Origin of the sequence: Cohnella sp. 56 (assembly GCF_037963805.1) — a bacterium.
Taxonomy (GTDB): Bacteria; Bacillota; Bacilli; order Paenibacillales; family Paenibacillaceae; genus Cohnella.
On record NZ_JAZDQE010000015.1, the window covers coordinates 1 to 177,207 of the forward strand.

The following is a 177,207-nucleotide window of genomic DNA, read 5'->3' on the forward strand; positions in this document are numbered from 1 at the left end:
GTTCCTTAGAAAGTCGTCGTGCTTTCTTGAGCGACCCGACGCATCGCATCCGGTTCCTGTACACACCCAAACATTGTTCCTGGCTCAATCAAATTGAAATGTGGTTCAGCATCCTCGTGCGTCGCTTGTTAAGGCGGGGGAGTTTCTATTCCACTCAACACCTACGGCAACAGATTCTTGATTTCATTGATTACTTTAACAAAACGATGGCCAAGCCTTTTAAATGGACATATGCAGGCAAGGTCTTAAAATGCTAATCGATTACTTATTTGAAGTTTCTTGCACTAGTTCCTTTCGACCAGGATTGCAACGCCTTGGCCTCCGCCAACGCACAGTGCTGCAATTCCCAGCTTCGCCTCTCGCTTCTCCATCTCATGAAGCAGCGATACGACGATTCGGGCGCCGCTCGCGCCGATCGGATGTCCAAGCGCGATCGCGCCTCCGTTCACATTGATTTTCTCCGGCGGGATGCCAAGCTCCTGCCTGACGGCAATCGATTGGGAGGCGAAAGCTTCGTTCAGCTCGAACAAATCGACTTCGGCCAGCGTGACGCCGGTTCGTCGCAACAAGCGGCGAATCGCCTCCACGGGCCCAAGCCCCATGACGGACGGGTCCAAGGCGCTGACGGCATATCCGCGAATTCGGGCCAACGGCTGAAGTCCTCGCTCGGCTGCCGACTGTACCGACATCACGATCATGGCGGCAGCCCCGTCATTGATGCCCGAGGCGTTTCCGGCCGTCACGGTGCCCCCTTCCTTGAAGGCGGGCCGCAATGCGGCGAGCCTGTCGACCGTCATTCCCGGCCGCGGGTATTCGTCCTGATCGAACTGTACGGCCTCGCCCTTTTTCTGAGGGATGGACACCGGGACGATTTCCGCATCGAATCGTTTGTTTGCCATTGCCAGCGCCGCTTTTCGCTGGCTTTCCTCTGCGAAAGCATCCTGCTCCGCCCGGGTTACGTGATAGCGTTCGGCGACGTTCTCGGCCGTGACCCCCATATGAACGTCGGCCATCGCGCACCATAAGCCATCCCGGATCATCGAATCCGTCAGATGGCCGTCCCCCATCCGCAAGCCGGAACGGGCGCCTTTCAGTAAAAAGGGAGCCCGGCTCATGCTTTCCATTCCCCCCGCGGCGACCACGTCCGCATCTCCCAGCAGAACGGATTGCGCCGCGAGGATGATCGCCTGAAGCCCCGAACCGCATACGCGATTCACGGTCAGGGCCGGCACTTCAAGAGGCAATCCTCCCTTCAGCCAAGCCTGACGGGCAGGATTTTGACCGAGCCCGGCTTGAAGAACGTTGCCCATGATGACTTCGTCAATCTCTGCGGCCTTCAGGCCGGCTCTTCTCAACGCTTCTTGGATGACGATGCTGCCCAGCTCGGTCGCCGGAACCTCCGACAACGCTCCCTGGAAATTACCGATCGCCGTTCGCACGGCGCCAACGATCACCGCTTCTCTGTTCATTGGGCCTCCCGCAATCCGGGATCGCCGACGTCCGAAACGCCGGGACCGACGAGAAACGACGCTTCGGTGCGATCGCGGACTTCGTCCAAGGTGGCTCCGGGCTGCAATTCGATCAATGTCATGCCAACCTCCGTAAAATCGAACACGGCTAAATCCGTAATCAGACGGTGGACGACCCGACGGCCGGTCAGCGGGAGCGAGCAGCGTTGCTTCACTTTCGAATCTCCGTACTTATTGGCGTGCTCCATGATGACGACGACGCGCTTGGCACCGTTCACCAAGTCCATTGCGCCGCCCATGCCTTTGACCATTTTGCCGGGAATCATCCAGTTTGCAAGATCACCTTCCTCGGACACCTCCATCCCGCCCAGAATGGCCAGATCGATATGTCCGCCGCGGACCATGGCAAACGACTCTGCGCTGTCGAAATAGGCAGCGCCGCAGGCTGCGGTAACCGTCTCCTTGCCGGCATTGATCAGATCGGCATCTTCCTCGCCTTCCGTCGGATAAGGACCGATCCCGAGCAAGCCGTTCTCCGATTGGAGCATCACCTGCATATCCGAGGGGATGTGGTCCGCAAGCGAAGTCGGCATGCCGATGCCCAGGTTGACATACATGCCGCTGCGAATTTCCTTGATCGCGCGCTCGACGATTCGGGAACGAGAATCGCTCATCCTATACCTCCTGCCACCGGGCGTACCGTTCTCCGCTCGATCCTTTTATCGTAAGCCCCGCCCTGGACGACTCTCTGCACGTAGATACCCGGCGTATGAACCGAATCCGGGTCCAGCTCGCCCGGCTCCACCACTTCCTCAACTTCAGCGATGGTGATCCGGCCGGCCGATGCCGCCAAAGGATTGAAGTTTCTCGACGTTTTCCGAAACACCAGGTTGCCGAACCGATCCGCCTTCCACGCTTTGACAAGCGCAAAGTCGCCGACAATCGCTTTTTCCAGCAAGTAGCTCCTCCCGTCGAACTGGCGGACTTCCTTGCCATCTGCCACCAATGTGCCTACGCCAGCCGCCGTGTAGAAACCGGGTATCCCAGCTCCGCCGGCCCGCAAGCGCTCCGCGAGCGTTCCTTGCGGCACAAGCTCCACCTCAAGCGCTCCGCCCAAATACTGCTGCTCGAAGCTTTTGTTCTCGCCGACATAGGATGAGACCATTTTGCGAATCTGCTTGCTCGCGAGCAGCAATCCAAGCCCCCAATCGTCCACGCCGCAGTTGTTGCTCACGACGGTCAGACCGCGGGTGCCCCGCTCCCTGAGCGCCGCGATCAGGTGCTGCGGAATGCCGCACAAACCGAATCCGCCTACGATCAGCGTCGCGCCGTCCGGGATGTCCGCGACCGCTTCCTGCATTGAACCGACCATTTTATTCAAATGAGTCCGCCCCCTTTCTTGTGCTCATTGCGCGGTATACCCGCCGTCGATCAATAAGGAAGAGCCTGTGACGCCCTTCAGCATATCGCTCGCGATCAATGCCGCATAGTCCGCGACCTCACTGGCGGCCAGCAGCCGCCGCTGAGGGACGAGCGGGTATATCACTTCCTCCAGAACGCGATCGAGAGACACTTGCCGCACCCGGGCCAAATCCTCGAGCTGCCCCCGGACCAGAGGCGTGTCGACATAGCCCGGGCACAGGGCGTTTACGGTAATTCCGTGCTCCGCCCCCTCCAATGCCGCAACCTTCGTGAGTCCGATCAAGCCGTGCTTCGCGCTGTTGTATGCCGCTTTGCCCGCAAATCCGACGAGGCCGTTAATGGAAGCGATATTGACAATGCGTCCGTAACGCCGCTCCTTCATCATCGGAAAAACGTACTTGATGCCGATGAAGGCTCCCGTCAGCATCACCTTGAGCATCCGGTCAAACTGTTCGACCGGAAACGCCTCAATCGGCGCGACGTATTGCAAACCTGCATTATTGACCAAAATGTCCAGCTTGCCGTTCGCTTCGCGAAACGATGCCAGAGCTTCCGCATACTGCTGCTCGTCGGTCACGTTACATGGCAATCCTATCGCACTGCAGCCTTCGGACCTCAGGGCAGCCGCCGCGGCCATCGCTTTCTCACCGTCCAGATCGGCCAATGCGACCGTCGCTCCCGCTCCGGCGAAGTTCCGTGCGATTTCCAATCCGATTCCGCTGCCCGCTCCCGTGACAAAAGCGGTCTTGCCGGCCAAAAGATCGGTCATCCATTTCATCTCCATACGAAATAAAATCATCGTCATTTCAATTTCCATTGAGAGCGTTTACACCTTTCATTTTACAAGGCCGAAATTCCTAGGTAAAATTCATATATCGTATGGTTACCATAACAAATCGTTATCGTTGGCGGAGGGAAATGAGATGGATATTCGGAACCTGGTGTATGTACTCGAGGTAGCCAAACAGAAGAACATGACCAAAGCGGCTGAGGTGCTGAATACGACGCAGCCCAATCTCAGCAAGATCATTAAAAGCATCGAAGCGGAGCTCGGCGTGACACTATTCGATCGTTCTGGAAAAACGTTCAAACTGACCGACGTCGGCGCCTCTGCCGTCGGCCAATTCCGTGCCATCGTCGAATCCGTCAACGACCTGCACGCCCGCCTTCACGATTTTTCCACTTTGGAAAACGGGAGCCTGCTGATCGGCCTGCCCCCGGTGATCAGTTCGGTGTTCTTTCCCCGGGTCGTGGCCCCTTTCAAAAAAAAATATCCCAAAATCGAGATCCGCATCGTGGAACAAGGCGCACAAAAAGTCGAGCAGCTCGTACGTATCGGGGAACTCGATCTGGGCGTAGTGGTTGCCCCCGTTGAGGACGAACAGCTCGGAACGGTGCGTTTCATCGAGCAAAAGCTGTTCGCCGTCCTCAATCGCGAGCATCCCTGCGCCGACAATGCGTCGGTAAGTTTGGCGTCGCTGCGGGATGATCCGTTTATTTTGTTTCCGCAAGGCTTCTCCGTCAGAAAGCATGTCGTCCTTGCCAGCAGCCGTCTCGGGTTTGATCCGCCCATCGCCTTCGAGAGCGCCCAATGGGACCTGCTGGCCGAGATGGTCGCTTCCAACATGGGCGTGTCCTTTCTGCCGGAGGCGATATGCGCCAAAGTCGTAAATCCTGAAGTCCGGGTTCTTCCCTTGACCGATCCCGTGATTCCCTGGAATTTGCGGCTCATCTGGAACAAAGAAAGGTATCTCTCCTATGCAATCAAGGAATTCGTGCGTACGGTAGAGGCTTCATCACAACCGCAATACTGACGAGTACGGTTAATCCGGCGCCTGCCGCATACATGAAGCTGTATGAAAACCGGTCGGCCAACGGCCCCATCGCCACTCCGCCGAGCGCAATACCAAGATCGGCAGCGGCAATGAACCATCCGATCATGACATTGCGGGACTCGCCCGGCAAGACAAAGGTCAAATAGGACATAAGGGTCGGGTACAACAGCGCCTGCGCGATACCGATCAGAACGGCTGCTGCATAAAATACGATCGGTCCCCACGTTTGCGACAACGACAGCATCATTGCCCCCGCCGCCGCCAACAGGCAGACCGCGCCAATGAACCGGGCATGCCATTTGCCATCGGACGGTATTCGTTTGCTGTAAGCCCAACGGCAGACAACGATGACGGAAGCCTGGATCATCAAATACACACCTGCGTGTCCGTACAAAACTTGCTCGGCATACAAAGGAATAAACGTGGTGACTGCTCCGAACACGACAGAAACGGTAAGCATCAGCATACCGCATACGAGCAGCGGTCGCTGCCCGGAGAGCCGGCCGAACGCGCCGCGCAAACCCTTCTGCTGTATCGTCCCGCCCACTGGCGACCGGTCATCGTTCATGGGCACGCTGTAGCCAAATAATCCTGTGACCACCGCGATTGCAATGGCAACCCCTTTAAAGGCATTCATGCCTCCCCAATCCCAGATCCCGATAGCAACAAGCGGACCGACAATGGTCGGCATATACGTAAACAACGAATACAGCGACAAGCCCTGGGCACGCTGCTCATCCGGCAAGGCGTCGATGATGCTCATCTGAAGCGCCATCGAAAAAAAGGCCGTGCATATGCCCTGCATCACACGAGCGACTACAAAGCCCTCCAATCCTGTAAAACCATACAGGACAAGGGCGAGGCCGTTCACGATCAGCAAAATGCGAAGAACGATGACCGGCCCATGCTGGTGAATCAAATACCCTGCCCACGGGCGAAAAAACATGCAGGTGAACATGTACGCGCCCATAATCAAGCCGACCTGGCTATTGCTCGCCCCGAGCGACTCGCTCCGCAAAGGGATAATGACGCCCAAAATGGCATTGGCGCTAAAAAACAGCCATGCAAGTGCATAAAGGCGTAAAAATGGCTTGGTAAGCGCTTTGTCGTTTCCGGTCGTTCCAACAGTCATTGCAGCAACCTCCGGCCAATCTGCGGTGCATTATCGAACTGCCGTGCATTATCGAAGCATTAACGATGCAGGGGCCGCTTGCTTGTCTCCGCATTCATATTTAAGGTCGTCTCCGGTACATCCAGACTGCGAATCAAATCCGGCCGATAATTGGCGTGGTCGGCAGGGCGCAGGCTCCACGGCCGCAACAGCCGTGCCGTCGCACGAACCGATTCCACATCGGCGTCGATCGCGAACCCTTGCTCCGCCATCCATCCGTCATTGAACAACGTCTGTATGTAACGCTCTCCCCCGTCGGATACCATGCAGACGACCTTCTGCCCCGGCTCAAGCTCCTGGGCGAGCTTAAGCGCGACCAAGGCGCAAGCTCCGCTCGACGGCCCCATCAAGATGCCTTCGTGACGGGCAAATGCCCGCGCGGCGAGAAATGCCTGCGCATCCGTTATTTTGTAGGCGCAATCGATATCCGCTAAATTCAGGTTAACCGGCGTCCAGCTAAGACCGATGCCCGGGATGCGGTACGCCTCCGCTTGTCCGCCGAACACGGTAGAGCCCGCTGCATCCACACCGATAATCCGTACTTCTGGCGCATAGGTTTTCATATAGCTGGAGATGCCGCCTAATTGGCCGCCGGTGCTGACCGCCGTCACGAATGCCGCGATGCCGCCGGGGCAGGCCGCCATAATCTCCCGGGCCGTACTATGGAAGTGCGCTTCGCTGTTCAATAAATTAAAGCACTGGTCGGGACGGTACGCATGCTTTATCTCCCTGGCCAGCTTGTTCGCGAGCGCGATTCTCGTTTTGTGATAGCTGCCCGAATCGTCCTGCTCGGTTACGACGATGACTTCGGCCCCGAACCCTTTGATTAGCGCCAGATTGGCGTCCGTCGTCTTGGGATCAGCCAGAATAATGACGCGATAGCCTCTGGCTGCGCCGATCATCGCCAGCGATATGCCGAAGTTGCCGCTGGAAGATTCAATTATCGTGCCTCCGGGTTTCAGCCATCCCCGCCGCTCGGCCTCCTGAACGATATACAGCGCGGGGCGGTCCTTGATGCTGCCCCCCGGATTGGAGCGTTCATATTTGAACAGCACTTGACCTTCATTCGCTCTGTTCGTATTGGGAATGGCGATCAGCGGCGTATTGCCGATCGTATCCAATATGTTTGCGATCATGTCGCTTCCTCCTCGTAGCCCTGCCATCAATCCAGACCGATCTCCATATCGCCCGCGCATTTCAGCAGCAATTGCGTATACGGTTGTTTGCTTGCGTCCAGGAGCGCGTCGGCCTGCAATATTTCGCAGAAGCGCCCCTTGTTCATGACGGCAATGTTGTGGCAGAACGAGCGGAGTACACGAATGTCATGAGAAATCATGATGACGGCAAATTCGTATTGTTGTTGGAGCCGTCGGAGCAGCGCCAGTATTTGTGCTTGTACGTTCATATCCAGGGCGGACACCGCTTCGTCGCAGACGAGCACTTGCGGCTGCAGTACGAGCGCTCTCGCGATCGCGATTCGCTGGCACTGACCGGTGCTTAATTGAGGCGGACGCCTCCTTTGCACATCTCCGGACAAGCCAACTTCGTCGAGAAAAAACTTGCCCAGCTTCTCTCTTTCTTTTTTGTTCCCGATCCGCAAATATCGGAGCGGCTCCTGCACAAGCTCCAGCGCGGTGCGCGACGGATTGAGGCTTGCTCTGGCGTCCTGAAAAACAAGCTGAATTTGCTTGCACATCTCGCGCCGCGATTTTCCCCGCAGGCCGCCAATCTCGGCCCCGCGATACAAAATGCGCCCACCGCTTGGCAGCTCCAAACCGGCGATGCACCTGGCCAGCGTTGACTTGCCGCATCCGCTTTGCCCTAAAATGCCGACAATCTCCGCACGGTGCAGCGTCAGATCAACCGCGTGGAGCACCTGCTTTTTGCGATCGAAAATTTTATCGAGCCGCAATATCTCAAGCAAAGGCTCGCGCGGCAGTGGCTGCTCGCTCTCCCGCACCGCTTCTGAAATCTGCGTACGGGAGGCAAGCAGCCCGCGCGTATAATCGGACCTGGGCCTCGTGAGTACGGTCCGGGTATCCCCGTCCTCTACTAGCGCGCCTTGATTCAAGACTATGACGCGATCGCTGATTGCATTCGCCACAGCGATATCGTGGGAGATCAACAGCACGGTCAAGCCGTGCTGCGCCTGCATCGTCTTTAATAAATCGAGCACCTCCTTCTGGCTGACCGTATCGAGCGCGGACGTCGGCTCGTCAGCGATCAGTACGGCTGGCTTCAGACAGAGTGCCAGGGCAAGACAGATCCGCTGGCACATCCCGCCGCTTAGCTGGAACGGATAACGCGCCAGAATATCGAGCGGCTCGGAGAAATTTAATGACCTTAACAACTTCACGCTTACATCCTGCACCTCGGCAGCCGAGGCCAGGCGATGATAGAGCAGGCTCTCGCGAAAATGCGCTTGGATGGTGAGCATGGGGTTGAGCGCCTGCTGCGCGTCCTGGTACAGCATCGCGATCTGTCTGCCGCGAATCGATTCCCAGGGCGCACGCTCAAGCGGCAAGTCAACAATGGCGCTGCTCCCCACCGTGATCGTGCCTCCGCCGATCCTGGCGGAAGCAGGCAGCAATCCCGTCAATGCTTTGGCAACCGTCGATTTGCCCGAACCGCTTTCTCCCAGCAGCGCGACGATTTCTCCCTTGCCCAGTTCGAACGAAAGGCCGTCTATCACGTTGACAACCTGGCCGCTTTGCGGATAGCCGACCCGCAGGTCCCGAATGCGAAGCATGGCCTTGGACGCGCTTTTCAACCTCCGCTCCTCCTACAACACCGATTTTTCATAAGGATCCAGCCGATCCCGCAGCCCTTCCCCGATCAAGTTAAAAGCAAGCACCGTCAGCACGATAAAAATAGCGGGGCCAAGCAAGATGTGCGGCGCCTGCAAAAAATGGTCGCGTCCGTCTGCCAGCATGCTGCCCCATTCGGGCGCCGGCGGCTGAGCGCCGAGTCCCAGAAAAGAGAGCGCCGCAATCGACAAAATGAGGCTGCCCAGCTCGAACGTCGCCAGAATCAATACCGGGCTGATCGCGCTCGGAAGGAGCTGTCGCCACATCAGAGAACCGTCCGATGCGCCGAGCACCCTGGCAGCCGCGAACGAGACGTTGCTCTTGACATGCAGCACGACGCTTCGCGTCACACGGGCAAAGGAAACCCACCATACCGAGACAACCGCTATGAGCAGGTGGACAAGACTCGTGCCGAACAGCGCTGCGACAATCATGGCCAGCACCATAAACGGAAAGGCCAGCAGCACGTCGATAAGGCGCATAAACATCGTGTCGAGCAGCGAGCCGCGATACATGCCGGCCAGCAGCCCGACGATCAGACCGATGGCAAGCGCCACGCCTAGAGCGGTGACCGAGGCCAGCAATGTATTTTGGCCGCCGTACAGCGTGCGGGACAGGACGTCGCGGCCGAAGCGGTCTTGACCGAGCGGATGCTGGATGCTTGGCTTCTCCAGCCGCTCGGCTACGTGCTGCTGCAGCGGATCGTAGGGTGCGAGCCAAGGCGCGGCCGCAATCGCGAGCGCGAGCAGACCGAGGATGACGATGCCTGCCGTCAGACTGATCGAACCTTTCATTTTGAGCCTATTCACGCGCTTCCTCTGCTCCTTCCCGATGAATCCGAGGGTCTATGAGCACGTAGACGACATCCACGAGCAAGTTGATCGCGATCACGATAGCAACCATGACCAGCGCATAGCCTTGAATAACCGGATAATCCCTCAGCAAAATGCTGTCGAGCGCATACTTGCCAATGCCCGGCCAGGAAAAAATGCTCTCGATCACGGCCGCTCCGCCGACGAGCGTCGTCAGCGACAGAGCAACCACCGTGACGAGCGGCAGCAGCGCATTGCGCAAAGCGTGTCTGACGACACGCTTGCGGTCCAGCCCTCTCGACAGCGCAGACAGCACATACGTCCGGCCAAACTCGGTCAGCAGATTCGCTCTCACAATTCGGATCAACTGCGGCGCGCCCATTAGTCCGAGTATGATAGCCGGCAGCCACACTCTCGCCAAGCCGGCCTCGCTGCTAATCTCATATATATGAAGCTTCACGGCAAACAAAGAGAGCAGCACGAGGGCGATCACAAATACCGGCGTGGACGATAGCCCGACGCAGGCAAACCGGATGACGTTATCGCGAATTTTGCCCGCTTGAAGCGCCGACACCGTCCCGAACAACAGCCCCAATGCGACTTGAACGGCTAACGCGGCTGCGGAGAGAATCGCCGTAGCGGGCAATCGGTGCGCGATCTCCGCTCCGACGGCCCGCCCCGTCTGAATCGACGTCCCGAGATCCAATTGCAGCAGACGCTTCAGCCAGGCGGTGTACTGTACGGCGACATTCCGATCCAGGCCGAGCTGCGCACGCAGCTCGGCTACTCTCAGCTCATAGTCGTCGGTATTGCTCATCGCGATGTCGGCGCTGTGTCCCAGCATCGACTTGACCGGATCTCCCGGAGCAAGGCGTATCAGAATAAATAGAAGAAGTATCGCACAAAACAGCGTGATGAACGCACCTAGCAGCTTCCGCAGGATAAGGTTCACCATACCTGTGCCCGCAGTTTATTTCGCCGCCAATGTCAGGTTGGCGTTTACGACATTTTCGAATTGCCGGAAATGGGCTTCGAACCCTTGCAGCGATTGGCTGACCGCCGTAATTTGCGGGCGTGGATACAAGCTGATGACCGGTGCCTGCTGCGCTACCCGCTCATTGATCTTGCCGGCCAGCTCGTGACGCGTTCCGTCATCGGATGCTGCCTGCAACGCCGACAGCCATTCGTTGGTCTGCGCGTCGTCATAGCCGCCGAAGTTCGCGCTCCCCTTGGGCCCGTACTGGCCGGACAACAAGGCGAACTCTTCGCCGAAGGTGCTCCACGCTTCGATGGAAGCATCCCAATCGCCCGACTCCCGCGCCGTCTCGATCAGGCTGTAATCCCCGTACTTCACTTCTGTTTTCACACCGATGTTCGTCCACTGATTTTGCAGCGCTTCGCCCAACGCCTTGTCGCCTCCCCAGGTCATCAGACGCAGCGTGAGCGGCTTGCCGTCCTTGTAGCGAATATGATCCGCGCCCAGCGCCCAGCCCGCTTCATCCAGCAGCTTGGCCGCCTGTTCCTGATCGAACCGGCCATACACCGCGTTGCGCTGATCCGCATAAGCCGGATTGGAGCTTAGCCAGGTCGTGACCGGGAAGCTCTGCCCCTCCGCCGCCAGCGTGACCAGCTCCTCCCGGTTGACCGCCCACGACAGCGCCTGTCTCACTTTGACATCGGCGAACTGCGGCTGTCTCAGATTCAAATAAACCGTCTGCGTATTGGCCGCCGGCGTAGCGGACAAGGCTGTGCCGGCATTGCCCTTGAACTGCGCCAGGCTCGTCACCGGTATGTTAAGCACAACCTGGCTGCGGCCGCTCAAGCTCGACAGCACCCTCGTCTGCTCATCCTTGATTTCCTCGAACACGACGCGCCGGATCGTCGGCTTTGTTTTCCAATAGCTGTCGTTCGCCTCCAGCACCAGCTTTTGCTTCGGGACAAATTCGACGACCTTGTACATGCCCGACAAGTCCATCGTGTCGACTGCATCCTGCTTCGCTTCCGCATTATGGATCAGCGTCTGGTAGTAGGACAGATTGAGCGGTACGGGCAGATGCTCGCGCGTCGTTTTAACCCGGATCGTCAGATCGTCCGCCTTGCTGAACGTTAATTCCTTCAGATAGGGCAGCGCCTGCAGATCGAGCGTCTTCGAGCGCTCCAGCGAAGCGATGACCGCATCGGCATCTATTTTTTTGCCGCTCCAGAAGCGAGGCTCCGGCCTGAGCTTGATTTCCCATGTGGAGGGGTCGATTTCTTTTGCGCTGTCCGCAAGCTCGGGCTGCACTTCGCCCGCGGCATTTACTTTGAACAATGCTTCGCCCGCTCCGATCAGACGCAAGTAGCTCGAAGTGAGCGGTTTGACGGGGTCCAGACTGGCTGCGATCTCCTGGGCTACCACGACCAGCTCCTGATTATTGTCTTTTACGGCGGCATCCGGCGCTTTGGTTTCCGTTTGATTCGAAGCATTACTGCAACCTATAATAGTTATTATTACGATTATTAAAAGTGCGAAAATACTCTTTTTCATATGCTCCCCCACCCTGCCATATAGCAGATCATGTATTGTGATAAGTAGGTCAGACGGCCTGCGCGATAATCTGCATGCGTCTTCCCTGAAGCTGCTCGCTGAACTCGAGCGGACGTGCCCGTTCGTAAATATCGATATGCGGAGCGGGTTGATCGAACAGATGGAGCACCCTGAATCCGCTCAAGGACAAGTAGAGAGCCAGCTCTTGCGGAAATAACAGCCGATGCCGCAGACGCTCGACGATCGGCGCTTGTCCCGGCACCGTCCAGCGATAATCGCGCAGCAGCAGTTGGTTGATCGGATCTATGCCGAACCGGGTGCTGAGCGAGATCATGTTCCCGCCGACTGTCGTCTGCTCCGTCAGTTCCTCGGTCAGCCATCGCTGTCCTTCCTGCGTGAGAAAAAAAGCGGCATTGCGCATGTCCATATACAGCAATCCGCCTGCATGGAGATGCTGCCGGAAGCAGCGCAGACTGGCGCGCACCTCTTCGTTCGTGAAGTTGTACAAAAAAGTGCTGCCTACGCAATACAAAGCGTCAAACTGCCGCTGCAACGAAAAGTTGGCCTGACTGCCGTCAACGAACGACAATCCCGGATAATGCGCTCTCGCCCACGCCAGCATAGGCTCCGAGTTGTCCAAGCCTACCGCTTCGTACCCGGCTTGATTGAGATAGGCGACCTCGCGTCCCGGCCCGCAGCCGACGTCGAGCACCGTCTTGCCGGCATTAAATTCGGCCAATATCGTATGTATGAAGCGCGCCATGCTCTGGTCGTGCTCCCCGTTGAATGCCAGATACAGCGCAGGGTTCGTATGCAGAAAATTGTCCGAGCCGGTATCAACCTCCATCCGCTCCCGCGCCTCCTCCCTTGCCTGCATAGCAATAGAGCGTCGACGGGCCTGCGCTGAATTGCGTAAACGGGAACGGTTCGGCCACCAACGCCGTCACGCCGTTGTTTACAAAGGGCGCTACGACTGCGCTTCCCGTCTGCGCGTAGACGGTGAGCGGGATTCGCCTCTCCCGGACACGCTCCACAATCCGATCGAACGTCCCGTTGCCGAGCGTCATCGCCGTACAGATCACATTGTCCGCGCGGTCCAGCACCTTCTCCATGTCCTTCTCCACAGCTTCTCCATGCTGGGTGGCGTCGAGCTGCAGATCGCACGGCAGACAAGTGCCGCCGCGTGTGAGGATCGCTTCGATGAGCGGATTGACGACGCCGATCAGCGCCACCTGCTGCCCCGGCAGTATGTCGGCCATCTCCGCGATTCGTGCGTCGCGCTGCCTTGCTTTGTGAATCGGCGTCCCGGCCTCGATCTCTATCGCCCGGCTGCAATGCACGGCATGCGGTCTGACAACGCCCAGATACGCATCCATAGCCGCGATCTGCACCGGACTCCGCGTGTCTCGCAATACGTCATCCAGAGGGCGGCCTGACAGTTGGCCTGCGATCTCGATGTCGAGCTGCTCCGCCGTATACGAGCAAGCCCCAAAGTAAGCCTCCGATCGCAGCAGCAAATAGTAATTGTGATACTTGATGCCGGAGGCGGGAAACTGGGTCGTCTGGTAGATGGCGGATGCGCCGGTAATCCACATGGATGCCGGGGGAGAGCCCCACTCGCCCTGCAAGATCGCTTCCCGCAATGCAGCCACGCTGCTGCAAGGCGAGGGGCTGTTCGTCGCATCCTTCATACGCTGTCTCCGCCGCCAGACGCATAGCTGAGCTTCAGTCGTCCGAGCGCCTCTTCCGCATACCGCCTGGCGTTCAGCCCTTCCTTGTCCTCGGCGATGACATGGCCCAGGTAGCAGGCGTTATCGATCGGAGCCGCGACGGTTTGGCCTGCGCAATCCTCGGTCTTGTAGCGCACGATGTGTTCGTCCGCATCCAGCGATTCGACGCCCTCGAGGTGCGCGATCGTGCCGCCTGCCGGGGGCACGAGGAACATCACGGCCGCGCTGGCGATGCCAATGTCCGAAGGCGTGATGTCCGGCTCCAGGCCCAGCGACAGCTCCACGAATGATTGAAGCATGTCGATGCCCGTCACGCGCCCGATCAGCTCCACGATGTAGTTGCCGGCTGTTCGCGGATTAATCTCCACGATGCGCGGGCCTTCCGCGGTCAGCTTCACTTCCGTATGGGCGATGCCGTGATCGATGCCCGTCGCCTTTAACGCGCTGCGCACGAACTGCACGACTGCCTCCCGCTTCGCCTCGGTCAGCTTCGCCGGGAACATATGCCCGTTTTCGATGAAGTAGGGCTTGCCGGTCACGGACTTGTCGGTCACGCCGAGTATTTTTGTGTCTCCCTTGTACGAGACGCTCTCGACGCTCACTTCTTCGCCGTCCATATAGGCTTCAAGCAGGTACACATGCTCCCGCTCTTGCTCTCTGAAATTAAGCGGAAACTCTTCAAGCGCCCTGTACGCCGCTTGCAGCTCTTCCCGATTCCGCACGAGGCTGACGAAGGCGCTGGACGCCAGGTCAACCGGCTTCAACACGAGCGGAAACCCGATAGCTTCCGCCGCATCCTCCGCTTCCTCCCAATTGCTCGCCAGCCGATAGCCCGGATTGTCCAGTCCCGCGCGGTCGAGCGCCTGGCGCATGAGATGTTTCTGCCGCACCGTTTTCACATCTTCGGGAAAAGGACACGGGAGTCCGAAAAAGTCCGCGACCTCCTTCACCGTCTCGATGTAGTAATCGCACACCGTAATGACGCCGTCAAAACGATAGGGCTGCAAAAAGGCAAACAAACCCGGCACGTCGTTCGTCTCGGCAACAAGAACTTCCTCGGCATGCCGGATCACCGGATGCTGTCCCGTGCTTGGCGTACCCTTGTAATGCTCCGGCTTTCGCGTGACGAAGGTGTACGTATGTCCCAGCGATTTCAGAAGCGGCGGCAACAGGCTGCCGCTTGCGCCTACCCAGCTTTCGATCATAAGCAGATGTGCCATTTGAACCTCCCCGCAAGATAAATGTCATACAAGATTGGCAACACCAATCTCTTAATAGTAAATATTACTATATGCGTTCAGAGTATATAGCACGCCCTGCCGCACTGTCAATTGCTGTATTTAAAAATTAAATGTTTTCCTGCCGCCCACCGCCCACCGCCCACCGCCTGTCGTTTGTCGTCTGCCGTTCACGCCAAGCAGCCCCAGCCCGATTGTTCCAAGGCTGAGGCTGCATAGCAACGCTCGATACGCTCTATTGCCGCTGAACATGATATCTCCCGATCGGGATGACCATGGGCGATCCCGACACCGGATCGTTGATTACCGTACATTCGAGTCCGAAAATGTCTTTGACCAGCTTGCTCGAGATGACTTCCGCCGGCGCGCCTTCGGCCACAAGTTTCCCTTGATGAAGCGCAAAAATATAATCGGCGTACCGTGCCGACAAGTTGATGTCGTGCAGCACCATCACAATCGTCGTCCCGTATTTGCGGTTCAGGTCGGTGAGCAGATCGAGAATCTCGATCTGATACGTAACGTCCAGATAAGTGGTCGGTTCGTCCAGAAATAAAATGTCGGTCTGCTGCGCCAGAGCCATCGCGATCCAGACGCGCTGCCGCTGGCCGCCCGACAGCTCGTCGATATGGCGGTTCGCGAACTCGGTAATATTCATGATCGTCATCGCTTCGGCCACGGCTTCATGATCTTTTTTGGTCCAGCCGCCGAGCAGCGACTGATGCGGGAATCTCCCTCGCCCTACCAGATCCGTCACCGTGATCCCTTCCGGGACAATCGGAGACTGCGGCAGCAGCCCGATCACGCGCGCCAGTTGCTTCGGAGCGATTTTGCCGAGCGGCCGCCCGTCCAGCGTCACATTTCCTGCGCTCGACTTGATCAGCCTCGCCATCGTCTTGAGCAGCGTAGACTTGCCGCAGCCGTTCGACCCGATGATGACGCTGATCTTGTTGTTCGGCACGACCAGGTCGACGCCGTGAATAATCGTCTTGTTCTCGTAGCCCGACACGACTTGTTCGGCTTGAAGCGTATGCGGCGCTTTCATTACAATTCTCCCTTTCGATTCATTCGGATCAGCAAGAAGATCAAGTATGGCGCTCCGAGCAATCCGGTGATGATGCCTACGGGGAATCTGTAAGCAAATGCGAACTGTCCGATCAGATCGGACGCCAGCACCAGGTTAACGCCGACCAGCCCCGCGGGAATAACATTTGAGAAGCCGACGCCGACCAGTCTTTTGGCAATAGGTCCTGCGAGAAACGAGACGAAGGCGATCGGACCTGTCGTAGCGGTCGCGATGGCGATCATGAATACGGAGCTGACGATCAGCACGATCCTCGTCCGATCTGTACTGACGCCGAGCGAAGACGCCGCCTGCTCTCCAAGCTCCAGAATGCCGAGATGTCTGCCAAAAATAATCGCGACGGGTACGCATAGCAAAACTGTAATAACGAGCGGCGGAAGCTGCTGCAGCGTGGATCCGTTAAGGCTGCCCGTGAGCCAGCGGACCGCGGCGGGAACGTCCTGCTCGGCGCTGACGAGCAGCAGATAGGAGATGACGGCGTCCAGCATAGCCTGGATGCCGATGCCGACGATGATGAGCCGGCCGATCGAGAACGAGCTGCCTCTGGACAGCACATAAATGACGAGCACTGTAGCGAGGCCCGTGATGACGGACGCGGCAGAGATGATGGCGCCGCTCGCATGAAGCACGGTGATGCAAAAAACGGCCGCGGCGCTCGAACCGGAAGTAATGCCGATAACGTTCGGATTGGCGAGCGGATTGCGCAGCATCGTCTGGAACGTATAACCGGCCACGCCAAAGGCAAACCCGGCGAACAGGCCGGCCAGCATTCTCGGCAGACGGATCGTATGCACCGCGAACGTCACACCCTTCAACTGCTCGCCCGTTAACGCCCGGATGACCTCTTTTACAGGATAGATCGTATGACCGAGCAGCAGCATGAGGCAGCACAGGACGACCGCCAGCAATGTCAGCAGCCCCGTAACCAGCGCCCAGCGGCGGCGTCTGTGACGTCTTCCCGCCATGATGATTGCAATCGTAGAATTTGTCATAAGGTTCGCGCTTTCGATTTGATGGCAACGATGATGAGGATGGGAGCGCCTATGAATGCAGTCACGACGCCGACCTCCAGCTCTCCGGGACTGCCGACGAGCCTCCCGCCCACGTCCGCGATTGTCAGAATAATCGCGCCGGATAGCGCGGACATCGGGATGAGCAGACGCAGATCGGGGCCCAGGACGAGCCGGACGATATGCGTGGCGATCAGCCCGATGAATCCGATCGGGCCTGCCAGCGCCGTCGTCACGCCGCACAGCAGCACGCCGGCCATCGCCGCGGACAGCCGCAGCGTCCCGGTGCGGACGCCGAGGCCGGTCGCGGCGTCGTCCCCGAGCGCCAGCGCATTAAGCGCAGGTGCGACGAGGATAGCGACCAGCATGCCGACCAGCAGGAACGGCACAAACGTCCCGATACCGCTCCAGCTTGCCGAACCTACGCTCCCCACCTGCCAGAATCTGAACTGATCCATGACATAGGAGCGAGGGATCATGATCGCCGTGACCAACGACGACAGGGCGGCGCTCGTCGCCGCCCCTGCCAGCACAAGCTTGATGGGCGTGGCGCCGCCACGCCCCATCGAACCGATGCCGAATACGAACACCGCGGTGATCGCCGCCCCTGCCACGGCAAGCCATATGTATTGATTGGCCGTGCTGATATGCAGGAACGCGATGCCGCATACGACGAACAAGGACGCTCCCATGTTGACGCCCAGTATGCTCGGGTCGGCGATCGGGTTGCGCGTGACCGACTGCATGAGCGAGCCGGATACGCCGAGCGCCGCGCCGCACAGCAAGCTGAAGACCGTGCGGGAAATGCGCTTGCGAACGACGTCGGCGCCGAAGGAGTCGGCGGCCGGATGGAATAAGCCGTCCATCAGCTCGTGAACACCTACCATCCGGGAGCCGAACGCCAGCGAGGCTGCCGCGCATACAATCAGCAGCACGATGCAGACGGCCAGCACCAAGGCGAAGTGCCTTGGAATAGGCGAGTGCAGCCGTTCGTTCGCAGCCGTCGAACTATCCATCGATCTTGTCGATAGCTCCCGCAATCAGCTTCAGATAATCGTCGATCGTATAGGCGATCGAGAGCGGATTCGGATTGCCCGACGCTGCCAGCGGCGTACCGTTGCCGATGAACACTACCGAACCTCTCTTGATTGCCGGGATTTTGCCGAGCAGGGAGTCGGCCTTGACGGCTTGATACAGGCTGTCGTCACCGTAGCCGATAATAATGTCGGCGTCGTTCAGCGCGTCGGCATTCTCGGCGCTCAGGTTCAGAGAGTATGCGGTCGGGTCCGTGATCTGGCTCGTCACGCCCTCGGGATACGTCATGCCCAATTCGATCAGGAAGTCGCCGCGCGGATCAGCAGGCGTGTAGATGTGGAACTTGGACAAGTCCTTGGCCGAGAAGTTGGCCCAGACGACCTTTTTGCCCTGCATTTGAGGATAAGCGCTCGCCTTCTCCTTGATGAGGTTCTCGGTATCCTTGATCAACTGCTCGCCTTCCGCCTTCATGCCCATTCCTGTCGCGTTGTAGAGAACCTGCTCGCGCCACGTCGTCGCCCACGGCTTGGACTGATAAGGCACGACCGGTGCGATCTGGCTGAGTGTATTGTAATCTTCCTGTGTAATGCCGGAGTATGCAGCGAGAATGACGTCCGGATGCGAATCCGAGATCGCTTCAAAATCAAGGCCGTCCGTATCCTGGAAAATGTTCGGCTTGTCCACGTTTAACTCTTTGAGCTTCTGTGCGGTCCAGGGCAGCATGCCGCTATCGTCCTGAACGCCGTAGTTCGCCGCTGAGAATCCTACGGGCACTACGCCGAGCGCGAGCACGACGTCATGATTCGCCCATTGGATCGTGGCGACACGCTCGGGCTTGCTCTCGATGACCGTCTCGCCAAAAGCATGCTTGATGACGATCGGATATTGCGCCGATGCCTGATCCTGCGAAGCCGTCGCTTCGACGCTTGCCGTGGCGCTTGCAGTGGCGCTTGCCGTCGAGGCAGCCGCAGACGAAGACGCCGAATTCGAATTTTGGCTGCCGCAGCCCGTCAGTGCCAATGCGAGCAAACCTGTGATCATTGCCGGTAGTACGAACTTCTTTCTTGCGTTCATTTGAGTCCCCTGCCTTGTTCGATATGATTTTTGCTGACTGCTAACGATATTATCAATAATGATAATCATTTTCAATGATAATAAATGACATTATTCCGATAAATTTATGTCCGTCGGGCTGCAGACGCACTCGTCACTTCTCCCGCGAGCAGCGTCAGAATCAGCGCGAACGCCGTGTCGAAGCCGAAGCCGATCGCGCAGTTGATGGCGACCGGCCCGGCCCCCAGCCCGGCGAGCCAGAAAAAGTACAGCGCCCCATCTGCTCCGATCTGCGGCCGGGATCGATTCTGGCGAGGCAGGCGAGCCACAGCGGCGCGCCGCCGAGCCCGAGCAGCGCCGACGAGAGCAGCAGCAGTCCCGCTGTATGCGCATGGTTCATCAGCAGCAGGCTGAGCAGGCTTAATATTAAGCCGTAGACGACGATCGCTTTTTGCGACAGACGGTCCATGAGGAAGCCGATCCACAGCTTGACGAAGCTGTCCGCCAAGTAGTAGAGCGAGACTGCCATGCCGACGGCGGAGACGGACAGTCCCGATCGTTCCTGGGCATAGCCGGGCAGGTAGGAGATCAGAATCGCGCCGCGGGCGAACTCGATCAGGAACAGAACGAGGTATAACCGGTCGAACGGTACGCTTGCCAGATAACCTGTGATTCGCTTAATGGATATCATGCGCGACCCGCCTGCCCTGCTGCATCATCATGTCCGGCCGCATAGAGGCGCGCCAGGTGGCGTCGGCGCTCAGCACCTCGCTCGCGATCGCTTGCGCGGCGTTCGCGAAGCCGGCGGACGGCGCCGCGGCCGTCTGTCCGTCAACCAACTGCTGCACGGCGGCTCTGGCGGACGCGGCATCCCCGGCCGTGCGCAAGGCGTAGCGGGCCGCCCAGTAATCGGCGTTGCCCCGCTCCTGTCCCGGTATCGGCCGGAATACGACGACCGGCACCTGCATCGCGATCGCTTCGGTCAGCGTGATCGCCCCGGCCTTGGTCACGACGCACGATGCGACCGACATATACGCCTCCATATGGTCGACGAATCCGATCACCTGCAAGCGCTGCCGGTCGCCGTAGCGTCTCTTCAACCGGCGGCAGAGCTTGGCATTGCGCCCGGCGACGAGGATGAGAGAGATGGCGGGCGGGAGCGTCAGCAGCTCCGCGATCAGCTTGTCGTGATCGGACAGAGCGCCGATCATGACCATCACATACGCCTGACCGGGGTCGAGGCCCTTCTCGCGGCATATATCAAGCCGTGCGCGCCGGGCGGACTGGAACTGACTGCGGATGGGGAGGCCCGTCACATGAATGCGCTCCTCCCGGATGCCCGTCTCTACGAGCTGCGCCTTCAGCATGTCTGTCGCCACAAAGTAGCCGTCCGTACGCGGATGCACCCACCGCGTATGCAGCTCGTAATCCGTAATGACGGTATAGCTGGGAATCGTGACGCCGGACGCTTCCATAACCGGGTAGGCGGCGAGGAACGGGAATGTGTGAACGATGACGTCCGGCTTGCTCTCTCGTATCGTGTCCGCCAGCTCGCGCCGGCCAAGCGCATGAATCCATCTGCCGAATATGCTGTCGTGCTTCATGCCGTTGGTGACGCGGTAGCTCCAGCCGTACGCCTGCGGGAACAAGGTCATGCTCTTGGCATATACGGCGCGACACATCGCGTTCAATACGGGATGCGCCTCTTCGAATATATCGACGAGCCGCACTTCGACGCGCCCCTGCATCGCGAATTGCTGCTCCAACGCTGTCGCCGCCTGATAATGGCCGTCACCGAATCTTGCATATACGATCAGAACCGTCAATGTCTGCTCGCTCATCGCCAATGCTCCTCTCGTTTTTCTTCCGGTATCTTCAATATAGGCTTCAATTCTAAATTGCGGATAAAGCGTGTATTAACTGAATCTAAACTGTGCGAAAACGCAAAAAAGGCCCATCCGACGGCAATTCGGACGGAGCCTTGTTGGAGTATTGGAGCTGGAGTACGGTCATATTCTGAAACGGTAGCCGGTCCCCCACACCGTCTCGATATGTACCGGTGCTCCTTCGCGGTAAGCGACAGCTCCTCCTCGCGCATAAAGGCGCGTCTCGTATGCGAGTTGATGCGCAAATCCCCGATCTCCATATCGCCGGTCGCGGCATCGCGGCCGGTCAGCCGGTCGTAGCGGGCTATCGGCGCCTGCAGAGCGGCCCGGCTTCGGCATCATCATATCCCCTAACGTTAGCCGCCAATTCTAAATACGATATGAACCGTTTATTAACGGTTTATTAACGGTTTCTTAACCGCCCGATCAGCGACGTTCGCCATGAAGTACTCCAGCGCCTAGCTCAGTCTTGCGAGCGGAGAATGCTGTCTGCTCAGACTGTGGGAACTTCATACGAACGGGCAGCCGCTCGAGGAGCGCTGCCGTGGCTGCCGCTTTATAGTTGAGCCTTGTGCTCAAGTTATGGTTTGTTTCCAACCAACGAGGTCTTCCTCATCGTCGATAATCAGAACCTTCCGTTTACGCGTCATCCGCTCGCCTCCATCCGCTTCAACCGACTTCCGGCTACCCGGCCTGCTTCCGCGCAGCTTCCGGGATGTCGTCGAAGCGCATTTCCTGGCAGGAGGTGACGCCTTGCCCCTCTTCGACGTACAGCCGGACATAAGCCGCAACTGTCCGGCCTGCATATGTCGTTCTCACTCGTATTTCCGACTCCTTGTCGTTCACCTCTATCGCATGTCTTGGCGCTTAACGTAGCGAAGATCGGCGAAGTAATCAAAGTAGAAGCTTCGCTTGCCCTTATGTCCGACTACGATGAACGCATGGATGAACAACACCGCCCACACGACAATCGACAGCAGCAGCACAGCGGCTTGCAGCCATATCACGTATTCATACAGCGGGGAACGATACGGCAGCGAGATGTCGGTCACAGCGCCGAACAACCCGGACAGCAGCCATGGCACGTATAAAGCGAACGTCCGCTTCAGAACAGCGTTCAGCGCCGGAGGCTGTCCCTTCCGATCGGTCAGGCGGAGTCGCAACAGACTCGTTCCCGGCGTTCTGCCTTTCAGAACAAACGGAACGATGCCGTACATGATCGCAAATCCTATTGTAACATGCACCGCTTCGGCGAAAGCGTTGGCGGTCAAAATCCCGGTCGAGACGAAATAGCTGATCCGGATAATCGCATAATCGACGAGCAGCGCCAGCAACTGAGCGATCGGAGCGGCCTGGCTATTGATCCCGAAGCTGTCCTGCTTCGCTTGCAGGCTTGCCCTTGAAGGGAACAAGGCCAGCACGATCGGCGCCGCCAAATACCCGACAAGCGCACCCGCGCTGTTCAGCATAAGGTCATCGATGTCGAACAGGCGATAAGCGCACTTGTACACTCCGTAAATGCCGGTCAATTGCGTCACTTCGTAGAACAGGGACAGCCCGAATCCGAGCCCAAGCGCTTTTTGCCAATGCCTCTTCTCTTGGAAAAAGTAGCGGAGATACGCGCCGAACGGCACGAGCAGCAGCAGATTAAAGATCGCCTGCCAAAATGCGCTTTGCTTCAGCATTTGCGGATACGTACCCGGTCGCGACCATACAACAGTGCCATCTTTGACAATGTCCGCCATAAAGCGCAGCGGCAGCAAGGAATAATGGACCGTTCCCGGCGCTTGCTGCGCGCAGGTGTCGTAAGAGGCGGGAAGCGGCAGCAGCACAAGGAACAGCGCCGAAATCATGTAATAAATAAACGAGAACGCGACACTGGTAGCCCACAGGCTGAAAAATCCGTATTTGCGATAGCTGTAAATCAACCATGGTACAAACAGCAACACGCCGAGCAAAATGGAGAACAGAACGGCTGCCAGAAGCGGCTGAGCGTAAAAGGACATCGAATCACCTTATCCCGTTCGACGAATTTATTTCAACGCTGCTGTGAATAAATTCAGCCGTCAAGCGCCTTCGGCAGCCGCTCGCCTTGGTTGCTTCTGGCCCGATTTGCCGTAGGTCAGCGCTCTCCACAGCTTCTCCAGCGGCCCCATGCGGAACAATCGCAGCCACAAGACGCTGATCGCAACTTGCAGCGCATAAATGGCTGCAGCTACAAGCACGATTTGCCGCGGCGTCGGCAAGCCGATTCCGCAAATGTCCATCAGCGTCAGTCCGATCAAGCTCTGGGCCACATAATTGGTGAGCGCCATGCGGCCCACCTTGGCGACGGGGCCAAGCGTAGCGGCGATGCTGCGATTGTTGAGCAGCCAGAACAAGCCGGCAAGGAAAAAGTACGATAGCGGAATCGCCCCCAGAGCGACAATTGACGGAAGCCGCGGACTGCCGGTCGCGGCTGCGACCCATGTCCAGACACCCAGCCCGACCGCGATTGGCAGCAACAGAAGAACCAGCTTCCGAATGGAGCGCAGATGCTCGCCCGTCCGTCCGATCCATCCTGCCTTGGCGGCAAGGAAGCCCGACAGGAACATCAGGAAAATCGCGACCGAATCGTTCGCGAGCAAGCTTGTGGCTCCAGAAGCGGCCGACGACAAATCCGGCAGCCACACATTCGCCGCAATCGCCAGCAGATGGATGAGCAGCACGCCGGCTCCTATCCGCACAGCGGTCCTCAGACTCGCCCGATAAAAAGGCAGCAGCAGAAATCCGATAAGCGCGTACGCCGGCAAAATGCTGCCCCAGAAAATCACCATATGCGCCACTCCGATCAGCAGCAGCACAAACAGCCTTCTTGCAAACCGGCGCAGCGGCTTGTCGCCGCGGCTCTCGGCGCGCGAAGCGAACAGAAAGAATCCGGCGCCGAACAAAAACGAAAAAATAGAAAAGAACTTTTTCTCCACGAACACCGTAATAAATCTCTGGATGATGGCATCCGCTCCCGCGATGACAGGCAGCTCCATCCCCTCCATCACGACGCGATAGCCGCCGACGTTAATCAATAGAATACCGAACAGCGCCAGGCCGCGAATAATATCAAGCGAAGCGATTCTGTCGCTTGGCATAACCGATCGTTGCTGCATCCGTAAACCTCCTTGCCCAATTGTAAGCAAGTTTATTGTAGTTTCCGCAATTTACACCGTCTTTATGCCAACCTTACAGGAACATTAAACTATCGACTACGCTTGATAAATAGCTGCTTTTCTTTTATTCCGGGCAGGGCGCTGCTAAGTAGTTGCCTCTCTACCGCGCATCCAAGACGCCAATAGACCGCCGGCTCTCTCCAGGAGAACCGGCGGTCTATTGGCGTGCGGGATCAGAGCAAGCTCCCGTATGTCAGGTCTTCAGCGTGGACTACGGCTTGCAGAATCACTCGGCAGACGGCTCGCTTCGATAAGCAAGCCCGTAGCTTCGGCTCCGGGCTTTTGGTTCGCTATTTCCGCCAGAAAGTTGAACAGTCTGCCTTGTCCGCAATATTAAACGCGATCATCCTCTCCAGCAAGGAGAAATCGACCGCACGATCCCACGGAATGCGCATCAATCCTTTGGTGTTCGAAAGTTTCCATCCGGAGTCTCCCCGATATTTTATAAGTAAATTTAATCAAGGAATGGCTCCTCATGTCAATGGTACGCAAACTCCATCCTCATTTAGCCTCGGATTTTCATTGGCTGCAAGGTTTGGTGCTTGTTGAAGTTATATAGAAAAAGACCCGCGTTAAACGCGGATCTCGGGTTAAGCAATCAACGTCAAAAATTCAAATATAGCTCGGCGTAGCGCCTGGCATCGCCGATAATCTCCTCGACGCCGCCGGGGGCGGACCTGAGCGTGTCGTCCACAATCGTCACTGTCGGGATGATGCCCTTGCGCAGCGGCGCGCGGATGCAGCCGGGATTGAAGCCGTGCTCGTGCACGCCCGTCGAGCCCTTGCCCGGCGCCCCGAGGCACAGATGGCCGAAGCTGCGGTTGTACTGGTCGAAGATCGGCGCGTACGGCTCGTCGTGCCAGTGCATGACGCCGTCCGTATGCCCGCTCTGCATGAGCGGCGTCGCCAGCCCGGCCGCGTCGTACCAGGCTTCGCCGGCCACGAAGCTGTCGGGGCGCCCTTCACGGATGCGGCGGCACAGCTGCAGCAGTCCTTCGTAGTAATGATAGTTCGGATCGTTCACCCAAGCCGCCGATATGTCGAGGAAGACGCCGTCGAAGCCGTACCGGTCCATCAGTCCGCGGATTTGGCCGACGAGCCGGTTCTGCCAGCCGGGAGCGCCCGGATGGAGGAACGCCCCGTGCCCGTGGTCGTAATGCCGCGAGCCGTCCCAGTCGACCGAGCCGACGATCGGGAAGCCGCCGGCCGTGCGGGCGAGCGAGGTCATCCCCCACTGCTCGAAGTTCTCGGTCGCGCGATTGACGATATTCATGCCGAACATCGGCATGACGCGGATGCCCAGCCTCTGCGCCCGCTCCATCAGCCGCTCGAAGCCCGCTTCGCCGCCCATCCGGGGGTCCGGACGGTAATCGCCGTACTGCCAGTAATAGCGCCCCTCCCAGCCGGGCAGATAAGCGAGGATGCGCTTGCCCTCGATCCGCTCCGCCAGCCATTCCAGCGTATCTCCCGTCTTCTCGTAGTCGTTGAAAATATAGCCGTTCCAATGCTGCATATGAATCGCTGCGACGAGCGAGATATCCTTCGCCCACGCAGGCACATCCGACCGTTCCTCCCAGGGCGTCAAGTGCAGACTGCGCTCGAGCTCGGCCGTCTGCTTCGCCATGATCTCCTCCAGGCTGTCGCATACGCCGACCTCCCAGGCGGGAACGCGCAGCGAGTTCGTCGTCTTCGCCGCGTCCTCCTCGAAGATCAGCTCGACGTCGAGGCTGCCGTCCGCAGCCGGCAGGAACACGAAGCGCTTGTCCCGCACGAGCGGATCGGTCGAACGGAAGTACAGCAGCTTGCCCCCCTCCGTGCGCAGCACGGCGAGCGGCGTATACAGATTGCGCCAGCCTTCCGGATAGTGAAGCGCGAGCCCGCTCTCCGGCACCGCCCTGGACGTTGTCTCGCGCAGGTTGACGATCTCCCCCTTCGGGACGCCGCGCAGCGTCAGCTTGGCGCTGCGGATCGCCTTCCCGGCCTCGGCCTGAATGCCGAACCGGACGCAGCGTCCGGAGACGATCGATTCGGCGAGGATCGAGGCGCCGCCCGCCGCCGTCTCCTGGCCGTTCGCCCAGGTCAGGCTCGGTGCCGCAATGCGCATGCGGCCGGCTTCAATGTCTCCGCTCACGACCGTCTCGTCCTCGGGCAAGCCGTAGCCGTTCTCGAATGTGTAGACGGACAGCGCGAACGTCCAATCGCCGAATGTAAACCACGGCTGTCGAATCTCAAAGCTCAAATCTTGCATTGCATCCATCTCCTTGTGATTGTCTATTTGTCTATTCTCTGACGGCCTTCGGGTAGCTCGACAATTCGATATAGTCGATGCTGGCCATGCCGTCAATCCGGCTGCCGCGGCTTAACGTTATGACATTGTCGCCCTTGTTCAGCAGGACGGGAATGTCCACGGCGTTGGCTGAGAAGGCATCCGCCGCTCCGGTCTGCGGCAGCCAGGCCGAGCCGAGCGCCGTGCCGTTCACGGCGAGCCCCAGGCGGACCGTGCCGCTCCAACCGTTCGCGTAGCCGATGCGCAGCCGGTACTCCCCGGCTTCGTCGGCGTGAATGCCGGTGAAGCTGAGTCCGGCCGGCCCGTCCGCCGCTTCGTCCGGCAGCGCGGCGTAGCCGCCGCCGGACGCGCTCTTCGCCGCTCCCCGCTCGAAGCCCGTCGCTGCGGCGCTCTCCGCTTCATGCCGGTCGCCCGTCATCTCGGCGATGCGCTGTACGGTCACATCGTCGATGGCAGCCGAGCCCGCAGCGCCTTCCCCGGCGACTGCCTCCAGGCCGATGACCGCCGACTTGCCGCTTGCCTTGAATTCCAGCGTACGGCCGGCATAGCTGCCGACACGATCCGTCACCGAAGCGTATGCCGACTCGCCGCCGCCGCTGTCTACATACAGTCTCGCTTCGACGCCAGCATCGGCCGTCAGATAGGCCTGGACGCGGTACGTTGCGCCTTTGGTCAACCCTTTGGCCGTCGTATAGAGCTTGCCGTCCCGCATCGTCCCGTCGACGTCGATCCGTCCGTTCCAGTCGCCGGACAATGCGTTGCCATTGTTTTGCGCATACACGCGGTCTGCGGAGGCATCGGCCGTCCAGCCCTCAAGCGTGCCCGCTTCGAAGTCCCCGCCTGTGACCGGCACGACGATCGCAGGCGACAACGGCTCCCCTGCGATCCTGTACTTGTCGCCCTCGACGCTGCCGCCGTGCGCCACGATCATGTTCTCGGCGTTCGAGACATACAGCTTGACGATATCCGCGAACTTCTGCTCGGCCGGATAGTTCCGTCCCATATGCGGCGTGAACTCCATGTCGTTGACGTAGACGCCCTCGCCGTCCTTGTAGATCGTGTCCTTCACCACCTGCGGCGTGCCGTCCATCCCATGGACGATGCCCATCAGCCCCATGACAAAGGATGCGGTGCAGTCGGCATCATAGCCGGACAGCGAGGCGATCTTGGCCGATTCCATATAATCGTTGTTGCCGTACTGAATCGCCAGCATCGCCAACGCATTGTTGATGTCCGGGATGACCTGAATATTGTCCCAGCCATACACCATCCGCTTGACCTTGCGCAGCTCGCCCTGCGCCCAGCGCCAGTCGTCCGGATTTTCCTTGTACAGCGCCTTGACCTTCAGATACATCTGATAAGGCCATCCGTCCCGCGGCAATATGTCCGCCGCCTTGTCCATCGCGACACGGGCGTCGGTCTCGAAGTACGCCAGGCTGTACATGACGCCGAGGAAGCGGGCCCAGACGACCGAATCGTACTCGCCGCTCACGCTCGCGAACTTCTCCGTCAGCCTGTCCGCCGTCAGGGGCATGCCCGGTGCGATCATGCCGATCGTGTCATTTTCGATATAGGGCTCCGTAACCCAATAGAACTTGTTGAATTCGGACTGTCCGGTCTGCGGCGGCAGCATGCCGAGCTGCCGCATGTTGTCCATTGCCGTCCCGCCGCCGCCCCAATCGCTGACCTCGTACTTCAACCATGCCTCGCGAATCTCCTGGCTGCTGACGTTCGGTCCGCTGTCCGCGAGTATCAGCTGGTTCAGGAAGTCGATATGGTAGTCGTCGTCGGAGCCGATCGCCCCGCCCCGCTCCTCGAACAGACGATCGTTTTGCGGCTGGGCGACGAATTCGCTGTTGCCGCTATAGGGCCCCTTCATGAGTGCGAACCATTCGTCGGGCAGCGGCTCCTCCGAGACGAATTCGTAGCCGGTCAGCACGCCGCCGACCTGGCCGAGGATGCCGGCGAGCGTCTTGTCGTAGTAGTCCGCCTTCGAGATCTCGTAGGTCGGCGGGCGCTCCTTGGCTGCGGGCACACAGCCCGGCACACAGAGCGCCGCGGCCGCGGCGAGCGCGATTATCGGCCGCCCCGCGGTCCTCCAAGCGACGGGACGCCTCATCCCTTCACCCCGGACAGGGCAATGCCTTCGATATAGTACTTTTGCGTGAGCAGGTACATGATCATGATCGGCACGACGGCGACGGTGGCCGCGGACATGAGCAGCCCCCACTCGATCGTATAGACGCCCTGGAACGAAGCGATGATGAGCGGGATGGTGAAGTGCTCCTCCGAGTTCAGGAAGATTAGCGGACCGACGAATTCGTTCCATTTGCCGATGAAGGTGAACAGACCGAGCGTGATGAGCGCCGGCTTGCACAGAGGCACCATAATCTTCAGGAAAATCTTGAAGTGGTTCGCGCCGTCCAGCTTGGCCGATTCGATATAAGCGGTCGGGATGCCGCTCATGAACTGCTTGATGAGGAAGACGCCGTAGGCGTTCATCATGACGGAGGGCACGATCAGCGGTGTCATCGTATCGATCCAGTGCAGCTTGCTGAATACGAGATACAGCGGGATCAGAATAATCGTAAAAGGGATCATCATCGTCGACAGGAAGATGCCGAATATCGTGCCGCTGCCCCGGAACGGAATCTTCGCGAACGCATACGCGGCCAGCGAGCAGGTGAACAGCGTGCCGACGGTCGTGAGCACCGCGACCATCGTCGAGTTCACATAAGCTTTGGCCATCGGCATGAGCTCGAATACCTTCGGGAACGAGCCGAAGTCGAATGTGCCGGGGAACATCTGCGGCGGATACAGGAAGATGTCCTCCCGCGGCTTCATCGCCGTCGTCAGCATCCAGTAAAATGGAAATACAGCGACGATGCAGACGAGAATGAGGGCGAGATGGGACAGCGCCGTGCCGGTCCTGGATTTAGTCAAGATAGGTCACCCACCTTCTGGAAAGTCGGAACTGAATAAAGGTAATCAGGCCGATGATCGCCACCATGACGACGCTGACGACAGCCGCCTCGCCCATCCGGAAGTACCGGAACGCCAGGTCGTACACGTACATCACGATATTGTAGGTCGAGAAGTTCGGTCCGCCTTTGGTGAGAATGAACGGCTCCTGGAAGGCGTTGAAGCAGCTGATGAGCATCGTGACGACGATGAAAAAGGTGGTCGGCGACAGCAGCGGCACCGTGATCCGGAGGAAGCGCTGCAGCGGATTCGCCCCGTCGATCTCGGCGGCTTCGTAATAATCCCGCGGGATGCCCTTCAGGCCGGCGAGGAAGATGATGTAGTAGTAGCCCATCCCCTGCCACGTGAGCATCAGCACGATCGCGGCTCTCGCCCAGAACGGCTCGGTGAGCCAGTCCGGTCCCTTGACGCCGAGCTTGCCGAGGAAGTAGTTGAGCAAGCCGATATCCGGCGCATAGATCCAGTACCAGACGAGGATGACGGCGGCCGAGGACGTGACCATGGGCAGGAACAGCGCCGCCTTGTAGATGGCCAGCCCGCGCATCTTGCCGTTCGTCAGCAGCGCGAGCGCCAGCGACAGCAGCACCGTCATCGGGACGACGCCGATCGCGATCAGGAACGTATTGACGATGCCTTTGTAGAACAGCTCTTCATGGAAGATCGTCTCGAAGTTGTCCAGTCCGGCCGCTTGGGCGGGGCTCGTGAAGTCCCAGTGCACGAAGCAGAGGTACAGCGAGGTGACGACGGGGAACAGGGTAAAGGCCAGCAGTCCCAATATTTGCGGGGTGATGAACAGGTATCCCCACCATTGGTCGGACCGGCCTTGCTTGGATCGGGTTCGTGCCATACTATCGCTCCTTGTCAAACCGTTTGGTGTAATCCCGTTATAGCATGGCGGCACCTGCGGTCTAAGGCGACAATGTTATGAATGCGTGCACGATATTATGAAGTTGAATCGCAGAAAAAAAAGCGACCGACTCCGCGTCGTCGCGGCTTCGGTCGCCCTACTGTTGATAAGGTATTCATGCACTGGGGGGGATCGCGTCTTCGCCGACTACGAACGGAATGGCGACGTGGACGCGCGTGCCCTGACCGGGCTCCGATTCGAAGCGCAGCCCGTAGCGCTCGCCGTAGTGGAGCCGCAGGCGCTCGTGAATGTTGGCGATGCCCATGCCGGAGAACTTGTTGCGTCCGCGTCCGGACGGTCCCCTGCGCGCTGCCCGCGCGCCGCCGTCCGCCGTCTGCGGCCGCAGCGCGGCCGGATCGAAGCCGCTGCCGTTGTCGGCGACGACGATATGAATATCCCCTTCGTCCGCGTACAGCTTGATCGTGATCGCCTTCTGCGCCATCGGCCGCTTGAATGCGTGAATGATGCAGTTCTCCACGATCGGCTGCAGCGTGAACTTCAGGATGCGGCAGTCCAGCAGCGTCTCGTCGCGTTCGAAGCGGAGATGGAACGGCGAACCGTATCGCAGCTCCATGATCTTGACGTAGCTCTCGACATAATCAAGCTCCTCGCGAATCGTGATCGCATCGTGATTGTGACTCGCGCTGACGCGAAGCAGATCGATGAGCGCGCCGGTCATCTTGACGATATCGTCATTGCGCCCGAGCCGGGAGAGCGACTGGATCGAATTGAGCGTGTTATACAGGAAGTGCGGCGTGATCTGGGCCTGCAGCGCACGAATCTCAAGCTCCTTTTTCATGAACTGCTCCGTCTTCACATCCTCGATCAGCTCCTCGACGCGCGTCGTCAAGTAATTGAAGGACCGCGACAGCGCGCCGAATTCGTCCTGCCGGTCCAGCTCGACCCGCACGTCGAAGTTGCCCCGCTCCATCGTCTTCATGCCCCGCATGAGCGCGGAGATCGGCCGGTACAGATTGCGGTATACGAAGACGGCGATCGCCGTCGCGACGATTACGGCGAGCACCGTCACGGCCAGCGTGATCCGCGTCAGCGCCGTGACATCCTTCACCGCGTTGTGATACGGGATAATATTGACGATCTTCCAGCCGTTCACCTTGGATTCGGCCTGGGTGACGATCACCTTCGACCCGAGCCAGTGGCCGACGAAGCTGCCGCTCGTATCCTCCCAGATGCGGTCGAGTCCCTCGCCGGCCGCCAGCGCGGTGCCGATGCGCGAGCGGTCCGAGTGGAAGACGATCTGCCGCTCGCGGTTGACGATGAACAGCGCTTCGCCCTGCTTGCCGACGGTATTCTCGATCTCCTCGAGCATGTTGCCCAGATTCAGATGGATGATGGCGATGCCGAGCGATTCGTCCTCGAATACGTCGGACACCGCCTTGGACAGCGTCAGCGTGTTGACGCCGGAGACCGGATCGCGTTCGAACAGCCACAGCATCCGGGTCGGATTGTCGACGGTTTGCCGATAGATCGGCAGCTTGGTGTAGTCGCCGTTGTATTCGGTGCTGTAGGTGCCCTTGAAGATCGGGATGCCGCCGTATCGGGGCAGCAGGTAGATCGAATCGATCAGCTCGTCGTTGGCCAGCCTGAAGCTGTCGAGCTGTGCGGACACCTCGGTCATGACGGAGAACGAGCGATCGGTCTCGTAGTTCGCGTCGGTGATGTTTTTCAGCAGGTACGTCGTGTTGAACGCGGTCGTGATGTCGCTCATCAGCGACACCATCCCGGAGAAGATCCGGTCGAGGCTGCCGATCTGGTTGAAGTTCAGCTCGATCGAATGCGCCGTATCCTTCTTCACCATCATGCCGGTCGTATACGAATAGAAGAGATAGCCGACCAGTCCGATCGGCAGCAGCGAGACGGCGAGAAAGTAGACGACCAGCTTGTACTTCAGGCTGCCCTGCCACCTGCGAAACGGACTCATGGCTTTGCCTCTCCTCAGCGGATCATCCGCAATTGTTCATTTTTGAAGTCCATCGGGCGCTTGCCCGTCAGGCTTTTGAACATTTTGCAGAAATAACGGTAATTGCCCATGCCTACTTGTACGGCGATCTGCTTCACCGACGCCTCCGGCTGCAGGAGCATCAGCTTGGATCGCTCGATGCGCAGCCGGTTGAGGTAGTTCACGAAGTTTTCTCCCGTCTCCTGCTTGAACAGCTTGCAAAAGTGGTTTTTGCTGAGACCGACATGATCGGAGACGTCGTTCAGGCTGATCTCCTGCCGGAAGTTCGTCTCCAGGTACACGATCGCCTTGATGATCTCGCTGCGATAGCCGCCGCCCGATGCCGGGGCTTGCTTCAAGGTGCGCTCGACGGCAGCCTGAAGCGCGGTCTCGATCCGATCGAGTCCGGCCGGACCCGATTCGCCGGACAATACGCCCGGGCCGTTGAGCACTTCGGCGGAGCCGCCCCGCTTTTTCAGATGCTTGCCCAGCTGATTGGCGAACAGCGCGACATAAGCCTGCGCTTCGCCGGGATGCGGGCGCTGGCGCCTGAGCGCGGCGAACCAATCGGCCAAGGCGGATTGTGCTTCGTCTGCGCGATTCATCTGAATCGCGTTCCAGAGCGCCTGCTCGCTGGCGTCCAGCCGACTCTCCTCCAGCCGCGCGCCAAACTCCGCACCGCGCAGCGTCTCCCGTACGCCCCGGTAGCCGTCATAGAACGCCGCCTCGAACGCCTGATTCAGACGTACGCCCTGCTTGCCGAGCTCCGCCCATTTCTGACAGACGTCGCCTCGCAGCAGCAGGATGCGCTCGCCCTGCCGTTCCAATCGTCCGTACAGCTGCCGGGCGTACTCGAACGACTCGTTCTGCGCGTGCAGGTAGCTCTTCTGCTCGCAGCCGAGTATCGCGATCGTGCGGCGCGGGCCGACTCGTACGGCGACAGGCGGCAACCCCGGCCACTCCCGGCGCAGCTCCGCCTCGAGCCGCTCGGGCGGCAGGTCCGTGTCCAGGCCGATCGGCACCCAAGCCTGTCCGGGCAGCGCGAGCTCCAGATCGCGCACCGCGCTCGCGATGGCCCGCTCGTCCAGGACGCCGGCGAACAGATCCCGCCAGAACGCCTCGCGGAGCGAATCTTTGCCTTTCTCCCCGATCGCCAGACTGCGCTCATGCCTTCGGCGCTCCGCACGCTCGCGGCCGATCCGCTCGGTCGCCTGCCGGATCAAGCCGGACAGCGTCGGCTTGTCGAGCTTGTACTTCAGCACGTAGTCGAGCGCGCCGTGCTTCATCGCTTCCTTCACATATTCGAAGTCGTCGTAGTTGCTCATCACGAGGCAGCACACATGCGGATCGTCGGCCTTCACCTGCCGGATCAGCTCGACGCCGTCCATCATCGGCATATAAATATCCGTCAGCACGATGTCGACATCGCCGCGGCGCACAAGCTCCAGCGCCTGCGCCCCGTCGTCGGCCTCGGCCGCCACCCGGCACCCGAGCCGGCTCCAGTCCACCATCGTCCGCACGTCTTCCCGGATCAGTCTATCGTCATCGGCTATGATGATGTTGTACATCAGTCGCCCTCCGTCCCCGATGTCAGCGCTTTAATGTATGCCTATTGTACTGCCGCAGTCGCATTAATTCTATTGGAAAAAGCAAGAGCCATGCGGACGGCATCGCGCCCGCATGGTCGATTGAATGATAGTGCCGCTTGCTCTCGTTCAAGGCTGCTTACTTCTCGCTTTTTTCCTTTGTCTCGCGCATGATCTGGTCGGCCTTGTCCAGGAATTCGTCGACCGTGTACTTGCCCAGCATCCAGTTGTCGAGCTGCGCGTTGATCTTCTGGTCGGCTTCCTCGTAGAAGGCATTGTACGGGACGGATTGGCTGTGATCGAGCGCTTCGGTGAACGCCTTCAGGTCCTCCGGGCTCACCTTGTCGGCGAGCAGGTTTTTGGTCACTTCCTCGAAGGCCGCGCGGTGGATCGGCAGACCGCCGATACCCGTCTTGGCCAGCGCGTCCCACGCTTCCTTGCTGTAGAGCGCCTTCAGCGCTTCCCAAGATTCCTTCTCGTGCTTCGTGCCCTTCCAGATCAGGAAGTTGTCGATGAACTGGGTGGATGTCGCCGCGCCTTTGCCTGCCGGTACCGGTGCGATGCCGACATTGAAGTTTTTGATGTCGTTTTTGATGGCGCCCGTATACCAGGTGCCGTCAATCGCCATGCCGACGCGGCCGGCCTTGAACATATCGAATCCGCCCATGATTTTCGTGTCCGTCGGACGCGGCATCGAGTGGTCCGTGCGCAGCATGTCGTCGAACCATTGGTATACTTCCTTGGTCGCCGGATCTTTGAACACGGGCGTCAGATCGTCGTTAAAAATGTTTTTGCCGCCGTTCGATACCGAGAACATGCCCGCCGCGTACGAGGTGTACGGGCCTGCCGACAGACCGAACTTGCGGCTCGCGCCTTCGCCTTCAGTCAGCTGCTTGGCGATGTCGCGGGTCTGCTCGAAGGAGATCGCATTGTTCCAATCGTGCGACGGCTCGGGAATCCCCTTGGCCTTGAACATATCCTTGTTGTAGTACATGATCATGTAGAACACGCCGGAGGGAAGTCCGTAATACTTGCCGTCCTGATAGCCGGCGCTCTTGAAGGCATTCTCAAAGTATTGACTCTTGTCCAGCTCGTTCATATATTCGGTGAGATCGATGGCTTGACCCTTCTTCACGATCTGCGGCATGAACGATTCGGCGATCCGGCCCAGGTCCGGTGACTCTCCGCCCGCAATCTCCGCCGTGACCTTCTGGTAATACTCCGGCCATGCGCTCGTATTGATCTTCTCGATCTTGATCGTGATGTTCTTGCCCTCGCCCTTCAGCTTCTTGTTGGCGGCATCGACCATCGCGGTCCAGCCCGGCAGCTCGTTCGCATTGGCCTGCATCGCGAACTTCAGCTCGACAGGGTCTTTGAACTGCTGCGAAGCGGCAGCCGAGGCCGGCTGCGAGCCGGACGGCGCCGGTGCGGATGCCGTGCTGGAGGCGTCGCCTCCGTTCGAATTGGAGCCGCAGGCCGAAGCGACGGCTACGAGCGCGCTCAGCGAGAGGGCCAGCATCGGTTTGTTTGCCTTGATCATGGGTGGAGATCCCCTTTCCTCTATTCGTGTCGTTTGTTGCTGAGTTCATCATAGCGGTTCGAATAGAGAGAGGAAGCGCTTCAATATTATTAAAGCGTGTACGATATTATGAATTTGCACCTGAAATAACGATCCGGGACCATACTCCTATTCTATTGAAACAAGATACGGCCGTAAAGGAGATGCCGCTCACCAGCGCCACGGCAATGCTGATGCCGTTTTTCCGAACCATCGACCATGCCCTCCTTCGCCTCGCATGCGCTCAGGCTCCATGTAGGTGACGAGCGACGCCTCGAGCGAAAAGTTCGTGGCGGACTTCAGCTTGCCGTCCTTGATCAGCTTGTCGTAAGCCTCGCCAGGGAAGGTCGTGCCCGGCGCGAAGTGATCGGCGAATTCCTTCTCCGCGACAGTGATCGTCGAGGGATTGACCAGCTGCTTGAGATCGAGCGGGTAGCCCTCTTCATCCGGGTAGTTGGACGCGAATGCGCCCAGCGCTTTGTAGAAATCATTGGCACCGACGCTGTTCTGGTATTCGGCGGACGGATTCGGCTTGGCATACTCGCCCATCAGCTGCGGCTTGCCGTCGACGATGTCCCAATCGACGCCCTTGACGCCGGTGTACAGCAGGCGGCCGCCTTCAGGCGAGTTGAAACAGTGTTTTTGAGTCCGATTCGCACGAGCATCTCGTCCTCGACAATCATCACTTTTATCATGTCTGCCTCCTGATGGCCCGGCGGGCTGTCGAACGAAAAGTTTGGTAATGGAATTATAGCCGATCATTCGACGGTAATCGACCAAATTCGTTTGATGCGGGTCCCGGACGTCTCTAGCCTGGCGTTCGGCTGTGCTAGAATATAGGCATCGTATTCTTCGTGACGCTATTGTCCGTTTGGATCGAATGACGAATGCGGCGAAGCGCCATTGCCCGGAGGTTCTGTTCATGAACGACTTTTACTTTTCCCGCCTCGTGAAGCTCGACGTCAAGTGGGTGTCCGAGCTTCAGGGCAACGAACATATCAAGTCGTGGAAGTCCAACCCGTTCTACGAGCTTATCCTGGTGACGGATGGCCCCGTGCACCTGCAGATCGGGGACGAGAAGCTCAGCCTCTCGAGCGGAGAATGCTGTCTGCTCAGACCTTGGGAGCTCCATACGAGCTGGCAGCCGATCGAAGCACGCTGCGGCTTCTACTGGGCGCAATTCATCGTGGATCCCGCTCCGTCCTATCGGGAGCGCGATGAAGGCGTCGGCGCCGCTTCTGCGAGTCCCGCCCGCGCAGGTGCGCAGGACTTGCGGATCACCGGGGTCGACGGCTCGGATGACATTTGTGTTCCCCGTCGCTTCCGGCCCTCCAGGCGCTACGAGCTGCTCGGCCTGTTCGAACAGCTCCACCATCAATTCCGCGAGCCCGAAGGCTATTATCGTTACCGGTGTACGCTGCTGCTCGGCCAGATCGTCGGCCTTATCGCGGAGCAGTGGCTGGAGCAGCTCCCGACGCAGGGCGACTCGTCCGCTTCTTACCTGCTCTATCGGCGAATCGTCAATCAGCTCGACGAGAGCTACGTCCAGGAGATGAACAGTGCCGCACTTGAATCGGAGCTGCGGCATTCCTACGCTTATCTCTGCCAGGTGTTCAAGAAATATGCCGGACTGACGATCGGCGCCTACGTACAGCGGCTGCGCATGCAGCGGGCCAAGCATCTGCTGGTCAACTCGTCGCTGCCGGTCGCGGATATCGCCAGGCAATGCGGTTACGAGGATCCTTTTTATTTCTCGCGTGCGTTCAAGAAGGTCGAGGGTATCGGTCCGAGCGGCTATCGCGCGAGCGTCGGCGCGGACGCCGAATAGCAAAGCAAACAAAGCCCGCCGTCGCGGACTTTGTCGGAATTGCGCCTCTTACAGGCCGGGCTTGCCATGGATGAGTACGATCGGGATAAGTCCTTTGGTAGGGCGGCCCTGCGACGTGATCTCCACGATCAGATCGTAGCGCGACTTGGACAGACCGGCCGGCGTCACGGTGAACGCAAGCTCGGTCATGCCGACATTGCAATGGTACTGCTCCAGGGAGGCGGCGTACGTCGGCCCCGGCGACACGGTCCAGCCTTCGGGCAGATGCCACTTGACCTCCAGCCACTGCTGCATGAACAGCTGATTGTCGATGCGCAGCTTGAACGTCCTGGCTTCGCCTTCCTGAATGTATGGCGCTTCTCCGTATCCGATCTGGACCGCGAAGATGTTGAAGTCGTAGCTCACCGTATGCGGACTCTGCGCGAGCAGATCGGCGAAGCTGCGGTCCACCCAGGCATTGACGCGCTGCGGATGGCTGTACAGCGCCGCTCCCTCGGCCGTCTCGATCGTGTAGCCGCGCTCTGCGGTAACCGTGTCGCACAGCTCGCTGCCCAGGAACAACGGGGTCAGCTTGACGATGCGCTCCGACAGCTCGGTTACGGTCTTCGGAATGCGCAGCCCTTGGTCCCCCAGGTTCAGACAGAGCGTCTTGATCGAATCGCCGATCGGCTCCTTCCACTTGGCCGGTATGCCGGCGGCGCCTCCGATGATGCCGAGGATCGAGCCCAGCGTCGCCGCGGTGCAGTCGGTGTCCTCTCCGCAGTTGTTGGCGATGCAGATGCTCTTGCCGAAGTCGCCTTCGCCGTACAGCCACCCGAGCACGGTAATGCCGACGTTGCTCGGCGCGTCGTAGCCGATCGGTCCGACCGGCACGTCCTGCGGCAGATCCTCCTTGCGCATGGCCAGAATGCCGAAGCTGCCCGGCACATCGTTCAGCAGCCGGACGCGCGCTCCCTGCCAGTCCGCGCCTTCCGCATAGGCGGCCCGCACCGACCGCACGGCCTCTGCGATGCCGCAGTCCGCCGGAATGTACGACAGACCGATATCGATCAGCGTATCCCGGTCGCTCTCCACGAACGCCGCGCTCTCGATGGCGGCGAAGAACACCTCGGCGTATACGCCTTCGTGGCTGTGATCGACGATTGCATCCTCGTACGCGTACTTGACCGCCAGCTCCGGATGACCCGGCGTCAGGCAGGCCCAGATCTCGGAGCGGATGAACGCGCCGTTGCTGTCGCGGAACACATTGTTGACGTAGCCCGACAGCGGCGGCACGAGCCCCTGCCTCATATTGTTTTTGCCTGCGCCGTACTCGCCCCAGTTCGGCACGATGCAGGACAGCCAGTATTCGCCGAGAATGCGCGCGTTGACGCCGCGGCCATGCTTCTCCGCAGCGTTCAGCCAGACGAGCTGCAGGTCGAGATCGTCGTTCGGCAGCGGCTCGCCGTTCAGATCCTGCGTATAAAAGTCGTAATCGAATACACCGCGCTGGCACTCGAACGGCGCACCTAGCGTGCCTCCGATGTTTTTGCCGATCCAGCATCCCATAACCTTCTCTCGGTAATCCGTGAGCGTTAGCTTCATTGAAGTTCCTCCCATGACGATCGTCTGACCGCTTCTCCGTGATAGCCGCAGTATAGCAAGCGGCGCGACCGGCGCGGAATGCACAATCCATGGACGATAGCGCCTCTTATTCTAAATGTCGTCCATGCGAGCGGCGGATCAAGCCGACGAGATATGCAATTTCCGCAGTCAGGTTATGTAAACGCTCACCTGATTTGCGCTCTGTCGGCTCTTATACTGAAGTAGCTCCGAAGTTAACCGCCTCCGGCTTAACGTCTGCTTGCTTGCTCGCAAGAGAAAGTACTGCATGCCCGTTGTCGTCTGCGGTTTTTTATGTTTGCCGCGAGCGAATCTATGTCCGGCGAGGTGATTAATGACGTTAACAGCTTAGGCGGCGCTTATCGAAGCACGGACGGAGGCGCCCACTGGGAGCCCGCCAATATCGGCCTGAACGCGGGCGGCTTGATGGGCATCGCGATCGATCCGACCAATGCCAGCCGCGCCCTCGCCTCCGGAGGCAACTCAAGCCCTGCCTCCTGGAACGGTCTCTATCTGACGACGGACAAGGGGCTTGCTCATCAATTCGCCTCCCCTAAAAGATGTCGCCCAACTTGGGCGCGCTTTCATTTTAGCGGCGCAACTCTCGTTTTCGTGATAGAAATAAACAAGAAATACGGGAGAAAGCCGACGCTCATTTCTGCGGAAAATCTTGTCTTTTTCCGACTCCGAGATGCGACTCCTCCACCATAAGCTTGCTTGCGACAAAAATATAACCGCCCTGTTCAGGCGGCCAAAATGCTATCGTTCCCCGTCCGCGCAATAAGCGAGGACACTTTACTTGTTAATTGTCCCTTCTTTGATTAACCGTTTTTTATCCTTCAAAGAGAAATCGCCGGGCTCCCAAGTTTCCAAATGTCCGCTTCCTCCAACGATGTCTCCATTCGCCTCATAGATGTCGGCGAATATTTTCTTTCCTGATTTTTGCTTTTCTTTCAGCAAGTAAGTCGTAATTTCAATTTCTTCATACGGCTTCAGATCAATACCGACATTGGCTGCCGGCAAATAGTTTTTTGTACTTTGCTTTCTTTCGCCCACCTTGTCCTCAACATGCCAGCCAAACGATTTAAGATACGCAGTATGTTCAAGATGGCTCTGCGCGGTTGATTCGGCCGATTCGTTGTCGCAACCCACAAGGAATACAAAACAATATAATGCAAAAACTACAAAAAGTTTCTTAATCCCCATGCACCTCCTTGTTTTTTGTTTAGTTGTGAGACGTAAGCTCCCGCTTAAAAGTTGCTGTATTTCAGCTCCGGAAGGCGGTTTTGTTATTAACCCGTCTGCAGCCGAACAAAAAAACCGACCGCCTTATTAAAGGAGTCGGCAACAGAGCAAGCCCGGTTTAAAAAAAATTAAACCGTATTATATACATTTTCGCATTCTTCTACGGTCGGTTGATAAAAACAGTGTTTTTTCCATCGTCCGACAAGCGGCTGATTGTACCACGTTGGCGGACAGGGGCCGGGGTTCTCGAACGAGCCCGGACGGAAGTACCATAGCGAGAATTCGGCCGGCCAGTTCCGCTCCCCGTTCACAGCCCGCTGCGCCAGACGGCGCTCCCTCTCCCTTGAGCCTTGATAATACAGACCGTGCTGGAGCGCTTCGAACGCATGCGGCTGGTTGATCATTTGCGGAATGGTCCGGAGGCCTTTAAAATCGGAGCAATTCGCTCTGATCCGGTTAATCCCCACATTGCCGACGAGGAGCATGCCCATCTCCCCTTCGGTCTCGGCTTCCGCGCGAAGCAGCCTTGCCAGCATATCGATATCTTGTTTCCTGGCCTTGACGACACCCATTGGCTCACCTCTTTATATTTCTAGGCTCATCATATTGCAGGTGAAGCGGATGTGTGACTTCCGGCCATGAGCGGCGTGAATTAGAATCAATTGGTTGCTAATTTATAAGAATCGGTTGCAAATCCCGCTAGGAATCGGTACGAGCCTCCGTATATAATAGTGCTTATGTTTGCTTGAGGAGGCTTAAAGCGTGCAATTGGCAAAACGAATTTTACAACTGGCTTTACCCTCCATCGCTACTTTTTCATCGATGACCTTTACGGGCTTGCTCGTTCTGATGATTGTAGGGAAACTTGGAGCGGCCGCGATCGCGGTCGTCGGCGTTACGAACATTCTGATGTACAACATGTGGGCGCTGTGTGCCGGCATACAGAATGCGATCAACTACTTGGTTGCGCAAAACTACGGCGCCGGCGAAATGCGCATCGCCAACCAGCGGATGCAAATCGCGCTGCTGTTGACGGGTATACTCGCGGTGCTGCTGCTGATCGGCAGTCTGCTCGCGCCAGAGCTTATCTTAAGGGCGATGGGATTAAATGACGAGATCGTCTCACTGGGCACCGATTACGTCATGCTGCGGATGATCGCGCTGGTTTTCGGTATCTTTGGCGGCGCATTTTTCGCTTACCTCCGCGCTATCGGCGACACCAAGACGCCGATGACGATCGCGCTCATCAACAGCGGCCTTGTCGTCGTGCTTACGTATGTGCTGGCTTACGGCAAATTCGGGTTCCCGGACCTGGGGCTGCAGGGCGCCGCCTGGAGCGTTCTGATTGCGGAAGTCGTCACGCTCGGCTTGTGTCTGTGGGTGTATTACGGGTACCTGAACGCTACGCTGCTGACCCGCAGCCGCGAGCGGTTCGATCCGAAACAGGTCAAGCTGATGGTCTTCGAGAGCGCGAAGCTCAGCATGATGGAGATGTCCAACAGCCTGGGAATGCTGGTGTTCACGATGTGCATCTCCCGCCTCGGCACGGTGGCCATTGCAGCGAACGAAATCGCGCTGAACATTCTGTCGTTCGGCTTCATGCCGTCGAACGGGTTCGGAGCGGCGGCGACGATCGGCACCGGGCAGGAGATCGGCAAAGGACGCCCCGCGGAGGCGAAGCGCTTCGGCTTGATGACGGTTGTGCTCGGCGTCCTGATGATGGTGCTGATCTCCCTCCTGATGTTCGTCTTCGCGCTGCCGATCGCGAAGCTGTATACGCCGGAGCGGGCGGTGTACATGGCCGTTATTCCGCTCATTCATCTGGCGGCGTTCATCCAGCTGTTCAATACGTCGGGCATTATTTTTGGCGGCGGGCTTCGCGGGATCGGGGATACGACCTATTTATCCCGCGTGGCGTTCGTACTCAACTGGATCGTCTTCATCCCCGTCACACTGCTGCTGACGGTCGTGCTGGATTACGGCCAGGTCGGCGCCTGGATCGCGCTGTGCAGCAATATGGTGCTGGCCGCCCTGGCCAATGGATTGCGGTATGTCAAGCTGGACTGGAGCAAGGCGCGCGTCAAGCCGGGGAAAGCGCAGGCAACGACCATGGTTTCGCATTGACAGCATTTTTCCTTCATTTAATTGAATACAAGTTAACGTCAAGCAGGCAGCCGTAGGGCTGCCTGCTTGACGTAATTGATGAATTCGGCCTTGGCCTACGTTCTCGAGGAGCGGCGGCAAGTAATCGCCGGATTCATTGTCGTCTGTCCCGTCGCCCAACTGTCAATGCGTTTTCCTACCGCCCCGCCATGAGCTTTCTGCCCCTTTGCGGCATGTCGTCCAGCGAATTGACCGAGACGATTTTATCCGACTTTTTAGCCGGCTTTTTCCAATGCAACTCGTTGCCCGGCAGGTCGTCGAACCAGGATGCATCGTCCGGGCAATCCAGCACCATGAACTTGCCGTATTCATTGTCCCGGGACTGGTGGTATTTGAGATAGGCCTTGCCTTCCTCGATCGCCAGTATCTCGATCTTGCCCGACGTATGGCTCATGGACAGCCGTACCCGCTTGCCGAGTCCGGAGGTGCGCGCCTTGGCGCCTTCGACGATGTCGTATACTTCCTTGAGCGACAGCACGAACGCTTTGTTGCCCGCAACCGGCCGGTTCACAAAAAAGTAATACGGCGTCACGCCGGCCCACGACAGGCGATCGAGCAGCTCACCGAGAACGGCGGGATCGTCGTTGATGCCCCGAAGGACAGGCGTCTGGTTCACCACAATCGCACCTGCCTGGTGCAGCGCTTCGAACCCTCTCTTCGCTTCCGGCGTGATCTCGCGCGGATGATTGATATGCGCCATGACATAAATCCGCTTGTCCGTGGTGGAATGCGTGCGGATCAGCTCCAGCAGCGCTTCGTCTTCGTAGATCCGCATCGGATTGAATACCGGCATCTTGGAGCCGAGCCGTATGATCTTCACATGGTCGATCGCTCTCAGCCGCTCGAAGATCGTCCGCAGCTTGGGCGTGCCGAGGATCAGGCTGTCTCCCCCCGTGAGCAGGACATTGCTGATCTCGGGATGATCCGCAATATACTGCAGCCCCGGCTCCACATTGTTCACGGCCTCCTTCACGTCGTTGCGGAACAGCCGTTTGCGGAAGCAGTATCTGCAATACGCTCCGCACACCTCTGATACGATGAGCAGTGCCGTGGATTTGTATTTGTGCTGACAGCCCTCTACGACGTAGTTGGTGTCTTCGTCCGAAGCGTCCCATCGCCCGTATTCGCCCAGCTCGTCCTCGTTGGGGATAATGAGCTTGCGGATCGGGTCATCGGGGTTGTCCCAGTCGATCAGGTTCAAGTAATAATCGTTCACGCGAAAAACGAATTTATCCGTAATGCGATGAAGCTTCTCGCGGTCCGACTCGGGGATTTGCGTCAGTTTCCCGATATCCGTTATGTACTTTGGCTGTGCCATCTTGCATCCTCCTCATCGTATCAAAATTATGTGAAGGGCCATTTTTGGCAACAAAAAAGACCCGTTGTACGGGTCAAAAGACAAACGGAGCGCAGCTCCGCCGCAAGTATTGACCCATCTATAGCTGACGAGGTTAGCTGAAGGACTCGGGATAGATGGTTCCCTACGGTCTCGCGGACCGATTCGCCCCAAAAGAGTGGTTCCCCCGCTTTCCGGATGATCCGGAAATTAAGCCAGAAGCAACTATGAAAATAAAGGTGGAATTTAAAGGAAACGTAGCTGGTAATGATGAGTATACCAAACCTTATTCATTCAAACAACCTTTGATACAAAAATAGATTGTCTGTAATTTACTGTGAATTAATAGGCGCTCGCCGCTTGAGCGGCGGCTATTACGGCTTCCTCGCGATTTGTTTGATCGCCTGAATGATGGATTCCGCATCCCAACCGACCATCAGGTCCGCATTTTCTTTAATAATAAAAGATGCGGAGTCGAGGGCATCCCGTTGAACGGCGATCACAGGCTTGTGCAGACCGTCTCTGCAGGCAATAAGCTCTTTGTTGATCCAGCGGCTGTAATCCGGGTATCCCCCGACCAGCAGAATCACGACATCGCAAAATTTCATTTTGGCTTTAATAGTTTGGTAGAGCGCTCGTTCGTCGCTTGAGCGGTTCGCGGGATGGTCGGGAGCAATCAGCGTAAAAGCAGGATCGAATTGCTCTATGCGCCGCAGCAGCTCGCATAGTTCGTCGCAGGCGCCATTGTGGTTCCAGGCATAACTTAAATACAGGTGGTACCGGTTGTTTGCTTCAGATTGAAATGACATCACGAACTCCTTTTACTCATCTGCATAAAGAGAAAGAGCCCTGATGACAGGCTCCATCGTTTATCGATGCATATGGGATCGTTAAAAGGATAACAAAAAAACAGGCGACTCACAACCTTATTTGATAAATAAAATTGTATGTATAATTTTGTATGAAAAAAACCGCCGCCGCTGTTTGCGACGACGCCGCCATGTCCGGCGCGTTATAAGCGCGTTGTATTCAGGAATTGCTCGGTTCTCCGGTGCGCATGATCGTCTCCGACGACGACGACGACATCGTCTTCCCGAAGCACGACATGAGGCCCGGGAGAGATGGATACGTTAACGCCGCGTCTTAAGGCGATGATCGTCGCGCCGGTATTTTGCCAGAACTCAAGCGCTGCGATCGTTTTTCCGATCACATGCGCGTCCGGCTTGATCTTGAGCTCGACGGGATTGTAGGGCTTCAGATTTTTGAGACGGTCGGAGGCTTCGATAATTTCCTTCAACAGCACCTCGAACTTGCGGTCTACCTCGTGTTTTTCCACCAGCAGCTGCTGGATTTCCTGCTTCAGCGAATACGCGGATTTCAGATAATTGTTTTTCGATATATACTCATTGGCTTTGGCGGCGGAGACGATGACGATCTCCTTCCCCTGGGACACGGAGACGATATCTTCGTCCTTGAGCAGGACGATCGCTTTGCGGATCGTTTCCGGGGATACGTGGTACTGTCCTGCGAGAAGGGAGCGCCCGGATATTTTGCTTTTCTCGGGGAGCTCGCCGCTCACGATTCGTTGCGCGATATCGAGCGCGATCGATTTATAGCCCGCTTTTTCTTGGTCGTGCATGCCTGCGTTATTCCCCTATCCGACGATGTGAATACGAACTGATATGAATATACGCTTTTGGACAAATGATGTAAATATCGTATTTGCACAGATCATACGGGCTTCTCAAGCAAGCGGCAGATGTGAATTGGAATCGCAGGAAACGTACACTTAAAACGCCCCCCTCCGCGGGAGCGAAGAGAGGCGTTATCCGTCATGGTGAAGCTTGGCGCTAGCTTAAATATTTTCCCGTGATCGATTGCTCCGCATGGACGATCTGCTCCGGCGTACCTTCGAACACGACCTGCCCGCCTTTGCTGCCTCCGTCCGGTCCCATATCGATGATCCAATCGGCCTGGCTGATCACGTCGAGATTGTGCTCGATGACGATCACCGTATTGCCTGCATCCACGAGGCGGTTCATAATCTCCAGCAGATGGCCGATATCCGACATATGCAGGCCCGTCGTCGGCTCGTCCATCACGTAGATGCTGCCCTTCTTGTGCAGCTCGCTGGCCAGCTTGATGCGCTGGCATTCCCCGCCGGAGAGCGTGCTGAGCGGCTGGCCGAGCGTGATGTAGTTCAGGCCCACGTCGCTCATCGCCTGCAGCTTGCGTACGACCTCCTTGAGCTGGAAGTATTCCAGCGCCTGCTCCACTGTCAGCTCCAGCACTTCCGCAATCGATTTGCCGTTCAGCTCGTAGGTGAGCACTTCCTCCTTGAACCGTTTGCCCCCGCATACTTCGCAGGGCAGCTTCACGCTGTCGAGGAAGGACAGGTCCGTATATACGACGCCCTGCCCCTGACAGTTTTCGCAAGCGCCCTTGGAGTTGAAGCTGAACAAGCTCGGACTGACCTTGTTGGCGGTCGCGAACGCCTTGCGGACGTCGTCCATGATTCCCGTGTAGGTCGCGGGATTGGAGCGCGTGGACACGCCCACCGCCGACTGGTCGATGACGATCGCATCCGGGTGCTGACTCAGGAATACATCGTTGATGAGCGAACTCTTGCCCGAGCCCGCGACGCCCGTCACGACGGTCAATACGCCGGTCGGTATATCGACGCTCACGTCCTGCAAGTTGTGGAGCGCCGCATGTCGGATCGGCAGCTTGCCGGACGGCTGCCGGCAAGCCTGCTTGAGCTGGAGCGGCCGCTTCATATAGCTGCCTGTCAGCGTCCCAGACTCCAGCAGCCCGTCGTAGCTGCCTTCGTACACGATGCTGCCTCCGCGCCTGCCGGCATGAGGTCCGACGTCGACGATATGATCCGCCACCTTGATGACATCGGGATCATGCTCGACGACGATGACGGTATTGCCCTTGTCCCGCAGCTTCTGCAGCAATCCGTTCAGCCGGTGCACGTCGCGGGGGTGCAGGCCGACGCTCGGCTCGTCGAAGATGTACGTCGCGTCCACCAGGCTGCCGCTCAGATGCTTCACCATCTTGACCCGCTGCGATTCGCCGCCGGACAGCGTGTCCGTCTCCCGGTCCAGCGTCAGGTAGTCCAATCCGATATCCACCAGATGCTGCAGACGCTCCGTGAGCGACTTGACGACGGGGCCGGCGGCCGGATCGTCGATCTCCCTGGCGACACGGATGAGCTGCCCGACCTCCATGGCGGACAGATCCGCGATGTTGTAGCCGTTGATCTTGCAGCTGAGCGCGGCTTGGCTGAGTCTCGCGCCGTGGCAGCTCGGGCATGGGCCTTCCGTGATGTACGGCGCCACGGTCTGCTGCGTACGCTCGGACTTCGTCTTCACGTCCTGCTTGATGTACTTGTTCGTGAACTTCTCGATGACGCCTTCCATGGTGATATTCATCGCCTTCCCGGCGAAGTCCACCTTCAGCTTTTTCGCTTTGCCGTGCAGCATCTGCTCCAGGTCGTCCGCGGGATACTCGCTCAGCTTTTTGTCCGGATCGAACGGCCCCGACTGTACAATCAGGTTCCAATCCCAGCTGTCCACCGAGTAGCCCGGCAGCAGGATAGCCCCTTCTCGCAGCGACTTGGCCAGGTCGATCGCCTTGTCCATATCGACGCCCAGGCTGCGGCCGATGCCGTTGCATTCGGGGCACATGCCCTGCGGATCGTTGAACGAGAACAGGTTGACGGGACCGATATGCGGCTTGCCGATGCGGGAAAAGAGCAGGCGGAGAATCGGGGAAATGTCGGTAATCGTGCCCATCGTGGAGTGTGAGCCGCCGCCCAGCCGCTTCTGATCCACGATGACGGCCATGCTCAGATTTTCGATCGCATCCGTATCGGGCTGCGGATATCGCGGCAGGAACGTGCGTACGAACATGCTGAAGTTTTCGTTGAGCAGGCGCGTCGATTCTGCGGCGATCGTATCGAATACGATCGACGACTTGCCGGACCCGGATACCCCGGTGAAAATCGTGATCTTTCGTTTGGGGATGCGCAAGGATACGTTTTTGAGGTTGTTCTCTCTCGCACCCGTGATGACGATATATTCCTGATTTTTTTCGTTCATGCCTGACCTCCTACCGATCTTGGCCAACGATTCATCTATTGCTCCAGCGCCTTTTCGAGCTCGCCGAGCCATTTTGTCCAGCCGTGCTTGGCGCCTGCGCGCGCCGGCTCGCTGGAGATGCCGGTTTGCTCGAGATGAAGCTTGACCTTGCCGTCCCCCAGCTTCTGCAGCGTCCAGGTGACCGTGTGCGTCTCCCCGCTCGCCCACGTATAGGACAACCGGTGAGGCGCCTCTACGACGAGCACTTCGCCTTCGATAATGCCGCTCCAATATTCGGTCGGCTGCGCGCGGAATTGGAACTGATGCCCCACGACCGGCTTGAAGTTGTTCTCCATCGCCTGGCCGGAGCGGATGTCGACCACCCATTTGGCCAGCTTGTCCGCGTCGGTAATCGCATTCCACAGCTTTTCGATCGACGTGTTGTACTCAAAATCCAAGTTTAAAGTCAGACTCATTCTTCTTCCTCCTCTAATAGCCGGCCCAGACGTATCAAGTTCTCGCTCCAGAACTTCCTGTAGAAGGCCACCCAGTCCTGCACTTCTCTCAACGGATCGGCATTCAGCCGATAACGCGTCTCCCTGCCGACTTTTCGGTCAAGCACGAGTTCGGCTTCCTTGAGAATCGTCAAATGCTTGGATACCGCCGTGCGGCCCATCGTAAAATGCGGCGTCAGCTCGTGAAGCGGCAATTCCCCCGCCTCCGCCTCCGCCAACAAGCGAATCAATCGGCGTCTCGTCGGGTCTGCAATCGCGTCAAACGCATCCCGCATCGGATTGTTCTCGCTCACAACACCCTCTCCTAATGGTGATCGATTCTGTATGCTGCCCAATAGTCATAATGCGATTGTATGACACCGTTTGGTGTCGTGTCAAATCACGAAAAGGGGCGCTGCAGCAATGCTTAATATAATGATTTATTTATATAAAGGCATGCGTTTATAATGATTGTGGCAATCACAGAAACGTACCTGACGTAGGAGGCTTTATGCTGGCAATCGCTGCTATTATTTTCGTAATTACATTGGTTTTTGTCATCTGGCAGCCCCGGAGACTGGGCATTGGGTGGACAGCTTGCGGAGGCGCGTTATTGGCGCTGATTTGCGGTGTCGTCGGTTTTGAGGATGTTTGGGATGTCACACGGATCGTCTGGAATGCGACGCTTGCCTTCGTAGCTATTATTTTAATATCGCTAGTGCTCGACGAGATCGGTTTTTTCGAATGGGCTGCGCTCCATATGGCCCGCATCGCCGGAGGCAACGGCAAGTTGCTGCTCGTGTACGTCATCTTGCTGGGAGCGGCCGTTGCCTTCTTTTTTGCCAACGACGGCGCCGCGCTTATTCTGACGCCGATCGTCCTGGCAATGGTGCGCGCGCTCAAACTGGATGAACGCATGATATTGCCGTTCGTGATGGCGAGCGGATTTATATCCGATACCGCCTCCCTCCCCCTCGTCATCAGCAACCTCGTCAATATCGTCTCCTCCGACTTTTTCGGCGTCGGGTTCGTCGAATATGCCGGCCGCATGATCGTTCCGACCGTATGCGCGGTGGCGGCGAGCCTGCTCGTGCTCTACCTGTTTTACCGGCGGAGCATCCCGCTGCAGTACGATCTGTCGCATATGAAGCCCCCGGCGGACGCCATCAAAGATCGGCGCGTGTTCAACATCTCCTGGGTCATTCTGGCGGTTCTGCTCGTGGCGTACATGATCAGCGAATTTATCGATGTGCCGGTGTCGGTCATCGCAGGCGCCGCGGCGCTGGCCTTCCTGCTGCTCGCAAGGCGCAGTCCGGCGGTTCATACCCGCAAGCTGGTAAAGGAAGCGCCATGGACGATCGTCGCCTTTTCGATCGGAATGTACGTCGTCGTGTACGGCCTGCGCAATGTCGGTCTGACGAATGAGTTAGGGAAGGTATTCGAATGGCTGGGTGAGCAAGGCCTGTTCGCCGCGACCGTCGGCACCGGCTTCGTCGCCGCGATCCTCTCCTCGATCATGAACAATCTGCCGACCGTAATGATCAACGCGCTGGCCATTCATAATACCGCGTCGACCGGCACGCTCCGGGAAGCCTTCATTTATGCCAACGTCATCGGCTCCGATCTCGGACCGAAGATGACGCCGATCGGGTCTCTGGCGACGCTGCTCTGGCTGCATGTGCTGGCCGGCAAGGGTGTTAAGATCACATGGGGCGCTTACTTCAAGGCCGGCATCGTGCTCACAGTTCCCGTCCTGTTCGTCACGCTCTGCGGCTTGTACCTCTGGCTCAAGGTCATCGGCTAGACCGCCGAATAGATCAAGCTGTGTACGCGCCAGATCCTGTAGCCGGTCACCATCCCATACAAACAGCGGCAATGGAGAATAAGGCCCCGCTCTCCATTGCCGTCTTAATCGCGGATATCTTCCGGATGCCCGCCTTTATTGCTCAATTTCTTCTTCCTTGAACGATATCGCAATGCCCCGCTTGCCGAGCGCCGCTACGAACGGATCGAAGACATCCCCGATGATGACGTCCTCGATAGCCGCGACGCCGCGCTTGTCCAGCTTTCCTTCCGCCATCCACTGGGTCAGTTGAACGGCGGGGAATCCGGTCGTCTTCGCCATCGAGGTGATGCTGCGTTCCTTGTCGTAGGCATCGACCATTTCCCATTCCAGCTTCATTTTGCGGCCGTTGCGGGTTCCCGTGACCGTGACGCGCAATACGGTCATGTCCTCGTTCGAACCGCCCTTCATTTTGCGTTCCAGCAGCGGGATCGCCACCCTTTGCGGGGAGACGAGCTGTCCGTCGACTTCGATCGGCGCCTCGTCCAGGAAGCCCAGCTCGGCGAGCACGCTCATTTTCTCCCAATGGCCCTTGTAGCGGACGGTCTTCTCGTACAGCCGCTTCACCTTCGACCGCAGCGTATACGCCGTACTGTGCGCGTCCGTGACGACGGCCTCGCATTCGCCGACCGGCTCGGGGAAGCGCAGACTCTCCAGCCGCGTCAGCGGCGGCAGCTTCACCAGCTCCCCGTCCTCCACGGCGAGCGCTGGCTTGGTGCACAGCCCGAGCAGACTCTCCAGCCGGAAGACGACCTGGTACCAGAGCGGCGGGAGCGGATGCCGCGGCAGGCCGCCGCACAGCATGACGGCTTCGTCCGCCTCGTCGAGCAGCTCGATGCCGCGTGCAGCGAGGAAGTTCGCGATGCCCGGCGCCACCCCGGCTCCCGGGACGATCAGCACGCCGGCCGCGCGCGCCTGCGCGTCATATTCGGCCTTCTCCTCGTACTTGGAGCCGACCAGATCGATCAGATGACAGCCGGCCGCGATCGCCGCCCGGATCGCCAGCAGGCTGAGCGCATGCGGCAGACAAGATACTGCGATGTCCGAGCCCCGGAGCAGCTCGGCGACGCGGTCGTAGTCGTCCAGCACGGCCGTTCGTCCGGTCACCTTGGCCGAGCGCGTCGCCGACACGCATCGTTCGACGCTGGCGGCGACGGCATCCACGGCGACGATCTCGTCGATCGCATCGCTGCCGGCCAGCTCCTGGACGATCACGCTCCCGATCATCCCCGTTCCCAATACTGTTACTCGCACGGTGCATCCTCCTCGGCCACTTCAGCCTGTGGCCTGTCTATTGAATCTATTACCAGTCTATTGAATCTATTATAGGGTGCGCGGTTTGCAGGCGACAATCAGTCGAGCCCGCCCTTCCTGCCCTCCAGCACTTCCGGATCGCCGACGTATGCCGGCGCTTCGCCGCCCAGCACGCGGAGCACATTGCGGGCGACCGTCGTCGACGTGATGAGGTTGCACTCCACGGTCGTGCCTCCCACATGGGGCGTCACGATCACATTCGGCAACGACAAGAGCGGCAGCTCCGCAGCCGGCGGCTCCGGATCGAACACATCCAGTCCCGCGCCCGCGAGCAGCCCCTCCTGCAGAGCCGCATACAGATCGTCCTGATTCACGACAGCTCCGCGCGCCGTGTTGATCAAGTAAGCGGACGGCTTCATCCTCGCGAGCAAGGGGCGGCCGATCAGCTGCCGCGTATGCGCCGTCAGCGGGATATGCACGGACACATAGTCGGCAGACTCGAAGATGTCTTCCAGCCGCGTCGTCAGCGCCACGCCCAGCTCCCGGGCACAGCCGAGCTTGTCTTCGTCCGTTCGCCTGACCCAGGCGGACACCTCCATCTCGAAGCCGTATTTCAGCCGCTTCGCCGTTTCGCGGGCGATGCTGCCGAAGCCGATCAAGCCCGCTTTTTTCCCCTTCAGCTCGTACGTAGGCACGGCGCTGCGGGCCGAGAAGTTGCCCCTGCTCATCTCGCCGTGCAGCCGGACGACGGACTTGGCCAGCGCCATCATCAGCGTGACGGCATGCTCGGCGGTCGACACCTTGTTGACGGACGGCGCATGCAGCACCGGAATGCCGCAGGCCGTCGCGTACGCGACATCGATGTTGTCGAGGCCGACCCCCGCGCCGGAGATGACCTTCAGCCGCGGATTCGCCTCGATCACCTCGCGCGTGATCCTCGCAGGCGCCCGCAGGACGATGCCGTCTACGTTCCTGGCCAGCTCGCACAGATGAGGAATGTCATATCGGTCCGTCCATACGACCTCGGCGCCCTCCGCGAGGACGCGTTCCCCTTCTGAATGGTACATCGATAATATTTGCAGCACTTTCGGTCGGGCCAATTTCAAGACTCCTTTTCCCGCCCTGACGCCGCAGCAACCATGCTATAATGGGCTGCATGAAGCTGCCCGGACAGGAGCGATCCCTTTATGATTCTGGAGCAGATTGCCCAGACGATCGTTGACAATACGAGTGAGATCATCGACTATCCGATGATCATCACGGACGAGCACGGGAATATCATCGGTTCGACCGACCGCAGCCGGCTGGGGAGCCTGCACATCGCTACCGTCGACGTCCTGCGCAGGAACCGTACGGTCTCCTACGAACCGGAGGATGTACAGTCGCTCGACAATGTCCTGCCCGGCGTCGCTACGCCGATCGTGCTGAACGACAAAGTCATCGGCGTGCTCGGCATCGTCGGCAACCCGGATACGATCAACAAGTACGTCCAGCTGGTCAAGAGCCATGTGGAGCTGATGTTCCACGAATCGTTCAAGCGGGAGACGACGGTGCTCGAATCGAAGACGCTCGACACCCTGATCCAATACCTGCTGTTCTCGGATCATCGCCACGAGTCCGGACCGATGCTCGAATACGGCAGGATGCTCGGCTATCAATTCGACCTGGACCGGATCTGCATCGTGATCGAATTGGACCTGCCCTCCCTTCATCAGCCGGGGCGGGAAGGCAGCCTGGACAAATATTCGTTTCCTTATTTTCAGAAGGAATTGATCGAGCAGGTCAAGCATCTCTTCGTCGACAACCGGCAGGACATCTTCTCTCTGCTCCATCTCGAGCAGATGATCGTGCTCAAGGCGGTGCAGCCGCATGAGCAGGAGGCGTTCATCCGCAAGACCGAGCAGCGCATGCAGCGGCTCAATCAATTTTTGCAGGACAAGCACCAAGCCAGCGCGTCGGTCGCGGTCGGCAATATGAAGCGCGGCGTCGGCGGGATCAAGGAATCGTACGAGAATGCCGTCCGCGTCTTAAAAATCGGCAAAAGCAACGCGCAGTCCGGCCGGTTCTATCATTACAACGATTGGGAGATCACGCTTGAGCTGCTGACGCGGGAGCTGACGCCTGCGATCGCGGACAAGCTCGACGGGATGCTGGGCGCGCTGCGCCGCCACGCCAACTACGACACATTGTCCGCGACCTTCCTGACCTATTGCAGATGCAACCTGAACCTGAGCGAGACCGCGCGCACGCTGTTCATTCACCGCAATTCGCTCGCCTACCGCATGGACAAGCTCGCGGAGCTGACGGGCCTCGACCTCTCGACCTTCGAGCACTGCCTGCTGCTCTATATCGCGATCCGCGGCAGCGGCGCCGATCAATAATTGTCGATCTGCGCGCGCTGCAGCTTGCCGCTGTAATCTATATAGATCGATTTCCACTCCGTATAGACGTCGAGCGAGGCGACGCCCGAATCCCGGTGGCCGTTGCCCGTCCTCTTGGTGCCGCCGAAGGGAAGGTGAATCTCGGCCCCGGACGTGCCCGCATTGACGTAGACGATGCCCGTGTCCAGATCCCGCATCGCTTCATAAGCCCTGTTGATGTCCCGGGTGAAAATGGCGCTCGACAGGCCGAACTCGACGCGGTTGTTGACCGCAATCGCCTCCTCCAGGCTTCCGACCGGAAGGATGGATACGACCGGGCCGAAGATCTCCTCGGTTGCGATACGCATATCCGGCTTTACGTCCGTAAACAGCGTCGGCTCATAAAAGTGGCCCTCCGCCAGCGCGCCCTCGGCAGCCGGCTTGCCCCCGCCCAGCAGCTTCGCCCCTTCCTCCACGCCCACGCGCACATAGCTGTCGATGCGGTCGCGCGAGGCGCGGTTGATGACCGGCCCGACCTGTACCGACGCATCGAGTCCGTTGCCCAGCTTAAGGTGCGACATCCGCTCGAGCAGCCTGCTTTCCAGCGCGTCCTTGACCGCTTCATGCGCGATGACCCGGCTGCATGCCGTGCAGCGCTGCCCGCTCGTCCCGAACGCGCTCCACAGAATGCCGTCCACGGCCAGCTCGAGATCCGCATCGTCCATGACGATGACCGCGTTTTTGCCGCCCATCTCCAGCGACGTTCTTTTCAGCAGCGCGCCTGCCTGCGCATTGATCCGCTTGCCCACCTCGTTGGAGCCGGTGAAGGAGATCAGGTCGATGCCCGGATGCGCTACCATCGCATGGCCGACGACGCTGCCGGAGCCGTGGACGAGATTCACCAGGCCTGCCGGCAAGCCCGCTTCCTCGTAGATCCTCACGAACTCGCAGGCGATCATCGGCGTCTCGGTCGCGGGCTTCCAGACGACGGCATTGCCGGCGACGAGCGCGGGCAGCGACTTCCACGACGCGATCGCAATCGGAAAGTTCCAGGGGGTGATCAGGCCCGCGACCCCGACGGGCACCCGGATGCTCATCGCGAACTTGTGGCGCAGCTCGGACGGGACCGTGTCGCCGAACAGGCGGCGGCCTTCGCCGGCCATATAATAAGCCATGTCGATCGCTTCCTGGACCTCGCCTCTTCCTTCGTCGATGACCTTGCCCATCTCGCTCGTCAGAATTTGCGCCAGTTCTTCCTTGCGCGCCTTCAGCAGATGCGCCGCATTATACAATACTTCGGCGCGCTCGGGCGCGGGCACGAGCCGCCAAGCCCTCTGCGCGGCGACGGCCGCCTGAACGGCCTGATCGACTTCTTCCGCCGTAGACTGGGTCACTTCTCCGAGAACTTCGCCGGTCGCCGGGTTGGTTACCTTCACATATTCGCCCGAAGCAGATGCCGTCCAATTGCCGTTAATGTAGTTCAACAGTGTTTTCATTGTTCTCCTCCGTCGGTCTTTAGATTTTGTATCATTCGGTTCATCGCCTCTTGCAGCCGTTTGCTCGGTACCGAGACGGATATTCTGAAGCAGCCCTCGCCGGCCGGACCGAAGGCAGTCCCCGGCGTCAGGATGACGCCGGTCCGGTCCATGACGAACTCAACGAACGAGGCCGACGTATAGCCGGGCGGCACCGGCGCCCACAGGAAGAAGCTGCCTCTGGGCGCCTCCGCCCGGATGCCGATCGAGGCCAGCCCAATATGTAGGGCGGGATTTGCGCGACCCGCTTCGACGGTTGCAGCATGTTTCTTGTTCGCCTCTTTTCCGTTCGGCCGATTGCCCGTCATCGCCTTGCTGCATTAACCATACCGTTTTTCCGCGTCCGGCGACTATGTCCGCTTTGCACGAAAATCGTCGCCGCAGAGCCCCGTTATTCCGTGCAATACGCACAAAATGAACCGTGAAGATGGCCCGAACGATTCGGATATGATAAAAATGAAAGGCAGGCTATTTCTATCGTCCGGGGAGCTATCATCAATGGCGTATGACAAAAAAACTTTCGAGCGGAGCTTCGAAAGCTTGGATGAGCTGGCCGATACGATCAGCGAACAATTGCAATGCGCAGTCACGATCGAGGATGCCAACCACAAGCTGATCGCCTACAGCTCCCATCCCGCCCACACGGACCCCGCCCGCATCTCTACGATCATCGGCAAGCGGGTGCCCGAGAAGGTCGTGCAGGCGCTGTGGCGGGAAGGCGCCATCCCGAAGCTGATGCGCAGCGAGACGCCGCTCGCGATCTCCTCGATCGACGAGATCGGTCTGGGCGACCGGGTCGCGGTCGCGATTCGCAAAGAAAGCCAGGTGCTCGGCTACATCTGGATCGTGACCGGCGAGAACGCCCTGCCCCACGATTTTATTTTCGATCAATTGACCCAGGCCGCCGTCGCGGCCAGAACCAAGCTGCTTCAGCTTCACCTGACGCATCGGCGTGCGGAGATGAACCTGCGGGAGTTTTTCCGGCAGCTGCTCTCGGGCGATATCCAGTCGGATTCGGAGGTCAGACGGCGGGCGGCCGATCTGGGTCTGTCGCTGCCGGCTTATTATTGCGTGAACGTGCTCCCGTTCCCCGCCGAGATCGAGACCAAGCAGCAGCAGCAAATTCATTACTTGATCACGACGACGCTGCCGAAGCGGATCGTCCTGCATGCGGTCGATCACGATCGGCTGCTCATGCTCGAGGCGCTCACAGCCGAGCAGCCGCCAGGACCGTCGTCGCCCGCGCTGACGCTGTTGACGCAGCAGATGACGCAGCGCTTCGACAGCGCTCCCCTGCCCGGGGGCTGCGGCTCGGTCTACGGAGATTATGCGCGCGTGCACATCAGCTGTCAGGAGGCGTTGACCGTCATCGGCCTGCGCGAGCGCTTCCCCGAGGAGCTGAAGGCCGTCCATTACTATGCCGACCTCGGATATTACCGGCTGCTGCCGGCGATCGAGCGGCATCGGCAGGCGCATGCCTATACGAATCAATGCCTGAATAAGCTCGAAGCCTACGATCTCGAGCACAACGGCGAGCTGCTGCGGACATTGGAGGTGTACCTGTACCGCGACAGCAATCTGAAGGAATCGGCGGAGGCGCTGCATATTCACGAGAATACGCTTAGCTATCGTCTCAAACGGATCGCCCAGATCGGCGGCATCGATCTTGCCAGCATGGACCAAAAAGTAACCTGCTTTCTGGAGCTGAAGTCGAAGCGGCTTCGTTAAAAACCACAAAGCCGCTTTTTTGTTTTCTCATTTTCAGACAAACCGGTGCGCGCCTTGCTCCCTTATACTGTTCATAAAATTGAACGCAAGGGAGTTTTCGACATGATCATCGGCGTGCCGAAAGAAATTAAAAACAACGAAAATCGCGTAGCTCTCACGCCTGCGGGCACCGCCGCGCTTGCGCTTGCAGGCCATCAAGTCGTCGTCGAGCAAGACGCCGGCGCGGGCAGCGGGTTCGGCGACGCGGACTTCGCCGCGGCCGGCGCCCGCATCGCGGCGCAGGCGGACGAAGTATGGCAGGCGGCCGATATGATCATGAAGGTCAAGGAACCCGTGCCCGAGGAATACGCTTACTTTCGCAAGGATCTCATCTTGTTTACCTACCTCCATCTGGCGGCGAATCCGGGGCTGGTCCGGGCGCTGGCCGCAGCCGAAGTGACGGCGGTCGCCTACGAGACGGTCGCCGTTCAGCGCATGCTGCCGCTGTTGACTCCGATGAGCGAGATTGCGGGACGCATGTCCGTGCAGATCGGCGCCCAGCTGCTCGAGAAGACGCACGGGGGCAAAGGCATCCTGCTCGGTGGCGTACCGGGCGTACGCCGCGGCAAGGTGACGATCATCGGCGGGGGCGTCGTCGGGACGAACGCCGCCAAGATCGCCGCGGGCTTCGGCGCCCAGGTGACGATACTGGACAAGGATGCCGAACGCCTGCGCCAGCTCGACGATCTGTTCGGCACCTCCGTCACGACGCTGATGTCCAGCCCCTCCCATATCGCCGAAGCCGTAGCCGAATCCGACCTGTGCATCGGCGCTGTGCTCATTCCGGGCGCACGCGCGCCGAAGCTGGTGAGCGAGGATATGATCCGGGCGATGCAGCCCGGCTCCGTCGTTATCGATGTCGCCGTAGACCAGGGCGGCATATTCGCCACGATCGACCGCATCACCACCCACGACAGCCCCACATTCGACAAGTTTGGAGTGATCCACTACGCCGTCGCCAATATGCCGGGTGCCGTCCCGCGGACCTCTACGATGGCGCTGACCAATGTGACCGTACCTTATGCGTTGCAAATATCAACTCATGGGATCGCGCGAGCGGTCGGACAAAATCCGGCGCTCAGGCTCGGTGTGAATACGGCGGGCGGATACGTAACGTACGAGACGGTCGCCACGGAGCTTGGCTATGAATATGTCACCGTCGAGCAGGCGCTGCGGGGCGGAACTCCCGTATGACGCTTGCAAGCTATCGGGATACATGGGCGGAAGTGTCGCTGGATGCGATTGCCCACAACGTTAGACTGTTTAAAACGGGGCTAAGCAAAGGCGCGCGCCTGATGGCCGTCGTCAAAGCGGACGGATACGGGCACGGCGCCGCGGCGGCGGCCCGCGCGGCGATTCGGGCCGGCGCCGATCGGTTGGGCGTCGCGTTCGCGGACGAAGCGGTTGAACTTAGAAATGCCGGCATTGAAGTCCCGATATTGATCCTGGGGCATTCGAACAGGCGGGCGATCGAGGCCGCCATCCGTCATCGGGTCGCGTTGACGGTCGCCTCCCGCGAGATGTGGGACGACATCGCTTCGGTCGCGGCCAGTCTCGGCGAGCAGGCACTGGTTCATCTCAAGGTCGACACCGGGATGGCCCGGCTGGGCTTCCAGCCGGACGAAGTACTGCCGGTTTGCCTGGCATGCTCCGATTCGCATATGTTCATCGAAGGCATGTTCACGCATTTTGCCGACGCGGACAACCCCGACCCGGACTTCACCCGACTGCAATTCGATCGCTTCTTCTCCCTGCTCGGACGGCTGGCCGGGCATGGCGTGCACATCCCGATCAAGCATTGCTGCAACAGCGCGGCGGCGATGAGGTTCCCGGAGATGCACATGGACATGGCGAGGATCGGCATCGCGATGTACGGTCTGTCTCCGCTGCCGGGGGAGCCGCTCCCCTCCTACCCGCTGCGGGAGGCGATGCAGTTCAGCACCGTCATCTCAACCATTAAGAAAATCGGTGAAAATCAGCCCGTCGGCTACGGACTTATGTATAGGACGCAAAAGGAAAGCCTGGTGGCGACGCTTCCTGTAGGCTACGCGGACGGATTGTCCCGACAATGGTCCAACGGCGGATGCGTGCTGATTCGAGGGGCGCGCGTGCCGATCATCGGCAGCGTGTGCATGGATCAGACGATTGTGGACGTCACATCCATGCCGGAGGCGCAGGTCGGAGACGAGGTCGTCTTGTTCGGCGCTTCGGGCGACGCGCGGCTGTCCGCTCGGGAGGTCGCTGCCCGCATGCGCACGATCGCCTATGAGACCGTATGCCTGATCGGCAAGAGAGTGCCGCGAATATACGCTTCGCCTATGCCGGGCGTTCATGCGTCGGGCCTGTACTCCAGCAGGTCGCCCGGCTGACAGTCCAGCGCTTTGCAGATCGCTTCCAGGGTCGATATCCGGATCGCTTTCGCCTTCCCGTTTTTTAAGATGGAGAGGTTCGCCATCGTGATGCCGACCCGCTCCGACAGCTCCGTCACGCTCATTTTTCTTTTCGCCAGCATTACGTCAATGTTGATGACCATCGCCATCGTCTTCACCTCATACCGTCAGATCGTTTTCAGCTTTGATATCGATGGCGTTTTGCAGCAGCTTCTGCAGGACGGCGGCGAACACCCCGATCACCACAGAAGCGAACGGCACGACCATGCCCAGCACGGCGAGTCCCGGCGCGTCGTCCCGGTCCGCAATGAAGTAGACGAACGGCAACGCGGAGGTGTACAGGACCGCAATGGCGAACGCGCAGTATTTGACAAGCTTGAGCGCCCGCACCGACAGCTCCGAGAACGCTTGGTTGCGGTCGATATACTTCAACAGCTTGAACGCCTGATACAAGGCTGCAAAAAACGGAATTGCGGATGCGTACATCGCGACGATAATCGGCACGTACATCCAAGCCGGGTAAATATCCGCAGCTTCTCCAACGACCGCAGGCAGTCCGAAAATACATAACGCAACGATCGGAATACCCATGAGAAAAACCGTTGCCTTCAAGAAAAGCGTCGTTCCCCGTTCCATAAGGCGCACCTCGTACCCTGATTTTGTGTATTGAATTTAACATAATATTTATCGTAATTCAATATATAATCATTGTTATACAGGACGAGGGCGCGAGGTTGCATACCGCTGTGCGCGCTTGGCGAACGACCATCGCGTTAGTTCGTCTCCGCGCCGAGATAGCCGATGGTCGCTTGGCACGGCGACCAGGATCGGGTCGACGCTGACCATCGGGCATCCGGCTCCGATTCGCCCGCAGGAGCTCCATTCGATTCCCACCATTCCATTCAGTCAATCGAATGATAGCATAAAATGTGTCGGCGCAATGCGAGCGTCAACTAAGATACGCTAAATTGGGTATTCTAAAGCAAATGGTAAATGAGGCAACCAAGGAGGAATCACAACATGCGAAAATGGATGCTGCCCGCCGTACTGACCGCCTGCTGCCTGTTCGCCATCCTGCTGACGTTTTTTGCGCTGCGCAATAGCGAGGCGCCTTCGTCCCCGCACGAAGCGGCGCCCTCGGCTACCGCATCCGGCGAGGCTGCGCCGGCAGTCGATGAAGCGGCGGCGATGGCGATCTACAAGAGCAACTGCCTGGCTTGCCACGGCGATCAGCTGCAAGGCGGAATGGGGCCGGCGCTCGACAAGGTCGGCGCGGAGATGTCCGCGGACGCCATTCACAAGCAGATTCTAAACGGCGGCGGCGGCATGCCTGCCTTCAAGGGGACGCTGACCAACGAGCAGATCGACACGCTCACCGCCTGGCTGGCCGCCAAAAAGTAACCTGGACGCTCAAGTAACCTGGACGCTCCAGCGACACGAAAAAAAGCGCGGATCTCCGATATCGGGGACCGCGCTTTTTCGGGTGAATGGCGTCTCACAACATCTGCATTGAAAACCGGTGCCGCGCTCGCAATAGCGATGTGCTGCATTCTCATTTGCCCCAAAATCGGTGCCGTCTGTTCAAGCGTAAAGCTTGAAATAGTCGATGCTGCCGATCTCCTTGCCGTCGGCGCTCTCGAATGTGAGATACAGGTTCTGCGGGCCGGCCGTCGGCGTGATGGCGATCCGCGATGTCGCCCAGCTCTGCGCGCCGCCGGTGGACGTGACGGCGAGCGTGCCGATGACGGCTCCGGCAGGACCGCCGAGCCGCACCTTCACGGTTCCGGTTCGCTCGGACGCAAGCCTGAATTCCATACGGGTCATTCCCGTCAGATTGACGTTGGCGTAGGCGACCCAATCACCGGGCTGCAGAGAGCCGACATACTGGCCCCCGCTTGCCGTGCCGGTCATATTCGTAGTCCCTAGCTGCACATTGTGCTTCTCGGCTTCGATCGTCACGGATGCCGGCGGCGGCGACAGCGACGCGGCAGCTGCGGCATGCAGGTTCTCCAGCCCCGCATGGACAGTTTTCATGACACTCGTCAATTCCTTGTACGGCTGATCCTGCTGGTTGACGAGGCCCGTATTGTAGCTCTCCCCGTCGGGTCTACCCGTCACCGGCTGATCGTAGTAGGAATACCATCCCGACCCGATGAACAACGGATGGCTGGCCTGACTTTCGACGAACGTCTTGAATGCCGTTCCCCTGGCCGCGATGCTGTCCGTCTTGGTCGGTGCGCTGATATAGGATAGTCCGCGTGTCGACATGCCGAACGAATATTCCAGATTCAGCAGCGGTTTGCCGTAGGCTTCGTATCTGGCGATCCACTGATTGTCCTGCGTATAGCTGTCAACGGAGAACGCGTCGACGTACGCCATCGCGCCTTGATCCCAGTCCAGACTCGTCCGCCAGGTGGGGACGATGGCCGAGCCGAGGAACAGGTGGTTCGGGTCGTATTTTTTAATAATGCTGCGAATTGTCGAAAAGTAGGTTTTGGAGGCCAGGCGGATATATTCGGACACGTCGATACCGGGTACGCGGGCGATATCGATCGGTGTATCCTTCAAGGCGCCGAAGGATGCGGCGCTTGTGCCCAGCAGCCGGTTGACTGTGGCGATGTCGTTGTTGTACCTCGGCGCCAGGAAATCCACGAAGGCGCTTTTGGCGGGCGAGCTGGCGTTGAATGTCAAGATTTGCTTCACAATCTCGTCGTTCCAGCCGGCTTCATTGTCGTACGCATAGCCGATCAGCCATTTGCTCGTGCTCGCCGTTTGCAGCTGCGGCTTGAGCGCGCTGTCGATGATCGCTTCGTTCTGCGGATCGAACACGTCGTACGTCCACTGGATTCTTCTTAAATTAGAGGGGTCCTGGAGCACCTGTACGTTCGGGAACGTTACATTTTTCGGTTTCGTCCATTTGCTGAATGCGTTGAAGCCCCAGTCGATGAGCCGCTTTTTGGTCATCTCCTCCCACTTGGCCTCATAGTCGCTGCTGCCGTACTTTCGCATGACGTTCGAGACGACGAAGCTCGTATATAAGACGCCCGCTTCTTGCGTATAGGCCGAGGCATAGACGGTCTTGTCGGGAAGGTCGGCGAATATTTCGCGGGGCGAACCGTCGGATTTTTGCGTCGGCGTCTTATAGCCGGATTCCCACAGGCTGGCTGCATCGATCCCTTTCATGATAAAGGGGTAACCGTCGGGCGTAACGAGCCACCATCTGCCGTCTATTTTCTGCAGGCGGAAATAGCCGGTGCTCTCGAACTTTCCTTTGCTCTTGATCCCGCCGTACGAATCGTACTTGGCCGGATCGAGCGCCACGCCGGCAAGCGCGGTAGACTCCGACGCGTATTCTTGCTGCAATTGCGCGTCCGAGGCCACCTTGCCCGTCCACGTCTCGCTGATCCATTGTCCGTACTTGTCAACCATGAGCGCGTCCTTGGACAGCTCCGCCTTCATCTGCGCAGGAGTGAGTGCCGGACCGGCGCTTAGCTCCTCGGTGCCCGCGCCTTTGTAAATCTCTACCTCTGTGAGCGGGATATGCTGATAGGCTTGGGTTCTTCGGATCTCCAGGATGATAAAGCGTGTCTTCACATTGCTCATCGGCACGGTCACGGCGTAGTTCAGATCGGTTCCCGTCCGGACATGTCTGGAGGCGATATAGTAGCCGAGCGTTCCCTCCGGACGATACTTGACGGTGATGTCCTTGAAGCCCCAGTATATGTTGGGCGAATTCATCACGATACGAAGCCGATCGAGCGGATAATCCTTCAGCAGGTCGATGACGATGCGCACGGTCGAATACGAATTTGCGCCCCCCATCCAGCCGGCATACAGACTCGTTCCGTCGAGCAGTACGCCGTTCTGCGAAGAGACGAGTCCGGTCGTCGTCACCCGGTCGGGCGAGCTGCCGGCGTCCGGCGTGATGCTGTAGTAGTAATTGCCGGTTTTAAGCGGCGCGGGCGCGGCGTCGGCGGCAGCGGCGGGGACGGGAGCTATCGGGGTCATCAGCATGACGAGTATCAACCAGACGATAAACGACTTGAATTTTATTTCCATTATTTTCATCGTGTATCTCCTCCATTTACCATATTTATCGGCAAGCTCCCGGGTGCCGGCCATGATCAAAATATGGATAAAATGAAAGACGCCAACATCTTCGCGGCAAAATGCCGCAAAAACGTTGGCGTTGGCGATGCGAATCGCTCCTGATTATGCGTGGAAGTTGGTGCCGTCGGTCGTCGCGGCGATGATGCCCGCGCGCACGACGAAGTCGCCGAAGTGCTCGCCGCCTTCTCTTTCCTTCGCGTACCGTGCGAGCAGCACCCGCAGCTCGCCGAGGATGTCGTCCTCGCCGATATTTTCCCTGTACATTTTGGACAGGCGGCTGCCGTCGAAGGCGGCGCCCAGGTACAAATTGTATTTGCCCGGCGCCTTGCCGATGAATCCGATCTCGCCGAGCGCGTGACGCGCGCAGCCGTTCGGACAGCCTGTCATGCGGATCGTAATCTCCTCTTGGCGCAAGCCGTTGTCGTCGAGGATGCCCTCGATCTTGTCGATAAGCACGGGCAGATAGCGTTCCGCCTCGGCCATCGCCAGGCCGCAGGTAGGCAGCGCCACACAGGCCATCGAGCTGCGGCGAAGTCCCGAGTACTGCTGGACGTCGGCAAGTCCGTAGCGTCCGAGCAGCTCGGTGATCTCATCCTTTTTCTGCGGCGTGACGTTGGCGATGATCAGGTTCTGATTGGCGGTCAGGCGGATGTCGCCGGTATGAACCTTCGCAATCTCGCGCAGACCGGTCATCAGCTGGAAGCCTTCGAAGTCCGCGATGCGTCCGCCCTGGATGAACATCGTGAAGTGCCACTTGTCTCCGACGCCTTGCACCCAGCCGTACCGGTCGCCGTTTTCGTTGAAGTGATAGGACTTGGCCTCATCCAGCGACCAGCCCAAGCGGTGCTCCAGCTCGCGCTTGACCGTATCGAGCCCGAGCCGGTCGACCGTGTACTTGAAGCGGGCGTTTTTGCGCTGCGAGCGGTTGCCGTAGTCGCGCTGGATCGTGATGATCTTCTCGGCGACGTCGTAGATCTGCTCCGGCTTGCAGAAGCCGATGACCTTGGCCAGCTGCGGATAGGTCTCCTTGTCGCCGTGGCTCATGCCCATGCCGCCGCCGATCGCGACGTTGAAGCCGACGAGCCTGCCCTCCTCCACGATCGCGATGAAGCCCAGATCCTGCGAGAATACGTCGATGTCGTTGGACGGCGGCACGGCGATGCCGATCTTGAACTTGCGCGGCAGGTAGAGCGGGCCGTACATCGGCTCGAGCTCCTCGTCCTGCTCTGGCGTAGAGGCGACCAACTCCTCGTCGAGCCACAATTCGTGATAGGCTCTCGTCCTGGGCAGCAGGTCGTTGCTCAGGCGCTTCGCCCATTCGTATACTTCGGCATGAATGTCGGACTGATACGGGTTCGAGATGCACATGACGTTCCGGTTCACGTCGCCGCAGGCCGCGATCGTATCGAGCAGCGCCTGATGGATCGACTGAATCGTATTTTTCATGTTCCACTTCAAGATGCCGTGCATCTGGAACGTCTGGCGCGTCGTCAGCTTCAGCGTGCCGTTGCCGTACTTGCGGGCCAGCTCGTCCATGACGAGCCATTGCCCCGGCTGTGCGACGCCCCCGGGCATGCGGACGCGGAGCATGAACTGATAGGCGGGCTCCAGCTTTTGCTTTTGCCGTTCGTTGCGCAGGTCCCGGTCGTCCTGCAAGTAGCTGCCGTGGAACTTCATGAGCCGGTTATCGTCGTCCGAGATGCCGGCGCTGAGCGGCTCGAGCATCGAAGCCGCCAACGTGCCGCGCAGATAGTTGCTCTCTTGCTTGATGCGCTCGACATCGCTCGGGGTGCCCCCCGGCGCGGATAAATTCACTTTTGACATGCTGTGCGGTACTCCTCTCCGTCTGCGATCAATATACGTCGCGCTGGTATCGCTTGTTTTTCTTCATCTCAGTGAGGTAAGCTTCGGCCTGATCCAGACTCATGCCGCCTTCGGACGAGATAATCTCCGCCAGCGTCTTGTGCACGTCCCGCGCCATGTTCTTCATGTCGCCGCATACGTAGACGACGGCGCCTTGCTTGAGCCATTCGTACAGCTCCTTGGCATGCTGCGCCATGCGGTGCTGCACGTAGACCTTCTCGTCCGTATCGCGCGAGAATGCGATGTCCATGCGCGTCAGCACGCCGTCCTTGAGCCAGCGCTGCCATTCGGTCTGGTACAGGAAGTCGGTCACGAAGTGCTGATCGCCGAAGAACAGCCACGACGGTCCCGCCGCTCCCGCCTCCTCGCGCTCCTGCATGAACGAGCGGAAGGGTGCGATGCCCGTGCCCGGTCCGACCATGATGATCGGCGTGCCCGGGTCCTCCGGCAGCTTGAAGTGCGTATTGGGCTGCACGTATACGGATACTTTGTCCCCCGGCTGCAGGCGTTCGGCGCAATAGGTGGAGCAGACGCCCTTGCGCTCGCGGCCGTGCGCATCGTAGCGGACCGCTCCGATCGTCAGATGCACCTCGTCGGGATTGGCGCGCTGGGAGCTCGCGATCGAGTACAGCCGCACCGGGATTTTCCGCAGGTTGGATACGACGTCCTGAGCGCTGCCCTGCAGCGGGCCATAATCGCGAATGAAGTCGAGCAGGTCGCGGCCTTTGATGTAAGCCTTGGCGGCCGCTTCGTTGCCCGAAGCCAGCAGCTGCGCGAGATCCGGCTTGGAGGCGAGCGGCGCGAGCTTGTCGAGCAGCGACTTGGTCAAGGTGGTGATGTCGAGATACTCGGTCAGCGCCTCGCGCAGCGGATGCGCCTCTCCCTGCTTGCCGACGGTCACCGTGGCTGCCGGGTCCCACTTCGTCTCTGCCAGCAACAGCTCGACGAGCGTCGGATCGTTGAGCGGATAGACGCCGAGCGCGTCGCCGGGCTGGTATACAAGCCCCGACTCTTCGAGCGACAGCTCGAGATGACGCGTTTCTTTGTTGGAGCCGCGGCCGTTCAGGTTGATGTTGGCCAGCACCTCGGCGGCGAACGGATTCGTGCGGGAATAGACGGATTCGGCTGCGGCTGCCGCTTCGGCCGCCGGTGCGGTCGCACCCTGTACGACAGCGGCTGCCGTCCGGGCGCCCTGCGCTTCCTTCAGGCTGCTCAGTACGCCCTCCACCCACTTGGAAGCCGGCTCTTCATAATCGACGTCGCAGTCGACGCGCGGATAGAATCGGGTGCCGCCGAGCGCCTCCAGCCGCGTGTCGAAGTCCTGGCCGGTCTTGCAGTACCACTCGTACGAGCTGTCGCCGAGCGACAGCACCGAGAACTTCAAGCCTTCGAGGCGCGGAGCCCGCTTGCTGTGAAGGAATTCGTGGAAGGCGATCGCATTGTCCGGCGGCTCGCCCTCTCCGTGCGTGCTGACGACGATGAGCAATTGCTCCACTTTTTTGAGCTGGTTGGTCTTGAAGTCGCTCATCGACGACACGGTGACCTGGAAGCCGTTTTCTTCGAGCTTTTTGGCCGCCTTTTTGGTCAAGCCTTGCGAATTGCCGCTCTGCGAGCCGTACAGAAGCGTGATTTCCTTGCTGGCCGCCGCAGGTGCGCCGGAAGTCTGCGCCTGTGCGCCGGGCGTCCCGGCGCCTGCTGCCGCAGCCGGCACAGCCGCGACGAGATAACCGCTGAGCCAGATTTTCTGCATGTCGGTCAGAGCCGGGAGGAGCCGATTCAGAAGATCGGCCTGCTCTTGATTGAACGGACTGTTGGTTGCCTGCAATTGCAACGTTCTCCACCTCGCGATAGTTCGGATAACGAATGATCGTCCAGGGCGAGCCGAACGTAAGCCTCGTCCCTCAGATGAATGATCCTTTTGAAAACTATACCACACGTATCTCGTCAAGAGCAGTATTGCGCATATAAGGATTTTTGATGGATGCTATAAAAAACGAATGATCGGGCGCAAAAGGCCGATTCAAGCCTTCTATTCACTCCCGGTTCCTTCATATAGTTCGAATAATGCAAAATGCGCGGAGCGAGTGCCGCGTACCGACGGCGAGGGGGCGTTACCGATTCCGTTAATCGTCCGGGCCACCTTCAACGCGACGGGCGCGATCACCTTCACGGGCAACACGCTGGGCCTGAGCCGCTCCGACACGGCCGGCGTGCCGGGTACATTGGACAGCATCGGCGCCTTTGCGACGATCAATGCATCGTCCCAATACGGCAGCTATCCGGCCGGAACGACCAGCAATTATGTGAACAACAGCGCTGCCGCGATCGACGACCGCATCGATCGCAGACGATCGCCTACCGGGTCCGCATCTCGAAGGCGGGCGACGCATTCGCCGACATCACGCTGTTCGATCCTTATCCGCCTGGCACGTCGCTTGTCCCGAATACCGTATTACGCGACGGCGCCCCCAATGTTGTCAGGTTAAGAACCCTGCCGCTCCCCGGCGCGTGGTCTTCATGAATAAATTGTGCTTGGTCTGTTTGTTGAGTATGAACGAGCGAGCCTGGACGACAGGGATGCGGCTACGTTGAAGTTCTTCCCCAAACCGTTCGTGCAACACAGCCTTGAAAGGGGAGATAACTGCCAAACCGCAGTTATTTTCTCCTGCGCCAGGACATCTGGCGGCGATAACTGCATTTATACAGTTAATTTCGAGTCTGAGCCGGATGACGGTCGATTTTCGCGAGATTAACTGTATATTCGCAGCTATCGCTCCGATAAATGCCGCCACCACGGAGATTAACTGTATATTTGCAGTTAACCTGACAACATTGACGGCGCCCCCCTCCCCGGCGCAGATCCCGCAGCCGGCGTCTCCCTCGGCAGCCTCGCTCCGGGCGGCGAAGCCGACGTATCGTTTCAACTGATCCTGACGGCCATTCCCGCTTCGCTGGCGATAGCGAATCTGGCCAGGGCGGTATTCGCCTTCACAACGCCCGAAGGCAGACGCGCCGGCGGCGAAGCGTTGTCCAACGAGGTCACGATACCCGTCAGCGACGTATCGCTGTCCGCGGCGCTGCGCACGCGCTGGAGCCAGACGTTCGCGGGCGATATCGTGCATTATGAGGTCAGCGCGGCGAACGAAGGCGCTCAAGCGGTCGCTGACGCTGCTCTCGACTTGAATATGCCGTCAGGATTGACCTTCCTCGCAGGCAGCGTCACGATCGGCGACATCCGTTCGCCCGGCGCTTCACCGGTTGGCGGCATTCCCGTCGGCGGCATTCCTGCGGGCGGATCGGTATCGGTCGCCTTCGACGCGCAGGTCGGCGACTTGCCGAACGACAGCATCCTGACTTGCGAAGCGGTCGTCCATTATACCGTCGGCGGCGAGCAATTCACCGCGACGACCAATGCGGTCTCCATCGTCGTCGTGAAGCCCGAAGTCGCGCTGACGCTGTCGGCAAGTCCCCTTGTGGCGGCGCCGGGCGACGCGATTGCATATGCGCTGGTCGCTTATAACGCATCGGACTTCGCCGTCGAAGCGACGCTGACGGGCTATCTGCCCGCGGGACTCGCGCCGGCGGGTGGCATCGTCGTCATCGACGGAAGACAGGTTGCGGTCGCGGCTGCGGATGCGAGCATCCCGCTCGGCATCATCGGGCCGGGCGCCCGGGTGTACATCTCCTTCAAGGCGGTCGTGCCTTCGATTGCCGGCGGAGCGGCGCCTTCGCTCTATACGAACGAGGCGAGGCTCGTCTACGTCTTCCGTCTGAACGACGGCCGGGCGGTCGGATCGTCCGTCTTATCGAACAGCGTGTCCGTCCGGATCATCTCTCCCGTGATCCAGGTCGTCGTATCCGCCGATCCGTCAAACGTGTATCCGGGCGAGGGATTCCGGATCCGGGCCGAGGTATCCAATACGGGCAATGCGGCAGCCGATACGATTCTGACGAATCTGCTCCCCGTCGGCGCCCGGTTCGCCGGATACAGCGTACATGTGGACGGCGCGCCGACCGCCATCGTCCTCGACGGCTCCGTCGCGCTCGGCATGCTGAAGCCGGGGGAGCGGCGGCGAATCGAATATCGCTTGACCGTTCCCGAGCATACGGACGAAGAAGTCATCGACGGCGTATTGATCGCCCGGTACCGGTTCGAAGTCGCAGGCAGCCCCCGCGCGGGCGAGTCGCGCTCGAACGCGTATCAGGTGTCGATCCTGAGTCAGGACGAATAGCGGATATAGTCCGACCAGCGGTATCCGGCATGCACTTTTGCGCGGTACAGTCGGGCCGCGCCTGCTCCCCTCGGCTCTCAGGCACTTGTACGCGATACCCTCGAACGTATACCGTCATTTCGCTGCACCTACAGGCAAAGCCCCGGAACATCTGTCCCGGGGCTTCGTTCGATTTTATGCGATTGTTTGAGCTAACGTCCGGTCATCGCCGCACTTTGAAAATTTACTCGCTATCGCCCAGCCATTGAAAATGGAAGCTGCCCGCGCGGTCCACCCGCTCGAACGTATGCGCGCCGAAGTAATCGCGCTGCGCCTGCAGCAGGTTGGCCGGCAGCCGCGCGGTGCGGTAGCTGTCGTAGTAGGCGAGCGCCGAGGCAAATGCGGGCACCGGAATGCCGCGCTGCACGGCGATCGATACGACGCGGCGCCATGCATCCTGATAATTGCGGACGATGCCGCCGAAATATTCGTCGAGCAGCAGGTTGCGCAGCTCGGGATCGCGGTCGTACGCATCCTTGATATTTTGCAGAAAGCCGGCCCGGATGATGCAGCCGCCGCGGAAAATCATGGCGATGCCGCCGTAGTTCAAGTCCCAGCCGTAGGCATCGGACGCCGCGCGCATCTGCGCGAAGCCTTGGGCGTACGATGCGATCTTGCTGGCGAACAGCGCCTGGCGCACGGCCTCGACGAAAACCTTCGGATCGCCTTCGAAGCCCGTCGTCTCGGGCCCGGTCAGCTTCCCGGCGGCGGCGACGCGCTCGTCCTTCATCGCGGACAGGAAGCGCGCGAAGACGGACTCGGTGATGATCGACAGCGGCACGCCCAGATCGAGCGCGCTCTGGCTCGTCCATTTGCCGGTCCCCTTCTGGCCCGCCGAATCGAGGATGACGTCGACCATCGGCTTGCCCGTCTCGGGATCGGTCTTGGAGAAGATGTCGGCCGTAATCTCGATCAGATAGCTGTCCAGCTCGCCCTTGTTCCACTCGGAGAAAATCTCGTGCAGTTCGCCCGCACCGAGTCCGAGCACGTCCTTGAGCAAATGATACGCTTCGCCGATCAGCTGCATATCGCCGTACTCGATGCCGTTGTGCACCATCTTGACATAGTGTCCGGCGCCGTCCGGGCCGATATACGTCGAGCACGGATCGCCGTTCACCTTGGCCGAGATGGCGGTCAGGATCGGCTCGACGAGCGCATAGGCATCCCGCTGACCGCCCGGCATGATCGCCGGACCGAGCAGCGCGCCCTCCTCGCCGCCCGATACGCCCGCGCCGATGAAGCGCAGGCCTCTGGCTTGGAGGTCCTTGTTCCTGCGCTGCGTATCGGGAAAATAAGCGTTGCCGCCGTCGATCAGAATATCGCCTTGCTCCAGATAAGGCACCAGCTGCTCGATCGTATCGTCCGTCGGCTTGCCCGCTTTGACCATGATCAGAATCTTGCGGGGCGTCTCCAGCGATTGTACGAATTCCTCGACGCTGTACGCGCCGACGAAGCTTTTGCCCTTCGCTTCTTCGAGCAGCTCCTTCGTCTTCTCGGGCGACCGGTTGTACACCGCCACGGAGAAGCCTTTGCTCTCAATATTCAAGGCGAGGTTTTTGCCCATGACGGCCAGACCGACCACGCCGATTTGTTGTTTGCTCATTCTTCCCCATCCTCTCCATCTCATGCTCTCTCTGTATTTATATTGGTCGGACGTCGCGGCACCGCTGAACGGCACCGCTGAACGGCACCGCTGAACGGCACCGCTGAACGGCACCGCTCAGAAGCCCGCTTCGCTTACTGAACCGCCTTTTTCCAGTCCGCCGCGAATTTCTCCAGCCCTTGCTCCGTGAGCGGGTGCTTGACGAGCTGCTCGATGACGGAGAACGGAATCGTAGCGATATGCGCCCCTGCCATCGCGACGCGCGTCACATGGTCCGGATGGCGGACCGAAGCGGCGATAATTTGCGAATCGAGCTTGTGGATGCGGAACAGCTCCGCGATCTTCGCGACGAGCAGCACGCCGTCTTCGGAGATGTCGTCGAGGCGGCCGAGGAATGGCGATACGTAGGTTGCGCCGGCCCGGGCTGCGAGCAGCGCCTGGTTGACCGTGAAGATGAGGGTGACGTTCGTCTTGACGCCCTTCTGGGTCAGATAGCGGCAAGCCTCCAGACCAGCCAGCGTCATCGGCAGCTTGATCGTGATGTTTTTGTCGTAATTGTTGATCTTGATCAGCTCGTTCGCCTGGGCGATCATCTCCTCGGCAGTAATCGCATCCGGCGTTACTTCTGCGGATACCGATTCGACCTCGGGCACTTCCTTCAAGATCTCTTCGATGCGATCCTCGAACTTGACGCCTTCCTTGGCGACCAGCGAAGGGTTCGTCGTGACGCCGGACAGGACGCCGACTTGATACGCTTTTTTAATGTCGGACAGGTTGGCCGTATCGATAAAAAATTTCATTTCGCATAACCTCCGGATATGTTTTTGGCGTAACCGCCGAATGAATATACGATACTAATTACCCTTTAGTTGAGCAGTTCCTTGGCGGTGCGCACGACGTTCGCGACGGAGAAGCCGAAGTGCTCCATAACCGCGCCGCCCGCGCCCGAAGCGCCGAACGTGTCGATGGACAGCACCTTACCGCCATTGCCGGCGTAGCGGTCCCAGCCGAGCGAGATGCCGGCTTCGACAGTCACGCGCTTCGTCACCGCATCGGGCAGCACGGACTGCTTGTAGGCAGCCGGCTGTCGGTCGAACAGCTCCCGGCTCGGCATCGCCACGACGCGCACGGAGACGTTCTCTTTCTCCAGCTCCGCCTTGGCGCCGACGGCCAGCGATACTTCCGAGCCGGTCGCGACGAGGATGAGCTCGGGCGACGCGTTCGTCTCGGTCAGCACATACGCGCCTTGCGAGAGCTGGGCCAGATTGCCCTGCGTCTCCCCGTACACCGGAAGGTTCTGACGGCTCAGGACGAGCGCGACCGGTCCCTCCTGCTGCCCGAGAGCATAGGCCCAGGCGCTCGCCGTCTCGTTGGCGTCGGACGGCCGGATGACAGTGAGTCCGGGGATCGTGCGCAGCGCAGCCAGATGTTCGACCGGCTCATGCGTCGGACCGTCCTCGCCGACGGCGATCGAGTCGTGCGTGAAGACGTAGACGACAGGCAGCTTCTGCAGCGCGGCCAGCCGGATCGACGGACGCAGGTAGTCGCTGAATACAAAAAACGTGCTGACGAACGCGTGGACGCCGCCGTGCAGCGCCATGCCGTTGCCGGCCGCGCCCATCGCATGCTCGCGCACGCCGAAGTAGACGTTGCGCCCGGCATAGGACTCGACTGCGAACGTGGCTTCGCCCTTAATTTCCGTCATCGTGGAGTGCGACAGATCCGCGCTGCCGCCGAAGATCGAAGGCACGGACTTCACGTAGTGATTGATCGCTTCGCCGCTCGCGACGCGGGTCGACATCGTCTTGGCGACGTCGAACGACAGGATGTCCGACGCCGCAGCCGAGCCGTCTCCGCGGATCGCGCGGGAGAGCTCCTCGCTCAGCTGCGGATGCGCTTCGCCGTAGGCGGACAGCAGCTTCTGCCAGGCCGTATCCTTCGCCTCGCCGTGCCGCTTCAGCAGCTCGAAGTGCGCGCGCACCTCGTCCGGAATGGTGAACTCTTCTTCATGCTCCCAGCCGTAAGTCTGCTTGGTCGCCTTGGCTTCCTCCAGTCCGAGCGGGTTGCCGTGGACCTTGTTCGTACCGGCGGCCTTGCTGCCGTAGCCGATGATCGTGCGCACCTCGATGATCGTCGGCTGGGCATCGTTCGCCTTCGCCTCCGCGATGGCTGCGGAGATCGCACGCAGATCGTTGCCGTCCTCTACGCGCAGGTAGTGCCAGTTCGCGGATTCGGCGCGCTTTTGCACATTTTCCCCGAAGCTCAGGTTCAGGTCGCCGTCCAGCGAGATGTCGTTGGAATCGTACAGCACGATTAGCTTGCCCAGCTTCATATGTCCGGCCATCGACATCGCCTCGTAGGAGATGCCTTCCATCAGGCAGCCGTCGCCGACGAGCGCATACGTATGATGGTCGACGACCGGGAAGCCGGCCTGATTGAACTTGGCGGCCAGATGGGCCTCGGCCATCGCCATGCCGACCGCCATCGCGACCCCTTGGCCGAGCGGCCCGGTCGTGGCGTCCACGCCGTCCGTGTGCCCGTATTCGGGGTGGCCCGGCGTGCGGCTGTTCAGCTTGCGGAACTGCTTGAGGTCCTCGATCGTCACGTTGTAGCCGGACAGATGCAGCAGGCTGTACAGCAGCGCGGAGCCGTGACCCGCGGACAGGACGAACCGGTCGCGGTTGAACCACTTGGCGTTGGCCGGATTGTGGCTTAGATGCTCGGACCAGAGCGCGTACGCCATCGGCGCGGCGCCCATCGGGAGGCCCGGATGGCCTGAGTTGGCGGCGTTGATGGCGTCGATGGACAAGGTGCGGATCGTATCGACGGACAGCTGATCAATCGTTTTCGTTTGCGTGATAGACATAATCTGCTCCTTCTTCGGTATCGGATTGAGATAGTTGCACGGGCTCGTCGTCGAACCACCAGCGATAGCCGTCCTCCGCCAGCAGCGCATCGGATTCGGCCGGACCGTGGCTGCCTGCCGCATAGCGGCGCAGCGGCACCAGGTTGTCCTCGAACGCGTCGAGCACCGGCTGCACCCACTGCCAGGACAGCTCGACCTCATCCCAGTGCGCGAAGAACGTGGAGTCGCCCTTCAGCGCATCGCCGATCAGATTCTCGTAGGCTTCGGGAGAGTCCGCCGGCGTCGCATGCAGGTCGATATGGATCGGCTTGAAGCCGCCGCCGCTTGCGCCGGGCTCCTTCGTATTGAGCCGGAGCGTGATGCTCTCGCCGGGCCCGATCTCGATGACCAGCAGGTTCGGCGCAGCGCCCTCCTCGGACTGCGCCCAGGCCTGCTTCAGCGGTTCCTTGAACTCGACGACGATGCGGGTCGACTTCTTCGCCATGCGCTTGCCCGTCCGGAGATAGAACGGTACGCCGCGCCAGTCCCCGTTGTCGATGCGAAGTCTGGCCGCCACAAACGTATCGTTGGCCGAATCGGGCCCGATCCCCGGCTCCGCCGTATACGCGGGCACGGACGCGCCGTCGATGCTGCCGGCCCCATACTGCCCGCGGACGAGCTGGGCGGCGACGTCTTCCTTCTGCACAGGCACGAGCGCTTCCATCACTTTTTTCTTTTTGAAGCGGACCTTCTCGGAGCTGCTGTCGTACGGCAGATGAATCGCCGCCATCATGAGCAGCTGCAGCAGGTGATTCTGGAACATGTCGCGGATCGCGCCCACATGATCGTAGTAACCCGCGCGCTCCTCGACGCCGACCGATTCGCTGGCCGTAATCTGCACATTGGCGATATAGCGGTTCGTCCACATCGCCTGAATGACCGGGTTGGCTTGCTGGAGCGATTCGAGCCGCTGCACGACTGGCTTGCCGAGATAATGGTCGATGCGGTAGATCTCATCCTCCGCGAACGATTCGGCCAGCTTGGCATTGAGCGCGCGAGCCGAACGCAGGTCGTGGCCGAACGGCTTCTCGATGACGAGCCGCTTCCAGCCGTCCGCCGATCCGAGCCCGCTGGCGCGGATGTTGTCCGCGATCGGCTCGAAGTGCTCCGGTCCGACGGACAGGTAGAACAGCCGGTTCGGCGGCATGCCGAGCGCTTGCTCGCGAGCTTCGGCGAGCGCCAGCAGGCGGCGATAGTCTTCTTCGCGGCCGATATCGAGCACACTGTAGCTGAACGAAGCCAGGAACCGGTTCAACGACTCGGGGTCGCGCGGCTCGGTTCTGGAAAATTGATACAGCGAACGTTCGACGGCAGCCTGGAACACATCGTCGTTCCATTCGCGTCTGCCCAGACCGATGACGGAGAAGGCTTGCGGCAGCTTGCCCCGGGCATACAGATTATAGAGGGCCGGATAAATCTTGCGCTTGGCCAGATCGCCGGTCGCCCCGAACAATATAAAGGTGGTCGGATCCATTATCCTTTTCCCTCCCCGAGAGCGAGGTGCGCTCTGGTTTCTTTTTCGTAGTTCCACTATAATACGAATGCGAGCTATACAAGTAATTAATATATTTCACAGGAGATATAGACCATGTCTATGGGTAACAATTACGAGCTGTACAAGGTGTTCTATTGGGCGGCCAAAACGGGGAGCTTGTCGCAGGCGGCGAAGGCGCTGTTTTTGACGCAGCCGAGCGTGAGCCACGCGATCAAGCAGCTGGAGGAAAGCTTCGGCGTCGCACTGTTCTATCGCAACTCCAAGGGGGTCGAGCTGACGCAGGAAGGCGCGGTCCTTTTTTCGTATATCGAGCAATCGCAGATTCTGATCACACTGGCCGAGGAGAAGATGGCCGCGCTCAAAAATCTGGACAGCGGCGAGCTGCGGATCGGGGGCAGCGACTCGTTATTCAAGCATTACGTGCTGCCGTATCTGGAGCTGTTCCACAAGCGGTATCCGGGCGTCAAGCTGCATCTCAATCACGGGACGACGCCCGAAGTCATTACGTTTTTAAAGGAAGGCCGGATCGACCTGGGCGTCGTGCGCATGCCGATCGTCGATCCGCAGCTACAGGTGACGGAGAGCTTCCAGCTGCAGGACTGCTTCGTGGCGGGGCCCCGCTATGCCGAGCTGGAGGATCAGGTGCTGTCGCTCGACGCCCTGCTGAAATATCCGATCATTCTGTTCTCCCGCAACAGCCGCGCCCGAATGACGATCGCCGAGCTGTTCCAGAGCTACGGCTATTCGATCAAGCCGGAGATCGAGGTCGGGAGCGTGGACCTGCTCATCGAGTTCGCGCGCAGAGGCCTCGGCATCTCCTATGTAACGCGGGAGTTCGTATCGAAGGAGCTTGAAGACGGCTCGCTGTTCGAGGTGCGGCTCGACGTGCCGCTGCCCCCCTCCCATGTCGGCTTGTTGACGATGCGGAACATGCCGCTCTCGAGCGCGGCGAATGCGTTTATACAGCTGGTCAAGTAGGTGCGTCCGGCAATCGACAACAAAAAGAGCAAGCAGGACGCAGCCCGCATGCTCGTGGAATGACCGTGACTCCCGCTGCGGCTTCCATGCCGCTCGCGGGTGTGGTTAACCTCGTTAAATACCTTGGTTCAGTTCGATAACATTGCCGCCGGGGTCGCGCAGATAAGCGACGCGATGCCCCCATTCCGGCGTATCACGGGGCGGCTGCACGAATTGTACGCCTCTGCTCACAAGCGCTGCATAGACGGCGTCGACATCGTCCACTCTGAATATGAGAGCGACCTGGTCGTTCGCGCTGAACGGCTGCGACGCCGATCGCAGCGTCGCCTGATCGTCCGCCATCGACGGCTCCAGCGCGAAGCTGACGTCTCCCGTGGCGAATTCAGCAAAGGGCGTCGTCTCATCGCCATACCTGACCTCAAGACCGATCTGATCGCGATAAAATAAAAAGCATTCGTGAATATTCGGCACCAACAAGCGAACATGAGACAGCTTCAAATGTATCCCTCCGCGGTCATAGAAGATATGGTCGCGTTCAGTATACCATTCTCGATCTGCCGCCGTTTCTTCCGGCTTGCTAACCTGCGCCGGATCAGAAGGGATAGCGGCCGTGGCCCGGCTGCGGGTATCCGCCGCCGCCCCCGAACGGAGGACGGCGATGGCGACCGTCTCTCGGATCGAAGCCTCGTTCGCCATCCCGGCGATGACCGCCGCGTCCCCTGCCATGATGCCCGAAGCCAGGTCCCCACGGTCCGCGTCCGCCGCGCATATTTTCGAACATTCCGTCGTCTCCGCCATCTTCACCCAGCTGTCGGTCCAGCTCCTCGATCAGCTTGTTCAAATAGGCGCTCAGATTGGATTGCTCCTCTTCGCTAAGGCAATCGAACAGCTTGTTATGGTCCTCCTGCCGCTTCTCCATCTCCTCCGCCGCCTGTGCGCCCGCTTCCGTCAGCTTCACGTTCATCACCCGGCGATCCTCTTCGGATGCAGCGCGCGTGATATACCCGCTGCGTTCCAGCTTGCCGAGCAGCTCGCCAAGCGATTGATTGCGCATATCCAGCAAGTACGACAGCTCCCTTTGCGTAATCTCCGGCTTCATCTTCAGCAGAGACAGCACCCGCCCTTGTCCGCGATGCGGATCGCCCGACCTCGCATGTTCTCTCTGTGCATGATGCTGGTAACGGCGAAGCAGTACGACCAGGCGGAATACTTGCTCCATCAAGCTCGATTGGTTATCATTCATGGCTAATCAGCCTCCTGTTGTATTTGTGAAGGTACCTTCAATTCAGGTGCCTTGTGTTTATAATACAGGTACCTTATCATTATGTCAATGTTCTTTGGAAAATAAAAAACCAGTCCCGCCGTTGGTGCGGCGAGACTGGGCAAGACATAGGTAAATTTGCGACAGCGCGAACAGTCGCATCGCCTCTCGTAGTGCAGGCGATTGGTGCAGCGGTTGTCCGAACCGCCGTATCCCCTCTCGTAGTGCAGGCGATGAGCGCTACGATGGTCCGAACCGCCGTATCGCCTCTCGTAGTGCAGGCGATGAGCGCTACGATGGTCCGAACCGCCGTATCCCCTCTCGTAGTTTAGGCGATTGGTGCTGCAATGGTCCGAACCGCCGTATCCCCTCTCGTAGTTTAGGCGATGGGCGCTACATTAGCCTGCACCGCAGTATCGCCGCTCGTAGTTTAGGCGATGGGCGCTACAGTGGCGTGCACCGCAGCATCGCCTCTCCTAGTGCAGGCGATTGGCGCAGCGGTTGTCCGAACCGCCGTATCCCCTCTCGTAGTGAAGGCGATGAGCGCTACGATGGCCTAAACTGTCGTATCGCCTCTCGTAGTTTAGGCGATTGGCGCTACATTGGCCTGCACCACAGCATCGCCTCTCGTAGTTTAGGCGATTGGCGCAGCGGTGGTCCGAACCGCCGTATCCCCTCTCGTAGTGAAGGCGATGAGCGCTACACTGGCCTGCACCACAGCATCGCCTCTCCTAGTGAAGGCGATGGGCGCTACGATGGCCTAACTGTCGCATCGCCTCTCCTAGTGAAGGCGATGAGCGCTACGATGGCCTAAACTGTCGTATCGCCTCTCGTAGTTTAGGCGATGAGCGCTACATTAGCCTGCACCACAGCATCGCCTCTCGTAGTGCAGGCGATTGGCGCAGCGGTTGTCCGAACCGCCGTATCGCCTCTCATAGTTTAGGCGATGGGCCTCACGATGGCCTGATCCGCCGCATCGGTGCTCCCAGCCGCCGCATCCCTCGGCAGCCGCGAAGGTTACGCTCCGCCTTTCATCGCCTGCTGAAATATTTTTTTCACCTTCGGCGTGACGTACCCGCTGCCGCCGCGTCCGCGTACGTCCTCGACCATGACGGACAGCAGCAGCTTCGGGTCGTTCGCGTCGAAGCCGACGAACCAGCCGTTTTCTTCACCTTCGGCGCCCTTGCTCGCCTTGAGCTCGGCGGTTCCGGTCTTGCCCGCGATCGCCGCCCCCTGAATATAGGCGCCGTGGCCGACGCCCGCCGGGTTCTCGACCGCCTTGACGAGATCCTTCTTCAAGATGTCGGCGGTCTCCTTCGACATCGCACCCGCCTTCCAGACGTTCGGCGTCTCGGCGTCTTCCTCGGTCGTCAGCCGCGGATAAGCGATATCGCCGCCGTTCACGATTGCGGAGAAGGCCAGCGCCACATGAAGCGACGTCATCGTCACCTGGCCTTGGCCGTAGCCAGAGTCGGCGAGCTGAATCTCGCTCTGGATGCCTTTGTTCGACAGCTGCGCCTTGGCCAGCGGATAGTCGATCGGGATCGATTCGCCGATGCCGAACTTCGCCGCTTCCTCGGCGAACCTGTCCTTGCCGAGCGCGAGCGCAGCCTGCGCGAAGTAGATGTTGTCCGAATAGATGAGCGCCTTGGACAGATCGACGGGATTGACAGCATGCACGCGCTTCACGTAGTAGCTCCCCCACGACCCGTCCTTCGTCCATTTGAGCCCGTCGATCGCGACGGCCTTGTCCGGATCGAGCGTCCCCGCGTCGAGTCCGATGGCGGCCGTGACGATCTTGAAGGCAGAGCCCGGTGCATAGCCTTTGGAGAATCGATTCAGGAACGGATGGCGCGGATCCTCGTTCCAGCTCTTGAACTGCTGCGCGCCGATCCCTCTCGCGAAGGCGTTCGGATCGTACGACGGGCTGCTGAGCAGCGCCAGCACCTCGCCGGTTCGCGGCTCGATCGCCGCCGCAGACGCGGCGTCTCCCTTGAGCTCCTCGTAGATCGACTTCTGCAAGGCGGCATCTACGGTCAACTGATAGGTCGTCCCCGGCACGGCTGCCTTTTCCGCCAGCACGGACTTGCGCTGACCGCCCGCGTCATAAATCGCGACGAGCACGCCGTCCGTGCCTCTCAGCTTCTCCTCCAGCACTTGCTCCAGACCCGCTTTGCCGATCGAGTCGCCCGTTTTGTAGCCCTTGTCCTTCAGCCGCGCCAGCTCCTCGGCGTTGATCTCTCCGACGTAGCCGGTCAAGTGGGCGGCGGCTTCGCCGAGCGGGTATACGCGCTGCTGCTTCTGCTGGAACGAGACGCCCGGCACGTCCTGAAATTCATCGATGACCGCTTCGTCAACGATGCCGATCGGCACGAACAGCCCGGGCTTCACCCAGGAAGCGCCCAGTTTGCGATCGATATCGGCCGTGCCGATACCGAGCTTCTCGGCCACGCGCTTCTTTATGCTCGCAGCGTCGTCTCCCAGCTTGCCGGGCACGATGCCGAGCTGCGTCGCCGTACCGTTGACGGCGAGCCCCTCGCCCGTGCGGTCCACAATCTCGCCGCGCTCGCCTGCCATCGTCTGTACGCGTATTTTGTCCCCTTCCTTCATGTCGGGGAAGATCATCGAATCGTTCCAGTCGATGCGCCACTCCGGCTCTTTGCCGTTATCGCCGCTTTCCTCCGATTTGCCGCTTTCCGCCGTGCCGCCATTTTCGGCGCTGCCTGCCGGCGCTCCGCCGTCCAGCGTTTTTCTGGCCGTTCCTTCATGTTGAAACTCGACGGGACCCGCGATCGTCTCCATGCGCACGGTGTACTGAAACTTCTGTACGGCCGGTCCGGCCTTGCCTTGCGCTGCCGAAGCCGATGCCGTTGCCGAAGGCGCAGCCGGCGATACGTCGGCAATCTCAAGCTTGTCCGCGCGTATGCCCTCGTAAATCTTCGCATAGCGATCCGTGAATTGCTCGGCCGTAATCTTGCTCCGGACATCGGGGTTCAAGAGTGCGTACATGCCCGCATAATCGCGCTGCTGCCAAGCCGACAGGTAGGCGCCGATCGCATCTTCGGCCGTCGGCTTCGGCGTCGGCTTGGGTTCCTCCGTCTTGCCGTTATCCTTGCAGCCGCTCAATACGATCAGCAGCAGCAGGACGAGTATCGTCACCTTGCGTGTATTCATAAATTCCGCCTCCCGGCTCGAGATCTTCGCTATGATTCTATTACTGCCATCTATTGCTATCATAGTGAAGTATCTCTTCCCGTTCAATAGCGGCGCGCCGATAGATTGCCGATCAGAATCCGATGCCGCCCAGCGGCTTGACCTTGATGCCCCCGACGCCGGCGATCAACGGCATGCAGCGCCCGATGAGCTCGCGCACGGATTCGTTGCGCAGGGACGCGGCATGCGCCTCCTCGTTCTCCCACAACTCGGTAATCCACAGATCGTCTTCGTTTTCTTCGGAAGCATGAATAATATAGTAGATACAGCCTTCCATTCCGCTCAGCGTATCGTTTGATTCCAGCATCATGCGGGCGAGCGCCTCGCGTTTTCCCGGCTGGGCCGTCAATTTTCCGAACATGGCGTATTTGCTCACTGTGCTCCATCCCCTTCATCAAGATTAGGTTGACGCATCGCGTCATAATGCGCGAGCAGCCGCGCGGATGCTGCCCGCATCCGCTCGACCAGCAGCTCCGACTCGATCTGCAAGGCGGTGCCGTAGGGCATCAGTAAATAAGGAACGTATGTAATCAGCGTCGATCGCGCCAGGCGGAACAGCGCCTGCTCCGGCTGCCGCTCCGCCAGCGCGTGGCCGAACAGCCAATGTCGGCACAGCTCGTCCAGCACCTGCTGCTGCGCCCGGATGCGCACACTCTCCATCGCCTGAGAACCCGATGCGTCGGGCAGCAGCTTGCCCAGCAGATGATCCCTGGCCGAGAACGACGCGGGGCGCTCGAAGCGGCCCTCCGTCGGATGCAGCGCGCGAATGCGATCGATGCGGAAGCTCCGCACCTCCCCGCGATAGCCGCAATGACCGACCGCATACCAACTTCCCTTCCAGTAGACGATACCGTAGGGATCGAACAGCCGGGGAGGCGCGATCTCGCCCCTGCCTTTGTCATAGGTCATCTTCAGCGTCTTCCCTTGGCCGGCCGCCTCCTCCAGCATTTGCAAGTAGGTTTGGTGGACGCCGTCGAGGGGCGGGTAGATGACCGACAGTCCGACGCCGTGACGCTCCAGCGATTCAAGCTGCTTGTCGTTGGCGTAGCGCTTCAGCTTGTCCGTCGCGCGGGCGAGCGCTTCGGAATGCGGATAGCCCGCTTCCTTGGCGAATATCGCGGCGTGAACAAGTCCCTTCTGCTCGTCCTCGTCGAACATGAGCGGCGATTCGGCGAACCGGCCCAGAATGCTGTATCCGCCGTTCGGCCCCGACTCCGCGACGATCGGTACGCCGCTCACGCACAATGAATCGATGCACCGGTAGACGGTGCGCACGTGAATATCGAGCGCCTCCGCCAGCTGCTTCGCCGTCTTGCGCCTGCCTGCGCGCAGCATCCATAGAATCGACAGCATATTGTCTGCTTTGGTCATAGCCGGCCCCGCTTTCTCGAGAGCGTATGCTTCGTCTCCATTGTATGCCATTCTCTCGAGGCAGGCCAATCATTCGAGCGGCGCCATTCCCTGCTCGACCCAGGTCTCATAGGTCGGTCCGTACAATCCGGGCGGACGAAGTCCGGCCTGTCTCATCAGGACGGTCATCTGTCCGCGATGATGGGCTTGATGCATCAGGGAGTACCGCAGCGAATCGCCGTTTTTCCACTGTTCGCCCGCGATCTGCACGGTATCGTCCAGATTGGCGTCGGTCCACTGCGTCTTGAGCGCCTCCAGGAAGCGCTCGCTGGTCCGTCTGTACGCATCGGCAATTCGGGCAGACGACTGTCTGATCTCGGGGGAATCCTCCACCGCTTCGAACGTAAGCCCCAATGTGCGCATGAATTGAAGCGATGAGACCAGATGCCAAGCGATGCCGCCAAGCGTGCGCCGTCCGGCCACGGTCGGCTGCGTCAACGAAGCGTCGTCGATCGTGTCGAGCAAGCCCGAAGTCATTTCCGATTCCCGTTCCCATTCCTTTGCCCACGCGTTAATCATCTCGTGCATGCATATGCCTCCCCTGCGAATAGTTGGTTTCGTTCATGAGTATACGCCACTATGACTGACAGTTGCGGTCAGTGATTTATCATTTGCTGATTGGCAAAAATGAAGCGGCGCAGGATGCAAGCGGGCTGTCGTCCATGTCACGGAGCGCACAAAAAATCCGCGCATTGGCGCGGATTATACCGAAGCTATACCGAAGCTATACCGAAGCTATACCGAAGCTATATCGAAGCTATAAGCTTCGAATCAAGCCTGCTGTACCGACAGCTTCGCGTGAAACACATAGCGGTGAATAAAAAATTCGGCGATGCCGGTAATAAGAGAGACGATCAACAGCTCGCCGGGGCTGATCGTCCAATTCATCGTGGACGCCGCGACCCACAGCACGAGATAAGCCAGAATGATGTCCGATACGGTCGCGATAAAATTGTTCGTAAACCTCAAAATGATCCGATCCCCCAGCATGTATGCAACAATCGTCAGGATGGTTGCGGTCGATGCGGCCCCGATGAACGAGGCGTTGGAGTAATACATGAGCAAGGTGACGGCGATGACGCCGTTTAAGAGCCATTTCAGCACGAACTTCATGAAGGCGCTCCTCTCTGCGGTCCGACCCGCTTGCTTGTCGCCGTTAACTTGCCCCGGGAGACCGGAACGCATTCTCAAAAAAAACACCCCGCTTCGCCGCTTGCAGCGAATAACGGGGGTGTTTGGCTTGGCGAGTTGACGCGCCGCGGAACTTCGGGACGAGGAGTCGGCCTTACAGCCGGATCTCCCGGCCCGACTCTGCAGACTCGTAGATCGCAGTCAGAATCTTGATCATATCGACGCCGTGCTCCGGCAAAAAGATCGGGCTCTCATGTCCGAGCACGCATTCCACGAAGTGACGGATGTTCGCCGTGTGCTGCGGGAGCGCGGATTCCGGGAAGCGAGGCTTTTCATCGACCAGCACGCCTTCGTTTTCGGTGAAAATCTTGAGCTTGTCGTTAATGAGGCTGAAGCCGCCCTCGGTGCCGCGCCATTCGACGAACTTCTGCTCGTCCTCGATGTTCGACGCCCAGCTGAATTCGATCTGCAGCGACGCCCCGTTGTCGAATCGGATGAAGCCGGCGGCCAGATCCTCGACGTCGAACGTGCCCTCCGGAATGTTGCCGGAGGCGTCGGGACGGTCCGCGAACTTGCGGTAGGTCGAGCCGGATACGGTGACAGGCTTCGGATTGCCCGCCGTCCACATCGCCATATCGATCATATGTACGCCCAGATCGATGAGCGGTCCGCCGCCGGACAAGCCCTTCGTCGTGAACCAGCCGCCCCGTCCGGGAATGCCGCGGCGGCGAATCCAGCCGCATCTGCCCATATACAGGTCGCCGAGCTTGCCTTGGCTGCTCAGACGCTTGATGAACTGGGCTTCCTCGCTGAACCGGTTGTTGCGCATCGTCATGAGCAGCTTGCCCGACTCGCGGGCCGCATCCGCCATCTTTTGCGCCTCGGCCGCATTGACCGCATCCGGCTTTTCGCAGAACACATGCTTGCCCTTGCGCAGCGCAGCGATCGCGATCTCGGAGTGATACAGATTCGGCGTGCTGATGCCGACGATGTCGATCGAAGGGTCCGCGATCAGCTCGCGGTAATCGTCGTATACTGTGGCGCCGGGGAATGCGAGCGCGGCCGTCTCCGCCGACGGCCGGTGCGCGTCGCAGAACGCGATCAGCTCGACCTCCTTGTGCGACAGCCACCCGGGGAGATGCGCAAATTTAAAAATGCCGCCAGTACCGATTACACCGACTTTTAACATTGTTAACAATTCTCCTTTTTCGACGATCCGTTTATTTAAAGGTTGTGTTTGCTTCCTTCATTCTAGTCGTATTCCCTGCAAAATTCGATTGCCGATTCGGGTCAATTTATACGTTATTCTATCATTTGCCGCATCACGACAGCAGAAACCGAAGCTGCCGGACATAAGGTCTAAGCTCCGCCTCCGCTTCCAAATATGCGGCCAGCACGGTGACGAGCGTGCGATCGACCGGGTCGGCGTCGCATGCTCCGCGCAGCAGCGCGGCTACCTTCACGAGCTCATGCCGGACGTCGTCCGGCCTGGACGATAGCGTATGAATCTTGTCCTCCATCAGCCCGATCATCTGGCCGACCGTGGCCGCGCGGACGGACGGATCGAAGGCATTCAGGCGGCTGAAGTGCATATGCTTCGCCTCGATGACCGGGGCGGGCGCCGATCGGATCATCTCGCGTATGACGGCGTCGAGCCTGTCCGCGATGAATGCGCCGAGCTCCGGCAGCGGCAGCGCCAGCACCTTCTGCCGGACATAAGCGATGTATACGTTGCGTATGCCCCGGAAGATCGCGACGACATCCCACACATAGGGCTCGATCGGCGGACCGTAAGCTTCGATCAGCATCTCGCCGTACCAGGCATGCAGCGCCGCTTTTTCCTTTTTCCACGCTTCGATGAACCGTTCGTCCTTGACGATCGACGACTCTTCCTTGAAGTCCATCAGCAGGTGGTGGTTGTCCATTGCATAGGTCAGCTGAAACTCGATCTTGCGGCGCAGCTTGTCCTTGCCGGCGAGGCCGAGCCGTGATTCCTCCTGATCCAGCGCGACGGCCCGATCCAGCATCTCCCGATGGCATGCGGCGAATACGGCGGTGAATAAATCCTCTTTGGAATCGAACAATTTATAGATGCTCGCCTTGGCCATGCTGCAGGCTTCGGCGATATCCTGCATGGAGACGGCGCTATAGCCGCGTTTTCTGAACAGCTCGATGGCGGCTTCCAGCACCTTGGTTTTTTTAGGATCTTCCATCGCGATCACCCCCTCCTATCTTGACACGCACCAATAGGTACGTCAACGATATCCATTGACTTGGAAACCAATAAGTTTTATATTGAACTCGTCGGTTTTATTCGATTGCTCATAAGGGAGGATATCCACAATCATGCGAATTGCAGACGGAATTGAGATGTTGGAATTAAACTTGGGGCCGGCGACGCTAAGCCCCGTGATCCTGATCGAGGACGACGCCTGGACGCTGATCGATACGGGCATGCCCGGCTCGGCGCCCGCGCTTCTGGAGCTGGCGAAGCAGGCGGGTATCGGAGATCGGCCGCTGCGCGCCATACTGCTGACGCATCAGGATATCGACCACATCGGAGGACTTCCCGGCATCCTGTCGGCATCGGAGGCGGCGCCGCTCGTATATGCCCATCCGGACGACGAAGGCGCGATCAACGGGACGGCGCCGATGATTAAAATGACGCCGGAGCGCCTGTCGGGCTTCCTGCAGCAGGTGCCGGAGTCCGTGCGGCTACAGTTCGAGGAGACGTTCCTCAGACCGTCCCGTCCGAATGTGAACCGGACCTTCGCCGATGGCGAGCTGCTGCCGATCGGCGGGGGCTTGACTGTCATTCACACGCCCGGGCATACCCCTGGACATGTCAGTCTGTACCATCATGCATCCAAGACGCTGATCCTCGGCGACGCCTCGGTCGCCAGGGACGGCGAGCTGAAGGGTCCGAATCCGCCTGTGACGCCCGATATGGAGCTGGCGCTGGAATCGCTCAAAAAGCTGTCGGAAATCGATATCGCGCAGGCGGTCTGCTATCATGGCGGTCTGGTGCGGGAGGGCGTGCAGGCGCAGCTCGCCAGGCTGTCCGAGCGCTCATGATTCGCTTCTTGTCTACGCTCCTCCTGGCTGCCGCCGGAGGAGCGTTGTTTTCCTTGATTCACTGCCCGCTTCCGTGGCTGCTCGGACCGATGACATTCGCTTTTCTCGGGACGCGCGCCTTCAAGCTCGTCAAGCCGGCATGGCCCGGCGCTACGCGCAACATCGCCATGCTGCTGATCGGGTATTCGTTCGGACTGTCCTTGACGTCCGCAGCGCTGACCGAGATGGGCAAGCAGCTGCCCGCGATGGTGCTCATGACCGTGCTGCTGATGCTCATGTGCGGCTGCGTCGCTTTCCTGCTGTCGAAGCTGACCGGCGAACCGCTGCCGACGATGCTGATGGGCTGCGTGCCCGGCGGATTGTCCCAGATGCTCCTCATGGCGGAGGATACGGAGGGCATCAATCTGACGACCGTGATGTTCATGCAGCTGTCGCGGACGGTGCTCAATCTGCTGGCGGTACCGCTGCTCATCTTCAGTCCGGTATTCGGCGGCCTGCATTCATCCGTCGGGGCGGGGAGCGCCGGAGGCGCTTGGGGAGACCTCCTTCACCATGGAGCGCTGTTCGCCGTCGCCTGCGTCGGCGCCGCCCTGCTCGCACAGAAGGTCCGCATGCCGACCGCCTACTTGCTCGGTCCGATGATCGCGACGGCCGCGCTGCATCTGTCCGGAGTTCACGGCCCTTCTCTGCCGCATCCGCTGCTCAGTATCGCGCAGCTGCTGATCGGCACGTATGTCGGCCTGTTGATCAAGCCGGATCAGTTGAAAAACAAAACGCGAACCCTCGGGCTGGCCATACTGAGCGGATGTACGATTATCGCCGGATCGCTGGGGCTGAGTACTGTGCTGACGCAGCTGCACGCCATATCCGCCGCTACCTCCTTTCTCAGCCTGGCGCCCGGCGGACTCGATCAAATGGGGCTGGTCGCCAGAGAGGTGCATGCCGACCTGGCGATCGTAAGCTGCTATCAGCTGTTCAGAATATGGTTTATTTATTTGGCCGTGACGCCGCTCATGCGCGCCGTGCTGAAGCGGCGAACACGCAGCGCGTCCGCCGAAAAAGCGCTGCATGGCGCATGAGGCGCTCCGGCCCGCGGCGCAAAGAAGCCGTCAGGGATTCGTCTCCCTGACGGCTTCTTTGCCATTCGCGACATGCGATTGCGCTAGCGCCTGCTCTCCGCCTCGCCGCCGCTCAAGTTCCGCAATAGGTTCTGTATGCGCAGCTTGAGGGCGCGGGCGGTGCGGCGTATTCGGCCTGCCCGGACGAGTAGGCATAGGGCTCCCTCAGTGCCTCGAGCAGCCGCTCCATAACGCTGTAATCCCCGCGGCTGACGGCGGCGTCCAGCGCCTCCTCCACGCGATGGTTGCGCGGGATGACCGCGGGATTGCTGCTGCGCATGAGCTGCGCCGCTGCCTCGGCCGCGTCCGGTCCGCTGCCGATTCTCGACTGCCACTGTCCGCGCCACAATGTGAACGCGTCCGATTGGAACAACGGCGAATCGTCCGGCTGGCCGTTCGTCAACGCGGCGAACGCATACGTATAGTCCGCACGATGCGTCTCCAGCAGCTCAAGCCACTGTACGACGAGCGCTTCGTCCTCCGGCGCCTCCCCGCGCATCCCCAGCTTCGCGCGCATGCCGGTCAGCCAATATTCGCGATACAGCTCCGGGAAGACCGCGATGACATCTTCCGCGAGCCGGACCGACTGCTCCGCATCGTCGTGCAGCAGCGGCAGCAGCGTCTCGGCGAATCTCGCCAGATTCCATGCGCCAATCTGCGGCTGCTTGCCGAAGGCGTAGCGCCCGTACGTATCGATCGAGCTGAACACGGTCGCCGGGTCGTATACGTCGAGAAAGGCGCATGGCCCGTAATCGATCGTCTCCCCGCTGACGGCCATATTGTCGGTGTTCATGACGCCGTGCACGAAGCCGACGAGCTGCCACCTCGCAATCAGCGAAGCCTGGCGGCGTACGACCTCGCGCAGCAGCGCCACATAATCGCCGCCGCCGACATCCGGGAAGTGTCTGTCTATCGTATAGTCGGCGAGGAGGCGCACCTGCTCCTCTCCCCCTGCGCCGGCCGCATATTGGTACGTGCCGACGCGAATATGACTCGCGGCCGTGCGCGTCAGCACGGCGCCGGGCAGCTCGTCCTCGCGGTAGACGGGCTGCCCGGTCGTCACGACCGCGAGGCTGCGGGTCGTCGGTATGCCCAGCGCATGCATCGCTTCGCTGATGATATACTCGCGCAGCATCGGTCCGAGCGCCGCCCGGCCGTCGCCGCCGCGCGAATAGGGCGTGCGGCCGGAGCCCTTGAGCTGGATGTCGTGGCGCGAGCCGTCCGGCGCGATCTGCTCGCCGAGCAGCAGCGCCCGGCCGTCGCCGAGCATCGTCAGATGGCCGAACTGATGCCCGGCGTATGCCTGTGCGATCATCGCCGCGCCTTCGGGCGCTGCATTGCCGGCGAGCGCCGCCAGGCCCGCTTCGCCGCGGAGCGCGTCCGGGTTCAAGCCCAGCGCAGCCGCCAAGGGTTCATTGAGGACGGCTAGTGTCGGTGCCTCTACCGGATTCGGAGCGAGCTTCGAATAAAAGAAAGACGGGAGCCGCGCATAGCTGTTGTCGAATTGCCAGCCTGCTTCGGATGAGGACGTTCGCATAGTCATGTTGTCTCCTTTCCGACTCGTCGTTCCTATCAGCGCTTGTCCGCATACGTCAGATGTCTCGCCGCCAGCCTGCCGTCATCGATGGTGAAGATACCGAACGAATACAAAGGCTGTCTTCGCTTGTCGGTCGGAGAGCCCGGATTGAAGACAAGCGTCCCGTCCGGGTCGTGCCGCAGCACCGGAACATGCGAATGCCCGTATACAATCGCACTCAGGCGCTCGCCGGAAAATGCAGCGAGCGCCTGAGCTTCCGTATTCATGCGCCGCGGAGCGCCGTGGCCGTGAACGACGCCGATGCGCAAGCCGCCGAACGTCAGCAGCTCGCGCATGCCGAACCGGCTCGCGATGTCCGGCCCGTCGTTGTTCCCGACGACGCCGTAGACCGGCGCGTACGCGGACAGTTCGTCGTACACGGAGAGGCGCGTCCAATCGCCCGCATGGATGATCGCATCGGCATCCTTGAGCTGCCCGCGGAGCGCAGCCGGCAGGCTTTTGCTCATTTTGGGCATATGCGTATCCGCGACCACCACGATTTTCATCCGCGTCGTCCCCGTTTCGAATCTACTTTCTAATAGATTACCCAGCCGCAGAGCCGTTCATGATTAAAAGGCTTGCGAATGTCGGTGCGAATGCTTTATCGATTATACGACGCCTTGCGCGATCATGGCATTGGCGACTTTTTTGAAGCCGGCGATATTCGCGCCCATCAGCAGATTGCCGGCGTGGCCGTAAGCTTCCGAGGCATCGACGCTTTGACGATAAATATTATTCATAATCGTCTTCAGCTTGGCGTCGACTTCCTCGAACGTCCAGGACAGCCGCATGCTGTTCTGCGACATCTCGAGCGCGGAGACGGCGACGCCTCCGGCATTGGCGGCCTTGGCCGGCCCGAACAATACGCCCGACGAATGGAACACGTCGATCGCCTGCAGCGTGGACGGCATGTTGGCGCCTTCGCCGATCGCCTTGACGCCGTTCTCGACGAGGATGTGTGCAGACTTCTCGTCCAGCTCGTTCTGCGTGGCGCAGGGCAGTGCGATATCGCACTTGATGTTCCAGATATTCTGGCTGCCGGGATGGTACGTCGCTCGCGGATGCTCGGCGACATATTCGCTGATGCGTCTGCGTTCGACTTCCTTCAACCGGCGGACCGTATTGATGTTAATGCCGTCGGGATCGTAAATATAACCGTCCGAATCGCTGCATGCGACGATCGTGGCGCCCAGCTCGGCCGCTTTTTGCATGGCGTAGATCGATACGTTGCCGGAGCCCGACACGACGACGGTCTTGTCCATGAAGCTGTCACCGCGCGCGCCGAGCATTTCCTGTACGAAATAAACGCAGCCGTAGCCGGTCGCTTCCGTACGCGTCAGACTGCCGCCGTAGCCGACGCCCTTGCCCGTGAAGACGCCCGCTTCATTGCCGCGAATGCGCTTGTACTGACCGAACATGTAGCCGATCTCGCGTCCGCCGACGCCGATGTCGCCTGCCGGAACGTCGATATCCGGTCCGATATGACGATACAGCTCGGTGATGAAGCTCTGCGTGAACCGCATGATCTCCAGATCGGATTTTCCTTTGGGATCGAAGTCGGAGCCGCCCTTGCCGCCGCCGATCGGTTGGCCGGTCAGCGCGTTTTTGAAGATTTGCTCGAAGCCGAGGAACTTGATGATGCTTGCATTGACGGAAGGATGGAAGCGCAGTCCACCCTTGTACGGGCCGAGCGCACTGTTGAATTGCACGCGGAACCCGCGATTGACTTGAATCTGATTGCGGTCGTCGACCCACGGTACCCGGAACGTGATCATCCGTTCGGGTTCAGCCATCCGCTCAAGGATGCGCTGTTCTATGTAGTGGGGGTTGGCTGCCAGTACGGGTGCGAGAGAATCGAAGATTTCCTTGACTGCATCCTGGAATTCACGTTCATGCGGGTTGCGCGCGACAACCGCGTCATAGACGGTTTGTACATAGCGTTTGGCGTTCTCCAGGTCCTTGTTCTCAACGGTGTTTGTCGACATTCGATAACTCCTTTGCACTTTTAGACGCTTAATTTGCATTAAAAGGCATTTATTTTTAGTAAATCATAAATGAATAATGCTAACGAATACAAATTATTATTTTTTATTGCGGTCATTTGATTTGTTTATCAACAAAAAAACCTTGCCTCGGAAGAGGCAAGGTTGAAGGTTAGAGCAGCGACTCGCGGAGCGTCGCAGCAGACTTGGGGGACAGATGTCCGAGCGGGATATCGAAGACCGTCTTGGCACCCTTCGCACCCTCGCGGGACAGCTTGGCGGCCGCTCTCGCGTAGGCGATGAGCACGCTGGCCGTGAATTCAGGATTGCTCTCGAGCTTCAGTCCGAACTCGATCAGCTGCTTGGTGTTGTCTCCGGTGACGCCGCTGCGGATGACGAAGCCGCCGTGCGGCATGCCGCTGTGCTCCGCCTTCAGCTGGTCTTCGGAGATGAATTCGACGGTCGTATGGTAATCGGAAAAATAATTAGGCATGGTTTTGATCGTTTGTTCGATCGAAGCCCGGTCGGCGCCTTCCTCGGCCACGACATAGCATACGCGCTCGTGCTTCTCGCTGGTTGCCAGCTCCGGGTTCTCGCCGCTGCGCACGCGCGCGATCGCACTCTCGACCGGAATCGTGTACTGAACGCCGGCCTTGACGCCCGGTACGCGGCGGATCGCGTCGGAGTGGCCCTGGCTCACGCCCTTGCCCCAGAATGTATAATCCCGGCCCTGCGGCAGGATCGCCTCGGCGAGCAGTCTGTTCATGGAGAACAGACCCGGATCCCAGCCGGTCGAGATTACGCTGACGGTTCCCGCCTGCTGCGCGACGCGGTCCACGGCTTCGAAAAACGCCGGAATTTTCGCATGCGTATCGAAGCTGTCCACCGTGTTGAACATGGCGGCGACCATCGGGGTCTGCTCCGGAAGGTCGGTAGCCGAGCCTCCGCACAAAATCATGACGTCGATCTCGCCCTTGTAGCGTTCGAGATTGGCGATCGGCTCGAATTTCAAGTTGACATCGGCTCCCGCCGCATTAACGTCCCGCCGGGTGAATACCGCGACCAGTTCCATATCTTCGTTTTGTGCGACTGCCTTATGTACGCCGCGTCCCAAATTCCCGAATCCGACAATTCCGACTTTAATTTTCGATGACATTCGGCACCCTCCACAAATTCATTTCAAACCAGTATACCTCACATCCCATGTTACTTGCAAAAAAAATGTTCGGTGCTATGATAAGGTTTAAGATCCCGGTCGGGATCTATTTTGCTATAGGGAGGAATTGGCATGATCAGACCTATCAACGCTGTTGCGAGCGCGCGGTCAAGCTTGGGAGGTGAGATCTACTATGAGCCGTAGTGCGATCTCCCCTTACTGGCGCGAGCGGCTGATCCGGCAGCTCGTCTATCTGGACGAGAATAAATACGATCTTGAGAAAAGCTGGATCGCGGAGCCGTCTATGGAGAAAAACGAGTGGATATCGTTCATTCGCAAATACGAGGAAAGAATCGAGAGTCTCGTCGCCGGCGAATATCGGGACGGCATCGATTCATGCGTGTATATCGGTTCGCGCGTGCGGGTTCGCTTCGACGAGGACGGCGACCAGGAGCTGTTCACCGTCGTATTTCCCGAAGAGGTCCGCTTGGAGCACAATTGCATTTCTTTTATGTCGCCGCTTGGCATGGGACTCGTCTTCGCCAGGCAAAATGAAACTGTATTGATCCGATCGCCCCAGGGTACGTACACCGTAACGATTCTGGAGCACCAACACGAGGAGGAGCATCACATTGATCCAGGTTAAAGAATTTCTCGACACGGAGTATTCGCTCGCCGAAAAAAGAGCCAACGAGTTTCTCGCCAGCCTGGAGGAGAAGGATGTCATCAACGTGATGTACGGCTCCTTCAGCAAGACGCAGTCCCAAGGCATCGTCCATCAGAGAGCCTCGATCCTCATCGTGTACAGGAAGGCCTAGTCTTCGCACAAGCAAAGAGAGGGCGCCGATTGCCGCCCTCTCCATCTGCCCCGTTTCCACGTATTACTGCGACAACCCTCCGCAAGACTTCCAATGACTCCAAAATTGCGACATCATCCCGTTTAACACTGTAGCTATCGGCTCATCCATCCGCCGCCGCTTCGCGGCCCGACAGCCGTGTTGCCAGGACAAGCCGCCGGGCGAGCCCGGGCAAGCGGGCTGCGGCCGCAAGCGCGAGCCGGGCCAGCGCCGGATGGGCGGAGACGCGCTGCAGCAGGCGCCCCCACCTTAGCGGCCTGGCGAATTCGGCCCGAACCGCATGCGCATAATCGGCTTCCCAGGCCGCCATCGTCAGCTCGCCCTTCAAGTAGCGGTCAGCCGACGCCGCACACAGCTGCGCGGCGCGCAGCGCCATCGACATACCGTCCCCGCAGAGCGGCGGGATCGTCACGCAGGCGTCGCCGACGAGCGGGACGCCGTCCCAGGCGACAGGCTTGCCGTACAGCCGCACAGGCGCGACCGCAGCTTGCGAATCGGCTATAGGTACCGCGCCGGCCAGTCGCCGGGATAATGCGGGACAACGCGTCAGAGCCAGTTCCAGCCAGCCCTGCACGGTCGTCGGCGCCGTCCCGCAGGTGCGTCTGTCGATCAGCGCCGCTGCGTTGACGATGCCGTCCCCGGCCGGAGACAATCCCAGATAGCCGCCTGCGAAAAAGTACAGCTCCACCTCGTCCGAGACGGTGCAGCCCGTGAAGTGAGACTTGACGCCCATGTAAGGCGAAGTCTCCCGCTTCGGCCGGCCGGCTCCGGCGAGCCCGGGAATGCGGCCGTTGCCGCCCCAGGCGCCGATGACCGCATGTGCGCGTACAAGCTCCGTCCTGCCGTCCCGCTTGAGGCCGAGCGCGAAGTGCTGCGGCCCCCGACGGAGCGCCGTGACGCTCGTCCCGGTGGCCACCTCGGCGCCGGCGCTGCGGACTTGCTCGTGCAGTGTCTCGTCCAGCGCATACCGGCTGAGCCCCCAGGCGGTCCCCGGCAGCGGCACGCGGACCGGCTCGGCGCCGTACGCGGTCAATCGCGCGGCGCGCACGACCGCAGGCCGCAGCGCCTCGATGCGATGCGCCAGGCCGAGCTCATTCAGCATGCCCATCGCCTCCGGCGACAGAAACTCGCCGCAAACCTTATGTCTCGGGAATGCGCGTCTGTCGATCAGCGCTACCCGCCAGCCGCGATCCGCGAGCGCCTTGGCAAGGCTGCTGCCCGCGATGCCCGCGCCTATGACCGCGACATCGACCTCTCTGCTCGCGATCAAGCGCTCCGGCGGTGTGAAGTCCTGGCCTTCGAGACTGCTCATGCCGGTGCCGTCTTCGGGATCGTGACGACATAGCGGAACAACGGTCTCCAGCTGTAGTTGATCTCGGACGCGCGCAGCCGCTCTCCGAGCCGCTCCCAATCCGCCGCGCGGAAGCCTTTGGCGACGGACAGCGGCCCGTCGTTCAGAATATAGCGGTTGCTCGAGATGATCCGCGTCGCGAGCCAGACGGCCGCCCATGGCAGCCAGTGCCGGTGGATGTCCTGGATCACGACACCGAGGCGCGCGGCGTGCAGCATCGCTCCCGCGACAGCGGGCAGCTCATCGTCGTCGAAGTGATGGACGAACTGAGAAGCGGTCACGATGTCCGCCGCTTGCCCGCCGAGCTCGAACAGGTCGCGGCAGACGACGCCGACCCGGGGCTCGGCCGCGAAGTATGCGCTGGCTTCGGCGCAGGCCTCCTTCGTCCGGTCGGCCAGCGTGATGGCCAGCGCGATGCCCTCTGCGTCGGCCCAGCGCAGCAGCGCCCTATTGACGTCGCCGGAGCCCGCGCCGATGTCGAGGATCGTCAGCCGCCGCGGCTTGCCGGCCCGCTCCCACAGCCGGACGACGCCATACAGCGTCCGGCCGGATGCGGCGAACAGTCGGTTCAGCCTTCGCAGATGCCGCAGCGCCTCGCGCAGCTCGGCTCCGCCCTGCGCGAGGTCGTCCATCAGCTCGGGGGCCGTCGCGCGCGATCGGAACGGGCTATACATGCGATTCCTGCCATGCGGGAGACCCCGCTGCGCAAGAGACTGTGCACATGCTGCCTGCCGCAGGCGCCGCACAGCGGCGGAGGCATACGTCGGACCCGGCGCATGCGGCGGCTGTGCTGGTGACTGCCCCGCTGTCCGTCCCGCTGTCTGCCCCGCTGTCTGTCTTCACGGCTGTTGCAGGCGCTGCATCGACCTTCGACGACGCTCCCGCCACACGCGGCGCATAGGCGATCGGGAGTATCTCGCAGGACAGGCCCGGACCGAACGCCAGACACAGCCCCGCCTTCCTCTCGCTCTCGCCGCGCATCGATTCCCGGATCGCGTCGAGTACGAACAGCAGCGTCGCGGAGGACATATTGCCATAGTCGCGAAGGACGCCGCGGCTGTAGCGGGTATGCGCCTCCTTCAGCCCGAGCTCCGTCTCCAGCGCGTCGATGATGCCTTTGCCGCCCGGATGGATCGCCCAGATATCCGGCAGCGACGCGCTGCCGGACAGCAGCGGCCTAAGCCGGTCCGGGACATATTGACCGATTAGTGCGGAGATCCGTGCGGACAGGTACAGGTCGAAGCCGTGATTGCCGACCTCCCACACCATCTCCTCCGCACAGTCGGGCAGCAGCGTGCTGACGGGACGGCCCAGCTCGAACCGGTCGCCGCCGTTCGCGCCGGCAGCTCCGATGACGCATGCAGAGGCGCCGTCTCCAAAAAAAGACGCGCCGAACAGCGCCTCGCGCTCCGCCGAAGGCTGAATATGCAGCGTGCACAGCTCGACGCACACGACGAGCGCGACGGCTTCAGGCTGCCCGTGCACGATATCGCGGGCCATCCCGATCGCCTTCAGGCCCGCCGCACAGCCGAGGAAAGTCAGCGGAATGCGGTTCACCGACGGCGACAGTCCCAGCCGCTTGGTCAATTCGGTGTCCAATCCGGGCAGAAACTGGCCCGTACAGCTCACGGTCAGCAGATGCGTGATGTCGGCGGCTGCGCGTCCGGCGTCCTCGAGAGCATGGAGCGCTGCACGTTGCGAGAGCGGGACCGCAGCCTGCTTGTACGTGGACATGCGCTCCGCAGTCGTCGGCACCTGCAGGCCGGACAGCTGGGCGAAGTATCGGTTGCGATCGGCCGGCTCGAGCAGATCGGGCTCGCAAGTATAACGCGTATGTACGCCGCACTGCTTGAAGATGCGCTTCGCCCAGCGGCCTGCGTCCGGCGTATCGCGCAGCGCCTCGGCCAGCCGCAACGCCGTGTCCGTCTGATCCAGCTTGTACTCCGGCACGGCCGTACCCAGACCGAGCAGCGCGATCGTCGGTTCGGTCATCGGCATCAGGTCCACCTCCTTCTATGCCTCGGATGAGACAGGTTCTCGGCTAACTTTATTCCGGGAGCGGGGCGAATATGAACCTTCGTTTCTGAAAAAAACGCAGCAAAAAGAAACCGCCAAGGAAAATCCCCCTGACGGTTGTTCCATATCGCATATCGCATACTGCATACCGCAAACGGCCCCGCTCCTGCAGCCGTGTTTTCCTCGCTTGCAGCACCACCCGGCGCCCGCGCCCCACCTGTAACGGTGTTTTTCTCGCTTACAGCGCGGCCCCGCTCCTGCAGCCGCGTTTTTCTCGCTTGCAGCACCACCCGGCGCACTCGCCACACCTGTGACGGTGTTTTTCTCGCTTACAGCGCAGCCCCGCTCCTGTAGCCGTGTTTTCCTCGCTTGCAGCACCACCCGGCGCCCGCGCCCCACCTGTAACGGCACTTTTCCCGCTTACAGCGCAGCCCCGCTCCTGCAGCCGCGTTTTTCTCGCTTGCAGCACCACCCGGCGCACTCGCCCCACCTGTAACGGTGTTTTTCTCGCTTACAGCGCAGCCCCGCTCCTGTAGCCGCGTTTTTCTCGCTTGCAGCACCACCCGGCGCACTCGCCCCACCTGTAACGGTGTTTTTCCCGCTTACAGCGCAGCCCCGCTCCTGTAGCCGCGTTTTCCTCGCTTGCAGCACCACCCGGCGCACTCGCCCCACCTGTAACGGCACTTTTCCCGCTTACAGCGCAGCGAGCGGGCGAGCGCCCCCTCCGGAGACGAACACATATGTGTCAGCGGTTCAACGTGTAGACGAGCACCGCCACGATCGCGACTACGCACACAACGTAAATCCAGCTCAGATTCGCCCATTTTCTCCCCGTCTGCTGGGAATAGCGCGAGTTTTCTTCCTTGTTGCTTTTGGATTGTCCGATTGCGATAGTAGCGACGAAGCCCGCAGCCATCACGATCACGACCAGCACGATCAATAAAGTCATTCGATTCATTCTCCATTTATGTACAGCGAATTCAATCATTTTATCAGATAGCGGTAGTTTGGGGGAACTTGTTTTTTGTCGGGACCTCGCTTGTGCTCGAACCTGACTAGCTCGGGCTGCATCATCGACGATAGCCGGAATGTGAATGAATCTTCGCCCACCCCGATATGCGGCCCGATCGCAGGATAGGCGTCGAGCTTCAGCACAAACGCATAGCTGCGGAATCCGTACACGCGGTCGATACGATTTACATTTACAAAATAAGGATAAAGCTGAGGCGGCTCGTACAGAAGATCGGCATACGCTTCGGCCAGCTTCTCGGTCATCCGGGGCAGCAGGAGCAGCGTCAGCATATCCTGGAGCTGCAGCTCCAGAGAGTCTTCGCGAATGGGCGGTTTGCCCGAATTGCTACCATCGGCCTGTCCCGTCAACAGAGACGCTGTCAACAGCAGTATGGCGATGTTCATCTTGCGCTCACTCCGTTTGCAGCTTTGACTTTTAAACTATCCAAATGCCGTATAATTATAAGCTCGCGGAAATGCGCCGGGCGCCCCGGTTCGTTCAACCGCGCCGCGCCTCTCGCTCGCCATCCCCCCTCGACACACTATAAAAAAAGAAGCCGCCCCTTGCGAGGCAGCTCCCGGTTTTTGTCCTACAGATGCTCCAAATACAGCACGACCATGCTCTTCGTCGGCACGGTATAGCTCGAGATCGCCGACGTGCCCGATACGTTCGTCGTCGTCACGGTGATCGGCCGGCTGCTCTCGGTATCCGTCGAGGTCAGGTCGTCCGCCGTGAGCACCGTTTTTTTGACCAGCTTGTAGCTGCCGCCGTCGAACGACAGGCTGAGCGGCCGCTCGGTATCGGGGCTGCGGTTGATGAGCACGAGGTTCAGTCCCCCGCCTGCGGTCGTCATCGCATTGACCGTGAGCGTCGACGAGGCGTCGGCCGGATTCGTCAGATCGCCGCTGATGTCCGTACGGACGACATTCGTGCCCAGCGCGGCTCCCTCGACTCTCAGCATGTCGCGCAGTCCGGTCGCGTACAGCGTGCCGCCGCTTGATTTGTTCAGCACGCCCCAGGTGCCGCCGGCCAGCACGTGCAGCGACATGAGCGCCACCTCGGGCCGCTTGTACATGCGGTTGATGAATTCGGCTACGCCCAGCGAGCCGTTCAGGTCATGCGTCCTGTAGGCGTACGTCGCATAGTTGGCAGGCTCCCCGTCGCCGATCGGCCAGACGCCGTGCTCGGAGATGTACACCTGGATGTGATGCGCCGGATTCACATTGGCCGGGCTGCTCTCCCAGGCGGCGATGTCGTCGCGCAGCGCGTTCAGATATTTCTCGATCTCGCTGGGCGGCAGGCCGTAATAATACGGATGGAACGTGATGTAGTCGATATCGTTGCCGATCTCCTGCAGCACCGTATTGTGCCAGTCGCGCCAGTTGCCCGTCGGTCCGCCATACTTGGCGCCCCATGGCCCCGTGACTGCGAGCGCCGCGAACTTCGCGTCAGGATCGACCCGCTTGACTTCGCGGATGATGTCCTTGCTCTTCTGGATGTAGGTCGCGATCGGGAAACGGGAACTGCTGTCCAGCTCGTTGCCCAGCTCGTATGTCGCGACCTGGACCGGGTCCGGGTGGCCGTAGTCGATGCGCTTCTGCGCCCAGTTCGTGCCGCCGTTCGGATCGTGCGTGCCGTCGCCGGTCAGGAATTCGGCCAGATCGGCCTGGTCGGCCGCCGTCTCCTTGAGCATGTTGAACGTCCACGTGATCTTGCGGTTGGCGTCCAGCGTCTTGGTCGAATTCAGCCACTCCATAATGCCGTAGCGCTGAATGCCGGTGTTGCCGCCGTAGACGCTCGGGAACGCATTGCGCTCATTGGCATCGCCCAGCGTGTACTTCCAGCGCATGGCCATGGAGTCGGTGCCGGCGACGCGCATGAGTCCGGCCGGGACGTCCTGCATCAGGTCGTAAAAGGACTGCTTGACGTTAAACGATGTGTTCGATTCGAGCAGTATATCCTGCGAGGACAGCCAGTCGGTGTTGTAGCCGAGCAGCTGGTTGGTGACCGCCCGGATCGTCTGACTCTCGTGGACGCTCAGGCTGGCGTTCAGGCTCGCAGGCTTGCCCGTCGTGAACGTCACGGTCGGTCCTCCGATCGTCCAGCGTCCGCCGGCGTCGCCCGCTTCGATGCGGAACGTGTAGGCGGTGTTGTATTGCAGGCCCGTCAGCGCATAGGATGTGACGGCGCCGGTCGTGACCGTGACCGTGCCGGCGGCGCTCGTGCCCGTCAGTTTGTACTGCGTCACGGCCGCATCGTCCGTCGCGCCGCTCCAGGCCAGCGTCGCGCCTCCGCTCGCGATGCTGCCGGAGACGACATGAAGCTCGGAGCCGGTCGACCAGATCGGGTCCTGGGCGGATGAGGTGACGATCGTAGCGGTCAGATCGGGCGACGCATAGTTGCCGCTGGCATCCTTGGCCCGGACGACGATCACGTTCGTCGACCCGGATGCGAGTCCGGTCAGCGCGATATTCGTAGTTGCCTGAACGCTCTGCGTCGTCCCGTTCACCTTCACTTCATAGGAGACGTCGCTCACATTGTCCGTCGCCGCGGGCCAGCTCAGCTTCAGCGTGCTCGTACCCTTGGCATCGGTACGGAGCGCAGCCCCCGCAGGCCATGCCGGCGCCACGCTCTCCGGCTGGAACTGAAGGCTGGCCGTCGCCGACTTGTTGCCGTATGTCGCCTTCAGCGTCACGGCGCCTCCGGTCGCGGCCCCCGTGTAGACGAGCTTGCCGCCCGTGACGGTCGCACTGCCCGCCGTCACCTCCCAGACGATGGGCGCCCCCTGCGGGATATTGCCGGACAATCCGCCGCCGAACGAAGCGCCTACCGTCATCTGGTCGGCCAGGGATACCTTCTGCCCGACCGTGTACGTGGTGCTGCCCGGCGTCAAGGTAATCGAGGTCGGCGCACGCGAGATATAGAAGTCGTCGACGTACAGCGTGCCGGACACGGTGCCGGTGCCGAGCTTCCGCCGCTCGACGAGCACGCGCACCTCGTACACGTTGGGGCTGACGGTGAACGTCCCCTTGTACTCCGTCCAGTCCTGCGTCGCCGGCAGCGAAGAGGCGACCTGGGTGATGACCGGGTACTGCTGGCCGGTGATGAATTGCTGCAGCGATACGTTCGGCTTGGCGCTCGGAGACGTATTCTGATCCGTCAATTGATCCGTCTTGATCCAGAAGTCGTAAAAATACGTATCTCCCGGATTGACCGGCAAGTATTGATCGTAACCGAGAAACGCGTCGGCGCCCGTAAAAGCAAACTTGAAGCTGCCCGAGCCGCCGTGCTTGACCTGGGAGTCGATGACTACAGGGATGGAGCCGCTGTTGCGGTTCCAGCTGCCGTCATAGTCCATCCCGCCGTTGATCTGCATCGGCGCGGCCGGCGAGAGGGTCGTGACGACCGTGGACGGTCCGTCGGTCGACGTGCCGGCGGCCGATACGGCTTCGATCTTGTAAGTATACGATGTCGAAGGCGTCAAGCCGTTCAACAGCGCGAACGTGCGGGTGTTCGGCGCCGTCGACACCTGCGTGCCGTCCTGATAGATTTTGTACTGCGTGACGCCTGCGTCGGGATCGGCCGCCGTCCAGTTGAGGACGACGCCCGCATCGGTCCTGCCGGCGGACAGCCATTTTTCTACCGTCCAGACGCTCGTGACCGTCGGCGCCGACAGCTCCTTGGCGGGACCGTTCGTGCTCCATTGATTCGCCTGGTCTCCGGCTTCGATCTTGATCCGGTAGGATTCGCCCGGCGTGACGGTCAGGTCCGCCGAAGCCGTCTGCACGGTCTGCTCCGCGCGACCGTTGACGTATACTTTGTACTGCGTCACGGCGATGTTGTCCGTCGCGCCCGTCCAGGTCAAATGCAGCGTCGAAGGCGTCGGATAGGTCTCAGTGACCGCGCCCGCCGTCCAGCTCGGTGCCGTACTGTCGGAAGGGTTGAACGTGACATTCACCGTCGCCTCCCTGCCCAGGTAGGAGGCTTTGAGCGTCACTTGCCCGCCGTAGGCCGTGCCGGTATATGCGACCTGCCCGCCGCTGATCGTCGCCGAGCCGCTCGCGACGCTCCACTCCAGATGCGGGTCGCTCGCCGCTATGGCCGTCGGGCTGCCGCCATAGACGGCGGCGGCGGAGATCGTCGACAGGTCCAGCGTCCCCGGCGCCGTCCCGCTGCCCGACGGTGTCAGCGTGAGCGAATCGGGCTGCTTGGCGAGGAAGGCATCGTCATAATAGACGGAGCCCGCCACCGAGCCTGCCGTATTGAAGCGGCCGATCAGGAACAAGAGCTTGTTCGCGTTCGCCGGCGTGGCGAACGAGCCGCTGAGCTTGGTCCAGTCCTGATTGGCCGAGCCGTATTGGATGCCGCCCGGCTGCGAGATGAACGTATTGTTGTTGTAGGCCGAGATCTTCATGCCCGGGTAATACGTGCTCGGTTGACCCGCCGGTGTGATGCTGTCGGTTTTCATCCATACTTCGAAGTAGTAGTTCGTGCCCGGCGTGACGGCGGGCGTCACATTGTTGAAGTACTGCAGTTCGGCGTTGCCCGAGAAGGTTGCTTTGAACGCGTAGTTGCCGCTGCGCTTGACGGCGGATTGCACGGATACGGACGAATAGTTGTTGTTGAAAAAGCCCCAATTGTACCAGTTGCCGCTCTCGAAGCCCGGATCGACGAGCAAATTGTCGTTGGGCGCCGTCGCATGCGCGACATGCCGTCCGAGCGGCGACAGCAGCGATACGAGCATAGCGAGTACGATGAATGCCGACCAGCGCTTGTCCATCGTCCTTCGGTTCAACATCATGATTCACCTCTCCCTTTCGATTGGCATTGCTCCTTGCCTGGCTCGGATCGCCGTCGCTCGCGGTTCCTCCCGGCGCACGATCCGCCTTGCGCTGCCTCTGGCGCGTTTACCGCCTCCTTTTGACATTCCGATTTTGGAATCGCTTTCAGTATAGGAGGCGCGACACGATAATTTATAGAAGACTTTTTTGCTGTCGTTGCTTTATTTTGGTTTCTTTACACCCGCTCGGAAAAAAGCTAGAATGTGTTTTCGGAAATAAAGCGGAAGGCAGTGAAGAGTTAATGAAGCGGAATTTCAGAAGGCTGGCGGGCGCGGCAATTGCGCTGTATTCGCTGCTCATTTTTTACTTTATGTTTTTGGCATTCAACAGGTCGAGTCACGCCGGCGACACGTCCGGCTACACCTTCATGCTCGTGCCGGAAAAAGTGCCGCTGCGTTTTCCCGAGCCGACGTTTTTCTGGCTGTTCGATTTCGGCAATATCGCGGCGTTCATTCCCTTCGGCATCGTCATTCCGCTGCTGTTCAGGCTGTCGTATGCGCGCTTCATTGCGTTGTTCCTGGTGGCGATCGCCGCGCTGGAGACGATTCAGGCGCTCACGTACCTGGGATCGTTCGATGTGGACGACATCATCTCCAATACAATCGGCGCCTCGATCGGCTATGCCGTCTACCGGGTCAGCCGCTCTGCCGGACCCCGGATGCGCCGGCTGGCGGCATCGGGCTTGTGCGCGATCGCGCTGCTGGCGGGCGTAGTGCTTGTATCTGAAGGATTCGATGCGTTTTTTAAAAAAAGTGAAGGCCCGTTCCAGCCCTTGAACGCGCCGCTCGAGCTCAATGCTCCATCCGCCGGCACCCTGCCCGCCCTTACCGTCGACGGCAAGCCCATCAAGCCGCAGATCAACGCGTACGCCAGCGACAAAGGCAGCACCTTCACCTTCAAGCTGGGGCATCTCAAAAACGTGAACTTTTACGCGAACTACGCCATTCCGGATCAGACGGCGCATAATGGGCATTTGTCCATCTACGCGGACGGCGAGCAGGTTCTCGATTATAGCGATGAATACGAAGCCCGTACCGAATCGATCCTGATCCCCTTCGGCAAGATCGACGAGCTTCGTATCGTGATCGAGGGAGATGCGGTGCTGTGGGACGTCGGATATCGCCGCATGAAGCATTGGTGGGAATGACCGGTCGGGAAAATGCCGCGAAAAATAGCAAGGCTGTCGAGACGCGCTCGACAGCCTTTTTGGATGCGGATCGTTATGCGTTCCATGCGCGAACGGCGACACTTCGCGTATCGTTGACGGCGACGGTGCGCGTCTCTCCGGCGTCCAGCCAGAAGAAGTTGTCTTCGCAAAGCAAATGCGCCGGCCGTTCGGGCACGAGAGCTTCGTCGGCATCGCGGTAAAGCTCGACGCCGACTGCCGGCAGCGGCCCGGCATTGTGCACGGTCGCCGCGCCCTCTGCGTCCAACTCCATCGTCAGCGATGTGCGCGGCAGACGCGTCAATACGCCCTGCCGCCCATCGAAGTTGATCCAGTAGAACGTGCGGTGCAGCAGCCCGTCCGCATCCGCGAGCTCGGACACGACGAGCAGCGGCGCTTCGCCGTCCGTCCTGCCCGCAAGCGCGATGCTGCCGACCTGAAGCACCCGGTCGACCGCGCCCTCGCCTTCGAACGTATCGCGCGATAGGAGGTCCAGCCGGGGGCCGAACACACGCACGGTCGCCCGCCATGTCCCGCCGAGGCGGCCGCTGTCGTCGAATACGTATACCGGCGCCGTCTGCGATTGCTCCGGACTGTTGAGCTTGGAGAAGACGACGCTCGCCATGACCGGCGCGAACGCGTCCTGCGTGAAGTAATGCGACAGCTTGGGCGCGCCGTACCAGTCCACCGTCGCCCAGGATACGCCGATATATACGTCGTTCAGCTTGTAGGTGATGACGCCGATCTCATGCGGCCAGCGGCTGCGCGCCTGCTCGATCTTGTGCCTGAGCGATGTGACCTGGGCGAGCTGCGTGCCCAGGACGAACGCCTCCATCCCGTCACAGCGGACGAACGAATCCGCGTATTCGGTCAGTATCCGGCAGTCGTCCCGCGTATCGAACGCCGGCAGGTGGCGATAGAAGCTGCGTCCCTGCTCCTGCGGCCAGCATGCCATCTCCTCCGGCGGCATGAACCGGCGCACGGACGCGATGTTCGGCGCGGAGGCGAGTCCGAACTCGCCGATCAGCACGGTGTCGAGATTGGCGTAATAATCGAAGCTGTACGACGGCGTCCAGCCTTTCCAGACGATATGGCTGTGCATGCTGCCGCCCCAAGGATCGGTCAGATGAAAAGGACGGGTGCCGTCTAGCTCCACGGCGAGCCGGCCCATCATGTCCAGCACGGGACTGTCGAGCCCTTGGCCGATCTCGTTGCCCCCGGCCCACATGACGAGTGACGGATGGCTGCGCAGCCGCAGCGTATTGAGCCGGACCGTCTCCTCCAGCACGTCCGCCGGCTGCTGATCGTGGCTGCCCCAGCAGGTCGGCCACTCCTGCATGACCATTAGTCCCTTGCGGTCGCATAAATCGTAGAAGTCGTCGGTCTCGGGCATGCCGCCGCCCCAGGCCCGCAGCAGCTGCACATGCTGCGCGGCCGCCAGGCTCAGGAAGTGGTCGTACCGCTCCCGGGAGAAATCCATGAGCGCGTCCATCGTGCACCAGCCGGTCCCCTTGGCGAACATCGGCCTGCCGTTCACGATAAAGGTCCAGTTGTACGCATCCGGCCGCTCGCCGCCGGGCAGCGGGCCCATCTCGACGGACCGGATGCCGAACGTCGTCTCCCGCCGGTCCGGCAGTCCGCCGCCGTCTGGCGCGAATGCAAGCGCGAGTCGGTACAGCGGCTGCTCGCCCATGTCGACCGGCCACCACAGCCGCGGCTGCGGAACCTCGGCCTCCAGCCGCAGGCCGCAGCCGCTCGTGGCGGCGTCGACGGCAAGCTCGAAGGCGAGCGTATCGCCCGCGAAGTTGTCCGGCGCGATCGTGCCGGTCAGCGTGCCGGACCATCCGGCCGAGCGGCTGCCGAAGTCGAGCGCGATGTCGATCAGACCGCGGGCGGCGCGCTCCGCGCTCGCGACGGCGACGAACGGGCGTCCGATCGACACGGCCGGCTCGGCCTCGATGCGCACGGCGCGCCAGATGCCGACGGCAGGCAGGTCGACATAGTGCCAGCCGTAGCTGCAGTTGAACACGACGGACGAATGCCAGGCCGTCCATTCGTTGCCGAGCGGCGCGGGCAGCACCTTCACGACCAGCTCGTTGCCCGTCTCCCGGAGTGCGCCCGCCGCATAGCGCGGGCCGCCGAAGGCGCCGTTGTGGCTGCCGAGCTTGGCGCCGTTGAGCCACACCTCGCAGCCGGGCGAGACGCCGTCGAACGTCAGCGTCGCCGGCCATCCGGCGGCCGCCCAGCCGGGCGCGTCGAACATGCGGCGGTGCCACCAGGTACGGTGGCTGAACGCTTTGGCCGCGGACGCATTGTCGCCGTAGGACGGATCGGCCAACAGACCGGCCTCTGCAAGCGCCGTGTGAATGCTGCCCGGCACGCGCGCCGGGATCGCGTCCGCCCATGCGCCGGACAGGCGCGTCGCCGGGTCGCCATCCTGCGCCAGCTCCCAGGCGCCGTCCAGCACGATCGCAGGCGGGGCCTCGGCCAGCGCAAACGCCGCTTCGGCCGTCCTTAGCTCGACTTGACGCGCAGGCCGATCGAACGGCGACGGCCCCGGCGCGAACCGCCGGCGCTCGACAGCATCCAGGCTAACCGGAGACTGCCGATGATTAACGCCATTAACATCAGAGGTCCGCTGCATGCTCATCCGCCCTTATACCAACGAATAAATCCAATAGTAGAATTCATTCCAGGTGCGCGACTCGCCTTCCTGGACGTATTCGATGCGGATGCCCAGGTCGGTCTTGCCTGCCGTGTACTTGGCCGGAATCTCGAACTCGTCCTCGAGCCACCGCTTGTAAGGATTGCGATCCGCGAAGTACCAGCTCCGCTCCTCGACGCGGACGCCGTCGACGTAGACGTTCGCCCTTTGCCGCCCCGTGATCTGATCCGATCGTCTGCGCAGCCTGACGCCGATGTTGCCCGGCTCGACCGCGACCCTGAATTCGGAATGTCCGTTGAATTCGTTGCCCCGGTCGCGGAGCGTCGATCGCGCGCCGTCCTCGAAGCCGCTCTCCAGCTCGTAGCTGCCGGTGCCGCCCCTCATGCTGTATTCGTGATACGTCTCCGAATCGTGATTGCCGACGTCGATCTCGTCCGTCAGCACCATGCCCGGCGCATCGACGCCGTAATAAAACAAAATGCCGGAATGTCTGAGGTACTGATTGTTCGCGCCTCCGGCCTCGATGCCGAAGACGAGCTCGCTGCGGAACGGATAAAAGTCGCCCGCGCACAGCCGCACCATCGACCAAGGACTGTCCGTCAGCCCGTCGTAGGCGCTCGACGGATTGACCTCTGGCGGCGTCGGGAAGCCCCAGCCGTAGCAAACGTAGCTCTCCGAGCCGTCGCTCTCGACCTGCGGTGTCCGGATGCCGTCGATATGGACGCGAACGTCGCCTTCGCAGCTGATGATGCCTTCCCGCCAGGCATGCGCCGTGACGATCGCCGCGACCATATGGCCTTTGCCTTCGATATGTCCGATGATGCTGTCCGCCAGATGCGTGGCTCGGGAGGCGCGGTAGCCGGACGTCCGGAAGTAGCCTGTGCCGCCTTCGGGATAGAGCGCATTGTTCGCATCGGTGTGCCGAATCTCCCACCGAGGCAGCCGGGCGCTCCGCTTGCCCTTGTTGACCAGCTCGACGCGTGCGCTCCGCCAATACGGCATCGGGAAATAATTGTACAGGACGCCGTCCGCCCGCGTACCGTGCGACAGTACGCCGATGTTGTTGTACCCGAGCTCGTTGCCGAAAAAGGCGCCGAGCGGACTGTCGACGTCAGGTGCGGCATGGCCGTCCCAGGTGGCCCTGATCCATATGTCGTGAAGCCAGTCCGGCCTGCCGCCGCCGTCGTCTCCGTCCGGCGCGTCGGCCAGGATGGAGACGATGCTGCCTGGGCCCGTGACGTCGAGGAGCAGCTTCGCCTCGCCCGGCGCGAGCGTCAGATCCCGGACAACCGCAGCCTCCGCAGCGACCTGCGGCTTCGGGTCCTCGCCGACGCGATGCCAGATGTCGAGTACCCGCTCGAGCGATTCCTGGCCGGTATAGGTCCGAACGCCGTCCGCCGTCGCATACGAATGATAGTTGACATGCCCCCAGCCGCCGTCGCCTTTTTCGAACCCTTTAAGCTGCAAATCCGTCGTGATCCTGCATGAGCGCGCATACGGCATCGGCACGAAGCTGCGCACGACGCGGATCGGTCCGCGTCCGCTATCTTCGGGACCCATGTAGGCATCCGCAAGCGGCGTCACGAACGGATGCTTGTGTCCGAACTCCGAATGCCTGATCGTAAATCGCGGCTCGCGCTCGCCGTCGAAGTAAAAGCGGAAGGTCGGTTCGGGACTGTCCGGGTACCGGTGCTGAACGAAATTGTAAATGCAGCCGGGACCGTCGACGTCGAAGATGACGTATTCCTGCCCGTCCTTGTAAAGCATCCAATCCCAGTCCCAGTTGAAGCCTTTCTTGTCGATGCTGCCTTCATAATGCACCTGCACGCCGTCTCTCAGCAGGGGCAGCAGGTCGAATCGCTCCAGATTCGCCAGCCCGATGGGCGGATGCGTCGTATTCGTCAATGGGAAAACCTCCGAGATTCGTAAAATAGCGGGTGTTAAGCCGTAAGAGCGATCCAACGAGAGCGACGCGAGATTACTTGTACAGTGGACCGTATGCCGCGCAGGCGCGGAAGTCCGCTCCCTCGGGGTCCTTCGTGCCGAACGCGCTCCAGGCGCTCGGGCGGAAGAGTCGCTTCGCGTCGATGTTGTGCATGTTGACCGGGATGCGAAGCATGCTCGCGAGCGTGATCAGGTCTTCGCCGATATGGCCGAAGCTGACGACGCAGTGGTTCGAGCCCCAATGCTCCATCACCGTATAGGCATCGTCGAACACGGGATCGCCGGGCACCAGATTCGGCGCGAACCAGGTCGTCGGCCAGGTCGGCGTCGTGCGCGCGTCCAGCGCTTCGTGCACGTCCGCGGGCAGGTCGATCGTATAGCCCTCCGCGAGCTGCAGCACCGGACCGACGCCCTCGACGAGATTGATGCGCGCCATCGTGACCGGCATATCCCCGCGCGTCAGGAAGTCGGTCGAATGTCCGCCGCCCGCGAACTGGTCCATGTACGTCGGCCGCCAGGAGGTCGCCGCGAGGCAGCGGTCGGCATCCTCCTCTGTGATCTCCCAATGCGGCTTTATCGCCGGCACGCCGTCCCGCGACATCTCGCCGGTGCCGTCGAGCGCAGCCGGCCCCGAGTTGATCAGATGCAGCACGCCGCCGGCCGCGCGGCCCTCGAGCCGATGACCCGTCACGCGCGCTACCGCCTCCGGACTCCAGTAGGCGCGCACGTCCGCGAAGATCTGGGCCGTGTTCGTCAGGTAATGCTGGAAAAGCATCGTCACGGCGTTCAGATTGTCGTTCTCCGTGGCGACGATATATGGCTCGCGGATGCCGTTCCAATCGAAGGAGCTGTTCAGCACCGCCTCCAGGAAGTCAGCGCTCGGATGATGATCCGTCCATTCCCGCTGCCCCTGGAAGCCGGAAGCGATCGCATTGTAGCCGTACGCCTCCTCCTCGTAGCCCTTTTCCGCCAGCTTCGGGTTGCCGATCATCAGGTCGCGGACGATCAGCGCCATTTTGACGACCGTCTCCCAATTGCGCGCCTTGCGGTCGTCCGGCAGCATCAATGCCTCGGGATTCGGATCGTCTCCGACGACGCATTTGTCCCGCACCCACGCCAGCGCCCTGCCGAGCTCCTCCTCGTCATAGATGCCGCGGTCGATGCGCCGGCTGACCTCGGTCATGTCGACGTAGGCGTTCTTCATGCCGAGGTACCGCTGATAGAACGAATCGTCGACGATGCAGCCGGCGATGCCCATCGACACCGAGCCGATGGACAGGTACGACCTGCCGCGCAGCAGCGCCGCGGCAAGTCCTGCGCGGGCGAACCGCAGCAGCTTCGCAGCCGCATCCTCGGGGATCGTCCGCTCGCCGATATCCTGAATATGCCGCCCGTAGATCTTGAATACCGGCAGCCCCTTCTGGTTGTGCGCCGCGTGCAGCGCGCCCATGTATACCGCGCCCGGCCGCTCGGTGCCGTTGAAGCCCCATACCGCATGCGGCAGCTGCGGGTTCGTCTCCATCGTCTCAAGCGGATAGCACCAGCCCGAGGCCACGGTCAGGATGACGCCGACGTTCGCCTTGGCGAACCGGTCGGCGCAGGCCGCCGCTTCCTTGAGACCGGAGATGCAGGTCTTGTTCACGACGCAGACGACCGGCGAGCCGTCCGGATACCGCAGCGTCCCGGACAGCAGCCGCGCGGCCGCATGCGCCAGCTCCATCGTCATGTCTTTTGTTGCCGCCTTCACCAGCTTGCGGCGATCGATGATCGGACGGATGCCGATCGTCGGGAAGCCGCTCTCGTATCGGTGGGCCAGATCCGCCATTTGTGTTCGCTCCTATGCGTCAGAGATCATGCCTGCCGTCAGGCCAGGCCGTATTGCTTCATCTTGCCTTGGATGAACCGGACGCCCTCCTCGACGAGCGCGTCTCCGCTCGGCGCGAGCTGCCGCCATACCCAGGTGTTCATGTTGTCGGTCACGTCGACGAACGACTCCAGCGCGGCGTAGCCGGTGTAGCCGATCTCCGCGAGCGCGCGGAAGATGTCGTCCCAGTCCACCAGACCCGTACCCGGGATGCCGCGGTCGTTTTCGCACAGATGATAATGAATGAGCTCGGCGCCCGCCGCCTTCGTAGCCGCGTAGAAGCTCTTCTCCTCGATGTTCATGTGATACGTATCGAGATGCAGCTTGATGTTCGGCTCGCCGATCATCTCCTTGAGCCGCAGCGCCTGTGCGCATGTGTTGACGAGATTCGATTCGTAGCGGTTGACCGGCTCCAGACCGATCTGAACCCCGTGCTCCCGCGCATAGACGGCCGCTTCGCGCAGTCCCTCTGCCGCCCAGTCCCATTCCTGCTCGTCGGGCCTTGCATTCGCGTCCTTGACATGCTGCGAGTAGACGACGCCGGACAGATTCGTCTTGCCGATGGCCGCGGTCGCCGCGACGCAGTCCTTCAAGTAGGCGATGCCGCTCGCGCGAACGGCCGGATCGGGACTCGTAATATCCGTGCCCCGCAGCAGCACCGTCGACGTCACGGCGTCGAGTCCCGCGTCCGCGAGCCGCCGCTTCACGGCGGGCGCATCGAACGTATCCAGCGTCATGAGCGGGATCTCGATGAAGTCGAGGCCGAGCCCCTTGACGCGGTCGATCAGGCCGAGCGTCTCGTTGCTCCACTGGGAGCACCAGGCATAAGCGTGAATGCCGAGCTTCATGATACGGTCACCTCCAGTTGTTCGATCAGATTGCGGGACGCGATGAGCCCCATGTTGCTGACGGCGCCTCGCGTCGATGCCGCGCAGTGCGAGCCCGCGATCAGATTGTCCAGGGCGAGCAGCTCGGGATTGTCCGGCGGCTCCTGCTCGAACACGTCGATGCCCGCTCCCCAGATCCGTCCCTCGCGCAGCGCCTCCAGCAGCGCCGCTTCGTCGATCAATCCGCCGCGAGCCGTGTTCACCAGCACCGCGGTCGGCCTCATGAGCGCGAACCGCTCGCGGCCGATCATGCCCTTCGTCTTGGCGTCGAGCGGCAGATGCAGGCTGACGAAGTCGGCTTCGCCGAGCAGCTCGTCGACCGTGTCCCTGTATGAGATGCCGAGCGCGGCCGCGCCCGCCTCGTCGCGCAGCAGATCGTAGGCGATCACCTGCATGCCGAAGCCGGCCGCCCTGCGGGCGACGGCTCTGCCGATGGCGCCGAGGCCGAGCAGTCCGAGCGTCTTGCCGTGAATGTCGATCGCGGCCTCGGCCTTCCATACGCCCTCGCGGCAGGCCCGGTCGATGACGTTGACCCGGCGGGCGACGGCCATCATCAGGGCGAACGCGAAGTCGGCGACGGCTTCCGTGTTGGAGCCGGCCGCGAGCGTGACCTTGATCCCGCGCTCCTCGGCGTACGCTACATCGATATTGTCCGTGCCGACGCCGTACTTGGAGATGACCTTGAGCCTCGGCGCCGCCTCGAGCACTTCGCGGTCGAGCGGATCGACCCCCACGATGATGCCGTCGGCGTCGGCCAGCAGCGTCTTCATCTCGTCCCTGGTCAGAATTCTGCCGTAGGGATTGTAGACGACGTCGTACCCGCGCGCCTCCAGCAGCGCGCCCGGCGCCGGGTCCGTCTTGCCGAACGACCGCGGCGTCACCACTATTTTTTTGTCGCTTCCCATCGCCTGGCCTCCTTTGCGCGGCATACGCTTTTTATTGCCACTTCGGATTGTCGAGCACGATCGGCAGCCCGTCCTGCTCGACGACGATCTTGCGATAGCCCTTCGTCTCGATCGTGCCGTAGTCGTGCCCGGCGTCCGCGCGGAATACGTAGAACGTGATCAGCGGCTCATGTCCCGTGTTGATGCTCCGGTGCGCATAGCGTCCCGGCACATAGACGGCCCGGCCCGGCTCGAACGGCTGAACGTCCCAGTCGCCCTCCGGGTTTTCCATAAGCATCAGCCCCTTGCCGCCGATGCAGTAGTACACCTCCGCCGTATCGAGGATCGTATGGAAGTGGCCTTTGGTCATGTAGTACTCGCTGCCGACCTTGCCCGGATACAGGATACTCGTGCCGAACGCCAGGTTCCCGTCGGACTCCGGAATGCCGAGCTCGTGGAATTCGTAGACGAGCGGATCGCCGCCGTCCGCGAGCAAGCGCCCGAATGCGGCGTCGTCCGCATACATGCCCTTCATTTTCGACAAATGCCGTTTGAGAGACGGCGCCGCGTCGGACAATCCGTTGTTCAGGCTGAAGTACAGGTTGAAGGGCGCCAGCGGGTTTTGCAGCGCGGCATCCGGCCCGTTCTTTTTCGTCATCGTTCTCTTTCCCCTCCCGGCTGCCCTATCGGCGCAGCTCCATCGCGATTTTCTCGAGCCGGTCGAACGTCTCGCCCTCGATCGGTACATGGAACACTTCGGAGATGACCTGCGTCCAGCCGTGGATGAAGTAGATCCAGCCATCCTCCACATGCAGCCGCCGGGCCTCCTGCTGACGGATCGCCTGATGCATGAAGTCGAGCTCGCCGCGGTAGTTAAGCTCCCAGACGAGCCCCTCGTGCGGGAATACCGCATCGTCCGTGAGCGGCGAGCCGGGCCGGTCCTTGCCGAGGCCCGTGGCGTTGACGACGAGCGAACCCGCGGGCAGCCCGGCGAGCACCGCGTCGTTGTCCTCTGGCGCCGGACAGAGCCTGTATTCGAACTTCACGGGCGTATCGATGCGGCCGAGCAGCTCGCGTGCCGAGGCGAGCCGCTGCGGGCTGCGGTTGGTGAGCACGATCGTATGCGGCACGTCGCCGCCGCGCTCGGGGGCGGTCAGATAGCTGGAGATGGCGAGTGCGCTGCCGCCTGCGCCCATGATCAGCGCATGGCCGCCGGTACGCTGCCAGTGGCCGGCCGGGACGAACGCCTCCAGCGACAGCCCGCTCGAGATCGGGTCCTTGGCATGCCCCGCGAGCTGTCCGCCAGCCTTCGAGATCGAGGAGATCTCCTCGAACGTCTCGGCATAAGGGTCGAGCGTATCGAACAGGTCCCCGGCGGCGTTGTACAGATCGATCTTGTGCGTCGTGACGAGCGCGCCGAGGGACAGCGGGTCCTCCTTGATGAATCGGACGCAATCCCGGTATGCCTCCGGCTGCGCGTGTATGGCGATGTCGATGCCGACGATCTTCGGCCCTCCGAGGCCGAGCGCCTGCGCCCATAGGGGGAACAGCTTCATGATGGACGATTGTCCGGTCGTGACGCCGATGAAGTACATCGTCGGCGATGCCGCGCTTGCGGGCAGCTTCATGGAAAATGTGGCTCCTCTCCAAGACGCGCGGGCTTGTATGCCTGCTGACGTCGGTTTTGGCGATGAAAAAGGGAGTTTATTGGTTGAAAGGGTTGGCTAGCCTTGTGTACCCAGCGTCGCGTAGAGCGTCTGCAATCCGTGCAGCGTCGTGCGATACCTGCCGGCGGCGGCGACGTATTGCCCGTGCCGGGCTTCGTCCGGCTCCAGGGACGCGCCGAGCGCCGCGAACGAATCCGCAGTCGCCGCCAGATCGGGATAAAGCCCCGTGCCGCGGCCTGCGACGAGCGCCGCGCCGACGAGCGCCGTCTCCTCCATGCGGAGCGGACGGTACGGAATGCCGAGCGCGTCGGCCTTGATCTGATTGAACAGCGTGCTGCGCGCCCCGCCGCCCGTCACATGGACCGCGTCGTACGCTCCCTTGCCGGCGAGACTCTCCAGCGTGTCCAGATAATGCTTGTATTCGTAGGCGACCGACTCCAGAATCGCCCTGTACAGATGACCGCGCTCATGCGACCAGGCCAGCCCGGTCCAGCTCCCGCGCAGCTCGGGCGTATTCGGACAGACGCGTCCGCCGAAGTGCGGCACGAAAACAAGGCCGTCGCTGCCCGGGGCGACCGAGGCCGCCAGCGCGTTCAATTCATCGTAGTCCGCGCCCGCGAGCCGCTTGTACCAGGCCAGACATTGCCCGCCGCCGTTGATATAGGCGAGCGGCGTCCACAGCCCGGGCAGTACGGAGCGGGCATAGATGAGCGTCCTGCCTGTCGTGTCGGGCCGATAGACGTCCGTGCAGCAGGACAATACCGACGCGGTGCCCGCCACGTCGAACAGCCGGCCGGGCTTCACGATGCCGGCGCCCAGCGCGGCCGCCGCGGTATCGCCGCAGCCGGCGACGATCGGCGTTCCCGCCGGCAGCCCGGCCGCTTGGGCGTACGTGGCGTCCAGCCCGCCGACGATATCCCACGGGCGGACGATGGCCGGCATCTTGGCGGCGTCGATCCCGAAGGCGCGCAGCAGCTCCTCCGACCATACGCCCGCGTTCGCGTCCGCGAAGCCGGTGAAGTGCAGATGCGTATGATCGACGAACGCTTCGTCGGCGCGTAGCCCGGCCAGCCTCCCGGCGACATAGGCGCTCGGCACCAGGAACTTGGCGATCCGCCTGTACGTCTCGGGCCGCTCCCGGCGCCACCAGATAATCTTGGGGCCGTGGGCATAGGTGACCGGGCAGCCGGTCAAGCCGATGTAGGCTTCCTCGCCCCAATCCCGGATGATCGGCATCGCGGATTCGCAGCGGCTGTCGAGCCACGAATCGTAGGGGGTGACCGCATGCCATTGCTCGTCGATGCCGAGCAGGCCGGCCATCTGACCGTCGATGCCGATCGAGGCCACGCGCTCCGGCGGTACCCCCGAGCGGTCGATCGCCGACCGGATCGCGCTCACGACCGATTCGAACATCTCGTCCGGGTCCTGCTCGACCCGGCCCGCGGCAGGCCGGATCAGGTTCGACGGTACGAACGACGTCGCGCACAGCCCGGCGTCCTCGGTGACGACCGCCGCCTTCGTGCCCTGCGTGCCGATATCGACCGCGATGATGTACGCCTTTTCCTTGCCGTCATTGCCGTCTCTGCTCTGCACGCGGCGCACCTCCTATTCGAAAACGATCAGCGTCTTGATGCCCTGCGAGCTGCCGGCATAGGCCAGCGCCTCATCGAAGCGGTCGATGCCGTAGCGCGCGGACACGAGCTTGCCGACATCGAGGATGCCGCTCGCGATGAACTGCAGCGTCTTGCGGAAATGATAGTTGTTCGCCTTCGTGCTGCCCGTGACGACCAACTGCTTGTAATGAATCAGGTTCGTATCGAGCGCGACATGCCGGGCGTCCTTGGGCAATCCGCCGAAAAAATTGATCCGGCCGTTCATGGCGGCCACCTCTACCGCAACCTGCTGGGCTTCGGGAGATGGATTGGCGGTCACGACGACGTCGGCGCCTCTGCCGCCCGTCAGCTCCAGCATCCGCTCCTTCAGCCCGTCCGCGGGCACCGCGATGAACGTAGGATCGATCTCGCGTCCGAGCGCGAGCCGGCCGGACGAGCGGTTGCTCAGGAACACGCGGCCTGCGCCCGACATCTTGGCGAGCGATGCGTACATGAGGCCGATCGGGCCGGCGCCGATGATCAGCACGTCGTCCCCGGCGCGGATCGGGCATTGCGCGATGCCGTTGTACACGCAGGACAGCGGTTCGTTGACCGCCGCCTGGTCGAACGAGACGTGATCCGGCAGCAGGGCGACATTGCCGAAGCGCAGCGCCTGCTCGGGGATGCGCACGAACTCGGCGAAGGCGCCGTCCGACTGCACGCCGAGCGCTTCGTAATTCGCGCACAGATGCTGATCGCCGCGGATACATTCGCCGCAGACGCCGCAGCCGATATTGGGCGCGACGGCGACGCGCATCCCCGGACGGTAGCCGCTGACGAGATCGCCGACCTCGGCGATCTCGCCGCTCAGTTCGTGCCCGAGCGTCCGCGGCGTCTCGGGCGAGATGCCCGGATAGCCGCCGCGGATCATCCGCATGTCCGTGCCGCAGATGCCCGCGCTGCGGACGCGTACGAGAATCTCCCGCTCGGAGATGACCGGCTTCGGCACTTCGCATACGCGAATGTCCCCGGGGCCGTACAGTCTGGCCGCTAGCATACTTTGACCTCCTCCTTAGAGCTTGACCGGCGCGCCGGTCCTGATCGAGGCGTTGCCCGCCTCGACGACGCGGACGGCCATCTTGCCGTCGTGTCCCGTCACCCGGGGCGGGCGGCCTTCGAGGATCGCGGCGACGAAGTCGGTATCCTCGGCCAGATAGGCATCCTTGAACAGCGAGCGCCAGCTATTCATGAAGGGGCGGCGGAGCAGCCGGTCCGGGCCTGCGACGATCGTCGTCTTTTCATGTGTCTGGCCGAGGAAGATGACGCCCTCCGTGCCCAGTATCTCGACGCGGCTGTCGTAGCCGTAGCGGACCGCCAGCGCGCCGTCGATGCTCGCCTGCCTGCCGTTCGCGAAGCGGGCCGCGAGCGTCACGTTATCGTAGAAGTCGGGATACTCGGCCGCGATATGCCGGCTGCGGTAGTTGCCGCCGATCGCGTACACCTCCGACACTTCGGCGCCTGCGAACCAGCGGATCGTATCGATGTCGTGGCTGTTGACCTCTGCGAGCGGACCGTTGCTTTTCGCCAGGTCGTACATCCACGGCATCGGCTCGCTCGGCCCCCGCGTGAGCGACTTCACGAGCACGACCTCGCCGATAGCCCCGTCGTCGATCGCCCGCTTCGCTTCGGTGAAGCTCTCGTCGAAGCGCCGCATGAACGCGACCTGCAGCGTGACGTTCGCCGCCTCGCACGCGGCGATCATCTCCTCGCATTCGCGCTCGTTCATCGCCATCGGCTTCTCGCAGAGCACATGCTTGCCGGCGCGGGCGGCGGCCACGACGATCTCGCGGTGATAGATCGTCGGCGTCACGACCACGACCGCATGAATGCCGTCGTCCTCCAGCGCCTGCTTGTAGTCGGTATAATATCGCTCGACCTCAAGCGCCTGCGCAGCCTTCTCCGCCGCCTCGCGGTTCGGATCGACGATGGCCGCCAGTCTGGCATGCGGCACGTTTCTGCGGAAGTTGGCGGCATGAATCATGCCCGCTCTCCCCGCTCCGATAATGCACACGCCGATATCCCCCTGCTGCATCTTGCGCGTTCACCTCTTTTAAATGGATGTTATTTATTGTTGTTATCGCTGTCATATGTTATCTTTTTGATAATCGGTGGCGTTGATTTTGCTAAATTATCGCCGCGTCCACCGAGGTTATCATGCGAAGCAACAACATATGATTATCATTTATTATAAGTTAGTGCCGTATTGTCTTCGATTGCACATTTTTGCGATCCGTTGATCAAATTTGCGTATTATGATTCAGTCAAAGGGAGATTGCGATGAACGAAGAAAATGCGGACGTCATGTTCGCCGAAGAACGGCAAGCCGCCATCGCCAGGCTGATCCGCGAAAAAGGAAAGGTGCTCGTGCCCGAGCTGGTCGGCCGCTTCAAGATGTCCCCCGCGACGATTCGCAACGATCTGCGCGACCTCGAAGCGCGCGGGCAGATCAAGCGGACGCACGGCGGCGCCATCCCGGGCGACGCCGCCCGCGTCGGCTACGAGCTCGACAACAACGGGAAAACGGTCAAGGAGCTGCGGCTCAAAGCGGTCATCGCCGCGAAGGCCGCCAGTCTCGTCGAGGACGGAGATATCGTCATTCTGGACGCGGGCATCACGACCAGAGAAATGAGCAAGCATCTGTACGACAAAAAAAACTTGACCGTCATCGTGAACGATATCGAGATCGCCGCCATTCTGGAAAAATTCGAGGGCGTCAGCGTCGTCGTCATCGGCGGCATGCTGCGCCGCAACTTTCACTGCACGGTCGGTCCGCTGGCCGTCAAGCTGCTCTCGGAGCTGAACGTCGACAAAGTGTTCCTCGGCACCAACGGCTTCAGCGCAAGCAAAGGCTGCACGACGCCGGACATGAATCAGGCGGAGGTCAAGCGGACGATGATCCAGATCGCCACCCAGGTCGTGCTGCTCTGCGACAGCGCCAAGATCGGCAAAAATTCGTTCGTGCAATTCGCCGAGCCGAGCCGGATCGACCTGATGATCACCGACAGCCTCATTTCACGGCAGCATCTCGACGAACTCGCGGAGACCGGGCTCGAGGTTATGGTCGAGCCGGTCGAATAAGCGTACGAGAAGCCGATTTTGTCCACGCTTTATTTGCAGCTCCACTCCACTCTCCTTGCCGGCACGGGCGAGACGGTCGCTTGAGCGCAAAAGGGAAGACGAAAATATAAAAGCCTGCATACGCGCAGGCTTTCCGTTGACCAAGCGGACCTTTTGTTTAAATGCCCTCATCCATACATCTTTTGAGCTCCGAATTCGGCAATCCTTTGATGTTTTAAGGCAAAAGCCTGCAGTTTCGCAACTTTTTCCGCCCAATGTCGCCGGAACGCTGCAAAGGATGTATATACGCAGGCATTTTAATCAGACCTACACACGGTCCGAGCGCACCCACTCTTTTTTCGCAATTTACAGACAGCCAAAGAGAACCGCCAGGACAATTATTCCTGACGCTTTTCTTCATAAGCTGTGCCCGACCGTCAGCTCAAGCCTCTTCGCCGACCGGCGTGAACACGAGATCGATATAAGGGAAATATGGTCCGGGCTGCACGACCTCCATAGGCGAGACGAGCAGCACATGGACGCTCGGCAGCTTGCCCGGCGCGGCGGCCGCTTCGATCAGGAGGCGATAAGTGCCTGCGGCCGCTTCGAACTGGGCGGTCTGCTCCGGATGCGAGCGGTGATATGCGGGCATATACGGCAGCGCGGCGCCGCAATCGATGACCGGCCGGCCGTCCCAGTAGGCGCTGACGGGCGTGTCGGCCGCGGCGATGAGCCGGATCGTGCGGCCGGTCGGCACCTCGACCGACGTCTCGGCGCGATAGACGCCCCCTGCTCTCTGCCCGGCGACAGACTCGAACACGATGCGGTCGCCCGCTCCCGCCGCTGCGGCCTCCTGCCCGCCGGGACCGGCGATCCGCCACGGCCTCGCCGCCGCGAGCGCGATCGGCAGCCGCTCCTCGCGCCATACATAGCCGTTGTGCTCGCGCACGACGGAGAGCGCCAGCTCGTACGAGGCGGCGATCTCTCCGCCCGCCCGCACGGTCCATTCGCAGCGCCGCGTCCCGCCGGGCGCCAGCTCGAAGGCTTCCGCTGCCGGGAGCTGCCAGCCTGCCGGGCCGGTCAGCGAGAGCCGGCCGAACCAGCCGGCCGTCGAACCGTTCGTCAGCGCGACGGCGATCGTCTTGGCCGCGCCCGGCGCGATGGCGGGGCCGTCCGCACCGTAGTCGACGGCGATCGCGAGCGCTTCGTCGGCCGCTGCGCCGCGAGGCAGAGTGAAGCGGCTCTCGAAGGCGGACGGCAGGTCCGCCGCCCCGTTCGCGCCGTTCGCCCCATTCGCGCCTGCCGCGCCTTCCACGCGCAGCTCGGGCCAGGCGCCGTCCGCATCCGGCCCGAGCGCGACGCCGGTGCGCCAGTACGCGGCCACCTCCCGGGCGACCGCCATCGTGCGCGCCGTCAGCTCGCGAAGATCCCGCGGCGCGCGGAAGCCCTTGATGGCCGGGCTGATGACGACCCGCTCGCCGACCGGGTCGACCCAGCGCGCCGGGAAGATGCCGGTGCCGTGGATAATGCCGAGCAGCGCGCCGAGCGTGGCGGCGGTGCAGTCGGTGTCGTAGCCGCAGTTGACCGCCTTCAGAATCGCATCCTCGAAGTCCTCCCCGTACAGCCAGCCGAGCACCGTGAACGCGATGTTCTGCGGCGCGTCGGTGAAGTTGTCGCTGCCGTAGTCGCGCAGAATGCGCGAACGCGCTTCGAGCCAGTCGCAGCCCTCGCCGTGCCAGCCGATCAGCGCGCGGACGGCCTGCGCCGTCCGGCATTCCCGCGGGATATAGCTCAGCCCGATCGCGAGCAGCTTTTCCCGATCCGGCTCCACGAAGGCAGCGCTCTGCATCGCGGCAAAAAACATCTCTCCGTAGACGCCCTCGCCGCCGGCATGATCGACGGTCGCGTCCTCATAGGCGTAGCGCGCGGCTACGCCGGGCGCACCGGGCGCCGCCATCGCCCAAATCTCCGAGCGGATCGGCGAGCCCATGCAGTCCGCGAACGGATTGCCGTACGAGCCCGAGAGCGGCGGCATGAGCCCTCTGCGGAGATTCGCCAGCGCGTAGCCGAACTCGTCGAACGGGAAAAACACATGCTCCAGCCATTCCTGCGCCAGCTCCCGCGCCGTCAGACGCGGGCCGTATTGCTCCAGCGCATGCAGCCACACAAGCTGCAGGTCGAGATCGTCGTTCTCGAGCGGCCCGTCGGGCAGCGTCGGATAATAGGTCAGATCGAGCAGCCTCATCTCCCCTTCCAGCGGCGTGCCGAGCGTGCCTCCGATATTTTTGCCCAGCCAGCCGCCGAACACTTTGTCCGCATACGTTTTCTCGTCCCAGATGCGCCTTGGCGCCTCGGCATTAGCCATCGTTTTTTGTTCCCCCTTCGGATATGGTGGTTCGGGTGTAGGACAGCACTTCGACGTCGTGCGAGGCGACGGGCACGCGCACCGTGCCGCCCGCGACGACCGCCGCCAATTGGGCTGTCGGCGACGTCAGCGAGTGAAGCTGCCCCGCCTCGGCGAATTCAAGCTCGGCCGCCGCCGCGCCGCCCTCGTTCAGCAGCACGAGCAGCTCGCCTTGCGGAAACGTCAGCCGCCGCAGGCGAAGCCGTCTGTCGCTGTTCGCCAGGCGCACGGGCTGCTGCAGCCTGCCGTCCAGCCAGCCCGCGAGCAGCGCGAGGCCGTCCGCCGACGGACTCGCGAAGTAGCGCTGGAACAGCAGCGTGCCGATCCGGATCGCTGCGCCTGCGCCGTGCCTGCGGATCGTCGCGGCGACCGCCCCGCTCTCCTCGAAGCGGGCGATCGGCTCCGCATCCAGCACCGCGAGCGGCAGCCGGTAGAACCAGCCATCCACCCGCGCGCCGTCCGGCTCGAACCGGATGCCCAGACCTTCCCGCGCCGTCTCCAGCTCTGCGGCCCGTGCGCCGAACAGCGCCCCGGCATCCGCGAGCGCCTCGCGGTCGACGCCGCCGTCTGCGTTTTTCATGCCGAGCAGGCCGTCTCCGACGACGAGCCCGCCGCGTGCGGCGAAGTCCGCCAGCGCCGCCGTCTCCGCGCGCCCGAGGACGATCGCGCCGGGGACGATGACCGCCGCCGCGCCTGCCGGCACACCGTCCTGCCGCAGCCGCTTTTCGTTGATGAAGCCCGCTGGTATCGACAGATCGGACAGCATCAGATACGCGCCTGCGATCGCATCGAGATACATGTTCGCATTGCGCGGATCGGACGGATCGCTGCCGGAGCCTTCGGCGTTGCCCAGCGCGCAGGAAGCCTCCGAATACAAAATATAGACGCACGGCGCGGTCGCCCCCGCGCCGGCGAACAGCTCCGCCTCCCGTTCCAGAATCGAAGCCGTCTCGCGCACGGCTGCCAGGCGCGGGGAGGGCTCGCCGAGCTGGTCGAGCAGCGACCATTCGGCGGCTTCGTAGCCGCCCTTGCGGGCGTTGAAGCACCAGAAGACGACCGCTCGCGCGCCGGCACCGATCCCCTCCCAGATCCACTGCCGGATCTCCGCCGGCGCCGGACAATGGGCGACGCTCGCCGAATAGAGCGTCGGGCCTCCCTGCAGCTCTGTCACCCAGAACAGCTCATCCGTCCGTCCGGAGGCGCTGCGGGTCAAGTCGGCGAAAAACGCGACCGACTGGCCCCACCTCCGCTCGGGGAACCGCAGCGAATGCCAGGCCGGATGCGCGGAGCAGCCGAGGAAGTCGACCGACTCGCTCTCCGCCCATACCGATTGGCCCGATTGCTGCATCTCGCCCTGCAGGTTGTGCGGATTGATATGCACGGGATGGACAGCGTCCCATCTGCGCACCTCGTCCCTGATGAAGCGCAGTATCGAATTCAGGTTGTCGACGGAGAAGCGCGCCCAATCCGTCCGCTCCGCGAACGAGATGAACGGCAGCTCGTGGCCGTCCGCTCCGGCACCCTGCGCCGCCAACTGCTCGAAGCTGGCGAACTTCCAGTAGGAGATTCGATTGTAGGCTTCGATAGTGCCGTATACACTGCGCGCATACTCGGCATACGCCGCCATCGCCTGCGGTCCTCTCCTGATCTTGCGGGACGGCTCGTTCCACAATATCCACGAATGCAGCGCCGGGTGGCGCGCATACCGCTGCACGACGGCGCCGATGTATACGCTCATTCGCGCCCGCTGCGCAGATTCGTCCAGGTTGGCGATGCCCTGCGGACCGTCCGTCATGCGCAGCCAGCCCGGCGGGCTGACGACCATCAGCGTCGGCACGACGCGAAGCCCACGGGCCTCGGCCTCGTCGAAGCAGGCGTCGTATACCTCGAAGCGCCAGTCCCCCTGCGTCGGCTCAAGCTGCTCCCAGATCATGAACAGCCGGATCAGCTTCAAGCCGTGGTCGGCCATCTGCCGCACCCAGGCTCTGACCTCCTCCGGGGTATCCTCCGCATTGATGAATAGCTGACTGCCAAGCTCGACCGGCGCGGACGGCGGCTCGTACGAATACGGCTTCGTCTGACCGAACAGTCCGATCAACGCCTCGGCATACAACGCATGCCCGTAGACGGACGGATGATTAACGTGATTAACAAGCAAGCTCTCATACGTCTTGCCCGCATCGATCGCTGCGAGGAAGAGACGCTGCGCATCGGCCACCGCGACGCGGCGTTCGGCGCCGATGCGCCGTATCGTCTGCGCGTACGCCAGGACGTTCGGGCTGGCATGCCGCCAGCGCGGATTCGGCAGGCAGGGCGTCAGCAGCGCGATCCCGGCGTCCGTCCGCGCGCGGATCGCATCGATCATCGCCGTCAGATGCTCCGCGAACCTATCCGTGGGCACGAAGTTGCCTCCATCGTCCGTCAGGTTCTGGTCGTTCATGCCGAAGCCGATGACGACCAGATCCCAGCGCGCCGTCCCGTCAGATGAGAGCAATCGCGCCAGACCCTGACCGCTGCTCTCGCCGCCGACCGCCCGATTGTCCAGCTCGATATGCGCGGCCGGATAACGCGCGGCGAGCTCGCGCACGAGCCGACCGGCGAAGGAGCGGCCGCGATCGGCCAGATCCGAGCCGAGGCAGATGCTGTCGCCCAGCACGCCGATCTTGAACGGGCCGCCGCGGCTTAGCCTGCGAAGCGAAGCTTCCAGATGCCCGGCGCCGGCTTGAACCGTATCCTCGGATGCGGCGCCCGGACCGTCTTCATTTTCATTTTCATATTCATAGTCGCCATATACCATGAAGGATCTGCCGGGCGCCCTCCAATCCCGTATATGATCGAACGGCTCCAGTCCGTAGAACGGATGCGCTTCGCCGCCGGGCAGCCTGCCGTCCGGCAAGCGGACGATCTCGCCCTTGGCCGCGTCCACGGCATAATCCACGCCCTCCAGGTACCAAGTCTGGTCCGGATGCCCGACTTCCTCATGGCTCCTCAGCTTCAAGCTGCCGGGCCGGAGCGGGCGATGGCGGCACCGCTGCGGGACCTCGCCCGCAAAATAAAACGATTCGTCCTGTTGCGCCGACCAAGTCATGCCCTCTCTCCTCCTCCTCACCACGACACGTCGAGCGTGCCGCTGACGCCGCGCAGGCGCAGCACGCCGTCCCCCGCTTGCGCCTCGGCGAGCGCCTCGCCGATTCCCGTCACGGCGCCGTCGAGCTTGACCTCGATGCGGCCGCCGGCGAGCGCCGCCGGCGGCGGGCAGACGGCGACAGCCGCCTCCTTCAGCCCGGCGACGGTGAGCGTTCGCTTCGCGAGAATCGCGCGGCTCGGTGCGGGCTGGTTCTCCCGGCACCAGATACGCGTATGCTCCGCCTGGTCGACGAAGATCCGGCATTCGTCGCGGAAGCCGCGATAGCCTGCGAATTCCCCGGGGCCCGGGCCAGCGACGACCGTATGGCCGACCGGGACCGGCACGCCTTCCGGGAAGCGGAGCTTCAGCCTTACGGTCGTGTCCTGGCTGCACCCGGCGAACCAATAGCCGCCGTCGTGGCGCGATACGAGCAGCAGCGCTTCGCGCGAAGCCGGGTCATGCTTTTCCTGCAGCAACGTATAGCCGAACGATTGCAGCATATAGCGCAGCAGCACCGCAGCGTCCGCCCACTCGGCGGCCTGCCGCTGCGGCAGATGGGTCACGCCCGCCGCCTCGTACGGCAGCGACCCGCGAACCCAGGCGACGGTGCCGCCGCCCCATGCGGGCAGCGACCGCCGCAGCGCGAATACGCGGCTGCCTCCTTCGCCTTTCGCCTCCGCGCATACCTCGGTGTGCGAATCCGCCGCATCCAGCAGCGTCTCGGCCAGGCCGCCGTCGCCGATGTCCGCGCGGTGCCTCAGCCTGCGCGAATGCCGCGCCGTGCCGCCGTCCGGCGTATGCCATATGTCCTCCGCGAATAGATGGGACAGCTCGAAGTCGCCTTCCAGCGGTTCAGCACGCCGCAGATTGAGCAGCCCGAGCAGCGCCGGCTCGCGAACGTCGCCGTACAGCAGCAGGTTCGCTCCCCGCTCCAGCATGCCGCGCACCGTCGCGGTACCCGCCTCGTCCAGCCAGGCGGTCGACGCTACGAGCACCGTATTCCCGAGCTTGGCGAGCGCCGTCTCGTCCATCGCCGCGAGCGTATCCGTGCCGAGCACCGCGTTCAGCGGGAAGCCCTGGTTGATCGCATTGCGAATGAACCAGTCATGGAAAAAGATGCGCGGCGCCGCCTGCCGATCCTCGGCCAGCGCGTTCAGCTCGCGGAACGGATAAAGCCAGGTCGCGAGTCCCGGCCGGTCGGGGGCGGATTCGTATGCCCGGCGAATATGCGGGACGATCTCCGCCGGGTCCTCCGCCCGCAGCTCCCCCCGCTCCGTGTCGACCGTGAGAATCTCGACGATGCCGGCCGACTCCATCTCCCCGTCCCGGCCGATGCGGGCGGCGGACAACGGAATGTAAATGTCGTGTGGCTGGCGGTCGTAGTAGTCCCGCCACGGATTTTGCCAGAACCACGGATCGTTCGCGTAGAAGCGGAACGGATACGTGGTGCCCGGCAGCTCCGCGATCCGCGACAGGAAGCCCGTCAGCTCAAGCCCGAAGTCGTAGTTCAGGGCGCCCCAGGGCGAATTCGGCGGCGGATAAGCCAGATAGCCGTCCTCGTACAGCGCCCGCAGCGGGATGCAGTCCTTCGCCAGATCCATGCCCGTACCGTAGTTCGTGCCGCGGATCTCGGTGCGCTTGTCCGGGCACTCGGCCTTGAAGGCCCGCCAGAAGGAGAGCGCCTTGTCGGACAGCTCGGCGGGATCGGCCTTGCCGAACGTCGTGCCGTCATAGTGCGCACCCAGGTAAGTCCAAGGGAAATAGGACACGCCGAAGCCGTTCGAAAACCAAATATAATCGAATCCGATCGCAGGCAGATAGGAGGCGCACTGCTTGCCGAGGAAGGTGCCCAGCGGCGTTCCCTCGGGGATGCCGTTCGGATAGGCGGCGTAGGCACGCCGGTCTGCCAGAAGGCGCGACCAGGCGCATGCGACCGTGTAATGCGCGTTGAGCGTGATCGTCTCCCCGCCCAGCTCGGCGACATTCATCTCCGGATGCCTGACGTATTTGAAGTCCGAATAGGCGAACTCAGGACCCGCGTCGAAGGTCGCGCCGACCTCCATCGGCAGTCCGTGCCGCTCCGCGGCGACGCGCTTCAGCGCGGCCACGATCCGCTTCAGGTCCGCATAAGTCAGCTCGGCCGGATCGTCGATATACGGCTTCGCGATATGCGGCGCGGTCTTGTCCCGGGTGTGGGTGAACTGCTCGGGATTGGCAAAGCCGACATAACGCCCCCATTCGAAGCGATCCGCCAGTTCCCCTCTCCACTCCAGAATCTCGCTGCCGTCCGACGCCCACAGCAGCACGGTCGCCGCATCGGCCATGTCAAGCAGCGGCGACCACTGCCGCAGTGCCTCGGTGCAAGTCTCTTCAATAGAGACGTCGTCCAGCCGCTTGAACGGCTTGAGACTCATCTCCAGCGTTACGCGGCTGAGCCGCTTCCCCTCCTTCGGGGATGAATGATTTGTCATGAAACCGGTTGCCTCCTTATGCTTGACGCAGTTCTGATCGCATCTCTCCGCGGGTGCCCCCATGCTTATTCCTTGACGCTGCCGAGCACGATGCCCTTGGTGAAGTAGCGCTGCAGGAACGGATACACGCACAGGATCGGCAGCGCGCCGAGGAAGATCTGGGCGGCTCTGGCCGTGCGGTCGGATATGAGCTTGAGCGTCTCGACGTCCGTGTTGGACTTCACGAGCGTATCGAGTCCGACGATGATCGTGTACAGATAGCTCTGGAGCGGATAGTGCGTCGGCGAGTTCATGAACAGAATGCCGTCGAACCAGGAGTTCCAGTGATTGACGAGGCAGAACAGCGTCAGCGTGGCGAGCGACGGCGTCGACAGCGGCACGTAGATCCGCCACAGGATGAGCCATTGGCCGGCGCCGTCCACGACGGCGGCTTCCTCAAGCTCCTTGGGCAGACCTCTGAAAAAGTTGAGCAGGATGACGATGTTGAACACATTGACAGCCGGCACGAGGACGAGCGCCCAGATCGAATCGATCAGACCGAGCGACCGGACGGTCATATAGAGCGGGATGATGCCGCCGCCGAACAGCATCGTGAATACGAATATCCAGACGTAGACGGCTCTCCCCTTGAACGCCGAGGCTTCCTTGGACAGCGGATAGGCGACCAGAATCGTGATCAGCATGTTGACGACGACACCGAGCGCCAGCCGCTTCACGGATACGCCCATCGAACGGAGGAACTCGGGTTTGCTTAATATGAACTTGTACGATTCCCAGTTGAAGCCGACCGGCCACAACGTTACTTTGCCGGCCGAGACGGCCGCGTTGGAGCTGAGCGACATGGCCAGCAGTTGGACGAGCGGCAGTATGCACATGATGGCCAGAACGATCAGCAGCGCATAGTTCGCGGCGTTAAATACTTTTCTGGGCCAGGCTGCATATTCCGGCATAGCGATCCCTCCGGTTAAAAGATTCTATAATTCGCGAAACGGTAGGCCAGCGTATAGGATATGGAGATCAGCACGAGGGAAACGACGGATTTGAACAAGCCGACGGCCGTCGCTACGCCATATTGCGCGTCGATCATGCCGATCCGGTAGACGAAGGTGTCGAGGATGTCGCCGCTCTCGTAGACGAGCGGACTATATAGATTGAATACCTGGTCGAATCCGGCATTCAGAACGTTGCCGATGCTCAGTGTAGCCATCAGGACGATGATGGGCGTCATGCCGGGCAGCGTGATGTTGCGGGTCTGCTGCCACCTGTTCGCGCCGTCCACCGTGGCTGCTTCGTACAACGAAGGGTTGATTCCGGTGATGGCTGCCAGATAGACGATCGTACTGAAGCCGAATTCCTTCCACTCGTTGGAGAACACCAGCGTGAACGGGAACCAATGGTTGTCTCCGAGAAAAAAGATGGCAGGCAGTCCGAGTCCTTTGATGACCGCATTGACGAGCCCTTCGCTCGGAGACAAAATATCGATGAGAATGCCGCTTAAAATGACCCATGACAAAAAGTGAGGCAAATAGATCAGCGTCTGAATCCAGCGTTTCCACACCTGCTTGCCGATCTCGTTCAGCAACAGGGCGACGGTGATCGGCACGATCAGGCCGACGATGATTTTCATCACGGCGATAAATACCGTATTCCAGAGCACACGGTATACGTCGGGCGTATCGAGCACATAGCGGAAATTGTCCCAGCCGATCCAGGGGGAATGAAACAAACCTCTGTTCGGCATATAATTCTGAAAAGCGATGACGATGCCGGCCATCGGGTAGTAACAAAAAATCAGTACGCCGACGAGCCCGGGAACGACCATCAAATGAAAGGGCCACTGCGTCCGCCAGTTTCGCATCATTTCTTCCAGCTCCTTCTCCGCCGAATATCTGTAAGAGACAGCAGAAAGGGACGGAGCCAGAGCCCCGCCCCCACCTGTTCGTTATTTCGCGGCATTCACGACATCGTTGACTTCTTTGGTGATCGCGTCTCCGCCGAGCTTGTTAAAGTCCGCGACGAACTTGTCGAACTCGTCGACAGAGGCATCGCCCATGATGATCTTGGTGAATGTCTCCATCTCTTTCTTTTTCAGCGTCGGCAGCTTATCCGCCATCGTCGGCGTCGCCGACAGCTGGAATTGGTCGTAGACTCCGCCGCCGTTCTGGTCGTAGTAGTCGACGACGCCGTAGCTGCCGCCTTCGCCGACAATCAGGTTAAGCTGCCATTGCGTATCGTCGCCGTCTTTGAACTTTTTCAGATTTTCTGCGGTCAGCTTGGCGGCCGTCGTCGCCTTGCTGTCGTCGCCGGTCTTGAGCAGCGCTTGCGTGGAGCGATAGTTGTCCAGGTTCTGATTCATCGGATCGGAGATTACCGGTGCGAATTTGGCAGCCATGACTTTGGTCGTGGGGTCGGTCGAATACGGATCTTTCTTGACCGTATAATCCGTCTCGTAGCGTTCCTTCACGTAAATGTTCAGCAGCTTCACTGCCGCCTCAGGATTTTTGGCGCCCTTCTTGACGACGTAAAAGGAATTCGCCGTATCGAACAGCTGAGGCGTGGCTTTTTCGGCGTCCGAGGATACGATCGGCAGCACTTTCCACTGGGCTTTGGGATCGTTGGTATGACTCACATTGTGAATGTATACGTCTGCCACGAAGCCGTAAGCGAGGCCGATCTTCCCTGCGCCGATCTCTTCGGCGATCTTGGAGGACGGCTTGACGCCGAATTCCTTGTCGATCGCGCCGGACTTGTACAGGTCCTGCAGCGCAGCGAGCGCCGTCTTGATCTGGGGCTGCGTCGAACCGAAGGCGAGATTGCCGGAAGCGTCCTTCACCCAAATATCCGGGTAAGCGTGGAATCCGTTCATGAAGCCGCGCAGCGAGCCTTGGCCGTAGTTGAAGAAGTCATTGTCTACGCCAAGTCCGAACGTATCCTGCTTGCCGTTCTGGTCCGGATCCTGCGTGGCGAACGCTTTGGCGGTCTTGATCAAGTCGTCCATCGTCTTCGGCTCGGGCAGGTTCAGATTTTTGAGCCAATCCGTGCGGACGTAGATCATCTCGGCCGTGCTGCTGCCACCGTTAGCGAACGTCCGCGGAATGGCGTATTGCTTGCCGCCGAATGTCGCCGCTTTGATCCCGACGCCGCCATCCTGGGACAGCATATCCTTCAGTCGTGCGGAAGCGTATTTGTTGTAGATATCCGTCAGATCCTCCAGCATGTCCGCGTCTACGAGCCGCTTCAGCTCTTCCCGGTTGACTTCTACGAAGTCGGGCAGATCGCCGGATGCGATCGTAACGTTCAGCTTCTGATGGTACTGCGTTGAGTCGACGATCCAATTATTTTTAACCTTGATGCCATAGTCGCTCTCGAACAGCTTGGTCCAAATGTTCGAATCCAGCGAATCGCCTGCCGGGAACTTGATCGTCGCGTCGGTCGACCGCACGGTCGTGACCTCGATCGGCGGATCGTACTTGGCGAATGCGTCTCCGCCATCGGCAGAAGCGGCAGGCGATGCCGACGCCGTCGCTGCGGCCGTGGGCGATGCCGATGCGCTGCCCGAAGCCGTCGCGGATGCCGAAGGCGACGCGCCGTTATTGTTGTTATTGTTGCCGCAAGCGCTTGCAAGAAGTGCGGTCAGCGTGAGCAGCGTGACCGTTGCCGTGCTTTTTCTAATCCTCTGTTTGCTCTGCTTGTTCATTGCTTATCCCCTCTCGGCATGTTCGTTCTTGTTTACGTTTTTATTATAAATCCGGGGGATTTTGCGGCGATACGGGACGATTTTGCGTTCTATTGCTCTATATTGCCGGCTATTTTTCAAGATTCCCTATATTCCTGCGGCGTCGTCGAGGTCTCCCTTTTGAACAGCCGCGTGAAGTACGCGGGCGAGTCGAACCCGATCTGGGACGCGATCTCGTGAATTTTCAGGTCCGTCGACTTGAGCAGCAGCTTGGCTCGCTGAATGCGGACTTCCGTAATATATTCGAGCAGTCCCTGACCCGTCGTCTGCTTGTACATGCGGGACAAATAAAACGAGCTGAGATGCACGATCTCCGACAGCCGGGTCAAAGACAGCTCCTCCCCGATAAATTCGTGGATATAGCGGTGCAGCGTGCCGATCAGGTCGTTCGCCCGCTCCGTCTGTTTTCTGCCGTTGTATTCGGCGAGGGATTCGCCGATCTTGGCCAAATACCGGATGCCGCTCCCCGTGTCGGCATGCGCGCCGAGATTCGCGACGAGCTCCGACGGGAACGGCGAGTCTGCCGGCGCGGACAGCTGCCTTTTGTTCGCATAGCCGAGCAAAAAGGCGGACAGCGTGGCGAACAGCTCGCAGCGCACGCTCTCTCCCCGCGCGCTGCCCGTCAGCGCATCCGCCGCGTCCGTCAACGATTTGAAGAGCAGGACCGCTGCCTCCTTTTCCCCGTTGTCCAGGTAGGACTCCAGCAGGTCCAGCTTGCGCAGTCCCGCCCGCAGTTCGGACTCGGCGGAATATTCGCGGCTCGTGCGCGCCCTCTCCGTCCGCTCCTCGTCCTGCGCCAGCATGAGCAGCTCCGCCGCATGGCCGACGCTGCCCGCGAGCTGAAGCTTCAGCCGTTCGAGCCTGTCCGGCAGCTCGGTCCAGGAGACGGGCCGCGAGGCGACCGCGAGCGAGATCGACGCCTTCAGCAAGCGCGCGCACGATTGCTGGACATGCTCCGCCTCGCTGGCGAGCGTGCGCGGTGTTCTGTCCTCCGCGGCCGGCAGTCCGGCCGTGCCGCGCGCCTGCGCCAGCCACAGGAACCGGTCCCGCGAGACGGCGAGCGTCGCGATGCGCAGCGAAGGCGACAGGCACTCCTCGGCAATGTTGTGGATGGCGAACGGCAGCAGCGCCCTGGCCGATGCGGAGGCGAACGGCCCCCAATCGTCGATGCGGCCGAAGGCGAGCGTCACCGTGCCCGCCGCATCCAACGAGATCGCCAGCTCCTCGAATCTGCGCGCCCGCGTCTCGCCGGCATCCGCCGCACCTTCGGCCAACTGCAGCAAGTAATCGCGCCGCAGCGCAGGCAGCGCCTCCTGGAGCTGGGCGCGCGCGCGGTCGAGTATGTCCTCGCGGTCGAGCTCCTGCGCCAGATCCCGCAGCGCCTTGCGGATCGCGGCGAAGATCGTGTCGTCGCCCTCCGTCTTCAGCACATAATCCGTGCCGCCCTGCCGGATAGCCGTCTGCGCGTACCCGAAGTCACCGTGCCCCGTCAAAAATACGACGCGGCAGCGCGGCCATCTTGCCCGTACCCGCTCGGCCAGCTCGATGCCGCTCATGCCGGGCATGCGAATATCCGTCACAAGCACGTCAATGCGGACATCCTCCATCCGCCGGCATGCCTCCGCCCCGGAATACGCCTTCATCACTTCCGCCTCGACATCTGCTTGTTCGCAGATCAAGTCCGCCAAATAATCGATGGCAATCGGTTCGTCGTCAACGAGCAGCAATGTCGTCATTTTCCCGCTCTCCCCTCTTAGGTTCCCCGCCGACCGGTATCCGGACGGATACGCGCAAGCCGCCGCCTTCCCGATTCGCGATCTCGACGCCTGCGTCCGCCCCGAACCACAGCGAGAGCCGCCGGTGCACATTGTACATGCCGGTCGTCTCCGCCGGCCGCGCCGTTCCTCCGAGCAAGGCTCGCCAGTCGTTCAGCGCCTCCTCGTCCATGCCTTTCCCGTTGTCGTCGAAGACGACGGCAAGCGTATGGCCTGCCTCCGTCTCCGACTCTTCGAACCAGACGGACAACAACCGGCCTTCATGTCCCTCGGAGAAGCCGTGCTGGTACACATTCTCCACGACCGGCTGCAGGATCAGGCGAGGTACGACGATATCCGCGAACTTCTCGGGCAGCTCCTGCATGCGAAAAGCAATGCGGTTGCCGAACCGGATCGATTGAATATCCGCAAAGACACGTGCGTGGCTCAGCTCGTTGGCGAGCGTCACCTCCTGGCTGCCCGTGCGGGTCATATATTGAAAGTAGTCGCCCAAATACTTGGTGAAGCGCGTGGAATTGTCGAAGTCGTGCGCCTTGGTCATCCGGTACAGCAAATAGAAGCTGTTGTATAAAAAGTGGGGGTTGATCTGGGATTGCAGCTGCTTCAGCTCGGAAGCCTGTGCGGAGATCTTCTGCTCGTACACTTCGAAGATGAGCGTGTTCAGACGGGCGACCATCCCGTTGAACCGGTCGAACAGATACTGGAATTCGTCGCTGCGGTTCGAGACGAAGGCGACCTGGAGATCGCCGGATTCGACCTTGCCGAATGCGCGGACGAGCTTGCTGAGCGGTCTGTGAATCAGTCTGTACATATAGTAGGAAAAGACGACGATGACGACGAGCGCGACCGCGGAGATCAGCCACAGGTATGCGCGGTAGCGATCCAGCGATCCGAGCACGGCGCGCTCGGGGATGAAGGACAGCAAGGTCATCTTCAACGCGGCCGAATAGGAGGATACAGTCAAATAGCGCTCCCCGCCATAGCGCATCGTCTCGGTGATGGAGTAGTCCGCGTCCGATGACAGCGCCGCCGACTCGAGCCTGTGGCGAATGTGCGCGCCGATCGCGGCGTATGCTTCCTCGTCGCCCGTGTGCACGATATCCGATTCGTCCTGCCAGATGGCGCCGCCCGCGCCGGCATAGTTGGAGACGCTGGCCAGATAGCGCTGCAGCTCGGGCTGGGACAGCTTGAGCTCGAGGACGAACATCGGGTCGCGCTTGTCGGCATGAAGGGAATTCGGATAATATTCGCGCAAATAATAGCTGTCGCCGTTGCGGTAAAACAGCGGCTTGGGCTGTCTGATTTGATCCGCTGTGAGCATGGCCAGCCGCTCCGGCGTCAGATCGTCCGCCAGCGATTCGTTGCTCAGCGTCTTGCCGATCGGCGGGATGTATACGCTTACCCGGGAGATGTAAATGCTCGATTCCTTCAGAAAAATGAGCCGCTGCTGGAGCCGCTTGAACGCGCTGAGCTTCTGGAACTCCGTCAGGCTGTCCGGCAGCACGCCGAGAGACACGAGATCCTCGTCGTTCACGTATTCCCGCAGCAGATTCTCCATTCGCATGATCTCGTTTTCCAACGACTCCAGATAGAAGGACTCCTGGGATTGCAGGGAATGGTACACCTCCGCGCGGACGCGTTCCCCGCCCCAGCTGTTGATCGCCGCACCGATGCCGTACATCGGCGCGATGACGATCAGGAACGTGACGATCAGCTTGACCAGAATCGAGACCTGCCTTTTGCCGCTGCCCATGACTGTTCCTCTCTTCTCTCCGAAGCCTGATACCGGTATCCCCCAACGCCTGCAGAGAGGCGGCAGCCGCACCGATGCGCGGGCTCACCGCCTCCCTCGTCAACGCATATTCCAGGCGGTCACGCCGACAACGGCCGCATCGCCGATCCAGACCGACTTCGTCTCGCCGCTGTCGAGCCACAAATATTGCTCGGCCGGATGGAAGTCGTCCGCGCCCGCTTCGATCTCAATCTGGACCGCGACGGCCGGCACGTCTCCTGCGTTGGCGATCTCGACGCGATCGTCCCGGGTCCGCCATTCGAGGCGCGCGGACGGCAGTCTGAACAGGCAGCCGTTGTCCTGCTCGAAGTTCAGCCAGCTGAACGAGCGCTTGAGCGGCGCTCCGGACGTGCGCAGCTCCGTGACGAGCAGCAGCGGACAAGTATCCGTCTGCTCGCCCGACAGCTCGAAGGTTCCGATCCGCCGGACGGCTTCAGTCGATCTACTCTCTTTGTATACCGTTCGGGCAATCTCCGCAAGCTGTTTGTTGTACGCGCGAACGGTAACCTCCCAGGCGGCGTCCATGAGCGCGCCGGCATCGTCGAACAGATAGACCGGTGCGGACAAGCCCGACGAGCCCGGGCTGAAGGTGTCGAGGAGGACGGCGGCATGGAGCGGTTCATAGGCGTCTCTGATAAAGTAATAGGCCATCTTGGGGACGCCGTGCCAGTCGACCGTCGCCCAGGAGGCGGCGGGATTGTTGTCGTTGAGCTTGTAGAAGGCGATGCCGGTCGACGCCGGCCATCGCGAGCGCGCCAGCTCGAGCGTATGGCGCACGCCCGTCGTCTGCGCGAGCTGCGTGCCGAGCACGAACGCGGCGATCGAGCCGTTGTCGGTGAACGCGGAGGAATAGAACAGCAGTCTGTCCATGCACGACTTGAGATTGAAGACAGGCGTCCGGTGGATTAGCGTGCCTGTCTCCGGAGCGGGCCAGACGTCCCGCTCGCTGCCGGGCAAGTACCGCAATACCGTCTCCAGGTTCGGCATGGACGGCAGCCCGAATTCGCCGATGAACGGCCATGCGAGCGACAGGTTGCGTTCCAGCGGCTTTTTGCCCCAATATACCTCGTAGTTGTGCCGGCTGCCTCCCCACGCTTCGCCGCGGTGGAACGGCCGCGTGCCGTCCAGCTCCCAGGCCAGCCTGCCGAACATATCGATGACAGGACCGGTCGGGTCGGCCGATTCGTTGCCCCCGCCCCACATGACGAGCGACGGATGATTGCGCAGGCGGAGCGTATTGCGAACGGCGGTCTCCTCGAGAATGTCGTACGGCTGCACGCGGTCGCTGTCCCAGGCGGTCGGCCATTCCTGGATGACCATAAGCCCCTTGCGGTCGGCGAGTTCGTAAAAGTCGTCCGTCTCCGGCATGCCGCTGCCCCATGCCCGCAGCAGCTGTATGTGAGACGCCTCGGCCAGCGTCAGGAAGCGGTCGTACCGCTCCCGTTCGAACCGCATGAGCGCATCCAGCGTGCACCAGTTGGTACCCTTGACGAACATCGGCTTGCCGTTGACGACGAACGTCCAGTTGTACCAATCCTCGCGCGCTCCATCGGCGGTCGGACGCATCTCGATCGTACGGATGCCGAACACGCTGTCCGTCACGTCGGCAGTGCCTCGGCCGCCGCTTGCCGTGAAGGCGACGGTCAAGCGGTATAACGGATGTGCGCCCAATCCGTTCGGCCACCATACTTGCGGGTCGGGTATGTTGAATTCGAACCGCAGTTCGGCCGAGCCTGCGGCTTGTTCGACGGGCGATGTAAAATAATGCGTCTCGCCCTCGAAGTTGTCGGGTGCGATCGTCACGGCCAGTTCGCCTTCCAGCGGGCGGCTCCCGCCGTTCAAGCGAACATTTAACCGCATTAATCCTTCCTGTGCATCAAGCGTACCGATGAACGGCGGCTCAACCTTGACGTCAGGCGTCTGTTCGACCGTCACGGAGCGCCATATGCCGAGCGCGGGCAGATCGATATAATGCCAGCCGTATACATTATTGAAAACGGCGGTATTCAGCCAGCCGACGTTCATTCCGTTGAAAAAGTCGTTCATCTCCGTAGTCCGCTCCATAAACGGAGCAGGGTCCAGCCGCACGACGAGCACGTTGCCCTCCCGCTGCAGCAGGTCGCCGACTTCGAAGTCCGGGCCGCCGAACATCCCCTTATGCCCGCCCAGAAGCTTGCCGTTCAGCCATACCGCGCAGGAATCGCATACGCCTCCGAATGTCAATGATGCGCCGACCGCTGTGCCGGCCCAGTCGAAGCTTGTTCTCAGCCACCAGGTTTTGAAGCTGTATGCTTTGGCGATTTGATCGTTTTGGGCTTCGTACGGATCGGGGATCACCCCCGCCCTGAGGAGCGCCGTATGGACGCTGCCGGGTACTGCCGCCGGGATCGCGTCGGACCAGGCTGCACCGAGCCGTTCCCCCTCCGTCCCTTCCATCGCAAGCTCCCAATCCCCGTCCAGGTTTGTACGGCGCAGACCGTTCGGGTGCTTGGGCGCTCCGGCGGCCAGGACTGCGGGAATCGCCGCGCCTTCCAGCGGCGTGCCGGCCGGCGCGAATATATCGCGGTCGATCTCGTCCAAACTTTTGACGACAGTCTGCTGCTCGGTGTTGGCTTTCATTTGCATGCTTGCTCCTTCGGCACGTCAGCACCTGACCGCCAGCCGGCGGTCGCCGGCTGCCCGCGACTCTCTAAATGTTAAAAATCGCTTTTAGTATAGCTGACCCGCCCGAGGCGCCGATAGAAGACTTTTTTGCGCTCGTTGCCCATTATTGAGGTAGCTGGCCGGCAGCAGATTTTATTGCGCCATAATAAAAAGCCCCTGCAGCGCAAGGGCTTTTTATTATGGTGCAATCGCTATAGCAGGCCGACTCATCGTTTTACTTGACCGCGAACCGCGGCAGCAGATCCGCATGCAGATCCAGCATGCGGTCGAGCGCCTCCAGCGCCGTGTGCTTGTCCGCGTCGCCGATCGCGGGATCGATCTCGACCGCGCGCCTCGCGGCGTCCCGGCTGCCGGTCGCGGCCGCCTCGGCGGTCAGCTCGTGCACGTCGGACACGGCGCGCAGCAGCGCGGCCAGCTTGTCCGGGAACGCAGGCAGCGCGACCGGCTTCAGCTCGCCTGCCGACACCTCGACGGGCGCTTCAATGACGCGTTCGGCCGGCAGCTGCGGGATCGCGCCTTCGTTGCGCACGTTCAGGATGTCGAGATGGCCGGCTTGACCGCCCTGCAGCAGGACCGCCAGATCGACCGGATGCTCCCAGCTCGGATGGTTGAACAGATCATGCCAGTCCCGCTTGCCCTCGGCGATCTCCCAGATCTCGCGCAGACGCGCCGCGCGCTCGGCCTCGGTGCCGTGGTAAGGCGGCTCCTCCGCGTAGTGGATACCGTCCTGCTTGGGCAGGTATTCCGCGTGATGGTCCACCGCCCCCGCGGCGATGCCGCCGTATGCGGCCAGCCAGCGGCGCATGACGCCAAGCTCGCGGTGCATCCAATCCTCGAACCCGTCCCACGCTCCGCTCTCGATCAATCGTGTCAGCTCGGGCAGCAGATCCTCGCCGGTTGTCTTGTCCTTGATCGACAGCACCCATGCGAAGTGATTCAGACCGCCCGTGACGATGCTCAGGCTCTCCGGCGTGCGGCCGAGCAGCTTGGGCAGCAGCTCGTAGCCGTCCGGTCCTCTGTATGCGATATTGCAGAAGCCGGCGCAGCGGATCGACGTATACCGCTGGACCGCCGTCACGACGCGCGGCATCGGATTGGTAACGTCCAGCAGCATCGCATCCGGACAGAGCGCCTCCATATCCGCGCATACGTCGAGCACGAGCGAGATCGCGCGCAGCGAGTTGAGCAGGCCGCCGAGCCCGCCGCATTCTCTGGCCTGGTCGGCCAGACCGATAGCGGCCAGCACCTCGTAGTCCATGCTCCAGCGCCTCGCGCCCTGCGGCGCGGCGGACACGATGACGAAGTCCGCGCCCGCCAGCGCCTCGCACCGGTCGGCGACGGCTTCGATGACGAGCGGCGCGCCCAGCTCGCGCACGACCCTGCGTCCTGCGGCGGCCAGCGCCTCCGCCGCCTCCACATTCGGGTCCACCAGCACCAGCGTTCCCGCGAGACGATGCTTGACGATCGCATCCTCCAGCACGGTCGGCGCGAAGACGAAGCTGCCGCCTCCGATCAATACGAGCTTCATGACGATTCCTCCTTCGAATTGCGTATCCCGATCGCGTCGTGATATCGTTACCCGTAGTATAGGCGCATTATCCGCGGATTGTTAGGTTGAAAAGGGCCGAATATCCGCGATTGATGAACGAAATCGGACATCCGGCAAACGGGAAAGAGGATGAGCATGGCGCACAGCGAACAGTCGATACCTTATCAGCCTTATCCGAACAGTAAATCCGAGGCGTACCTGTACGGCGTGCACGCCGCATCGGTGCAGGAGGGCTGGTCGTGCAGCAGGCATCTGCACCACATGATGCTGGAGATCAATCTCGTCCTGGACGGGACGCAGACGGCCGACATCGCGGGCACGCGGATCGTGCAGCAGACCGGCGAGCTGGTCGTCGTCCCGCCGATGCGGCTGCATACGTTCCGGGCCGCCTCCCCGCTGCGCTACTTCGTCCTGCACATACAGATCGACGATCCCGCTTTCCTCCGCCAGCTCGGGGACTCCGGGCTGCTCCTGATCGGACGCGAGGATCCGCTGGCGCCGCGACTCGTCCGTGCCGTCCGCGACATTCGGGAGCGGCTCGACCGCGGCGATACGCGAATCGGCATCTACCGTCTCGTGTACGAGATTCTCGAGCTGCTGGAGACCGAGATTCGCTCGCGCGGCTTGGCCGCGCAGGCGGAGCCGGATGCGCTGCCCTTGCTCATCGCCAGGGAGATCGAGACGATCGTGGCCAGACCCGATGCCGAGGGCAGTATCGAACAGCCCGAGCTGCGGGACAGTTGGATGGAAGACATCGCGGGCAAGCTCGGCTACAGCAGACGGCATTGCTACAGAGCGTTCAAGGAAGCCTACCGGATGTCTCCGCGCGAGTATTTGTTTGTCCTGCGTCAGCAGCAAGCGATGCATCTGCTCGCGAACACCGGCCTCTCGCTGGAGGAGATCGCCGTGCGGATCGGCTACGACAACGTGCAGAGCTTCATCCGGCAGTTCGCGAAGTGGACAGGGACGACGCCGGGACGATTCCGCAAGGACAAGCTGGATGCTCCGTCCTACCTGACGCCGATCGAGCTGGCTTAAAAAGAAAAAGCCCGCCAATCTCTCATGGCGGGCATCGTTCGATCCTCATTCCAGCGCCTGCAGCAGCTCCAGCGCTTCCTCATGGTCGGGCTCCTGGGTCAGCGCCTCCCGCAGGTACAGCTTGGCCTCCTCCTCGAGCCCCAGCTCCAGACTGCAGATCGCCAGACAGAAGTATACGGTCGTATCCGGTCTGTCCTCATCGAACCGTACTGAAGCTTCCAGCATCGGCTTGGCGTCCGCGTACATATCCATCTCGAACAGGATCAGTCCGGCATCGAGCGCGAGATCGTACCGCTGGGGCATCACATAGAACGAAGCGTACATCCGGTGGATGCCGTTGCGGAGATCGAGCCTCTCCTCATCGTTCGCCTCGGGCAGCAGCTCCGAGATGCGCTTGGCGCTCTGGATGAACCACTCGGCATCGTAGCGGCCGAGCCGCCAGAACGCCAGAAGCTGCTGCATGCCCATCGTATCCAGCTCGCGATCCGTCCATTGCTTCAGGCTGAAGAAGTCGTCGGGGCCGAACCGCTCGACGGACCGCAGGTAAGCCAGCTTGGCATTGACGTATCGGTCGGGCGACTCCAGCATGAACACGCACGCCACGTTGATGTTTTTGTAATGATGGCTCGGGAAAAGCGCCAATGCGCCTCTCTGCTCGAACGCATACTGGATCGCATGATAGTTCGTGGTGAGCGAAAAGCTGCCGTGATAAATAAGCTGCGGGGGCTCTGCAAACCGCCAATTGTCCAGCCGATGGTCGCCCTTGTCCGCCGTGATGAGCAGGAAGCCTGCTCGGGACAGTCGGTCGAGCCGCTCCAGGCAGCGCAGTCCCACCTCCGGGAAGAGGATATGCGAGTCGTCCAGCTCCTGCAAATAGAGCGCGATGACGTCCCGATACGGATAATCCTCCGCCTCATAGACCGGCGCCCGGCGATGCTCGTAGGACAGCTTCATGCTCGCCAGCGTCTCTGACGGCGTCTCCGCCCCCGATTGTTCCGGCAGCTCCACGACGACGTCGCATTCGTATATATGCCCGTCTCCCACATAGATCAGCTCCTGCGGGATGCCGTCGAAAAAGTAATTGGCGACGACCAGCAGCGGCTGCTTCAGGTCGCCCGGGCGGATCGTCTCGCCGGATACGACCAGCTTAAGCTCCGAGTCGTTCACGGCATCGAACGTCGCGAGATCGAGCATTCCTTTCTCGATAAAGGTTTGCAGCGCGGGATGCCGCCTCCACCCTTCCACGTTTTTGAGCGCCAGATCGGTCATGACGTAGCGGAACGGCGGCAGCGGGATGCCCGCGAATTCGATCAGCCGGTTCAGCTCCACGAGAAAGTGATACGCCAGCCGGCCGGCACCTGCGCCCAGCTCGACGATCGTCACCGTCTCCGTCGTCTCGCCCTGACCCGCCCGATCTTGAAGGAAGCCGAACACCATGTCCGCGTATGCGGTCCCGATCATCGGGTTGCTCGTAATGTATTGCGGCACTTGATCGTTGACCCATGCCGTCGGACCCAGCTGTTCATAATAAGCCCGCTGCAAGTCCCAGATGGGCGCTTCGCTGAAGCGGTATTTCTGCATTCTTTCCGTCATTCGAGATGAACCTGCTTTCCAGTTTTAAATGCGGCGCAAGGCGGGCGGACTCTCGATATAATCGATCGGCAGCTCAGGGAACGCCGAACGCAGCAGCGCGACGACCGTCAGCATGCCCGTCTCCTCGCTCTTCTGATGTCCCAACACGATAAGCGCCTTATTCATTCCCATATCCGACGCGTCCCGCACATATTCGTTCGTTTCCCACTCGTTGGTCTCTCCGGCGATCAGCAGCTCGATATCCCCGCGCCGCAAAAATCCCATCTGCGCTTGTCCTCCCGGCGCGCCGACCGCCAGCCCGAAGCGGTTAACCTCCATGTCCGGATCGCCCGCCACCTGCACGCTCTCGATGCCGAGCTTGCGCTTCAGCTCCTCGGCGATCGAGCGGACGGTGTGGCGCGCGCCGGACTGCGGGGTCAGCAGCGTCGGATCGTCCGGATCGGACCAGCCCTCCCAGCCGAGCTTGTTCAGCATGCCGGCGACGATGCCGTCCGGCTTGTATTCATGCACATAGTCATGCAGTCTGAAGATCGTCACGCCGGACGCCTCGATGAATGCGCGCTTGTGCTCGTATACCGGATCGCCTGCGAGCCAGTCGCCTTCGTCCATATGGTTATAATAGGTCGGCTCATGGGCGATGATCAGATTGGCGCCGGCATCGACGGCCTGCTTGACGACGGCATATGTGGCGGTAAATACGACCGCGACCCGCCGCACCTCCGCGTCCGCGCTGCCGCTCTTGAGCGTATCGACCGTATGCGTCAGCGCGCCGACGGGCGCGATGAGCGCATCCAGCACCTGCTGTACCTTAATCGTCACCTTAAGCTCACTCTCCTTGGACACGTTCAAGTCCGATTTCTGCGATCAAGCCTCTGATCTCCCCGAACGCGGCTTCATCCGAGTCGGCCTTGACCACGATGTTGCATACGCCGGAAGCCGGATCGAGCGTCGAAGAATGGGCGTACAGCGGATCGTAATAGTAGACCAGCAGCATCTCCGTCTTCCCCGTGCCGGTCGGCCCCTGCAGCACGACCGGCACCGGCTCGAACGACGGTCTCGCCGATCAGGCTGGCCTCGACGCCGGCCGCGACGAGCGCAGCGAGCAGCGATTCGGCCTGGTCGCCGCGCACGGCAATCAGGAGGCCGCCCGATGTCACCGCATCGCAGAGCACCCAGCGGTCGGTCTGGGTCAGCGCTTCGGGATACGAGACATGCGGCAGCACATGCTCGTAGTTGTTCTTCGTGCCGCCCGGCATGAAGCCGCTCTCCGCCAATTCGCGGGCGCGGGGCAGCACCGGCACGTCCGCATGGCGAATGCGGATGCCGACGCCGCTGCCCTTGGCCATCTCCAGCGCATGTCCCATCAGGCCGAAGCCCGTCACATCGGTGCAGGCGTCGACCTCGTATCCTTGCATCGTCTCGGCCGCCGTCTTGTTGAGCGTCGACATCACCTGCGTGACGCGGGCGATCTCGCTCTCGTCGAGCCGATCGTTCTTGATCGAAGTCGTCATGATGCCGACACCGATCGGCTTGGTCAGAATCAGCTTGTTGCCGGGCTTCGCCCCCGCGTTGGTCTTCACCCGATCCGGATGGATCAGACCGGTGACCGCCAGGCCGAACTTCGGCTCCTTGTCGTCGATCGAGTGGCCGCCGACGAGCGTCGCGCCCGCTTCCCTCACCTTGTCCGCCGCGCCGCGCAAAATGTCCGCGAGGATGCGCTTGTCCAGCGTATTGATCGGGAACGCGATGATATTTAATACCGTTAACGGCTTGCCGCCCATCGCATAAATATCGCTGATCGCGTTGGCCGCCGCAATCTGGCCGAACGAATACGGGTCGTCCACGATCGGGGTGAAAAAATCGACCGTCTGGACGAGCGCCAGCTCGTCGCTCAGACGGTAGACGCCCGCATCGTCGCTCGTATCAATGCCGACGAGCAGATTCGGATCGACAGCGCCGCCGGGCAGGCTGCGGATGACCTCGGACAGGTCGCCCGGCCCGATCTTGCAGCCGCAGCCGCCCTTGCTGGATAGTGATGTCAGTTTGACCTTGTCATCGGCATTCATTCGTACGGTTCCTCCTTGGACCTAGCGGCAAACACGATGCCTCTATCGTACCCGATCCGAAGGAGGAAGCGCAACGGACGGAACAGGATGCCGCAATATCCGGTCGCGATCGGGGGCCCCAACCGCGGTCGCGACCGCTATTCTCCACTCGGCCCGCGCGGCGGCAGCGCCGCCCGCCGGCCCGTCTCTCCGGCTGCGATACTGGCCGTTGCCCCGCCACCCGGCGCCGCGGTGCTCTGCCGCAATACCAGCTCCGGCGCGAGCATCGTCGTTTTTCTGGGTCTGGCGCCGCCCCCCATCAGCTGCCGCAGCACACGGACGGCGGTCCTGCCCAGCTCGCCGGCCTGCTGCGATACGGTGGTGAGCTCCGGCAGGACGTGGCGCGCCAGCAATATATCGTCGAATCCGACGACGGAGATGTCCGCCGGCACTTGCAGCCCGCGCTCGACCGCCGCCTTGATCGCTCCGATCGCGGTGAAGTCGTTCACGCAGCATACGGCCGTGGGCAGCCGCCCGAGAGCGAGCAGCCGCTTCATCTGCTCGCGGCCGGCGTCGGCGGAAAATCCGCCCGGAATCATCCACCGCTCTTCGACGGTCAGCCCGGCCTGTCTCATGGCGCTGCGGAATGCGCGAAGCTTGACCGCCGTCGTCGACATATGGGGCGCGCCGCCGAGAAAGCCGATGCGCGTATGACCGAGTCCGATCAGATGCCGCACGGCCAGCCCCGTGCCCGCCGCCTCGTCCGTCGCGACGCGCGTCAGTCCGGCATTTTTAACGTCGCCGTTCACCACCACGAGCGGGATGCCGCGTGCATGCTCGGCAAGCTCCCTGGCGAGCGAGGGATCGCAGGCTTTGAGATTGACGCGGCCGCCCATGAAGAGGATGCCGTCCACCCGCTTCTCCCGCATCAGACGCAGAAAATGCGATTCCCTGCCGTAGTCTCCAAGCGTATTGCACACAAAAAAGGTATTGTCCGAAGCGAGCCCCTCCTGCTCGATGCCCGAAAAAACCTCGGGAAAAAACGGGTTCGTAATATCGGGCAGCAGAACGCCGATAATGCCCGTCTCCCGCTTGGTCAAGCTGCGCGCCACGGCATTGGGCCGGAACTGGTGCTTCAGCATGATCGCCTCGATCCTGTCGCGCGTCGTCCGGCTGACGGGCGCTGTGCCGTTCAATACACGGGACACGGTCGCCACGGATACTTGAGCTTCCTCGGCAATGTCGTACACAGTCACATGCTTCATCCGATCTGTCCTTCCCGGCGCATCCAGCGTGCGCGGTCGCCCGCGCCCGCCTCGGCTCATGCCTGCTGTCGATAGGCGGACACTGTCCGGCCCGTAATCTCCTTGAATACTTTGCAAAAATAAGAAGCGTCCTGGTAACCGACCCTGCCGGCAACTTCGTACACTTTGAGCTGCGTATCCCGCAGCAGATGCATGGCCGCCTCCATGCGGACTCTGTTGACATATTCGGTCATGCGCAGTCCTGTCTCGCTGCGGAACAGATTGGACAAGTAGTTCGCACTGAAGCCCAGGCGGCCGGACAGGTCGGATATGCTGATGTCCTCCGCATAGTGCTCGCGGATGTAGGCGATCGCCTGCCGGATTTCTTTTCTGCTCGTCTGCGACGCCTGCGCCTCTCCGAAGCGCTCGCGGCAGGCCGCAGCCAGGTCTTCCTCCAGATGCCGGATCGGCTCCAGCCGATCGAGGCTGTCCGCGAGTGCGGTCCACCAGTCCCTCGCGCCCTGCGCCGACGGCTCGGCGTACGGATAGAGCGACGCGTAGAGCTCGGCCAGCCGGCGTTGAAGAATGGACTTCGGCGGCTTCAGGCGCGCCCATTGGGCGAACAGCTCTGCGGCCGCCGCTGCCAGCCTGTCGCCCGATTCGGACCGGAGCGCGTCCTGCCAGCGCTTGGCCGCATCCGCCTCGCCGCTCCCGTCGGGTCGTCCGGGGGCGCGGACGCCAGGCTGCGCTTCGTACAGCCGGCCCCAGCCGTCGTACACGGCGAGGAACAGCGCGGCCTCCGCCTGCGCATATGCCTCGCGGAGACCGCGCAGACCGTCCCTCCCGTCGCCCGCCGCGATCGCGGCGACTCTGCCGCAGCGGGCTGCGCCGCAAGCGAGCCAGCGCTCCGCCAGCTCGCTTGCGGCGCGCCCGCTCCCGTGCCGGCCGACGCGCTCCGCAGCGGCGTCGACGATCAGCGCCGACCGGCCGGCCCGGATCGGGATCAGCTCTGCGGCGTCCGTCCCGGATTCGTCCGTCAACCGGACGCCGCCGTCCGCTCCCGCGCTGTCAGCCAGCAGGATCAGCCTGTATGCCGCCGTCGGGAGCAGCCCTGCCAGATCGTCCGCCGGGAGCGCCGCCGATTCGTCCCCGGTCAGCCACTGCTTCATGCGCCAGCCCCGCATCTCCTGCCGCCGGGCCTGTTCCTGACTTCTCCGGACCTCGGAGCGCTCCAGCTTGCCTTGGACTTGTGTGAGCATCGCGGCCAGCGCCTCCGGCGCCAACTCGTGCTTGAGCAAGTAATCTTCGGCGCCGAGCTTAAGCGAGTCTTTGACGAACTGAAAGTCATCGTACGAGCTGAGCATGACGATCACCGCGTCCACGCCGTTCTCCTTGACGGCCTTCACCAGTTCGATCCCGTTCATCTCAGGCATGCTGACGTCGGTCAAGATCAGATCGAACCGTTGCGCCGCCAGCCGCTCCAGCGCCTGCTTCCCGTTGACGGCCTCCGCCGCGATCCGGAAGCCGTGGCGTTCCCAGTCGACCAGCGTCCGGATCGCTTGCCGGTATACGGCGTTGTCCTCGACGATCATCGCTTGATACAGGCTCAACAGACCTCCTCCTCCCGCCGGTATGGCAATGTCATATAGATGGTCGTACCGCGGCCGGGCGCCGTGTCGAAGGACAGCCCGTACCGCTCCCCGCACAGCGTGCGGATGCGCTCGTGCACATGGCGGACGCCGATGCCGTTGAGGCCCGGATACCGCCGCTCTCTGTCTGCGGACAGCAAGGTGGCCGCATAGCCCGGCTCCATGCCGACGCCGTTGTCGGCGACCGCGATCCGCAGATCGGGTCCGGCGCGTTCTGCCGCGATGCGGATGCGGCCGGCTCCTTTGGAGATTTCCAGGCCGTGCATGATCGCGTTCTCGACGAGCGGCTGCAGGACGAAGCCCGGCACGAGCGCGTCCAGCAGCCCGCGGTCGGCTTCGTAGCGAATGTCGAAGGCGTCGCCGAGTCCGATCTTCTGCAGATCGACATAATCGCGCACATTGTCAAGCTCCGTCTCCAGCCTTACAAGGCCGCCCGAATCGCGGATCGAAGACTTGAGCAGCCCCGTCAGCGCGCTCACCATCGACTCGATCTCCGTCTGTCCGCGGCCGCGCGCGAACCAGCGGATCGTGCCCAGCGTGTTGTACAGAAAATGCGGATTGATTCTGGCGAGCAGCGTCGTATATTCCGCCCGTTGCTTGGCCAGCTGCTCCTCGGATACCCGTACGACCAGCTCGTTGATCCGCGAGACCATCATATTGAAGCGCACGGCGAGCATGCCGATCTCGTCGCGCCCGGCAGGAGTCGCCTTGACGCTCAGGTCGCCGTCCTCGACCCGCCGCATCGTCCGCTCCAGCAGCTTGATATCTCGCGTCGTACCCGCGGAGAACCAGACAGCAACCGCCATCGCGACAAAAATAAACAGTACGCAGATAAACGCGATGATCGTCTCTAATATGCGCGTCCCCTCGAGCAGACGGGATAACGGGATGAAGCAGACGACGCTCCAGCCGGTCTCCGCGGACCGGAAGCGCATGAGCAGCGACCGCTGGCCGCCGATTGTCGCCGTCCGTCCGTCCGCCTCCGCGATCCGCGCGTCTCCGGCCGGCCGGCGCAGCGAATCGCTTGCCACATCCGGGCTTCCTTCGTACAGCGGCTCCCCGTTCTCGTTTAGAATGAACAGATTGTCCGCCTGGATGATCGAGCCGTCGGAGAGCAGGCTTCCGAAGTAGGCTTTGTCCAAATGGAAGACGATGACCCCGAAGCTCCGGTTGATCTGGTTGATATCGATATAGTAGCGGGACAGCGCGATCTCGTCCGTGCCGTGCAGCGAAGCGGACCAGTAGATGCCCTGACCCGTCTCTCTCAGCTTCGCGCGGCCGGAGTCGGCGATCGCGCCCGCGGTCTGCGCATTCAGATCGCCCTCCGCGATCGCCGGACGCTGCCACCAATAGAGACGGCCGCTCTCGGTCTTGATCGTGATGGAATGAATATACGGATTGTTGTTGCCGTATTGATAGAGCAATCCGAAGACGCGATTGAAGTCCAGGGCGTACTGGTCCCCTCCCTGCTGCGCCTCCCGGTCCGACACGATATGCGAGAGCAGCTTGTCGTTCAGGAGGAACAGCGTCGAGGACACGAAGTCTTTGACGTGATTGTCCACGTTTTTGGAATATTGATCGATCACATGTCCGGTCAGCTCCCGCGTATTCGCCTCGATGTAGTAGCGTGAGGCGAGCGCGGCCGCGGTGCCGATCGAGAGCGCCAGCATCAGGATGACGACCATATTGGAGAGCAGGATTTTCCTGCGGATGCGCATGTCGCGCAGACGCCTCATCGGACTGCGCCATCCTCGCCGCCGTATCATCGCGGGACCCGCCCCCCTGCCGTCCCGGCGCGCGGACGAATTCGGTCGAACGCCGCGTCGAGCTGCGCGATGCATTTGTCGACGTCGTGCTTCGGATCGCCGAGCAGCGCGATCAGTTCGTTGCGGAACGCCGCCACGAGCTCCACGTTGACGAATTCGGGATAAAATGAGGAATAATCGAGCACGCGTCCCGTGCGGATATAGTCGCGGTCAAGCTCTTCGTACGCCGGATCGAAGTCCGGCTTCGCATCCGGCGAGATCGAGATCCCCTTTTTGTTGTCCTGCATGACCTTCGCCATCTCCGCCGAAGTAAAATACCGGACCAGCGAGATCGCTTCGTCCGCATGCCGCGACTTCGGATTGACGACGAACCCGCCCGTCGTCTTCAAGGCGAACTTCGATGCCGCAGCGTCGTCCGTCGACGGGAACGCGAACATGCCGATGTCCGCCTCCGGCTTGAACGAACGGACGCCGTCCACCGTCCAGCTGCCGTTGAGGATCATGGCGGCGCCGCCGTCGGACAGCAGCTCGAGCGCTTCGTTCCAGCTCGTGCCGAACGGATTGGCGCCCGTATACGGGAATCGCTCCGCCAGTCTGCGCAGGACGCCCTTGAAGTTCCCTCTGTCCTCCGCGAACGACGCTCTGCCGGCTTCGACATCCTCGAGCCAGGACGGCTCGCCGATGCCGGACGCGATCATATCCGGCTGGATGTCCAGATTAAGCGTCCACATGTCCTGATAGCCGGCAGCGATCGGCTGTATGCCGGCTTGCTCGAGCTTGCGGCAGGCCGCAAGGAAGTCGTCCCATGTCTGCGGGATGCTCCGGATGCCCGCCTTGGCGAACGCGCCGCGGTTATAAAATACGCCTACGCCGTTGCGATCGAACGGGACGGCCCACGCCCGTCCGTCCTTGTCCTCCACGCCGCCGAGCAGGTTCGGCGGGATGCCGGTCAGCGCGGGGCTTGCGGTCATATCCATCGCATAGCCCGCGTCGATGAACTCCTGCAGCGTCTGGATGTTGTCCGACATGTAGATATCGGGCATCCGCTCGACGGCGGCCAGACTATGCAGCGTGTAGGGATAGGTGTTGCCGTCCTCCGATATGACTTCGATCGTGACGTTCGGATGCGCTTCCATATAATTGCGTGTGCCGATCTCCAGCCATTTGCGCGCGCCCTCCTCGCGGAAATGATGGTACCACGTCAGCTTGACGGCTTGCTCCGAGGCGCCGGGCAGGCTCCGCTGCTCCGTCCGGACGATATAGCTCCAGATCGCCCAGGCAAAAGCGCCCGTCAGCAGCAGCAAACCCAAAACGGCGAGCCATGCGCGGGATCTCATATTGTGCACCGTCCTCCCTTCGCAGCAGTTGCGCCCAGTATAGCACAGCAGCCCGGCTGCCCATACGCCAAAAAGCGGAAAGTGCCGCTTTGGAAATCAAGCGGCACTATCCCGATCGGCTATCGCCGCGCTCAGCCTTGCATTTGCTGTTTGTACGCGTCCAGCTGCTTTTGCAGCTCTGCCTTTACTTTGTCGTAGCCGGCAGCCTTCAGCTTCGTCTTGAACGCCTCCACCGCCTTGGCCGGGTCGCCCGCCTTGCCGAAGGCGATCGACGGACCCATCTCGCCCGTGACCTGCGAGATCGCGGTCAGCTCCGTGTCAACCGGCGTCTTGTCGAATACGAACTGGCCATACGGATACGGATGCTTGATCTTGTCGTACTCGGCGTACAACGTCGTCGGCAGCTGATCCCATACCGTGCTGCTCGGAATTTCCAGCTTGTCGTTGCGGCCGCCCCAGAAGTCGGAGTAGAATTCGTTTTTCTTCGGATCGTAGCCGGCGGGCAGCACGCGCTTGCCGTCCTTGATCTCGTATTGAACGCCCTCGATGCCGTAGTTCAGCAGCCGGTAGATTTGCTCGTCGTTGCGGATGAGGTCGTATGCCATGAGGGCGCGCTCGGGATTTTTGCTGTGGGCGCCGACCGAGGTGCCGCCGTGCGTGATCGACAGCTCCAGCAGGTTGCCGTTCGTCCGCGCGAACGGATACATCTGCAGCTCGGAGCCGGGCTGCTCGCGGTCCATGTCGACGCGCAGCGTGCCGAACGTCTGCGTATGATGCTGGTCGAGGCCTGTCATTCCGCCCTTCAGCAGGGTGCGCGTATCGCCCTTGTAGTTGAGCACGTCCTCGCGCCAGAAGCCTTTGTCCGCCCAGGACTTCATCTTCGTCGCATAATTCAGCATCGTATCCTCGTCGAAAATCGGGCTGACGACGGTGTACGGATCGTCCACGCTCTTGGTAGCGAACACTGGCAGCCAGCCGGTCGAGATCGGCAGCTCAAGCTCCTGCGTGTACGAATTGACCCAGCCGCCGAACGTGCTGACCCCGGCCGTCGCGTCCCACGGGATCACGTTCTTTTTGTTGTCCTTGATATATTGCAAGTATTGCTCGATGCCGTCCCAATCCTTCACCGGCTCGCTGATGCCCGCCTCCTTCGCCCAATCGCCGCGGTAGAAGAAGCCATGGTTGACCCATTGCGTATAAGCGTTCTCCGGGATAAGCACGATCTTGCCCTTGTACTTGCTCTCCGCCCAGTCCTCCTGGGGAATCGAAGACCAGGTGACGGGTGCGTACTTCGGCAGCAGATCGTCGATGTTCATGAATGCACCCCGCTGGGCGTTGCCCCAAGTATCAAGCCAGTCGGTGCCGATCGTGATCAGGTCGACGGGATCTCCCGAGGCCAGCAGCAGGTTGTACTTGGTTTGCCAGTCGGCCCACTCGACCCACTTCCACTCCAGCTCCGCGTTGATCTTCTGCTTCATGAGCTTGTTGATCTCGGCGAGCGCGGCGTCGAACTGTCCGTTCTTGGGCTTGTCGCCCAGGATGACGTAGCTGACCTTGACGAACTTGGATGTGTCCGCGGCGCCTGCGGCCTGCGACGACGCGGCCGATGAAGAAGCCTTTGCCGTAGCTTCCGCGCTTTTTCCTCCGGCGCTCGGGCTTGCTTCCTTGCCGTTGCCTCCGCTGCATGCCGCAAGTCCCGCGGCAAGCGTCAATACGGGGACGATCGCGCCTAGCTTTTTGACCTTGTTCATGGATACAGCCTCCCCTTCGTCTTCGTTTATTCCCTTCGTTATGTGAAGGACGCGGCTTGCCGCCGCATCCCGGCACATCGTTCAGCCTTTGACCGCGCCAACCGTGATGCCCTTGATGAAAAAGCGCTGCACGAACGGGTACAGCAGGATGACGGGTCCGGTCGCGACGACCGCGGTCGCCATCTTCATCGATTCGAGCGGCAGATCGCGCAGATCCACGTTGGAGGCAGCGGACGAATTTTTGACGAAGTCCGCGCTCGTCACGACGCCGTATAGAAAGAGCTGCAGCGTGCGGTACTTCATGTCCGGCGACAGGAACAACATCGCGTTGTACCACTCGTTCCAATAGCCGATTGCGATGAACAGCCCGATCGTCGCCAGCGCAGGCGTCGTCATCGGCAGGATGAGGCGCAGGAAGATGGTGAAGTCCCCCGCCCCGTCGATTTTCGCCGACTCGGTGATCGCATGCGGGATGGAGCGGACGAAGCTTTTCATCATGATGATCAGAAAAGGCGACAGCAGACCAGGCAGCAGCACGGCCAGATAGTTGTCCTTGAGCGCCAGATACTGGTTGATGAGCAGGAAATATGGGACAAGTCCGCCGGTAAACAGCGTGGTGAAATAAATGAAGAAGGAGATCCGGTTGCGATAATGGAAGTCCGGCCGCTGCAGGGCATAGCCGGTCATGGCGACGATGAACAATCCGACAGCCGTGCCGACGACCGTGATGCCGATCGTGACCCAATAGGAGCCGATGATGAGATCGGGATTCTCGAACACGATTTTGTAGGCGAAGGTGCTGAAGACGCGGGGCCACAGGTTGAAGCCGTGCCTGGCGATCGAGCTCTCGCTCGTCAGCGAAGTGCCCACGACGAGCAGGAAAGGCAGCAGACAGATGAGCGCGAATGCCCCGATGAACCCGTAGCCGATCGTGCGGACGAGCAAGGTCGCTCCGTCTACCCGGATGGCCGTTCGCGGTGCCGACATGGCGTATCACTCCTTTTTCCGACTAGAAGAGAGAATTGTCCGGAGACATCCGCTTGACGAGCCAGTTCGCGCTCAGCACGACGCAAAATCCGAACACCGACTGGTACAGGCTCACCGCGCTGCCCATCGGGAAGTTGAAGTTGGTCATGAGCGAGCGGAAGACGTAGGTCTCGATAATGTCCGTGGTGGCGTAAAGGGCCGAATTGTTGGCGCCGACAAGGTTGAAGAACAGTCCGAAGTTGCCGCGCAGCACGCCTCCGAGCGAGAACAGCAGCAGGATGATGAACGTCGGCTTGAGCCAGGGCAGGACAATGTAGCGAATCCGTTGAATGGCGTTCGCGCCGTCGATCTCCGCGGCTTCGACGATCTCCGAATCCAACCCCATGACGGCGGCGAAGTAGATGATGGAACCGTAGCCGGTCGACTGCCACAGGTAAGTGACGACGATGATGAACGGCCACAGATGCGGATTGGAATAAGTCTTGACGGGGTCGGCGCCGATCATCTTCAGGAAGCCGTTGAGCAGGCCGTAGTCGTAGCTCAGAATGTTGTAGGCGATCAGGCCGATCAGCACGAAGGATATGAAGTACGGAAGGAACATGAGCGATTGCGAGATTTTCTTGAACCACTTGTTCCGCAGCTCGTTCAGCAATATCGCGACGGCGATCTGCAGGGCGTTGCCGAGCAGGATGAACATGACGTTGTAGGCGATCGTGTTGAACGTGAGGCGCCACAGATCCCCCGTGATGACGAGGAAGCGGAAGTTGTCCCAGCCGACGAACGGACTCTTGAAGATGCCGTCCGAGTAGTTGTACTTGACGAAGGCAAGATACAGGCCGGGCATCGGCAAATAGGAAAAGATGAGAAAAAATACGATGGCGGGCAGGCACATGAGCAGCAGCGTCCGGTTGGCGAAAAGGGTGCGCAAGGTGCCGCGTCGCTTGGTGCCCGGGGCGGGCATCGCCGTGCCGGCATGAGGCGTGGAGTCGCCGGGCGACGCAGCGGCAGTCGGTGAATTCATAGCATCAGCTCCTTCGTCTGCGATTGGAGGGCGATGAGAAGCCTGGCCCGGCGGTGTGGCGGAATGTCTGCGCGGACGTCCGCAGGGATGTATGAGCGGATGCCAGTGCGGACGTCTGTGCGGATGCCAGTGCGGGCGTCTGTGCGGCGTCCGGCGAACGATATGCCGGTCATGCGCCGGATATCGCGCCGCAAGGTCATACGGACACCAGCCTGAGCGCGCGCAGCTCGCCCGCTTGTCCGGGGACGACCGCTTCGACCAGCACCGCCAAGCGTCGGGCCCCCGGCTCCTCCAGCCAGGCGGCGGGCATATAGAAGCTGTCCGGGCTGCCGCCGCTCATGACAGGGCGCTCGTCGCCGCCGGGCAGCCACAGCCTGGCAACGAGCCGCTCGCCTGCGAATACGGTCAGCTTGACGTTGGCGCCCTCTGCGAAGACGCGCCATCCGTCGCCGTCCCCCGCGTCGCCTGGCGCGGCATAGAGCCAGGCGATGCCGCCGGGCGCGAGCGAATACGGGAGCATCGCGGGCACTGCCCCGCGCTCCGACAGCGTCGCGGCGGCGAGCATCTCGCGCTCTGCGGCCGACGACAATCCGCGCAGCACGGCCGCCTGTCCCTCCAGCAGCACCGGCCGGCCTGGCGCGGCCCCGATGCGCCGCTCCAGCACGAGCGTGAGCTGGCGGACGCCGCCCTCCGCTCCGACCCGCGAGTCGAGCGGCAGCCACGGATCGCCGGGTCCGATCGAGCCTGCCGCCTCGCCGTCGACGAATATGTCGACCCTGCTCTCCAGGCCGTCCAGCCAGAGCGTCCGGCTGGTCGGTCCTGGCGCGAACGTCACCGTGCGGCGGTAGTACTCGCGCGTCAGCGGATCGTTCGGATGCCAGCCGCCGAAGCGGGTCAGCGGCCAGCGCTCATCGTCCGCCGACGCGGCGATTCGTTCCGGGTCCGGCGCGGCGTCGGTCGTCCGCACATAACGCCATCCGCTCGTCAGATCGCGCTCCGACGTCACGGCGGTCAGACGGCCGATTCCTTTGGTCGCATGCAGGCGCAGCGCAGGCAGCCGCGGATCGTCGAAGTTCGAATGGCCCCAGATCTCGACGCGTGCCGAGACCCGGGCCGGTATCTCGCCGTCGGCCAGCGGCACATACCGGCTGGCGCCGGCCGGCAAGTACGTGCCGACATAGGCGTCGTCCGCATACAGCGACACGATGTCGCTCGCCCGCGATACGAGCCATCCCTTCATCGGCCGCCGCGAAGCGCCTTCCTCCGCGCTGTGCGGCGGTTCGTCAAGCATATGGTCGTATTCGTACCAGGCGTATCCGCGGTATATGCCGCAGGCCTCCAGGCTCTCGCCGTCTGCGCACGCTGCAGCAACGGCCGAACGGAGCGGCGTATGCGCCTCGACCGCGGAGGCGGACCATGTCAGCGCCGCTGCGGGCTCGACCCCGGCGCTGAGAGCCGGCGCCGCGAACGAGAGCTGCGGCTCGTCTGCCGCAACGTCTGCGAGCAGCAGCGCTTCGCGTCTCGGCAGGCCCCATATCGTCAGCCTGTTGCCGTCCGCCCATACGAATTCGCATCGCGACCGGTTTTCGCCGTTCAATACGACCGTATAGGCCGTCCCCGCTGCGGACAGACGGGCGTCCTCGTCCGCCGTCGCGACCGCCGGCGCCTCGTCGAACGACAGCGCGATCGGCGCCTGTCCGCCTTCGGGCGAATGAAACACCAGCACGCTGCCGTCGGCGCCGCGCACGGCTGCGCATAACTCGGCGGCCGACGACACGATCCGCCCTTCGATTCCCCATCGGGTCAGGCTGACCTCCTCCGGCAGGATGAGGCACAGCTCTCGCGACGTATCCGACACGAAGGCCAGCCGTCCGCCTCCCCGCAGCCCGAGGCGGTACGGACCTGTGTCGAAGCCGCGCTCCCGCCACGCTGTCCGCTCGGCCTCGCCCGGCGCGCCCTGCGGCATGGCCTCCGCCAGCTGCTCGCCATACAGACGCAGCACCCGGCTTAACAAGCGGGCCTCATACCCTTCTTCGCGCACTTCGCCTTCGGGAGAGATCATGCCGCCGAAGTCGTAATCGGACGTCATGAGCGCCATGGGCCGGCCCCAGTTGTTGATGGCGTTCGTGAAGCCGGCGTCCGTGCCCGATACTTGCAGATAGGGACCGAGCAGCTTGACGCCGCACGACAGCAGCCTCCGCAGCAGGAAGTGGCTGCGGTTCGTCTCGGTGACGAGCAGCGGCAGGCCGCGTCTTGCCAGCTCTTCATGATAGGCCAGCGCCAATGTCTCGAACTCGGGATCGCGGTTGTCGGGATAAAAGTTGCAAGTCGGCACAATGCCGTCGGCATCGCCGCCTGCTTCTGCCAATCCGCCCTGCCCGGCGCAGGCGATCAACGGCACTCGTATGCCGTGCCCGAGCGCCATGTCGCGCAGCGCCGACATATAACCAGTCGGATCGGAGCAGCCGTAAAAGTCGAGCTCGTTGTCCAGCTGGACGGCGACGATCGTACCGCCTGCCCCCGGCTCATACTGTCTGAGCAGCGGGAGGATCCGCTCGAACCAGCGTGCGGCATGCGACAGGAACAGCGGTTCGTTGTCCCTCAGCCGGATGCCGCCGACGGCCAGCAAGTATGCCGGGAGCCCGCCGCCGTCCCACTCGGAGCAAATATAAGGTCCGGGCCTGGCGACGACCCATAGTCCCTCATCGGCGGCCATACGAAGAAAAGCTTCGGCGTCCCGCTCCTCCGAGAAATCCCATACGCCCTCCTCGCGCTCGTGATAGTTCCAAGGAAAATACACGTCGATCGCATTGTATCCGAGCGCCTTCAGCTGCATCATCCGCTTGCGCCACAGCGCACGCGGTATGCGAAAGTAAAACAGCGAGGCGCACAGCAAAATCTCGCCGGTACCGTTCAAGGTGACGCTGCCTGGTGCGAGCCGTACGGCCGCAGCGCTTCCTGTATTTGCCGTCATAAAATCCTCCTTCCGGTCTGTAATCGCTATCATGTAACCGGTTTCTATTTCATATATTAAACGCTTACATTTGACGGTTCATTAAACAAAACTCCGATTTATTGTAAAAAACACATGAGTTCGCCCCCGCCGCCGCAGCGGGACTGCAACGCCGAATACCCCCCCGGCGGATACCGGGGGGCGGACAGATGACGGTCACACGATGATTTCCTTGAAATCGCTGGCGGCCTCTATGTGGGGGAATACAGCCTGGGAATGCGCGATCAGCGCGGCCACGTCCTCGTCGCTGTACCTGGCGCTGATATGGCTGACGACGAGACGCCGGGCGCCTGCCAGCGCAGCGGTCTCGGCCGCCTGCAGGAACGTCGAATGTCCGTACAGCGCCGCCTTCTCCTCCAGTCCGATGCCGAAGGTCGCCTCGTGGACGAGCAGGTCTGCGTCCTTTGCCAGCTGCACGGCCCGTTCGCACTTGACGGTATCGCCCAGAATCGCCACGATCCGGCCGTCAGCGGCCGGACCGACCGCATCGCGGGACCGGACGACGGTGCCGTCGGGCAGCGCGATATCTTCGCCGCGCTTCAGCATGCCGTACATCGGCCCCGGGGGCACCCCCAGCTGCGCGAGATAGGCCAGGTTCAACGGTCCCTGGCGCGGCCGCTCCTGGATGCGGTAGCCGAAGCAGCGGATGCGATGGATCAGCTCGCCGGCTTCGATCCGGTGCCGCCCGTCGTCGAATGTCTGACCGTCGGCTTCGATCTCGCGGATGTCCAGCTCGTAATTCAGATGGGCCCCGCTATATTGCAGCACGCTCTCCACATAGCCGCGCAAGCCCGGCGGCCCGAACAGCTCGAGCTTGCCCGCCCCTTCATAATAAGTGCGGCTGCTCAGAATGCCCGGCAGTCCGTACAGATGGTCGCCGTGCATATGCGTGATGAGTATGCGCGTCAGCTTGCCCAGCTTCAGCCGCGCGCGCAGGAGCTGCTGCTGCGTACCCTCTCCGGCGTCGATCAGCCAGAAGCGGTTGTGCTCCTCCGGGAAGATGAGCGCCGCGGACGTGACATTGCGCGCGGCAGTAGGTCTGCCCGCGCTCGTGCCCAAAAACAACAGCTTCATGAACCGCACCTCGCGATGTACGCCAGCAAACCGGCAGGGATACCCCTATTATGCCAAAACCCGCAGGCACAAATCCAATGTATGGAACGCTTCAGGCGCTGCCGTCCGACGGTCCGGCGCCCCGGCCGATGGCGCGGACGGTTCCCTGAAGCCAATAAGGACCGCTGACGACCGCGCGTGCTTGCGGCGATCTGACGGTCAGATAGTACAGCCGCGCGGACGCGCCGCCCACCGACTTGTATTGCAGTCTTGTCAGTACGCTTGCGAAGCAGGATTCGGGCGACCAATAGACGATCTCGCCGTCCGGGCGGTCTCTGCGCAGCATGATCTCCAGCTCGCCCATATCCCATGCGCCCGAGTTGTCCCAACCGATCTCGATCGACACCGTCAACTCTTCGGACGGCTCCGTCTCCCGAATCTGCACGGAGGTCAAGACGATCTCATCCTTTACGACGAACTTGGGGAAGCCGCCCTTCGGCGTACCTGTCCGATGCATATAGCCCATCCCGTACCCTCCTCAAGGTCGCCATCGCGCATACCTCGCGCAATATACGTTATGCGGCGACCGCAAGCCTCGACCGGGCAGCACGGCCCAAGCGCGATTATAATGCAATCAACTGAATGACCGCGCTATTCATCCATACCGTTGCGGCTGCGCCGGCATTCATTGTGATGAGGGATTTTTTTCGGAGGGGGCGGCGTCCATGAGACTGTCGGAAATAAAAGGCGAGTATGACGGAATCTTCAGCCTCGGATATCTGTGTCTGACGGCGATCCAACTGGAGCGCAACGGGCTGCGTCCCTATGCGGGGCCGCTCGACTGGCTGGCATCGTACACGCTGCCGGACGTGAGCCGTCTGCTGCGCAACCGGTGCGAAGGTCTGATGGCGCGCGATCATCTTCATTACGAGGGAACCTTCGCCGATACGCATCATCTCATTCGGGAGACGGCCTATAATCTCATCTTGAACCATGACTTCTTCGCGCATGACAACGATCCCCATCGGCTGGAGAGGTATCCCGCGGTCAAGAGCAAATACGACTACCTGACGGCGCGCTTCCTGGAACGCGCCGCCAACGGCAGACGGCTGCTGTTCGTCCGCTGCGGAGGCAGCCGCGAGGAAGTCGAGGAGCTGCGCGATGCGCTCGACGGCTTCGTGGCGCACGATTATGTGCTGCTGCATGTGTGCGAATCGGCTGCCGCAAAGACGCTGAAGGAAAACGACTGGGCGCTCGCAAGGGTATGCGCGGTAGAGCTGCCCGGCGAGCACGATGCGGTCTGGACGGGCAACCATCGATTGTGGCACTACATGCTGAGCGGTATCTCTTATCGTGTCCCGCAGACGGATTAAACGAATGTGCCCGTGTCGCGCGGGCGATCAGACGCCCAAGCCGCCGGCCGGCAGATCGCGGGAGCCTGCGCGGCGCTTGTCGGCCGGTCTGCGGATGGCCGCGTAAGTCTGCCAGACGCCATAGCTCGACAGCAGGATGACGGCCGGCAGCAGGTCGAGTCTGTACCTGGTCTGGATCTCGACGACAAGATGCGCCCCGGCATAGATGAGCAGCAGCAAAATGTACAGCAGCGGGCCTCTGTACATGCCGGCTCTCCACAAGGCGACGATGGCGAACAGCGCGAACGCGCACAGCACGACATACTGGGGCCGCTCCAGGCGGCTCAGCGTCCGCTCCAGCTGCCAGTGCCCCGTCCCGTCAAGACTCCAGAACGCGGACGAATCCGCCGCCCCCCACATCTGCACGAGCTTGCGGCCCATGAGCGCCGCCAGTTCTGGCTTGTCCGCCAGCCGCTCCTTGATTCGGAGCAGCTCCGCGCGGTGACGCGCTTCGCCGAACGGATACTGGTTGGCGTACTGGGCGTCCGCGGCGTTCCACGCGCCGTCCGTCTCCGCATTCAGACCGACCATGAACTTCCAATACTTGTCCCCGCCGGACAGCGACTGCTGCATCACGCCGGCCGACTGCAGCGCCGCGTTCGCCGACCATTGCACGCCGAAGAACAGCCCGATCATGGCGAGCAGCATGCCGGCCTGGCGCCAGGCTTTCCGTCGTCTGCTCTCGCGCAGCTTTTTGCTCACTTCCAGCATGGCGAACAGGACGATCCCGGCCACGTAGACGATGCCGATCGGCCGCATCAGCTGGCCCAGTCCGAGCGTCAGTCCCGCCAGCAGCCAAGGCATGACCGCGCCTCGGCGCCGAAGCAGCATCGCGCAGCCGAGGAAAAATAAAAAAACGGAAATATGCTGATTGGTCAGCACCGAGCACATCAAAATGTTCGGCAAATAAAAGGCGTAAATAAACGCCGCGATTCTGCCGCAAGTCTCGTTGAACAGGCGAACGCCGGTATAGTACAAAATAAGGGCCGTGCCCATGCTGAATACCGCGCCGATCAGCTGGAGCGCCGGTATGGCCTGGCTGCCGAACAGCCGGATGACGCCTGCTTCGTACATCGTGAACCCGAGCTGATAAGGGAAGCTCACGTAATAATCCGAGCTTGCGAAGCCGAAACGGCCGGCAGCCGCCTCCCGGGCGGCATTGTACATAAACAAAAAGTCGGAGCTCGGCGGCGCGTCGTTCCAGAAAATCCAGTACAGACGCGCTCCCATCCCGAGCACGATCAGCACCAGCAGGAATATGCGGCGGTTCAGGCTGCGGCTCAGCATATATGCCGCCAGCAGCGCGCCGCCCGCGCAGACCGCAGTCAATATTAGCGCCCAAGCGGGCGAATCGTATCCGGCTACCATGCCGGCGAAGGACGATACGAGCACAGCCGCCATAAACAGGCCGCCGACGGTTAAGAACAGCCGGGCTCCGTACATGCATGACACCCCTATATGAATCATCGTTCCGGCTCGGCCGGTCGGTTCTCTATCTTCTATAGGAGTCTATCACAATCCGTCATCGTTGAGAAATTGGGACTTTTTATTCACCAATGGGATCCGGCGCGACAGATTTGACCTTGCCGAGGCGCAAAACGCCCGCGTCCATCTTGAACACGGCGATCCCGGCCGCGACGATGAGCAAGCCGATCATGCGCGTCGGCGACACGCCGATGCGCTGGAGGCCAAGCCAGCCGAACGAATCCATCAGCAGCGCGCACACGAGCTGGCACACCATCATGACGGACACGGCGAACGTAGGGCCGAGCCGCCGGATGCTCTGGACCATGCTGACGACGATGACGACGCCGACGATGCCGCTGAACCCGTACCAGGTCTTCATCTGCTGCAGCGCGAACATCCGGCCCCCCTCCAGCGCGAGGCCGATGCCGAAGGATGCCGCGAAGCCGAGTCCGAGCACGATCGCCGTCGTGACCCAGATGTCCGTCTTTGCGCCGAGCTTGCTGTTGAATACGTTCTGCAGGCTCACGAGCGCGCCCGAGAACATCGCGAGTGCCAATCCGAGCAGCATATACGCCCCTCCTATTCGTAAATATTGTGCTCCGCCTTCGCGAGCAGCCCGGCCCTGTCCGACACCCTGATCTGTCCGCCGGCACGTTCGACGAGCCCTTCGTCGATGAACTGGCGGAGCACCCGGTTCAGATGACGGTAGCTGGTGCCGATGTAGCTCGCCGCGTCCGCCAGATGGACGGCCGCCGAGCCGCCCTGATGCGGCAGCCCCGTCTCCTCCTGGCAGACGGTCAGCAGGTAGCTGGCAAGCCGTACTTCGACCGGATGCATCAGATTGAAGCTCATCGCATTCGATTTGGTATAAAACTTGTGTGTGATGACCTCGAGCAAAAATTGGAGCAGGGGCGCGTGATTCATGCCGTAAGCCTCAAGATCCCGGTAATCGACGCCGATGGCGAGCGATCTCGAGACGGCCTCGACCGTGTTCATCAGGTCTCTCCTCCCGATGAACTCGACGTCGCCGATTATTTCTACCGGCTCTCTGAACGACAGAACAAGCGCCCGGCCCTCCGGCGAAGTCGTAAACACCTTGATCTTCCCCTCTACGAGCACATACAGCCGGCCGGCGGGCTCTCCCTGTTCGCAGATGCGCTCGCCGCGCTCGAACTGCATGAGCGACAAGCGGGCCAGCAGCGGCTCGGGAAAAACATGCTCAAGCCGATGCCGCGTCAAATAATGCCGCAGACGTTCGGCATGACGGGATTCCATCATGAAGCTTGTCCCTCCTTCGCTCCTTCATTTCTTCGCGCCTACGCTCACAGACTTAGCACGACGATGCCGACCGTCATCATACCGATGCCGGCCAGCTGCGCGGGACCGGGCCGCTTTTTCTCGACGCCGAACCAGCCGAAGCTGTCGACGACGAACATGAGGATCAGCTGGGCGATCATGACCGCCGCGACGGTCAGCGTCGCCCCGATCGCGCCGATCGCCGCGATGTTGGCGGAGATGATGACGGCTGCGAGGGCGCCTCCAAGCCGGTACACGGGCTTGACGTCCCGCACGCCTCTCCACGCGCCCCCTCCGGTCAGAGACAGAATGAGCAGCGCCGTCAGGAAGCCGGTCAGCTGCGTGATCGAAGCGGCCTGCCAGGTGCCGATGCCTTGGCCGATTCTGGCGTTGGCCACGCCTTGCAGTGCGATGCCGCCGCCTGCAGCCAGCGCGAATAATATGCCCTTCATCGTCTATCACCTCATCATTGAACGCTTCCCTAATTAAAGGCGATAACCGCAGCATCGAGTTAGGACATATGTCCTTGCGTCGATAAAAAAAGCCCGCTGATCAGCGGGCTGAAAGTGTTCGTCGTCCTATTCCTCGGAATCGACGTTATGATATACCTGCTGCACGTCCTCGAGGTCCTCGATCGCGTCCAGCATCTTCTCGAACTGGGCCTGCGCGTCGCCCTCGAGCGTCACGTACGTCTGCGGAATCATCGACAGCTCCGCGACGGCGAACTCGGTGACGCCGGCTTGCTTGAACGCTTCCTGTACGGCGTGATATTGCTCGGAGTCCGCGTATACAATAACCGTCTCGTCTTCCTCGACGACATCGCGCACGTCGACGTCAGCCTCGAGCATGATCTCGATGACCTCGTCCACGGACTTGCCGGTGACGCCGAAGACGGCGGAGGCGTCGAACATATAAGCGACCGAACCGGTCACGCCCATGTTGCCGCCATTCTTGGTGAAGGCGGCGCGCACGGAGGACGCGGTGCGGTTGACGTTGTTCGTCAGCGCATCCACGATGACCATCGAGCCGCTCGGACCGAAGCCCTCGTAGCGCAGCTCGGAGTAGCTCTCTTCGGAGGAGCCCTTCGCCTTGTCGAGCGCCCGGTCGATGATCGCCCGCGGGACGTTGTACGTCTTGGCGCGCTCCAGGACGACCTTGAGCGCCCGGTTCGCCTCGGGGTCGGGCTCGCCTTTCTTGGCGGCTACGTAGATCTCTACGCCGAACTTCGCGTATACGCGGCTTGTATTCGCATCCTTGGAGGCTTTCTTTTCCTTAATATTGTTCCATTTGCGTCCCATGCTTCGTACCTGCCTTATATCGGTGTTATGATGGCCTGCTAGGCAATATTCTGCGCGGACGCCTCGCGAATGTCAAGCTTTGTCCCCGAAGCTCAGCCTTCGGCCGTCCAGTTGCGGACGCCGTTGTCCTCGATGATGCCGAGGGTGACGTCCGCGATGTCAGGATCGCCGAGCAGCCGGTCCCGGATCATGAACTTGATGTCGTCCGCCTCCGCGAGCGACAAGCCGGGCTTGAGCTCGATGATGCCCTCGACATGATAGTAGCGGCCCTCCTGCAGGATGCGCAGCTGGTTGATGTCCGCGACGGCAGCATCCGTCATGATCATCAGCGCGATCTTGTCCTCGACATCCTTCGGCGCGGCGACGCCGATCAGGCCGACCATATTGTCGTAGCCGACTCTGAACGCGACGACGACCATCAGGCAGCCGATCGCGATCGTGACGATGCCGTCGATCAGGTGGAACGACGTGAACGTCATGACGACGACGGCCAGCAGCGCGAGCAGCGCGCCGCTCGTGGCGACGATGTCCTCGTAAAAGACGAGCCGCGTAGGCGGCGCCGCGCGGCCGACGTTGCGGAAGGCGGCGCCGGCGATGCCCAGCCCCTTTGCCTCGGTGCGCGACTCCTTCAGCACCTCCTTCATCGCCTTGAACAGGATGGCGCCGTCGATGAATGCCGCGAGCAGCAGCACGATGACGTTCAGCCAGAAGCCGGAAGCATGCGACGGATGAGAGAGCAGATGAATGCCTTCGACAATCGTCTCGTAGGCCATCACGGTGACGACGATGACCGCAACCATGCAAAAGATGTTGATGACGCGCCCGAAGCCGGTCGGGAAGCGCCTGGTCGCCTTCTTTTCGGCCAGCACGCTGCCGGTGAAGACGAAGCCTTGATTCAGCGCGTCGGCCGCGGAGTGCATCGTCGAGGCGAACATCGCGCCGCTCCCGGTCATGAATGCGGCGACGCCCTTGATGACCGCCAGCGCGAGATTGCCGATTGCGGCTGCCCCCGAGGAAGTGTTGCCTTTTTTAATCAGCGATAAAAAATGATTCGGATCTCTTGTCCCTGCCACCGGCAGCAGCTCCCTCAGTTGCGCATATTCGTTTTTGGGTAGCGTTCGCAGACGCCCGACATTTATACGGCTATCGGCCGTCACGGTTGCAATAGAAGCGTGTCGAGCGCCTTAATCGCGGCTGCCAGCTGTCCGCGCGGGGCGCGGCCGACGGAGAGCCGCAGCGCATTCTCGTCCGGCGACTCGCCGTGAACCGCATTCAGCCGCAGCGTATCGAAGCCGAAGCTGCCGCCCGACACGAGGTGCAGGTCCGGCGGCGCGTCCCGGACGCAGGCATCGATCCGCGCCTGATATGCCTGCTCGGTGAGCTCCCCCGGCAGACGGATATAAAATACGGAGCCGAGCCACGGCCTGCCCTCGATCCGGTAGGCGTCCGAAGGGTCGACGGACCTGCAATAATCGCGGATGCGCCCCTCCGACGCCAAGCGTCCCAGGTACTCGTCCATGCAATAGGCGTTGCGGTTGATCCTGCCCAGGCGGGAGACGATCGTGCGCCGGTCTGGCGGCGGCAGCTGGCGAACCGTCAACGGGTCCGCGCCCGCATCGAGAATCGACAGCAGCTCGATCCAGCGCGCGCGATACGCTTCGCGGGCCATCTCCGCTGCGCATACGGCGAGATAGCCCACGTTCGCCAGGTCGAAGCCGTATTGCAAATATTTGATGCCGCTCTCTACGCAGACGAGAACGACATGCGGCGGCATCTGGGCGGCATAGCGCTCGAACAGCGGATTCGCGACGCTCGTCAGCGTCCGGTCTACGATGACGTAGAGCGGCTCCCGCTGCCGGTGGCGGCCGAGCGCCGCGAACAGCCTGGGCAGGTCCACGGGCGGCCTGACAGGCCAGCACACGCCGGGATCGACGATCAGGCAGCCGATCGGTTCGTTCGCTTCGACCCGGCGGCATATCGCCTGCGCATCGATCGTCTGTACGTCATCCAGCAGCGTCTGTGCGAGCAAGGCGCCTTCGCCGTAGAAGCCGGCCTGGCAATAGCAAGGCAGCCGCGCTCCGCCCAAAACGCGATACGCCACAAGCCCGAGCTCCAGCGCCTTCATGCCGGAGCCCGTCAGAAAGAGAGCGCTCCGATCTGTCAGCCCGGCCGGCATCCGGTACAGCTCGGTCATCGCGGCATGCTCGTAGTCCTTGACCGCCTCGCTGCCGTAGCAGCGTTCGTATGTACCTTGTTCTTCCTGCGCGAAGCCGCGTTCGTCCGTCGTCGCCTGCGTGGTTCGGCGCAGACGCTTGCCCGGCGTCTGCCAATCGCTGCCCGATACGATGCCGCCCAGCTGCTTGTACAGCTTGCGAATCTCATATTTGAGCGTGAGGTACGCGTCCCAAGTGCATATGGCGGGATCGGCCGCCATCGCGCCGGCGCGCTCCTCGAGCGCATCGAGCTGCCGCGCGAAGACGCCGGCCAGCTCAAGTTCGAACGGCTCATCGGGATAGACGGCTTGATAGTAGTCCAGCTCGCGGCGAATGCCGCTCAGCAGCCAGCGGAGCTCCTCGGCGTCTTCCCGGCGGTCGTCCAGCTCGATGGCCGACGGATTGTTGAGCTTGTCCTGTGCCATTTCGCAGCCCTCCTTCCGGCTTGCGCCGGTACGACTGCCTTAACTTACCCGGCGCCGTACCGCCATAAACGCTGCGGCGGACCAGCAGCGCCCCGCTTCGCTACTCTTCTTGAATGCCATGCCGGGCGGAATGCTCGGGAATCCGATAGGGCTTCCCGTTCAGGATGGCATGCACGGCCTCCACGATCAGAGGCGACAGCTCGGCATCCTTGTCCGTATTGCTCAGGATGATGATGGTCTGCCCGCCGTTGTCGTATCGATACATGCACGTCGAGTAACCGGGCCAGCCTCCGTTGTGCGCCGACCAGGGACCAGTATCTTCGCCGCCGCCCAGTATCCAGCCGAAGCCGTATCCGCACGTCTCCCCTCCGTTCAGGCGCGCCGGCTCGAACGCTTCGGCCCAAGCCTTCTGCGGCAGCAGCGAACCGCTGCGGATCGCCTGGTCGAAGCGATACAAGTCCATCAGCGTGGCGTTCACGGTGCCGTCCCCTTGTATGCCGTCCAGGAAAACGACAAGCTCAAGCCCTTCGACGTCGTCCGGCAAGCGGTATTGCTGCAAATCTCTGTCGTATACGTATCCGTAGGCATAGTTGTCGATTGTGGAGGGCTTCTTGCGTCTGTTGTAAATGGAGGTGCGGTTCATGCCGAGGGGTTGGAATAAAAATCGATCCATGAAGTCCGCAAAAGGAAGTCCCGATGCCCGCTCGATCAGCAGTGCGAGCAGGGCGCCATTGAATAGTTCCCTATCGTGCAGGCTTCTGAGCAGCGAATCGATCTCGATCCGAACCTCGTCGATATGGCCGAAGGACACCTGCTCGGGAAGCGCTTCGCCGCTCTCTTTGAACCTCGCATAAGCTTCCAACATATCCGGCACATGCTCTCGCGTCAGACGAATGCCCGATGCCACAGCCTCTAATCTGGCGAACAGCGCTGGCTGCATTTTTTCCAGATGTTCCAGACGATGCGCTGTGAAGTCCGGCTCCAATTCGAATCCCAGCAGTGTGAGCCCTTCGCAAAGCCGATCGGCTTGCTCTGCGTCCAGCGACAGCAGCGTCCGACTCACAGTATCCACCCTTGAACGATCCATCGAACGACTCCTTTATCCGTTTAAAGAAGCCATACGGAATCAGGCGGTCTCCGGTTCCTTGTTGGGACGGATCAAAAACAAAGTGAGCAGCGACGAAGCAAAGGCGCAGACGACCATCACCCAAAAAAATATAGAAACGGACTGCTGCATCAGCAGCGAAGCGACAGGCGGCCCTGCGGCAACGCCCACGAAGCGCATGCTGCTATAAAACGAACTGATCGAACCCCGCTGCTCTTTGTCGATGCCCTCCGTGACGAATGCGTCCAGACAGGGAAGCCCGGCGCCAATGCCGAATCCTGCGGCGCTTAACAGGGCGATCCGGCCAGCCGTCTGATCCCAGACGAGACAAGCCGCGACCGCGGCGGCCGTCACAGCGAATCCGATGGTGACCGTCCATTTCATCAGCTGTTTGCGTCTGCCGATCCACTTGCCGGCTGCGAAGGAGGCTGCGCAGAGCACCGCGAGCGGGATGGCCAGCACGAGACCTTTGACAATGCCCTTCATATGGTGCTCTTTCTCCAGTGTCTCGGATAAATAAAACAAGAGGCCGAACAAAATAAACATCGTAAAGCAAATGACGATAAACAATGCGGTCAGCCAGCGCGCCTTTTGCTTGTAAAGCGACCAGACATTTTTAAGAAAAGTGCGCGGGCTCGGCGGCTTGTCGTTAAGCTGCGGGCGGGGCGCCTTGACGAGCCACAGTACGAGTACGATCGATATCGCGCACAATACGGGAATCGACCAGAACGGCGTCCGCCAAGCGATGAGCGCGAGCGCGGAGCCGAGTATGGGACTTAGCACTTTGCCGAATGTATTGAACGTCTCGATCAGACCGAGCCCCGAGCTCACCCGTTCTTCGTCCTTGAACATATCCCCGACGAGCGGCAGCACGATCGGCATAGCCCCGGCGGCGCCGATCCCCTGGATCGCTCTGCCCGTCAGCAGGAGCCCGAAGCTGTTCTGGCTGGCCGCCCATATGCAGACGGCTCCGCCGGCCGCCGCTGTGATCAGGCTGGGGACGATAATTTTTTTGCGTCCGATCCGATCGGAGAGATAGCCGGCTACAGGGATCAGTATGATGGCCATGACTGAATAGACCGTAATGATCAAGCTGGATTGCAGCGCAGTAATCCCAAGCGCGCTCTCGATGGACGGCAGCACGGGGATGAGCATCGAATTGCCCAGCGTCATAATGAGCGGGATCGAGGATAGCGCGAGGAGTGCCGCAGTTTGTTTCTTATCGTTGGCTTGCTTCATGATTCGGCACCCTTCTCCTCTTCGTCGATTGTCATGAACGCGCTCCGGGATGATGTCCTGGAATACTGTTTGCAACAATCGACCTAACCATGCATGGAAGAAAGGCGCCAAATATTTTATCCCATTAAATGTATGAAAAAGGCGGATAATCCGGCCTTTAACGCGGCCTCCACTCGCAGCAAAGGGACAGAACGTCTCCATTCATCTCCGCCGCCAGACTTCCCCCCATCTTGTCCATCAGCCCCCGCGCGATCGACAGACCGAGTCCCGAGCTTGAGCCGGAGCGCGCTTGATCCGCCATATAAAAACGGTTGAACAGCAGATTCGTATCCGTGCCGCGCAGATGGGGCGCATTGTTGGACAACGCGAACACGACCCTGCCGCGTTCGCTGGAGAGGCGGATCGCCAGCTTGCCCGTCGCATGGCGGATGGCGTTCACGATCAGATTCTCGGCCACTCTCCGCACGGCGGACTCGTCCGCCCAGATCTCCGTATGCGTCAGAGGCAGCTCGAAGGAAGGCTCGAGTCCTCTCGCCTGCAGCTGGTCGTAATAGCCCATCAGAATCTCGGGAATGAGCTTGTCGAGCCGCACCCGCGCAGGCTTCAACGTATAATCCGTCGAATCGGTCATCGCCAGCTCGTAGAAGTCGTTCAGCAGCGATTGCAGGCGCTCAGTGCGCTTGCGGATGACGGCGAGCGCCTCCTCGCGCTCGCCGTCGGTCAATCCGCTCGTACCCAGCAGCTGCATGTAGCCGGATATGGACGTCAGCGGCGTCCGCAGATCGTGCGAGATGTTGGCGACGGCCTGGCGCAGCTCGTCCTCCGTCCGCTTGCGCTCGGCGACGGCCTGAACGACCAGATCCGTATGCCGGTTGATCTCGATGGCGAGCGCCTCCAGCCCCCGGTCCGGACCGTCGATCGAGACCTTGGCCGCCGATTCGCCGTCGTTGTAGCTGCGCAGCTGGGCGGTCAGGCCGCGGATGGTCCGCTTCACCAGCAGCAGCCGGACGAGGCAGAGCGCAGCCGCCACGGCGAACAGCGCTGTCAGAATCGCAGGCATGCGCTGCCCCCTTCCTTCTTCGTTACTTGATTTCTTTGCGCCTGAAGGCCGCGATCCCGATCCCGACAAATGCGACGGCGACGAGCACGGGAATATAGATCGTCCGCGCGAAGTCCGCATTTGTCATAAACTGTTCGGCATAATTATTAATCAGGTTAAATATCGAATATTCATATAATGTGCGCACGAAAGGTGCGAACTTGGCTGCCATCAGGTAGAGGCCGTCTGCGAAAAAGTAAAATACGAAGGCGATCCCGATCGTCTTGCCGCTGTCGGTCAAATACGTCGCGATCGCACCGGTCACCGCTGCGAAGCCGGCGGTCAGGGCGAGCGTCATCGCCAGGCACTTCAGGACGTATCCCGCCGTCGACATGCCCGCCGGCAAATCGCCGATGCCGAGCAGCGAAGAGCCGAGAATAAAAATGACGGTCGGAAAAACGACGGCCACAATCATTGATCCGAGAATGAAGACGAGCAGCTTGGCGACGATGAACTTGCTGCGGCTGTGGCCGGAGGCGACGGCCCGCTTGATCGTGCCCGTCGCATATTCGCTGGAAATGTAAAAGCCGGCCAGCACGCAAAGTCCGATCTTGATAATGTAGTTGTTGCCGGCCATACCTGCGGCGAGCAAATCGAGTCCGGTCGCACCCGTGAGCGCACCGCCGTCGTCCGGATCGTCTAAATAAGTCAGCAGCACATACGCCGCCGCCGACACGGTCAGCACGGCCAGCAGCAGCCAGAATGAACGATTGCGAAGCAGCTTGTACCATTCGGAGCGCATCAGGTTAAGCAAGCCCGCCACCCCCGATCCGGGCGGTGAAGTAGCTCTCGAGATCCTCGCCCATCGGCATGAACTGCTCCAGCGCCAGACCCGCGGCGACCAGCGCCGAGCTGACGGCGGCCGGACGATCAAGATGCGCATACAGCCGGATTACCCCGTCCGCCGTCACCTCGAATGCCGTCGTCGCGAGCTCGCGTTCGAGCACGGCGGCTGCGCGTTCGGGCAGATTGACCTTGATATGGATGAACTGCCTGCATTTCTCCTGAAGCTCCCGGCTTGTGAGCTGCTCCAGCAGCCTGCCCTTGTGGATGATGCCGTAATGCGTCGCGAGCAGATGCAGCTCGCTTAAGATATGGCTGGAGATGAGGATGGTGATGCCCATCTCCCGCCCCAGTCTGGTCAGCAGCTCCCGCATCTCGACGACGCCCATCGGGTCGAGCCCGTTGGTCGGTTCGTCGAGGATCAGAAATTCCGGCTGTCCGAGCAGTGCGACGCCGAGCGCCAGACGCTGCTTCATGCCGAGAGAGAAGTTTTTCGCCTTTTTCCTGCCCGTGCCGGACAGTCCGGTCAGCTCCAGCGTGCGCTTGACGCTGTCTCGGCCGGGTATGCCCTGCTGCAGACGATGCGCCTCCAGATTCTCGGCGGCCGTCATCTGCGGATAAAGCGCCGGATTCTCGATTGAGACGCCCATGCGCCTGCGCGCGCGCACCAGCTCGGCTCCTCCCGTCGCGCCGAACAGCTCGATCGAGCCCGAGGTCGGGAATGCGAGCCCGGTCACCAGCTTCATCAGCGTCGATTTGCCCGCGCCGTTCTGCCCGATGAAGCCGTAGATTGCGCCTCTGCGGATCGTCATGTCGACGTGATCGAGCGCAGTCTGGTTTTTATACTGCTTGGTTAACTGATGCGTGCGCAGCACGTATTCGTTCAATGGTCTCAGCCTCCTCTGTATATGAATTCAGTGTAGAGGCCGAATCATAAGACAACTTTAAGCCAATTCATAAGAAAAGCTTAAGAGTCAATATAAGAATTAATATTTGATCCGGTAGCCCATGCCCCAGATCGTCTCGATATATTCTTCAGCCGGATTCGCCTTGGCCAGCTTGCTCCGCAGGTTGCTCATATGGACATTCACCACATTTTCTCCGCCGCCCATATATTCCTCTCCCCACACGCTCTCGAACAGATTGGCTTTGGTGAAAAGCTTCTTCGGCGCGGACAGCAGCAGCGCCAAGATATCATACTCGCGTGCCGTGAGCGTCAGCTCCGCGTCTGCGACGGCGACGATCCTGGCATCGGCATCGAGCGTCAGGTCCTTGTGCCGCAGCAGCCTCGGCAGTGCGGTCTGCGGCAGCCTGCGGTAGCGTCTGAGCACAGAGTCGATGCGTGCGGCTACCTCCTCCAGGTCGAACGGCTTCGTAATATAATCGTCGGCGCCGAGCTTCAGCGCCGCGATCTTGGACTGCTGCTCGCCCCGCGCGGAGATCACGATGACCGGACAGCCGCTCGTGGCGCCGATGTCCGCCAGCAGCTCCTCGCCCCGCTTGCCGGGCAGCATGAGGTCCAGCAGCACCATCGCCCAGTCCCGCTGGGCGAGATAAAGCTGGGCCTCCGTGCCCGAATAGGCCGGCTGAGGCGCATAGCCCTGCGCGCGCAGTACGCTGCACAGCAGGCGGTTGATGTCGTCGTCGTCCTCGGCGACCAAGATGGGCAATGGCTCTGTCATGCGCTATTCCTCCGATCCCCTCCAGCAGGCTAACGACATTATAGCATGCCGTATCCGCCCAGGTGTGACTGCCGCATCCTTGCCGACATACATTGGATTAATCCAAATTCAATCACCGGGAGGGAGTTGAAGTCATGATCGTAGCTGTCACGGGAGGCGCCGGCTTCATCGGCTCCCATCTGTCGGAAGCGCTGCTCGCGATCGGCGCGGAGGTGCATGTCATCGACGACCTGTCATCGGGGCGGCTCTCCAACATGCCGCCAGGCGCCTTGCTGCAACGGGCGGATATCCGCTCCGAGGCGGCTGCGGCCGCGCTCGCGGATATCAAGCCGGAGGTTGTCTACCATTTGGCCGCGCAGGCGGACGTACAGCGTTCCATCGCCGATCCGGCCGGCGATGCTGGCGTCAATATCGCAGGCACGATTAATATGCTGGAAGCAAGCCGGCGGGCCGGCGTCAGAAAGTTTGTCTTCGCCTCGACGTCGGCCGTCTACGGCAATCTTCCAGATCCCATCCTCGCAGAAAAAATGCGAGCCGAGCCGCTCTCCTTCTACGGCCTGTCCAAGCTTGCAGCGGAGCGGTATATCCGTCTGTACGGCAGCCTTTACGGACTCGACTACACTATACTCCGGTACGGAAACGTGTATGGCCCGAGGCAGACGCCCAAGGGCGAAGGCGGCGTGGTCGCCGTCTTCATGGATCGCCTGCGCACGGGTATGCCGCTCGCCATTCACGGCGATGGCGGCCAGACACGCGACTTTGTATACGTCAAGGATGTGGCCGCCGCCAATGTAGCGGCGCTCGCGCGCGGCGGCGGCGCCGTCCTGAATATCGGCACGGGCCGCCCCACCTCGGTGAACGAGCTGCTGCGCCTGCTCGAGCAGTGCCGCGGCGTGCCGATCGATCGTGTGCATACACCGGCCAGGCTCGGCGACATAAGGCACAGCAGCCTCGACACGCGCAAGGCGCGGCGGCTGCTGCGCTGGCGGCCGGCCTACGAGGTGGCAGCCGGATTGGCGGAGACCTATCTCGCCTCCACTCTGCCATCTAGCACATAAGGCCCTGTTATACGCGCGAGCTGCTCTCTCGAGCTGACGATCAAGTAGTAGAGCTGGTCGGGATTGCCGCCTGTCGTGCGATATTCGAGCCTCGTGACCGCAGACAGGAAGCACGATTCCAGCGACCATTCGACCGTCTCGCCGTCCGGTGCATCCCTTTTGAGCCGGATCTCCAGCTCTCCCATATCCAGGCTCATCGGATTGGCCCAGCCGATCTCGATGCCGACGATCACCTCGTCGCCCGGGGCGATGCCGTGCAGACTGACCGAAGTCAGCACGAGCTCGCCGCCGACGAGGAAGGGCACGAAGCTGCCAAGCGTCGCTCCGGTGCGATGCTGATATTTAATCATATGAATCGTCTCCTCTTTTCGCCGCGCTGACGAAGTTCCTGGATCATCCCGATGAAGCGCTCGCAGTAGCGGCGCGGTGCGAACCGGTCCCTGACATGCGCCGCCGCCGCCGTGCGGATCGTCTCGCGCAGCTTGGTGTCGCTCATGAGCGCGACCGCTTGCTCGTAGGCATGTGTGATGTTCCCGAGCTCGTAATACTTGCCCGTGCGATCGTGGTACACGGACGAGGATACGCCGTCCGAGTCCGTCGTGAGCACCGGACAGCGGCAGCTCATCGCCTCGAGGATCGCGTACGGCGCGCCCTCGACCTTCGAGGTCGAGCACAGGAAACCGCCCGAATCGCCCACTTCGGACAAATGCCGGTTCATCTGCGCGTTGGGCACATTCGCATAGAAGCTGATATAATCGCGCAGCCCGAGCCTGTCGATCCACAGCTCCATCCGTGCCCGCTCGTCAGGGGCGGATAGCGCTGGATCCTCGTACATGCGCAGCCGCAGCTGCTTGTCGTAATCGCGTATGAGGCGGGCTCCGATCAACAAAAATTCCAGCCAGTTTTTGTTGTCCTCGATGCGCCCGATCCAGGCGGCGACCGGATGGCGCGGCGCATCGATCCGTTCATAGCCGAAGGCGTCCGCGTCGAAGCAGTTGTGAATCCGGTATCTGGGCATATCGGGATACAGCGCCTCGAGCAGCTCGTCGATATGCGGGGTGAACGGGGTCAGCAGCGCGGATGCATATCGCTTCACATAGGGGACGGCAGCCTCCAGCTCGTATCTCGCGACGTCCTTGGGCCCGAAGCCTTGAATCTCCAGAATCAACGGACCGTCATAACCGAGCATGCGGAACTTTTTGAGCGCCAGGTAATCGGAGATGACGACAATCGCGTCGAAGCGGCCCGCATCCACCAGCTGCTTGATCTTGATGTCGTCGTGGGTGACGGTGACCGACAGGTCCGTCATGTTCTGCAGGCCGGCGCCCGACCGGAAGTACAAGCAATGGCCTTCGCCCCCGTATCCGCGCAGCGCCCGGCAGCGCTGTCGGTTCAACGTCTCCACGCCGCCGCTCGGCACATAATACGCGAACAGAACATTCAATGGACTTCAAGCCTCCTTCCGTTCAATGGACGCGGTCAAAGTGATGCTGGTTGAAAATGGCGACCAGCCCTCCGTCGCGTCTGGCCGTCAATATAATGTCGGTCGAGTCGTATCGGTTCGTATTGGAGATCATCAGCAGCGTGAACGGCTGTTCGTTCGTATTCATCGTCTGCAGCCGCCGCGTCGCGCCCGCTTTGACATCTACGAGCATCTCGTTGACGAGCCCGCTTGGCGCGAACATCTGAATCCACATGTTCAGATCCTTGGAGCCGCGGTTCGCGATCTCGACCTCGACCGAACCGACATACCGCGAATCGATCGGCATGTGGACGCCTGCTTCCAGCCTGAAGACGGACATGGCGCACCTTCCTGTTCTCGTGATGATATACAATATGCCGACTTGCCTGTTCGGATAGGGCAGGTGCGGGTTCCGGCGAAGTTCGGCCTTCGCCCCGTCATGTTCGTCCATACCCCGGTGCACGCCAACGCATTAATATATAGGAAGCGTGTCGTACAAGGAGGCGATATGAAATGCGTTTGAAGGCTATCAACGGGGAATATGACGGCATTTTCAGTCTTGGAGAACTGTGTCTCTCGTCGATCCAACTGGAGAGATGCGGGCTTAGGCCGTTCGCGGGTCCGCTGGATTGGATGAGCACGCCCGCGCTGGCAGACGTTAACCGGCTGCTCGCGAACAGGTTCGAAGGCTTCATGAACCGCGACCATCTGCTGTACGTCCAGCATGCGAGCGACAAGCTGCTGCTTGTGCGCGAACAGTTATACAATGCATTTTCCAACCACGACTTCTTCGTCCACCGCAATCATCCCGATCTGCTGGAGGACTATCCGGCCGTCAAGGCCAAGTACGATCGAAGGATAGCCCGCTTCCTCGACAAGGCGGAGACAGGCAGACGGCTGCTCTTCGTACGCTGCGGCGGTTCGCTGGAGGAGGCGGAAGGACTTCAACAGGTGCTGTCGGGTCTGGTGAAGCATGACTTCCGCGTGCTGCTCGTCAACCATACGAGTGCGAATACGCTGACGGAGACGGATTGGCCGCTCGAGCGGGTCTGCTCGGTCGAACTGCCGGGCGATCCGGATGTCATCTGGGGCGGCAACAACGCTTTTTGGGACCGAATGCTGTCGGGCATAACCAGCACAGGCTCGCTGCAATAACCTCCGACATCACAAACAAGCTGCGGTTTGTCTCGTTCAGACTTCCGCAGCTTTGAATTTGCGCTGTGATGTGGCCGCCGCGGGCCGGCTCACGGCAGCCGGAGCGTCACGACTGGGATATCGGGCAGCCGGTAATCCTCGGGCACGGCATTGTAGATCCGGTTCCATGCTTCGTAGCTCACGGCTCGGTCCGGTCCGATCGCGGACGGGACGAACAGATCCGCATACAGTCCGCCCGGGACGAATCGATCGGCGGATGTCGGTCTCATAGCTGTCTCCCCCTCTCCCTGGCGATATGGCCGGCGCGGCCGTAGACCTCGAGGATTCGCTCGATCAGCACGTCCATGGACCAATGCTGCAGCGCCCACTGCCTTGCATTTTCTGCCAGTTGGGAACGGTAAGTCTCGTGCTCCAGCAAGTAATCCATACAGCCGCATAGCTGGGCTGTGTCCCGGCTCGGGAATACGAGACCGGTCCTCCCGTGCTCGAGCATCTCCGGCAACCCTCCGGCGTCCGATACGATGACGGCATTGCCGGCCAGCTGCGCCTCGATGACGGACATCGGCTGATTGTCCAGAATGCAAGCATGCACGAATATATCGGATAAGCCGAGCAGCGCGGGTGCGTCCCCCCTGGAGCCCCAGAACACGATATCGTGCTGAAGCCCGAGGCTTGCACACTGCTGTTCCAGCTCGCCGCGTTGCTCGCCGTCCCCGATCAGCCAGCATACCCAATCCTGCCGGATCGCCTTGAGCCGGGCGAGCGCGGATATGAGGATGTCGATGCCCTTGACGAAGGTGAACCGTGCCGAGCATGCGATGACCTTTTTGCCTGCCGGCTTGTGAACCGGCGACCTGAGTATGCTGCGCTCGCGGAAGATCGCCGTATCCAGCCCGTAAGGGAACACCTCGATCTTGGACGGCACGACGCCGAAGTCGCGCGTGAGCAGCGTCTTCATCCACTCGTTCGCGGTCACTGCGACGTCCGCCGACGACGCGCCGTAGTATTCCATGGCATGGCAATACTGCCAGGCTGGCGAATGCTCGTCGATGCCTAGCTCGGGATGCTCGCGGAAATGAGCCCTGAGCTCATGTGCGACGCAGCCATGAATATGCGCGACGAGCGGCGTCCGCTTCGGCTTGACCCGGGACAGCGCGCGCGCAGCGAATATGTCCTGCGTGTGGATGACATCGTACTGCTCCAGTCCGAAGCTCGCCGCCGCCAGCTCCAGGCAGTAGCGGTCGATCTCATACTGCCGGATGAGCGGATCGGAGAGATAGTGGACGCCTTCCAGCTTGGATTCGAGCAGCGGCCGCACGAGCGACTTGGCAAAAAAACGCTCCTCTCCGACCATATGGTAACCGGTATAGTCCGGGCTGTGGCCCAGCATGTCCACCTGATGACCCATTGCCTCCAGCCGCTTGCGGATCTGATCCATGAACGCCCATACGCCGCCTACATGCGGGAGCAGCCAGTAGGTGGCCATCAAAATTTTCAACCGTTCGTCCCTCCCATGACCCCGCCTGCGAACAGCTGCGCGATACGGCTGCCGTAAAATGCGCGAAGTCCGTCGTACTCCGCCATCAACGCCGGCCGTTGAACGACCGTCCCCATCGCTTCGTGCATCCGATACCGGGTCAGCGGCTCCGGCACATATTCGATCCGAAGCCCGCTCAGCACGATTCTCGCCCAGTAATCGTAATCCTGCGTGTATCTGAGCGATTCGTTGAACAGGCCGACAATCGCAAACACATCTCTGTGCAGCATAATTGTGCAGCCGTTGATCGGGTTCGTGTGCGCCAGCATGCGCATCAGCTCGGTGCCGTCCGCGTAGGCGGGGCCGTAGTGCGAGTCGATGATATCGCCTGCGCCGTTCATGACGGAGAACGCCGTGCAGCTCGCGATGGCCCCGTATTGCTGCATGAAGGCGAGCTGGCGTTCGAGCTTCCGCGTTTCGAAGCTGTCATCCGAGCTCAGCCATGCGACATAATCGCCAGTCGACAGCCGTATGCCCGTATTCAATGCGCTGGCCGTGCCCCCATTGGCCTGGGATACGTACCGCACCAAGCCGGCATAGGCTGGCATGATCTTGTCGCTGTGACAGGTCGAACCGTCATCCACGACTATAATCTCGCTGGGAGGACAGGTCTGGGCCAGCACGCTGTCGATCGCCTCTTGGACGTACGGGTCGTTATAAAAAGGAATTACGACGGAAACGCTAGGCTGCACGCTAGAATCGCCTCCCCTCACTCACTTGCTGACCGCATCGAAACAGAGCCCGTACTGCACTATTGTATGAAGCGGAGCAGGCTCGGGTATGGATAGCTCTCCCCGCGACGACTGCCTAAATTATTAAATAAGAACCGCCAGGGCAGCGTGTCCTGACGGTTGTCGCGGCTGTCGCACCAACAGCTTGGCATACGAGTCGCGTGCCTATGTCGGCACGTACAGTCCGCCAAAACCTTTGAGAGACATCCCGCGCAGGCGTGAGTTGCGATCGGACGATGCCCTGCCGCGTCTGTGGGCCTTCTGTAGCGTTGATATTGTCATTGACCGCTGTAAGTGGTGCCCAATGATGCCCCTTCGCCCGCTGTAACATCACTTTTTGCGCTTACAGCGGCGAATGGTGCGCACCAGCCCGCTGTAAGAGCATTTTTGCGCTTATAGCGACGCATGGTGCGTCCCCGCCTGATGTAAGAGCAGTTTTTGCGCTTACAGCGAAGAATGGTGCGTCCCAGCCTGCTGTAAGAGCACTTTTTGCGCTTAAAGCAACGAATGGTGCGTCCCAGCCTGCTGTAAGAACACTTTTTGCGCTTACAGCGACAAATGGCCGCTCCCATTCGCTGTAAGAGCGCTTTTTGAGCTTACAGTCATGAGAGAGGCTTCTGCAGCCTCCAATAAGGTGTTGGGTGTTGGGTGTTGGGTGTTGGGTGTTGGGTGTTGGGTGTTGGGTGTTGGGTGTTGGGTGTTGGGTGTTGGGTGTTGGGTGTTGGGTGTTGGGTGTTGGGTGTTGGGTGTTGGGTGTTGG

Annotated in this window: 146 protein-coding genes, 3 pseudogenes and 1 riboswitch; of the genes and pseudogenes, 25 read left to right on the forward strand and 124 right to left on the reverse strand. The window is 61.0% G+C overall.

Translation table 11 applies throughout. The annotated features are described in order from the left end of the window. A partial coding sequence (locus VQ071_RS22420; RefSeq protein WP_340515588.1) for a transposase occupies positions 1–257 on the forward strand: 257 nt, incomplete at its 5' end. Between the two features lie 27 nt (positions 258–284). Here the strand turns inward: VQ071_RS22420 and VQ071_RS22425 are convergent. The 4 genes from VQ071_RS22425 to VQ071_RS22440 are packed head-to-tail and all read right to left on the reverse strand — an operon-like array spanning position 285 to position 3,660. Beyond that, positions 285–1,469 (reverse strand): acetyl-CoA C-acetyltransferase, encoded by a 1,185-nt coding sequence (locus VQ071_RS22425; RefSeq protein ID WP_340516462.1) that lies wholly within the window; start codon positions 1,467–1,469, stop codon positions 285–287. After that, positions 1,466–2,143, reverse strand: a complete 678-nt coding sequence (locus VQ071_RS22430; RefSeq protein WP_340516463.1) for a 3-oxoacid CoA-transferase subunit B — start codon at positions 2,141–2,143, stop codon at positions 1,466–1,468. Before VQ071_RS22430 ends, VQ071_RS22425 begins: the two co-directional genes overlap by 4 nt. Next, a complete protein-coding gene (locus tag VQ071_RS22435; protein ID WP_445293329.1) occupies positions 2,140–2,841 on the reverse strand; it encodes a CoA transferase subunit A in 702 nt (233 codons plus the stop codon). Before VQ071_RS22435 ends, VQ071_RS22430 begins: the two co-directional genes overlap by 4 nt. 33 nt (positions 2,842–2,874) lie before the next feature. Beyond that, positions 2,875–3,660, reverse strand: a complete 786-nt coding sequence (locus tag VQ071_RS22440) for a 3-hydroxybutyrate dehydrogenase (protein WP_340516465.1) — start codon at positions 3,658–3,660, stop codon at positions 2,875–2,877. A 154-nt stretch (positions 3,661–3,814) separates the two neighbouring features. On the opposite strand from VQ071_RS22440, the gene VQ071_RS22445 reads away from it, so the two are divergent. After that, a complete protein-coding gene (locus tag VQ071_RS22445) occupies positions 3,815–4,705 on the forward strand; it encodes a LysR family transcriptional regulator (protein ID WP_340516466.1) in 891 nt (296 codons plus the stop codon). Here VQ071_RS22445 and cntE read toward each other — a convergent pair. The 27 genes and pseudogenes from cntE to VQ071_RS22580 all read right to left on the reverse strand — a co-directional run bounded on the left by cntE (position 4,656) and on the right by VQ071_RS22580 (position 36,321). Continuing rightward, on the reverse strand, positions 4,656–5,858 hold the full coding sequence (gene cntE, locus VQ071_RS22450; RefSeq protein ID WP_340516467.1) for a staphylopine family metallophore export MFS transporter CntE: 1,203 nt from the start codon (positions 5,856–5,858) through the stop codon (positions 4,656–4,658). The two genes, VQ071_RS22445 and cntE, sit on opposite strands and share 50 nt — an antisense overlap. 59 nt (positions 5,859–5,917) lie before the next feature. Further along, positions 5,918–7,033 (reverse strand): cysteine synthase family protein, encoded by a 1,116-nt coding sequence (locus VQ071_RS22455; RefSeq protein WP_340516468.1) that lies wholly within the window; start codon positions 7,031–7,033, stop codon positions 5,918–5,920. Positions 7,034–7,059: 26 nt separating this feature from the next. Then, positions 7,060–8,667: an ABC transporter ATP-binding protein gene (gene nikE, locus VQ071_RS22460; RefSeq protein WP_340516469.1), complete on the reverse strand. Its 1,608-nt coding sequence runs from the start codon at positions 8,665–8,667 to the stop codon at positions 7,060–7,062. Positions 8,668–8,679: 12 nt separating this feature from the next. Next, positions 8,680–9,513, reverse strand: a complete 834-nt coding sequence (locus VQ071_RS22465) for an ABC transporter permease (protein ID WP_340516470.1) — start codon at positions 9,511–9,513, stop codon at positions 8,680–8,682. Next, positions 9,506–10,471: an ABC transporter permease gene (locus VQ071_RS22470; RefSeq protein WP_340516471.1), complete on the reverse strand. Its 966-nt coding sequence runs from the start codon at positions 10,469–10,471 to the stop codon at positions 9,506–9,508. Before VQ071_RS22470 ends, VQ071_RS22465 begins: the two co-directional genes overlap by 8 nt. Before the next feature lie 15 nt (positions 10,472–10,486). Beyond that, positions 10,487–11,914: an ABC transporter substrate-binding protein gene (locus VQ071_RS22475; protein ID WP_340516472.1), complete on the reverse strand. Its 1,428-nt coding sequence runs from the start codon at positions 11,912–11,914 to the stop codon at positions 10,487–10,489. Positions 11,915–12,092: 178 nt separating this feature from the next. After that, positions 12,093–12,890 carry a class I SAM-dependent methyltransferase gene (locus VQ071_RS22480; RefSeq protein WP_340516473.1) on the reverse strand — a complete coding sequence of 266 codons (798 nt, stop codon included), beginning with the start codon at positions 12,888–12,890 and terminating at the stop codon, positions 12,093–12,095. Continuing rightward, positions 12,880–13,734, reverse strand: a complete 855-nt coding sequence (locus VQ071_RS22485; protein ID WP_340516474.1) for a Rossmann-like domain-containing protein — start codon at positions 13,732–13,734, stop codon at positions 12,880–12,882. The genes VQ071_RS22480 and VQ071_RS22485 overlap by 11 nt, the downstream gene beginning before the upstream one ends. Beyond that, on the reverse strand, positions 13,731–14,993 hold the full coding sequence (locus VQ071_RS22490; protein WP_340516475.1) for an ATP-grasp domain-containing protein: 1,263 nt from the start codon (positions 14,991–14,993) through the stop codon (positions 13,731–13,733). Before VQ071_RS22490 ends, VQ071_RS22485 begins: the two co-directional genes overlap by 4 nt. Before the next feature lie 253 nt (positions 14,994–15,246). Further along, on the reverse strand, positions 15,247–16,053 hold the full coding sequence (locus tag VQ071_RS22495) for an ABC transporter ATP-binding protein (RefSeq protein ID WP_340516476.1): 807 nt from the start codon (positions 16,051–16,053) through the stop codon (positions 15,247–15,249). Beyond that, on the reverse strand, positions 16,053–17,084 hold the full coding sequence (locus VQ071_RS22500; RefSeq protein WP_340516477.1) for a FecCD family ABC transporter permease: 1,032 nt from the start codon (positions 17,082–17,084) through the stop codon (positions 16,053–16,055). The genes VQ071_RS22495 and VQ071_RS22500 overlap by 1 nt, the downstream gene beginning before the upstream one ends. Further along, a complete protein-coding gene (locus VQ071_RS22505) occupies positions 17,081–18,118 on the reverse strand; it encodes a FecCD family ABC transporter permease (protein ID WP_340516478.1) in 1,038 nt (345 codons plus the stop codon). Before VQ071_RS22505 ends, VQ071_RS22500 begins: the two co-directional genes overlap by 4 nt. Further along, positions 18,111–19,211 carry an iron-siderophore ABC transporter substrate-binding protein gene (locus VQ071_RS22510; RefSeq protein ID WP_340516479.1) on the reverse strand — a complete coding sequence of 367 codons (1,101 nt, stop codon included), beginning with the start codon at positions 19,209–19,211 and terminating at the stop codon, positions 18,111–18,113. The genes VQ071_RS22505 and VQ071_RS22510 overlap by 8 nt, the downstream gene beginning before the upstream one ends. Positions 19,212–19,371: 160 nt before the next feature. After that, positions 19,372–19,881 carry an MFS transporter gene (locus tag VQ071_RS22515; RefSeq protein ID WP_340516480.1) on the reverse strand — a complete coding sequence of 170 codons (510 nt, stop codon included), beginning with the start codon at positions 19,879–19,881 and terminating at the stop codon, positions 19,372–19,374. Beyond that, complete coding sequence (locus VQ071_RS22520; RefSeq protein ID WP_340516481.1) at positions 19,868–21,031, reverse strand: MGDG synthase family glycosyltransferase; 1,164 nt, start codon at positions 21,029–21,031, stop codon at positions 19,868–19,870. The genes VQ071_RS22515 and VQ071_RS22520 overlap by 14 nt, the downstream gene beginning before the upstream one ends. A 729-nt stretch (positions 21,032–21,760) precedes the next feature. Then, complete coding sequence (locus VQ071_RS22525) at positions 21,761–21,895, reverse strand: hypothetical protein (RefSeq protein WP_340516482.1); 135 nt, start codon at positions 21,893–21,895, stop codon at positions 21,761–21,763. A gap of 29 nt (positions 21,896–21,924) precedes the next feature. Then, positions 21,925–23,082, reverse strand: a complete 1,158-nt coding sequence (locus tag VQ071_RS22530; RefSeq protein WP_340516483.1) for a VanZ family protein — start codon at positions 23,080–23,082, stop codon at positions 21,925–21,927. A gap of 60 nt (positions 23,083–23,142) precedes the next feature. Continuing rightward, on the reverse strand, positions 23,143–24,219 hold the full coding sequence (locus VQ071_RS22535) for a DUF418 domain-containing protein (RefSeq protein WP_340516484.1): 1,077 nt from the start codon (positions 24,217–24,219) through the stop codon (positions 23,143–23,145). 350 nt (positions 24,220–24,569) lie between these two features. Beyond that, positions 24,570–24,689 (reverse strand): annotated as a pseudogene (locus VQ071_RS22540) (iron chaperone); the annotation flags it as partial. A 194-nt stretch (positions 24,690–24,883) separates the two neighbouring features. After that, on the reverse strand, positions 24,884–26,527 hold the full coding sequence (locus tag VQ071_RS22545) for a hypothetical protein (protein ID WP_340516485.1): 1,644 nt from the start codon (positions 26,525–26,527) through the stop codon (positions 24,884–24,886). 31 nt (positions 26,528–26,558) lie between these two features. Further along, on the reverse strand, positions 26,559–28,685 hold the full coding sequence (locus VQ071_RS22550; protein WP_340516487.1) for an ADP-ribosylglycohydrolase family protein: 2,127 nt from the start codon (positions 28,683–28,685) through the stop codon (positions 26,559–26,561). Continuing rightward, the gene (locus tag VQ071_RS22555; RefSeq protein ID WP_340516488.1) at positions 28,682–29,509 is read right to left on the reverse strand and encodes a carbohydrate ABC transporter permease; all 828 of its coding nucleotides are present in this window, start codon (positions 29,507–29,509) and stop codon (positions 28,682–28,684) included. Before VQ071_RS22555 ends, VQ071_RS22550 begins: the two co-directional genes overlap by 4 nt. Beyond that, the gene (locus VQ071_RS22560; RefSeq protein ID WP_340516489.1) at positions 29,502–30,395 is read right to left on the reverse strand and encodes a carbohydrate ABC transporter permease; all 894 of its coding nucleotides are present in this window, start codon (positions 30,393–30,395) and stop codon (positions 29,502–29,504) included. Before VQ071_RS22560 ends, VQ071_RS22555 begins: the two co-directional genes overlap by 8 nt. 175 nt (positions 30,396–30,570) lie before the next feature. Continuing rightward, a complete protein-coding gene (locus VQ071_RS22565) occupies positions 30,571–32,397 on the reverse strand; it encodes a cache domain-containing sensor histidine kinase (protein ID WP_340516490.1) in 1,827 nt (608 codons plus the stop codon). Between the two features lie 14 nt (positions 32,398–32,411). Then, entirely contained in the window at positions 32,412–33,983 is a 1,572-nt protein-coding gene (locus tag VQ071_RS22570) for a response regulator transcription factor (RefSeq protein WP_340516491.1), read from the reverse strand. Positions 33,984–34,140: 157 nt separating this feature from the next. After that, positions 34,141–35,541 (reverse strand): ABC transporter substrate-binding protein, encoded by a 1,401-nt coding sequence (locus VQ071_RS22575; RefSeq protein WP_340516492.1) that lies wholly within the window; start codon positions 35,539–35,541, stop codon positions 34,141–34,143. A 189-nt stretch (positions 35,542–35,730) separates the two neighbouring features. Beyond that, positions 35,731–36,321 (reverse strand): hypothetical protein, encoded by a 591-nt coding sequence (locus VQ071_RS22580; protein WP_340516493.1) that lies wholly within the window; start codon positions 36,319–36,321, stop codon positions 35,731–35,733. Positions 36,322–36,481: 160 nt separating this feature from the next. On the opposite strand from VQ071_RS22580, the gene VQ071_RS22585 reads away from it, so the two are divergent. Beyond that, positions 36,482–37,387, forward strand: coding sequence for an AraC family transcriptional regulator (locus VQ071_RS22585; RefSeq protein ID WP_340516494.1), 906 nt, complete (start codon positions 36,482–36,484; stop codon positions 37,385–37,387). A 48-nt stretch (positions 37,388–37,435) separates the two neighbouring features. Here VQ071_RS22585 and VQ071_RS22590 read toward each other — a convergent pair whose 3' ends face one another. Beyond that, on the reverse strand, positions 37,436–38,971 hold the full coding sequence (locus VQ071_RS22590; protein ID WP_340516495.1) for an ADP-ribosylglycohydrolase family protein: 1,536 nt from the start codon (positions 38,969–38,971) through the stop codon (positions 37,436–37,438). Positions 38,972–39,304: 333 nt separating this feature from the next. On the opposite strand from VQ071_RS22590, the gene VQ071_RS22595 reads away from it, so the two are divergent. Further along, positions 39,305–39,700 (forward strand): hypothetical protein, encoded by a 396-nt coding sequence (locus tag VQ071_RS22595; RefSeq protein WP_340516496.1) that lies wholly within the window; start codon positions 39,305–39,307, stop codon positions 39,698–39,700. Between the two features lie 84 nt (positions 39,701–39,784). On the opposite strand, the gene VQ071_RS22600 is transcribed toward VQ071_RS22595, so the two are convergent. After that, entirely contained in the window at positions 39,785–40,195 is a 411-nt protein-coding gene (locus VQ071_RS22600; protein WP_340516497.1) for a DUF4830 domain-containing protein, read from the reverse strand. A gap of 167 nt (positions 40,196–40,362) precedes the next feature. Beyond that, positions 40,363–40,806 carry a cell wall hydrolase gene (locus VQ071_RS22605; RefSeq protein ID WP_340516498.1) on the reverse strand — a complete coding sequence of 148 codons (444 nt, stop codon included), beginning with the start codon at positions 40,804–40,806 and terminating at the stop codon, positions 40,363–40,365. A 190-nt stretch (positions 40,807–40,996) separates the two neighbouring features. Between VQ071_RS22605 and VQ071_RS22610 the strand changes: the two genes are divergently transcribed. Then, positions 40,997–42,358, forward strand: coding sequence for an MATE family efflux transporter (locus VQ071_RS22610; protein ID WP_340516499.1), 1,362 nt, complete (start codon positions 40,997–40,999; stop codon positions 42,356–42,358). A 175-nt stretch (positions 42,359–42,533) separates the two neighbouring features. Here VQ071_RS22610 and VQ071_RS22615 read toward each other — a convergent pair whose 3' ends face one another. From VQ071_RS22615 to VQ071_RS22640, 6 genes are all read right to left on the reverse strand, one after another. Beyond that, the gene (locus tag VQ071_RS22615) at positions 42,534–43,715 is read right to left on the reverse strand and encodes a KamA family radical SAM protein (protein ID WP_340516500.1); all 1,182 of its coding nucleotides are present in this window, start codon (positions 43,713–43,715) and stop codon (positions 42,534–42,536) included. Between the two features lie 107 nt (positions 43,716–43,822). After that, a riboswitch (cyclic di-AMP (ydaO/yuaA leader) is annotated at positions 43,823–43,960 on the reverse strand. Positions 43,961–44,107: 147 nt separating this feature from the next. Next, positions 44,108–44,542, reverse strand: a complete 435-nt coding sequence (locus VQ071_RS22620) for a TIR domain-containing protein (RefSeq protein ID WP_340516501.1) — start codon at positions 44,540–44,542, stop codon at positions 44,108–44,110. Between the two features lie 203 nt (positions 44,543–44,745). Beyond that, on the reverse strand, positions 44,746–45,372 hold the full coding sequence (locus tag VQ071_RS22625) for a TrkA C-terminal domain-containing protein (RefSeq protein ID WP_340516502.1): 627 nt from the start codon (positions 45,370–45,372) through the stop codon (positions 44,746–44,748). 211 nt (positions 45,373–45,583) lie between these two features. Beyond that, positions 45,584–47,839, reverse strand: coding sequence for an excinuclease ABC subunit UvrA (locus tag VQ071_RS22630; protein WP_340516503.1), 2,256 nt, complete (start codon positions 47,837–47,839; stop codon positions 45,584–45,586). A 35-nt stretch (positions 47,840–47,874) separates the two neighbouring features. Continuing rightward, on the reverse strand, positions 47,875–48,294 hold the full coding sequence (locus VQ071_RS22635) for an SRPBCC family protein (protein WP_340516504.1): 420 nt from the start codon (positions 48,292–48,294) through the stop codon (positions 47,875–47,877). Continuing rightward, on the reverse strand, positions 48,291–48,626 hold the full coding sequence (locus VQ071_RS22640; RefSeq protein WP_340516505.1) for an ArsR/SmtB family transcription factor: 336 nt from the start codon (positions 48,624–48,626) through the stop codon (positions 48,291–48,293). The genes VQ071_RS22635 and VQ071_RS22640 overlap by 4 nt, the downstream gene beginning before the upstream one ends. 197 nt (positions 48,627–48,823) lie before the next feature. On the opposite strand from VQ071_RS22640, the gene VQ071_RS22645 reads away from it, so the two are divergent. Further along, positions 48,824–50,116 carry an arsenic transporter gene (locus VQ071_RS22645; protein WP_340516506.1) on the forward strand — a complete coding sequence of 431 codons (1,293 nt, stop codon included), beginning with the start codon at positions 48,824–48,826 and terminating at the stop codon, positions 50,114–50,116. Positions 50,117–50,251: 135 nt separating this feature from the next. Here VQ071_RS22645 and VQ071_RS22650 read toward each other — a convergent pair whose 3' ends face one another. Together VQ071_RS22650 and VQ071_RS22655 are read right to left on the reverse strand one after the other, a co-directional pair. Then, a complete protein-coding gene (locus VQ071_RS22650; RefSeq protein ID WP_340516507.1) occupies positions 50,252–51,409 on the reverse strand; it encodes a saccharopine dehydrogenase C-terminal domain-containing protein in 1,158 nt (385 codons plus the stop codon). Positions 51,410–51,507: 98 nt separating this feature from the next. Next, positions 51,508–52,509, reverse strand: coding sequence for a hydroxyacid dehydrogenase (locus VQ071_RS22655; RefSeq protein WP_340516508.1), 1,002 nt, complete (start codon positions 52,507–52,509; stop codon positions 51,508–51,510). An 87-nt stretch (positions 52,510–52,596) separates the two neighbouring features. Between VQ071_RS22655 and VQ071_RS22660 the strand changes: the two genes are divergently transcribed. Then, positions 52,597–53,790 carry a CdaR family transcriptional regulator gene (locus VQ071_RS22660; RefSeq protein WP_340516509.1) on the forward strand — a complete coding sequence of 398 codons (1,194 nt, stop codon included), beginning with the start codon at positions 52,597–52,599 and terminating at the stop codon, positions 53,788–53,790. Here VQ071_RS22660 and VQ071_RS22665 read toward each other — a convergent pair. Both VQ071_RS22665 and VQ071_RS22670 read right to left on the reverse strand, forming a co-directional pair. Continuing rightward, a complete protein-coding gene (locus tag VQ071_RS22665) occupies positions 53,784–55,265 on the reverse strand; it encodes an aldehyde dehydrogenase family protein (protein ID WP_340516510.1) in 1,482 nt (493 codons plus the stop codon). The two genes, VQ071_RS22660 and VQ071_RS22665, sit on opposite strands and share 7 nt — an antisense overlap. Then, positions 55,262–55,612 carry a hypothetical protein gene (locus VQ071_RS22670; protein WP_340516511.1) on the reverse strand — a complete coding sequence of 117 codons (351 nt, stop codon included), beginning with the start codon at positions 55,610–55,612 and terminating at the stop codon, positions 55,262–55,264. Before VQ071_RS22670 ends, VQ071_RS22665 begins: the two co-directional genes overlap by 4 nt. A gap of 190 nt (positions 55,613–55,802) precedes the next feature. Between VQ071_RS22670 and VQ071_RS22675 the strand changes: the two genes are divergently transcribed. The 3 genes from VQ071_RS22675 to alr all read left to right on the forward strand — a co-directional run bounded on the left by VQ071_RS22675 (position 55,803) and on the right by alr (position 59,440). Next, the gene (locus tag VQ071_RS22675) at positions 55,803–57,032 is read left to right on the forward strand and encodes a PucR family transcriptional regulator (RefSeq protein ID WP_340516512.1); all 1,230 of its coding nucleotides are present in this window, start codon (positions 55,803–55,805) and stop codon (positions 57,030–57,032) included. 102 nt (positions 57,033–57,134) lie between these two features. Continuing rightward, on the forward strand, positions 57,135–58,265 hold the full coding sequence (ald, locus tag VQ071_RS22680) for an alanine dehydrogenase (protein WP_340516513.1): 1,131 nt from the start codon (positions 57,135–57,137) through the stop codon (positions 58,263–58,265). Continuing rightward, complete coding sequence (gene alr, locus VQ071_RS22685; RefSeq protein WP_340516514.1) at positions 58,262–59,440, forward strand: alanine racemase; 1,179 nt, start codon at positions 58,262–58,264, stop codon at positions 59,438–59,440. The genes ald and alr overlap by 4 nt, the downstream gene beginning before the upstream one ends. On the opposite strand, the gene VQ071_RS22690 is transcribed toward alr, so the two are convergent. Both VQ071_RS22690 and VQ071_RS22695 read right to left on the reverse strand, forming a co-directional pair. After that, positions 59,401–59,610, reverse strand: a complete 210-nt coding sequence (locus VQ071_RS22690) for a helix-turn-helix domain-containing protein (protein ID WP_340516515.1) — start codon at positions 59,608–59,610, stop codon at positions 59,401–59,403. The genes alr and VQ071_RS22690 overlap by 40 nt on opposite strands. A gap of 10 nt (positions 59,611–59,620) precedes the next feature. Further along, positions 59,621–60,097 (reverse strand): DUF2975 domain-containing protein, encoded by a 477-nt coding sequence (locus VQ071_RS22695; protein ID WP_340516516.1) that lies wholly within the window; start codon positions 60,095–60,097, stop codon positions 59,621–59,623. A 384-nt stretch (positions 60,098–60,481) separates the two neighbouring features. Here VQ071_RS22695 and VQ071_RS22700 point away from each other — a divergent pair, with 384 nt between their 5' ends. Continuing rightward, positions 60,482–60,862, forward strand: a complete 381-nt coding sequence (locus VQ071_RS22700) for a c-type cytochrome (protein WP_340516517.1) — start codon at positions 60,482–60,484, stop codon at positions 60,860–60,862. Between the two features lie 180 nt (positions 60,863–61,042). On the opposite strand, the gene VQ071_RS22705 is transcribed toward VQ071_RS22700, so the two are convergent. The 3 genes from VQ071_RS22705 to VQ071_RS22715 all read right to left on the reverse strand — a co-directional run bounded on the left by VQ071_RS22705 (position 61,043) and on the right by VQ071_RS22715 (position 67,265). Next, positions 61,043–63,529: a carbohydrate-binding protein gene (locus tag VQ071_RS22705; RefSeq protein WP_340516518.1), complete on the reverse strand. Its 2,487-nt coding sequence runs from the start codon at positions 63,527–63,529 to the stop codon at positions 61,043–61,045. A 144-nt stretch (positions 63,530–63,673) separates the two neighbouring features. Then, on the reverse strand, positions 63,674–65,395 hold the full coding sequence (gene cysI / locus VQ071_RS22710; RefSeq protein WP_340516519.1) for an assimilatory sulfite reductase (NADPH) hemoprotein subunit: 1,722 nt from the start codon (positions 65,393–65,395) through the stop codon (positions 63,674–63,676). 28 nt (positions 65,396–65,423) lie between these two features. Beyond that, the gene (locus tag VQ071_RS22715; RefSeq protein ID WP_340516520.1) at positions 65,424–67,265 is read right to left on the reverse strand and encodes an assimilatory sulfite reductase (NADPH) flavoprotein subunit; all 1,842 of its coding nucleotides are present in this window, start codon (positions 67,263–67,265) and stop codon (positions 65,424–65,426) included. Positions 67,266–67,551: 286 nt separating this feature from the next. On the opposite strand from VQ071_RS22715, the pseudogene VQ071_RS29345 reads away from it, so the two are divergent. Together VQ071_RS29345 and VQ071_RS22725 are read left to right on the forward strand one after the other, a co-directional pair. Further along, a pseudogene (locus VQ071_RS29345) lies at positions 67,552–67,761 on the forward strand (hypothetical protein); the annotation flags it as partial. 699 nt (positions 67,762–68,460) lie between these two features. Continuing rightward, complete coding sequence (locus VQ071_RS22725; RefSeq protein WP_340516522.1) at positions 68,461–69,666, forward strand: hypothetical protein; 1,206 nt, start codon at positions 68,461–68,463, stop codon at positions 69,664–69,666. Between the two features lie 223 nt (positions 69,667–69,889). Here the strand turns inward: VQ071_RS22725 and gndA are convergent, their stop codons facing one another. The 4 genes from gndA to zwf all read right to left on the reverse strand — a co-directional run bounded on the left by gndA (position 69,890) and on the right by zwf (position 75,687). Further along, on the reverse strand, positions 69,890–71,308 hold the full coding sequence (gene gndA / locus VQ071_RS22730; RefSeq protein WP_340516523.1) for an NADP-dependent phosphogluconate dehydrogenase: 1,419 nt from the start codon (positions 71,306–71,308) through the stop codon (positions 69,890–69,892). Between the two features lie 134 nt (positions 71,309–71,442). After that, a complete protein-coding gene (fsa, locus tag VQ071_RS22735; protein ID WP_340516524.1) occupies positions 71,443–72,108 on the reverse strand; it encodes a fructose-6-phosphate aldolase in 666 nt (221 codons plus the stop codon). A 65-nt stretch (positions 72,109–72,173) separates the two neighbouring features. Beyond that, positions 72,174–74,174, reverse strand: coding sequence for a transketolase (tkt, locus tag VQ071_RS22740; RefSeq protein WP_340516525.1), 2,001 nt, complete (start codon positions 74,172–74,174; stop codon positions 72,174–72,176). Beyond that, a complete protein-coding gene (zwf, locus tag VQ071_RS22745; protein ID WP_340516526.1) occupies positions 74,146–75,687 on the reverse strand; it encodes a glucose-6-phosphate dehydrogenase in 1,542 nt (513 codons plus the stop codon). Before zwf ends, tkt begins: the two co-directional genes overlap by 29 nt. A gap of 120 nt (positions 75,688–75,807) precedes the next feature. Here zwf and VQ071_RS22750 point away from each other — a divergent pair, with 120 nt between their 5' ends. Next, the gene (locus VQ071_RS22750; RefSeq protein WP_340516609.1) at positions 75,808–76,686 is read left to right on the forward strand and encodes a LysR family transcriptional regulator; all 879 of its coding nucleotides are present in this window, start codon (positions 75,808–75,810) and stop codon (positions 76,684–76,686) included. A 114-nt stretch (positions 76,687–76,800) separates the two neighbouring features. Here the strand turns inward: VQ071_RS22750 and VQ071_RS22755 are convergent, their stop codons facing one another. Both VQ071_RS22755 and VQ071_RS22760 read right to left on the reverse strand, forming a co-directional pair. Beyond that, a complete protein-coding gene (locus tag VQ071_RS22755) occupies positions 76,801–77,184 on the reverse strand; it encodes a VOC family protein (RefSeq protein WP_340516527.1) in 384 nt (127 codons plus the stop codon). A 94-nt stretch (positions 77,185–77,278) separates the two neighbouring features. Next, positions 77,279–77,929 (reverse strand): MarR family winged helix-turn-helix transcriptional regulator, encoded by a 651-nt coding sequence (locus tag VQ071_RS22760; RefSeq protein ID WP_340516528.1) that lies wholly within the window; start codon positions 77,927–77,929, stop codon positions 77,279–77,281. Between the two features lie 472 nt (positions 77,930–78,401). On the opposite strand from VQ071_RS22760, the gene VQ071_RS22765 reads away from it, so the two are divergent. Continuing rightward, a complete protein-coding gene (locus VQ071_RS22765; RefSeq protein ID WP_340516529.1) occupies positions 78,402–78,761 on the forward strand; it encodes a hypothetical protein in 360 nt (119 codons plus the stop codon). 203 nt (positions 78,762–78,964) lie between these two features. Here VQ071_RS22765 and VQ071_RS22770 read toward each other — a convergent pair whose 3' ends face one another. From VQ071_RS22770 to VQ071_RS22800, 7 genes are all read right to left on the reverse strand, one after another. Further along, a complete protein-coding gene (locus tag VQ071_RS22770; RefSeq protein ID WP_340516530.1) occupies positions 78,965–81,121 on the reverse strand; it encodes a penicillin-binding transpeptidase domain-containing protein in 2,157 nt (718 codons plus the stop codon). A 112-nt stretch (positions 81,122–81,233) separates the two neighbouring features. Next, positions 81,234–81,536 carry a putative quinol monooxygenase gene (locus tag VQ071_RS22775; RefSeq protein ID WP_340516531.1) on the reverse strand — a complete coding sequence of 101 codons (303 nt, stop codon included), beginning with the start codon at positions 81,534–81,536 and terminating at the stop codon, positions 81,234–81,236. Beyond that, positions 81,533–82,531, reverse strand: coding sequence for a helix-turn-helix transcriptional regulator (locus VQ071_RS22780; protein ID WP_340516532.1), 999 nt, complete (start codon positions 82,529–82,531; stop codon positions 81,533–81,535). The genes VQ071_RS22775 and VQ071_RS22780 overlap by 4 nt, the downstream gene beginning before the upstream one ends. A 69-nt stretch (positions 82,532–82,600) precedes the next feature. Further along, positions 82,601–83,098 (reverse strand): DinB family protein, encoded by a 498-nt coding sequence (locus tag VQ071_RS22785; RefSeq protein ID WP_340516533.1) that lies wholly within the window; start codon positions 83,096–83,098, stop codon positions 82,601–82,603. A 243-nt stretch (positions 83,099–83,341) separates the two neighbouring features. After that, positions 83,342–83,683, reverse strand: coding sequence for a DUF2512 family protein (locus tag VQ071_RS22790; RefSeq protein WP_340516534.1), 342 nt, complete (start codon positions 83,681–83,683; stop codon positions 83,342–83,344). Positions 83,684–83,855: 172 nt separating this feature from the next. Continuing rightward, positions 83,856–84,890: a Gfo/Idh/MocA family protein gene (locus VQ071_RS22795; protein WP_340516535.1), complete on the reverse strand. Its 1,035-nt coding sequence runs from the start codon at positions 84,888–84,890 to the stop codon at positions 83,856–83,858. A gap of 133 nt (positions 84,891–85,023) precedes the next feature. Next, a complete protein-coding gene (locus VQ071_RS22800) occupies positions 85,024–85,914 on the reverse strand; it encodes a TetR/AcrR family transcriptional regulator (RefSeq protein ID WP_340516536.1) in 891 nt (296 codons plus the stop codon). A gap of 157 nt (positions 85,915–86,071) precedes the next feature. On the opposite strand from VQ071_RS22800, the gene VQ071_RS22805 reads away from it, so the two are divergent. Continuing rightward, a complete protein-coding gene (locus VQ071_RS22805; RefSeq protein ID WP_340516537.1) occupies positions 86,072–86,776 on the forward strand; it encodes an MBL fold metallo-hydrolase in 705 nt (234 codons plus the stop codon). Next, a complete protein-coding gene (locus VQ071_RS22810; RefSeq protein WP_340516538.1) occupies positions 86,773–87,855 on the forward strand; it encodes an AbrB family transcriptional regulator in 1,083 nt (360 codons plus the stop codon). Before VQ071_RS22805 ends, VQ071_RS22810 begins: the two co-directional genes overlap by 4 nt. 112 nt (positions 87,856–87,967) lie before the next feature. Here VQ071_RS22810 and VQ071_RS22815 read toward each other — a convergent pair whose 3' ends face one another. The 4 genes from VQ071_RS22815 to VQ071_RS22830 all read right to left on the reverse strand — a co-directional run bounded on the left by VQ071_RS22815 (position 87,968) and on the right by VQ071_RS22830 (position 92,608). Continuing rightward, on the reverse strand, positions 87,968–89,437 hold the full coding sequence (locus VQ071_RS22815; RefSeq protein ID WP_340516539.1) for a protein adenylyltransferase SelO: 1,470 nt from the start codon (positions 89,435–89,437) through the stop codon (positions 87,968–87,970). Between the two features lie 29 nt (positions 89,438–89,466). After that, a complete protein-coding gene (locus VQ071_RS22820) occupies positions 89,467–89,976 on the reverse strand; it encodes a metallophosphoesterase family protein (RefSeq protein ID WP_340516540.1) in 510 nt (169 codons plus the stop codon). Between the two features lie 102 nt (positions 89,977–90,078). Further along, positions 90,079–91,455: an NADP-specific glutamate dehydrogenase gene (gdhA, locus tag VQ071_RS22825; protein ID WP_340516541.1), complete on the reverse strand. Its 1,377-nt coding sequence runs from the start codon at positions 91,453–91,455 to the stop codon at positions 90,079–90,081. Positions 91,456–91,624: 169 nt separating this feature from the next. Continuing rightward, entirely contained in the window at positions 91,625–92,608 is a 984-nt protein-coding gene (locus VQ071_RS22830; RefSeq protein ID WP_340516542.1) for a diaminopimelate dehydrogenase, read from the reverse strand. 193 nt (positions 92,609–92,801) lie between these two features. On the opposite strand from VQ071_RS22830, the gene VQ071_RS22835 reads away from it, so the two are divergent. Together VQ071_RS22835 and VQ071_RS22840 are read left to right on the forward strand one after the other, a co-directional pair. Further along, positions 92,802–93,254 carry a GreA/GreB family elongation factor gene (locus tag VQ071_RS22835; RefSeq protein WP_340516543.1) on the forward strand — a complete coding sequence of 151 codons (453 nt, stop codon included), beginning with the start codon at positions 92,802–92,804 and terminating at the stop codon, positions 93,252–93,254. Further along, positions 93,241–93,426: a hypothetical protein gene (locus tag VQ071_RS22840; protein WP_340516544.1), complete on the forward strand. Its 186-nt coding sequence runs from the start codon at positions 93,241–93,243 to the stop codon at positions 93,424–93,426. The genes VQ071_RS22835 and VQ071_RS22840 overlap by 14 nt, the downstream gene beginning before the upstream one ends. A gap of 142 nt (positions 93,427–93,568) precedes the next feature. On the opposite strand, the gene VQ071_RS22845 is transcribed toward VQ071_RS22840, so the two are convergent. The 6 genes from VQ071_RS22845 to VQ071_RS22870 form a co-directional block, all read right to left on the reverse strand. Next, entirely contained in the window at positions 93,569–94,777 is a 1,209-nt protein-coding gene (locus VQ071_RS22845) for an NAD(P)/FAD-dependent oxidoreductase (protein WP_340516545.1), read from the reverse strand. After that, positions 94,774–95,490 carry a methyltransferase domain-containing protein gene (locus VQ071_RS22850; RefSeq protein ID WP_340516546.1) on the reverse strand — a complete coding sequence of 239 codons (717 nt, stop codon included), beginning with the start codon at positions 95,488–95,490 and terminating at the stop codon, positions 94,774–94,776. The genes VQ071_RS22845 and VQ071_RS22850 overlap by 4 nt, the downstream gene beginning before the upstream one ends. After that, positions 95,483–96,814: a type III polyketide synthase gene (locus VQ071_RS22855; RefSeq protein ID WP_340516547.1), complete on the reverse strand. Its 1,332-nt coding sequence runs from the start codon at positions 96,812–96,814 to the stop codon at positions 95,483–95,485. The genes VQ071_RS22850 and VQ071_RS22855 overlap by 8 nt, the downstream gene beginning before the upstream one ends. A 763-nt stretch (positions 96,815–97,577) precedes the next feature. Then, positions 97,578–97,781, reverse strand: coding sequence for a hypothetical protein (locus tag VQ071_RS22860; RefSeq protein ID WP_340516548.1), 204 nt, complete (start codon positions 97,779–97,781; stop codon positions 97,578–97,580). Between the two features lie 35 nt (positions 97,782–97,816). Next, complete coding sequence (locus tag VQ071_RS22865) at positions 97,817–98,248, reverse strand: DUF3888 domain-containing protein (RefSeq protein WP_340516549.1); 432 nt, start codon at positions 98,246–98,248, stop codon at positions 97,817–97,819. A 185-nt stretch (positions 98,249–98,433) separates the two neighbouring features. Further along, positions 98,434–102,645: a fibronectin type III domain-containing protein gene (locus tag VQ071_RS22870; protein ID WP_340516550.1), complete on the reverse strand. Its 4,212-nt coding sequence runs from the start codon at positions 102,643–102,645 to the stop codon at positions 98,434–98,436. Positions 102,646–102,926: 281 nt separating this feature from the next. Between VQ071_RS22870 and VQ071_RS22875 the strand changes: the two genes are divergently transcribed. Continuing rightward, complete coding sequence (locus tag VQ071_RS22875) at positions 102,927–103,832, forward strand: VanZ family protein (RefSeq protein WP_340516551.1); 906 nt, start codon at positions 102,927–102,929, stop codon at positions 103,830–103,832. A gap of 73 nt (positions 103,833–103,905) precedes the next feature. Here the strand turns inward: VQ071_RS22875 and VQ071_RS22880 are convergent, their stop codons facing one another. The 10 genes from VQ071_RS22880 to VQ071_RS22925 all read right to left on the reverse strand — a co-directional run bounded on the left by VQ071_RS22880 (position 103,906) and on the right by VQ071_RS22925 (position 117,445). Then, a complete protein-coding gene (locus VQ071_RS22880) occupies positions 103,906–106,494 on the reverse strand; it encodes a glycoside hydrolase family 2 protein (RefSeq protein WP_340516552.1) in 2,589 nt (862 codons plus the stop codon). Between the two features lie 12 nt (positions 106,495–106,506). Beyond that, positions 106,507–108,420, reverse strand: coding sequence for a DUF2961 domain-containing protein (locus tag VQ071_RS22885; protein ID WP_340516553.1), 1,914 nt, complete (start codon positions 108,418–108,420; stop codon positions 106,507–106,509). A 73-nt stretch (positions 108,421–108,493) separates the two neighbouring features. Next, positions 108,494–110,284: an L-fucose isomerase gene (locus VQ071_RS22890; RefSeq protein WP_340516554.1), complete on the reverse strand. Its 1,791-nt coding sequence runs from the start codon at positions 110,282–110,284 to the stop codon at positions 108,494–108,496. 38 nt (positions 110,285–110,322) lie between these two features. Further along, positions 110,323–111,171 (reverse strand): sugar phosphate isomerase/epimerase family protein, encoded by an 849-nt coding sequence (locus VQ071_RS22895; protein WP_340516555.1) that lies wholly within the window; start codon positions 111,169–111,171, stop codon positions 110,323–110,325. Beyond that, entirely contained in the window at positions 111,168–112,115 is a 948-nt protein-coding gene (locus tag VQ071_RS22900) for a phosphoglycerate dehydrogenase (RefSeq protein WP_340516556.1), read from the reverse strand. Before VQ071_RS22900 ends, VQ071_RS22895 begins: the two co-directional genes overlap by 4 nt. A 31-nt stretch (positions 112,116–112,146) precedes the next feature. Then, positions 112,147–112,752 (reverse strand): glucose-6-phosphate isomerase, encoded by a 606-nt coding sequence (locus VQ071_RS22905; protein WP_340516557.1) that lies wholly within the window; start codon positions 112,750–112,752, stop codon positions 112,147–112,149. Between the two features lie 25 nt (positions 112,753–112,777). After that, positions 112,778–113,722 carry a shikimate dehydrogenase family protein gene (locus VQ071_RS22910; protein ID WP_340516558.1) on the reverse strand — a complete coding sequence of 315 codons (945 nt, stop codon included), beginning with the start codon at positions 113,720–113,722 and terminating at the stop codon, positions 112,778–112,780. A 96-nt stretch (positions 113,723–113,818) separates the two neighbouring features. Beyond that, positions 113,819–115,354, reverse strand: coding sequence for a xylulokinase (locus tag VQ071_RS22915; protein ID WP_340516559.1), 1,536 nt, complete (start codon positions 115,352–115,354; stop codon positions 113,819–113,821). A gap of 12 nt (positions 115,355–115,366) precedes the next feature. Beyond that, a complete protein-coding gene (locus VQ071_RS22920) occupies positions 115,367–116,410 on the reverse strand; it encodes an alcohol dehydrogenase catalytic domain-containing protein (protein WP_340516560.1) in 1,044 nt (347 codons plus the stop codon). A 15-nt stretch (positions 116,411–116,425) separates the two neighbouring features. Further along, the gene (locus VQ071_RS22925) at positions 116,426–117,445 is read right to left on the reverse strand and encodes a Gfo/Idh/MocA family oxidoreductase (protein ID WP_340516561.1); all 1,020 of its coding nucleotides are present in this window, start codon (positions 117,443–117,445) and stop codon (positions 116,426–116,428) included. Between the two features lie 245 nt (positions 117,446–117,690). Here VQ071_RS22925 and VQ071_RS22930 point away from each other — a divergent pair, with 245 nt between their 5' ends. After that, entirely contained in the window at positions 117,691–118,491 is an 801-nt protein-coding gene (locus tag VQ071_RS22930; protein ID WP_340516562.1) for a DeoR/GlpR family DNA-binding transcription regulator, read from the forward strand. A 421-nt stretch (positions 118,492–118,912) separates the two neighbouring features. Here the strand turns inward: VQ071_RS22930 and VQ071_RS22935 are convergent, their stop codons facing one another. From VQ071_RS22935 to VQ071_RS22980, 10 genes are all read right to left on the reverse strand, one after another. Then, positions 118,913–120,835, reverse strand: a complete 1,923-nt coding sequence (locus VQ071_RS22935; protein ID WP_340516563.1) for an ADP-ribosylglycohydrolase family protein — start codon at positions 120,833–120,835, stop codon at positions 118,913–118,915. Continuing rightward, positions 120,828–123,962, reverse strand: coding sequence for a beta-galactosidase (locus VQ071_RS22940; protein WP_340516564.1), 3,135 nt, complete (start codon positions 123,960–123,962; stop codon positions 120,828–120,830). The genes VQ071_RS22935 and VQ071_RS22940 overlap by 8 nt, the downstream gene beginning before the upstream one ends. Before the next feature lie 17 nt (positions 123,963–123,979). After that, positions 123,980–126,472, reverse strand: coding sequence for a hypothetical protein (locus VQ071_RS22945; protein WP_340516565.1), 2,493 nt, complete (start codon positions 126,470–126,472; stop codon positions 123,980–123,982). A 65-nt stretch (positions 126,473–126,537) separates the two neighbouring features. After that, positions 126,538–127,422, reverse strand: a complete 885-nt coding sequence (locus tag VQ071_RS22950) for a carbohydrate ABC transporter permease (RefSeq protein ID WP_340516566.1) — start codon at positions 127,420–127,422, stop codon at positions 126,538–126,540. 14 nt (positions 127,423–127,436) lie between these two features. Continuing rightward, positions 127,437–128,333 carry an ABC transporter permease gene (locus tag VQ071_RS22955; protein ID WP_340516567.1) on the reverse strand — a complete coding sequence of 299 codons (897 nt, stop codon included), beginning with the start codon at positions 128,331–128,333 and terminating at the stop codon, positions 127,437–127,439. An 81-nt stretch (positions 128,334–128,414) separates the two neighbouring features. Continuing rightward, the gene (locus VQ071_RS22960) at positions 128,415–130,169 is read right to left on the reverse strand and encodes an extracellular solute-binding protein (protein ID WP_340516568.1); all 1,755 of its coding nucleotides are present in this window, start codon (positions 130,167–130,169) and stop codon (positions 128,415–128,417) included. A 116-nt stretch (positions 130,170–130,285) separates the two neighbouring features. After that, positions 130,286–131,944 (reverse strand): response regulator transcription factor, encoded by a 1,659-nt coding sequence (locus VQ071_RS22965; RefSeq protein ID WP_340516569.1) that lies wholly within the window; start codon positions 131,942–131,944, stop codon positions 130,286–130,288. Continuing rightward, positions 131,922–133,736 carry a sensor histidine kinase gene (locus VQ071_RS22970; RefSeq protein WP_340516570.1) on the reverse strand — a complete coding sequence of 605 codons (1,815 nt, stop codon included), beginning with the start codon at positions 133,734–133,736 and terminating at the stop codon, positions 131,922–131,924. The genes VQ071_RS22965 and VQ071_RS22970 overlap by 23 nt, the downstream gene beginning before the upstream one ends. 99 nt (positions 133,737–133,835) lie before the next feature. Beyond that, on the reverse strand, positions 133,836–136,394 hold the full coding sequence (locus tag VQ071_RS22975; RefSeq protein WP_340516571.1) for a glycoside hydrolase family 2 protein: 2,559 nt from the start codon (positions 136,392–136,394) through the stop codon (positions 133,836–133,838). Positions 136,395–136,653: 259 nt separating this feature from the next. Beyond that, a complete protein-coding gene (locus tag VQ071_RS22980; RefSeq protein WP_340516572.1) occupies positions 136,654–137,967 on the reverse strand; it encodes a family 4 glycosyl hydrolase in 1,314 nt (437 codons plus the stop codon). Positions 137,968–138,123: 156 nt separating this feature from the next. Between VQ071_RS22980 and VQ071_RS22985 the strand changes: the two genes are divergently transcribed. Continuing rightward, a complete protein-coding gene (locus VQ071_RS22985) occupies positions 138,124–139,026 on the forward strand; it encodes a helix-turn-helix domain-containing protein (protein WP_340516573.1) in 903 nt (300 codons plus the stop codon). 45 nt (positions 139,027–139,071) lie between these two features. Here VQ071_RS22985 and VQ071_RS22990 read toward each other — a convergent pair whose 3' ends face one another. From VQ071_RS22990 to VQ071_RS23050, 13 genes and pseudogenes are all read right to left on the reverse strand, one after another. After that, positions 139,072–140,619: a tetratricopeptide repeat protein gene (locus tag VQ071_RS22990; protein WP_340516574.1), complete on the reverse strand. Its 1,548-nt coding sequence runs from the start codon at positions 140,617–140,619 to the stop codon at positions 139,072–139,074. A 24-nt stretch (positions 140,620–140,643) separates the two neighbouring features. Further along, complete coding sequence (locus VQ071_RS22995) at positions 140,644–141,438, reverse strand: Nif3-like dinuclear metal center hexameric protein (protein ID WP_340516575.1); 795 nt, start codon at positions 141,436–141,438, stop codon at positions 140,644–140,646. Positions 141,439–141,671: 233 nt separating this feature from the next. Then, positions 141,672–142,685: pseudogene (gene selD / locus VQ071_RS23000) on the reverse strand (selenide, water dikinase SelD); the annotation flags it as partial. 137 nt (positions 142,686–142,822) lie between these two features. Continuing rightward, positions 142,823–143,929: a LacI family DNA-binding transcriptional regulator gene (locus tag VQ071_RS23005; protein ID WP_340516577.1), complete on the reverse strand. Its 1,107-nt coding sequence runs from the start codon at positions 143,927–143,929 to the stop codon at positions 142,823–142,825. A 56-nt stretch (positions 143,930–143,985) separates the two neighbouring features. Beyond that, positions 143,986–145,518, reverse strand: a complete 1,533-nt coding sequence (locus VQ071_RS23010; RefSeq protein ID WP_340516578.1) for a response regulator — start codon at positions 145,516–145,518, stop codon at positions 143,986–143,988. Next, complete coding sequence (locus VQ071_RS23015) at positions 145,515–147,293, reverse strand: cache domain-containing sensor histidine kinase (RefSeq protein ID WP_340516579.1); 1,779 nt, start codon at positions 147,291–147,293, stop codon at positions 145,515–145,517. Before VQ071_RS23015 ends, VQ071_RS23010 begins: the two co-directional genes overlap by 4 nt. A gap of 26 nt (positions 147,294–147,319) precedes the next feature. Next, positions 147,320–148,660 (reverse strand): ABC transporter substrate-binding protein, encoded by a 1,341-nt coding sequence (locus tag VQ071_RS23020; protein ID WP_340516580.1) that lies wholly within the window; start codon positions 148,658–148,660, stop codon positions 147,320–147,322. 131 nt (positions 148,661–148,791) lie between these two features. Further along, on the reverse strand, positions 148,792–150,411 hold the full coding sequence (locus tag VQ071_RS23025; RefSeq protein WP_340516581.1) for an ABC transporter substrate-binding protein: 1,620 nt from the start codon (positions 150,409–150,411) through the stop codon (positions 148,792–148,794). Between the two features lie 81 nt (positions 150,412–150,492). Next, on the reverse strand, positions 150,493–151,398 hold the full coding sequence (locus tag VQ071_RS23030) for a carbohydrate ABC transporter permease (RefSeq protein ID WP_340516582.1): 906 nt from the start codon (positions 151,396–151,398) through the stop codon (positions 150,493–150,495). 22 nt (positions 151,399–151,420) lie between these two features. Next, on the reverse strand, positions 151,421–152,359 hold the full coding sequence (locus VQ071_RS23035; protein WP_340516610.1) for an ABC transporter permease: 939 nt from the start codon (positions 152,357–152,359) through the stop codon (positions 151,421–151,423). A gap of 256 nt (positions 152,360–152,615) precedes the next feature. Further along, positions 152,616–155,393: a beta-galactosidase gene (locus tag VQ071_RS23040; RefSeq protein ID WP_340516583.1), complete on the reverse strand. Its 2,778-nt coding sequence runs from the start codon at positions 155,391–155,393 to the stop codon at positions 152,616–152,618. A gap of 195 nt (positions 155,394–155,588) precedes the next feature. Further along, positions 155,589–156,506: a ribonuclease Z gene (gene rnz, locus VQ071_RS23045; protein ID WP_340516584.1), complete on the reverse strand. Its 918-nt coding sequence runs from the start codon at positions 156,504–156,506 to the stop codon at positions 155,589–155,591. Between the two features lie 91 nt (positions 156,507–156,597). Further along, on the reverse strand, positions 156,598–157,011 hold the full coding sequence (locus tag VQ071_RS23050) for a hypothetical protein (protein ID WP_340516585.1): 414 nt from the start codon (positions 157,009–157,011) through the stop codon (positions 156,598–156,600). A 199-nt stretch (positions 157,012–157,210) separates the two neighbouring features. Here VQ071_RS23050 and VQ071_RS23055 point away from each other — a divergent pair, with 199 nt between their 5' ends. Next, positions 157,211–157,858 (forward strand): DUF1796 family putative cysteine peptidase, encoded by a 648-nt coding sequence (locus tag VQ071_RS23055; protein ID WP_340516586.1) that lies wholly within the window; start codon positions 157,211–157,213, stop codon positions 157,856–157,858. A 27-nt stretch (positions 157,859–157,885) separates the two neighbouring features. Here VQ071_RS23055 and VQ071_RS23060 read toward each other — a convergent pair whose 3' ends face one another. From VQ071_RS23060 to VQ071_RS23120, 13 genes are all read right to left on the reverse strand, one after another. Continuing rightward, positions 157,886–159,340: a glycosyltransferase family 39 protein gene (locus VQ071_RS23060; protein WP_340516587.1), complete on the reverse strand. Its 1,455-nt coding sequence runs from the start codon at positions 159,338–159,340 to the stop codon at positions 157,886–157,888. A gap of 103 nt (positions 159,341–159,443) precedes the next feature. Further along, positions 159,444–159,932 carry a DMT family transporter gene (locus tag VQ071_RS23065; protein WP_340516588.1) on the reverse strand — a complete coding sequence of 163 codons (489 nt, stop codon included), beginning with the start codon at positions 159,930–159,932 and terminating at the stop codon, positions 159,444–159,446. 11 nt (positions 159,933–159,943) lie between these two features. Continuing rightward, positions 159,944–160,642: a Crp/Fnr family transcriptional regulator gene (locus VQ071_RS23070; RefSeq protein ID WP_340516589.1), complete on the reverse strand. Its 699-nt coding sequence runs from the start codon at positions 160,640–160,642 to the stop codon at positions 159,944–159,946. A 44-nt stretch (positions 160,643–160,686) separates the two neighbouring features. Then, positions 160,687–161,112, reverse strand: a complete 426-nt coding sequence (locus tag VQ071_RS23075; protein ID WP_340516590.1) for a DMT family transporter — start codon at positions 161,110–161,112, stop codon at positions 160,687–160,689. A 126-nt stretch (positions 161,113–161,238) separates the two neighbouring features. Then, entirely contained in the window at positions 161,239–161,958 is a 720-nt protein-coding gene (locus tag VQ071_RS23080; protein WP_340516591.1) for a YebC/PmpR family DNA-binding transcriptional regulator, read from the reverse strand. Positions 161,959–162,050: 92 nt separating this feature from the next. Beyond that, on the reverse strand, positions 162,051–163,031 hold the full coding sequence (locus VQ071_RS23085; RefSeq protein WP_340516592.1) for a cation diffusion facilitator family transporter: 981 nt from the start codon (positions 163,029–163,031) through the stop codon (positions 162,051–162,053). 80 nt (positions 163,032–163,111) lie between these two features. Beyond that, positions 163,112–164,596, reverse strand: coding sequence for a hypothetical protein (locus tag VQ071_RS23090; protein ID WP_340516593.1), 1,485 nt, complete (start codon positions 164,594–164,596; stop codon positions 163,112–163,114). 100 nt (positions 164,597–164,696) lie between these two features. Continuing rightward, complete coding sequence (locus VQ071_RS23095; RefSeq protein WP_340516594.1) at positions 164,697–165,683, reverse strand: serine hydrolase domain-containing protein; 987 nt, start codon at positions 165,681–165,683, stop codon at positions 164,697–164,699. 39 nt (positions 165,684–165,722) lie between these two features. After that, positions 165,723–166,994, reverse strand: a complete 1,272-nt coding sequence (locus tag VQ071_RS23100) for an MFS transporter (RefSeq protein WP_445293330.1) — start codon at positions 166,992–166,994, stop codon at positions 165,723–165,725. Positions 166,995–167,097: 103 nt separating this feature from the next. Next, on the reverse strand, positions 167,098–168,000 hold the full coding sequence (locus VQ071_RS23105) for a sensor histidine kinase (protein ID WP_340516596.1): 903 nt from the start codon (positions 167,998–168,000) through the stop codon (positions 167,098–167,100). Between the two features lie 22 nt (positions 168,001–168,022). Continuing rightward, positions 168,023–168,793: an ABC transporter permease gene (locus VQ071_RS23110; RefSeq protein WP_340516597.1), complete on the reverse strand. Its 771-nt coding sequence runs from the start codon at positions 168,791–168,793 to the stop codon at positions 168,023–168,025. Beyond that, positions 168,786–169,709 (reverse strand): ATP-binding cassette domain-containing protein, encoded by a 924-nt coding sequence (locus VQ071_RS23115; protein WP_340516598.1) that lies wholly within the window; start codon positions 169,707–169,709, stop codon positions 168,786–168,788. The genes VQ071_RS23110 and VQ071_RS23115 overlap by 8 nt, the downstream gene beginning before the upstream one ends. Before the next feature lie 99 nt (positions 169,710–169,808). Continuing rightward, positions 169,809–170,504 carry a response regulator transcription factor gene (locus tag VQ071_RS23120; protein WP_340516599.1) on the reverse strand — a complete coding sequence of 232 codons (696 nt, stop codon included), beginning with the start codon at positions 170,502–170,504 and terminating at the stop codon, positions 169,809–169,811. Positions 170,505–170,638: 134 nt separating this feature from the next. Here VQ071_RS23120 and VQ071_RS23125 point away from each other — a divergent pair, with 134 nt between their 5' ends. After that, positions 170,639–171,562, forward strand: coding sequence for an NAD-dependent epimerase/dehydratase family protein (locus tag VQ071_RS23125; protein ID WP_340516600.1), 924 nt, complete (start codon positions 170,639–170,641; stop codon positions 171,560–171,562). Here the strand turns inward: VQ071_RS23125 and VQ071_RS23130 are convergent. Genes VQ071_RS23130 through VQ071_RS23140 form a run of 3 tightly spaced genes read right to left on the reverse strand, consistent with a single transcriptional unit; the run spans position 171,529 to position 173,364 of the window. Next, positions 171,529–171,912 carry a hypothetical protein gene (locus tag VQ071_RS23130; protein ID WP_340516601.1) on the reverse strand — a complete coding sequence of 128 codons (384 nt, stop codon included), beginning with the start codon at positions 171,910–171,912 and terminating at the stop codon, positions 171,529–171,531. The two genes, VQ071_RS23125 and VQ071_RS23130, sit on opposite strands and share 34 nt — an antisense overlap. Beyond that, positions 171,909–173,006, reverse strand: coding sequence for a glycosyltransferase family 4 protein (locus VQ071_RS23135; RefSeq protein ID WP_340516602.1), 1,098 nt, complete (start codon positions 173,004–173,006; stop codon positions 171,909–171,911). The genes VQ071_RS23130 and VQ071_RS23135 overlap by 4 nt, the downstream gene beginning before the upstream one ends. A gap of 22 nt (positions 173,007–173,028) precedes the next feature. Further along, complete coding sequence (locus VQ071_RS23140; RefSeq protein ID WP_340516603.1) at positions 173,029–173,364, reverse strand: hypothetical protein; 336 nt, start codon at positions 173,362–173,364, stop codon at positions 173,029–173,031. A 173-nt stretch (positions 173,365–173,537) separates the two neighbouring features. Between VQ071_RS23140 and VQ071_RS23145 the strand changes: the two genes are divergently transcribed. Further along, the gene (locus VQ071_RS23145) at positions 173,538–174,179 is read left to right on the forward strand and encodes a DUF1796 family putative cysteine peptidase (RefSeq protein ID WP_340516604.1); all 642 of its coding nucleotides are present in this window, start codon (positions 173,538–173,540) and stop codon (positions 174,177–174,179) included. 89 nt (positions 174,180–174,268) lie between these two features. Here the strand turns inward: VQ071_RS23145 and VQ071_RS23150 are convergent, their stop codons facing one another. Genes VQ071_RS23150 through VQ071_RS23160 form a run of 3 tightly spaced genes read right to left on the reverse strand, consistent with a single transcriptional unit; the run spans position 174,269 to position 176,408 of the window. Continuing rightward, positions 174,269–174,448, reverse strand: coding sequence for a hypothetical protein (locus VQ071_RS23150; RefSeq protein ID WP_340516605.1), 180 nt, complete (start codon positions 174,446–174,448; stop codon positions 174,269–174,271). Continuing rightward, the gene (locus VQ071_RS23155) at positions 174,445–175,677 is read right to left on the reverse strand and encodes a glycosyltransferase family 4 protein (RefSeq protein WP_340516606.1); all 1,233 of its coding nucleotides are present in this window, start codon (positions 175,675–175,677) and stop codon (positions 174,445–174,447) included. Before VQ071_RS23155 ends, VQ071_RS23150 begins: the two co-directional genes overlap by 4 nt. Next, positions 175,674–176,408: a glycosyltransferase family 2 protein gene (locus VQ071_RS23160; protein WP_340516607.1), complete on the reverse strand. Its 735-nt coding sequence runs from the start codon at positions 176,406–176,408 to the stop codon at positions 175,674–175,676. Before VQ071_RS23160 ends, VQ071_RS23155 begins: the two co-directional genes overlap by 4 nt. Between the last annotated feature and the right edge of the window lie 799 nt (positions 176,409–177,207).

Bases quoted from the DNA above. Each gene is read 5' to 3' on its own strand.
- VQ071_RS22590 (WP_340516495.1), bottom strand. From the start codon at position 38,971: ATGAAGCTAACGCTCACGGATTACCGAGAGAAGGTTATGGGATGCTGG.
- VQ071_RS22860 (WP_340516548.1), bottom strand. From the start codon at position 97,781: ATGACTTTATTGATCGTGCTGGTCGTGATCGTGATGGCTGCGGGCTTC.
- VQ071_RS22595 (WP_340516496.1), top strand. From the start codon at position 39,305: ATGTCCGGCGAGGTGATTAATGACGTTAACAGCTTAGGCGGCGCTTAT.
- VQ071_RS22635 (WP_340516504.1), bottom strand. From the start codon at position 48,294: ATGAGTCTGACTTTAAACTTGGATTTTGAGTACAACACGTCGATCGAA.
- VQ071_RS22480 (WP_340516473.1), bottom strand. From the start codon at position 12,890: ATGGAGGTTGATACCGGCTCGGACAATTTTCTGCATACGAACCCTGCG.
- tkt (WP_340516525.1), bottom strand. From the start codon at position 74,174: ATGTCTATCACGCAAACGAAAACGATTGATCAGCTGTCCGTCGATACG.
- VQ071_RS23065 (WP_340516588.1), bottom strand. From the start codon at position 159,932: ATGCTGCTCGGATTGGCACTCGCGATGTTCTCGGGCGCGCTCGTGAGC.
- VQ071_RS22430 (WP_340516463.1), bottom strand. From the start codon at position 2,143: ATGAGCGATTCTCGTTCCCGAATCGTCGAGCGCGCGATCAAGGAAATT.
- VQ071_RS23140 (WP_340516603.1), bottom strand. From the start codon at position 173,364: ATGTCCGTCTTCAGGCTGGAAGCAGGCGTCCACATGCCGATCGATTCG.
- VQ071_RS23130 (WP_340516601.1), bottom strand. From the start codon at position 171,912: ATGATTAAATATCAGCATCGCACCGGAGCGACGCTTGGCAGCTTCGTG.
- ald (WP_340516513.1), top strand. From the start codon at position 57,135: ATGATCATCGGCGTGCCGAAAGAAATTAAAAACAACGAAAATCGCGTA.
- VQ071_RS22560 (WP_340516489.1), bottom strand. From the start codon at position 30,395: ATGGCACGAACCCGATCCAAGCAAGGCCGGTCCGACCAATGGTGGGGA.
- VQ071_RS22785 (WP_340516533.1), bottom strand. From the start codon at position 83,098: ATGCACGAGATGATTAACGCGTGGGCAAAGGAATGGGAACGGGAATCG.
- VQ071_RS22855 (WP_340516547.1), bottom strand. From the start codon at position 96,814: ATGCCGATGACCGAACCGACGATCGCGCTGCTCGGTCTGGGTACGGCC.
- VQ071_RS22495 (WP_340516476.1), bottom strand. From the start codon at position 16,053: ATGAAAGCGCCGCATACGCTTCAAGCCGAACAAGTCGTGTCGGGCTAC.
- VQ071_RS22750 (WP_340516609.1), top strand. From the start codon at position 75,808: ATGGGTAACAATTACGAGCTGTACAAGGTGTTCTATTGGGCGGCCAAA.
- VQ071_RS22440 (WP_340516465.1), bottom strand. From the start codon at position 3,660: ATGACCGATCTTTTGGCCGGCAAGACCGCTTTTGTCACGGGAGCGGGC.
- VQ071_RS22550 (WP_340516487.1), bottom strand. From the start codon at position 28,685: ATGAGGCGTCCCGTCGCTTGGAGGACCGCGGGGCGGCCGATAATCGCG.
- VQ071_RS23025 (WP_340516581.1), bottom strand. From the start codon at position 150,411: ATGAACAAGGTCAAAAAGCTAGGCGCGATCGTCCCCGTATTGACGCTT.
- VQ071_RS22980 (WP_340516572.1), bottom strand. From the start codon at position 137,967: ATGAAGCTCGTATTGATCGGAGGCGGCAGCTTCGTCTTCGCGCCGACC.
- VQ071_RS22970 (WP_340516570.1), bottom strand. From the start codon at position 133,736: ATGGGCAGCGGCAAAAGGCAGGTCTCGATTCTGGTCAAGCTGATCGTC.
- VQ071_RS22510 (WP_340516479.1), bottom strand. From the start codon at position 19,211: ATGAACGCAAGAAAGAAGTTCGTACTACCGGCAATGATCACAGGTTTG.
- VQ071_RS23145 (WP_340516604.1), top strand. From the start codon at position 173,538: ATGCGTTTGAAGGCTATCAACGGGGAATATGACGGCATTTTCAGTCTT.
- cysI (WP_340516519.1), bottom strand. From the start codon at position 65,395: ATGTCAAAAGTGAATTTATCCGCGCCGGGGGGCACCCCGAGCGATGTC.
- rnz (WP_340516584.1), bottom strand. From the start codon at position 156,506: ATGAAGCTGTTGTTTTTGGGCACGAGCGCGGGCAGACCTACTGCCGCG.
- VQ071_RS23150 (WP_340516605.1), bottom strand. From the start codon at position 174,448: ATGAGACCGACATCCGCCGATCGATTCGTCCCGGGCGGACTGTATGCG.
- VQ071_RS22485 (WP_340516474.1), bottom strand. From the start codon at position 13,734: ATGAAGGATGCGACGAACAGCCCCTCGCCTTGCAGCAGCGTGGCTGCA.
- VQ071_RS22435 (WP_445293329.1), bottom strand. From the start codon at position 2,841: ATGGTCGGTTCAATGCAGGAAGCGGTCGCGGACATCCCGGACGGCGCG.
- VQ071_RS22515 (WP_340516480.1), bottom strand. From the start codon at position 19,881: ATGATATCCATTAAGCGAATCACAGGTTATCTGGCAAGCGTACCGTTC.
- VQ071_RS22570 (WP_340516491.1), bottom strand. From the start codon at position 33,983: ATGTACAACATCATCATAGCCGATGACGATAGACTGATCCGGGAAGAC.
- VQ071_RS23120 (WP_340516599.1), bottom strand. From the start codon at position 170,504: ATGACAGAGCCATTGCCCATCTTGGTCGCCGAGGACGACGACGACATC.
- VQ071_RS22960 (WP_340516568.1), bottom strand. From the start codon at position 130,169: ATGAACAAGCAGAGCAAACAGAGGATTAGAAAAAGCACGGCAACGGTC.
- VQ071_RS23095 (WP_340516594.1), bottom strand. From the start codon at position 165,683: ATGGATCGTTCAAGGGTGGATACTGTGAGTCGGACGCTGCTGTCGCTG.
- VQ071_RS22990 (WP_340516574.1), bottom strand. From the start codon at position 140,619: ATGACGGAAAGAATGCAGAAATACCGCTTCAGCGAAGCGCCCATCTGG.
- VQ071_RS23070 (WP_340516589.1), bottom strand. From the start codon at position 160,642: ATGATGGAATCCCGTCATGCCGAACGTCTGCGGCATTATTTGACGCGG.
- VQ071_RS22910 (WP_340516558.1), bottom strand. From the start codon at position 113,722: ATGAAGCTGCCCGCAAGCGCGGCATCGCCGACGATGTACTTCATCGGC.
- VQ071_RS22820 (WP_340516540.1), bottom strand. From the start codon at position 89,976: ATGAAAATCGTGGTGGTCGCGGATACGCATATGCCCAAAATGAGCAAA.
- VQ071_RS22810 (WP_340516538.1), top strand. From the start codon at position 86,773: ATGATTCGCTTCTTGTCTACGCTCCTCCTGGCTGCCGCCGGAGGAGCG.
- VQ071_RS22705 (WP_340516518.1), bottom strand. From the start codon at position 63,529: ATGAAAATAATGGAAATAAAATTCAAGTCGTTTATCGTCTGGTTGATA.
- VQ071_RS22690 (WP_340516515.1), bottom strand. From the start codon at position 59,610: ATGGCGATGGTCATCAACATTGACGTAATGCTGGCGAAAAGAAAAATG.
- VQ071_RS22925 (WP_340516561.1), bottom strand. From the start codon at position 117,445: ATGCAGCAGGGGGATATCGGCGTGTGCATTATCGGAGCGGGGAGAGCG.
- VQ071_RS22875 (WP_340516551.1), top strand. From the start codon at position 102,927: ATGAAGCGGAATTTCAGAAGGCTGGCGGGCGCGGCAATTGCGCTGTAT.
- cntE (WP_340516467.1), bottom strand. From the start codon at position 5,858: ATGACTGTTGGAACGACCGGAAACGACAAAGCGCTTACCAAGCCATTT.
- VQ071_RS22700 (WP_340516517.1), top strand. From the start codon at position 60,482: ATGCGAAAATGGATGCTGCCCGCCGTACTGACCGCCTGCTGCCTGTTC.
- VQ071_RS22945 (WP_340516565.1), bottom strand. From the start codon at position 126,472: ATGACAAATCATTCATCCCCGAAGGAGGGGAAGCGGCTCAGCCGCGTA.
- VQ071_RS22975 (WP_340516571.1), bottom strand. From the start codon at position 136,394: ATGAAAGCCAACACCGAGCAGCAGACTGTCGTCAAAAGTTTGGACGAG.
- VQ071_RS22630 (WP_340516503.1), bottom strand. From the start codon at position 47,839: ATGAACGAAAAAAATCAGGAATATATCGTCATCACGGGTGCGAGAGAG.
- VQ071_RS22520 (WP_340516481.1), bottom strand. From the start codon at position 21,031: ATGAGCGAGCAGACATTGACGGTTCTGATCGTATATGCAAGATTCGGT.
- VQ071_RS22565 (WP_340516490.1), bottom strand. From the start codon at position 32,397: ATGAGTCCGTTTCGCAGGTGGCAGGGCAGCCTGAAGTACAAGCTGGTC.
- VQ071_RS22445 (WP_340516466.1), top strand. From the start codon at position 3,815: ATGGATATTCGGAACCTGGTGTATGTACTCGAGGTAGCCAAACAGAAG.
- VQ071_RS23015 (WP_340516579.1), bottom strand. From the start codon at position 147,293: ATGAGGCGTCTGCGCGACATGCGCATCCGCAGGAAAATCCTGCTCTCC.
- VQ071_RS22795 (WP_340516535.1), bottom strand. From the start codon at position 84,890: ATGTTAAAAGTCGGTGTAATCGGTACTGGCGGCATTTTTAAATTTGCG.
- VQ071_RS22890 (WP_340516554.1), bottom strand. From the start codon at position 110,284: ATGGCGGATCTGGCCCACCGATACGAGAGCGGCTTCCCGACGATCGGC.
- VQ071_RS22535 (WP_340516484.1), bottom strand. From the start codon at position 24,219: ATGCAGCAACGATCGGTTATGCCAAGCGACAGAATCGCTTCGCTTGAT.
- VQ071_RS22545 (WP_340516485.1), bottom strand. From the start codon at position 26,527: ATGCAAGATTTGAGCTTTGAGATTCGACAGCCGTGGTTTACATTCGGC.
- VQ071_RS22940 (WP_340516564.1), bottom strand. From the start codon at position 123,962: ATGACTTGGTCGGCGCAACAGGACGAATCGTTTTATTTTGCGGGCGAG.
- VQ071_RS22695 (WP_340516516.1), bottom strand. From the start codon at position 60,097: ATGGAACGGGGAACGACGCTTTTCTTGAAGGCAACGGTTTTTCTCATG.
- VQ071_RS22670 (WP_340516511.1), bottom strand. From the start codon at position 55,612: ATGACGGGCAATCGGCCGAACGGAAAAGAGGCGAACAAGAAACATGCT.
- VQ071_RS22780 (WP_340516532.1), bottom strand. From the start codon at position 82,531: ATGACCAAAGCAGACAATATGCTGTCGATTCTATGGATGCTGCGCGCA.
- VQ071_RS22965 (WP_340516569.1), bottom strand. From the start codon at position 131,944: ATGACGACATTGCTGCTCGTTGACGACGAACCGATTGCCATCGATTAT.
- VQ071_RS22620 (WP_340516501.1), bottom strand. From the start codon at position 44,542: ATGTCATTTCAATCTGAAGCAAACAACCGGTACCACCTGTATTTAAGT.
- VQ071_RS22920 (WP_340516560.1), bottom strand. From the start codon at position 116,410: ATGCTAGCGGCCAGACTGTACGGCCCCGGGGACATTCGCGTATGCGAA.
- VQ071_RS22770 (WP_340516530.1), bottom strand. From the start codon at position 81,121: ATGAATACACGCAAGGTGACGATACTCGTCCTGCTGCTGCTGATCGTA.
- VQ071_RS23005 (WP_340516577.1), bottom strand. From the start codon at position 143,929: ATGAAGCATGTGACTGTGTACGACATTGCCGAGGAAGCTCAAGTATCC.
- VQ071_RS23060 (WP_340516587.1), bottom strand. From the start codon at position 159,340: ATGTACGGAGCCCGGCTGTTCTTAACCGTCGGCGGCCTGTTTATGGCG.
- zwf (WP_340516526.1), bottom strand. From the start codon at position 75,687: ATGGATCCGACCACCTTTATATTGTTCGGGGCGACCGGCGATCTGGCC.
- VQ071_RS22905 (WP_340516557.1), bottom strand. From the start codon at position 112,752: ATGACGAAAAAGAACGGGCCGGATGCCGCGCTGCAAAACCCGCTGGCG.
- VQ071_RS22830 (WP_340516542.1), bottom strand. From the start codon at position 92,608: ATGTCATCGAAAATTAAAGTCGGAATTGTCGGATTCGGGAATTTGGGA.
- VQ071_RS22790 (WP_340516534.1), bottom strand. From the start codon at position 83,683: ATGAAGTTCGTGCTGAAATGGCTCTTAAACGGCGTCATCGCCGTCACC.
- VQ071_RS22935 (WP_340516563.1), bottom strand. From the start codon at position 120,835: ATGGCTAATGCCGAGGCGCCAAGGCGCATCTGGGACGAGAAAACGTAT.
- VQ071_RS23075 (WP_340516590.1), bottom strand. From the start codon at position 161,112: ATGAAGGGCATATTATTCGCGCTGGCTGCAGGCGGCGGCATCGCACTG.
- VQ071_RS22615 (WP_340516500.1), bottom strand. From the start codon at position 43,715: ATGGCACAGCCAAAGTACATAACGGATATCGGGAAACTGACGCAAATC.
- VQ071_RS22645 (WP_340516506.1), top strand. From the start codon at position 48,824: ATGCTGGCAATCGCTGCTATTATTTTCGTAATTACATTGGTTTTTGTC.
- VQ071_RS22575 (WP_340516492.1), bottom strand. From the start codon at position 35,541: ATGATCAAGGCAAACAAACCGATGCTGGCCCTCTCGCTGAGCGCGCTC.
- alr (WP_340516514.1), top strand. From the start codon at position 58,262: ATGACGCTTGCAAGCTATCGGGATACATGGGCGGAAGTGTCGCTGGAT.
- VQ071_RS22950 (WP_340516566.1), bottom strand. From the start codon at position 127,422: ATGCCGGAATATGCAGCCTGGCCCAGAAAAGTATTTAACGCCGCGAAC.
- VQ071_RS22660 (WP_340516509.1), top strand. From the start codon at position 52,597: ATGATTCTGGAGCAGATTGCCCAGACGATCGTTGACAATACGAGTGAG.
- VQ071_RS22815 (WP_340516539.1), bottom strand. From the start codon at position 89,437: ATGACTATGCGAACGTCCTCATCCGAAGCAGGCTGGCAATTCGACAAC.
- VQ071_RS22865 (WP_340516549.1), bottom strand. From the start codon at position 98,248: ATGAACATCGCCATACTGCTGTTGACAGCGTCTCTGTTGACGGGACAG.
- VQ071_RS22580 (WP_340516493.1), bottom strand. From the start codon at position 36,321: ATGATCGGCTATAATTCCATTACCAAACTTTTCGTTCGACAGCCCGCC.
- VQ071_RS23040 (WP_340516583.1), bottom strand. From the start codon at position 155,393: ATGACGGCAAATACAGGAAGCGCTGCGGCCGTACGGCTCGCACCAGGC.
- VQ071_RS22490 (WP_340516475.1), bottom strand. From the start codon at position 14,993: ATGGCACATCTGCTTATGATCGAAAGCTGGGTAGGCGCAAGCGGCAGC.
- VQ071_RS22835 (WP_340516543.1), top strand. From the start codon at position 92,802: ATGAGCCGTAGTGCGATCTCCCCTTACTGGCGCGAGCGGCTGATCCGG.
- VQ071_RS22675 (WP_340516512.1), top strand. From the start codon at position 55,803: ATGGCGTATGACAAAAAAACTTTCGAGCGGAGCTTCGAAAGCTTGGAT.
- VQ071_RS22805 (WP_340516537.1), top strand. From the start codon at position 86,072: ATGTTGGAATTAAACTTGGGGCCGGCGACGCTAAGCCCCGTGATCCTG.
- fsa (WP_340516524.1), bottom strand. From the start codon at position 72,108: ATGAAATTTTTTATCGATACGGCCAACCTGTCCGACATTAAAAAAGCG.
- VQ071_RS22900 (WP_340516556.1), bottom strand. From the start codon at position 112,115: ATGGGAAGCGACAAAAAAATAGTGGTGACGCCGCGGTCGTTCGGCAAG.
- VQ071_RS22760 (WP_340516528.1), bottom strand. From the start codon at position 77,929: ATGAATGATAACCAATCGAGCTTGATGGAGCAAGTATTCCGCCTGGTC.
- VQ071_RS22665 (WP_340516510.1), bottom strand. From the start codon at position 55,265: ATGAAAACACTGTTGAACTACATTAACGGCAATTGGACGGCATCTGCT.
- VQ071_RS23055 (WP_340516586.1), top strand. From the start codon at position 157,211: ATGAGACTGTCGGAAATAAAAGGCGAGTATGACGGAATCTTCAGCCTC.
- VQ071_RS23080 (WP_340516591.1), bottom strand. From the start codon at position 161,958: ATGGGACGCAAATGGAACAATATTAAGGAAAAGAAAGCCTCCAAGGAT.
- VQ071_RS22955 (WP_340516567.1), bottom strand. From the start codon at position 128,333: ATGATGCGAAACTGGCGGACGCAGTGGCCCTTTCATTTGATGGTCGTT.
- VQ071_RS22985 (WP_340516573.1), top strand. From the start codon at position 138,124: ATGGCGCACAGCGAACAGTCGATACCTTATCAGCCTTATCCGAACAGT.
- VQ071_RS22585 (WP_340516494.1), top strand. From the start codon at position 36,482: ATGAACGACTTTTACTTTTCCCGCCTCGTGAAGCTCGACGTCAAGTGG.
- VQ071_RS22500 (WP_340516477.1), bottom strand. From the start codon at position 17,084: ATGACAAATTCTACGATTGCAATCATCATGGCGGGAAGACGTCACAGA.
- gndA (WP_340516523.1), bottom strand. From the start codon at position 71,308: ATGAGCAAACAACAAATCGGCGTGGTCGGTCTGGCCGTCATGGGCAAA.
- gdhA (WP_340516541.1), bottom strand. From the start codon at position 91,455: ATGTCGACAAACACCGTTGAGAACAAGGACCTGGAGAACGCCAAACGC.
- VQ071_RS22895 (WP_340516555.1), bottom strand. From the start codon at position 111,171: ATGAAGCTCGGCATTCACGCTTATGCCTGGTGCTCCCAGTGGAGCAAC.
- VQ071_RS22455 (WP_340516468.1), bottom strand. From the start codon at position 7,033: ATGATCGCAAACATATTGGATACGATCGGCAATACGCCGCTGATCGCC.
- VQ071_RS23020 (WP_340516580.1), bottom strand. From the start codon at position 148,660: ATGAGATCCCGCGCATGGCTCGCCGTTTTGGGTTTGCTGCTGCTGACG.
- VQ071_RS23125 (WP_340516600.1), top strand. From the start codon at position 170,639: ATGATCGTAGCTGTCACGGGAGGCGCCGGCTTCATCGGCTCCCATCTG.
- VQ071_RS23090 (WP_340516593.1), bottom strand. From the start codon at position 164,596: ATGGCACAGGACAAGCTCAACAATCCGTCGGCCATCGAGCTGGACGAC.
- VQ071_RS22625 (WP_340516502.1), bottom strand. From the start codon at position 45,372: ATGCACGACCAAGAAAAAGCGGGCTATAAATCGATCGCGCTCGATATC.
- VQ071_RS22800 (WP_340516536.1), bottom strand. From the start codon at position 85,914: ATGGAAGATCCTAAAAAAACCAAGGTGCTGGAAGCCGCCATCGAGCTG.
- VQ071_RS23050 (WP_340516585.1), bottom strand. From the start codon at position 157,011: ATGGGCTATATGCATCGGACAGGTACGCCGAAGGGCGGCTTCCCCAAG.
- VQ071_RS22850 (WP_340516546.1), bottom strand. From the start codon at position 95,490: ATGTATAGCCCGTTCCGATCGCGCGCGACGGCCCCCGAGCTGATGGAC.
- VQ071_RS23105 (WP_340516596.1), bottom strand. From the start codon at position 168,000: ATGCCTGCGATTCTGACAGCGCTGTTCGCCGTGGCGGCTGCGCTCTGC.
- VQ071_RS22600 (WP_340516497.1), bottom strand. From the start codon at position 40,195: ATGGGGATTAAGAAACTTTTTGTAGTTTTTGCATTATATTGTTTTGTA.
- VQ071_RS22530 (WP_340516483.1), bottom strand. From the start codon at position 23,082: ATGTCCTTTTACGCTCAGCCGCTTCTGGCAGCCGTTCTGTTCTCCATT.
- VQ071_RS22505 (WP_340516478.1), bottom strand. From the start codon at position 18,118: ATGGATAGTTCGACGGCTGCGAACGAACGGCTGCACTCGCCTATTCCA.
- VQ071_RS23030 (WP_340516582.1), bottom strand. From the start codon at position 151,398: ATGTCGGCACCGCGAACGGCCATCCGGGTAGACGGAGCGACCTTGCTC.
- VQ071_RS22425 (WP_340516462.1), bottom strand. From the start codon at position 1,469: ATGAACAGAGAAGCGGTGATCGTTGGCGCCGTGCGAACGGCGATCGGT.
- VQ071_RS22470 (WP_340516471.1), bottom strand. From the start codon at position 10,471: ATGGTGAACCTTATCCTGCGGAAGCTGCTAGGTGCGTTCATCACGCTG.
- VQ071_RS22870 (WP_340516550.1), bottom strand. From the start codon at position 102,645: ATGATGTTGAACCGAAGGACGATGGACAAGCGCTGGTCGGCATTCATC.
- VQ071_RS22930 (WP_340516562.1), top strand. From the start codon at position 117,691: ATGAACGAAGAAAATGCGGACGTCATGTTCGCCGAAGAACGGCAAGCC.
- VQ071_RS22605 (WP_340516498.1), bottom strand. From the start codon at position 40,806: ATGGGTGTCGTCAAGGCCAGGAAACAAGATATCGATATGCTGGCAAGG.
- VQ071_RS22845 (WP_340516545.1), bottom strand. From the start codon at position 94,777: ATGAGCAGTCTCGAAGGCCAGGACTTCACACCGCCGGAGCGCTTGATC.
- VQ071_RS23035 (WP_340516610.1), bottom strand. From the start codon at position 152,359: ATGCCCGCCCCGGGCACCAAGCGACGCGGCACCTTGCGCACCCTTTTC.
- VQ071_RS22880 (WP_340516552.1), bottom strand. From the start codon at position 106,494: ATGCAGCGGACCTCTGATGTTAATGGCGTTAATCATCGGCAGTCTCCG.